Origin of the sequence: Sphingopyxis sp. YR583 (assembly GCF_900108295.1) — a bacterium.
Classification (GTDB): domain Bacteria; phylum Pseudomonadota; class Alphaproteobacteria; order Sphingomonadales; family Sphingomonadaceae; genus Sphingopyxis.
In genome coordinates this window covers 1,472,117-1,701,267 of sequence record NZ_FNWK01000001.1, presented here as the reverse complement: position 1 = coordinate 1,701,267, position 229,151 = coordinate 1,472,117, and the positions used below count along the sequence as shown (strand labels likewise).

Annotated in this window: 213 protein-coding genes, 2 tRNA genes and 1 pseudogene (2 of these 216 running past the window's edge); 101 read left to right on the top strand and 115 right to left on the bottom strand. The window is 64.4% G+C overall.

Translation table 11 applies throughout. The annotated features are described in order from the left end of the window. From BLW56_RS07845 to BLW56_RS07835, 3 genes are all read right to left on the bottom strand, one after another. A protein-coding gene (locus BLW56_RS07845; RefSeq protein ID WP_093509991.1) for a TonB-dependent receptor crosses the window boundary here: on the bottom strand, positions 1-570 show its beginning. It extends 1,485 nt beyond the left edge of the window; only the first 570 of its 2,055 coding nucleotides appear in the window; it begins with the start codon at positions 568-570; its stop codon lies off the left edge, out of view. Positions 571-756: 186 nt separating this feature from the next. Next, positions 757-1,599 (bottom strand): 2,3,4,5-tetrahydropyridine-2,6-dicarboxylate N-succinyltransferase, encoded by an 843-nt coding sequence (gene dapD, locus BLW56_RS07840; protein ID WP_093509990.1) that lies wholly within the window; start codon positions 1,597-1,599, stop codon positions 757-759. Further along, positions 1,596-2,273 carry a pyrimidine 5'-nucleotidase gene (locus BLW56_RS07835; protein WP_093509989.1) on the bottom strand — a complete coding sequence of 226 codons (678 nt, stop codon included), beginning with the start codon at positions 2,271-2,273 and terminating at the stop codon, positions 1,596-1,598. The genes dapD and BLW56_RS07835 overlap by 4 nt, the downstream gene beginning before the upstream one ends. A gap of 298 nt (positions 2,274-2,571) precedes the next feature. Here BLW56_RS07835 and BLW56_RS07825 point away from each other — a divergent pair, with 298 nt between their 5' ends. After that, positions 2,572-4,968, top strand: coding sequence for a S8 family peptidase (locus BLW56_RS07825; RefSeq protein ID WP_143043413.1), 2,397 nt, complete (start codon positions 2,572-2,574; stop codon positions 4,966-4,968). Between the two features lie 41 nt (positions 4,969-5,009). Further along, the gene (locus BLW56_RS07820) at positions 5,010-6,311 is read left to right on the top strand and encodes a metal-dependent hydrolase family protein (RefSeq protein ID WP_093509986.1); all 1,302 of its coding nucleotides are present in this window, start codon (positions 5,010-5,012) and stop codon (positions 6,309-6,311) included. A 1-nt stretch (position 6,312) separates the two neighbouring features. Here BLW56_RS07820 and BLW56_RS07815 read toward each other — a convergent pair whose 3' ends face one another. Beyond that, positions 6,313-6,906 carry a DNA-deoxyinosine glycosylase gene (locus BLW56_RS07815; protein ID WP_371262214.1) on the bottom strand — a complete coding sequence of 198 codons (594 nt, stop codon included), beginning with the start codon at positions 6,904-6,906 and terminating at the stop codon, positions 6,313-6,315. 220 nt (positions 6,907-7,126) lie between these two features. Here BLW56_RS07815 and rpsL point away from each other — a divergent pair, with 220 nt between their 5' ends. The 30 genes and pseudogenes from rpsL to BLW56_RS07670 all read left to right on the top strand — a co-directional run bounded on the left by rpsL (position 7,127) and on the right by BLW56_RS07670 (position 24,850). Beyond that, entirely contained in the window at positions 7,127-7,498 is a 372-nt protein-coding gene (gene rpsL, locus BLW56_RS07810; RefSeq protein ID WP_058805196.1) for a 30S ribosomal protein S12, read from the top strand. A gap of 73 nt (positions 7,499-7,571) precedes the next feature. Next, positions 7,572-8,042: a 30S ribosomal protein S7 gene (gene rpsG, locus BLW56_RS07805; RefSeq protein ID WP_058818022.1), complete on the top strand. Its 471-nt coding sequence runs from the start codon at positions 7,572-7,574 to the stop codon at positions 8,040-8,042. Between the two features lie 95 nt (positions 8,043-8,137). Then, positions 8,138-10,231: an elongation factor G gene (gene fusA, locus BLW56_RS07800; RefSeq protein ID WP_093509985.1), complete on the top strand. Its 2,094-nt coding sequence runs from the start codon at positions 8,138-8,140 to the stop codon at positions 10,229-10,231. A gap of 119 nt (positions 10,232-10,350) precedes the next feature. After that, positions 10,351-11,544, top strand: a complete 1,194-nt coding sequence (gene tuf / locus BLW56_RS07795) for an elongation factor Tu (RefSeq protein WP_093509984.1) — start codon at positions 10,351-10,353, stop codon at positions 11,542-11,544. A 147-nt stretch (positions 11,545-11,691) separates the two neighbouring features. Further along, on the top strand, positions 11,692-12,003 hold the full coding sequence (rpsJ, locus tag BLW56_RS07790) for a 30S ribosomal protein S10 (protein ID WP_003042199.1): 312 nt from the start codon (positions 11,692-11,694) through the stop codon (positions 12,001-12,003). A 302-nt stretch (positions 12,004-12,305) separates the two neighbouring features. Beyond that, the gene (gene rplC, locus BLW56_RS07785; RefSeq protein ID WP_093510852.1) at positions 12,306-13,079 is read left to right on the top strand and encodes a 50S ribosomal protein L3; all 774 of its coding nucleotides are present in this window, start codon (positions 12,306-12,308) and stop codon (positions 13,077-13,079) included. A gap of 2 nt (positions 13,080-13,081) precedes the next feature. Then, positions 13,082-13,708 (top strand): 50S ribosomal protein L4, encoded by a 627-nt coding sequence (gene rplD / locus BLW56_RS07780; protein WP_093509983.1) that lies wholly within the window; start codon positions 13,082-13,084, stop codon positions 13,706-13,708. Then, positions 13,701-14,009: a 50S ribosomal protein L23 gene (locus BLW56_RS07775; protein ID WP_093509982.1), complete on the top strand. Its 309-nt coding sequence runs from the start codon at positions 13,701-13,703 to the stop codon at positions 14,007-14,009. The genes rplD and BLW56_RS07775 overlap by 8 nt, the downstream gene beginning before the upstream one ends. A 21-nt stretch (positions 14,010-14,030) precedes the next feature. Beyond that, positions 14,031-14,867 (top strand): 50S ribosomal protein L2, encoded by an 837-nt coding sequence (gene rplB / locus BLW56_RS07770; protein WP_093509981.1) that lies wholly within the window; start codon positions 14,031-14,033, stop codon positions 14,865-14,867. Between the two features lie 3 nt (positions 14,868-14,870). Next, a complete protein-coding gene (gene rpsS, locus BLW56_RS07765; RefSeq protein WP_037556370.1) occupies positions 14,871-15,146 on the top strand; it encodes a 30S ribosomal protein S19 in 276 nt (91 codons plus the stop codon). Then, on the top strand, positions 15,146-15,526 hold the full coding sequence (gene rplV, locus BLW56_RS07760; protein WP_037515650.1) for a 50S ribosomal protein L22: 381 nt from the start codon (positions 15,146-15,148) through the stop codon (positions 15,524-15,526). The genes rpsS and rplV overlap by 1 nt, the downstream gene beginning before the upstream one ends. Position 15,527: 1 nt before the next feature. Then, positions 15,528-16,235 (top strand): 30S ribosomal protein S3, encoded by a 708-nt coding sequence (rpsC, locus tag BLW56_RS07755; protein ID WP_037515652.1) that lies wholly within the window; start codon positions 15,528-15,530, stop codon positions 16,233-16,235. 11 nt (positions 16,236-16,246) lie between these two features. Then, positions 16,247-16,678: a 50S ribosomal protein L16 gene (rplP, locus tag BLW56_RS07750; RefSeq protein ID WP_037515653.1), complete on the top strand. Its 432-nt coding sequence runs from the start codon at positions 16,247-16,249 to the stop codon at positions 16,676-16,678. Between the two features lie 4 nt (positions 16,679-16,682). Continuing rightward, positions 16,683-16,886, top strand: coding sequence for a 50S ribosomal protein L29 (gene rpmC / locus BLW56_RS07745; RefSeq protein ID WP_037515654.1), 204 nt, complete (start codon positions 16,683-16,685; stop codon positions 16,884-16,886). An 11-nt stretch (positions 16,887-16,897) separates the two neighbouring features. Further along, positions 16,898-17,167 carry a 30S ribosomal protein S17 gene (gene rpsQ, locus BLW56_RS07740; protein ID WP_039578283.1) on the top strand — a complete coding sequence of 90 codons (270 nt, stop codon included), beginning with the start codon at positions 16,898-16,900 and terminating at the stop codon, positions 17,165-17,167. A gap of 60 nt (positions 17,168-17,227) precedes the next feature. Next, a complete protein-coding gene (gene rplN, locus BLW56_RS07735) occupies positions 17,228-17,596 on the top strand; it encodes a 50S ribosomal protein L14 (RefSeq protein WP_011543078.1) in 369 nt (122 codons plus the stop codon). A 2-nt stretch (positions 17,597-17,598) separates the two neighbouring features. Next, a complete protein-coding gene (gene rplX / locus BLW56_RS07730; protein WP_093509980.1) occupies positions 17,599-17,916 on the top strand; it encodes a 50S ribosomal protein L24 in 318 nt (105 codons plus the stop codon). Then, positions 17,909-18,487: a 50S ribosomal protein L5 gene (gene rplE, locus BLW56_RS07725; RefSeq protein ID WP_093509979.1), complete on the top strand. Its 579-nt coding sequence runs from the start codon at positions 17,909-17,911 to the stop codon at positions 18,485-18,487. Before rplX ends, rplE begins: the two co-directional genes overlap by 8 nt. Positions 18,488-18,537: 50 nt before the next feature. Next, entirely contained in the window at positions 18,538-18,843 is a 306-nt protein-coding gene (rpsN, locus tag BLW56_RS07720) for a 30S ribosomal protein S14 (RefSeq protein WP_037556379.1), read from the top strand. 12 nt (positions 18,844-18,855) lie between these two features. Next, positions 18,856-19,260 (top strand): 30S ribosomal protein S8, encoded by a 405-nt coding sequence (gene rpsH / locus BLW56_RS07715; protein WP_093509978.1) that lies wholly within the window; start codon positions 18,856-18,858, stop codon positions 19,258-19,260. Then, positions 19,260-19,793 (top strand): 50S ribosomal protein L6, encoded by a 534-nt coding sequence (gene rplF / locus BLW56_RS07710; RefSeq protein WP_093509977.1) that lies wholly within the window; start codon positions 19,260-19,262, stop codon positions 19,791-19,793. The genes rpsH and rplF overlap by 1 nt, the downstream gene beginning before the upstream one ends. A gap of 3 nt (positions 19,794-19,796) precedes the next feature. Then, complete coding sequence (gene rplR, locus BLW56_RS07705; RefSeq protein ID WP_093509976.1) at positions 19,797-20,150, top strand: 50S ribosomal protein L18; 354 nt, start codon at positions 19,797-19,799, stop codon at positions 20,148-20,150. A 2-nt stretch (positions 20,151-20,152) separates the two neighbouring features. Beyond that, entirely contained in the window at positions 20,153-20,845 is a 693-nt protein-coding gene (gene rpsE, locus BLW56_RS07700) for a 30S ribosomal protein S5 (RefSeq protein ID WP_093509975.1), read from the top strand. Between the two features lie 4 nt (positions 20,846-20,849). Beyond that, positions 20,850-21,035 carry a 50S ribosomal protein L30 gene (gene rpmD, locus BLW56_RS07695; RefSeq protein ID WP_058806655.1) on the top strand — a complete coding sequence of 62 codons (186 nt, stop codon included), beginning with the start codon at positions 20,850-20,852 and terminating at the stop codon, positions 21,033-21,035. A gap of 6 nt (positions 21,036-21,041) precedes the next feature. Next, positions 21,042-21,089, top strand: a pseudogene (locus BLW56_RS21060) (DUF1737 domain-containing protein); the annotation flags it as partial. 29 nt (positions 21,090-21,118) lie between these two features. Next, positions 21,119-21,247, top strand: a complete 129-nt coding sequence (locus BLW56_RS21055) for a hypothetical protein (RefSeq protein WP_371262232.1) — start codon at positions 21,119-21,121, stop codon at positions 21,245-21,247. A gap of 59 nt (positions 21,248-21,306) precedes the next feature. Beyond that, complete coding sequence (gene rplO / locus BLW56_RS07685) at positions 21,307-21,831, top strand: 50S ribosomal protein L15 (protein ID WP_093509974.1); 525 nt, start codon at positions 21,307-21,309, stop codon at positions 21,829-21,831. A 206-nt stretch (positions 21,832-22,037) separates the two neighbouring features. Beyond that, entirely contained in the window at positions 22,038-23,411 is a 1,374-nt protein-coding gene (gene secY / locus BLW56_RS07680) for a preprotein translocase subunit SecY (RefSeq protein ID WP_093509973.1), read from the top strand. A gap of 48 nt (positions 23,412-23,459) precedes the next feature. Then, on the top strand, positions 23,460-24,113 hold the full coding sequence (locus BLW56_RS07675; protein WP_177175876.1) for an adenylate kinase: 654 nt from the start codon (positions 23,460-23,462) through the stop codon (positions 24,111-24,113). A gap of 53 nt (positions 24,114-24,166) precedes the next feature. Beyond that, positions 24,167-24,850 carry a hypothetical protein gene (locus BLW56_RS07670; RefSeq protein ID WP_093509972.1) on the top strand — a complete coding sequence of 228 codons (684 nt, stop codon included), beginning with the start codon at positions 24,167-24,169 and terminating at the stop codon, positions 24,848-24,850. Here BLW56_RS07670 and BLW56_RS07665 read toward each other — a convergent pair. Further along, positions 24,847-25,374, bottom strand: coding sequence for a YceD family protein (locus BLW56_RS07665; protein WP_093509971.1), 528 nt, complete (start codon positions 25,372-25,374; stop codon positions 24,847-24,849). The two genes, BLW56_RS07670 and BLW56_RS07665, sit on opposite strands and share 4 nt — an antisense overlap. Further along, a complete protein-coding gene (locus BLW56_RS07660; protein WP_093509970.1) occupies positions 25,371-25,904 on the bottom strand; it encodes a ubiquinol-cytochrome C chaperone family protein in 534 nt (177 codons plus the stop codon). The genes BLW56_RS07665 and BLW56_RS07660 overlap by 4 nt, the downstream gene beginning before the upstream one ends. Before the next feature lie 261 nt (positions 25,905-26,165). Here BLW56_RS07660 and BLW56_RS07655 point away from each other — a divergent pair, with 261 nt between their 5' ends. Next, positions 26,166-26,648, top strand: a complete 483-nt coding sequence (locus BLW56_RS07655) for an outer membrane protein assembly factor BamE (protein ID WP_177175936.1) — start codon at positions 26,166-26,168, stop codon at positions 26,646-26,648. 61 nt (positions 26,649-26,709) lie between these two features. Here BLW56_RS07655 and BLW56_RS07650 read toward each other — a convergent pair whose 3' ends face one another. Next, the gene (locus BLW56_RS07650; RefSeq protein ID WP_093510850.1) at positions 26,710-28,974 is read right to left on the bottom strand and encodes an NADP-dependent malic enzyme; all 2,265 of its coding nucleotides are present in this window, start codon (positions 28,972-28,974) and stop codon (positions 26,710-26,712) included. A 130-nt stretch (positions 28,975-29,104) separates the two neighbouring features. Between BLW56_RS07650 and mutS the strand changes: the two genes are divergently transcribed. Further along, on the top strand, positions 29,105-31,768 hold the full coding sequence (gene mutS, locus BLW56_RS07645) for a DNA mismatch repair protein MutS (protein ID WP_093509968.1): 2,664 nt from the start codon (positions 29,105-29,107) through the stop codon (positions 31,766-31,768). Beyond that, positions 31,765-34,524 carry a [protein-PII] uridylyltransferase gene (locus BLW56_RS07640; protein WP_093509967.1) on the top strand — a complete coding sequence of 920 codons (2,760 nt, stop codon included), beginning with the start codon at positions 31,765-31,767 and terminating at the stop codon, positions 34,522-34,524. Before mutS ends, BLW56_RS07640 begins: the two co-directional genes overlap by 4 nt. On the opposite strand, the gene BLW56_RS07635 is transcribed toward BLW56_RS07640, so the two are convergent. From BLW56_RS07635 to BLW56_RS07595, 9 genes are all read right to left on the bottom strand, one after another. Continuing rightward, positions 34,521-35,072 (bottom strand): methylated-DNA--[protein]-cysteine S-methyltransferase, encoded by a 552-nt coding sequence (locus BLW56_RS07635; RefSeq protein ID WP_093509966.1) that lies wholly within the window; start codon positions 35,070-35,072, stop codon positions 34,521-34,523. The two genes, BLW56_RS07640 and BLW56_RS07635, sit on opposite strands and share 4 nt — an antisense overlap. 242 nt (positions 35,073-35,314) lie before the next feature. Further along, positions 35,315-36,274: an alpha/beta hydrolase gene (locus BLW56_RS07630; RefSeq protein WP_093509965.1), complete on the bottom strand. Its 960-nt coding sequence runs from the start codon at positions 36,272-36,274 to the stop codon at positions 35,315-35,317. A gap of 37 nt (positions 36,275-36,311) precedes the next feature. Beyond that, positions 36,312-38,699 carry a phenylalanine--tRNA ligase subunit beta gene (gene pheT, locus BLW56_RS07625; RefSeq protein ID WP_093509964.1) on the bottom strand — a complete coding sequence of 796 codons (2,388 nt, stop codon included), beginning with the start codon at positions 38,697-38,699 and terminating at the stop codon, positions 36,312-36,314. Continuing rightward, entirely contained in the window at positions 38,696-39,790 is a 1,095-nt protein-coding gene (gene pheS / locus BLW56_RS07620; RefSeq protein ID WP_093510849.1) for a phenylalanine--tRNA ligase subunit alpha, read from the bottom strand. Before pheS ends, pheT begins: the two co-directional genes overlap by 4 nt. A gap of 148 nt (positions 39,791-39,938) precedes the next feature. Then, a complete protein-coding gene (locus tag BLW56_RS07615) occupies positions 39,939-40,850 on the bottom strand; it encodes a helix-turn-helix domain-containing protein (RefSeq protein WP_256203345.1) in 912 nt (303 codons plus the stop codon). A 332-nt stretch (positions 40,851-41,182) separates the two neighbouring features. Beyond that, positions 41,183-42,214 (bottom strand): DNA polymerase III subunit delta, encoded by a 1,032-nt coding sequence (gene holA, locus BLW56_RS07610; protein ID WP_093509962.1) that lies wholly within the window; start codon positions 42,212-42,214, stop codon positions 41,183-41,185. Continuing rightward, positions 42,211-42,753 (bottom strand): LPS assembly lipoprotein LptE, encoded by a 543-nt coding sequence (gene lptE / locus BLW56_RS07605; protein ID WP_093509961.1) that lies wholly within the window; start codon positions 42,751-42,753, stop codon positions 42,211-42,213. The genes holA and lptE overlap by 4 nt, the downstream gene beginning before the upstream one ends. Continuing rightward, positions 42,753-45,302, bottom strand: a complete 2,550-nt coding sequence (gene leuS, locus BLW56_RS07600) for a leucine--tRNA ligase (protein ID WP_093509960.1) — start codon at positions 45,300-45,302, stop codon at positions 42,753-42,755. The genes lptE and leuS overlap by 1 nt, the downstream gene beginning before the upstream one ends. 52 nt (positions 45,303-45,354) lie before the next feature. After that, entirely contained in the window at positions 45,355-45,816 is a 462-nt protein-coding gene (locus BLW56_RS07595; RefSeq protein WP_093509959.1) for a DUF3576 domain-containing protein, read from the bottom strand. Between the two features lie 281 nt (positions 45,817-46,097). Between BLW56_RS07595 and BLW56_RS07590 the strand changes: the two genes are divergently transcribed. Next, positions 46,098-46,811, top strand: a complete 714-nt coding sequence (locus BLW56_RS07590; RefSeq protein ID WP_093509958.1) for a hypothetical protein — start codon at positions 46,098-46,100, stop codon at positions 46,809-46,811. Here the strand turns inward: BLW56_RS07590 and BLW56_RS07585 are convergent. Beyond that, positions 46,784-47,398 carry a thiamine phosphate synthase gene (locus BLW56_RS07585; RefSeq protein ID WP_093509957.1) on the bottom strand — a complete coding sequence of 205 codons (615 nt, stop codon included), beginning with the start codon at positions 47,396-47,398 and terminating at the stop codon, positions 46,784-46,786. The genes BLW56_RS07590 and BLW56_RS07585 overlap by 28 nt on opposite strands. Positions 47,399-47,455: 57 nt before the next feature. On the opposite strand from BLW56_RS07585, the gene BLW56_RS07580 reads away from it, so the two are divergent. Continuing rightward, on the top strand, positions 47,456-48,118 hold the full coding sequence (locus tag BLW56_RS07580) for a YggS family pyridoxal phosphate-dependent enzyme (protein WP_093510848.1): 663 nt from the start codon (positions 47,456-47,458) through the stop codon (positions 48,116-48,118). 22 nt (positions 48,119-48,140) lie between these two features. Here BLW56_RS07580 and BLW56_RS07575 read toward each other — a convergent pair whose 3' ends face one another. Beyond that, positions 48,141-48,653 (bottom strand): DUF4402 domain-containing protein, encoded by a 513-nt coding sequence (locus BLW56_RS07575; RefSeq protein ID WP_093509956.1) that lies wholly within the window; start codon positions 48,651-48,653, stop codon positions 48,141-48,143. Between the two features lie 95 nt (positions 48,654-48,748). Between BLW56_RS07575 and BLW56_RS07570 the strand changes: the two genes are divergently transcribed. From BLW56_RS07570 to BLW56_RS07550, 5 genes are all read left to right on the top strand, one after another. After that, entirely contained in the window at positions 48,749-49,819 is a 1,071-nt protein-coding gene (locus BLW56_RS07570; protein ID WP_093509955.1) for a type III polyketide synthase, read from the top strand. Then, complete coding sequence (locus BLW56_RS07565; RefSeq protein ID WP_256203344.1) at positions 49,816-50,529, top strand: methyltransferase domain-containing protein; 714 nt, start codon at positions 49,816-49,818, stop codon at positions 50,527-50,529. Before BLW56_RS07570 ends, BLW56_RS07565 begins: the two co-directional genes overlap by 4 nt. After that, on the top strand, positions 50,526-51,623 hold the full coding sequence (locus BLW56_RS07560; RefSeq protein WP_256203343.1) for an NAD(P)/FAD-dependent oxidoreductase: 1,098 nt from the start codon (positions 50,526-50,528) through the stop codon (positions 51,621-51,623). Before BLW56_RS07565 ends, BLW56_RS07560 begins: the two co-directional genes overlap by 4 nt. An 88-nt stretch (positions 51,624-51,711) precedes the next feature. Further along, positions 51,712-52,119, top strand: coding sequence for a peptide-methionine (R)-S-oxide reductase MsrB (gene msrB, locus BLW56_RS07555; RefSeq protein WP_093509954.1), 408 nt, complete (start codon positions 51,712-51,714; stop codon positions 52,117-52,119). Between the two features lie 55 nt (positions 52,120-52,174). After that, on the top strand, positions 52,175-54,367 hold the full coding sequence (locus tag BLW56_RS07550; protein ID WP_371262213.1) for a transglycosylase domain-containing protein: 2,193 nt from the start codon (positions 52,175-52,177) through the stop codon (positions 54,365-54,367). A 6-nt stretch (positions 54,368-54,373) separates the two neighbouring features. Here BLW56_RS07550 and BLW56_RS07545 read toward each other — a convergent pair whose 3' ends face one another. From BLW56_RS07545 to BLW56_RS07535, 3 genes are read right to left on the bottom strand one after another with little or no spacing between them, the layout of a single operon-like run. Beyond that, positions 54,374-55,105 carry a M48 family metallopeptidase gene (locus BLW56_RS07545; RefSeq protein ID WP_256203342.1) on the bottom strand — a complete coding sequence of 244 codons (732 nt, stop codon included), beginning with the start codon at positions 55,103-55,105 and terminating at the stop codon, positions 54,374-54,376. Further along, positions 55,086-55,538: a YcgN family cysteine cluster protein gene (locus BLW56_RS07540; RefSeq protein WP_093509951.1), complete on the bottom strand. Its 453-nt coding sequence runs from the start codon at positions 55,536-55,538 to the stop codon at positions 55,086-55,088. The genes BLW56_RS07545 and BLW56_RS07540 overlap by 20 nt, the downstream gene beginning before the upstream one ends. After that, a complete protein-coding gene (locus BLW56_RS07535) occupies positions 55,526-56,170 on the bottom strand; it encodes an SCO family protein (protein WP_093509950.1) in 645 nt (214 codons plus the stop codon). The genes BLW56_RS07540 and BLW56_RS07535 overlap by 13 nt, the downstream gene beginning before the upstream one ends. 86 nt (positions 56,171-56,256) lie before the next feature. Here BLW56_RS07535 and BLW56_RS07530 point away from each other — a divergent pair, with 86 nt between their 5' ends. Genes BLW56_RS07530 through BLW56_RS07515 form a run of 4 tightly spaced genes read left to right on the top strand, consistent with a single transcriptional unit; the run spans position 56,257 to position 59,244 of the window. Beyond that, the gene (locus tag BLW56_RS07530) at positions 56,257-56,877 is read left to right on the top strand and encodes an ankyrin repeat domain-containing protein (RefSeq protein WP_093509949.1); all 621 of its coding nucleotides are present in this window, start codon (positions 56,257-56,259) and stop codon (positions 56,875-56,877) included. Between the two features lie 57 nt (positions 56,878-56,934). Further along, positions 56,935-58,209, top strand: coding sequence for a 3,4-dihydroxy-2-butanone-4-phosphate synthase (gene ribB, locus BLW56_RS07525; RefSeq protein ID WP_093509948.1), 1,275 nt, complete (start codon positions 56,935-56,937; stop codon positions 58,207-58,209). After that, on the top strand, positions 58,209-58,634 hold the full coding sequence (gene ribH, locus BLW56_RS07520) for a 6,7-dimethyl-8-ribityllumazine synthase (protein WP_093509947.1): 426 nt from the start codon (positions 58,209-58,211) through the stop codon (positions 58,632-58,634). Before ribB ends, ribH begins: the two co-directional genes overlap by 1 nt. Beyond that, the gene (locus tag BLW56_RS07515) at positions 58,627-59,244 is read left to right on the top strand and encodes a hypothetical protein (RefSeq protein WP_093509946.1); all 618 of its coding nucleotides are present in this window, start codon (positions 58,627-58,629) and stop codon (positions 59,242-59,244) included. The genes ribH and BLW56_RS07515 overlap by 8 nt, the downstream gene beginning before the upstream one ends. Positions 59,245-59,277: 33 nt before the next feature. On the opposite strand, the gene BLW56_RS07510 is transcribed toward BLW56_RS07515, so the two are convergent. Continuing rightward, positions 59,278-60,363, bottom strand: coding sequence for an alkene reductase (locus tag BLW56_RS07510; protein ID WP_093509945.1), 1,086 nt, complete (start codon positions 60,361-60,363; stop codon positions 59,278-59,280). Positions 60,364-60,476: 113 nt separating this feature from the next. Here BLW56_RS07510 and BLW56_RS07505 point away from each other — a divergent pair, with 113 nt between their 5' ends. The 8 genes from BLW56_RS07505 (at position 60,477) to BLW56_RS20375 (ending at position 70,137) form a co-directional block, all read left to right on the top strand. Next, a complete protein-coding gene (locus BLW56_RS07505; RefSeq protein ID WP_256203341.1) occupies positions 60,477-61,382 on the top strand; it encodes a DMT family transporter in 906 nt (301 codons plus the stop codon). Between the two features lie 5 nt (positions 61,383-61,387). Continuing rightward, positions 61,388-62,053 carry a COQ9 family protein gene (locus tag BLW56_RS07500; RefSeq protein WP_093509944.1) on the top strand — a complete coding sequence of 222 codons (666 nt, stop codon included), beginning with the start codon at positions 61,388-61,390 and terminating at the stop codon, positions 62,051-62,053. 57 nt (positions 62,054-62,110) lie between these two features. Beyond that, a complete protein-coding gene (locus tag BLW56_RS07495) occupies positions 62,111-62,359 on the top strand; it encodes a FeoA family protein (RefSeq protein WP_093509943.1) in 249 nt (82 codons plus the stop codon). Then, positions 62,356-64,215, top strand: coding sequence for a ferrous iron transporter B (locus tag BLW56_RS07490; protein ID WP_093509942.1), 1,860 nt, complete (start codon positions 62,356-62,358; stop codon positions 64,213-64,215). The genes BLW56_RS07495 and BLW56_RS07490 overlap by 4 nt, the downstream gene beginning before the upstream one ends. A 32-nt stretch (positions 64,216-64,247) precedes the next feature. Then, positions 64,248-64,790 (top strand): single-stranded DNA-binding protein, encoded by a 543-nt coding sequence (ssb, locus tag BLW56_RS07485; RefSeq protein ID WP_093509941.1) that lies wholly within the window; start codon positions 64,248-64,250, stop codon positions 64,788-64,790. A 1,043-nt stretch (positions 64,791-65,833) separates the two neighbouring features. After that, positions 65,834-66,622 carry a site-specific integrase gene (locus BLW56_RS20620; RefSeq protein ID WP_177175875.1) on the top strand — a complete coding sequence of 263 codons (789 nt, stop codon included), beginning with the start codon at positions 65,834-65,836 and terminating at the stop codon, positions 66,620-66,622. Beyond that, on the top strand, positions 66,612-68,168 hold the full coding sequence (locus tag BLW56_RS07475) for a site-specific integrase (protein WP_305809697.1): 1,557 nt from the start codon (positions 66,612-66,614) through the stop codon (positions 68,166-68,168). The genes BLW56_RS20620 and BLW56_RS07475 overlap by 11 nt, the downstream gene beginning before the upstream one ends. Further along, positions 68,161-70,137, top strand: coding sequence for an integrase (locus tag BLW56_RS20375; protein WP_143043410.1), 1,977 nt, complete (start codon positions 68,161-68,163; stop codon positions 70,135-70,137). Before BLW56_RS07475 ends, BLW56_RS20375 begins: the two co-directional genes overlap by 8 nt. 601 nt (positions 70,138-70,738) lie before the next feature. Here BLW56_RS20375 and BLW56_RS07460 read toward each other — a convergent pair. From BLW56_RS07460 to BLW56_RS07425, 7 genes are all read right to left on the bottom strand, one after another. Beyond that, positions 70,739-72,016, bottom strand: coding sequence for an McrC family protein (locus BLW56_RS07460; RefSeq protein WP_093509936.1), 1,278 nt, complete (start codon positions 72,014-72,016; stop codon positions 70,739-70,741). Further along, positions 72,013-74,331 (bottom strand): AAA family ATPase, encoded by a 2,319-nt coding sequence (locus BLW56_RS07455; RefSeq protein ID WP_177175874.1) that lies wholly within the window; start codon positions 74,329-74,331, stop codon positions 72,013-72,015. Before BLW56_RS07455 ends, BLW56_RS07460 begins: the two co-directional genes overlap by 4 nt. 1 nt (position 74,332) lies before the next feature. Then, positions 74,333-75,709: a restriction endonuclease subunit S gene (locus BLW56_RS07450; protein WP_093509934.1), complete on the bottom strand. Its 1,377-nt coding sequence runs from the start codon at positions 75,707-75,709 to the stop codon at positions 74,333-74,335. Continuing rightward, a complete protein-coding gene (locus BLW56_RS07445) occupies positions 75,706-77,187 on the bottom strand; it encodes a class I SAM-dependent DNA methyltransferase (RefSeq protein WP_093509933.1) in 1,482 nt (493 codons plus the stop codon). The genes BLW56_RS07450 and BLW56_RS07445 overlap by 4 nt, the downstream gene beginning before the upstream one ends. A gap of 11 nt (positions 77,188-77,198) precedes the next feature. After that, positions 77,199-80,588 carry a type I restriction-modification system endonuclease gene (hsdR, locus tag BLW56_RS07440; protein ID WP_093509932.1) on the bottom strand — a complete coding sequence of 1,130 codons (3,390 nt, stop codon included), beginning with the start codon at positions 80,586-80,588 and terminating at the stop codon, positions 77,199-77,201. A gap of 288 nt (positions 80,589-80,876) precedes the next feature. Beyond that, on the bottom strand, positions 80,877-81,899 hold the full coding sequence (locus BLW56_RS07430; protein WP_093509930.1) for a hypothetical protein: 1,023 nt from the start codon (positions 81,897-81,899) through the stop codon (positions 80,877-80,879). Continuing rightward, positions 81,896-87,115 (bottom strand): AAA family ATPase, encoded by a 5,220-nt coding sequence (locus BLW56_RS07425; RefSeq protein ID WP_143043409.1) that lies wholly within the window; start codon positions 87,113-87,115, stop codon positions 81,896-81,898. The genes BLW56_RS07430 and BLW56_RS07425 overlap by 4 nt, the downstream gene beginning before the upstream one ends. A gap of 42 nt (positions 87,116-87,157) precedes the next feature. On the opposite strand from BLW56_RS07425, the gene BLW56_RS20370 reads away from it, so the two are divergent. After that, positions 87,158-87,718 (top strand): hypothetical protein, encoded by a 561-nt coding sequence (locus tag BLW56_RS20370; RefSeq protein WP_143043408.1) that lies wholly within the window; start codon positions 87,158-87,160, stop codon positions 87,716-87,718. Here BLW56_RS20370 and BLW56_RS07420 read toward each other — a convergent pair. Beyond that, positions 87,679-88,737, bottom strand: coding sequence for a sigma-54 interaction domain-containing protein (locus BLW56_RS07420; protein ID WP_256203340.1), 1,059 nt, complete (start codon positions 88,735-88,737; stop codon positions 87,679-87,681). The genes BLW56_RS20370 and BLW56_RS07420 overlap by 40 nt on opposite strands. Before the next feature lie 584 nt (positions 88,738-89,321). Here BLW56_RS07420 and BLW56_RS07415 point away from each other — a divergent pair. Then, positions 89,322-89,951 carry a Cap15 family cyclic dinucleotide receptor domain-containing protein gene (locus tag BLW56_RS07415; RefSeq protein WP_093509927.1) on the top strand — a complete coding sequence of 210 codons (630 nt, stop codon included), beginning with the start codon at positions 89,322-89,324 and terminating at the stop codon, positions 89,949-89,951. Continuing rightward, positions 89,951-91,084 carry a hypothetical protein gene (locus BLW56_RS07410; protein ID WP_093509926.1) on the top strand — a complete coding sequence of 378 codons (1,134 nt, stop codon included), beginning with the start codon at positions 89,951-89,953 and terminating at the stop codon, positions 91,082-91,084. The genes BLW56_RS07415 and BLW56_RS07410 overlap by 1 nt, the downstream gene beginning before the upstream one ends. 158 nt (positions 91,085-91,242) lie before the next feature. Here BLW56_RS07410 and BLW56_RS07405 read toward each other — a convergent pair whose 3' ends face one another. The 4 genes from BLW56_RS07405 to BLW56_RS07390 form a co-directional block, all read right to left on the bottom strand. Beyond that, positions 91,243-91,527, bottom strand: coding sequence for a HigA family addiction module antitoxin (locus BLW56_RS07405; RefSeq protein WP_093509925.1), 285 nt, complete (start codon positions 91,525-91,527; stop codon positions 91,243-91,245). 82 nt (positions 91,528-91,609) lie between these two features. Continuing rightward, positions 91,610-92,503: an NAD(+)/NADH kinase gene (locus tag BLW56_RS07400; RefSeq protein WP_093509924.1), complete on the bottom strand. Its 894-nt coding sequence runs from the start codon at positions 92,501-92,503 to the stop codon at positions 91,610-91,612. Positions 92,504-92,514: 11 nt separating this feature from the next. Then, a complete protein-coding gene (locus BLW56_RS07395) occupies positions 92,515-93,501 on the bottom strand; it encodes an SPFH domain-containing protein (protein WP_093509923.1) in 987 nt (328 codons plus the stop codon). 11 nt (positions 93,502-93,512) lie between these two features. Further along, positions 93,513-94,238: an NUDIX hydrolase gene (locus tag BLW56_RS07390; protein WP_093509922.1), complete on the bottom strand. Its 726-nt coding sequence runs from the start codon at positions 94,236-94,238 to the stop codon at positions 93,513-93,515. 224 nt (positions 94,239-94,462) lie between these two features. Here BLW56_RS07390 and BLW56_RS07385 point away from each other — a divergent pair, with 224 nt between their 5' ends. From BLW56_RS07385 to BLW56_RS07375, 3 genes are all read left to right on the top strand, one after another. Next, positions 94,463-95,758, top strand: a complete 1,296-nt coding sequence (locus BLW56_RS07385) for a hypothetical protein (protein WP_143043407.1) — start codon at positions 94,463-94,465, stop codon at positions 95,756-95,758. 493 nt (positions 95,759-96,251) lie between these two features. Next, complete coding sequence (locus BLW56_RS07380) at positions 96,252-96,578, top strand: hypothetical protein (protein WP_093509920.1); 327 nt, start codon at positions 96,252-96,254, stop codon at positions 96,576-96,578. Between the two features lie 21 nt (positions 96,579-96,599). Then, entirely contained in the window at positions 96,600-97,385 is a 786-nt protein-coding gene (locus BLW56_RS07375; protein ID WP_093509919.1) for a metallophosphoesterase, read from the top strand. A gap of 333 nt (positions 97,386-97,718) precedes the next feature. Here BLW56_RS07375 and BLW56_RS20835 read toward each other — a convergent pair whose 3' ends face one another. After that, a complete protein-coding gene (locus BLW56_RS20835) occupies positions 97,719-97,850 on the bottom strand; it encodes a hypothetical protein (RefSeq protein ID WP_256203339.1) in 132 nt (43 codons plus the stop codon). A 348-nt stretch (positions 97,851-98,198) separates the two neighbouring features. Here BLW56_RS20835 and BLW56_RS07370 point away from each other — a divergent pair, with 348 nt between their 5' ends. Then, complete coding sequence (locus BLW56_RS07370) at positions 98,199-98,504, top strand: hypothetical protein (protein WP_256203417.1); 306 nt, start codon at positions 98,199-98,201, stop codon at positions 98,502-98,504. Positions 98,505-98,791: 287 nt separating this feature from the next. Further along, positions 98,792-99,259, top strand: coding sequence for an MmcB family DNA repair protein (locus BLW56_RS07365; protein ID WP_093509917.1), 468 nt, complete (start codon positions 98,792-98,794; stop codon positions 99,257-99,259). Here BLW56_RS07365 and BLW56_RS07360 read toward each other — a convergent pair. From BLW56_RS07360 to BLW56_RS07340, 5 genes are all read right to left on the bottom strand, one after another. Continuing rightward, positions 99,256-99,885 carry a riboflavin synthase gene (locus BLW56_RS07360; RefSeq protein ID WP_093509916.1) on the bottom strand — a complete coding sequence of 210 codons (630 nt, stop codon included), beginning with the start codon at positions 99,883-99,885 and terminating at the stop codon, positions 99,256-99,258. The two genes, BLW56_RS07365 and BLW56_RS07360, sit on opposite strands and share 4 nt — an antisense overlap. A gap of 7 nt (positions 99,886-99,892) precedes the next feature. After that, positions 99,893-100,837, bottom strand: coding sequence for a bifunctional diaminohydroxyphosphoribosylaminopyrimidine deaminase/5-amino-6-(5-phosphoribosylamino)uracil reductase RibD (gene ribD / locus BLW56_RS07355; RefSeq protein WP_093510844.1), 945 nt, complete (start codon positions 100,835-100,837; stop codon positions 99,893-99,895). Between the two features lie 34 nt (positions 100,838-100,871). Then, positions 100,872-101,339 (bottom strand): hypothetical protein, encoded by a 468-nt coding sequence (locus BLW56_RS07350; RefSeq protein ID WP_093509915.1) that lies wholly within the window; start codon positions 101,337-101,339, stop codon positions 100,872-100,874. A gap of 259 nt (positions 101,340-101,598) precedes the next feature. After that, complete coding sequence (locus BLW56_RS07345; RefSeq protein ID WP_093509914.1) at positions 101,599-102,060, bottom strand: acyl-CoA thioesterase; 462 nt, start codon at positions 102,058-102,060, stop codon at positions 101,599-101,601. Between the two features lie 7 nt (positions 102,061-102,067). Further along, complete coding sequence (locus BLW56_RS07340; protein ID WP_093509913.1) at positions 102,068-103,906, bottom strand: aminopeptidase P family protein; 1,839 nt, start codon at positions 103,904-103,906, stop codon at positions 102,068-102,070. 84 nt (positions 103,907-103,990) lie between these two features. Here BLW56_RS07340 and BLW56_RS07335 point away from each other — a divergent pair, with 84 nt between their 5' ends. Then, positions 103,991-106,138 carry a S9 family peptidase gene (locus BLW56_RS07335; protein ID WP_093509912.1) on the top strand — a complete coding sequence of 716 codons (2,148 nt, stop codon included), beginning with the start codon at positions 103,991-103,993 and terminating at the stop codon, positions 106,136-106,138. 22 nt (positions 106,139-106,160) lie between these two features. Here BLW56_RS07335 and BLW56_RS07330 read toward each other — a convergent pair whose 3' ends face one another. The 7 genes from BLW56_RS07330 to BLW56_RS07300 all read right to left on the bottom strand — a co-directional run bounded on the left by BLW56_RS07330 (position 106,161) and on the right by BLW56_RS07300 (position 112,077). Then, positions 106,161-106,502 carry a hypothetical protein gene (locus BLW56_RS07330; RefSeq protein WP_093509911.1) on the bottom strand — a complete coding sequence of 114 codons (342 nt, stop codon included), beginning with the start codon at positions 106,500-106,502 and terminating at the stop codon, positions 106,161-106,163. Beyond that, positions 106,502-107,113, bottom strand: a complete 612-nt coding sequence (locus BLW56_RS07325; protein WP_093509910.1) for an HAD-IA family hydrolase — start codon at positions 107,111-107,113, stop codon at positions 106,502-106,504. The genes BLW56_RS07330 and BLW56_RS07325 overlap by 1 nt, the downstream gene beginning before the upstream one ends. A gap of 97 nt (positions 107,114-107,210) precedes the next feature. Then, entirely contained in the window at positions 107,211-107,336 is a 126-nt protein-coding gene (ykgO, locus tag BLW56_RS07320; RefSeq protein ID WP_003046794.1) for a type B 50S ribosomal protein L36, read from the bottom strand. 89 nt (positions 107,337-107,425) lie between these two features. After that, positions 107,426-108,892, bottom strand: a complete 1,467-nt coding sequence (gene rpoN, locus BLW56_RS07315) for an RNA polymerase factor sigma-54 (protein ID WP_093509909.1) — start codon at positions 108,890-108,892, stop codon at positions 107,426-107,428. Between the two features lie 14 nt (positions 108,893-108,906). Next, entirely contained in the window at positions 108,907-109,722 is an 816-nt protein-coding gene (lptB, locus tag BLW56_RS07310; RefSeq protein WP_093509908.1) for an LPS export ABC transporter ATP-binding protein, read from the bottom strand. A gap of 111 nt (positions 109,723-109,833) precedes the next feature. Beyond that, positions 109,834-111,228, bottom strand: coding sequence for a phosphoglucomutase/phosphomannomutase PgmG (gene pgmG, locus BLW56_RS07305; RefSeq protein WP_093509907.1), 1,395 nt, complete (start codon positions 111,226-111,228; stop codon positions 109,834-109,836). Between the two features lie 27 nt (positions 111,229-111,255). Further along, on the bottom strand, positions 111,256-112,077 hold the full coding sequence (locus BLW56_RS07300; RefSeq protein WP_093509906.1) for a division plane positioning ATPase MipZ: 822 nt from the start codon (positions 112,075-112,077) through the stop codon (positions 111,256-111,258). Positions 112,078-112,164: 87 nt separating this feature from the next. On the opposite strand from BLW56_RS07300, the gene panC reads away from it, so the two are divergent. Then, positions 112,165-113,004, top strand: a complete 840-nt coding sequence (gene panC, locus BLW56_RS07295; RefSeq protein WP_093509905.1) for a pantoate--beta-alanine ligase — start codon at positions 112,165-112,167, stop codon at positions 113,002-113,004. A gap of 139 nt (positions 113,005-113,143) precedes the next feature. Continuing rightward, positions 113,144-113,458 (top strand): sel1 repeat family protein, encoded by a 315-nt coding sequence (locus BLW56_RS07290; protein ID WP_093509904.1) that lies wholly within the window; start codon positions 113,144-113,146, stop codon positions 113,456-113,458. Here the strand turns inward: BLW56_RS07290 and BLW56_RS07285 are convergent. Genes BLW56_RS07285 through BLW56_RS07270 form a run of 4 tightly spaced genes read right to left on the bottom strand, consistent with a single transcriptional unit; the run spans position 113,455 to position 115,995 of the window. Further along, positions 113,455-114,606: a GNAT family N-acetyltransferase gene (locus tag BLW56_RS07285; protein WP_093509903.1), complete on the bottom strand. Its 1,152-nt coding sequence runs from the start codon at positions 114,604-114,606 to the stop codon at positions 113,455-113,457. The genes BLW56_RS07290 and BLW56_RS07285 overlap by 4 nt on opposite strands. A gap of 8 nt (positions 114,607-114,614) precedes the next feature. Then, the gene (locus BLW56_RS07280) at positions 114,615-115,079 is read right to left on the bottom strand and encodes a RidA family protein (protein ID WP_093509902.1); all 465 of its coding nucleotides are present in this window, start codon (positions 115,077-115,079) and stop codon (positions 114,615-114,617) included. A gap of 14 nt (positions 115,080-115,093) precedes the next feature. Then, complete coding sequence (locus BLW56_RS07275) at positions 115,094-115,735, bottom strand: HAD family hydrolase (RefSeq protein WP_093509901.1); 642 nt, start codon at positions 115,733-115,735, stop codon at positions 115,094-115,096. Continuing rightward, positions 115,732-115,995, bottom strand: coding sequence for a DUF3572 family protein (locus tag BLW56_RS07270; protein WP_093509900.1), 264 nt, complete (start codon positions 115,993-115,995; stop codon positions 115,732-115,734). The genes BLW56_RS07275 and BLW56_RS07270 overlap by 4 nt, the downstream gene beginning before the upstream one ends. A gap of 89 nt (positions 115,996-116,084) precedes the next feature. Here BLW56_RS07270 and BLW56_RS07265 point away from each other — a divergent pair, with 89 nt between their 5' ends. Next, positions 116,085-116,447 carry a response regulator gene (locus BLW56_RS07265; protein WP_093509899.1) on the top strand — a complete coding sequence of 121 codons (363 nt, stop codon included), beginning with the start codon at positions 116,085-116,087 and terminating at the stop codon, positions 116,445-116,447. A gap of 151 nt (positions 116,448-116,598) precedes the next feature. Continuing rightward, entirely contained in the window at positions 116,599-116,937 is a 339-nt protein-coding gene (locus tag BLW56_RS07260) for a glycine zipper 2TM domain-containing protein (RefSeq protein WP_093510843.1), read from the top strand. A gap of 22 nt (positions 116,938-116,959) precedes the next feature. Here the strand turns inward: BLW56_RS07260 and BLW56_RS20615 are convergent, their stop codons facing one another. Next, positions 116,960-117,121, bottom strand: coding sequence for a hypothetical protein (locus BLW56_RS20615; protein ID WP_177175872.1), 162 nt, complete (start codon positions 117,119-117,121; stop codon positions 116,960-116,962). A 141-nt stretch (positions 117,122-117,262) separates the two neighbouring features. Between BLW56_RS20615 and BLW56_RS07255 the strand changes: the two genes are divergently transcribed. Next, positions 117,263-117,739 (top strand): Lrp/AsnC family transcriptional regulator, encoded by a 477-nt coding sequence (locus tag BLW56_RS07255; protein ID WP_256203337.1) that lies wholly within the window; start codon positions 117,263-117,265, stop codon positions 117,737-117,739. Between the two features lie 104 nt (positions 117,740-117,843). Here BLW56_RS07255 and rpmG read toward each other — a convergent pair whose 3' ends face one another. The 6 genes from rpmG to BLW56_RS07225 form a co-directional block, all read right to left on the bottom strand. Beyond that, the gene (gene rpmG / locus BLW56_RS07250) at positions 117,844-118,011 is read right to left on the bottom strand and encodes a 50S ribosomal protein L33 (protein WP_037515700.1); all 168 of its coding nucleotides are present in this window, start codon (positions 118,009-118,011) and stop codon (positions 117,844-117,846) included. A 221-nt stretch (positions 118,012-118,232) separates the two neighbouring features. Next, positions 118,233-118,970 (bottom strand): energy transducer TonB, encoded by a 738-nt coding sequence (locus BLW56_RS07245; RefSeq protein ID WP_093509898.1) that lies wholly within the window; start codon positions 118,968-118,970, stop codon positions 118,233-118,235. 142 nt (positions 118,971-119,112) lie between these two features. Then, positions 119,113-120,423, bottom strand: coding sequence for a glutamate--tRNA ligase (gene gltX / locus BLW56_RS07240; protein WP_093509897.1), 1,311 nt, complete (start codon positions 120,421-120,423; stop codon positions 119,113-119,115). 39 nt (positions 120,424-120,462) lie between these two features. Then, entirely contained in the window at positions 120,463-120,879 is a 417-nt protein-coding gene (locus tag BLW56_RS07235; RefSeq protein WP_093509896.1) for a DoxX family protein, read from the bottom strand. Between the two features lie 12 nt (positions 120,880-120,891). Then, on the bottom strand, positions 120,892-122,565 hold the full coding sequence (locus BLW56_RS07230; RefSeq protein ID WP_093509895.1) for an NAD+ synthase: 1,674 nt from the start codon (positions 122,563-122,565) through the stop codon (positions 120,892-120,894). 32 nt (positions 122,566-122,597) lie between these two features. Then, positions 122,598-123,083 carry a DUF2306 domain-containing protein gene (locus BLW56_RS07225; RefSeq protein ID WP_177175871.1) on the bottom strand — a complete coding sequence of 162 codons (486 nt, stop codon included), beginning with the start codon at positions 123,081-123,083 and terminating at the stop codon, positions 122,598-122,600. 148 nt (positions 123,084-123,231) lie between these two features. On the opposite strand from BLW56_RS07225, the gene BLW56_RS07220 reads away from it, so the two are divergent. Both BLW56_RS07220 and BLW56_RS07215 read left to right on the top strand, forming a co-directional pair. Next, a complete protein-coding gene (locus BLW56_RS07220) occupies positions 123,232-123,981 on the top strand; it encodes a LytTR family DNA-binding domain-containing protein (protein ID WP_177175870.1) in 750 nt (249 codons plus the stop codon). 72 nt (positions 123,982-124,053) lie between these two features. Next, complete coding sequence (locus BLW56_RS07215) at positions 124,054-124,989, top strand: ribose-phosphate pyrophosphokinase (RefSeq protein ID WP_037515690.1); 936 nt, start codon at positions 124,054-124,056, stop codon at positions 124,987-124,989. Between the two features lie 8 nt (positions 124,990-124,997). Here the strand turns inward: BLW56_RS07215 and BLW56_RS07210 are convergent, their stop codons facing one another. Beyond that, positions 124,998-125,540: a TetR family transcriptional regulator gene (locus BLW56_RS07210; protein ID WP_093509892.1), complete on the bottom strand. Its 543-nt coding sequence runs from the start codon at positions 125,538-125,540 to the stop codon at positions 124,998-125,000. Positions 125,541-125,657: 117 nt separating this feature from the next. Between BLW56_RS07210 and hisN the strand changes: the two genes are divergently transcribed. From hisN to rplT, 3 genes are all read left to right on the top strand, one after another. Beyond that, a complete protein-coding gene (gene hisN / locus BLW56_RS07205) occupies positions 125,658-126,440 on the top strand; it encodes a histidinol-phosphatase (RefSeq protein ID WP_093509891.1) in 783 nt (260 codons plus the stop codon). A 138-nt stretch (positions 126,441-126,578) separates the two neighbouring features. After that, the gene (gene rpmI, locus BLW56_RS07200) at positions 126,579-126,782 is read left to right on the top strand and encodes a 50S ribosomal protein L35 (RefSeq protein ID WP_093509890.1); all 204 of its coding nucleotides are present in this window, start codon (positions 126,579-126,581) and stop codon (positions 126,780-126,782) included. A 13-nt stretch (positions 126,783-126,795) separates the two neighbouring features. After that, entirely contained in the window at positions 126,796-127,161 is a 366-nt protein-coding gene (rplT, locus tag BLW56_RS07195; RefSeq protein ID WP_093509889.1) for a 50S ribosomal protein L20, read from the top strand. A gap of 190 nt (positions 127,162-127,351) precedes the next feature. Here the strand turns inward: rplT and BLW56_RS07190 are convergent, their stop codons facing one another. From BLW56_RS07190 to BLW56_RS07155, 8 genes are all read right to left on the bottom strand, one after another. Further along, positions 127,352-130,078 carry a TonB-dependent receptor gene (locus tag BLW56_RS07190; protein ID WP_093509888.1) on the bottom strand — a complete coding sequence of 909 codons (2,727 nt, stop codon included), beginning with the start codon at positions 130,076-130,078 and terminating at the stop codon, positions 127,352-127,354. Positions 130,079-130,320: 242 nt separating this feature from the next. Next, positions 130,321-133,179 carry a TonB-dependent receptor gene (locus tag BLW56_RS07185; protein WP_177175869.1) on the bottom strand — a complete coding sequence of 953 codons (2,859 nt, stop codon included), beginning with the start codon at positions 133,177-133,179 and terminating at the stop codon, positions 130,321-130,323. 152 nt (positions 133,180-133,331) lie between these two features. Continuing rightward, on the bottom strand, positions 133,332-134,054 hold the full coding sequence (pdeM, locus tag BLW56_RS07180; protein ID WP_093509886.1) for a ligase-associated DNA damage response endonuclease PdeM: 723 nt from the start codon (positions 134,052-134,054) through the stop codon (positions 133,332-133,334). 40 nt (positions 134,055-134,094) lie between these two features. Further along, on the bottom strand, positions 134,095-135,126 hold the full coding sequence (locus BLW56_RS07175) for an aspartyl protease family protein (RefSeq protein ID WP_093509885.1): 1,032 nt from the start codon (positions 135,124-135,126) through the stop codon (positions 134,095-134,097). A 69-nt stretch (positions 135,127-135,195) separates the two neighbouring features. Further along, positions 135,196-137,607 (bottom strand): ligase-associated DNA damage response DEXH box helicase, encoded by a 2,412-nt coding sequence (locus BLW56_RS07170; protein WP_093509884.1) that lies wholly within the window; start codon positions 137,605-137,607, stop codon positions 135,196-135,198. A gap of 115 nt (positions 137,608-137,722) precedes the next feature. Continuing rightward, a complete protein-coding gene (locus tag BLW56_RS07165; protein ID WP_093509883.1) occupies positions 137,723-138,190 on the bottom strand; it encodes an SRPBCC domain-containing protein in 468 nt (155 codons plus the stop codon). Further along, positions 138,187-138,513 (bottom strand): ArsR/SmtB family transcription factor, encoded by a 327-nt coding sequence (locus BLW56_RS07160; protein WP_093509882.1) that lies wholly within the window; start codon positions 138,511-138,513, stop codon positions 138,187-138,189. The genes BLW56_RS07165 and BLW56_RS07160 overlap by 4 nt, the downstream gene beginning before the upstream one ends. Then, positions 138,510-138,983 carry a VOC family protein gene (locus tag BLW56_RS07155; RefSeq protein ID WP_093509881.1) on the bottom strand — a complete coding sequence of 158 codons (474 nt, stop codon included), beginning with the start codon at positions 138,981-138,983 and terminating at the stop codon, positions 138,510-138,512. The genes BLW56_RS07160 and BLW56_RS07155 overlap by 4 nt, the downstream gene beginning before the upstream one ends. Positions 138,984-139,083: 100 nt before the next feature. Here BLW56_RS07155 and BLW56_RS07150 point away from each other — a divergent pair, with 100 nt between their 5' ends. Further along, a complete protein-coding gene (locus BLW56_RS07150; RefSeq protein ID WP_093509880.1) occupies positions 139,084-140,013 on the top strand; it encodes a glutaminase in 930 nt (309 codons plus the stop codon). Between the two features lie 3 nt (positions 140,014-140,016). On the opposite strand, the gene BLW56_RS07145 is transcribed toward BLW56_RS07150, so the two are convergent. Beyond that, positions 140,017-140,412: a septal ring lytic transglycosylase RlpA family protein gene (locus BLW56_RS07145; RefSeq protein WP_371262212.1), complete on the bottom strand. Its 396-nt coding sequence runs from the start codon at positions 140,410-140,412 to the stop codon at positions 140,017-140,019. A 151-nt stretch (positions 140,413-140,563) separates the two neighbouring features. Further along, on the bottom strand, positions 140,564-143,110 hold the full coding sequence (gene gyrB / locus BLW56_RS07140) for a DNA topoisomerase (ATP-hydrolyzing) subunit B (protein WP_093509878.1): 2,547 nt from the start codon (positions 143,108-143,110) through the stop codon (positions 140,564-140,566). Positions 143,111-143,217: 107 nt separating this feature from the next. Between gyrB and BLW56_RS07135 the strand changes: the two genes are divergently transcribed. Further along, the gene (locus BLW56_RS07135) at positions 143,218-143,652 is read left to right on the top strand and encodes a hypothetical protein (RefSeq protein WP_093509877.1); all 435 of its coding nucleotides are present in this window, start codon (positions 143,218-143,220) and stop codon (positions 143,650-143,652) included. A 244-nt stretch (positions 143,653-143,896) separates the two neighbouring features. On the opposite strand, the gene BLW56_RS07130 is transcribed toward BLW56_RS07135, so the two are convergent. From BLW56_RS07130 to BLW56_RS07090, 9 genes are all read right to left on the bottom strand, one after another. Further along, positions 143,897-144,193 carry a hypothetical protein gene (locus BLW56_RS07130; RefSeq protein WP_093509876.1) on the bottom strand — a complete coding sequence of 99 codons (297 nt, stop codon included), beginning with the start codon at positions 144,191-144,193 and terminating at the stop codon, positions 143,897-143,899. A gap of 55 nt (positions 144,194-144,248) precedes the next feature. After that, on the bottom strand, positions 144,249-144,755 hold the full coding sequence (locus tag BLW56_RS07125; RefSeq protein WP_093509875.1) for a hypothetical protein: 507 nt from the start codon (positions 144,753-144,755) through the stop codon (positions 144,249-144,251). A 3-nt stretch (positions 144,756-144,758) separates the two neighbouring features. Continuing rightward, positions 144,759-145,445: a nitroreductase gene (locus BLW56_RS07120; protein ID WP_093509874.1), complete on the bottom strand. Its 687-nt coding sequence runs from the start codon at positions 145,443-145,445 to the stop codon at positions 144,759-144,761. Continuing rightward, the gene (locus BLW56_RS07115) at positions 145,432-146,304 is read right to left on the bottom strand and encodes an RDD family protein (RefSeq protein WP_093509873.1); all 873 of its coding nucleotides are present in this window, start codon (positions 146,302-146,304) and stop codon (positions 145,432-145,434) included. Before BLW56_RS07115 ends, BLW56_RS07120 begins: the two co-directional genes overlap by 14 nt. After that, the gene (locus BLW56_RS07110; RefSeq protein ID WP_093510841.1) at positions 146,301-147,356 is read right to left on the bottom strand and encodes a stage II sporulation protein M; all 1,056 of its coding nucleotides are present in this window, start codon (positions 147,354-147,356) and stop codon (positions 146,301-146,303) included. The genes BLW56_RS07115 and BLW56_RS07110 overlap by 4 nt, the downstream gene beginning before the upstream one ends. Continuing rightward, positions 147,356-148,672 carry a DUF58 domain-containing protein gene (locus tag BLW56_RS07105; protein ID WP_093509872.1) on the bottom strand — a complete coding sequence of 439 codons (1,317 nt, stop codon included), beginning with the start codon at positions 148,670-148,672 and terminating at the stop codon, positions 147,356-147,358. Before BLW56_RS07105 ends, BLW56_RS07110 begins: the two co-directional genes overlap by 1 nt. Then, positions 148,669-149,538 (bottom strand): AAA family ATPase, encoded by an 870-nt coding sequence (locus BLW56_RS07100; protein WP_371262229.1) that lies wholly within the window; start codon positions 149,536-149,538, stop codon positions 148,669-148,671. Before BLW56_RS07100 ends, BLW56_RS07105 begins: the two co-directional genes overlap by 4 nt. 85 nt (positions 149,539-149,623) lie before the next feature. After that, positions 149,624-150,856 carry a DUF4350 domain-containing protein gene (locus BLW56_RS07095; protein WP_093509870.1) on the bottom strand — a complete coding sequence of 411 codons (1,233 nt, stop codon included), beginning with the start codon at positions 150,854-150,856 and terminating at the stop codon, positions 149,624-149,626. Further along, positions 150,853-151,551: a DUF4129 domain-containing protein gene (locus BLW56_RS07090; protein ID WP_093509869.1), complete on the bottom strand. Its 699-nt coding sequence runs from the start codon at positions 151,549-151,551 to the stop codon at positions 150,853-150,855. Before BLW56_RS07090 ends, BLW56_RS07095 begins: the two co-directional genes overlap by 4 nt. A gap of 166 nt (positions 151,552-151,717) precedes the next feature. On the opposite strand from BLW56_RS07090, the gene BLW56_RS07085 reads away from it, so the two are divergent. Together BLW56_RS07085 and BLW56_RS07080 are read left to right on the top strand one after the other, a co-directional pair. Then, entirely contained in the window at positions 151,718-153,919 is a 2,202-nt protein-coding gene (locus BLW56_RS07085; protein WP_093509868.1) for a dehydrogenase E1 component subunit alpha/beta, read from the top strand. Continuing rightward, a complete protein-coding gene (locus BLW56_RS07080) occupies positions 153,916-154,962 on the top strand; it encodes an ACP S-malonyltransferase (RefSeq protein ID WP_093509867.1) in 1,047 nt (348 codons plus the stop codon). Before BLW56_RS07085 ends, BLW56_RS07080 begins: the two co-directional genes overlap by 4 nt. Before the next feature lie 174 nt (positions 154,963-155,136). On the opposite strand, the gene BLW56_RS07075 is transcribed toward BLW56_RS07080, so the two are convergent. Beyond that, complete coding sequence (locus tag BLW56_RS07075; RefSeq protein ID WP_093509866.1) at positions 155,137-155,790, bottom strand: response regulator transcription factor; 654 nt, start codon at positions 155,788-155,790, stop codon at positions 155,137-155,139. Positions 155,791-156,087: 297 nt separating this feature from the next. On the opposite strand from BLW56_RS07075, the gene BLW56_RS07070 reads away from it, so the two are divergent. Continuing rightward, entirely contained in the window at positions 156,088-157,665 is a 1,578-nt protein-coding gene (locus tag BLW56_RS07070; protein ID WP_093510840.1) for an aldehyde dehydrogenase (NADP(+)), read from the top strand. Between the two features lie 45 nt (positions 157,666-157,710). Here the strand turns inward: BLW56_RS07070 and BLW56_RS07065 are convergent, their stop codons facing one another. Genes BLW56_RS07065 through BLW56_RS07050 form a run of 5 tightly spaced genes read right to left on the bottom strand, consistent with a single transcriptional unit; the run spans position 157,711 to position 165,475 of the window. After that, positions 157,711-159,291, bottom strand: a complete 1,581-nt coding sequence (locus BLW56_RS07065) for a S10 family peptidase (RefSeq protein WP_093509865.1) — start codon at positions 159,289-159,291, stop codon at positions 157,711-157,713. A gap of 30 nt (positions 159,292-159,321) precedes the next feature. Beyond that, positions 159,322-161,109 carry a DUF885 domain-containing protein gene (locus BLW56_RS07060; protein ID WP_256203336.1) on the bottom strand — a complete coding sequence of 596 codons (1,788 nt, stop codon included), beginning with the start codon at positions 161,107-161,109 and terminating at the stop codon, positions 159,322-159,324. Positions 161,110-161,132: 23 nt separating this feature from the next. Further along, positions 161,133-162,881 carry a DUF885 domain-containing protein gene (locus BLW56_RS07055; RefSeq protein ID WP_177175868.1) on the bottom strand — a complete coding sequence of 583 codons (1,749 nt, stop codon included), beginning with the start codon at positions 162,879-162,881 and terminating at the stop codon, positions 161,133-161,135. Between the two features lie 19 nt (positions 162,882-162,900). Further along, positions 162,901-163,050, bottom strand: a complete 150-nt coding sequence (locus tag BLW56_RS20610) for a hypothetical protein (RefSeq protein WP_177175867.1) — start codon at positions 163,048-163,050, stop codon at positions 162,901-162,903. A gap of 37 nt (positions 163,051-163,087) precedes the next feature. Next, positions 163,088-165,475, bottom strand: coding sequence for a glycoside hydrolase family 127 protein (locus BLW56_RS07050; RefSeq protein WP_218140496.1), 2,388 nt, complete (start codon positions 165,473-165,475; stop codon positions 163,088-163,090). Between the two features lie 106 nt (positions 165,476-165,581). Here BLW56_RS07050 and BLW56_RS07045 point away from each other — a divergent pair, with 106 nt between their 5' ends. Then, complete coding sequence (locus BLW56_RS07045; protein WP_093510838.1) at positions 165,582-166,598, top strand: Ldh family oxidoreductase; 1,017 nt, start codon at positions 165,582-165,584, stop codon at positions 166,596-166,598. On the opposite strand, the gene BLW56_RS07040 is transcribed toward BLW56_RS07045, so the two are convergent. Both BLW56_RS07040 and BLW56_RS07035 read right to left on the bottom strand, forming a co-directional pair. Beyond that, positions 166,595-167,797 (bottom strand): M24 family metallopeptidase, encoded by a 1,203-nt coding sequence (locus tag BLW56_RS07040; protein WP_093509862.1) that lies wholly within the window; start codon positions 167,795-167,797, stop codon positions 166,595-166,597. The genes BLW56_RS07045 and BLW56_RS07040 overlap by 4 nt on opposite strands. Position 167,798: 1 nt before the next feature. After that, positions 167,799-169,073: an NAD(P)/FAD-dependent oxidoreductase gene (locus BLW56_RS07035; protein WP_093509861.1), complete on the bottom strand. Its 1,275-nt coding sequence runs from the start codon at positions 169,071-169,073 to the stop codon at positions 167,799-167,801. Positions 169,074-169,121: 48 nt separating this feature from the next. Between BLW56_RS07035 and BLW56_RS07030 the strand changes: the two genes are divergently transcribed. The 5 genes from BLW56_RS07030 to BLW56_RS07010 all read left to right on the top strand — a co-directional run bounded on the left by BLW56_RS07030 (position 169,122) and on the right by BLW56_RS07010 (position 175,195). Next, positions 169,122-170,036, top strand: a complete 915-nt coding sequence (locus BLW56_RS07030) for a dihydrodipicolinate synthase family protein (protein ID WP_093509860.1) — start codon at positions 169,122-169,124, stop codon at positions 170,034-170,036. Between the two features lie 16 nt (positions 170,037-170,052). Next, positions 170,053-171,051 carry a 4-hydroxyproline epimerase gene (locus BLW56_RS07025; RefSeq protein ID WP_093509859.1) on the top strand — a complete coding sequence of 333 codons (999 nt, stop codon included), beginning with the start codon at positions 170,053-170,055 and terminating at the stop codon, positions 171,049-171,051. Positions 171,052-171,058: 7 nt separating this feature from the next. Then, positions 171,059-171,706, top strand: coding sequence for a GntR family transcriptional regulator (locus BLW56_RS07020; RefSeq protein ID WP_093509858.1), 648 nt, complete (start codon positions 171,059-171,061; stop codon positions 171,704-171,706). 43 nt (positions 171,707-171,749) lie between these two features. After that, positions 171,750-173,183: an amino acid permease gene (locus BLW56_RS07015; RefSeq protein WP_093509857.1), complete on the top strand. Its 1,434-nt coding sequence runs from the start codon at positions 171,750-171,752 to the stop codon at positions 173,181-173,183. Between the two features lie 170 nt (positions 173,184-173,353). Continuing rightward, a complete protein-coding gene (locus BLW56_RS07010; RefSeq protein WP_093509856.1) occupies positions 173,354-175,195 on the top strand; it encodes a gamma-glutamyltransferase family protein in 1,842 nt (613 codons plus the stop codon). Between the two features lie 80 nt (positions 175,196-175,275). On the opposite strand, the gene BLW56_RS07005 is transcribed toward BLW56_RS07010, so the two are convergent. The 3 genes from BLW56_RS07005 to BLW56_RS06995 form a co-directional block, all read right to left on the bottom strand. After that, complete coding sequence (locus BLW56_RS07005; protein ID WP_093509855.1) at positions 175,276-177,066, bottom strand: DUF885 domain-containing protein; 1,791 nt, start codon at positions 177,064-177,066, stop codon at positions 175,276-175,278. A 25-nt stretch (positions 177,067-177,091) separates the two neighbouring features. Next, the gene (locus tag BLW56_RS07000; RefSeq protein WP_256203335.1) at positions 177,092-178,738 is read right to left on the bottom strand and encodes an amidohydrolase family protein; all 1,647 of its coding nucleotides are present in this window, start codon (positions 178,736-178,738) and stop codon (positions 177,092-177,094) included. A gap of 72 nt (positions 178,739-178,810) precedes the next feature. Then, complete coding sequence (locus BLW56_RS06995; protein ID WP_093509854.1) at positions 178,811-181,741, bottom strand: TonB-dependent receptor domain-containing protein; 2,931 nt, start codon at positions 181,739-181,741, stop codon at positions 178,811-178,813. A gap of 504 nt (positions 181,742-182,245) precedes the next feature. Here BLW56_RS06995 and BLW56_RS06990 point away from each other — a divergent pair. Beyond that, positions 182,246-183,694 (top strand): amidohydrolase family protein, encoded by a 1,449-nt coding sequence (locus tag BLW56_RS06990; protein ID WP_093509853.1) that lies wholly within the window; start codon positions 182,246-182,248, stop codon positions 183,692-183,694. A 10-nt stretch (positions 183,695-183,704) separates the two neighbouring features. Continuing rightward, a complete protein-coding gene (locus tag BLW56_RS06985; protein ID WP_093509852.1) occupies positions 183,705-184,172 on the top strand; it encodes a YybH family protein in 468 nt (155 codons plus the stop codon). A gap of 6 nt (positions 184,173-184,178) precedes the next feature. Here the strand turns inward: BLW56_RS06985 and BLW56_RS06980 are convergent, their stop codons facing one another. Together BLW56_RS06980 and BLW56_RS06975 are read right to left on the bottom strand one after the other, a co-directional pair. Then, complete coding sequence (locus BLW56_RS06980) at positions 184,179-185,273, bottom strand: alpha/beta fold hydrolase (protein ID WP_371262211.1); 1,095 nt, start codon at positions 185,271-185,273, stop codon at positions 184,179-184,181. Positions 185,274-185,368: 95 nt separating this feature from the next. Continuing rightward, a complete protein-coding gene (locus tag BLW56_RS06975) occupies positions 185,369-187,336 on the bottom strand; it encodes an alpha/beta hydrolase family protein (protein ID WP_177175865.1) in 1,968 nt (655 codons plus the stop codon). A 220-nt stretch (positions 187,337-187,556) separates the two neighbouring features. On the opposite strand from BLW56_RS06975, the gene BLW56_RS06970 reads away from it, so the two are divergent. From BLW56_RS06970 to BLW56_RS06930, 9 genes are all read left to right on the top strand, one after another. Continuing rightward, on the top strand, positions 187,557-189,326 hold the full coding sequence (locus tag BLW56_RS06970) for a tetratricopeptide repeat protein (protein ID WP_093509850.1): 1,770 nt from the start codon (positions 187,557-187,559) through the stop codon (positions 189,324-189,326). 126 nt (positions 189,327-189,452) lie between these two features. Further along, entirely contained in the window at positions 189,453-190,217 is a 765-nt protein-coding gene (locus tag BLW56_RS06965; RefSeq protein ID WP_093509849.1) for an SDR family NAD(P)-dependent oxidoreductase, read from the top strand. 10 nt (positions 190,218-190,227) lie between these two features. Then, positions 190,228-190,875 (top strand): glutathione S-transferase family protein, encoded by a 648-nt coding sequence (locus BLW56_RS06960; protein ID WP_093509848.1) that lies wholly within the window; start codon positions 190,228-190,230, stop codon positions 190,873-190,875. Further along, entirely contained in the window at positions 190,872-191,852 is a 981-nt protein-coding gene (locus tag BLW56_RS06955; RefSeq protein WP_093509847.1) for a thiamine pyrophosphate-dependent dehydrogenase E1 component subunit alpha, read from the top strand. The genes BLW56_RS06960 and BLW56_RS06955 overlap by 4 nt, the downstream gene beginning before the upstream one ends. After that, on the top strand, positions 191,849-192,838 hold the full coding sequence (locus BLW56_RS06950) for an alpha-ketoacid dehydrogenase subunit beta (RefSeq protein ID WP_093509846.1): 990 nt from the start codon (positions 191,849-191,851) through the stop codon (positions 192,836-192,838). The genes BLW56_RS06955 and BLW56_RS06950 overlap by 4 nt, the downstream gene beginning before the upstream one ends. A 4-nt stretch (positions 192,839-192,842) precedes the next feature. Next, entirely contained in the window at positions 192,843-193,073 is a 231-nt protein-coding gene (locus BLW56_RS06945; RefSeq protein ID WP_093509845.1) for a biotin/lipoyl-containing protein, read from the top strand. Beyond that, on the top strand, positions 193,070-193,462 hold the full coding sequence (locus BLW56_RS06940; protein ID WP_093509844.1) for a nuclear transport factor 2 family protein: 393 nt from the start codon (positions 193,070-193,072) through the stop codon (positions 193,460-193,462). The genes BLW56_RS06945 and BLW56_RS06940 overlap by 4 nt, the downstream gene beginning before the upstream one ends. 2 nt (positions 193,463-193,464) lie before the next feature. Then, the gene (locus BLW56_RS06935; protein ID WP_093509843.1) at positions 193,465-195,114 is read left to right on the top strand and encodes an FAD-dependent oxidoreductase; all 1,650 of its coding nucleotides are present in this window, start codon (positions 193,465-193,467) and stop codon (positions 195,112-195,114) included. Continuing rightward, positions 195,111-196,013, top strand: coding sequence for an SDR family oxidoreductase (locus BLW56_RS06930; protein WP_093509842.1), 903 nt, complete (start codon positions 195,111-195,113; stop codon positions 196,011-196,013). Before BLW56_RS06935 ends, BLW56_RS06930 begins: the two co-directional genes overlap by 4 nt. Here the strand turns inward: BLW56_RS06930 and BLW56_RS06925 are convergent. Genes BLW56_RS06925 through BLW56_RS06915 form a run of 3 tightly spaced genes read right to left on the bottom strand, consistent with a single transcriptional unit; the run spans position 196,010 to position 199,481 of the window. After that, positions 196,010-196,807 (bottom strand): sugar phosphate isomerase/epimerase family protein, encoded by a 798-nt coding sequence (locus tag BLW56_RS06925; protein ID WP_093509841.1) that lies wholly within the window; start codon positions 196,805-196,807, stop codon positions 196,010-196,012. The two genes, BLW56_RS06930 and BLW56_RS06925, sit on opposite strands and share 4 nt — an antisense overlap. After that, positions 196,807-198,234 (bottom strand): aromatic ring-hydroxylating oxygenase subunit alpha, encoded by a 1,428-nt coding sequence (locus BLW56_RS06920; RefSeq protein WP_093509840.1) that lies wholly within the window; start codon positions 198,232-198,234, stop codon positions 196,807-196,809. The genes BLW56_RS06925 and BLW56_RS06920 overlap by 1 nt, the downstream gene beginning before the upstream one ends. Before the next feature lie 17 nt (positions 198,235-198,251). After that, positions 198,252-199,481, bottom strand: coding sequence for an aromatic ring-hydroxylating oxygenase subunit alpha (locus BLW56_RS06915; protein WP_093509839.1), 1,230 nt, complete (start codon positions 199,479-199,481; stop codon positions 198,252-198,254). 101 nt (positions 199,482-199,582) lie between these two features. Here BLW56_RS06915 and BLW56_RS06910 point away from each other — a divergent pair, with 101 nt between their 5' ends. After that, complete coding sequence (locus tag BLW56_RS06910) at positions 199,583-200,119, top strand: VOC family protein (RefSeq protein ID WP_093509838.1); 537 nt, start codon at positions 199,583-199,585, stop codon at positions 200,117-200,119. Positions 200,120-200,150: 31 nt separating this feature from the next. Here BLW56_RS06910 and BLW56_RS06905 read toward each other — a convergent pair whose 3' ends face one another. The 9 genes from BLW56_RS06905 to BLW56_RS06865 all read right to left on the bottom strand — a co-directional run bounded on the left by BLW56_RS06905 (position 200,151) and on the right by BLW56_RS06865 (position 210,067). Next, positions 200,151-200,921, bottom strand: a complete 771-nt coding sequence (locus BLW56_RS06905) for a helix-turn-helix transcriptional regulator (RefSeq protein WP_093509837.1) — start codon at positions 200,919-200,921, stop codon at positions 200,151-200,153. Between the two features lie 92 nt (positions 200,922-201,013). Beyond that, a complete protein-coding gene (locus BLW56_RS06900) occupies positions 201,014-202,222 on the bottom strand; it encodes an acyl-CoA dehydrogenase family protein (RefSeq protein ID WP_093509836.1) in 1,209 nt (402 codons plus the stop codon). A gap of 7 nt (positions 202,223-202,229) precedes the next feature. Beyond that, positions 202,230-203,378, bottom strand: a complete 1,149-nt coding sequence (locus tag BLW56_RS06895; protein WP_093509835.1) for a thiolase family protein — start codon at positions 203,376-203,378, stop codon at positions 202,230-202,232. After that, positions 203,375-203,767, bottom strand: a complete 393-nt coding sequence (locus tag BLW56_RS06890; RefSeq protein WP_093509834.1) for a Zn-ribbon domain-containing OB-fold protein — start codon at positions 203,765-203,767, stop codon at positions 203,375-203,377. Before BLW56_RS06890 ends, BLW56_RS06895 begins: the two co-directional genes overlap by 4 nt. Beyond that, a complete protein-coding gene (locus tag BLW56_RS06885) occupies positions 203,764-204,825 on the bottom strand; it encodes an acyl-CoA dehydrogenase family protein (protein WP_093509833.1) in 1,062 nt (353 codons plus the stop codon). Before BLW56_RS06885 ends, BLW56_RS06890 begins: the two co-directional genes overlap by 4 nt. Then, positions 204,822-206,069 carry a cytochrome P450 gene (locus BLW56_RS06880; protein WP_256203334.1) on the bottom strand — a complete coding sequence of 416 codons (1,248 nt, stop codon included), beginning with the start codon at positions 206,067-206,069 and terminating at the stop codon, positions 204,822-204,824. Before BLW56_RS06880 ends, BLW56_RS06885 begins: the two co-directional genes overlap by 4 nt. 75 nt (positions 206,070-206,144) lie before the next feature. Further along, positions 206,145-206,921 (bottom strand): ThuA domain-containing protein, encoded by a 777-nt coding sequence (locus BLW56_RS06875; protein ID WP_093509832.1) that lies wholly within the window; start codon positions 206,919-206,921, stop codon positions 206,145-206,147. Continuing rightward, a complete protein-coding gene (locus BLW56_RS06870) occupies positions 206,918-207,934 on the bottom strand; it encodes an NADP-dependent oxidoreductase (protein WP_093509831.1) in 1,017 nt (338 codons plus the stop codon). The genes BLW56_RS06875 and BLW56_RS06870 overlap by 4 nt, the downstream gene beginning before the upstream one ends. Positions 207,935-207,943: 9 nt before the next feature. Next, positions 207,944-210,067: a molybdopterin-containing oxidoreductase family protein gene (locus tag BLW56_RS06865; RefSeq protein ID WP_093509830.1), complete on the bottom strand. Its 2,124-nt coding sequence runs from the start codon at positions 210,065-210,067 to the stop codon at positions 207,944-207,946. A 119-nt stretch (positions 210,068-210,186) separates the two neighbouring features. On the opposite strand from BLW56_RS06865, the gene BLW56_RS06860 reads away from it, so the two are divergent. Further along, positions 210,187-211,185, top strand: a complete 999-nt coding sequence (locus BLW56_RS06860; protein WP_093509829.1) for an NADP-dependent oxidoreductase — start codon at positions 210,187-210,189, stop codon at positions 211,183-211,185. Between the two features lie 10 nt (positions 211,186-211,195). Beyond that, positions 211,196-212,008: an SDR family NAD(P)-dependent oxidoreductase gene (locus tag BLW56_RS06855; protein WP_093509828.1), complete on the top strand. Its 813-nt coding sequence runs from the start codon at positions 211,196-211,198 to the stop codon at positions 212,006-212,008. Here the strand turns inward: BLW56_RS06855 and BLW56_RS06850 are convergent. The 5 genes from BLW56_RS06850 to BLW56_RS06830 all read right to left on the bottom strand — a co-directional run bounded on the left by BLW56_RS06850 (position 212,001) and on the right by BLW56_RS06830 (position 219,135). Continuing rightward, positions 212,001-213,563 carry a fatty acid--CoA ligase gene (locus BLW56_RS06850; RefSeq protein WP_256203333.1) on the bottom strand — a complete coding sequence of 521 codons (1,563 nt, stop codon included), beginning with the start codon at positions 213,561-213,563 and terminating at the stop codon, positions 212,001-212,003. The genes BLW56_RS06855 and BLW56_RS06850 overlap by 8 nt on opposite strands. Before the next feature lie 13 nt (positions 213,564-213,576). Continuing rightward, positions 213,577-215,034: a carotenoid oxygenase family protein gene (locus BLW56_RS06845; RefSeq protein ID WP_093509826.1), complete on the bottom strand. Its 1,458-nt coding sequence runs from the start codon at positions 215,032-215,034 to the stop codon at positions 213,577-213,579. A 117-nt stretch (positions 215,035-215,151) separates the two neighbouring features. After that, positions 215,152-217,545, bottom strand: a complete 2,394-nt coding sequence (locus BLW56_RS06840) for a TonB-dependent receptor (protein ID WP_177175864.1) — start codon at positions 217,543-217,545, stop codon at positions 215,152-215,154. 130 nt (positions 217,546-217,675) lie between these two features. Next, entirely contained in the window at positions 217,676-218,389 is a 714-nt protein-coding gene (locus BLW56_RS06835) for an SDR family NAD(P)-dependent oxidoreductase (RefSeq protein ID WP_256203332.1), read from the bottom strand. Beyond that, complete coding sequence (locus BLW56_RS06830) at positions 218,389-219,135, bottom strand: glucose 1-dehydrogenase (protein WP_093509823.1); 747 nt, start codon at positions 219,133-219,135, stop codon at positions 218,389-218,391. The genes BLW56_RS06835 and BLW56_RS06830 overlap by 1 nt, the downstream gene beginning before the upstream one ends. 122 nt (positions 219,136-219,257) lie before the next feature. Here BLW56_RS06830 and BLW56_RS06825 point away from each other — a divergent pair, with 122 nt between their 5' ends. Beyond that, positions 219,258-220,895 carry a GMC family oxidoreductase gene (locus BLW56_RS06825; protein WP_093509822.1) on the top strand — a complete coding sequence of 546 codons (1,638 nt, stop codon included), beginning with the start codon at positions 219,258-219,260 and terminating at the stop codon, positions 220,893-220,895. Here the strand turns inward: BLW56_RS06825 and BLW56_RS06820 are convergent. Then, entirely contained in the window at positions 220,892-221,653 is a 762-nt protein-coding gene (locus tag BLW56_RS06820) for a ThuA domain-containing protein (RefSeq protein WP_093509821.1), read from the bottom strand. The genes BLW56_RS06825 and BLW56_RS06820 overlap by 4 nt on opposite strands. 125 nt (positions 221,654-221,778) lie before the next feature. Here BLW56_RS06820 and BLW56_RS06815 point away from each other — a divergent pair, with 125 nt between their 5' ends. Together BLW56_RS06815 and BLW56_RS06810 are read left to right on the top strand one after the other, a co-directional pair. Then, complete coding sequence (locus tag BLW56_RS06815) at positions 221,779-222,561, top strand: SDR family NAD(P)-dependent oxidoreductase (RefSeq protein ID WP_093509820.1); 783 nt, start codon at positions 221,779-221,781, stop codon at positions 222,559-222,561. Positions 222,562-222,596: 35 nt separating this feature from the next. Then, positions 222,597-223,700: an NADH:flavin oxidoreductase/NADH oxidase gene (locus BLW56_RS06810; protein ID WP_093509819.1), complete on the top strand. Its 1,104-nt coding sequence runs from the start codon at positions 222,597-222,599 to the stop codon at positions 223,698-223,700. A 109-nt stretch (positions 223,701-223,809) separates the two neighbouring features. On the opposite strand, the gene BLW56_RS06805 is transcribed toward BLW56_RS06810, so the two are convergent. The 6 genes from BLW56_RS06805 to BLW56_RS06780 all read right to left on the bottom strand — a co-directional run. Next, a tRNA-Glu gene (locus BLW56_RS06805) sits at positions 223,810-223,884 on the bottom strand. A gap of 52 nt (positions 223,885-223,936) precedes the next feature. Further along, positions 223,937-224,012: transfer RNA gene (locus BLW56_RS06800), tRNA-Glu, on the bottom strand. A gap of 92 nt (positions 224,013-224,104) precedes the next feature. Beyond that, entirely contained in the window at positions 224,105-225,871 is a 1,767-nt protein-coding gene (gene recJ, locus BLW56_RS06795; protein ID WP_093509818.1) for a single-stranded-DNA-specific exonuclease RecJ, read from the bottom strand. After that, positions 225,868-227,385 (bottom strand): PH domain-containing protein, encoded by a 1,518-nt coding sequence (locus BLW56_RS06790; RefSeq protein ID WP_093509817.1) that lies wholly within the window; start codon positions 227,383-227,385, stop codon positions 225,868-225,870. The genes recJ and BLW56_RS06790 overlap by 4 nt, the downstream gene beginning before the upstream one ends. Beyond that, a complete protein-coding gene (locus BLW56_RS06785) occupies positions 227,382-227,912 on the bottom strand; it encodes a PH domain-containing protein (protein WP_093509816.1) in 531 nt (176 codons plus the stop codon). Before BLW56_RS06785 ends, BLW56_RS06790 begins: the two co-directional genes overlap by 4 nt. A gap of 25 nt (positions 227,913-227,937) precedes the next feature. After that, positions 227,938-229,151, bottom strand: the 3' portion of a protein-coding gene (locus BLW56_RS06780) for an alkyl/aryl-sulfatase (RefSeq protein WP_093510834.1). The gene runs 748 nt beyond the window's last position; only the last 1,214 of its 1,962 coding nucleotides appear in the window; its start codon lies beyond the right edge, outside the window; its stop codon occupies positions 227,938-227,940.

The following is a 229,151-nucleotide window of genomic DNA, read 5'->3' as shown; positions in this document are numbered from 1 at the left end:
GTCATAGACCTGCTCGGCCCCCCAATGGCCCTGCCGGTTCGCTTCATTTTTCAGGCTCAGGGTCAGGTTGGTGCCGCCGATCTTGCCCGTCGTCGAAATCTCGCCGTTCAGCCAGTTCTTCTCGAGCCGCGGGCGCCATTCGGGCTGCCAGCGGATCGTCGTCTTATACCCGCCGCTCCCCGCTCCCTCGACCAGCACGACATTGGCGACCTGCCCGGTCAGCCCCGGGACGTTCAGCCCGGCGCCGTCGACGATGTCGATATAGGCGACCTCGGCGGCGGCGATGCGCGCCAGCGCGGTACGCGCGTCGGTCGACTTGTTCGCGATGCGCTCACCGTTGATCAGCACATTTTCGGTCGCCGCGCCCAGCCCGCGTTCGCCGCCATTGGTGCCGGTGACGATCAGGAAACCGGGTACCTTTTCGACCATGTCGAGCGCGGTGCGCGGCGCGAAGCGCGCGAAGTCGGCGGGAGGATAGCGCTCGGCGCCATTGACCGGGACCGGGATTGCCGGCGGCGCGTTGCCGGTGGACTCCTGCGCCGCGACGGGCGCCGCAGCCAGCAAAGCCAATAAAGCCAGCGATGACCCGTGAAGAACGGCCGACATAATTCCCCCTCGCGGCCGCTATCGAAACAGAAGGCCTCCCAATCGCGAGTAATTCGCAATATTTATATTGTAATTATATGTCTACCAACCGGCAGCAGACCTCGACGAGCGTCGGTCGGGACGCTCGCTACCCGATCATGGACTTCGCGATCAGTCGCGCAGCAGCTCGTTGATTCCGGTCTTCGCGCGCGTCTTCGCATCGACGCGTTTGACGATCACCGCGCAGTATAGCGACGGCCCCGGCGTCCCGTCGGGCAGCGGCTTGCCCGGCATCGCGCCCGGAACGACCACCGAATAGGCCGGCACTTCGCCGATGAAGACCTCGCCCGTCGCGCGGTCGACGATCTTGGTCGATGCGCCGAGGTAGACGCCCATCGACAGGACCGCGCCCTCGCGCACGATCACGCCTTCGGCAACTTCCGCCCGCGCGCCGATGAAGGCACCGTCCTCGATCACCACCGGCCCCGCCTGCAGTGGTTCCAATACGCCGCCGATCCCCGCGCCGCCCGACAGATGGACGTTCGCACCGATCTGCGCGCAACTGCCCACGGTGGCCCAGGCATCGACCATCGACCCCTCGCCGACATAGGCGCCGATATTGATGAAGCTCGGCATCAGCACCGCGCCCTTGCTGATGAACGCGCCGCGGCGGACGATCGAACCCGGCACGGCGCGGAATCCCGCGTCGCGAAAACGGTTCTCGCCCCAGCCGGCGAATTTCGAAGGCACCTTGTCCCACCAGCGCGCGCCGCCGGGACCGCCTTCGATCAGTTCCATATCGTTCAGGCGGAACGACAGCAGCACTGCCTTCTTCAGCCACTGGTTTACCTGCCAGGTTCCCCCGGCGTCGCGCTCGGCAACGCGATAGCTGCCGTCGTCGAGCCCCGCGAGTGCGGTCTCGACCGCGTCGCGCACCGCGCCCGTCGTCGTCAGGCCCAATGTGTCGCGTGCGTCCCATGCGGCTTCGATCGTCGATTGCAGGTCGGTGGTCATGAAATTCCCCAGGGTGAAGGCAAATTATCGAGCCAGTCGGTGATGTCCGTGGCGTGGAAATCGACATGGCTTGGCAGGTGGTCGCGATGGCCGCTTTCGCTGCCATTGTCCAGCCAGACGGTCGTCATGCCCAGCGCTTTGGCGGGCGTCAGGTTGCGGGCCATATCCTCGACGAACAGGCTCTTCGCCGGATCGACGCCAAGGTGCTCGACCATCATGTCATAGGCCGCCGCGTCGGGCTTGGGCGTATAGTGGGTGATGCGAATGTCGCAGATGCCGTCGAACAGGTCGGCGATCCCGCGCGCCTCCAGCACGCGCGCCGCATAATCGGCGTCGGCGTTGGTGAAGATCAGTTTCCGGCCGGGCAATCGATCCAGCCCCGCGCGCAGCCGCGTATCGACGCCCAGCCGGTCGAGCGCGATGTCATGGACGTCGACCAGAAAATCCTCCGGATCGACGCCGTGGTGACGCATCAGGCCCGCCATCGTCGTGCCATGGTCGTGGAAATATTGCTTCTGCACCCGCCGCGCCTCGACCGCATCGACGCGCAGCAGCCGCATGATGAAGGCGCCCATGCGCTCGTCGATCAGGTCGAACAGCTTCGCCGACGGCGCATAAAGCGTGTTGTCGAGATCGAAGATCCAGCTGTCGATATGGTCGAGCGGGGCGGGCATGATGGCCGCCGCATAAAGGCTGGGGTGCGCGCGGGCAAGGCGTTCAAATCCTCCCTGTCGCGCAGCGATGGGGGAGTCGCAGACGGCGCGCAGCGCCAGCGGGACCGCCGCCGCAGGCGGTGGTGGAGGGGCTCAGACGTCGCGGCCCCTCCGTCAGTCGCTGTCACGACCGCCACCTCCCCATGGCTTCGCCACAGGGAGGATAAACCGATCGGCCAACCCTCGGTTAACCGCATGATGCTACCCCACGCTCCTCCGCCGCGCTAAAAGGCGGATATCAGGGCAAAGGGGAACGGCCATGGCCGACGCAAACCGACGCAGACGCATCGACCGGATCGCCGGTCGGCCCTTGCCTCTTTTGATCGGGATCGCCGCTTTTTCGCTCGCGGGATGCGGCGGCGGGGGCGGCACTCCTCGTCCCTCGCCAACGCCCGCGCCGCCCTCGGCGCCGACCCCGACTCCTACCCCTGCCCCTACCCCGACTCCAACGCCCACCCCTACCCCGCCGCCGACGGGCAATTTCAACACCGCCGAAACGCGCATGTCCGACGGGGTCAATTTCCACGGCGCGATCACCGCCTATCAGGCGGGGGCGACCGGACGGGGCATATTGGCGGGGGTGATCGACGACGGGATCGACCAGGACAGCCCCGAGTTCGCGGGGCGCATCTCGTCGCTGTCGGCCGACCTTGCCGGATCGCGCGGTATCAATGGCGAGGGGACGCACGGTACCAATGTCGCGCAAATATTGCTTGGCGGGAAAAATGACGCGGGCACCTTCGGTATCGCCTTCGACGCCAGCCTGCTCGTGCTGCGCGCCGACCGGCCGGGAAGCTGCGCGACCGAAGATCCGTCCAACGACGAAAGCGGCTGCCGCTATCCCGAAACCGCGATCGCGGCGGGGCTCGACCGCGCGGTCAGCGCGGGCGCGCGCGTCGTCAACATCTCGCTCGGCGGCGAAGATCCGCCCGGTGCGACGCTGCGCGCGGCGGTCTCGCGTGCGACCGCGGCGGGAATCATCGTCGTCGTCTCGGCGGGGAATGAGGGCGACACGACCGCGAACGGCAATGATCCGAACAATCCCGACCGCTTCGCACAGGGGCTGCGCGATGCCGGCGGCGGGCTCGTCGTGATCGCCGGTGCGGTGAACGATCGCGGGGCGATATCGGGGTTCAGCAATCGCGCGGGCGGTTATGCCGGCTCCTATCTCGCCGCGCTTGGCGAGGGCGTGTGCTGCGCCTATGAAAATGGCGAGATCGAGACCGAGGGCAATTTCGTCTTCGTGCTCAACGGCACCAGTTTCGCGGCGCCGCAGGTCGCGGGCGCGGTCGCGCTGATCGCGCAGGCATTTCCGAATCTTACCAGCCAGCAGATCGTTTCGCTCCTGTACCAGTCGGCGCGCGATGCCGGCGCGGCGGGCGAAGACGCCGTCTATGGCCGGGGCATCCTCGATATCGCACGCGCGTTCCAGCCGATGGGCGCGACCGCGCTCGCCGGTACCTCGACCGCGGTCGCGCTCGATGCGCCGCTCGGTGTTCTTGGCGGGCCGATGGGCGATGCCGGCGGCATCGGAACGACGGGCCTCGTCACCGACGGTTTCGGCCGCGCTTTCAATGTCGATTTCGGCGGTTCGCTGGCATCGCGGCGCCCCGACTTCAAACTGTCGGGCGCGATCGGGGGGCTGATACGCCAGCAAAGTGCCGCGAACGCATCGCTCGCGCTTTCGCTCGTCACCGCGCCGGGCACGGGCGGCAGCGACGCGCTCGCGGGGCTCTCCTTCCACGACGCGCAGCGCGCCCGCACGATAGCCGCCTCGGTGATGACGCGCATCGACGCGCGCACGCGTATCGGCTTTGCCGCAGGGCGCGGCACCGGCGGCCTGCTGGCCGGCGAACGCGGCGACAGCGGTCATGCCATGCTCATCGGCGACGCTGCGAACGAGGGGCTCGGTTTTGCCGCCAGCCCCGGCATCGGCACGATGATCCGCCATAATATATCTCATAACCAATATGTTAATGTCATATTGGAGAATGGGTGGGTGTCGGGCTCCCGCTGGCAGGACGATCCGCTGCTCCGCTACCGCTCGGGCCGCGACAGCCGCTACCAGCGCGTGGGTGCCGCGTGGGACGCCCGCTTCGGCCCCGTCCGCACCGCGCTCGGCGCCAGCTGGCTACGCGAATCGGACAGCCTCCTCGGTGCTCGCCTCGGCCCGATGTTCGGCGCCGGCGGCGCGACCAGCCTCGTCGGCGACGCCGGCGTCATCCTCGATATGCGCAATGATTGGCAAGTTGCGGCCAACTGGCGCCAGATGTGGACACGGCCGGACCAGCACGGCTTGGTCGCGGGCGGTGCGCTCTGGTCGACCGCCTTTTCCTTCGACATCGCCAAGGCGAATCTGGTGCAGCCCGGCGACCGCACCGCGCTTCGTTTCGTCCAGCCTTTGCGCGTCGCGCGCGGCGGCATCGATCTGATGCTCCCCGTCGCGCATGACTATACGACGGGCCGTACCGACTTCGGCCGCCGTACCTATAATCTCGCGCCGACGGGCCGCGAGCTGGTCGTCGAGGCAAGCTATGCCATGGCCCTGTTCGGCGGCGAACTGATCGCGAACAGCTGGTGGCGGCAGGATCCGGGCCATATTGCGGCCATGCCCGATGATCAGGGCGCGGCGCTTCGCTTTACGATGGGCTTCTGATCGGCTTTAACGCTCTCCGAATTAAAACAGGGGATGCCAGAATGAAGCCGATTCATATTCTTCCGCTCGCGCTGATCGGCGCGGCACTCGCCTCGCCGCTCGCGGCGCAGGCGCCCGCGCGCACGGTCATCCATGCAGGCCAGTTGCTCGCCGAACCCGGAAAGCCTGTGCGCGGCGCATCGACGATCATCGTCGAGGGCGGCAAGATCGTGAGTATCGTCGACGGGTATCAGCCCGCCGATCCCGGTGCGACGCTGATCGACCTCAAGGATAAATATGTCCTCCCTGGCCTCATCGACAGCCATGTCCATCTGACGAGTGATGCGGGCGGTATCGCGGGACAGCTCGAGGAGATGACGCTCAGCCCGGCGGCGCAGGCCTTCAATGCCGAAGCAAACGGGATGAAGACGCTGCGCGCGGGCTTCACCACGGTCCGCAACCTCGGCGATGGCGACGGTGCGACGCTGGCGCTCCGCGACGCGATCCTCGCCGGAAAGGTGCAGGGACCGCGCATCGTCGATGCTGGCAACAGCATCTCGGGCAGCGCGGGGCATATGGACGGCTCGCTCGGCTATCGCGACGAGCTTCGTCCCTTCTTCGCCGGGGCGGGCAACACCTGCAACGGCGCCGACGATTGCCGCCGCGCGGTTCGGCTGCAGATCGGGCGCGGCGCCGACGTGATCAAATTCGCCTCGACCGGCGGGGTCAACAGCCGCATTGGCGCCGGGCTCGGCAAGCAGATGTTCGACGACGAGGCAAAGGCGATTGTCGATACTGCGCATCTGTTCGGCAAGAAGGTCGCCGTCCACGCGCATGGCGCCGACGGAATCCGCCTCGCGATCGACGCCGGCGCCGACTCGATCGAACATGGCACGATCCTCGACGAAGCGACGATCGCGGCGTGGGCCAAGTCGAAAACCTATTATGTCCCGACCTTGTCGACGGTGAATGGTTACAAGGAACGTCTCGCAGCGAACGCCAACGCCTATGAACCCGACGTGCTCGCCAAGATCCAGTGGCGCATCTCGATCACCGGCAAGAGTCTTGAGCAGCTCGTCCCGCGCGGCGTGCGTATCGCGTTCGGCACCGACGCCGGCGTGTCGAAGCATGGCCGCAACGGCGACGAATTCGAACTGATGGTCCAGCACGGGATGAAGCCGGTCGAGGCGCTCAAGGCCGCCACCGTCAACGCTGCCGACCTGCTTGGCCTGTCCGATCAGATCGGGACGATCGCGCCGGGCAAGAGCGCCGACATCATCGCGGTCGCGAGCGATCCGGTCGCCGATGTGCGAGTGCTCAAGAAGGTCGATTTCGTGATGGCGCGCGGGTCGGTCGTCGACTGACCTAAAGCGCGCCGCGCAGCGCCAGCCAGCGATCGCGCTTCGCCGCGAAGCCGATCGTGTTGGCGGCGCTGCTCGACGGCAAATCGAGGATCGTCACTCCATCGAGCGGCGGAAGTTGCTTTCTGCCGATCGCGGTGGCCTTTCCGCCATTGAATGCGATCATGCGCAAGGCGGGCAGATTCGCGATCAGTGCCGCGAGATCGTGCGCTTCGACTTCGCGGATCAACGAGTCGCTGCTTGTGTGTCGCTCGGCGCTGCGGATGACGTCCCATAGCCCGACTTTCGCTTCGCGCAGGGCGGCCAGCCTGTCATCATAGGGTAGGTCCGCGAGTGGTTGGCCGACGACCTCGCCGAGCAAGCGCCAGAACTGGTTCGTCGGATGCGCATAATATTGCCGTTCGGCAGCGAACGGACGCCCGGTAGACTTCCCAGAATCAGCAGCCGGGTATCGGGCGCGACATGGGGGGCGAAGCTGGCGTGGCGGATCGCTGACATCGCCGACCGATAGCCCGCCCCGGTCGGCGCAACAATATTGCCTGCCCCTTGACCGCCCACCCTTGACCGTCGGGGGAATCGGGTCTAGGGGCGCGCTCAACCGAAAAGGGCGGTTTGCTGCCTCTTTCAGTTACAACAGCGCTTGAACATTGCTGGCGCGGATGGAGCCTCCGGAAGATCATGTCGATCCGCCGGGGTCTTTTGCTGTTATAAGGTCGGCCGTTTTTCGCCATTTTTGGCGGGTCAGCGGCCGGAGCTTCATCCACCGCAGTACAGTAACCGTTCGCTTTGATGGGCGAACAATTAAAGGTGAAGCATTCATGCCCACGATCAACCAGCTGGTCCGCAAGGGCCGGACTCCCCAGAAGGTGAAGTCCAAGGTCCCGGCGATGGACGCAAACCCGCAAAAGCGCGGCGTTTGCACCCGTGTCTACACGACGACCCCGAAAAAGCCGAACTCGGCGCTCCGCAAGGTTGCGAAGGTCCGCCTGACCAACAGCCGCGAAGTCATCACCTACATCCCCGGCGAAGGCCACAACCTCCAGGAACACAGCGTCGTGCTGATCCGCGGCGGTCGTGTCCGCGATCTTCCCGGTGTGCGTTACCACGTCCTGCGCGGCGTGCTCGATACGCAGGGTGTGAAGGACCGCAAGCAGAGCCGTTCGAAGTACGGCGCGAAGCGTCCGAAGTAAGGACCGCTTTTTCGGCTATTTGATCATCCGAGAGCGCTCTCGCGCCCGGATGCTGTTGTAAAAGGAATTACCTATGGCTCGTCGTCGTCGTCCTGAACGCCGCGAAATCCTGCCCGATCCCCGTTTCGGTGATACGGTGCTGTCGAAGTTCATGAACAGCGTCATGCTGGACGGGAAGAAGTCCGTCGCCGAAAGCATCGTCTATGGTGCGCTCGAGTCGGTCGAAGCCCGCGCCAAGAAGGAACCGCTCGGCGTGTTCCACGAAGCGCTCGCGAACATCCGTCCGAACATCGAAGTCCGCAGCCGCCGCGTCGGTGGTGCGACCTATCAGGTTCCCGTCGAAGTCCGTCCGGACCGCGCGCAGGCGCTTGCGATTCGCTGGCTGATCACCGCCGCGCGCAACCGCAGCGAAACCACGATGGCCGCGCGTCTGTCGGGCGAATTGCTCGACGCGTCGAACAACCGTGGCAACGCGGTCAAGAAGCGCGAAGATACGCATCGCATGGCCGAAGCGAACCGCGCCTTCAGCCACTACCGCTGGTAAGCGACCGCGGACGCCCCGGCGTCTCGCAATCGTAACAATCGTTCCTATATCGGGGGTGGCTCCAAAGGCCTCCCCCCAAATCCAAGGAAAAGACCATGGCACGCAGCCATCCGCTCGAACGCTATCGCAATTTCGGTATCATGGCGCACATCGACGCCGGCAAGACCACGACGACCGAGCGCATTCTCTATTACACCGGCAAGTCCTACAAGATCGGCGAAGTCCATGACGGCGCCGCGACGATGGACTGGATGGAGCAAGAGCAAGAACGCGGCATCACGATCACGTCGGCTGCCACGACCTGCCTGTGGAAGGCCGAAGAGGGCAATGGCCCCGAGCATCGCCTGAACATCATTGACACCCCCGGCCACGTCGACTTCACGATCGAAGTCGAGCGTTCGCTGCGCGTGCTCGATGGCGCGATCACCGCGTTCGACGGCGTTGCCGGCGTTGAGCCGCAGTCGGAAACCGTGTGGCGTCAGGCGGACAAGTACAAGGTTCCGCGGATGTGCTTCATCAACAAGCTCGACCGCACCGGCGCCGATTTCTATTATTGCGTCCAGACGATCATCGATCGTCTCGGTGCGACCCCGGCCGTGCTCTATCTGCCGATCGGTTCGGAAGGCGGCTTCAAGGGCCTCGTCGACCTCGTCAACGAGCGTGCGATCATCTGGAAGGACGAAAGCCTCGGCGCCGAATTCTTCTATGAAGAAATCCCCGCCGACCTCGCCGACAAGGCAGCCGAATATCGCGAAAAGCTCGTCGAGCTCGCCGTCGAACAGGACGACGATGCGATGGAAGCCTATCTCGAAGGCACCGTCCCCGACGTCGCGACGCTCAAGAAGCTGATCCGCAAGGGCACGCTGGCACAGGCGTTCGTTCCGGTCCTCTGCGGCTCGGCGTTCAAGAACAAGGGTGTCCAGACGCTGCTCGACGCGGTCGTCGACTATCTGCCTTCGCCGCTCGATATTCCTGACGTTCAGGGTATCAACCCCGACACCGACCAGCCCGACTCGCGTGAGACGTCGGACTCGGCCCCGCTGTCGCTGCTCGCGTTCAAGATCATGAACGACCCGTTCGTCGGTTCGCTCACCTTCGCCCGCATCTATTCGGGTACCCTCAACAAGGGCACGTACCTGAACTCGGTGAAGGACAAGAAGGAAAAGGTCGGTCGCATGCTGCTGATGCATGCGAACAGCCGCGAAGACATCGAAGAAGCCTATGCGGGCGACATCGTCGCGCTCGCCGGCCTCAAGGAAACCACGACCGGGGACACGCTCTGCGCCACCAACGCGCCGATCATCCTCGAGCGGATGGAATTCCCCGAGCCGGTCATCGAGCTGTCGGTGGAACCGAAGACAAAGGCCGACCAGGAACGCATGGGCATCGCGCTCAACCGCCTGGCTGCCGAGGATCCCTCGTTCCGCGTGTCGACCGACCATGAATCGGGCCAGACGATCATCAAGGGCATGGGCGAGCTTCACCTCGACATTCTCGTCGATCGCATGAAGCGCGAGTTCAAGGTCGAAGCGAACGTCGGTGCCCCGCAGGTGGCGTACCGCGAATCGCTCGCGAAGGCCGTCGACGTCGACTACACCCACAAGAAGCAATCGGGCGGCTCGGGCCAGTTCGGCCGCGTCAAGGTCAGCGTCGCTCCCGGCGAGCGCGGGGCGGGCATCACCTTCATCGACGAGATCAAGGGCGGTAACATTCCGCGCGAGTATATCCCGTCGGTTGAAAAGGGCATGCGCGAGTCGGCCGAAAACGGTCACATGATCGGCTTCCCGATCATCGACTTCGAAATCAAGCTCACGGACGGCGCGTACCACGACGTCGACTCGTCGGCGCTGGCGTTCGAAATCGCGGGCCGTGCGGCGATGCGCGAAGTGGCGGCGAAGGCCGGCATCAAGCTGCTCGAACCGGTGATGAAGGTCGAAGTCGTTACCCCCGAGGAATTCATGGGTGACGTGATCGGCGATCTCAACAGCCGTCGCGGGCAGATTCAGGGCACCGACAGCCGGGGCATCGCCCAGGTCGTCGAGGCGATCGTTCCGCTGGCGAACATGTTCGGCTACGTCAATCAGCTGCGCAGCTTCAGCCAGGGTCGCGCAAGCTACTCGATGCAATTCTCGCATTATGAAGAAGTGCCGACGAACGTCGCCGAAGAAGTGAAGGCCAAGATGGCCTGATAGGGTCAAAGCCGCGCGGGCTTGCACCGCGCGGCAAGACCCTCTAAGGGCGGCGCCTGATTCAGCAGGCTCGTCCAGGACTGATCAACGCAAACATCGAACAAGAAGGTTGTTACATCATGGCCAAGGCTAAATTTGAGCGGACGAAGCCGCACTGCAACATCGGCACCATCGGTCACGTCGACCATGGCAAGACCTCGCTGACCGCAGCGATCACCAAGGTGCTCGCCGAAAACGTCGCCGGCAACGCCGCCGTCGACTTCGCGAACATCGACAAGGCTCCCGAAGAGCGCGAGCGCGGCATCACCATTTCGACCGCACACGTCGAATATGAAACCGACGGCCGCCACTACGCGCACGTCGACTGCCCGGGTCACGCTGACTATGTGAAGAACATGATCACCGGTGCCGCCCAGATGGACGGCGCGATCCTCGTCGTTTCGGCCGCTGACGGCCCGATGCCCCAGACGAAGGAGCACATCCTGCTCGCGAAGCAGGTCGGCGTTCCGACCATGGTCGTCTTCCTCAACAAGGTCGACCAGCTGGACGATCCCGAACTGCTCGAACTCGTCGAGCTGGAAATCCGCGAAGAACTGTCGAAGCGTGATTTCGACGGCGACAATATTCCGATCATCCCGGGTTCGGCTCTCGCCGCTCTCGAAGGTCGCGACGACAACATCGGCAAGGACGCGATCCTGAAGCTGATGGCTGCCGTCGACGCGTGGATCCCGCAGCCGGAACGTCCGCTCGACAAGCCCTTCCTGATGCCGATCGAAGACGTGTTCTCGATCTCGGGTCGTGGTACGGTTGTCACCGGCCGCGTCGAAACCGGCATCGTCAAGGTTGGTGAAGAAGTCGAAATCGTCGGCATCAAGGACACCAAGAAGACCGTCGTCACCGGCGTCGAAATGTTCCGCAAGCTGCTCGACCAGGGCCAGGCTGGCGACAACATCGGTGCGCTGATCCGCGGCGTCGGCCGTGAAGAAGTCGAGCGTGGCCAGGTTCTGGCGAAGCCCGGCTCGATCACGCCGCACACCGAGTTCACCTCGGAAGTGTACGTCCTGTCGAAGGACGAAGGCGGCCGTCACACGCCGTTCTTCGCGAACTATCGTCCGCAGTTCTACTTCCGCACCACGGACGTCACCGGTGAGGTCATCCTCCCCGAGGGCACCGAAATGGTCATGCCGGGCGACAACGTCCAGCTGTCGGTCAAGCTGATCGCCCCGATCGCCATGGACCCGGGTCTCCGCTTCGCAATTCGCGAAGGTGGCCGCACGGTCGGCGCAGGGGTTGTCGCGACGATCACAAAGTAATATAGGGCCGCGAGCCGCGCGATTCGGACCGATTCGCGCGGCTCGTAGCTTAAAGAATTTTGATGGCCGAACCGGCTTCCTGATGGGGGCCGGTGCAGGCCATTTCGGCTCTTTCGCATCGTTAGACGGGATTCGACTGGAACAGTCATGGAAACGCAGAATATTCGCATTCGCCTGAAGGCCTTTGATCACCGCGTGCTCGATCAGGCCACCACCGACATTGCCGACACGGCACGTCGCACGGGCGCTCTCATTCGCGGTCCGATCCCGCTTCCGACGCGCATTGAAAAATTCACCGTGAACCGCGGCCCGCATGTCGACAAGAAGTCGCGCGAGCAGTTCGAGGTGCGTACCCACAAGCGGCTGCTCGACATCGTGCAGCCCACCCCGCAGACGGTCGACGCGCTGATGAAGCTCGACCTCGCCGCGGGCGTGAACGTTGAGATCAAGTTGGCCTAAAGCCAACGCAGCCCCGGCGAAAGCCGGGGTCTCTATCGGCAGGACACTTCGGTGACTGCATTGTCCGGAGCGATCCGGACCGACGATAGGGTGGATACCGCCGGTCGCTTTCTTCGGAAGGCATTTACGACCGGGCTGCGTCCCCCGTCTCGCCGCTGGTCTCTCGGGACAGCGGCACCTCAGCCCGGACGGGGCGATGCATCGAAATTTTGGGCTGGGAGGGTTCTCGTCGGGGTTTGCCTTGATGAGGTCCCACACGCCGTGCGGAATGGTCCGCCCGGCCTCTGTTGAGGAGTATGATCATGCGTACTGGCGTGATCGCGAAGAAAATGGGGATGACCCGCCTGTTTCAGGACGACGGCCGCCACGTGCCCGTCACCGTCCTGAGCCTCGAAGGCTGCCAGGTCGTTTCTGTGCGCGATAAAGAACGTGACGGCTATGTGGCCGTTCAGCTCGGTGCTGGCTCGGCCAAGGCGAAGAACGTCGCCAAGCCGCAGCGCGGTGCCTATGGCAAGGCCGAAGTCGAGCCCAAGGCGAAGCTCGTCGAATTCCGCGTCGCTGACGATGCGACGCTCGACGTCGGCGCCGAACTGTCGGCCGATCACTTCGTCGCCGGTCAGATCGTCGACATTCAGGGTGTGACCCAGGGTAAGGGCTTTGCCGGTGCGATGAAGCGCTGGGGTTTCGGCGGTATGCGCGCGACCCACGGTGTTTCGATCAGCCACCGTGCGCATGGTTCGACCGGTAACCGCCAGGATCCGGGCCGCGTCTTCAAGAACAAGAAGATGGCCGGCCACATGGGCGCGCGCAACCGCACCCAGCAGAATCTCGAAATCGTCCGCACCGACGTCGAGCGCGGCCTTCTCTTCGTCAAGGGCTCGGTCCCTGGCTCGAAGGGTGGCTGGTTGCTCGTTCGCGATGCGGTGAAGCTGCCGCGTCACCCCGAGGCCCCCTATCCGGCGGGCGTCAAGAGCGCGGCCAACAGCAACGAAGCCCCGGTTGACGCACCGGTCGAAACGCCGGTTGAAGAAACCGTCGTCGACACCGCGGCCACCGACGGCGCACAGGAGTCCTGATCATGAAGGTCAAGGTTCAGACCCTCGACGGCAAGGCCGGCACCGACATCGATCTCAACGACGATGTGTTCGGCGTCGACGCCCGCGCCGACATCCTGCATCGCGTCGTTGCATGGCAGCTCGAAAAGCGCCGTGGTCCGGCTCGTGCCGCCCGCGAACGCAGCGATGTGTCGCGCACCGGCAAGAAGTTCGGTCGCCAGAAGGGCGGCGGTACCGCACGTCACGGCGATCGCAAGGCGCCGATCTTCATCGGTGGTGGCAAGGCGCACGGTCCCCGTGCCCGCACTTTCGGCCACTCGCTGAACAAGAAGATCCGCACCCTCGGCCTGAAGATGGCTTTGAGCGACAAGGCGAAGGGCGGCAAGCTCGTCGTCATCGACACGCTCGAGCTCAAGGACGCGAAGACCAAGGCGCTCGCCGGCAAGCTCGGCAAGCTCGAACTCGGCAATCGCGCCCTCTTCATCGACGGTGATGCGGTGCACGAAAGCTTCGCAATGGCTTCGGCCAACCTCATCGGTGTCGACGCGCTGCCCGCTATCGGTGCCAATGTCTATGACATCATCCGTGCCGACACGCTGGTCCTGACCCGCGCGGCGGTCGAAAAGCTGGAGGCCCGCTGCAATGGCTAAGGCAAAAACCATCGACGCGCGTCACTATGACGTGATCCTCGCTCCGGTGATCACCGAAAAGTCGACGCTGCTCAGCGAAAATGACGCGGTGGTGTTCAAGGTCGCAAACGACGCGACCAAGCCCGCCATCAAGGCCGCCGTCGAGGCGCTGTTCGATGTCAAGGTCGTGAGCGTCAACACGCTCGTGACCAAGGGCAAGACCAAGCGCTGGAAGGGCAAGCCCTACACCCGCAGCGACGTGAAGAAGGCGATCGTTCGCTTGGCCGCAGGCCAGTCGATCGACGTCACGACCGGCGTCTGATTGTAGGAAGAGGCAGAGAAAATGGCACTTAAATCCTATAATCCGACCAGTCCCGCGCAGCGCGGCCTGATCCTCGTCGACAAGTCGTCGCTGTGGAAGGGCAAGCCCGTCAAGGCGCTGACCGAAGGCAAGCGCAAGACCGGTGGCCGCAACAACAAGGGTCATGTGACCTCGCGCGGTATCGCTGGCGGCCACAAGCAGAAGTACCGCTTCATCGACTTCAAGCGTCGCAAGTGGGACATGCCGGCTACCGTCGAGCGTCTGGAATATGACCCGAACCGCACGGCGTTCATCGCACTCGTCAAATATGAAGACGGTGAGCAGACCTACATCCTCGCGCCGCAGCGTCTGGCCGTTGGCGACACCGTCGTCGCTGGCAAGAAGACCGACGTGAAGCCGGGCAATGCGATGGAACTGTCGCAGATGCCCGTCGGCACGATCGTCCACAATATCGAGATGAAGCCGGGCAAGGGCGGCCAGATCGCCCGCTCGGCTGGCACTTATGCACAGGTCGTCGGTCGTGACCGCGGTCTCGTCATCGTGCGTCTCGGTTCGGGCGAGCAGCGTTACATTCGCGGCGAGTGCATGGGCACGGTCGGTGCGGTGTCGAACCCCGACAACCAGAACACCAACCTTGGCAAGGCCGGTCGCAACCGCTGGCTCGGCAAGCGTCCGCTCACCCGCGGCGTTGCGAAGAACCCGGTCGATCACCCGCACGGCGGTGGTGAAGGCCGCACCTCGGGTGGCCGTCATCCGGTTACCCCGTGGGGCAAGCCGACCAAGGGTGCTCGTACCCGTAACAACAAGTCGACCGACAAGATGATCATCCGGTCGCGTCACGCGAAGAAGAAGAGGTAAGCCATGGCTCGCTCGGTCTGGAAGGGTCCGTTCGTCGACCTTCATCTCCTCAAGAAAGCCGAAACGGCCCAGGACGGCGGCAGCTCTGCCCCGATCAAGACCTGGTCGCGCCGGTCCACCATCCTGCCGCAGTTCGTCGGGCTGACCTTCAACGTCTACAACGGCCGCAAGTTCGTGCCGGTGTCGGTGAACGAAGACATGGTCGGCATGAAGCTGGGTGAATTTGCGCCGACGCGCTTCTTCCCCGGCCACGCGGCCGACAAGAAGGGCAAACGCTAATGGGCAAGGAAAAGTCCCCCCGCCGCGTTGCGGATAACGAGGCGCTCTCGGTCGGCACGCAGATCCGCGGTTCGGCTCAGAAGCTGAACCTCGTTGCCGCGCTGATCCGCGGCCGCAAGGTCGAAGACGCGATGAACATCCTCACCTTCTCGAAGAAGGCGATGGCTGTGGACGTGCGCAAGGTTCTCGCCAGCGCCGTCGCCAACGCGGAAAACAACCACAACCTCGACGTTGATGCGCTCGTCATCAAGGAAGCGAGCGTGGGCAAGTCGATCTCGATGAAGCGTTGGCACGCACGTGGCCGCGGCAAGTCGACCCGGATCGTCAAGCCGTTCAGCCGCATCCGCATTGTCGTGCGCGAACAGGAAGAAGAGGCGTAAGATGGGCCAGAAGAGCAATCCGATCGGCCTGCGCCTGCAGGTCAACCGCACCTGGGACAGCCGCTGGTTCGCCGAAGGCCAGGACTATGGCCGCATGCTGGTCGAGGATCTGAAGATCCGCCAGTATGTGTTCAAGAACCTGCCGCAAGCCGCGATCTCGAAGGTCGTGATCGAACGTCCGGCCAAGCTGTGCCGCGTTTCGATCTATGCCGCCCGTCCGGGCGTCATCATCGGCAAGAAGGGCGCGGACATCGAAAAGCTGCGCAAGAAGCTCGGTGAACTGACGGGCAGCGACGTGTCGCTGAACATCGTCGAAATCCGCAAGCCCGAAGTCGATGCCAAGCTCGTCGGTCAGGGCATTGCCGATCAGCTCGAGCGCCGCGTCGCGTTCCGTCGCGCCATGAAGCGTGCGGTTCAGTCGGCGATGCGTTTGGGCGCCGAAGGCATCCGCATCAACTGCGCCGGCCGTCTCGGCGGCGCGGAAATCGCACGTACTGAATGGTACCGCGAAGGCCGGGTGCCGCTTCACACGCTGCGCGCCAATGTCGACTACGCCGAATCGACCGCCCACACTGCCTATGGCGTGTGCGGGATCAAGGTGTGGATCTTCAAGGGCGAGATTCTCGGCCACGATCCGATGGCAACCGACCGTCTGATGCTCGACGCACAGACGACCGGTGTCCGTCCGGCTCGTGAAGATCGCCGCTAAGGACTGCTGATATGCTGCAACCGAAAAAAACCAAGTTCCGCAAGGCTTTCAAGGGCCGCATCCATGGCAATGCCAAGGGCGGAACCAGCCTGAACTTCGGCTCCTACGGGCTGAAGGCGATGGAACCCGAGCGCATCACCGCGCGCCAGATCGAAGCGGCTCGCCGTGCGATCAGCCGTGCGATCAAGCGTCAGGGCCGTTTGTGGATCCGCATTTTCCCCGACGTCCCCGTGTCGTCGAAGCCTGCCGAAGTCCGTATGGGTAAGGGCAAGGGTTCGCCGGAATTCTGGGCCGCGCGCGTGAAGCCGGGTCGCATCCTGTTCGAACTCGACGGCGTTCCGGGCCCCGTGGCCGCGCTGGCGTTCGAACGCGCCGCGATGAAGCTGCCGATCAAGACGAAGGTGATCGCCCGTCTCGGCGACACCTCGCATCTGGAGGGTTAAGGACATGGCCAAGACCGAAGATTTCAAGGCCAAGACCGACGACCAGCTCGCCGAACAGCTTGGCGAACTGAAGCGCGAGGCGTTCAACCTCCGCTTCCAGGCGGCGACCGGCCAGCTTGAAAAAGCATCGCGCGTCAAGGAAGTGCGGCGCTCCATCGCCCGCATCAAGACGCAGCAGACCGAGCGCACGCGCTCGGCCGCGAAGTAAGGAGACTATCGATGCCGAAGCGCATTCTGACCGGTACGGTGGTGTCCGACAAGGGCGACAAGACCGTCGTTGTGAAGGTCGAACGGAAGGTGAAGCACCCTCTGTACGGCAAGATCATCCGCCGCTCGAAAAAGTATCACGCCCACGATGAGGACAACGCCATCAAGGCTGGCGAAACCGTCCGCATCGAGGAAACGAAGCCGATTTCGAAGCTGAAGACGTGGAAGGTGCTCGACAAGGTCGACACCCACAGCAAGCCCAAAACGGCCGCTGACGCCTGAGCTGATTTTCACGGAACCGCCGGGGCATCCCGGTAGGCCAAAAAAGAAGGAAATGCATCGATGATCCAGATGCAGTCACAATTGGAAGTCGCTGACAACAGCGGTGCCAAGCGCGTCCAGTGCATCAAGGTGCTCGGCGGGTCGAAGCGCCGTACTGCCGGCGTGGGCGACGTTATCGTCGTGTCGATCAAGGAAGCACAGCCGCGCGGCAAGGTGAAGAAGGGTGACGTGCATCGCGCCGTCATCGTTCGCACTGCCAAGGACGTGCGCCGCGCCGATGGCTCGGTCATCCGTTTCGACAGCAACGCCGCCGTGCTCGTCAACAAGAACGAAGAGCCCATCGGCACCCGTATCTTCGGCCCCGTCGTCCGCGAACTGCGCGGCCGTGGCTATATGAAGATCATCAGCCTGGCGCCGGAGGTCCTCTAACCATGGCGAACAAGATCAAGAAGGGCGACACGGTTGTCATCCTGTCCGGCAAGGACAAGGGCAAGACCGGTGAAGTGACGCAGAGCCTGCCGAAAGACGGCAAGGTCGTCGTCGCGGGCGTCAACATCATCACGCGCCACCGCAAGCCGAGCCAGACCAACCCGCAAGGTGGCCTGGAGCGCAAGGAAGCGCCGCTGTACGCGAGCAAGGTCGCGGTTGCCGATCCCAAGACCGGCAAGCCGACGCGCGTTCGTTTCGAAACCAAGGACGGCAAGAAGGTCCGCGTGGCCGTGAAGTCCGGGGAGACGCTCAATGGCTGACAATTACACCCCGCGCATGCGCAAGCGCTATGACGATGTGATCGTCAAGGCGATGACCGAGAAGTTCGGTTACAAGAATGCGATGGAAGTGCCGAAGATCGAAAAGATCACGCTCAACATGGGCGTCGGCGAAGCCACGCAGGACAAGAAGAAGGTCGAAGCGGCCGCTGCCGAGATGGAACTCATCGCCGGCCAGAAGCCCGTCGTGACCAAGGCGAAGAAGTCGATCGCACAGTTCAAGCTGCGCGAAGGCATGCCGATCGGCTGCAAGGTTACCCTGCGCCGCGAACGCATGTACGAATTCCTTGACCGCCTGATCACGATCGCAATGCCGCGCATCCGCGACTTCCGCGGCGTGTCGGCGACCAGCTTCGACGGCCGTGGCAACTATGCCATGGGCCTGAAAGAGCAGATCATCTTCCCCGAGATCAACTATGACCGCATTGACCAGGTGCGCGGCATGGATGTGATCGTCACCACCACCGCTCGCACGGATGAAGAAGCCCGCGAACTGCTCAAGCTGTTCGGCTTCCCCTTCCCGATCGTTGCGCAGGAAAAGGAAGCCGCCTGATCCCCTCGGGATCTGGCAGGCTCTTTCAAGAAGGAAAGAGAACTTAAGTCATGGCGAAACTGAGTTCGGTAAACAAGAACGAGCGTCGCAAGCAGCTGGTGAAGAAATACGCCGGCCGTTACGCGAAGCTGAAGGCGATTGCGGCTGACACGTCGCTCGACGATGGCGAGCGTCTGATCGCGCGCCTCAAGATGGCGGAAATCCCGCGCAATGGTAACCCGACCCGCATCCGTAACCGGTGCGAGCTGACCGGGCGCCCGCGCGCTTATTATCGCAAATTCCGGCTGTGCCGTATCCAGCTCCGCGATCTGGCCAACAAGGGCCTGATCCCCGGTGTTGTGAAGTCGAGCTGGTAAGGGACTGACAAGATGGCAATGACCGATCCCCTGGGTGATATGCTCACCCGCATCCGCAACGGCCAGACGGCGAAGAAGGACAGCGTCCTGACGCCGGCCTCGACGCTGCGCGTCCGCGTTCTCGATGTTCTCCAGCGCGAAGGCTATATCCGCGGCTACAGCGAAGAAGCGCTGGGTGCCAAGGGCCAGCACAAGGGCATCCGCATCGAACTGAAATATTTCGAAGGGCAGCCGGCGATCCGCCATGTGGCGCGCGTTTCGAAGCCTGGCCGTCGCGTCTATTCGGGTTCGAAAGAACTTCCGATCATCCGCAACGGCCTGGGTATCACCATCGTGTCGACCCCGCGCGGCGTTCTCTCGGACGCCGAAGCACGCGAATATAATGTCGGCGGCGAAGTGCTGGCGGAGGTGTTCTGATGTCGCGCATTGGTAAAAAGGCAGTGGCGATCCCCGGCGGTGTCACCGCCGCGATCGACGGCGGCCAGCTGTCGGTAAAGGGTCCGAAGGGCACGCTCGCGATGCCGCTGTCCGACCTCATCAACTATGAAGTCGGCGAAGGCAGCATCTCGGTGCAGCCTGCGAACAGCACCCGCGAAGCACGCGCCTTCTGGGGCATGCAGCGCACGCTGGTCCAGAACCTGATCACCGGTGTGACCGAAGGTTTCACCAAGGTTCTCGAAATCACCGGCGTCGGCTATCGTGCCAACTCGCAGGGCAAGACCTTGAAGCTGCAGCTCGGCTACAGCCACGATGTCGATTTCGCGGTGCCGGAAGGCATCGAGATCAAGACGCCGGACAACACGACGATCGAGATCACCGGTATCGACAAGCAGAAGGTCGGCCAGGTCGCGGCGGAAATCCGCCGTTGGCGTAAGCCCGAACCCTATAAGGGCAAGGGCATCAAATATCGCGGCGAGTACATCTTCCGCAAAGAAGGCAAGAAGAAGTAAGCCATGGCACATCTTACCCCTTTCGAGAAACGCCGTCAGCGCGTTCGTACCGCCCTCCGTCAGCGCGCCGCTGGCCGTGCCCGCCTGTCGGTGCACCGTTCGGGTCGCCACATCTACGCTCAGCTCATCGATGACGCTGCCGGGCAGACGCTCGCTTCGGCTTCGACGCTCGACAAGGATGTCCGCGGCAAGACCGGCGCGACCACGGCTGCTGCCGCCGATGTCGGCAAGCGCCTCGCCGCTGCCGCTAAGAAGGCTGGCGTGACGCAGGTCGTGTTCGACCGTGGCGGCTTCCTGTTCCACGGGCGCATCAAGGCGCTGGCCGACGCGGCTCGCGAAGGCGGATTGGAGTTCTGATTATGGCTGACGAAGTACAGAACGTCGAAGGCGCTGTCGAAGCGACCGAAAACACCGGCGCTCCCCGCCGTGGCCGTGGCGGCCGCGACGGTGGCCGTGGTGGTCGTGAAGGTGGCCGCGGCCGCCGCGACGACCGTCGCCCGCGCGACGAAGAAGGTGGCGAAGAGCTGATCGAAAAGCTCGTTCACATCAACCGCGTTTCGAAGACCGTGAAGGGCGGTAAGCGCTTCGGTTTCGCTGCGCTCGTCGTCGTCGGCGATGGCAAGGGCCGCGCCGGTTTCGGCCATGGCAAGGCGCGCGAAGTGCCCGAAGCCATTTCGAAGGCGACCGCTGCTGCCAAGAAGGCAATGATCCGCGTTCCGCTGCGCGACGGCCGCACGCTGCACCATGATGGTCGCGGTGTGTTCGGCGCCGGCAATGTGACGCTGCGTTCGGCACCCGCCGGTACGGGCATCATCGCCGGTGGCCCGATGCGCGCCGTGTTCGAATCGCTGGGCGTTGCCGACGTGGTGACCAAGTCGGTCGGCACCTCGAACCCCTACAACATGATCCGCGCAACCTTCGAGGCGCTCGGTGAACAGACCAGCCCGAAGTCGGTCGCGCAGCGTCGCGGCAAGAAGGTTTCGGACCTGATCAAGCGTGGCGGTGCGTCCGACCGCGCAGCCGAGGCCGAAGCCGCGGCGGTGACGGAGTAAGACGATGGCTGACAAGAAGATCAAGATCCGCCAGATCGGCTCGCCGATCCGTCGTCCCAAGGGCCAGCGCGCCATCCTGACCGGCCTCGGCCTGGGCAAGATGAACCGCGAGGTCGAACTGGTCGACACCCCGGAAGTGCGCGGCATGATCCGCAAGCTTCCGCACATGGTGGAAGTCGTCGAGGGCTAAACGGCGGTGAAGCTCTACCGCCTGTTGACCGGTCCCGACGACGCGGCCTTTTGCGCCCGCGTCGAAGGACTGCTCAACCGGGGGTGGAGCTCCACGGCAGCCCCTCGATCACCAATGTCGATGGCCGCGGCTATGTCGCCCAGGCCATCGTGATGGAAAAGGCCGGGGCTTACCCCGGCTTTCAGCCATCGAGTGAAATCGAACCGGACTAAGCCGAAAATACAAATCGGCTTCGGTCCATAGCGCGAACACAGCGAAAGCGAGTGCAACCATGACTATCAAGCTTAACGAACTTCGTGACAACAATGGCGCCCGCAAGGGCCGTATGCGCGTCGGACGCGGCATCGGCTCGGGCAAGGGCAAGACCGCCGGCCGCGGCCAGAAGGGCCAGAAGGCTCGCAGCGGCGTCGCGATCAACGGCTTCGAGGGCGGCCAGATGCCGCTCCACATGCGTATCCCGAAGCGCGGCTTCAACAACATCTTCGGCAAGGACTTCGCGATCGTGAATCTGGGCATGATCCAGAAGCTCGTCGATGAGAAGAAGCTCGATGCCAAAGCTGTCATCGATCATGCCGCGCTCAAGGCTGCCGGCGTTGCACGCGGCGGCAAGGATGGCGTCCGCCTCCTCGCCAAGGGTGAACTTACCGCGAAGCTGAACTTTGCCGTTGCCGGCGCGTCGAAGGGCGCGATCGAGGCGGTCGAAAAGGCCGGCGGCAAGGTCGAACTTCCCGAAGTCAAGGAAGCGGCACCCGAAGGCAAGAAGGCTCAGCGCCGCGCCAAAGCCAAGGCGGAATAATCAAGCGAAGGGGCGGTTCCAGATACGGGCCGCCCCTTTGTTGTTTGACGATCTGTTATTTCCCGTTCGATGCGAACGGATGGCGCAGCCGCTATCGACGAGCTGCGTTGCAAAATAGGCCTTTCCCCTTGCGCTTCGTCACCGCCGAACGCACATAGGCGCCGGGTCGCGGGGGGCGCGGTCCGGAATATCCGAGGAAAACACCCATGGCCTCTCGCGCCGATCAGCTTGCATCCAACCTCAATTTTTCGAAGTTCGGTCAGGCGACCGAACTCAAGAACCGTATCTGGTTCACGATTGGCGCGCTGATCGTCTTTCGTTTCCTGTCGTTCGTGCCGCTGCCGGGGGTCGATCCCGTTGCGCTGGCGTCGCTCTACAGCCAGGCCGCGTCGGGCGGCGTTCTCGATATCTTCAACACTTTCTCGGGCGGCAGCCTGGAGCGCATGAGCATCATTGCGCTCGGCGTCATGCCCTATATTACGGCGTCGATCGTCGTGCAGCTCGCTGCGGCGCTGTCGCCCAGCCTCGCCGCGCTCAAGAAAGAGGGCGAAAGCGGGCGCAAGAAGCTCAACCAGTACACGCGTTACGGCACCGTCGCGCTGACCGCGATCCAGGGCTATTTTATCGCCGTCGGGCTTGAATCGCTTGGCGCGACGCAGGGAATCGCCGCGGTCGTCGATCCCGGCATGATGTTCCGCATCGGCGCCGTCATCTCGATCGTCGGCGGTACGCTCTTCCTCATGTGGCTCGGCGAACAGATCACCAGTCGCGGGATCGGTAACGGCGTCTCGCTGATCATCATGGCGGGCATTCTGGCCCAGCTGCCGCGCAGCTTCGCACAGATGTTCACGCAGGTTCGCGAAGGTTCGATGGGCGGCGGCACGATCCTCGCCGTGCTCGGCGGCGCGATCGTCGTGATCGCCTTCATCAGCTTCATGGAGCGCGCGCAGCGCCGCGTCCTCGTCCAATATCCCAAGCGCGCGACGCAGCGTGGCGTGATGCAGGCCGACCGCAGCCATTTGCCGCTGAAGGTCAACACCGCGGGCGTGATCCCGCCGATCTTCGCCTCGTCGCTGCTATTGATGCCGCTGACCGTCACCCAGATGATGGGCCAGAATGTTCAGGGCGACACCGCCACCGGAGATTTTCTGATCACGCTCAATCAGTATCTCGCGCACGGCCAGCCGCTTTATATGGCGCTCTATGCCGCGGGCATCGTCTTCTTCTGCTTCTTCTACGTCGCGGTCGTCTTCAATCCCGAAGAAACCGCCGACAATCTGAAGCGGCAGAACGGTTTCATTCCCGGCATCCGCCCGGGGAAGAATACCGCCGCCTATCTCGATTTCGTGCTGACGCGCATCACCGTGCTCGGCGCGGCCTATCTGGCGGCGATCTGTCTGATCCCCGAATATTTCATCGCGGGGTCGGGTTTGCCGTTCCAGCTCGGCGGCACCAGCCTCCTCATCATCGTGAACGTCACGATCGACACGATCAGCCAGATCCAGAGTCACATGCTCGCGCATCAATATGGCGACCTCATCAAGAAGGCTAAATTGAAAGGCGGCGTTGCGCGGCGCTAAGGCGCTCGCTACGGCAACTGCGACACGGCAGAGGCAACAGGGGCTTCCATGACGCTGAATATCATTTTGCTGGGTCCGCCGGGAGCGGGCAAGGGAACGCAGGCGGTGCGCCTGGAAGAGGAGCATGGCATGGTCCAGCTCTCGACCGGCGACATGCTGCGCGCGGCGGTCAAGGCGGGAACGCCGATCGGCGTGCAGGCGAAAGCGGTGATGGACGCGGGCGAGCTCGTTTCGGACGAGATCGTCTCGGGCCTGATCGGCGAACGGCTCGACCAGCTTGGCAGCGACGTTTCGGTAATTTTCGACGGCTATCCGCGCACCGCTGCGCAGGCCGAAGCGCTCGACGGGATCCTGTCGGCGCGCGGACGCAAGCTCGACCATGTGATCGAGCTGCAGGTCGAGGAAGACGCGCTCGTCGACCGCATCACCGGCCGCTTCAGCTGCGCCAAATGCGGCGCGGGCTATCACGACCGCTACAAGCTCCCCAAGGTGGACAATGTTTGCGACGTTTGCGGTAGCGATGAATTCAAGCGCCGCCCCGATGACAATGAGGAAACGGTGCGCACGCGCATGGCCGAATATCGCGCCAAGACCGCGCCGATTCTGCCGATCTACGAAGCTCGCGGCATCGTGACGCATGTCGACGGCATGGCGCCGATCGACGAGGTCAACGACGCGATCGAAACGATCCTCGCGGGCTGAGGCTAGTCAGTCCCTCCGACGCCGGTTATTGAGGCGCCGAGGGGGATGGGCTGATGGCAATTACCAGATATTTCGTGGGCGCCGCGCTGATCGCGGGACTGTCTGTCGCGCCTGTGGCAAACGCCAAGGTTGTCGACCAGAGCGAGGCCGGTTTCAGTGTCGCGCATACGGCGCAGGTCGCCGCGACCCCGGCGGACGTGTGGAAAATGCTCCGTATACCCGAAAGCTGGTGGTCCAAGGATCATAGCTGGTCGGGCGATGCCGCGAACTTCTGGCTCGATTCGCAGGCGGGTGGCTGTTTCTGCGAGAAATTGCCCGATACCGGTTGGGGCGTTGGCAGCGTCCAGCACGCGCGCGTCCTCTTTTCGAAACCCGGCCAGATGCTGCGACTGTCGGGCGCCTTCGGTCCGCTCCAGGGCGAGGCGCTAAACGGCACACTGACGATCCAGATCAAGGAAACCCCGACGGGCAGCGCGCTGCGTTTCGACTATGTCGTTGGCGGCTACATGCGCTTCAAAGTCGCCGAGATCGCGCCCGCGGTCGACAAGGTGATCGGCGAACAATTGCTCGGCCTCGCCAATGCGCTCGGCGGTGCGCTTCCGCCGACGCGCGACGAAAAGGCAGCCGAAAAACCGAAATCGGAAGCGCCGGACGCAAAGAAAGAGCCGGGACTCGATGCTGCGGTGGCCGATCTGGTCGAGGAAGAAGTGAAGCCGGCGCCGGACGAAGGCGGCTAGGCGTTCGGCTTCCCGCGCAATTTCGCCAGCGCTGCAAACGGCCCCGCCGCTTCCTCGCTGAGCACGCCTTTTTCGGCAAGGATGCGCTCGGCGTCGGGGTGACGCGGAAAGGGATCGAGCGCGAGCGACAATGTCTGCACCGCCGCTTCGCCAAGGTCGATCCGGTCGCCGTCGAGCGGCAGAAGGTCGAGATCGTCGCTATCGATCTCAATTTCTTCGTGCTCGCTGACCGGCGCATCGACATCGCGCAGGAAGCGAAGATCGAAAGGTTCGGCAATTGCAGCTGGAATAGGCAGGTCGGTCGCGGCGCAGGCTTGTACGACATCGGCCCGCACTTCGCCTTTCGCTCCGATCCCGCCCGCAATGGTGCGCACCTCGGCGGTGAAGATAAAGCGGTCGAGCGCAGTCAGGCCGAGCCGCCGGGCAATTGCGTCGCGCGCGGCCGCGTCGACTTCGACCGAAATGATGCGACCGTGCGCCGCATCGGCGAGCGTCACGATCAGCGAGAATTCGGACACGCTCACGTCCGCGATCCATCCAGTCGATCGGCGACGATGAGGGCGGACACCGGCGTTGCGGCAAGTCGGCTGCGCAGCGATACGACTTCAGCCATCACATGCGCCAATCCCGCTTCGTCAGGTTCCGCCCCGCGCCACAAGTTGCGTACCAACGCGGCGCGCAATTCGGCCGATCCGTCGGCGGCACGATAGGCGCCAAGGCGGCCGCCAAGCGCGCTCATCATGCGACCGACCTGTTTGCCGACGACCATGTCGCCAAAGCCGATCTGGCGCATCTGGCCGTCCATGTCGTTGACGAACAATTCGGTCAGTTGAACGCCCGCGAGGCCTTGTGCCGGTTCGTCGTCGATCCGGTGCAGGACGAGCGCCAACACCAGGCTGATCATGTCGAACCGCCCGTCGAGTGTGTCGGGGACCGTGCCGTTTGCGTACCAGTGCGGCGCGCGCGCGGTTTCGACGACGGCGTTCCACAGCGGACGGCGCGCCTCGCGCGGGTCGGGCTCGGATGCGAAGAATTTGCGGAGCGAAGAAAACATGCGGAACGCTTAGGCCGAATCATGTCACCGGAAAAGGGGGCGCTGAAACAGTCCGGCACCGGCCCGCTCCCCACCCCGCTTGCCATAGGCTACTATCGTTGGGGAGGCCGGGTGGGGGAGCGGGCCGGTGCCGGACCTAGAGGCCAGTCAGCTTGGCGCAAGCTTTGCGGCGGCATAAGCCGCTTGTATGCGCCGACCGCTTGCGGTTAAGAGGCGCGATTGCCAGCGCCCGCTGAAAAAGGGCGCAACGGAGATATGTTGATGCCGATCCATGCGCCCAAAATTTCGCCCCGCCCCATGCGCCTGGTCGTTGCCGGGTTGGCGCTCGCGCTGACCGTCAGCGGTTGCTCGCAGCTCAAGGGTCGGCAGGGCTATGTTGTCGACCCACTGCTGACCGAAGCGATCACGCCGGGTGTCGACAACCGCGAGTCGGTGGAAAAGACGCTCGGCCGTCCGACCTTCGTCGGCCAGTTCAGCAACAATGAATATTATTATGTGTCGCGCGAAACGCGGCAGCTCGCCTTTGCCAAGCCGCGCCCGGTGGGGCAGCAGGTGCTGCGCGTCCGCTTCGATCCGGCGGGTAACGTCGCTGCAGTCGACCGCACCGGTCTCGAACTGGTGAGCCGGATCAGCCCCGACGGCGACAAGACGCCGACGCTCGGCCGTCATCGCAGCTTCTTCGAGGATATCTTCGGCAACATCGGCGCGGTGGGTGCGCCGGGTGCGGGTGCTCCGGGGCAATAAGTTCAAAGACACCGGCAAAGACAGAAAAGCGGCGGCACCATCGAGGCGCCGCCGCTTTTTCTTATTGTGCGATCCCGCCCGCAGCGAGCACGGCGAGGGTGACGAGGTCTGATGCGGTCGATGCCATCGTGGCGACCTGCACGGGCTTTTCCATACCGACCAGCATCGGGCCGATGACGGCCCCGCCGCCGAGTTCGCGGAGCAGCTTCGCCGACAGGTTCGCCGACTGCAGGCCCGGCATGATCAGGACATTTGCTGGTCCCGACAGACGGCAGAAGGGATAATTCTTCATCACCTTCTCGTTGAGCGCGACGTCGGGTGCCATTTCGCCTTCATATTCGAAACCGGGGCTCCGTTGGTCGAGAATCGACACCGCCTCGCGAATGCTTTCGAGCCAGCTCCCTTCGGGATTGCCGAAGGTCGAATAGGAAAGGAAGGCCACACGGGGTTCGTGACCCATGCGTCGCGCAACCTGCGCGGTGCGCTCGGCGATATCGGCGAGCATTTCGGCGGTCGGCCGCTCGTTGACCGTGGTGTCCGCCATGAAGATTGTGTGATGCTGATCGACCAGGATATGGATGCCGAACGGCGTCTTGCCCTCGGCATGGTCGATCACCCGCCGGACTTCACGCATCGACTGCGAATAAGTGCGCGTCGTGCCCGTGATCATCGCGTCGCCGAGACCCATTTTGAGCAGCAGCGAGCCGAAGATGTTGCGGTCGCGATTGACCATGCGTTCGACGTCGCGGCGGAGATAGCCGCGGCGCTGCAGCCGTTCGTAAAGCATTTCGACCATCTGCGGCACGTGCGGCGAATTGACGCTGTTGTGGACTTCGAAGCTTTCGGCATCGGCGACGCCCATCGCGCGCAGCTTGTCGTGCAGCCCTTCGCGGCCGACGAGCACGGGAATGCCATAGCCGCCGTCGCGGAACTGGATTGCGGCGCGCAGTACGACTTCCTCCTCGCCCTCGGCAAAGACAACACGCTTTGGATTGTTGCGCGCGGCCTCATAGGCGAGCGTGAGCACCGAGGTCGTCGGGTTGAGCCGGGCGCGGAGTTGGGTGCGATATTCTTCGAGATTCTCGATCGGCCGCTGAGCAACGCCGGTCTTCATCGCGGCTTCGGCAACCGCCGCCGGCACGATTTCCATCAAACGCGGATCGAAGGGCGAGGGGATGATATACTCGGGTCCGAAGCTCGATGCGCGGCCGCCGTAGGCCGCGGCGACTTCCTCGGGCACCTGCTGGCGCGCGAGGTCGGCGATCGCATAGGCGGCCGCGATCTTCATCTCTTCGTTGATCGCGGTCGCATGGACGTCGAGCGCGCCGCGGAAGATGAAGGGGAAGCAGAGCACGTTGTTGACCTGGTTCGGATAATCCGAACGGCCCGTCGCGATGATCGCATCGGGCCGCGCCGCGCGCGCGTCGGGCGGCGAGATTTCGGGGTCGGGGTTCGCCATCGCGAAGATGATCGGCGCCGGCGCCATATCCTTCACCATTTCGGGCTTCAGCGCGCCTGCGGCCGAGAGGCCGAGGAACACGTCCGCCCCGACGAGCGCTTCGGTCAGGTCGCGCGCTTCGGTCGGCACCGCATGCGCCGATTTCCACTGGTCCATGCCGTCGGTACGGCCCTGATAGATGGTGCCCTTGCGGTCGCACATGATCACATTTTCGTGCCGCACGCCCATCGCCTTGATCAGCGCGGTACATGCAATCGCCGCGGCGCCGGCACCGTTTACGACGACCTTCACCGTCGAAAGGTCACGGCCCGTCAGGTAACAGGCGTTGATGAGGCCTGCGGCGGTGATGATAGCGGTCCCATGCTGGTCGTCATGGAACACCGGGATGTTCATGCGTTCCTTCAGCGCCGCTTCGATGATGAAACAGTTCGGCGCGGCGATGTCTTCGAGGTTGATGCCGCCAAAGCTCGGCGCAAGCAGTTCGACTGCTTCGATGAAGCGCTGCGGGTCTTCGGTATCGACTTCGAGGTCGATCGAATCGACGTCGGCGAAGCGCTTGAACAACACCGCCTTGCCTTCCATCACCGGCTTCGAGGCGAGCGCACCGAGATTGCCGAGGCCGAGAATTGCGGTCCCGTTAGAGATGACAGCAACCAGATTGCCCTTGATCGTATAATCATAGGCCTTGGCCGGATCTTCGGCGATCGCGTTCACCGGAACCGCGACGCCGGGCGAATAGGCGAGGCTGAGGTCGCGTTGCGTCGCCATCGGTTTCGATGCGACGATCTCGATTTTCCCGGGCCGGCCATATTCATGGTAAAGCAGGGCCTCGCGGTCCGAAAACTGTACCTTGCTGCCGCTGTCCATCATTTGTCCTCTCGATTGATCCACAAGGCGCGCGCCCGAGCCTATTCCCTAGCGTCGCCAAGCGGAAATGGAACCCGCGAATCGCGTGGCATGCTTGCCACCGGCCCATATCCAGACCAAAGCATGTCGTATGCCTGCCACTGCCCGCTCCGCCGCCAATTCGAACAATGCCGCGTCCGCTGCGACGCCGATGATGGCGCAATATTGGTCGCTGAAGGACAAGGCCGGGGATTGCCTGCTTTTCTATCGCATGGGCGATTTCTTCGAGCTGTTCTTCGACGATGCGAAGGCCGCAGCCTCGACGCTCGATATCGCGCTGACCTCGCGCGGCGAGCACGACGGGCAGCCGGTGGCGATGTGCGGGGTGCCGGTGCACGCTGCCGAATCCTATCTCGCGCGGTTGATCCGTGCCGGACACCGCGTAGCGATCGCCGAGCAGATTGAAACCCCAGCCGAGGCGAAGGTGCGCGGCGGGTCGAAGGCGCTTGTCGCGCGCGACATCGTGCGCTTCGTCACCGCGGGCACGCTGACCGAGGAAAGCCTGCTCGAAGGGCGCAGCGCGAACCGCCTCGCCGCGCTCGCGCAGATCGGCAGCGATGGCGAGGTGGCGATTGCCGCGGCCGATATTTCGACCGGGCGCTTTGAGGTCGTCGCGGTTTCGGTACAGGCGGTCGACGCCGAACTTGCCCGGCTCGCGCCTTCGGAGCTGCTGCTCAGCGAAAGTGCCGACGAACTGCCGATTTCTTCGGCACGTCAGATCGTGCGGCGACCGTCCGCAGACTTTTCCAGCACGAGTGCGCAGAAGCGCCTCGAAACCTTCTTCGGCGTTCAGACGCTCGATGGTTTCGGCCAGTTCGGGCGTAGCGAAATCGCCGCGATGGGGGCGCTTGTTGCCTATCTCGACCATGTCGGCACCGGCGGACCAACCTTCCTCCAGCCGCCGCTTCGCCACCTTGCGTCGGGGTGCATGGCGATCGACTCCGCGACGCGCGAAAGCCTCGAACTCGTCCGCACGATGGCGGGTGCGCGCGACGGTAGCCTGCTCGGTACGATCGACCGCACTGTCACCGCGGCGGGTGCGCGCTTGCTCGCGGACGATCTCGCAAGCCCGCTCACCGACAAGGATGCGATCCTCGACCGGCTCGACCTCGTCGACGGTCTTGCGCGCGATGCCTTGTGGCGCGGCGAACTGCGCGCGGCGCTGCGTGCCTTGCCCGACGCCGGACGCGCGCTCGGGCGCCTCGTCGCCGGACGCGGCGGGCCGCGCGACCTCGCGCAGCTCCGCGATGCGCTTGGCGGCGCGCGAATTTTGCGTGAACGGCTCGCGCTGCGTCCCGACCTGCCGCCCTTGCTCGCACGCCTGCTTCCGGGACTCGACGGCCATGGCACGCTTGTCGATGAACTCAGCCGCGCGCTGATCGAAAACCCACCTGTCGACGCCGCGCAGGGCGGCTACGTCGCCGAGGGTTATGATCATGCGCTCGACGCGTTGCGCGAAACCGCACGCGACGGGCGCAAGGCCATTGCGGCGCTCGAAGCCGATTATCGCGACCGCACCGGCATCGCCTCGCTCAAGATCCGCCACAACGGTGTGCTCGGCTATCATGTCGAGGTGCCTGCAAAACATGCCGACGCGCTGATGGCGCCCGAATCGGGCTTCACCCATCGTCAGACGCTCGCGGGTGTGGTGCGCTTCAATTCATCCGATCTCCACGAGGCCGCGAGCCGGGTAACGCAGGCGGCCGTTCATGCCATCGCCGCTGAGGCCGCGCATCTCGAATCGCTGACCGACGCAGCGATCGCACGGCGCGAGGCCATCGCAGCCTCGTGCGACGTCCTCGCGCGCATCGATGTCGCCGCGTCGCTCGCCGACCATGCGATGAGCCACAATTGGTGCCGCCCCGACCTCGCCGACGAGCCGTGTCTGGATGTCAGCGGCGGCCGTCATCCGGTGGTCGAGGCTGCACTTGCGAAATCGGGCGATCGTTTCGTGCCCAACGATGTCTCGCTGTCGCCGCGCGACCGGCTCTGGCTCGTCACCGGCCCGAATATGGGCGGTAAATCGACCTTCCTGCGCCAGAATGCGTTGATCGTCGTGCTCGCGCAGGCGGGCGGGTTCGTGCCTGCGGCGTCGGCGAAGCTCGGACTCGTCGACCGGCTGTTCAGCCGGGTCGGTGCGAGCGACAATCTGGCGCGCGGGCGCTCGACCTTCATGGTCGAGATGGTCGAGACCGCGGCGATCCTTGCGCAGGCGACGCCGCAAAGCTTTGTAATCCTCGACGAGGTCGGGCGCGGCACATCGACCTACGACGGGCTCGCGCTCGCCTGGTCGGTGGTCGAGGCGGTGCACGAGGTGAACAAGTGCCGCTGCCTCTTCGCCACCCACTATCACGAACTGACGCGGCTTGCCGAAACGCTGAACGCATTGTCGCTTCACCACGTCCGCGCGCGTGAATGGCAGGGCGATCTGGTGCTGCTCCACGAACTCGCCGAAGGCCCCGCCGACCGCAGCTATGGCCTTGCAGTCGCGCGCCTCGCCGGCGTTCCGGCGGGGGTGGTGAAGCGCGCCGAAGCGGTGCTCGCCAAGCTCGAAGCGGGGCGCGAGAAGACGGGAGGCCTCGCCGCAGGGCTCGACGACCTGCCGCTCTTCGCCGCCACGCTCGCCGAGGCGCCGGCCGCCGCAAAGGATGCGCTGCGCGAGGCGCTTGGCCATATCGATCCCGACGCGCTTGCCCCACGCGAAGCGCTCGATGCGCTTTATGCGCTCAAGCGGCTAATGGCGGACGAAGCATGAGCGACCTGTTCGACAATCTCGACCAGCGCCGCGCGATCATCGATCGCCGGGCGCTATCGGGACGGCTCGACGAAATTGCGGATGAAACAAGCGATACCGGAAAACGCCGTCGCGCGATGGTTGATCTGCTCAAGGGCGCGCTCGAAGCGGGGCGCGCCGAGATCGAGCGCCGTCTGCTCGAGCGACCGTCGGCGGGACGTGTCGTGGCGAATGCGATGGCGTTCCTGATCGACCAGATCGTCCGTCTCAGCCACGATTTCACCACGGACCACCTCTACCCCGCGAACAACCGCTCGGCGGGCGAACGCATAACCTTGATCGCCGTCGGCGGCTATGGGCGCGGCGAAATGGCGCCGCATAGCGACATCGACATCGGTTTCCTGACGCCGTTCAAGCAGACGAGCTGGACCGAGCAGGTGATCGAGGCGCAGCTCTATACGCTATGGGATCTGGGTCTGAAGGTCGGCCATTCATCGCGTTCGCTCGACGAGATGGTTCGCGCGGCGAAAGAAGATCTCACGATTCGCACCGCGCTGCTCGAAGGGCGCTTCATCTGGGGCGACCGCGACTTGTATGATCAGGCGTCGGCGCGTTTCGATGCCGAGGTCGTCGCGGGCAATGCGCGGGCATTCGTCGCCGACAAGCTGGCCGAGCGTGACGAGCGACACAAGCGCATGGGCGACTCACGCTATGTCGTCGAACCCAATGTGAAGGAAGGGAAGGGAGGGCTTCGCGACCTCCATACGCTCTTCTGGATCGGCAAGTTCATCCACCGCGTCCGCACTGTTCCCGAGTTGGTCAGCGCGGGTTTGCTCTCTGGCCGCGAACTGCGCCAGTTCGAGCGCGCCGAAAATTTCCTGCTCGCGGTGCGCTGTCACCTTCACTCGCTCGCGGGCCGTGCCGAGGACCGGCTGACCTTCGATTTTCAGCCCGAAATCGCGCGCCGCATGCACTTCGCCGATCGGCCAGGCAAGAGTGCGGTCGAGCGCTTCATGCAGCTTTATTTCCTCCACGCGAAAAGCGTCGGCGACGTTACCGGCACCTTCCTCGCGCATCTCGACGACCAGATGGCGGCGCGTGGGCGGCGTTTCCTGCCGACGCTCCGCCGCCGCCCGGGCAAGCTCAACGGCTTCGTCCTCGACCGCGGCCGGCTTGCGCTGCCGAGCGACGATTTCTTCCAGCAGGATCCTGTGCGGTTGGTCGAAATCTTTGCGCTCGCCGACAAACATGGCCTCGAAATCCATCCGCAGGCGATGCGTCAGGCGCGGCACGATGCGAAGCTGATCGACGCGCGCGGGGTGCGTCGCATCGCGCGCGCGAATGAATTGTTCCTCGACGTGTTGACCAGCCCGCGCGATCCCGAAACGGTGCTGCGCTGGATGAACGAGGCAGGCGTATTCGGCCGCTTCGTTCCCGATTTCGGCCGCGTCGTCGCGCAGATGCAGTTCGACATGTATCACCATTATACCGTCGACGAGCATACGATCCGCGCGATCGGATTACTGGCCAACATCGAGCAGAACCGGCTGCAAGACGATCATCCGCTGTCGACCGCGATCATGGACCAGATCCATTCGCGGCGCGTCATCTATGTCGCGGTGCTGCTCCACGATATCGCGAAGGGGCGAGGCGGCGACCATAGCGTGCTCGGCGCCGAACTCGCGCTGCGCGTATGCCCGCGGTTAGGACTGAACGAGGCCGAGACTGAAACCGTGTCGTGGCTCGTGCGCTATCACTTGCTGATGTCGGCAACCGCTTTCAAACGCGACCTCGCCGATTTCAAGACGATCCTCGATTTCGCGCAGGTCGTGCAAAGCCCCGAGCGCCTGCGCCTGCTGCTCGTGCTCACCGTCGTCGATATCCGCGCGGTCGGCCCCGGCGTGTGGAACGGTTGGAAACGCCAGCTACTGACCGAACTATATGACGCCGCCGAGGAAGTGCTGCGCCTCGGCCACAAGCAGCGCGGCCGCGAAGCGCGGATTGAAAGCAAGAAAGAGGCGGTCGCGGCGCAGTTCGGTTTCGACCGAAAGACCTTCGACAAGGTCGCAAAGCGCCTTCCCGAAAGCTATTGGATCGCCGAGCCGGTCGAGGTCATCGCCGCCAATCTCGTTCATATCCGGCAGGCGGGTGACGCGCCGCTGCACATCGCAGCGGTCCCCGACGACGATCGCGGTGCGACTTTGGTGATGGTGCTCGCCGCCGACCATCCGGGGCTCTTCTATCGGATCGCGGGCGGTATCCATCTTGCCGGCGGCAACATCATCGACGCGCGTATTCACACGACCCGCGACGGACTCGCTCTTGACAATTTCCTTGTCCAGGATCCGTTGGGGCGTCCTTTCGCTGAGGCCGGACAGATCGGCCGGCTGACCCGCGCGATCGAGGATGCACTCGCCAACCGCCATAAATTGCTGCCGAAGCTCGAAGCGCGTGCGCTCCCCCGGACACGTGCCGAGGCGTTCCGTGTCGCGCCCAACGTTTTCGTCGACAACAAGGCGTCGAACCGGTTCACCGTGATCGAGGTCAATGCGCAGGATCGCCCGGCGCTCCTCAACCAGCTTGCCTATGCGCTCTTCCAGTCAAAGGTGACGGTGCACAGTGCGCATGTCGCGACCTATGGCGAGCGCGCGGTCGACACATTTTACGTGACCGACCTGATCGGCGACAAGATCGACAGCGCCGCGCGGGTGAAGAGCCTTGAAAAACGTCTGCTCGAAGCGGCGGCGAGTCACGGCGCGGATGCGGTCGCGGCCTAGAAGTCGAACCCCTGCTGAACGGGAGCCATCGGCACGCCTTCGAGTTCGAGCATATGCGCCTTGGACGTCGATCCACCCGGCGCAGAGAAGCCGCCGATCTTGCCGCCCGCGGCCATGACGCGGTGGCAGGGGACGATCAACGGGACGGGATTGGTTGCCATCGCCTGTCCGACCGCGCGGGCATGCTCGGGGCCGACATCCAGCGCCCGCGCGACGGCGCCATAGGTGGTCGTCTCGCCCCAGCCGAGCTTGCGAACAAAATCGTAAACCGCCGCAAAGAAAGGGGGCAGTTCGCCCAGATCGATCGGTACGTCGAAGAATTCGATCCGCTCCCCATGGAAATAGCGGATCGCCGCGTCGATGACCGCCGCTGTTTCAGCCGGGGGCTCGGCACGCACCGCATCGGGCAGGCGGCGCAGAATGGCGCGCTCGGCTTCGCCCGCGCTCGGCGCGGGCAGACGAAAACTCACAACGCCGCCGCTTGCCCAGCCGATCGCAGCGACACCGGCCGCCGTTTCGAAAAGCTGATACTCGCTTTGCCCGACCATGCCCGTTTCTCCATCCTTGTCGGGATATAGGATCAGATGGGGCCGAAGCCATAGCGGCCTGAAGCAACGGAGGTTTGGGGTGGAGAATTGCGATCCCTACCTTCGCCATTCCCGCGAAAGCGGGAACCCAGCGATAAGCCAGCCGACGCCCGCTCTGGGTTCCCGCTTTCGCGGGAATGACGAAGTTCAGGAGGCCGGCCGTCCGCAATCGCTCGTTGGCGGACGCGGCCGGGCCCGCTTCCTCAACCGTCCGTCGGCCCCGTCATCGCCGCAGCGGCCGCCAACAATCCACCGTTGAAGCGCTGTGACAGCGCGGCGTCCGGGATGGCGTTGAAGGCATGGATCGCCCCGGCATAGCTGTGCAGATCAATCGGCACCCCCGCCGCGACAAGACGCCGCGCATAGTCGAGATTCTCGTCGAAGAAGAGGTCGAGGCTGCCGGTCGCGATATAGGCGGGGGGCAGGTTCGACAGATCCTCGACAAGGCTGGGCGAAAACCAGCCGCGCCGGGCATCGTCGGCCTTGTAATCGCCCTGCAGCGCGCGCCAGCCGAAGCGATTGCTCGCGCGCGTCCAGATGAACTCGCCAGTCGTCGGATTATTGTACGGACAGGCATCGCTGCCGGTCCGATGATCGAGCATCGGATAGGTCAGGAGCTGTCCCGCGATCGCCGGACCGCCGAGGTCTCGCGCCATGATCGCGAGCGCGGCGGCCAGCCCGCCGCCCGCGCTCTCGCCCGCGACGACAATCCGGTTCGCGTCGAAGCCCAGCGCATCAGCCTGTCCTGCGAGCCACGTCAGCGCGGAATGGCAATCCTCTTGGGGGGCAGGGAAGGGGTGTTCGGGGGCAAGGCGATATTCGACCGATGCGACCGGTACGCCCGCCGCAGCCGCCAGCGCCGCAGGCCCGGCCTGCATCTGCTCGATCGATCCCATCACCATGCCGCCACCATGGATATGCAGGATGGCGCCGCCGCCAGCGCGCTTCGCGGACGGGCGATAGAGGAACACCGGGATATCGGGCCCGCCATGGATCGACGGCACGACCAGCCTCTCGGGCGCAATCACCGGCGGCGGCAGGATCGAATAGGTCTCCGCCGCCTTGGCACGAATCTGCGCGATCGGCGCCGCGTCCAGGTCGACCCGTGGAAACAGGTCGATGATCGGCGCGATCTCGCGATCGACGAGGTGGCGGGTGTCCATATCAAACTCTCCCTTTCATCCCCGGCCGATCCCGAAATCAGCCGCGCAAAATTGCCCCCACCTTTGCGGCCGCTGCGACCACCTTGTCGGCGATTGCCTTCAGCTCGGCGTCGGTGAAGCTCTTTTCCAGCGGCTGCAGCTCGACCTCGACCGCGAGGCTCACCTGACCCTCGGGCACGCCTTGTCCCGCGAAGCGGTCGAACAGCCGGGCATCGACGATGCTCGTCTTGTCGGCGCCGCGGATCGCGCGCACCAGATCGGCGGCGGTCAGGCTCGTCGGCGCGAAGAAGGCGAAGTCGCGGCGAACGGATTGCAGCGCGGGCGGCGTGAACGCCGCGCGAGCGGGGCCGCTCGCGCGCTTCGCCGGAATCGCATCGAGGAAGATCTGCACCGCCATCACGGGGCCATCGACATCGAAGGCGCGGGTGAGCAGCGGGTGGAGCGCGCCGAACTCGGCGAGCACCGCCTTGGGGCCGAGGCGCAGCGTCGCCGACTGGCCGGGGTGCCAGATGTTGCCGCCGGTCACGGCCTCCATCACCTGCAGGCGGTCGGCGGGGGCGCCGGCCGCCTCAAGCAGCGCCAGCGCGGCAGCCTTGGCGTCGAACGCGTCGAACGCCGCCGCCTTGCCCGCCTGCCAGCCGCGTGCGCGCTTGTCGCCCGCCATGACGACGGCGAGCGTCGGATGCTCGGCATCGGCCAGATAGCGGCGGCCGATCTCGAACAGCCGGATGCTGCCCGCGCCGCGATTCTGGTTGCGCTGCGTCGCGGCGAGCAGGCCGGGAAGCAGCGACGGGCGCATGACCTTCAGCTCTTCGCTGATCGGATTGGCAAGCGACCAGGCGCCGCCGCCAAAGGGCGCGGCCTCGCTTTCGCTGATGAACGACCATGTCACCGCTTCGTCGAACCCGGCCGCAGCTGCGGCGCGGCGCAGACGGCGTTCGGTAAGCTGCTCGGGCGTAGCGGTCGGCTTCGCGACGCCATCGACGCGCGGCAGCGCGACCGACGAGATCGCATCGAAGCCCGTGATCCGCGTGACTTCCTCGACGATGTCGGGTGCGCCGTCGATATCGCGGCGCCAGCTCGGTACCGCGACTTGCCACCGGCCGCCCTGTTCGATCACGGCGAAACCAAGCGCAGCGAGGATGTCCTTCTGCCGTTCGGGGGCGATCGCGATGCCGCCGAGCGTCGCCGACAGCGTCGGATCATAATCGACCGTTTTCACCTCGGCGGGTGGTGCGCCTGCGCGCGTCACGGCCGACGGCGTACCGCCGCAGATCGCGAGCACATGCGCGGTGACGATCGCGGTCGCATCGTCGAGGAACGCCGGATCGACGCCGCGCTCGAAGCGGCTGCGCGCGTCGCTGGTCAGGCCAAGCGCCTGTCCGGTCAGCGCGATGCGCTCGGGCATGAAATAAGCGATCTCGAGCAGCACGTCGGTGGTCGCCTCGCTGCACCCGCTATGCTCCCCGCCCATGATGCCCGCGATGTCGTGGACGCCGCTGTCGTCGGCAAGCACCGTCATCGTGTCGGTGAGTGTATATTCCTTCCCGTTGAGTGCGGTCGCCGTTTCGCCGTCCTTCGCGCGGCGCGCGACGAGCGCACCGGTCAGCTTGGCGCGGTCATAGATATGGCTCGGGCGACCGAGGTCGAACATCACATAATTGCTGATGTCGACGAGCGCCGAAATCGAACGCTGGCCGACGGCCTCCAACCGGCGTCGCATCCATTCGGGTGCGGTGCCGTTGGTGACGCCTGAAATGGTACGGCCGAAGAAGGCGGGACAGCCTTCGGTATCGAGGGTAGCGATTTCGGTCGCGGGGGCGCCTTCGCCGGTGATCGTCGGGACGTCGAGCGGCTTCAGCGTGCCAAGCCCGGCGGCGGCGAGGTCGCGCGCGATGCCGCGCACGCCCATGCAGTCCTGCCGGTTCGGCGTGATCGAAATGTCGATCACCGGATCGCCCGCACCGCTATAATTGGCAAAGGGCGTTCCGATCGGCGCGTCGGCGGGCAGCTCGATGATCCCGTCATGATCGTCGCCGAGCTCGAGCTCGCGCGTCGAACACATCATGCCGTTCGATTCGACGCCGCGCACCGCGGCGACCTTCAGCTCCATACCGTTCGCAGGCACCACCGCGCCGGGCAGGCCGAGCACGCCGATCAGGCCCGCACGCGCGTTGGGGGCGCCGCATACGACGGTCAGGGGCGCGCCGCCGTCGCCCGTGTCGACGGTCAGCACCTGCAGCTTGTCGGCTTGCGGATGTTTCTCGGCGGTCAATACCTTGGCGACGCGGAAACCGGCGAGCTTTTCGGCCGGGTTCTCGACGCCTTCGACCTCATGGCCGATGCGGTTCAATGTCGCGACGACATCGGCGACATCATAGTCGCCGTCCAGATGTTCGCGGAGCCAGTCGAGGGTGATCTTCATGCCGAAATCCCCCCGCTGAGCGTTGGTACCGACAGCGCGTTGAATCCATAGTGCGACAACCAGCGCAGGTCGCCGTCGAAGAAGGCGCGCAGGTCGTCCATGCCATATTTCAGCATCGCCAGCCGGTCGACGCCGACCCCGAAAGCGAAGCCCTGCCATTCGTCGGGGTCGAGTCCGCAATTGGCGATGACGCGGCGATTCACCATGCCGCTGCCGAGCAGCTCCATCCACGCATGACCCTCGTCGTCGCCGTTGCCGCCGACGATGCGGCGGCCCTTTTCCTGTTTATAACCGACATCGACCTCGGCCGACGGTTCGGTGAAGGGGAAATAGCTCGGGCGCAGGCGCAGCACGATATCGTCGCGCTCGAAATAGGCCTTGAGGAACGTCTCGAGCGTCCATTTGAGATGCCCCATATGGATGCCGCGATCGATAACGAGACCTTCGACCTGATGGAACATCGGCGTGTGCGTCGCGTCGCTGTCGCTACGATAGACGCGGCCGGGCGCGATGATCCGGATCGGCGGCTCTTGGCTCATCATCGTGCGAATCTGCACCGGCGAGGTGTGCGTGCGCAGCAGCATCGTGCGGCCTTCGGCGTCGGTGTCGGGGAAATAGAAAGTGTCATGCATCGCGCGCGCGGGGTGCGTGTCGGGGATGTTGAGCGCGGTGAAATTGCGCCAGTCGTCCTCGATTTCCGGACCCGTCGCGACGGCAAAGCCCATGTCGGCGAAGATTTCGGCAAGTTCGTCCATCACCTGGCTGACCGGATGAACGCTCCCGCGCGGGGCCGTGTCGGCGGGCAGGGACATGTCGATCGCCTCGGCCGCGAGCTTCACGTCGAGCGCCGCGGCATCGAGTGCCGCCTTCCGCGCGGCGAGCGCGGCGGTGACTGTTTCGCGCAGCGCGTGGATCGCCGGACCCTGCGCCTGCCGCTCGTCGGGGGTCATGCCGCCCAGTGTCTTGAGCAAGGCGGTGATACTCCCTGCCTTGCCGAGCGCGGCGACGCGCAGCGCTTCGATCGCGTCGAGATCGGCCGCCGCCGCTATATCGTCCACCAGCCGGGTCTGGATGGCCTGAATGTCGCTCATTGTCGTTCGTCCTGTTCCGGCGGCGCTGGCGCTGCCGGCGTGCATTTCTCTGGGTCTTGTGGATGGGGCGGATACCCGCGCGTCCGTCGCCTGCCGCTTGCACCGAACGCGCCGCGCCGGTCAAGTCACTTGGCGGAAACGGGCCTGCCTATCCCGCGGGTTTGTGCAGGCCTTGAACCGCGGCACCGGCGGCTGCCGCCCGCGCCAAAGCCGCAGCGCCCAGGATCGGTTTCGGGCGTCCGGCATAGTCGCGTGGGCTCATCCCCATGAAACGCTGAAAGTCGCGTGTAAACTGCGCTTGGTCATAATAATGATGATCCATCGTATCGATCCACGCCATCGACGGATCGAGCATGAAGCGCGCAAGGCTGCGCAGAAAGCGTTGGCGCAGCAACAACAGCTTGGGCGAAAAGCCGAAAGCGCGGTGGCTCAGGCGCTCGATCGAGCGTTCGGAGAGGCCGAGTTTCGCCGAAAGATCGGCGACACTCGTTACCTCGTCGTCCACCAGTGCGCGGTGCGCGGCGAGAATCACGGGATCGTCCGGCGGCGCATCGGCGAGGAGCGCGCAGACATGCGCGTCGATCAGCGCGGCCGCGGCGTCGACGTCGTTTATTCGTCGCAAGGTTTCGAGCAGGGGCGCGAAGGATGCGAAGGCCGGGTGCGTGCTGCCGTCGGTCAGGCGGTCGGCCAGCTCTTCGGCGGACAGGGGAATGAACTTCGCCCATCCCATCGGCAGGATGCCGATGCCCCAGACGCGCATATTGCCTGCCGCAAAATAGGTCGCGGTGCTCGTCGGGCCGGTCGCAATGAAGCGCGGAGCCGCGACCACCGGGCTGTCACCGATCGCCGCGCGCGGAGGCTCGCCCTCGACAAAACGCAGATTTGCCCATTCGGGGTGCAGATAATCCTCGATCCGATCGCCGTCGCCCACGGTCACTTCGCTGAGATAGATGGTACTGACATAGGGGCGCAGAGCGGGCGACAGCGGGAAGAAGCGCGTCGAGATGCGCGCGCCGGTCGAAGAAGGACGAGATGCGTCGCTTTGCGGCATGTGTCTCATTTTAGCGCGCAAAAGGCATGAAAAACAATGTTCGACCGTCGTTTGCTGTCGGGTTCTTACAATTTTATGCGCGCAGGCTGCGTCATAATTGCGTCGTCCGCTTTCGAACGGCGGCGCGCGAGGAGAATTATGGCGTAGCGCCAAAGATGGGGATTTGGCGAGGACCTGAAACAAACGACTGATTTTCCGAGCTTCGTCCCGGCCGGCAGCTTTCTGCGACCCACGGCTTTTCGGAACGGGCGGGGGGGCGATGGTTTCCACTGGAACCATTGTCGAGGCGGAGCGGAGCGGGAGCTCCGCGTCGCCTCTTCGCTTGGGGACGGCTGTTTTGCCTACCGTGCCCGCGCCGCCTGATGCGTGATGTCGGTCATCAGCTTGCGGAATAGCACGGCGCCTGCGGTGCCCGATGCCTTGAGCGTGCGTTCGCAATCGAGCAGCCGGCTCATCAGCCGCGCGATGCGCACCGAATCCCAGATGTGGAGCTGGGCGGTGACCGCGTCGCGTTCTTTCCAGAAAATGCCGCTGGTTCGTGCCGACACGACGGTTGCAGGGTGCGCGCCGCCGTCGACTTCGGCGCGGAGGCGGGCCAGCGCCGTGGCGCGGATCGCGAGCGCGCGGATGATGCGGATCTCGGCGACGCCGACCGCCGCCGCGGTCGCCAGCATCTCGGGAAGCTCGCGCACCTTGCCGCCGAGCGCGACGTTGATGCATTCGCTGACATCTTCCTCATGCGTTGCGGCGCCGAGCGCGGCAATGTCGGCCGCGGTGACCTGACGTTGCCGGTCGGAACCCGCGTCGAGATAAAGCGCGATCTTTTCGATCTCGCGCCGCATCAACGCCTGATCGCCCGAGACGAGATCGACGAGCAATTGTGCCTCGGCATTGCCGAGCCGCAGCCCCTGTTCTTGCCCGGCCGCCATTGCGATGCCGACGAGTTGGCGCCGGTCTGGCTGATAGCAGATCGCGGCGACGGCATGGTCCGATCCTTCGACCAGCTTGACGAGTTTCGATTTGGCGGTGACCGACGCGCCGGTCGCAATCACCGGATTGATTGCCGTTTCGGCAGCAAGCAGTGCTTCGACCGCGGCGAGACCGTCGTCGCCACTGCCAGAGAGCTCGACCTTTATCACGCGCGCTGACGAAAAGAGCGACATCGACGCGGCCTCGGCTGCGAGCAGCGAGGGGTCTTGCGAGAGCTGCGATCCGGTCAGATCGAGCCGTTCGGCGTCCTTGCCGGCAAGGACGAGCAGATGCGCCGCGATGGCTTCCATCGTCGCTTCGTCTGGACCGGTAAGGAGGGTGAAGCGAACCGCGGGATCGAGGCGCGACAGGCGTTCGAGTTCGTTCGGTTTGACCGTCTTCATTGCCCGGTGGGCGCGGGTGTTTCGGTCGGCTGTCCGCCGCCGCGGTTCGCGAAGACCGCAAGCCGCGCGACGATCTGGTCGGCAACCGCCGAAGACAGGCGCTCGAGCGCCGAAGATTCGGCGGCGATCGTCGCATATTCGCTGCCGACGACGTCGATCCCCGCGTCGGAGAACGCCGTGGCGTCGAGCAGCACTTCGCCCGTCGCGGCGTTTACGAGCTGGTAGCGGGCGCGCAGCGTCCGCCGCTCGCGCGTCACCGCATCGTCGGCGCGGACGCCGAAGCCGGTGATCGAATCCTCGAGCCGGACGTCGAGACGTAGGCGCTTGCCTGCCCCCTCGCCGCCCTGCGTGGCCTGCAACCGGTCGCGGAGCGCATTGCGCACGAGCCAGCCGCTATGCCCCTCGATCGCCGCAACATCGACGTCGGCGAGCACCTGCGCCACCGCTCCCTTGCTGCCGTTTGCGTATAATGGGCGCAGTCCGCAGCCGCCGATGGTCAGCGAAGCGGCCGCGAGGCAGGAGACGAGAAGCAAGCGCATCAGGGAACGATATTCACCAAACGGTCGGGCACCACAATCACCTTCTTCGGCGCCGCGCCGGCAAGCAGCTCGACGATGCGCGGGCGGGCGAGCGCCGCGGCCTCCGTCGCTTCCTTGTCGAGACCCTTGGCGATCGTCATCGTGTCGCGCAGCTTACCCGCCATCTGGATCGCGATTGTCACCTCGTCATCGACGAGCAGTGCCGGATCGGCGGCAGGCCACGCGGCGTCGGCGATCATCGCGGTCGTGCGCCCGCCTTCGGGAAGTGCGGCCCATGCTTCTTCGGCGAGGTGCGGCAGCATCGGTGCGACGAGCAGGATCAAGGTGCGGCACGCCTCGGCACGGGTGGCCGAGGGCCGGGCCTTCTCGATTTCATTGGCGAGCGCGTGAAGTTTGGCAACCGCCTTGTTGAAGCCGAGCGCCTCGATATCGGCGGCGACGCCCGCGATCGCCTGATGTAGCTTGCGCGCAAGCGCCTTGTCTTCCGACCCGTCGCCGACATTTTCGGTGTCGCCGAACAGTCGCCACAGGCGCTGGACGAAGCGCCATGCGCCTTCGATGCCGGCCTCGCTCCACGGCAGGTCGCGCTCGGGCGGACTGTCGGAGAGCATGAACCAGCGCGCAGCGTCGGCGCCATATTGGTCAAGGATGGCGTCCGGATCGACGACATTCTTCTTCGACTTCGACATCTTGATCACGCGACCGATGTCGACCGGCGCTCCGTCGGCGGTCAGCGTCGCGCCGTCGGCACTGCGCTCAATCTCGTCAGGGGTGAAGAAGAGCGCCGGCAGGCCTTCGCCCTGCGCACGGCTGTAGGTTTCGTGCGTTACCATGCCCTGTGTGAACAGGCTGGCGAATGGCTCCTTGATGTCGATCATCCTCAGCTTGTTCAGCGCGCGCGTCCAGAAGCGTGCGTAGAGCAGGTGAAGGATCGCATGTTCGATGCCGCCGATATACTGGTCGACGGGCAGCCAGCGGCGGATCACCTCGGGATCGAAGGGCTTGTCCGACGGGGCGCTCGCAAAGCGCAGAAAATACCAGCTCGAATCGACGAAGGTATCGAGCGTATCCGTCTCGCGCACCGCCTCGCCGCCGCACGACGGACAGGCGACATGTTTCCACGTCGGGTGGCGGTCGAGCGGATTGCCCGGGACCGAGAAATCGGCGTCCTCTGGCAGCACGACGGGGAGCTGGCTCTTGGGCACGGGCACCATGCCGCACGCCGAGCAATGGATGAAGGGGATCGGGGTGCCCCAATAGCGCTGGCGCGAGACGCCCCAGTCGCGCAGGCGCCACACGGTCGTGCCCTTGCCCCAGCCCTCATGCTCCGCGCGTGCGATTACGGCCGCTTTGGCTTCGTCGATCGTCATCCCGTCAAGGAAGTGGCTGTTCACCAGCTTGCCCGGTCCCGTGTAGGCCTCGGTTCCGGTGAAATGCTGCGCGGTCTCATCGCCATCGGCGATCACACGATGGACTTGCAGTTCATATTTATGCGCAAAATCAAGATCTCGTTGATCGTGCGCGGGGCAGCCGAAGATCGCGCCGGTGCCATAATCCATCAGCACATAGTTCACGACCCAGACCGGCAGGTGCCAGTTGGGATCGAGTGGGTGCTCGACCGAAATGCCGGTGTCGAACCCCATTTTCTCGGCGGTGTCGATCTGTTCGGCGGCCGTGCCCTGGCGCCGGCATTCTTCGATGAATGCCGCGAGCTCGGGCGAATCCTTGGCGAGCTTTTCAGCCAGCGGATGATCGGGCGAGATCGCGGCGAAGCTTGCGCCGAACAAAGTGTCGGGACGCGTCGTGAAGACGTCGAAGCCAGCCGCGCCGCCAGCCAGTTTGAAGCTGAATTCGAGGCCCTGCGACTTGCCGATCCAGTTTTCCTGCATCAGCCGTACCTTGTCGGGCCAGCTGTCAAGGCTGCCCAGCCCTTCGAGCAATTCCTCGGCGAAGTCGGTGATCTTCAAGAACCACTGCGATAGTTTCTTTTTCTCGACGAGCGCGCCCGAGCGCCAGCCGCGGCCGTCGATTACCTGCTCGTTCGCGAGCACAGTCATGTCGACCGGGTCCCAATTGACGTAGCTGTGCTTGCGCGTGACGAGGCCGTGCGCAAACAGGTCAAGGAACAAGGCCTGTTCCTGCCCATAATAATCGGGTTCGCAGGTCGCGAGTTCGCGGCTCCAGTCGATCGCGAGGCCGAGCCGCTTCAGTTGGCTGCGCATCGCCGCGATATTATCGCGCGTCCAGCCGCCGGGGTGGACACCCTTCTCCATCGCCGCGTTCTCTGCAGGCATGCCGAAGGCATCCCAGCCCATCGGGTGGAGCACGTCATGCCCCGTCATCCGCTTGAAGCGCGCAAGAACGTCGCCCATCGCATAGTTGCGGACATGGCCCATATGGATGCGCCCCGACGGATAAGGGAACATCTCGAGGATATAGGCCTTGGGCTTGTCCGCCGTGTCGGTCGTGGCAAAGCTGTTCGCCGCCTCCCACGCCTTTTGCCAGCGGGCGTCGGCAGCGAGGGCGCCAAAGCGCGGTTCGCGGGTCATTCGTCGGTTACCCCGTTTGTCTGTATGGGCGGGCGCGAGAGGCGCCGCCGGATTAGTCCCTGATGGCGCTGCGACGCAGGTCGCGGGCGCGGGTGAGGATGATTTCCTCGAGCTTCTGCACCGTCGCCGCCTGAACCGGCGCGTCGACCCAGCCGCCGCCCTGCGCAACCTGGCGGGATGCGGCGATGCGCAGGGCATCGGCCCGCAGATCCTGGTCGAGGATCGAGACGGTGACCTTCATACGCTCGCCCGGGTTCGACGGGTTCGCATACCAGTCGGTGATCACGACGCCGCCAGCCGAGTCGGCCTGAAGCAGGGGCATGAACGACAGCGCATCGAGCGAAGCGCGCCACAAATAGCTGTTGACGCCGATCGTCGTCACCTTGCTCGCGGCGAGGTCGGCGCGGGGCCGGTCCTTCTTTGCGCAGGCCGAAAGGCCAAGCACCGCAAGTCCGAGCAGCGCGGCCGTGGCCGAACGACGACCGAGCTTGGCAAGGACGGAAAGCTGGAACATGCCGATAATACCCTATCTATTAGGCGCCGCCGAAATCAGGGAAAGCCGGCCGCGCATTACGGAATTGCCAGCGTCTCTATCGCCCTTGCCGCCATCGGGCAAGCGCGGCAATTTCGGCCATTCGACCGTTCAGATTCTGGTCAGATTCGAGACGCACTGTGACGATCGCGCAACAATTTCGGCGAAAAGCGGGTTTGGTGCGATAATATGGTGGGATTCACTGGCAATATCGCGTCAGGAGTCCTATCTGACGAGTCGATTGGGGATGGAGTCGCAGAGCAATGGCGCGGACGTCGCGACATTTTTGGAAGGGAAGCCTCACCGCTTTTGCGGTGGTTTCGCTTGCGCTCCCGCCGGCCCTCGCCGCGATGTCGAGCAGCGACCGGATCCGCGACACCACGCTTTCGGAAGCTCTGCTCGGCCAGTTCACCCCGGCGTCGGGCGACGAACGGCTGATCGCACGCTATAACAAGATGTCGGCGGAACAGCGGAGCGGCTTCAGCTTCACGCCCGCGCTTCCTGACGACGGTGCCAAGAATCGCGCGATCACCGTCGTGACGCGTGCACGTGACGACGCTTCGAGCGCGGCGCGCACCTCGGCCCTCGCGGCCGGCCGCACCGCGCCGATCGCGATAACGCCGGTCGCCTATAATCTGGGTGCATCGGTCGGATTCGAGAAATTCGTCACGCCAGCGCTGCCGCGCGGCACCGACCTTCGCAATCTGCCGGTCGCGAAGGCTCCGGAACAGGACGAAAAGAAGTCGCGCTTCGCCACGCGTATGGTCAACCGCCCAAGCGACCCGAGCGGGGCAACCGATCGCGTCACCGCTCCCGGCGAAGCGTCGGCCGTCGATGTCGTCAGCAGCTATCGCTTGACGAAGAATATCGATGTTACCGCCGGCGTCCGTTACAAGAGCGACGACCGCGTCGAGCCGCTGACCGATACGCGTCGCGACAGTCAGGCGGTCTATGTCGGAACCGCGTTCCGCTTCTGACGTTTTCGGCGCTTCGTCGCCTGTTCTTCCCAAGCATCGATCGCTGCCCAACCGGGCTTGATTCCGTTCAGGCGGTTTAGCGCCCGCGCCCGCGCTTTCGTCATTCCGCCGAGCGCGATCGGCTGCGCGCCCGCGAGCCGTGCAAGTCGCAGCCAAGCGGCATGCCCCAGCGTGGGCGCGCCGGGATGCGAGCGGGTCGGATGAAGCGGCGAGATGAAAACGCCATCGGCGCTTGCGCGGCGCGCGGTGCGCGCTTCACGTCTGTCGTGGACTGGCATCGTCAGCAACAGGCCTAGCCGACGCGTCTGTGCCGCATGGCGCGCTGCACCTTGGCGCAGATGGACGCCGTCCGCGCCCCAGCGGCGCGCAATTGCGGGCGATCCCGCGAGAAGTACGGTCAGTCGGCGCAGTCGAGCCATGCGCATCAGGCGCCGCATCAAGCGCCAGCGCGCACCGGGCGCCAAGCGGTCGTGGCGAAGGACGATGCCGCTGCCGGGCGGAAGCAGCGCGGCGAGTTCGACCGTGCCGACCTTTGTCCGTTCGTCGCTGAACAGCCATGTTCTCGGCAGGGGGTGGCGTGCGCGCATTGGACTTTCTATAGGCGCGTCGCGAGCGCACGCAACGCGCGGGACGGAAACGAGAAGATGAGCGAAGCAGCAGACCGGCTGGCGGATGTGCAGGCCCATATCGCCGACGCGGCGAAGCGCGCGCAGCGCAAGACCGATGAAATCTGCCTGATAGCGGTTTCGAAGACCCACGACGCAGCCGCGATCCGTCCGCTAATCGCCGCGGGCCAGCGCCACTTCGGCGAGAATCGCGTGCAGGAGGCCGCAGCGAAATGGCCCGAACTGCGCGCCGAAACCACCGATGTCGTGATTCACCTGATCGGCCAGCTGCAATCGAACAAGGCCGAGGAAGCCATCGCGTTGTTCGATGCGATCCACTCGGTCGATCGCAGTTCGCTGGTGCAGGCGCTCGCAAAGGCGTGCCAAAAGGCGGGCAGACAGCCGCGACTCTTCGTCCAGGTCAATATCGGCGATGAGGAACAGAAGGGTGGTTGCACGGTCGCCAACCTTCCCGCCCTGCTGGCCGAAGCGAAGGATGCCGGGCTGGCGATTGACGGGCTGATGGCGATCCCGCCGGCCGATATCGAACCCGCGCCCTTTTTCGCGCTTCTCAACGAACTTGCCGAGCGCCACGGCCTGCCGCTACGCTCTATGGGAATGAGCAGCGATTATGAAACCGCGGTTATGCTGTGCGCGACGCATGTGCGCGTCGGGACGGCGCTCTTTGGATTACGGGACTAAATTTCCCGAGCGAACACCGACTCTATTGATATTCCACCGTCACCGGAATCCGCCCGCGATAATCGCCGTCGTCGAGGCCGGCGACTTGTAATCGGCCACCGAAACGGAACTGGAGGCGGCCGTCGGCACCGAGGCGCGGTGCGGCCGCGAGGTCGGTGGTTAGGCTGTTGACGCGCACGGTGTGGCCGTGACCGCTTTCGAGGTCGACGCTCGTGGGGAGGATGACGCGGACCGCGGCTCCCGGTTCGCCGCGCACGGTGACGGTGCCGGTGAGCGCGAAACCGCCGAGATCGATGACATTGCCGCGCACGCGGCGGACGCCCGAGGCGGGATCGACTTCGACCTCTCCCCCCATCGCACCGACCGCGATGCGGCCCATGTCGAGTCGGGTTTCGACATCGATGCGCAGCGGTGTTTCGACCTTGTTTGCCGCAACGCCTGCTGTTTTTTCCTGCGTGCAGAGCAGGCATTGTGCCGCCGCCGCCGACGGGCCGGAAAAAGCCAATATGGCTCCGAGGAACAAGCGCGTTTTCACGCGTTCCCGTGTAGCCTGTTCATGGTTAAGCCGCCGTAAAGCCGCGGAAGCGCTAATCGCTGGCGAGTCCGCCGCTTTTCGGTCACATCTTCGCAATGAGCAGACCATCGCTGCCTCCCCGGCTGAACGCCCTCGCCACCGCGGTGCCGGGGCATGATATCCATCAATCCTTCATCGACTGGGCGACGCCGCGGCTGGCCGACGAGCGGATGCGTGCGATCTTCACGCGGATGACCGCGCGGTCGGGGATCGATCATCGCTGGTCGGTGTTGCCGCCGACGGCCAATGGCGGCTCGCCGGTCGCCGCGGGCGGCTTTTACGATGTCCCCGGCCTGCCGCCGACGTCGGTGCGGATGGCGGCCTATGCGCGGCACGCCCCCGACCTCGCGATGCAGGCGATCGCAGGGCTGGGCGACGCGTTCGACCCGGCGCGCGTCACGCATCTTGTCGTCGCGAGCTGTACCGGTTTCGTCGCGCCCGGGATCGACCAGATTCTCGCGCGGCGGCTGGGGCTGGCACCGACGGTCGAACGCGTGCTGATCGGCTTCATGGGCTGTTACGCCGGGGTCACCGCGCTGCGCACCGCGCGGCACATCGTGCGGTCCGAGCCCGAGGCCGTGGTGCTTGTGGTCAGCGTCGAGCTGTCGACGCTCCACCTCAGCCTCGCCGACCAGCCCGAACCCTTGCTCGCGATGCTGCAGTTCAGCGACGGCGCGGCGGCGGGGATCGTGTCCGCCGATCCGCACGGGTTTGCGCTGGGTGAAGGGCGCAGTCTCGCGCTGGGCGACAGCGAAGAGCTGATCCGATGGGACATCGGCGACAAGGGGTTCGAGATGACCCTGTCGGGCGAGGTGCCGGGGCGGCTGCGCGAGACGCTTGCCGATCCGGGCGTTCAGCGCGAGCTGTTCGGCGATAGCGGCGCACCGCCCTTGCTCGCGGTCCACGCCGGCGGCCGCTCGGTGCTCGACGCGGTCGAGCATGCGCTGGCGGTCCCACCCGAGGCCTTGACCGACAGCCGCGCGGTGCTCGCGCGCTTCGGCAATATGTCGTCGGCGACGATATTGTTCGTGCTCGCCGAGATGATGGCGCGCGGCGCGGCGGGCGAGGGGATTGCGATCGCCTTTGGCCCGGGGCTCGCCGCCGAAGCGATCCGTTTCAGGGCATGAACCCCTTCGCCAGCCTTCGCGTCCCGATTGTCCGCGAAGAGGAGATGGACGCGGCCGAGCTGCCGCCGGAACGCTATGCGCGGGTGCTCGCCGACCTGTCGCGTATCAACGCGCTGACGATGGCTCCCCGCCCGACGCTGGGCTTTCTCGATCGCATCCGCGCACGCGGTGTCGGCGACCGGCCCTGGCGCATCCTCGACGTCGGCTTCGGTGCGGGCGACATGCTCGCGCGCATCGCGCACTGGGGCGACAAGCGCGGGGTCGCGCTCGATCTGGTCGGCGTCGACCTCAACCGCAAGAGCGAGGCGGTGGCGGCGATGCGGCTCGGGGCGCGGGCTCGGCTGATCACCGGCGATTATCGCGCGCTGGCGGGGCAGCGGTGGGACATCATCATCTCCAGCCTTGTGACCCATCATATGACGCCGACGCAGCGCACCGAATTCTTGCTTTTCATGGAAACCGAAGCCGCACGGGGCTGGCTGATCAATGACCTCCATCGCCAGCGCCTACCCTTTGCCGGCTATCCTTTGCTTGCCGCACTGGCCTTCGTCGATCCCATCGTCCGCCGCGACGGGCAATTGTCGGTCGGGCGCAGCTTCCGCCGCGGCGAATGGCGGGCGATGCTGGCCGAAGCATTGCCCGGCACGGCAGGCGATTGCCGGATCTTCCGCAGCTTTCCGTATCGGCTCTGCGTCGAGCATATAAGGTGAGCGACGCGATCGTTGTTGGTGCCGGACCCGCCGGGTCGGCCGCGGCGATCGGACTGGCGCGGACGGGCGCAAAGACGCTCTTGCTCGAACGCGCGCGCGAAACGGGCGATGCGCTGTGCGGCGGTTTCCTGAGCTGGCAGACGCTGGCGCGGCTCGACGCGCTCGGAATCGAGCGCGCCGCGCTTGGTGGGCAGGCGGTGCATTATGTGCGCCTGTTTGCGGGCGACCGGCAGAGCGAGACGGCGCTACCCGGCGAAGCGATGGGGGTTTCGCGCCATCGTCTCGACGGCATGCTGCAAGCCGCCGCCGCGGCGGCCGGGGTCGGCCTCGAATATGGCATTCACGCGGCGGCGCTGGACAGCGGCGCGGTACGGACGCGCGATGGCGCGGCGCTGGCGGCGCCCGCAATGTTCCTCGCGGCGGGCAAGCATGGCTTTCGGGGCTTCGCACGCGATCCTGTGCAATGGCAGCGCGCCGATCCGGCAATGGGGCTACGGTTGCGGCTTCCGGCGCATCCGGCGCTTGGTCGGCTGGTCGGTGACGCGGTCGAACTCCATCTGTTCGATCGCGGCTATGCCGGGCTGGTGCAACAGGAGGACGGCAGCGGGAATCTCTGCCTCGCCGTCCATAAATCGCGGCTTGACGAAGCGGGCGGCGATCCGGTGGCACTGCTGCGCGCGTTGGGCGATACGATGCCGCATCTCGGCGCGCGACTGGCATATGCCGATTGGTCGCGCGGTGTCGATGCGATCGGGCACGTCCCCTATGGCTGGCGCACGCGCGATACGGCGCCGGGACTGTTTCGGCTGGGCGATCAGGCGGGCGTGATCCCGAGCCTTGCCGGTGAAGGCATGGGCCTCGCGCTCGCGAGCGCCGAAGCCGCGGTGTCGGCGTGGCGTCACGGCGGCGGTGCGGCGGCGCCTGCCTTTCAGGAACGGCTTGCCGCGCGGATGACGCGGCCCTTCGCGCTCGCCAACCTCGTCTGGCGCATGGGCGAAAGCCCGGGCGCCGCCAGATTTATTCCCCACGCTGCGTCACTTTTCCCGTCGCTGGTACGAATGATATCGCAGGCGACGCGGATCGACCCGCGCTGACCGCACCCCTTGCAGTCGCACGGCGCCGCGCCGATATTATGAGCAACCGCGATGGTGCCAGAAAAGGCCCGTCCAAAGGAGACTGTCCATGACCGATCCGAAAACCAGAAAGACGCTCGACCCGATGGCGCACCATGTGCTGCGCGAAGGCGGTACCGAGCGGGCGTTCACCGGTAAATATACCGACCATAAGGGCGACGGCGTCTATCGCTGCGCCGACTGCGGCGAACCCCTGTTCGATAGCCGCACCAAGTTCGACAGCGGGTCGGGCTGGCCGAGCTATACTGCGCCCGCCCAAGGCGGCGCGGTCAAGGAGCTGACCGACACCAGCCACGGCATGGTCCGCACCGAGGTCCGCTGCGCCAAATGCGAGGGCCACCTCGGCCACGTCTTTCCCGACGGCCCCGGACCGACGGGCCTGCGCTATTGCATCAACAGCGCGGCGCTTGACTTCACGGACCGCGGGCAGGATGAGGCGTCAACCGGCAAGGATTGAAAACCCCTTCCCGGACTGACGCATCAGGGGCGCAGTGAGGGAAGGAACACCGGCTTTGCGCCGCGAAAGACAGCAGGCTTCGTCGAATAAATCGTCATCGTCCAGCAAGCGCGGCGGCACGCCCGGTGGCGAGCCGCCGCGTTGGCGCGTGTGGCTTCGCCGCGCCTTCCGCTGGGGCCTTGGCCTCGCGGTCGTCGGTCTCGTCGCGCTGGCGGTGGCGGTCGGCATCGCGGTGCAGCGGATGCCGAGCTTCGAGGAACTCAAGAAGTCGCCGGCGGGGCAGACGATCCGCGTCCGCGCCGCCGACGGCACCGTCTTCCTGTCGCTCGGGCCGAATTACGGCCGCTGGCTGACCTTGCGCGAAACGCCGCAGGTCATGCAGGACGCGATGGTCGCGGTCGAGGACCGTCGCTTTCGTTATCATCCGGGGCTCGATCCCGTCGGCATGGCGCGCGCTGCGGCCGTGGCGCTGCAGAATCGCGGCAGCGGCCGACGCCTGCAGGGCGCCTCGACGATCACGCAGCAGCTCGCGCGCAATATCTTCCTGTCGAACAGCTATGATTTCAAGCGCAAGGCGCGCGAAATGATCCTCGCGCTCGCGCTCGAATGGAAATTCTCGAAGGACCAGATCCTCGAGCTCTATCTGAACAAGGTTTATTTCGGCGGCGGCAGCTATGGCATCGACGCCGCGTCGAACAGCTTCTTCGGCCATAGCGCGACCGAAATGTCGCTGTCCGAGGCCGCGGTCGTCGCGGGGCTGGTCAAGGCGCCGTCGCGTTACTCGCCGACCGCCGATGCGCAGGCCGCGCTCGGCCGCGCCGGCGTCGTGCTCGACGTGATGGTCGATGCGGGCGTCATCACGCGCGCGCAGGCCGACAGCGCCGAGCCAGCCAACGTCCAGCTCGCGAAGGAAACCGGACAGAATAGCGCGCGCTATTTCAGCGACTGGGCCTTGCCGCAGCTCGACATGCTGATCGACGAGGGCAGCGAGGCGCTCGACGTCTATACGACGATCGACCTCGGCATGCAGCGCGCCGCGACCGCGGCGATCCAGGCCGATACGCCGAAGGGCGTGCAGGGCGCGCTGGTATCGCTCGACCGCGACGGCGCGGTGCGCGCGATGGTCGGCGGCCGCGACTATGTCGCGTCGAACTATAACCGGGCGACGCAGGCGCTGCGCCAGCCGGGATCGGCGTGGAAGCTTTTCGTTTACATGGCGGCGCTCGAGGCGGGGTATAAGGTCAATGACAAGGTCGTCGACGAACCGGTGACGATCAACGGCTGGTCGCCCCGGAACTCGTCGGGCCGCTTTTCGGGCACGATGGACCTGCGCAGCGCCTTTGCCTATTCGGTCAACACCGTCGCGGCGAAGCTGGGCGACGAGGTCGGTTTCTCGGCGGTCGCCAACATGGCGCGACGCTTCGGGATCACCACGCCCGTCAACACACATCCCTCGATGGTGCTGGGCAGCGCCGAAGTGCGCGTGATCGACATGACCGCGGCCTTTGCCGCGGTGTCGCGTGGCGGCGTGTCGGTGCAGCCCTATGGCATCACCAAGGTCACGACCGCGAGCGGCGAGCTGCTCTATCAACGGCCCGCCGAGCGCGGGACGACGCTGGTCGACCATTGGGTCGCGGCGGGGATCACCGACCTGCTCCAGACCGCGGTCAACACCGGGACGGGCAAGGCGGCGCAGATCGGCCGCCCCGTCGCAGGCAAGACCGGGACGACGTCGAGCAACAAGGACGGCTGGTTCCTCGGCTTCTCCAGCGGGATCACGACGGGCGTCTGGATGGGACGCGACGATGCGAAGCCGGTCGGCGGGCTGCAGGGCGGCCGCGCGCCGGCCAAGGCCTTTGCCGATTATATGCGCGTCGCGGTCGCGCGGCGTCCGGTCGAGCAGTTCGACACCGAAGTCGTGCTGCCCGAATGGCAGCTCGAGGACGAGGGCGAGGCCTATATGGGCGAACCCGGCGAAGAGGGGTTCGTCGACGAGAATGGCATGCCGATCGAGCTGCCCTATGACAGCCGTCCGCCCGAGGGCGCGGCGCCCCCGCCTCCGCCCGAAGACGGGCCGGTGCTCGATCAGCAATGGATCGAGGAGCAGACGGGACGGCGCGGTTCCGGCGATAATGGCGCGGCGCCGAAGAATGGCGGCCAGCCGAGGATTGTGACCGTACCGAAGGCAGCTCCGCCGCCGCCGGCGAAGGGATCGCAACCGCGACCACCCGCCGACCCGTCCGACTAGGCGCGCTCAGGCGTTGAAGCGATAGCGGTGGAGCGAGCGCCCTTCGCGGCGTAGCCAGCCGCGCGCCGCGGCGACATCGCCGTCGTGCAATTCGTCGACGAGGGCGTGGAACGCCGCGCTGTGGTCCATGTGACGAAGATGCGCGACTTCGTGCGCGACCGTCGCGCGGCGGACATGATCGGGCGCCATCACCAGCCGCCAGCTATAGCGCAGGTCGCCGTCGTGGGTGCAGCTGCCCCAGCGGCTTCGCGGATCGCCGATGCCGACGCGGCCCACCGACAGGCCTGCCGTCCCGGCGATCGCGCGGCTTTCGCGTTCCATCAGGTCGAGCGCCTGTCCTTTCAGCCAGCGTTCGATGCGCCGACCGACGGTTTCGCGAGGGCCCCCGACCCGCAAATTTTCGCCATCGAGACCGATCGCGCGCGGCGCGGCGGGATCCCAGTCGATATGCCGTTCGATGCCAAGAAAGGGGACCGTGCTACCGGGACCGACGATGACGGGAAGCGCCGCCTTGCCGACCTGTTCGACGAGCCATGCCTGCTGTTCGCTGGCCCATTTCAAAGCCGCGCGTTCGTTGGTCCGGCGCGGGACGGTCAGCCGCAGTTCGCCGCGCGCGCCATCGAAGACGAGCCGGTAGCGCCGCGATTGCGCGTGGCGCACGACACGCACCGGCCAGGCTTCGTCGCCGACCCAGATGTGCGGTCCGTCGGGCGCGAAGTCAGACGACGCGTTCGACAAGATGATTCTCGAGCGGTCCGGCCATATCCTCGCCGACCGTCCAGCCGACGATCGATTCGCCAGCGCGGTGCACGGCATCGCGGTCGCCGCAGACCAGATAATGCCAGTCGGGCAGCGGTTCGCCCTCGGCGCGCAGGCGATAGGCGCAGGTCTGCGGCAGCCATTCGAGATCGTCGACCTTGGCCCTGGTCAGGGTCAGGCAATCGGGAACGTGGCGGCGGCGATGCTTGTAGTCGCTGCAGCGTGCGGTTTTAAGGTCGATCAGGCGGCACGCGACATTGGTCGGATAGATGCGGCCCGTATCTTCGTCTTCAAGCTTGTGCAGGCAGCATTTGCCGCAGCCGTCGCACAGCGCCTCCCATTGCCCCGCGTCGAGCGTAGCAAGCGGCGCTTCCCAGAAGGGACGCGCCTCCCGGGGCTCTACTTGACCCATTTCGCCAGCTCGGCCGCGACCGCCGCGGGCGCGCCTTCGTCGATGTCGGACGATGGGTCGTCGAGCGGCAGCAGCGCAACCGGCTTGCCGGCGGGATCCATCAGAAAGGCAAGCTGGCTGTGCGCCATCAGATAGCGGTCGGGCGCCGAGCCCGGCACCTTGTTGTACGTTACGACATAGGATTTCGCGACCGCTGCGATCTGTTCGGGCGTGCCGGTGAGGCCGAGCAGGCGCGGATGATAGCGCGCGACAAAGGGCTTCAAGGCTTCGGGCGTGTCGCGCTCGGGATCGACGGTGATGAACAGCGGAACGACCTTGGCGCCGCGCGCCGCATCGGCCTTTTCGAACTGCGACAGGCCGCGCATCAGCTTTTGCAGGTCGACCGGGCAGATGTCGGGGCAGAAGCTGTAGCCGAAATAGACGAGGCGATATTTGCCCGCGAAATCGGTGTCGCGGACCGTCTTGCCATTCTGGTCGGTGAGCGTGAAGGCGCCGCCGATGCGCGCGCCTTCGAGCGGGGGCTTCGCCGTCGGCGCATCGCCGCCGCCGCTGCACCCTGCGAGCGCGGCACCAAAAGCGATCATCAGGCTTGCACGGACCAGCCTTTGTCCCATATTTGCGATATTCATCATGCAGCCAGCCTTGGTCGGCTAGCCGCGGAAAATCAACCATTGTCGTCGCGCCAGCGGCGGACAAATTGCCCCAGGGGTCGCCGATCATGTTTCGCCGTGCGGAATTCCGCCTCGCCGCTTTCCTCGCTCTGCTGGTCGGGGCAACGGGCCTGCTGCTCAGTCCCGCGCATGCGCAATTCCGGGGCGGCTATGCCTTTCTGCAGGCGGTCGAAAGCCGCGACGGGACAAAGGCGACCGATGCGTTGAAGGGCGATCCGTCCTTCATCAATACGCGCAACCCCGACACGGGCGAAACCGCGCTGATCATCGTCGCCAAGCGACGCGACACCAGCTGGCTGCGCTGGCTGCTCGCCAAGGACGCCGATCCGTCGGTCAGCGACCGGCAGGGCGTGACCCCGCTGATGCACGCCGCGTTGATCAATTTCACCGACGGCGCCGACGAATTGCTCAAGGAGAAGGCGCCCGTCGACCAGACGAACCGGCGCGGCGAAACCGCGCTGATCCTGGCGGTCCAGAGCAAGAATGTCGCAATGGTGCGTCTGCTCGTGCGCAATCGCGCCAACCCTGACAAGGCGGACCATGTCGCTGGCATGTCGGCGCGCGATTACGCCAAGCGCGACGACCGCACCGGACAGATGACGGCGATCCTCGACGCCAAGCCCGACGCGCCGGTGCGCGATCTCGGACCCCAGATCGGCCCGAACTGATCAGCGCAATGTGATATGGATATTGACACTCACATTATGATGTGAGAAACGAATTCCATGTCTACACAGCTCATCGATCGCATCCGCGCCATCGTCGACGACGGGGCGATGTCCCGCTCGGGTCTCGCCCGTGCCGCGGGCCTCCACGCCAACAGCCTGCGCGACCTCGATTCGCCCGGCTGGAATCCGACCGCCGAAACGCTGCGCAAGCTCGAAAACTGGCTCGCGAATGGCAGCGACCTGTCGCCGATGGCGACGCCCGAGGAAATCATCGCCGAGGCGCGCAACGGGCGCATGTTCATTCTCGTCGACGATGAGGACCGCGAAAATGAGGGCGACCTCGTCATTCCGGCGCAGATGGCGACTCCCGATGCGATCAACTTCATGGCGACGCACGGCCGCGGCCTGATCTGCCTGACGCTCACCAAGACGCGCGTCGATACGCTCGGGCTCGAACTGATGAGCCGCCAGAACGGCACGCGGCACGAAACCGCCTTCACCACCTCGATCGAGGCGCGCGAAGGCGTCACCACGGGCATTTCGGCGGGCGATCGCGCGCGTACCGTTGCGGTCGCGATCGACGCGGGCAAGAGCCGCGACGATATCGTCACGCCGGGGCATATCTTCCCGCTGATCGCGCGCGACGGCGGCGTACTCGTCCGTGCCGGTCATACCGAGGCTTCGGTCGACATCGCGCGCCTCGCCGGGCTCAACCCCTCGGGCGTGATCTGCGAGATCATGAACGATGATGGCACGATGGCGCGCCTCGACGACCTGGTTCCCTTCGCGCGGCGCCACGGGCTCAAGATCGGGACGATCGCCGACCTGATCGCCTATCGCAACCGCAGCGACCGGCTGGTCGAATGCGTGTCCGACGAACCGTTCGAATCGGACTATGGCGGCGACTGGCGTTTGAAATCCTATCGCAACAAGATCGACGGCAGCGTCAATCTGGTGCTGCAAAAGGGGCCGGTCGACCCCGAAGGCGTGACGCTGGTGCGCATGCATCCCGTGTCGATCTTTGACGACATCATGGGCCGTCCGGGTCCGAAGAAGCGCCGCCTGCAGCGCTCGATGGACGCGATCGGCGAAGCCGGTTCGGGCGTCATCGTGATGCTGATGCGTCCGCTGCCCGGTTCGGCCGATGCCGATGCCACCCCGGCGCCGAGCGGCGGCATGGACCTGCGCACATATGGCATCGGTGCGCAGATCCTTGCCGACCTTGGCGTCCATGCGATGGAACTGCTCACCCCCACTCACAGCAATATCGTCGGTCTCGAAGGCTATGGCCTGTCGGTCGTCGGCGAACGTCCCATTCCCGGAGAAGCCTGATGGCGCATGTCCTGATCGTCGAAGCCCGTTTTTACAGCCACCTCAACGACATGCTGCTCGACGGCGTGCGCAGCGCGCTCGAGGCCGAGGGGCACAGCCACGACACGGTGACCGTCCCCGGCGCGCTCGAAGTGCCCGCGGCGATCTCGCTCGCCGCCGACAGCGGCCGTTACGATGCCTATGTCGCCCTCGGTGTCGTGATCCGCGGCGAAACCTATCATTTCGAGGTCGTTTCGAACGAAAGCGCGCGCGGTATCATGGCGCTGACGCTCGACGGGCTTGCGATCGGCAACGGCATCCTGACGGTCGAGAATGAAGAACAGGCGCTTGCGCGCGCCGACAAGACGCGCAAGGATAAGGGCGGCGAAGCGGCAAAGGCCGCACTCGCCATGCTCGCGCTGAAGGAACAATTCGGCATTGGTTGATCGTCCGCCTCCCAGCCGTTTCTCCGTCGTCGAACGCGGCGGCCGGCTGGTGGTGATCGACAAGGAAACCGGCCAGACCCCGCCGACCGCGGCCGAGCGGATGGACCTTTACGATCGCAAGATGGGGGTCGAAGCGATCCGGCCGGCGGCGCGTCCGGCAGAACCCCATCCCGCGCCGATTGTGCAGGCTGCACCGATATCGCGGCGCGAGCCGCCGCGGGCCCCGAACGAGCGTATGGCGGCCGCCGTCGCCGAAATGAATCGCAAGCAGCCGTGGAGCCAGAAGACGACCGGCAAGCCGCCAGCCGCTCGCATTCCGCAGCGGTCATCGCCGCCGGCGCAAACCGGTGGGCGGAAAACCGTCGTCACCGCGAGATGGTGGGATTCGAAGGGGCCGCGCACGATCGAACTGGGTCAGAAGGGGCAGGCCGAACTGACCGGCGGCTTCATGATGCTGTTCTTCGGATTGGTGATCGCGGCGATCGTCCTGGCTTTCGTCGAGCCGCTGATCCTCTTCGTGGGCGTTTTCGCGCTGTTTCGCTTCGGCGGCAATGTCCTGGGACCGATCGGCGCCGGGATCATCGACAAGGCGCTCGCCGAAAAAGGATGATCCGGACGGCGTGAGCCGCCCGGATCATATCCATCATGCCGGCTGCAGCGCCGGATAGTCGGTGTAACCCACGGGGCCCGGCGAATACCAGGTCTGCGGATTGTCCGCCGCCCATTCGGCGCCATCCCGGATCCGTTCGACCAGGTCGGGATTGCCGATGAAGGGGCGCCCAAAGGCGATCGCATCGGCCGCGCCGTTCGCAAGCGCCTCTTCGGCCAACGCCACGTCATAATCGCTGTTCAGGATCAGCGGCCCCTTGAACGCCTGCCGGATGGCGGGCGACTGCTTGGGCACTTCGGTGCTGCCGAAGGTGCCCTCGGGACCGGGTTCGCGCAGTTCGAGGAAGGCAATGCCGAGTGCATCGAGCGCCGCAGCGGCAGCCGGGAACAGTTTCTCGGGCGCGCTGTCATCGACGCCCTGCGTGGCACCGTTGGGCGACAGGCGTACCGCGACGCGATCCTTGCCCCAAACGCCGATCAGCGCTTCGGTCACTTCGCGCAGCAGGCGGATACGGTTCTCGACCGAGCCGCCATAATCATCGTCGCGCAGGTTCGAATTGTCGCGCAGGAACTGGTCGATCAAATAGCCGTTGGCGCCGTGCAACTGCACCCCGTCGAAGCCCGCCTTCTTCGCGTTTTCGGCGGCGTGGACATAATCGGCGATCACGCGCGGAATCTCGTTCAGCTCGAGCGGGCGCGCGACTTCGAGATCGCGGCGTCCGACCGGCGTGTGCGCGCGGCCTTCGCCCACGGTCGCCGAGGCGGATACCGGCGGCTTGCCATCGTTGAACACTGAATGGACGAGCCGGCCCATATGCCAAAGCTGCGCAACGATGCGCCCGCCGGCTTCGTGCACGGCGTCGGTCACCGGCTTCCAGCCTTCGACCTGCGCATCGGTCCACAGACCGGGCGCGCTCGGCCAGCCAAGGCCTTCCTGCGAAATGCCGGTGGCTTCGGAGATGATCAGCCCCGCCGACGCGCGCTGGCGATAATATTCGAGCGCGAGTTCGTTCGGCACGAAGCCGGGTCCGGCGCGGCCCCGCGTCAGCGGCGCCATGACGATGCGGTTGGGGGCGTCGATCGCGCCCAATTTGATCGGATCGAATAGTGATACGGCCATGGTTCCTCCACGTTTCACTTTCTTCGCGACGGCCCCATCGGTCGTCGCTATGGCCCGCGAAGCTATGGATGCAGCGGTGCCGGCACAATGGTACGTAGCAAAAGAAAATCTAAATGACAGCGAAGATGGACAGGATTGACGAGGGCATCGGCAACGGGGCCGGGCGCTGGGCGTTCGCCGCGCTGATCGGCGGCAATGTCGCGCTGTCGCTCGGCGCCATGCTCGTGCGACTTGCCGATACCGGGCCGGCCGCCTCGGCCTTCTGGCGGATGACGATCGCGCTGCCCCTGATCCTGCTCTTTGCCTGGCGCGAAAGTGGCGGCAGGGCGCCGCCGCGTCGGGCGATGCTGGTCGCGGCGATCGCCGGAATTTTTTTCGCGCTCGACCTTGCGACCTGGCACATCGGCATCCTCCATACCAAGATCGCCAATGCGACGCTGTTCGGCAATTGCGCGAGCCTGCTGCTCGTCCTGTGGGGTGTGTATCTGACGCGCACATGGCCGCGCGGGTGGCAGGCGCTCGCGGTATTGCTCGCTTTCGCCGGATCGGCGCTGCTCATGGGACAAAGCTATGAAATATCGGCCGACTATCTGCTCGGTGACTTGCTGAGCCTGCTCGCGGGCGTGTTGTACACCATCTATGTCATCCTGATGCAGCGGGTGCGCGGCACGCTCGCGCCATGGACCGCGCTCGGTATCGCCTCGGTCGTCTGCGTCCCCGTGCTGCTTGGCACCGCGCTGGCGCTCGGGGAAGCGATCGTGCCGCGCGACTGGACCCCGCTGGTCCTGCTCGCGCTGACCAGCCAAGTCGTCGGGCAAGGGCTGATGATCTGGTCGCTGCCGCGCTTCTCGCCGCTTGTGCTCGGGCTGACGCTGCTCATCCAGCCCGCGATCGCCGCGCTGGCCGGCTGGCTGATGTTCGACGAACTGCTCGGCCCGGTCGATATTTTCGGCGGTATGCTCGTCGGTGCCGCGCTGGTCTTGATTAGGTTGCCGAGCCGCCGCGCGGCGCCTATCTGAACCTCATGGCCTCGATCCTTCCCGCCGACCCGACCCTCGACGAGATTCGCGCCGCGCTCGCGCCGCTGATCGCCGCATCGGCTGCCTTCGACGGGTTCGGCGAGGCTGCGCTGCTCGACGCCGCAGCTCGCATCGGCGTCGATGCCGATGTCGCGCGGCTGGCTTTTCCGGGCGGCGGGCGCGAGATGGTCGACGCCTGGTTCGCCGATGTCGATGCCGAAATGGAACGGCGCTGGCCCGCCGAAAAACTCGCGACGCTCAAGATTCGCGAACGGATCACGACGCTCGTCGAAACGCGCATCGACCTGCTCGCCCCAAACCGCGAATCGCTGCGCCGCGCGCTGGCCTTGCTCGCGCTGCCGACCAACGCGCCGCACGCCGCGAAACTCGGCTGGCGCGCCGCCGACCATATGTGGCGGCTCGCGGGCGACACCGCGACCGATTATAACCACTATAGCAAGCGCGCGATCCTCGGCACCGTCTATGGATCGACGATGGCGGTGTTCCTGAACGACGAGAGCGAGGGGCTCGCCGACACGCGCGCTTTCCTCGCGCGCCGCATCGACCAGGTGATGCGTTTCGAAAGCTGGAAGCATCGCCGCGCCGCGCGCGGCATCGAGCGGCCGAGCCTCGCGCGCTTCGTCGGGCGGCTGCGTTATCCGGGGCGATAATCATAAATTACAAAGCAGGGCTGGCGCTTTTCTGCCGTTATTGATAACCGCTCGCAAATGACTGCTTTGCTCGACAAGACGCCGCTGGGCGCTCGGGTGCGGATCGCGCACATCGACTGGAATGCGATGACCGAAGACGAAGGACGTCGCCTGCGCGAATTCGGCCTGCTGGAAGGGTGCGAGGTCACCCCGCTCCACCGTGGCAGCATCTTTTCGCGCGACCCGCTTGCGCTCACCGTCGGACGGATGAAGGTGATCATCCGCGCGCGGCAGGCGGCGGCGATCGAAGTCGAGCCCGCGGCATGACCGGCGCCATCCCCTCGATTGCGCTTGTCGGCAATCCCAACGCGGGTAAGTCGAGCCTGTTCAATGCGCTGACCGGCGCGCGGCAAAAGATCGCCAATTATCCCGGCGTCACCGTCGAACGAAAGGCTGGGCAGGCAAGCTTTGCCGACGGCCGGCCGATATCGCTGATCGACCTGCCGGGCACATACAGCCTCACCCCCGCAAGCCTCGACGAGGCGGTGACCCGCGACGTCGTGCTCGGCAAACAGGAAGGCGAAAAACGCCCCGATGCGCTGATCATCGTGCTCGACGCCGCGAACCTCGACAATCATCTCTGCTTTGCGCTCGAACTGCTCGCGCTGAACCTGCCGACGGTGGTCGCGCTCAACATGCTCGACCTTGCCGAGCGTGACGGGCTGACGCTCGACGCCGCACGCCTGTCGAAAGAACTCGGCGTGCCCGTCGTGCCGACGGTCGCGGTGCGCAAGCGCGGCCTCACCGAATTGCTCGCCGCGGTCGACGAGGCGATCCGGTCGCACCAGCCGCGTACCGCGCTCGCCGCGCCCGCGAACGACGCCTCGCTGCACCAGCGCGCACGCGCGATCGCGCGCGTCGCGACGGTCGATGAGACGCCGGTGCGCCGCTGGACGCAGCGCGTCGACAATATCGTGCTCCATCCGGTTGGTGGCCTCATCATCCTCGTCGCGCTGATGTTCGTGATGTTCCAGGCGGTGTTTTCATGGGCGACACCGTTCGCCGACGCACTCGAAGGTGCGATCGGCGTGGTTCAGACGTGGGTGGTCGGCACCTTCCCCGACAATTTCCTGCGCGGACTGGTGGTCGAGGGGCTGCTCGCGGGGGTCGGCGCGGTCGTCGTCTTCCTGCCGCAGATCTTGATTCTCTTCCTCTTCATCCTTTTGCTCGAGGCATCGGGCTATATGACGCGCGCGGCGTTCCTGATGGACGGTCTGATGGGCAAGGTCGGATTGTCGGGGCGCGGTTTCATCCCGCTGCTGTCGAGCTTCGCCTGCGCCGTCCCCGGCATCATGGCGACGCGCTCGATTCCCGACGAAAAGGATCGGCTGACGACGATATTGATCGCGCCGCTGATGACCTGTTCGGCGCGCATGCCGGTCTACACGCTGATCATCGGCGCCTTCATCCCGGCGCAAAAGGTCGGCGGGACGCCGATCGGGCTGCAAGGACTCGTGCTCTTCGGCCTGTTCATCAGCGGCATCGTCGGCGCGCTGCTCGTCGCGTTCGTGCTGCGGCGATCGGTGACCAAGGGCAATGCCACGGGCTTCATGATGGAAATGCCACGCTATCAGTGGCCGCGGCTGAACGACATTATTATCGCCTTGTGGCAGCGCGCGTGGATCTTCCTGCGCCGCGCGGGCACGATCATCGCCGCGACGACGGTGGTCCTGTGGCTGCTACTGACCTTTCCGCAGGCGCCGGCGGGCCAGAGCCAGGTCGAGTATAGCGCTGGCGGCCGCATCGCGCGCGCGCTCGAGGTCGTCGTCAAACCGATCGGTTTCAACCACGACATCGCACTCGCGCTGATCCCCGCGATGGCGGCGCGCGAGGTTGCGGTGTCGGCGATGGCGACCGCGAATGCGATCGACGCGGGCGACGACGAGGATGCGATGGCCGAGGCGCTCGGCGACCGCATCGCGGGCCGCTGGAGTATCGCCACCGCGCTCGCATTCCTCGCCTGGTTCGTTTTCGCGCCGCAGTGCATTTCGACGATCGCGATCACCCGCCGCGAGACCAACGGGTGGAAATGGCCTCTCTTCATGGTTGGCTATTTGTTCCTGCTCGCCTATGTCGCGGCTGGAATCACTTACTGGACAGCCGTCGCCTTTGGCCTAGGCTGATCCTCCCAACTTTTAGCGGAGCGGAGCGGCGGATGGCTGGCAGCGTCAACAAGGTAATTTTGATCGGCAACCTCGGTGCCGATCCCGAAATCAAGTCGTTCCAGAACGGCGGCAAGGTCGCGAATCTCCGCATCGCGACGTCCGAGCAGTGGAAGGACCGGATGACCGGCGAGCGCAAGGAGCGCACCGAGTGGCATCAGGTCGTGATCAACGGCGAAGGCTTGATCGGCGTGGTCGAGCGTTACCTGAAAAAGGGCTCGAAGGTTTATATCGAAGGCAGCCTGCGCACGCGCAAATGGCAGGACCGCGACGGTAACGACAAATATACGACCGAGATCGTGATCGCCGGCATGGGCGGCACGCTGACGATGCTCGACGGCGCACCGGGCGGCGGCGGTGGCGGCTCGCGCGGCGGCGACAGCTGGTCGCAGGGCGGCGGCTCGTCGGGCGGCTGGGATCAGGGTGGCGGTTCGGGTGGTGGCTCGGGCGGCGGCTGGAACCAGGGCGGCGGCGGCAGCTCGGGCGGCGGACGCCCGCCGTTCGACGACGATCTGGACGACGACGTTCCGTTCTAGGAACCACCTCAAAACTTCTGTTGCGTTTGAACTATTAAAACGTTGAAAATAAGTCCATTAGCGTAAAATTGTTGGGATCGAAGAACGGCTTCGATCCCGACATAAATGCCACCTTGATCGTTTGTTGAGAGACCATCTCCGATTGAGGCCAAAGCTCGGCACACATCGTTCGATGTCCGAGCCCTCAGCTTTGCGCTGGGATCCGGTTCTCCGACTTCGAACAACGCTCCAGTGAGATTGATTCGCCGGAGGCGCTGTCCGCCACAGCGCTTGCAATTTTGCACCCTGACTTTGGGTCCCCTCATTGACGCGCTCCCCGTCACGCAGAACGACACTTCGCATGTCAAAATTCTGCCTCCTTTAGGATATTTGTGGAAAAATTTAATGTCACCAAAGATAATTTATCCCAAAAGTTCCACAAACATCCGAAGATTAAACAGTCACATTTTTTCCACAAAAACTGCAGTTGAATGAAGATTTTCGCGATATTGATTAAATGCAACGACCTAACTATCATTCTTTGAAGTTTAATTGGCAGTGAGTCGTTTTTTGTGGATGGTATAGGCAGTGCAAAGATTACGTTTATTCGCTTCGAGAGCGGCGAGCGCTACCCCATTATGTGCGGAACGAATGGCATACCTGAGTGGTACCCAACCCTCTTCGCGACCTCTCGCTATCGGAACTCGTCAAAAGCCCCCCAAACTGCGTGGGCAGCCCTCGGCGCCATCCGCCGCCTACTTCAATGGGCAGAGCGCAAAGGCATCGACCTCGTTGCTCGCTTTCAACGGCGGAATTTCCTTACGTCGGCTGAGCTCGAAGACCTCGTGGAATCCCTATGCCATTTAGCCACTGATGATGGTCCGGCAGAGCCAAGGCCAAAAACATCCCGAGCGAGCGGCCTTGAAGGTGCACGAGCCCGCGCTCACAAACGTGGCGCCAAACTGAACAACCAGTACATTTACTCTAGGCTGTCGTACGTTGCGGAGTATGTGAGGTGGCTCGCCATCCATCTAATTGAACGCGAGGCTCGATCTGTCGACGAATTGACCGCAGAAAAGATCGACGAGATGTCCGCCGAGCTTAAGGAACGGCGGCCGACGATCAGGCGTCGCGCAGGAAGCAGCGCTAAAAAGGCCCAATTGTCGAAAGAAGAAGCGGCGCTCCTCAATATAGCCCAGACCGATCACGCTGATAATCCATTCGCTGCGCTGACGGCCAATCGAAATGGCCTCATTATCTTAATGCTGAACGAGCTCGGCCTCAGGGCCGGCGAGTTGCTGGCAATCAAAGTACCGGACATAGATTTCCAAGCTCAGGAAATCGTTATCGAGCGCCGACACCATGATCACGAAGACCCTCGCCAGTATCAGCCCGTCGTCAAAACGCTCGATCGTAGGTTGCCTCTTTCGGATGAATTAGCATCACGCTTAAGTTGCTATGTGCTCTCGGATAGACGCCAGTTCCACCGCGCACGCCATCACCCCATGCTATTTGTATCAACCCGAGGCTCTCGAAGCGGCAGAGCCGGCGATCCAATTTCGCGCCAAGCCTTAACCAAGGTGACGTCGGCATTGTCCGCTAAATTGCCGCGAGGCTGCCAACACGTTCACCCCCACATTTTCCGTCACAACGCGGCGACCAGATTTTATCGGCAACTGCGCGAACAAGATATCCCTGAAGAGCGGATCGAGAGACTCCTGGAGGCGAAGTTCGGCTGGGCCGAAGGATCAGGATCTGCGCGGGCCTACATTGAAAGCGAGGTCCAAGCCGAAGCGCTCAAGGCGCAGAAAGAGGCTCAGAACGCTTGGAGAATGAATTCTCATGAACCTTAGTCCGAGTGAAAGTCACCCTCGCCTGCCATATACGACTAGGAACGGATACAAGTTTGAACTGAAAAGCAATATCTGGATATTGTCTCGACAGCATTCAATAAACTGGGACCTCATGTCTCCGTACGTCACGACTGATCTTATTGATTCACTCAGAAAAGTTCTTTCTAAATATGCCATTACTAAATCTGCTTCGCACACTTATGCAATATGGGCACGATTTAAGCACTATGCGATTTGGGCGAGCAGCGAGTCGCAGCCAATCTCCGCAATCGACGCCCAATCTTTGGCTAACTACCGCGCGTCACTTGAAAAACGCGATATCTGGTATGTAGGCGTGATAGCGGGGTTAATCCGCACTTGGAGCAAGCTCAGATATGCCGGATTGGGCGGGGGCCTCCTTCAGATGATCAACGGCTGGACCCTTCCTGGTAATATTAAAGGGGAAGCGGTCCAGCTTCAGGATCCACATGACGGAGCGCTCACGGATCTAGAGTTTGAAGCATTCTACTCGGCAGTGACAGACAAATTCCAAGACAAAAAACTCTCCATTGGAGACTTCGCATTAGTAATGCTGCTTGCGTTCAGCGGTCGGCGTCCTGTTCAGTTAAGCGACCTAAAGGTGAAAGACCTGATCATTGCGCGCGCCCAAGATGGCCTCACCGAGTATGTCCTGAACGTCCCCAGAGCAAAGGTTCGGAACTCCAGCTTCCGGGGCGAATTCAAACCGTTCGCACTTAACAGCGATAACGGAGCAGTCATTGAAGCGCTAATCGAGGCGAACGCCGAGAGAGTGGCTAGGCTTGATGGGCTCGATGACTTAGATTTAAGAGAGCTGCCGCTGTTCCCAAATTGGCGCGAAGTAAAAAAATACGCGCGGATGACCGCGATGCGCCGCAGCTCGTTGCCGGCTGATTTTATGCATCTCAATCCAACGACGATATCGACCCGCACAATGAAAATCGCGACATCGCTCTCCGTTATTTCCGAGCGAACGGGGGCGCCGATGCATATTTACCCCACCCGGTTTCGGCGAACAAATGGCACTCGCGCTGCGCGAGCCGGACACGGCGAATTGATAATTGCAGAACTGCTCGATCATACCGATACCCAAAATGTAAAAATCTACGTGGAAAATGTCCCGGAATATGTTGACGCGATAAATGAGGCAGTCGCATTGCAGCTGGCGCCCATCGCGCAGGCATTTAGCGGTAAATTGGTGGACTCCGAAGCTACTGCCCTTCGCGGCGACGATCCGTCTAGCCGTGTGCGTACCAATGGAGGAAAGACGGCAGGGACCTGCGGTCATTATGGCTTTTGCGGCGCCTTAGCACCCATCGCCTGCTACACTTGTAGGAACTTCCAACCTTGGCTTCATGGTCCCCATAGAGAAGTACTAGATCGGCTTTTATCGGAGAACGAGCGCGTCGCCCGGATCGCAGGCCAATCACCCGTATCGACAATTACCGATCGAACGATTCTAGCGGTAAGTCGCGTAATTCAGCTGTGCGATGAACGCAAAGCCAGCATTGGACAGCCCAATGGCTGACGTTTTGGTATTTATCCCGCAACACGAATTAACGGCCAGCGCCAATATGGCCGAATTCATACGCATGTGCCGAGAAGATCTCACGCTATTCGGACCGAATCTTGACTGGTCCAATAGCGTCTGGCGAGAGGCCAAAGTCACATTTGGGAATATCGACCAAAGCAGTGTTATTGGCGGTGTAACGCAACCTCTGGCGCAACCGTTCTGTGATTTCGCGAAAGCCTATTTTCGTTATCGGCACACTCATGCTCCGAATGAGCACAAAGCCGAATTACGCGCGCTCAAATGCGTAGAGCGCGCGCTCATCGAACAGACTGACGCAGCTGACCCTAGCACCATTAATATCTCAGTGCTGGATGCGGCAGCCCAAATTGCGCGCAATTGCTACGAAGCTCCCTATGCCCCCGGCCGAGAGATTGCTCGGCTAGCTCAGTTTTTAGCGGAACATCGGTTGGTGGCGCATTCTCTTGATTGGAAGAGCCCAATCCGTCGGCCGATCGACACAGTGCGTACGGGGGCAAAAGCCAAAGAGCGGCGCGAAGCGAAGCTTCCCGATCCGGAGGCCGTGCACGCGATTGCATCAATCTTCGCGCGCGGCCCAACCCATGCCGCCGACATTTTCGTGACGAGCGCAGCGGCGATGTTACTTTGCGCGCCAAGCCGAATTTCTGAAATTCTGGAGCTTCACGTTGATTGCGAGGTCGAAGAGCGCAAGCGCGATGGCTCCACCGCATATGGTTGGGCCTTCCGGCCTAAAAAGGGTGGCGCCCCCATGATCAAATGGATTCCAGCGCCCATGGTAGATATCGCCAAATTGTCGATTGCCCGCCTTAGAGAGATTTCGGCTCCCGCACGTGAATTCGCCAGATGGGTCGAGTCTGGAGACACCCATTCTTTCCCAGGGTTTTCAGCACACGCAGGGGTAGACGGCCTACTCTCTCGTACGGCGATCAAAGAGCTGATTGGAAAATTCCGTTCGTTAAAAGGACTCCAATTTCAAAAGGCTGGTTCATTTCGAATGACTACGGTCGCTAATTTTTCGGCTTGGCTTCGCGCTGAAGTGATCAGGGAAAATCGATTCTTCCCCTATATTTCTAAAGATAAAGTCGTAAAATTTAGCGATAATCTATTCTGCTTTAAGCAAAATCAAATTGCATATTCCCATTCTAGTGTCGAACTTAGCTTGTGGCGCCCTAACAATAACAGTTTGAACGATAAACTCACCGACAGCCTAGAGAAGGCAAGCGCCAGTTTTTTTGATCGCCATGGCTTTAACGCTGGACGAGAGCATCGCCTGAAAGTGACATCTCATCAATTTCGGCATTTGATCACGACATTCGCTCATCGAGGTGGACTACCCAGTTCCGAAATTGCCCGTTGGCGAGGATCTAAGGACGTAAAGCAAAATAGAGCTTACGATCATCGGTCAGAGTTTGAGCTGGTCGCCATGCTCCGCGAGCACGATCCCACGCTTGTTCGAAGTAAGTCAGAACTCGAGATCGCCGAGCAGATTAAAGCTGCCCTTCCAATGACGACGGCGGAATTCAACGCGTTGGAGAAGCCAACCGCACATATTACAGAGTTCGGGTTCTGCATTCACGATTTCGTGATGTCCCCCTGCCAACGATTCCGTGACTGCCTGAGTTGCACAGAACAGGTTTGCGTAAAAGGTGACGGGCGCCTTCAGGGACTCAGGCAACAGCTAGAGCTGGTCGAAAAGGAGATGGAGAAGGCGAAAGAAGGGGCGGCAGAGGGCGCGTACGGGGCAGATCCTTGGACTCGTGTACAAAGTGAGACGCACGCCAGGCTTCAAAGTTTGATAGAGATTATGCAGGATCCGGAAATACCCGACGGATCAATCATTCGCATTGCAAATCCTAAAGAATTCAGCCCTGCGCGCAGGGCATTGATTCATAGAGGATATGACCAGATCATCCAGCCCCGCCTTCCTTCGCTCGGTGCGGAATGATGGCGAGGAAACTTACAGATTCCGAGATCAAAAAGATTGTTGACCTCCTTGCGGGATGGAAGGGACCGCTTTCATGGGAGATGTTATCCAAGAGATGCGAGGGGCTGATTTTCCGGCGACCCGCGCGGCAAACACTTGCGAGAACGGCGCGTATCGCGATCGCGTTTAGTACGACCAAGGATCGTCTCCAGGTTGAATCCGGCTACACTGCTTCCTCGATTAGCATGCGAGCGGCACAAGATCGTATTTCACGTCTCTCAAACCAAGTCGCCCAACTTGAGGCTGAAAATCGCCTGCTATTAGAGCAGTTTGTGCGGTGGCAATACAACGCGAACATTTTTGGGCTTTCTATTGCTCAACTCAATCGAAGCCTACCCCAGATCGATTTGCGGCCAACCTGAGGCGTCGAAGGGCGAAAGCGATCAATTGGACGGCGCGTTAAAAAACCGCCGGTCGGCATTCGCCTGATATTGGTCGTTGCGGTCCTGAACACGCTGTGCCCGAAAGCGGTCATTCACTAGTGACGGCGCGAAGCGTTGGCTTCGATGCTTACTCTGCTCTTCAGCGCTTTCCGGCTTGAGGATATTCTGGGCCGAGCGCCTCAGGCGTGCATGCGAGGAAATATCAGGTGCCTCAGCTCCTCGCGCAATTCAGCCTCGCTACCGTCGACCGCCACGGTTGCAATCTCCAACCGTTCGCGACCACTTGCGAGTCCATGCATCTCAACTTCTCGGCCGTTTGCGCCCGGTACGGCGGGGTACAGAAGAACAAGACGAGGCGAATGGTAAATCCGAGCATAGGCCATCATCTGATAGACATCGGCCTGGCTCACACCGTTGGTCAGGTTCTTCCACTTGGTATCTAGGATAATTTCGACCTCGCTGCCGCGTCGTACCAATATGTCGGGCCGGGTTGAAAAGCTGGTCCCGACCGTATCCTCGCCTTCCCGCCATGGACCAAGGCAATAGCGAAGGCCGCCCTGCGTCACGACATCCAGCCCACTATCGGCGAGAGCCCGGCGGAGCTGGACAGCCACATAGGCTTCGAACAGATCGTTCATGGGAAAGAGCACTGAAATGCCTTCGGGTTCATGACTTGCGGCATGGGTCTCCTGCCAACGCTGGCCAAGGAGCAACCGCGCGAGTTCCAGCAAGGAACTCCACCGCCGGCTCGCCCGGTCGATGCGAACCCGTTTCCACGGCAGCGCGCTCGGCGTGATTGTTCGCACCTCGTCGAGCAAAAAACGAAGTTCGGCGAGTTTACGCTGCGTCGCCATTGATTGCGTGTGCCGAGAAACAAATAGCACGCACGCCTTCATGATCTGCATCAGAGGTATGTCGACCGACAATGCGTCGAACCGGCAAGCGAGACGATCAGGGCGGACGGCATGAACCGTGAACTGCCGTATGATGTCCAAGCGTCCGCGGAGCGCCAACAGGTCGTCCTCAACATGCTTATATTGCCGCGGCAACCCGCGACGAACTTCCGAAAGCAACCGATCGGCGAACAATGTGATGAACAGGTCGAGCAGGCTGTCGGCACGATGGGACATCGCCGACGCCTCGCCGGCCGAAATATCGAGCCCCACTGCAACATTGAGCATATGCATCAACCGGCCGCGGACGGTCGACGGGGCGTCGTCAGAAATAGCCGGGTCAACCTTGGGCAGGATTTCTAGGCTGGCGCCACGCGCCGCGATGACGCCGACCATCTGGCGGGCTCGCAAATGCCGATGATGATCGCACAATATGTCGGTGCCATCGGTGCCGCCGAGGCGATGCGCACGAGCGGTCGCCAAGAGAGCATCGGCCTGACTACGAGTAAAACCGTCGTCACCCACCGAGACACAGCCCCATTCGTGGACCGTGCGATGGGTCATTCGGCGCCCTCTTCGGTCACTGCATCAGGTGCGACCGATGCCTTGCCGATCAGCCGGTCATAGGCGTCATCAGCGAAGCGGCGCAGCACGCTCCAGCTTTCGCGCTTCTCGCCATCGCTTCCCGTGGGATCGCTTAGTTCGCGGCATAAGAGGAAGGCGCCACCCCTGCGGGGCTTTTCGCCAAGCACAGACGCAACGCGCGACCAGTCCTCGAAGAAATATTCCTGAAGCAGAGGAATGACCTTGTTGCGCATTGTCGCATCTATGGCTTCGCGATCACGTCCGCCCCGGCCCAGAAAAAAGGCGTGGCCGATGCGGTGCTCACGGTCGATAAGATATTCGATGCGGTCGTTAATGACCTCCAGCACGCGGCGGAGTGGGATGCCGCCCACCTTTTCAGGAAGCTCTCCAGCATCGGGCGCCAGTTCGCGGAAGTCGAAGCGGCGCCGCAGCGCCGTATCGAGGAGCGCGATCGAGCGGTCGGCGGTATTCATCGTACCGATGATATGGAGGTTCGCCGGGACGCCGAATTCCTGTTTAGAATAGGGCAAACGGACGGTGAGCGCGTTGAGCATGCCGAGGCGCTTGTCTGTTTCGATGAGCGTGATCAACTCGCCGAACACCTTCGAGATATTGGCTCGATTGATCTCGTCGATGATCAGCACGAACGATTCCGGTGCCCCGCGAGCATTCGCATCGTCCCCGCCGGCCACAATCTGTTCCAGCCCGTCCCAGTTTACGTGCCGACTGTTCATCTGGTAGGCCGAAACCTGGCTCAACTCCTTGTCGTAAATCAGTTCGCGTGGCAGGCTTTCCTCGCTGTGCCACAGCCAGCGCACGGGGCGGCGATGGTTATACTCGCCGTTGGGGCCCGGCACGAACTGATAGGCGCCGGTAATCTCACCAATGGCGCGAAACTTGCGGTTGCCGTCCGAGATTACGACCAGCGAGCCGATCTGCATGCCGATACGGAACGTATACATCTGCGACATGTTGGGATCGTTGCCGCTCGCGTCGGGATGGTCTTGCCTCCAGCGTTCCTTGATCGCCTCCCACGCGTCATAGCGTGGGTCCGACCAATCCACCTCGCCGCCCCAGCCCAGCACGACGTAGCCGCCGCGGATTGCGTCCTGATAAATCGCGTCATCCTCGGATGCCCAACTGCGCCCGAGCGACATTTTGAAGATCTTCCGGCTGCGATCGATCGCGGGGGCGTCGCCGACTGCCTTTCCCCGGTTGCTTGCGGCAAGATCGGCGATCAGTTTGAAGATGCCATCCTGGGGCTGGAGGCTGAAACCCGCACTTTGGTTGGGGTCATCGCCTTGCGCCGACGTGACCGGGCGCAATCCCTCGACGAAATCCTCATAACTGAAATTCTGGTGAAAGGTGACGAATCCAATTCGCCCTTTCTGGTGTAGCGACCGATAGAGCTGCATCAACTGATCGCGATCGTCCGGAACAGCTTCGCCGCACAGCCTGACGGCTTCTGCGGCGGTCGCATAGGTTTTGCCGGTGCCAGGGGGGCCATACAAGATCAGGTTTGTCGGCTGCGAGACCGTCGGAGCCGATAGGCCAGCACCGCTGTCTTCGTCTGCCGTCGCTGAATCAGGCGACAACTCGTCGGGCCAGTACCCTGTGCCGCTGACAAACCGGTCCAGTGATTCAGGGTGCGCTTCGATGGCATCGGCAAATTGGGAAAGCGAAACGCCGACCTCGGGAAGCCCAAGCGCTGTCCGGTCGGCCGATTTGCGGACCCAGCAGCTTCCTTTGATGGTCGATAGGACCATGAAGACCTCATTGGCGTCGAGGGCATTCTGCTTTTTTCGGCCACAGCGAACCTGCCTGTCGAGGTTGACATGATACCAGTCGACACCCGCGTCGTGCAGCGCACGCGCCACGCGGAAGAATGCAGCACGGTCGGGCGATGACCAGCCTGCGCACCACTCCCTGAAGCCTGATTTCCCGCTAAATCGTTGCAGGATTTCGTCGTCGGTCATCACGCCACCTCCGCCGGACTCGACCCGGGTTCCTCCCTCGCGGTAGTTTCTGTAGTAATTGACGGTCGTCCGCAGGTTGCTGAGATCGCGATATAGATCACTCGTGAGCGGGACTTTGGACGGATTGGGGCGGTTCTCGGCCTTGTCTGCAGCCGAATAACGCAGGCTTTCCATCACCGAAGCCAGCCCATCTTCGTCGTAAAGTATATCCAGATCGCCATAGGCCTTCGCCAGTTGCCGAGCCTCGGACAGTTTGGTCGCAACCGTGTTTGCCCCGTAATTCGCCTCCAGCCAGGCGCGAAACCCTGCTTCGTTCACGTCACCCCCCAATGTCCCGTTTCGCCTGCCGCCCACGCTTCGGTTTGGGCGCGGCGGCGCGCTCGGCGCGGATGCGATCGAGCAGGACGCTGGCGGGTTCGTCATCGGGGTCCTGCGGCACCAGTTCGCCGCGGAACGCCTTGGCGAGGATTGCCGCCTCGAGCCGGTCGATCAGCGCGCGGGCACGGGCAGCTTCAGCCTCCATCCGGTCGGCTCGGGCGAAGGCGGCATCGATCCGCCGGACGATTTCGGTCGCCTCATCTGCGTCAGGGACTGGCACAGGAAGCGCCATGACGCGCCGCTTGCTGATCGAAGCAAGATTGGTCGTCTGTGTCCCTTGATCGAAGAAATACGGTTGGCCGAACTCGTTCGCGTAATGCGACACAAACTCTGGCGGGAACTGATCGTCGTTGAGGCGGATGCGGAAAACGTGGTTCTGGTGAATGCAGTCGGCCACTTCGTTTCGCCAAACCCAGCCTCGGCCTAGCTTGTCCCGATCGCCGCCCTCATTCATCAATATGTCGCCATCGCTGAGCAAGAGGCGCGCACGCTCTTCGGCCGTAACCCCCAATGTCTTGACCTCTTCGAGCTTCAACCATCCTCGCTGAACATTCGCCACGCGGAGATACGGGGTGTCTATAAGGACAGCGCCCTTTGGGCGCTTCTTGCCGACCTGGATGCCGCCTTGCACTTCAGCGATGTCGCTTAGCGCGCGCACCGGCCACTCGGCATCGCCGCGCCCATGTTCGGCGCGCCAGTCCGAGGTCAGCTTTCCGGAAAAAGCACGGGTGAGGATGCCACGCCGCAGATGGTCCGCCAGCACCGTCACCCGATCCAGTTCCGTCCGCGCGCGAGCGAGGCGGGCGGTCAGCGCGTTCAGCTTCGTAACGATGCGGCGCTGTTCGGAGAGTGGTGGAAATGCGACTTTGATCGCGGAAACTTGAGCGAGATTGAGATTCTGCAGACCAGTTCCTCGCCCCCCTGTAGAGACAACGCTCGACTGCGCGACTGCCTCTAAATACCGGCTGAGATATTCGGAATCACATTGCGCATATGGCCGAAGTATTGCAACTGCTTGATTGGTATTTGCTGGCACGTCAGTATCGCGAACAAGCGCTACGCGACCCAAGGTGCCTGCGATTGTGAATAAAACATCCCCTTCGCGCAGCTGAGATCGACGCAGCGCCTCATGCGCGTCGTCTTCGATAGCTGAGCACAATTGGTGCTCGATCCGCCGGTGCCTAAGGCTTTCCGCTTTTACGAAGCGCGTCCCAAAATCTACGTAACTAAAGCCTAACGATGTTGGCGTCGTTCCCTTGGTGACCACCTCGGTCAGGTCACCAATTAGCGGGGCGCTCCACCCCTCCGGCAGCGTCACTCCGCCGCCTCCGCCAATTCTGACGCATTTGCTTCCCCCCCCAGATCCGTCACCAGCGCGCCGATTTCCTCCAGCGCCAGTTTCAGATGGCCCTCGATCGCAGCGGCGATGTCCTCAGGGGTTTCCAGTCCGTCCTCGGCCTCGTCGCTGGTAGCCTTCAGCCAGTGAATGTCCAGATTTTCGCCGCGCGCGGCGATCTCATCGCGGGTGAAGCGGCGGAAGCGGCCTTCCTCGCCCGTGTCGGTGCGGTTGGCGCGCCCCAGCGGATCGTCGCCGAACGCCTTCACGAACTCGGAGAAATCGTCCGGGCGGATCGGGTTGGTCTTGCCATAGGCGGGCGCGCCCGATCGCATGTCGTAAATCCACACCGCTTCGGTGGCATCCTTCGTCGGCGCTTCGTCATCGGCGCGGGTGAAGAACAGCACGTTGGTCTTCACGCCCTGCGCATAGAAGATGCCGGTTGGCAGGCGCAGGATGGTGTGGAGGTTGCACCAGCTCATCAGCCGTTGCCGCAGCGCCTTGCCGCGCCCTTCGTCGAACAGGACGTTATCCGGAACCACCACCGCCGCGCGCCCGCCCAGCCGCAGCGCGCGGATAACGTGCTCGACGAACGGTAGCTGATAGGAAGATACGCGGTCGGTGATGGTGAGGTCGTCGCGCGTCGGCGGCCCGCCCGCCGGGCCGAAGGGCGGGTTGGTCAGGATCAGGCCGGCATTTTTGAACTGCGTGCCGCTGCCCTTGGGTGAAAGCGTGTCACCGAGGTCAAGATGGTCCGGGTCGATCTTGTGCAGGTGCAGGTTCATCAGCAGCAGACGGAAGGTGTCGGGCACATTCTCGATGCCGCGGATCGCCTGGCCTAGCTGGAACTTCTGCTGCGCGGGCGAGAGTGCGAAATAATCGTCGGTGGCGTCGCGCATGTGGCGATCTGCGGCGATCAGGAAGCCACCGGTGCCCGCCGCCGGGTCCTGGATCACTTCGCCCGGCTGCGGCTGCATCAGATTGACCATCACGTCGATCAGCACGCGCGGGGTGAAATATTGCCCGGCGCCGCGCTTGGTCTCCTCCGCCATCTTCTGGAGCAGGCCTTCATAGGCGTCGCCGAATGCATCGCGCTCGTCGCTGAACCAGTGGAGGCCGTCGATCGCGTCGATCAGCTTGCGCAGCGTGGCGGGTTCGCGGACGACGGTCGTCGCGTTCTGGAAAATGGCGACCACCGAACGGTCGCTGACCTTGTCGGGATTGCCGAGATCGACCAGCGCCTGGCGATAGCGTTGCAGCACCTCCGCCTCGTTCGCGGCAGTAATCGCGCGCCAGCGATATTGCTCCGGAATCCGGCCCTCGTCCTTCTGTTCGGACGCCATTTTTAGGAACAGCAGATAGGTCAGTTCGGTGACATATTGCTGATAGGTGATGCCGTCCTTGCGCAGCAGCGCGCACAGGCGCCACAGCTTGTTCACGAGATCGCTGGCGGGATTCAACTTGTCACTCCTTATGCGGCGGCGCCGCTATCCCAGATCGCGGCGTTCAGGTCCATCAGCACCTCGCCAAGTTTGTGATCGAATTCCTTGTCGATCACGGGGAAGCCGCCATTCTGGGCGAACAGCGGATCGGATAATAGCGCCGCGTCGCCGACCGGCTGATCCTTCAGCGCGCGGCCGATGCGTTGCAGCCAGCGGCGCTGGCCCTGCGTCCAGTCGCGGCCCGCGAGGATCGCCTGCACACCATTCTCGACGCGCGTCTCATAGGGAACGAGCGGATCGCCGAGCGCCGCCTGGCGGACGAAGCCGATGATATGCGCCGCGATATCGGCGTTGCGTGCGGTGCCATAGGCGCGGCGCAGACGTGCCTCCGAATATCCTTCAGCATCCAGAAGCAGTGCGATCTCCTTGAGCTCGGCGCGGGTCAGGTCGCGCGGACGCTGCGTCGCCGCGATCAGTGCCGGCACCGCGTTCATATTCGCCCGGATGAACGCCTCGAACCCGGAGATATAGTCGGCGGGCGACGCTTTCTCGCCATAATCGTCATCGATCGAGATCAGCTCGTCGTCATGTTCGGACAGGTAGATCCCGTCGCCCTTGCGCCGGTCGGGCGTGTCGAGCAGCGCGGCGAGCGATGGGTGCTGGCGGAACAGCGCGATCGTTTCGGCGGGCGGGGCGTCCTTCAGCCGGTCGGGCAATTCGGACAGGTCGCCCAGCACCTCTGCCATCGCCTCGCGCTGGTCGTCGTTCAGCCGCTTCAACCGCTGGCGCAGTTTGACAACGATCTGGTCGCGGACGATTGCGCGATCCGCGTCGGTCGGCGCGCGCTTGAGGTCGCGGACCAGATCCGCGAAGCTCAGCGCGGGATCGACGACGACCGGCCGCATGTCGGTGAAGTCCTGCAAATTCGCATAAATATCGACGGCGTCGAAGATGCGAAAATAGTCCTTGCCGATTTCGTCGCAGCGGCGGGTCGCGCGGCCGATCATCTGATCGTACAAAATGCGGCTGTTGACGCGGCGGACAAAGGCCAGGTTGGTGATCGCCGGCACGTCGATGCCGGTGGTGAGCAAGTCGACCGTCACGACATATTTGGGCCGCGGGTCGTTCTTGAAAGCCTTGATCGCATCGAGCGGCTTGTCGATGCTTCCCGTAATCTTCTGGACCATGTCGTGCGGCTGCGGTCCATATTCCTCTTCGAGCGCCTCGCGCAGCGCCTTGACGAGAATGTCGGCGTGGTCGTCGCGCGCGGCGAAGAGCAAGGTCTTGCCCGGCTGGTCGGGCGGGCACTCGGCCGCGACCGCTTGCGCCACGGCCTTATTGAACGGTTCGGTGTAGACCTTGCGATTGAAGTCGGCGACCTCGAAATCGACCTGATCCTCCAGGTTAAACAGGTCGAGCTGCCCGGTCCGGGGATCGATGATCGACACTTCCTCGCCCTGTTCAAAGACGATGCCGGTCTGGCTAAGCGCGGTGGTGATACGCCGCGGTGGACGGTGGTCGATCAGATAGCCATCGATGACGGCCTGTCTATAGCCATAGGAAAAGACCGGCCGGCCGAAAATCTCGCGCGTGTGCAGCGCCGGAGTCGCGGTCAGCGCCACCGTCGTGGCATCGAAATAATCGAGCACGCGGCGATAGGCCGACAGATAATCGTCGAGGCTGCGAAACTCCAGATCGTCCTCGCGCAATTCGGCATCGAGCGTGTAGCCGCGGTGGGCCTCGTCAACGATAATCAGGTCGTAGGTGCCGGGCGTGGCCCGCTCGCCGTCAATCTCGTCGAACAGGCGACGAACCATCGCTTGCACGGTCGCGACCTGCACACGGGTCGTCGCTTCGGGAAATTTCGTCGCCAGATCCGCGACCGGAAAGACCTGGTCGAACTTCAGGAAACCCGACGTATCCGTCGTCGACATCGCGTCGAGCGTTTGGCGGCCGAGCGCATTGCGATCGACGAGGAAAAGGATGCGCCGGAAGCGCTTCGCGCGAAGGAGTTCGTACATCAGCGCGATCGCAAGGCGCGTTTTGCCAGTGCCGGTCGCCATTGCCAGCAGGATGGCACGCTGTCCTCCGTCGATCGCTTCGGTGACCGCCGCGACCGCCTGCGCCTGATACGGCCGCAACCCGGAAACGCCGACTTCGCGCTCGGCCACGGAGGCGATCGGCTCGCCGACTTCTTGCTCAAGCCGCTCGATGAGATCGCGGGGAGAAAACCATTCGGCTAGTGCACGCGGTGTTTCTGTCGTTCGCGCATTCCAGAACCAGATCCCCGATTTCACCGCGAGCTGTTTTACATAGGGCCGCCCGTTCGTCGCGAACATGAAGGGTATGCGAAAACGTTGGTCGCCATCGACCCAGGGGCCGCCCGCCGGCAGAGCGTCGATATCCAACACAATATCGCGGGCGTAGCGCTGGGCCTGACCCAACCTGCCCGGAACATCAGTCGCGCCTCGCTTTGCCTCGATCACGCCGATACAGGCGCCATCCACGAAAAGGGCATAATCGACAGGACCACTGGTCGTCGGCCATTCGGCAATCGCCATGTTGCGACCGAATTCCGGCCGGACGCCATTGGCGTATCGCATCACTGCACTGTCGGCCTCCCAGCCGGCGTTGCGAAGCTGCTCGTCGATCAGAACCCGCGTCGATTTCTCGTCGAGTTCGATGGCATCGGCTGCCGTCGCCGCCATTGACGCGAGCAAGTCGAGTTGTGCTGGTGCTTCCGCCTCTGCCTGTTTCTGAATGATCGCGAGTTCTTGCTCGGCCGCGGCCGCCTTCGCTTCGGTTTCCGCAGCATATGCTTCCCAGAAGATGCGCTCCTTCTCGCGCTGATCGGCATTTTCCAATGCCTCGCGCCTCGCCGTTTCCGCATCGTTCGCTGCCAGGCGCGCCTCAGCCTCGGCATCAAGGCTCGCACGCACCTGCGCGCGCAAGTCGGCAAGCTCGATTCTCAATTCTTCGGAAACGGCTAGAGAGGAGGCAGGCGGCACAAACGGCCCCGCCCGAAAGCCCGGCTGATTATTGTAAGCCTGATGGAACCAGATGGCGAGATTGCGCGCCAGCTTCAGCGCCGCGAGGGCATCGCTGGGCGTACCCACATCTTCATGGACTGCTTTGTTGCCTTGCCTTCGGAGAAGATGAAAAATGTCCCCGACTTGCTGGGGCAGAATAGAACGTCGGCGCAATTGCGAGAGTATATCGTCCAGCGAGGGCTGCCCGAAAGGCAACAGCGCATGTGTTGCCGCGATTTCTTTCGCAATCATTTCTGCGAACGATCGAAGCTTTGTGAGCGCCGCCGGGGCGTCATCGAAAACATAGCGCTCAGCGAGCGTCGCAAGACGAAATAGGCGATCGTCAGAGGCCTCTAGAAAGGCAAAGTTCGAAGATCCCCCCTCAGTCACTGGAGCATAGTAACGGCTCCAATGTTTCGCTCAAGTTAGCAAATCACCGTGTGCCGAGGCGAAGGGAGAAATCGCTGCCGATCTGGAAGAAACATCCCGCTCCGTCAGCCCAGTTTTTTGCAGGGTCGAGTTCTTCCGCTGCGGAGGCCACCTCCAGCTTTCTCCGGTCCCGTTCCTTAGAGCCGCCTGGTGCAATGCGCCTGATGTCGGTCATTAGGACCTTTAGGTCGTGCGCCGCGAAGCGGTCACTCGACATGCATGATCTCGCCCTGCCGCTGGCAGAGAGCATTAGGTCCAGCGCATCAGCGCCGTGACATCGGCCTCAAGCCGGCTCGCCATTGCCCAGTCCAGCGGTCGGCGATGCGCGAGGGCATTGCGGACCTTCTTGATATGATAGGCTCTGTCGCCGAGCGACCCGTCCTGCTGATTGAGACAGTAGAGGAGCTCGCCCCATTCGAATTCGGCCCGCGGGATCGGTGCGCCGGTATGGCGATCAGGAAGGCTAGCCGGCAGCCGCCGGCCATGCTTCTCTAGAAAATCGGCGAGGGCATTGGCAATCCAGGGGAACATGACCGATACATGCCCGCGCCAGACGCGTTCGCGCAGACGCAGGGGCGCATTGCGCGCAAGCCAGGTGGCGCAGACCTCGTCGCGCGTCCGCCAGAGAAGCTTCACCTCGGATACGGGTTGGCGGCCAAGCCAGTCGGTAGGATCGAACCGCTCCCGGTCCTTGAGATCGAGCAGCTCGCCGAGCTGCGCAAGATCGCCGCGCGACACCTCGATGGCCGCGGCATCCGCGCATTCGGCGAGCAGCCCCGCGCGCTGGCGCCGCTCGCCGGTGAACATGATCGCTTCGGCGGGACCGACGAAGCCGCCGTCGTCGAGAAAATCGCAGCCCGCCGGTGCCCCCGCCATGCTCCCGATCAGGACGAGAGCAGGACCTTCGGTAACTTCGGCGCGCATGCGCGCGAAGGTCCCGGCGAGCGTCAACCAGGGGCCGGCCTCGCGGCCGCGTAGATCGACGACGAACAGCTTATAGTCGAGACGACGCGAAGTGCTGCATTCGCCAAGGTCGGCGATGCCAGGAACGCAGCGCGCGCCCGCTTCGATCAGCGCCGCCTGCGGTGCGGGGCTGTCGGCATCTACGGTCAGGATTTCGAGACTCACACTGCCATAAGCCGCGCGGTGGAGCAGGCGCTGCGCGGTGTCGGCCCGCCGGGCGCGGAGAATGAGCGGCCGGCCTTCGGCCGCAGCCTCCAACGCATCGTCGAGCCTCGCCGCAGCGAGGATGTCGAGGAATCGTCCCGTCACGCGAGGAGTCGCGCGGCGAGCGGATTAAAGGCGCGAACGGCGGTTTCGCCCGCGGTCGGGAGCGTTTCGACGACCCCCAGCGCGTCGAGAAGGCGAAGCCTTGCCGCTCCGGCACGTTCGTCTACGAGCGTTGCCCAGTCGGCCATTTCGCCTTCGCTGCTGCCACCACCGCCCTGCGCCTTCAGCAAGGCGCCGGCAAACTCGAGCGCCTCGGCGTCGAGGCCGAGATCGGCAGAGGTAAAGCTGCCGGCAGCTGCGCCGATCATTTCGATCATGGCATCGACGCCGCGCTTTCGCACGGCCGAGGTAACCGGATTGCGTTCGAGGACATCGAGCCAGCCCCCCGTCGCGCTGCGCAGCGCCGACTGAATCCGCTCGTCCTCGGGAAATTCCTCGCGGCTCATCCAGTGTGCGATTGCCTCGTGACTGAGTGGACCTACTTGGATCGACAGGAGATCGCGCTCGGGCGAGAGCGCCGCGATATCGGCCGTTGGCGTTCCGCACAGGACGAGCCGCACGGGACGCTGCGTTTCACGAAAGACTCGGTCGCGTCGCAGCAGCGCCAGCCCGTCGACTGTCGGCAATTTGCCTTCGACCAGCAGAACGCGCGGGGCCTCCGGCGATGCCTCGCGGCGCTGACGTCCGGCGACCTCGATGATGGTCGCGGCGTCGGCGTCCTTCAGACGACGCGGACTGGTGAGCGGCACGGCAGGCGATGCGATTAGCTCGTTGATGGCGTCGCCGAGACGATCGAGCCCGGCGGCGGGCGCTGCGCCGATAAGGAAGATGCGTGGGCCCGCGGGATCGGTGAGATGCTTGACGAGCGCCGCTTCTTGGCGAAGCGCGAGCGGCGACCAGCGCGCTCCCATCCGGCGATGGCTGGACAGCGGATCGGGGCTGCGGGTCGGCGGACGCTCAATCAGTTCCTGCATCCGGCTTTCGATTTCGACCTTGCCGCCGAGCATCGCCGCAATGCGCTGGGAGCGGAGCGCATAAAGATCGCCCTTGCGGGCGAGCACACCCATTTCTTCCATCTCGTCGAGAATGGCGGTGAAGCTTTCGAGCGATTCCGTTTCCGCGAATCCCGCGGGCCACCAGTCGCGCGACAGGCGGGATATTTCGGAGGCGGTGTAGCCGAAGGCCGTCGAGAGGCCCGCGAGGCTGTCATCCTGCATGCGGCTCCAGACCGCATAAGTGATCAATTCGTACCGCTCATCCAGTTTCAGCGTGTTCTGAAGACGGCGCACGACGCTCGTACGGAATGTCTGCTGGTTGAAACAAGCGTCGATGACCTCGCGCTTGATCCGGAACGGCATGGAGACGGGTCCGGTACCGCGCCCGAGCTGGGTGTTCATCGCGGTCACCACCGCCATGCCGAAACTTTGCATGAGTGAGGGGTAGAAGCCGATGAGCGACAGCATATGATAGGCGTCGATCTGATCCTCGAACTCGAAGCCGAGCGCCGCCATCGGCGCGATCGCCATCTGCCGCGCCGCGACGCGGTCGGTGCCGAGCAAGGGGCCGACGTTGACCGGCAAGCCGAGGTGGAGCAGCGGACTATTGGGCGCGCGGTAGAAGCGCTGGACGTTGTGAAGACCTGCGAAGACGAATTTGATCGCCCGCTGGGTTTCTTCCATCATCGCTTTCATCTGCTCGATGATCGGAAAATTCGCCTTCATCTCGCCGGCGAGGAATGCGTCGGCTTCATCGAGCATGATCAACAGATAGCGTCCAGCCTTTTGCAGTACCCAGGCCTTCAACTGCTCCTGAATGCTCGGGGCCTTTGGCAGGACCATGCCCCGGGCCTGCACCCGGCGCTGGATTTCCTTCCAGACATCGTCGGCACCTTCGGTATCGCCGACCGGCTTGATATAACAATAAAGAGCGACACGGTCGTCGTTGCCGTTTTCGCGAAGCTCGATCTGCTTGAGAAGCGCCGTCTTGCCGAGCTGGCGCCCCCCATAAACGAAACAGGTGCCGCGAGAATCGACGAGAGCGCGCATTTCGGCATCGCGTCCGAAGAAATTCTCGATCGCCGTGTCGGACCCCGTATCGGAATAGGTGTGTGAGCTGCCATAGGGGATGGCGAGTTCGAAGAACTGGCGCGTACCCGCCTCGCGGGTCGTCGCCAAGGCAGCGATCGTCAGCGTATCGGCGACCGCGATTGAGCGCGTGCTACGCCGCGCCCTTCGCTGGAGTTCGCGCCGCTGCCGCGCATCGAGCGGGTCCGTGAACAGCAAAATCGCCTGTTCGGGAAGTTGGTCGAAAGAGCCGATGCAGGCATCGATGTCGCCCGGAGAAACGACGATCACGGGATAATGGGCAACGCGATCGTTGCCGTTCACCCGCTCGCTGCCGAAAGCCGCGACAGGACATACATCGCGGTCACGAAGCGGCACGGTCGCCATCGAGAACTGGAACCAGCTCTTGTCGCGCTTGGGATCCTTGGCCTTTACACCGGTGAAGCCCAGCGCCGCGAGGACGTCGGCGGCCGCGGCACCCACTTTCACGAGCGGATCGCCGCGTTTGTCGCGTCGAAGCCCCGGAGATGTCATACGCCGGAGCATGTTCCAGGCTTCGAGCAATTTCGTCGAGCGCTCTCGGTCGAGCGGCTTCAGTGCGGTGAAATCGAAAAGCTCGAGCTTTTCGCCTTCGCGCGCGGCCTTCGGAAGATTGCCGATCGGAACTGATGGCTTGTCGCCCGCCGCCTTGAGAAGGTCCGCAAACCGGCGAAGCAGCGAGAGAGGCGCGCCTTCTGCCGCGTCGACGATCCCGTGCTTTTCGATCTGGTCGACCTCCTCGGCGAGGGTGCCCAGATCTCCGCGCTCGAGCTGCGCGCGGCAGTCGTCCAGACCGCCATAGAGTTTTTCGAGGGCCGCGATGCGGGTTTCGAGGTTGGCCCGTTGGGGCGCCCGGATCCTTTCGAGCGAACGCGCTATGCGGTCGAGTTCGGCATTCGCTGCCGGAAAGTCGGCGATAGAGCCGGGCTCGCCGATATCGAGGGGCAGTTCGGCGATCACGAGCTGCTCGAAGCTGGTCATCGCGCCTTCGAGTTCGTCGAGCGCGCTGCTACTGCTCGTCGAGGCGATCTGCAGGTCGTCGAGACGCTGGCGAAGCCGGCGTTTGCGCTCCTCCAGCTCCTCCCGCGACCGGACCACGCTCGCGGCGACCCGTGCGACATCCGCCTCGTCATTTTGCGGGTCGAGGCCGGGGAGAAGCCGCCTAGCGCTGCTCGCGGCCCCGAGCCGGAGCGCTTCGTCGAAGGCGGAAGCGATCGTCGACAGCGCGGGCGAGAAAGCGATCTCGGCCGCACGCGCCAGTTCCTCGACGTCGTTTCCAAGCACCCGGAATGACCGCCGTGCATTGAGCGGAAAATGGGCAAGCAGCGCGATCTCGCTGTCGAGAGCTACGTCTGGGTATAGGGGGGTGTATGCGGTGCCGCGCAGCTGCTCATCGAGGTCGGTCAACACCGCGTCGAAGGTCGCAATCGCCGCATCGAGCGAAGGCGTGTCGCGATCCAGACCCGCCAATATCTCGCGCGACTGGGCGATGGCGCCAACGAGGGCCGTCCGGTGGCTGTGATGTGGATCGTCGGTACGGCCGATTTCCTCATTGACCGCGATCCACTCACCCAAAAGCTCGGTGGCGCTGCCAATGAGGCCGCGGATCTGCTTGCGCGCGACGCCTTCGATCGCATCGCGGCGTATCCCTTTGGCGAGCAGGCTTTGCACGCCGTCGATGATCGCATCTTCATCCTTGAGGAGCGCGACCTGCGAGCGAACGGCGGACAGGGCATCGCCCTTCCCCGCGAGCGCGAGTTGAAAGGCGCGTCCAATTATCCCTGCCGGACTGACAAGCTCCTGCCATACGGCAGTCGCGGGCTGATAATTGGTTTTGCGGGTCGGCGCCCCGGCGCGCCAGGCGGTGAGCCTGTCCTTGATATCGCCGGCGCGGCGATGCTTTTCTTCCTGATCCGGGGCCGCCGCGAGGTCCGCCATGTGAACGAGGCGGAGCGTCGCTACATTCTGGATGACCCGCCGCAGCGGTTTGAAGGCGGCACCGATCCCGCCGTCGAGGGCATCAATGACTGCCATGGCGGTATCGGATTGCAGCATCGCAGGCCGCATCGCGCCAGCGAGCAGCAAAAGATCAGTCGGCTGACCGTTCGAATTTTTAGCAATAGCAATCAGCGCCTCTGCGAGCTCCTGATAGGCGACCCAGGGCTTGTTGAAAGCTGTATGGACACCATTGCCGGTCAGCAGGGCTTCGATCGCCGGAGCGGGAAAGCTGCCTGGCAGCTCGGCCCCTGACAGCCGGCGGCCGTCCGCGAGATGCACGGCTAATCCATAGCGTTTGCCTTCGAGCGCGGCAGCGATCCATTCTTCCCACCGCGGCAGCTGCGGCTGCGGTTCGTCGGGGGCGTCGGGCTCGTTGCGTGCTAGCGGAGCGGCATCGAAATCAGGTTCCGCGAGCGGCAAAGGCTCGGTCAACAGCGCCAACTCCCGCACCGGCTCGGCGGCGGCCCCTTCGGAAGGCATAGTTTCGGCAAGAGCGTCCTCCACCATCGCTTCCTCGACATCTGGCCATTCGTACGAGCCGTCGTCAGCAGGGTTTCCGTTGGCGCTGTCGGCCGCTACCTCGTCACGCTCCTCTCCATCGCCCGGAGACGCATCGTCCCCTTGCGGCGAGGCTCCGACCTCTCGGTCGCCGTCGTCGGGCAACACAGCCGCAAAGAGCGGGAGTTCTTCTTCTTCCGCCGCGTCACCAAGCTCGGCAACACAGTCCGAAAGGGCTTGTTCCAGCCGATCGAGCGCGGCATCACGTTCGCTCTCGGCGCGATCAAATTCCGCGGTGGCGGCATCGCGTTCGGCTTTTCCAGCCGTCGCAGCGAGCCGCCAAGCCTCCTGTGCGCGGCCCAGCGCCGCATGCGCGCCGTCGAGGCTTGCGAGCGTATTTTCCATGCGATCGACCATGTCGATCGTCATCGCATCGACAGGAACGGTTCCAATGCGGGCCGCGATGACGCTGTCGAGGCCGACAAGCATCGCTTTCACGGCCGCGCGGCGCTCGGCCAACGCGGCGGCATCCTCCTCGGCGCGCGAGGAGGCAGCGAGGTGCGCTTCGATGGCTTCGGCAAGCGCACCCGCCCATTCGACCAGCGCCGGCTCGGGATGCGCACGCATCGCATCGACGGCGGCTGCGAGACGGTCGAGCACCGCGGTGGGCGAGGCGGGAATAGTTCTTTCGGCACGTTCAGGATGATCGTCCGTATCGGCAGCAATCTGGGTGCTGCCGCCTGCTGGAGTGGCGAGGGGCCGACCGGCGCGCTCGTCGAGGAGCCAAGGGAAGTTGGGGAGAAGCGCATCGATCTGCTGCGCGACCTCGCAATCGGGATCGAGACACGCCAGCATTGTCCTGATTTGAGCCCGCGTGTTGCCGTAGCGGCGGCGGGGAGGAAAGTCGGTCCGGCCAATCAACCACTGGCGAAGCAGCGCATCGAGCGACCTCTCGTCGGGTTTCGCCGAGGATTTGCGGATCGCTTCGTCGAGCAGCGGTCCGTATCCAGCGCGATAATATTCGGCAAGCCAAAGATAAAAGGACTCGTCATCGCGATTAGAGACCGTTTCGATGCCGAGGGCTTTCAGCAGGAGACGTCGATCGCTATTGGGGAGCGGATGAAATTCCTGAATAAATTGCCAGTCGATTTTGAACGCCATGGTTCCCCCGAACCCTATTTCCTGATTTTTTGCTCGCTGCCGCGCCCGCCGATTCGTCCCCGTTACAAACCGAGTTTCGCGCGCCGTGCATCGAGCTGCTGATAACTGGAATAGCCGATAAGTCGAGCCGCACGCGACTTGTTTCCGCCGGCGCTATCAAGCGCGCGACTTATATAATGGGTTTCCACGTCCCGAAGAATTTGATCCAGATTGAACCCTTTGCCGATTGGCCGGTCCAATATGTCATCGTTTCGCGGGACAATTTCCGGCAAGAGCGCATCCGCGATGTCGTCGGCCTGCAGCATCTGCCGATCTGACCATACAAGTGCGCGGCGCAAAGTGTTTTGGAGTTCCCGAACATTTCCGGGCCAACGCTGATCCAAGAGCACGGCGCGTGCCCCGGCATCGAGATCCTTCGCCTTGAAGAGTGGATCATCCGCCATCTCTTCGTTGATCCGGGCCAGCAGCTCGTCGAGCAGCAGCGGCAAATCGCCTTCCCGCTCGCGCAAGGGCGGCAAATGGATACGCAGGACGGCGAGGCGATAGAAAAGGTCTTCGCGAAACCGCCGCTCGATCGTCTCGGCAAAAAGGTCGCGATTGGTTGCGGCGATGACCCGCACATCGACCTCGCGCACGATATTTTCGCCAATGCGCGTTACCTCCCCTTCCTGGAGTACGCGCAAGAGCGCCACCTGCGCCGAAAGCGGCAGTTCGCCCACCTCGTCGAGGAACAGGGTGCCGCCATCGGCTTCCTCGAAGCAGCCCGGCTGCGCCCGGTCGGCGCCGGTAAAGGCGCCCTTATTGTGCCCGAAAAGCCGCGATTCGACGAGATTGGTGGGGATCGCGCCGCAGTTCACCACGACCATGGCCTTGCCTGCGCGCGGGCTGATCGAATGAACCGCGCGCGCCATCAGCTCCTTGCCGGTACCCGACTCCCCTTCGATGAGGAGCGGCACATTGCGCGGAGCTGCCTTTCTCGCGAGGGCCACAACGCGTTTCATTGCTGGGCTTCGCGTGACGATTGCTCCAAAACTGCTTTCCGCGCCCGGGCGTTCGGCCGAGGATTCGGCGAGGCGACGATCGGGCTCGCGCAACAGGTCGGGAAGAATCTCGGCCGGCAAGTTGAACGGATGCTGGACGGTGTTGAGCGATCCCGCCGATGATTCGATGAGCTCGGCGGGAAAACGCGAGGTTGCGAGCAAGAGCCAAACTGACGCCATGACAGGTGTGCCGGGGCTGAGATGAAAGGTGAGCGCGGTCATCGGACCAGCCGATTCCAGCGCCTCGGCGATGAACGCGGAAGCGTGACGGTAGATTTCGGTGAAGGCGTTGGGCTGCGAAAGCAGCGCGAGCCGCGCGACGATGCGGACGGTTGGCGCCTCGCGCGCGAGCCAGTCGCGATAGCGTTCCATTTCCGCCTCAGGCCAGTTGCACAGAAGATAAGCGGCGTTGAACGGGCGACTGCGCAGCGCGTCCAATATGGGACCGACGAAAGATAGCTGCTCAGCATCGAGGTCGGCGCGGCCAATCCAGGCAAAAAGAATCTGCATCCCACATAATAACAAATCATATCATATTATCGAATGTTTTATCATGGAGCGATGGCTGCCGATAAAAATATTGGCAGATTACCGCGCAAAACAGAATTGGCACGCTTCCTGCGAAGTCTCCGTCACCATTAACGTGAAAGGAGAATTAACCCGCAATGTCCCTCGAACACGAATATGCCCTGCTTGGTGGTTACAACCGTTCGGCTGTCGGAAAATGGATCGCCCGCGCGTCCGCCACGATCTCGGCGGCAGCGGTCTTCGTTCTGTTGTCCGCCATCGACCTCGCCCGCTCCTTCGGGATCAACGCCAACCTCCCGCCCGCCGTTCTCTCGCTCGTCGGCGCGGGAATGGTCTACACCCTGCTCTACTGGCTCTTCGATCATTACGCTTGGCGCATCGGTCTGCTCGGTCGCTTGCTCAAGGTTCCACATCTCGCGGGAAGCTGGGTGTGTGAAGGCGTGAGCCTCGACAAGAACCCGCCTTTTCCCTGGAACGCGAGGATCACGATCGTCCAGTCGTGGGATCGCATCCGTGTCCATCTCGAGACCAGCCAGTCCTCGTCTGACAGCGTCGCGGCAGCCCTCCTCTACGATGCGGCGGTCGGATACCGGCTGCTCTATCACTACCGCAACCACCCGCGCGTGGGCGAGACCGATCTCGCCGCACACCACGGCTTTGCCGAACTCATCTTCCCCTCTGACGGCAGCTCCGCATCGGGCGAATATTTCAACGGCCGCGGCCGGAACACTTTTGGAACCATGAATCTCGTAAAGGAGGCCAAGTGATGGCTCGCAATATCAATGATCGCCTGACCAATCTCAACAAGCGCCGCAAGGGCACCGACCGGCTCGACCGGGTCAGCAAGGAATTTGCCGCCTCGATCGTCAACGACAGCATGATCCTCGAAAAGTGGGAGAAGCGCGCCACGGCGCAGCCCTTCACCCGCTATGCTCTCGGGGCGATGCAGCCGGTCGAGAAGCGCTACACCGACATTTCGATCGAGACCGCGATCCGTGTCGGCAAACAGCTCCAGCAGGGTCTCTCGATGGATGTCGACCTGCGCCTGCAGGGCTCGGTTCCGCTCGACGTCCATATTCGCGGCGTCAGCGATGTGGACCTGCTCACGCTTGCGGGATCCTTCCTGACCTATACCCAGGGCGGGGCGCTGGCGCGGGCTGGCTGGTACAGGCCGAGCGATCGCCGTCCGGTCGACGTCCTTCTCGAACTCCGCCGCGAGGCCGAGAAAGTGCTGACGGCTGCCTATCCCGCCGTCACGGTGGACTGCACCGGCGGCAAGGCCATCGCAATGTCGGGCGGGTCTCTGCCCCGCCCGGTCGACGTCGTGCCGTCGCACTGGCATGACAATATCGACTATCAGGCCGCGCAGCAGGAGCATGAGCGGGGCGTGACGATCCTCAACAAGCATGTGCCGACGACGATCGAGAACCTGCCGTTTCTTCACATCCAACGGATCAACGAGGCCGATGGTTCGACGCTGGGCGGGCTCAAGAAGGCGATCCGGCTGGCGAAAAATGTCAAGAATGACGCCGAGGACGAACAGGCGGCGATGAAGCTGCCGAGCTTTGACATTGCTGCGCTTCTCTACCATGCCGATCGCGCGATGCTCCGCGCGGGCTATCAGTTCGAGCTTTCGATCCTCGCGGAGACGCAGCGCTTCTTCGACTGGTGCTGGAACAACAAGGACAGCGCCCGGCAGCTGCGTACGCCTGACGGCACCCGCCCCATCCTGAACACCGACGACAAGATCGACGGTTTGCGGGTGATCTCGGCCGAACTCGACAATCTCGCCGGCGAGGTGGCGCGCGAGCAGTCGAATGTCATTCGCGGCCTGCAGGCACCGACGCAGCAAATCATCGCCGAGGCGCTGCGCAACGCCTATATCCCGGACGCCGCCTAAAAGCACGGCCCGGCCCGGTTCCCGCGATAGTCTGGGGACCGGGCAGGGATCATTCGGCGGTCACGAAGGCTGCGCGCGTGCCGGACAAGAAACAGGCCGCCGCCCTGTCCGGTGAAAGCTGGCTGGATATTCGCTTTACGGAGAACGGAGCGTCAGGCTCACCGCCGCGACATAGCGCTGGGTCTCGGCAGGTATTGAGCAAGGTCATATGCTCCTTGCATCCGCATGAGAGTGTCAGCTTTCAGGCTAAACGCCTTTTCGAATCGGATCGCCATATCGGCCGTCAGCCCGGTATGGCCGCTAAGCACATTGCGCAGATTCTGGTGAGATACGCTGAAATGCTGCGCCAAATCCTGCAAGTTAATGCCGTGCGGCTCCACGATGTGCCTCTTGAGCCAAGGGCCGGGATGAACATGGATCGAGGGATGAATTTTAATAGCCATCAGTGATAATCCTCCAGAACAAGATCAGCGATGGCCGCATCACCACATATGCCGGATAACCTTCACGTCGGCGACGTCCAGCTCACGTCGTAATCAGGCGAAGTATACGCTCGGAAGGAGCAAGCGACACCTGCCTGCCCCAGTCGAAAAGCAGAAAATCTTGCTCGATACCATCGGCAAATATGACGCCGCCATCGTTCATGCGCGACGTGACCTGAAGGGCGGTCTGGTCTAGCTTTCCAGCACGAAGCAGAGTGTCAGTCGCGATGCTGGGGAATGGTTCGCGGACGAAATAGCCAACCGCGCGCTCCTGCGGCTCGAGCGCCACCTGCTGTCCGGTCGCCTCCATGATCGAGCGCGCCCAACCGGTCGCCCCTGTACCGGACGCGACGATCAGACCACTTGAAGAATGATCTTCGGTGGTATCGCCAACCGCGATCCGATACCTCGCCGATTGATGGCTGCGATGCCCCACGAACAGTTCATTTAACGCCACCAGCTTTTCGCCAGTGTCCAGTACGCCCTCGACCATTGTCCGGTTCTCGACCGCAACGTCGCCATGGATGCAGGCGGGCAAGGCTGCGCCGAGCCGATTCAGTCCGACGCGGACGAGGACGCCGTCGTAAAGATCGGGTGCGGGGTTAACCCCCAGCACAGGTTGGTCAGTCAGATATTTGGCAACGTTAGCGACTAGGCCATCCTGCCCGACGGCCACGATCACGTCTTCGGGCGCGAAAAGGAAGCGATCAAGATCAGCACGGCGAACGAGGGTTTGTCGCCAATCGACGGGGACGGCTGCCCGGGCCTGACGTAGGACCGCCTGAAACTGCTCCTGCCGCGCCTCAAGCTGGGCCAGCTCTTGCCCGCGCGTGTCGAGATAGAAACGGGCCTGTTCGCGCGTCGCGTGGCGCGCGAGAAGCAGTTCATAGTCGGTCTCGCGCGTCACAAACACAGCGCGGGGGGCAGTGGAGGTCATGGCTCCCGTCCTTACTGCTCGGTGATTGCCCCGGCAGGGGCCGGCCTGAACTCACGCATGACCGCCGCGAGCAGATCGGGCGTGACGTTCAGATGCTCGATCGTGTCGAGATTGCCGGCAAGTTCGCGTGCTGCCAGTCCCAAGAGAACGGCTGGCGGCAGATTGCGATAAACTGCGATATGGGCCTGCTCGGCCTCGGCCTTAGCGCCTTCCACGATGCGGATACGGCCTGCTTCAGCCTCCGCCTCGACCTTCTGGGCCTCGGCGAGACCGGCGGCACGATCTCTGGCGTTCTCGGCTTCCTCTGCGATCAGCTGCTTCTCGCGGCGAGCAAGCTCAGTTTTGTTGCCGAGTTCATTCTCCGCAATCGCGCGCTCCTTGTCGACCGCGAGCGCGCGGCGTTCGAACATCGCCTCATCCGCCTTCTGCTGGAGCGCTTCAAATGTCGGCGTTTGAAGCGCGCGTTCCAGCTCGCTGCTCGGCGCGAGATTGTTCAATCGGACTGCGACGATAGCGAGACCAATTTCAGTGAGAGCCGGATCGTTTGCGAGTGCGGCTTCCAGTCTCTGGCGGAGCGGTTCGACGCCGGCATCGAGCAGCGCACGCACCGGGGCCTCAGCCAGATATTGCAACGTCGCCTGATTCACGAGGCCGGCAAGCCGCGTCTCGATCCGTTCAATCGGTTCACGGATATACTGACCGTTGGCGAGGCCGATGGTGAAATCGATGCGTTCGGCCACCCGGTCCGGTTCGGCGACCCGCCAGCCAAGAATGCCCTGGACGTTCACTTGCTGGAAGTCGGCGCTACGCCCCTTCACGAACAGTGTCATCTCGCGGTCGTCCATCGGGACCTCGGCAACGCTAGCCGTTTCAGGCCGGAACCAGAAAACGAGGCCCCGCCCGCTCTGGCGAATGCGCCCGTTGCGATAACGGATGACGTGGTGACTGGCATCGCTGCGCAACCGCGCGATGAAAGCGAAATTCGTGATCTGTGCCATGTTAGCCTCCCTCAATTCTGTGGTTTGAAACGGTAGAGTTCTGCAGGTCTGAACGATGCGCCAGTCTCGCGCTCGCCCGTTCCCTCAACCCACCCTTTGTCGAGCATACGTCGCCGAAAAGCCGGCTTGTTCAGCCGGACACCGAGGATAGCTTCGTGAACGTCCTGCAACTGACGCAACGTAAAAAGCTCTGGCAGCAACGAGAAAGCGATCGATGAATAATCGAGCTTGCCGCGCAGGCGCTTGACCGCGAGGCCAAGTATCTCGGCATGATCAAAGGCGAGTGGCAAAGGTTCTCCATCCTCGCTGCACACCGTCACGGGACCCCCGGTCTCGCCCTCCCAAGGAATTAGTAGTTCCGCCAGTGTCAGGTCGGCGCTTGCCTTGAGCGTTGCTGCGAAGCGATCTGCCGGCAGAAGCGCAAAATAGGCGACTGTGATGATGCGCATTCGGGGATCGCGGTCAGGGGCACCGAAAGTGTAGAGCTGTTCGATGTAGGCATTGGCCAGCCTGGCTTCGGTCTCAAGCAGCCGTCCGGCCGCGGCATCGAGACTCTCATCTATCCCGACGAAGCCACCAGGCAATGCCCATTTACCTTGGAAAGGATGCTCGTCGCGGCGACGCAACAATGCTGTGGGCGCGCCATCGACGACGCTCATCAGCACCAAGTCAACGGTCATGGAGGGCCGCTCGAATTCGTTCGGGTTGTAGCCTGTGAGAAACTCATCTTCGGTCATCACCAACTCACTTATATCCGCAATACGTATTAGTTAAATGCTCTTTGGATATATGTCAATTGGCAATAAGGCCATGGAAAGGTTTGGACACGACATAGATGGGCGTGCCGAGCTCGTAGCCGGTAGCTCTCATCCAGAATGTTCGAGGTGCCCATCGCCCAACAAAACGCTGTTCAAGGTCATTGATGTTGTCGAAAGTGAATTGGGGGCCGAGGAGCATTGCAATGGTGTCGCGCGAGGATCTGTACCAACTTGTCTGGTCAGAACCGATTTCAAAGATCGCCGTGCGCTTCGATGTGTCCGGAAGCTATCTCGCCCGGATATGCACCTTGCTGAATGTGCCGCGTCCGGAACGCGGGTATTGGGCGAAACTCGCGGTCGGCAAGGCACCGCCGCAGTGTCCGCTGCCGGAAGCCTTGCCCGGCGACCCGATCGAGTGGTCGCAGAACGGGGCACCGGTTCGGACGCCCCGGCCCAAAATACCGGCCCCGCGACAGCCGAAGTCTTGCCCAGTCCGAATTTCCCGGACGCAGACGCATGGATTGCTGCATGGCGCCAAGCTTCATTTTCAGAATGGTCGCCCCGTTGATGAAGGGTCCTATCTGCGACCGTTTAAGCGGCTTCTGCTGGACTTGAACGCGTCTCAAGCCTCCCTCGACAAGGCACTCGGATTCGCCAACGACTTGTTCAACGCCCTATCCTCCGTCGGCCATCGTGTCGTTCTGGCACCCTCCGGGCAAGGCCTTCGTCGAGCTTCAATCGAGGAGCGCGAAGTTTTCTCCAAACCGCGTGACCATTGGCACTATGGCGGTCTGTGGTCACCGGCCCGGCCGACGGTTGTCTACATCGGCACGGTCGCAATTGGTCTTGCCGTTGTCGAGATGTCCGAAACGGCGCTGCTGCGCTACATCAACGGGAAATATATTCGGGACAGCGACTCTATTCCTGCGCGTGGGCGTAATCCAGACCACAGCTGGACTACGACGCGCGATATTCCCAGCGGGCGCATGCGCCTTGTTGCATACTCACCTTACCAGCGGGTGAGTTGGAGCAAACATTGGCAGGATACGAAGACAGCCGCAGTGGGAGGGGAAATCAGGTCCATCGTCGAGGAAATCGAGGCCTCAGCCCGAGAATTGGTTGTCAAGCTTGAGGAAGCTGAATGCCAAGCGGCAATCCGCCAACAAGAATGGATCGCCGAAGAGGAGCGACGCAAACGGGTCGAAGACCGCCGGAGGATCGAGCAGTCAGTCACCGATAGTCAGTCGGAACTCCGGGACGTAATCAACCAATGGTCCAATGTCGTGAGTACCGAACGCTTCCTCGCCGGTGTTGAGGATCGATCGAGGCAGCTTCCCGAAGAGGAGCAGGCCGAGATTCTTGAGAGGCTGGCGCTTGCCCGAGAATTCCTGGGAAGCCAGGATCCCCTTGATTTAATCCGGAATTGGAAAATGCCTTCGGAGCGCTACAAACCGCGCTACTCTGCGGACAACGAGACTCATCTCAGCAAAAAATACTAGCTTCAAATGGGCATACTATGCGCAATCAAACACCGAGTGGAGCAGTCGGCGGGCAAAAAAGATAATCTGGGGCCGGATTCCACGGAACACGGGGATCTTCCACCTCGCCGTCGAACGAGTGAGTGGGCGCGGCATGGCAAGTCGCCTTCCGCAACCAGCACGCGCCTAGTCTGGCAATGGAAGAAGAATGAGCCGTTGTCATAGCGTGTGGCAACGCAACGAACTGACAATTTCCCGACCAATAAGCCAATCACAGGATGATTGTGGAACATCCTTGCACTGACGAGCCGGTTCTGCAACGATCTCCCAGCCGTTGGTCAATCCTGACGGTGGGGCGTGGAAACCCCAGAACTCACGACACCGGTCGCTTTAGCGGCCGGGTGGCCGTCGCGTATGTCCAAGGCACCGCCCAAAGGCGGCGGCGCCTGTACGTGAGTCCAGGTTTCCAACACCCGGCTTTGCCGGTCCCCGATTTGAACGAAGGAGGACTGGCATGAAATTTCGTTTTCCTGGCCGAATTGCTCTGACAGACTTCACGGAAGAGCTGCGACCGCTCGTCGAAATGCTAAACAAAAACGGGCTCTCACTGGTCACCGACCTGCAGATCTCGCTTCGTGCTTTCAATGAAAAAGACGAGTTCTACCTCAGGACACCTGATGGGCATCCGATCGCTGTCACCTACGGACTCCAGGCTGCGTCAGCTAGCACCGCTAAATCTGGATCAGCCCGGCGGGTGCCGCTCGAAAATTTTGAAGTCACAAATGCGCCGAAGGCACTGCAATTGGGGAGAGGGATTACTGCACTCTTCAGTAATGACTGATCCTATGATTGCGGAAACGACATGCGGCTTTGGATACTAAGCGACCTGCACATCGAGCAAAGCCAATGGGACGTTCCGGACCCGAAGCCGGAGTTCGATGTACTTGTGGCGGCTGGCGACATCCATGTCGCATCCGAAGCGGTTCGCTGGCTTATTGATCGAGCTGATAGTCGCCCAGTGATCTATGTGCCGGGAAACCATGAATGGTATAATTGTTTGCTTCCCAAAGAGGCTGACAAGGCGAGAGTTATCGCTGCCGAATTGGGTGTTCACCTTCTGATGGATGCCAGCGCAACAATCGGCGACGTGCGGTTTTTAGGGGCAACCCTATGGACCGATTACGAACTCATGGCCCCTTCGCCCCATTCCGTGGAAGAGGCGATGATGGAAGCATCACGATATCTAAATGACCATCGATTGATTGATATACGATCCGGCGAGCGATTCCATCCCGCGGATGCACTCCAATTCCACAAAGCCTCGCGGGCTTGGTTGGCCGGAGAACTTGAAACCAACCCCGAAGACATCCGAAAGACGGTTGTTGTCACACACCATCTACCGGACCCGCGTTCTCTTGACCCTCGGTTTGATGGAGATGCACTCAACCCAGCGTTCGCGTCGCGAATGACGGACATCGTCGAGTCAGGAGGCGCAGATCTCTGGATCCATGGCCATACACACTCAAGCTGCGACTACCAGGCTGGCAGCTGCCGGGTCATCTGCAATCCAAAAGGCTACGGTCCGCGCCGGCCTGGCGGCCCCATTGAGAACAGCCGCTTCGATCCAATGCTGGTTATCGAAATCTAGCAAAGCCGTGTTTTGAGCTATCAAGTGAGGCCTAATGAAGATTCCTCCAGCACGCCGAAAGACGGCATACTCATCGCTACGCCGAATTGCCAAACGATTGAACGTAACCTTCTCAGTCGAGCGGATAGATCGCAGAAATGCCACGCATCCAAACCCAACGGAGTCCAAGACTGCCGATCCAAGCCCATGAACCACGCATCGGAGGAGTTGCTTTTGCGACCTACTTAGTCGCCGGGTACATCTTCCTTAAGAGGCATCAGAACTACTCCGTTAAAGCATTCACGCGCGTCAGTCGCACTAACAATCTATTGAGCGAGCTACCGCCTCGCAAGATTAATTGCCGCCCAGCAAAAAGATAAGCGCTTCTCGCAATCCAGCCAAAAAGGCCCCACCGACGACGACTGTCGCGATCCAGTACTCGATCGCGAGCGCGCTATCCCGCAAAGCTGAGCGACGCTTCTTCATGTCCGCAGCATGGTGCCGCTTGATGTTGTAGGAAACAGATTTCTAGCGACACAGAAACGAAATAGGAATTGGTGCCCGGTCCCGCCCCGAAAGGGATAGGGCCCAGGGCCGGGCACCCATCGCGCCGGCCGATGAAGCTGGCGGCGAACACATGAAACCAGTGTTTAGTCGTATCATCTCATTGCCGGCACGTTGGTTGCAAACTTCGCGCCTGGTGTCACAACGCTTTGCGCGGCCATGCAGAATCATGCTCCCATTTTGTGATGGGCTGAGCTAAATTTCTGGTGACAGACACATCTGCAAACGGGGAGTCGCAGGATGCTTATCGCTTCAATTCTTTTGGCCGCCATGGCGCCGGCACCAGCCGGCAACGTCGACACGACGCGTGCTGCTTTCACGAAATGTCTCCGCGCGCATCTGAAGAAGCAACTTGAAGCGAAAGTCGGGGAAGGCGAGTTCGAACTTTCGGTAAAATCGGCGTGCGACGCCGAACAGTCTGCATTCAAAGCGGCGGTGACATCGGCAAACCGCGCAGGCGGCGACTCGCAGGCAGATGCCGAAGAAAATGCCCAAATGCAGATCGACGATTATCACGCCAACTTCACGGACAAATTCAAAGACTATTCGTCGACCAGCACGATGCCGGGAGAGTGAACGAAGGGGTCGGGACCCCACTGAGGTTGCCACAATCTCTTCACGCCGAAGAGGCGCTGAAATTAACGCCCAAGGTTGCGCTCAACGGAGTTCGAAAGTGCAGTAGCGCTTTCGAACTCCGTTGAGCGCCCAGATTGTTGCGTTTTCACTCACAAGTCGGTCAAAACGCAACAGAATCTCATGCGGATTGTACTAAATGTCATATTTTTCTGAGAAATATCATATGTTTAGTCCACCCCTCGCCCAGGCGAGGTGGCGGCTTCCATTTTGAGGACGGGCTCTAAGCGATGACGGATATGATCACCGCCGCGGATGTCGCGCGCGGGGTATGCCGGCTGTTCGCGCAGCAGGGGCTGGTTGCGATTCCCGAAGTCACCTTGCCCAACGGGCGGCGTACCGACCTCACCGCGATCGACGCGAAGGGCAATATCACGATCGTCGAGATCAAGGTCAGCCGCGCCGACCTGCACGGCGACGGCAAATGGCCCGACTATTGCGACTGGTGCGACCGCTTCTATTGGGCGCTTGCGTCGGGGCTCGACCCCGCGATCCTCGAGACCGAGGGCTATCGCCGCGAGACATCGGGGCTGATCGTCGCCGACCGCTATGGCGCGGCGGTCGTCCGTGAAGCCGCAAGCTGCAACCTCGCCCCTGCGCGCCGCAAGGCCGAACTGCTCAGGATCGGACGGCTCGCCATGCGGCGGTCGATGATGGCCGCCGACCCCGAACTGGCTGCAAGCTGGCTGGAGGGTTAGGCGCCGCGCGCCTGCATCCGCGCGAGGTAGCGCGCGAGGATATCGATCTCGAGATTGACCGGGCGGTCCGCGACCACTTCGTTCAACGTCGTCATCTCCTGCGTGTGGGGGATGATGTTGAGCGTGAAATGGGCTTCGCCGTTCGGCTGGTCGGTCACTTCGTTGACCGTCAGCGAGACGCCATCGACGGTGATCGAACCCTTTGCGGCGATATGCGGGGCGAGCGATGCCGGCGCCGCGACGGTGACCGTCACGCTGTCGCCGACGGGCACCACCGACACGATACGGCCGATATCGTCGACATGCCCCGTGACGATATGCCCGCCAAGCTCGTCGCCGATCTTGAGCGCGCGTTCGAGGTTGAGGCGACGCCCCTGATCCCACATCCCGGGCGCTGTCCGCGCGAGCGTTTCGCGGCTCGCGTCGATCGCGAACCAGCCGCCGGGCCCATTGCTGCCTTCGTCGATGCCCTTTTCGACGACGGTCAGGCAGGCGCCCGAACAGGCGATCGAGGCGCCGATGTCGATGCTGTCGACATCATAGGTGGTTTCGATGACGAGCCGCGTGTCGCCGCGATCCTCGCGGCTGCGGATGGTGCCGATGTCGGTGATGATGCCGGTGAACATGGGTGCGTTATCCTTCTCTGACGCGCTCGTAGACGTCGAGCCGGTCGATGCCAAGCAGGCGGCTGTCGGCGAGGCGCCAGCGATGATGGGCGTCGGCGAGGTCCGCAAGCCCGATGTCGCCGAGCGCGTGCCGCCCGTCGCCAACCAGGATCGGAGCGCGATAGAGCAGCAGCCGATCGACGCGGTCGGCGGCAAGGAAAGCCGACGCCGCGCCCGCGCCGCCCTCGACGAGCAGCGAATCGACGTCGCCCACCGCTTCGGGGGATGCCACGGCGGTCCAGCCCTCGGGCGCCGGCCCGCGCGTCAGCAGCATCTTTTTCGGACTGCGTGATTCGAGCCCCGCTAGCCGCACGTCGAGCTTCGGCGCGTCGGCGTCGAGCGTGCCGCGCCCGACGAGGATCGCCTGATGCTTTGCGCGCTCCAGATGACCATGCGCACGGGCCCTTTCGCCGGTGATCCAGCGGCTCGATCCGTCGGCGCGGGCGATGCAGCCGTCGAGCGAAGTCGCGAGCTTCAGCGTGATGAACGGACGCCCTTGGGTGTGCCGCGTCCACCAGGGCGCCATCGCAGCGCGCGCTTCGGCGGGGAGGACATTGAAAACGACTTCGATCCCCGCCGCCTGCAGCCGCGCAATGCCCTTGCCGTCGGTCCGCGCATCGGGATCCTGCGCCGCGATCACCACACGCGCTATACCGGCCGCGATTAGCGAATCGCTGCACGCTGGCCCCCGCGGGCTCGTATGGGCGCACGGTTCGAGCGTGACATAGGCGGTCGCACCGCGCGCCGATTCGCCCGCGACTTCCAGCGCTACCGCCTCGGCATGCGGACGCCCGCCCGCCTGCGTCCAGCCGCGCGCGACGACCTTGCCCTGCTTGACGATCAGACAGCCGACATTGGGATTGGGCGCCGACCCCGGCCAGCCGCGTCGTGACAGCGCGACGGCGACCGCCATCCAGTCGGCATCGTCGGGGCCACGCTGCATTCGGTCAGTCGGCCGCTTTGGGTTGCGCGCCGCGCGCCGCGCGTTCGGCGAGTGTGGAGCGGACCTGCACCGGCGCGGGCTTTTTCTTCGCCGCCGCCGCTGCTTCCTCACCCAGCGTTTCGCGCGTCACCTGGTCGGCTTCGCTCGAATCATATTCGATGCCGAGGCTGTCGGCGAAGCGTTGATATTCGGCGCGCTTCTGCGCGTTGTGCAGCGTCGTCTCTTTCGCGCGCGCCACCCAGTCGGCACGAATCTCCGCCGCGCTGCGGTTCGCGGTCCAGTTCTCGAAATAGATAATCTGTTCCTTGGGCTTTTCATAAGGGATCAGATATTTCTCGACCCCAGTGAAAATCAGCCAGGTCAGCGCCAGCGCGACGCCCCAGACGGCCCAGCGATGCGGGCGGGGTTCGCGGACATAGGCCCAGAAATCGGACAGTCCGCCGCCGACATCCATTTTATTGAACATTCCCATGCACCCAATTTAGGCGATGTTGCGATGATTTGCGAGGGGGCGTGGGGACGGTCGCGATTGCGCCGAATGATGAATGTGAGCGTTCTCGATTGCAAAAAATGCAATAGCAGATGTTCATTTCGCAGTTGCACAATTTTTTGTGCGCTGCAATATGAGCATGCCTTTTAGGCATCCTCTCCCAAAACTTTCATGGGCCACCCTCGGGTGGCCCTTTTTTTTCGACCTTTTTGATTGAGAGGGTCGATTCGGAACATCCGAATCAATCTTGTGTGGGCGTTCGCGTTTCGAATCGACGCACTTCGGCAATGAAGCTGCCCGGCAAAGCCGTCGGCTTTCCGCTGTCGGTATCAAGATGCGCATAGCTGATCTCGATGTCGGTCAACCGCTCGTTCTCGCGAAAAATGCCGCAATGAAGCGTGAAGCTCGTGCGGCCGAAACGGCTGATTCGCGCCGCGATCGTGATCAGCTCGTCGAGCTGCGCGGGCGCATGATAATCGATTTCGCAATGCGTCTCGCGGATGTCTGTACCATATTGGTGAAAATAGGGGCCGGGCTGCCCCTCACCCAGCGCGCGAAAATATTCGGTCACGCCGATATCGGCGTAGACGAGATAATTGGCGTTGAAGACGATATTCTGGCCGTCGATCTCGTTGAAGCGCACGCGGACGCGCTCCTGCACGCGAAAATCGGCGAGCGGCACGTCGCTGCGGATATCGGTCATGCGCGGATCAGGCGGCGAGAGCGGCGGGAGCGCGGTCGAGCGGTGCGCAGGCGGCTTCGAGCCATGCGCGCTCTTCGCCTTCCACCCCCGCGCCGAGTTTCTCGAACACCGCGGCATGATATGTGTCGAGCCAGTCGGCTTCGGCGGCCGACAGCAGCGACACATCGACCAGATTTTGCGCGATCGGCGCAAAGGTGATCGTTTCGAACCCCAGCATATCCTCTTCGGCGCCCGCGATGCTCTGCGGCGTCACGACAACGAGATTTTCGATGCGGATGCCGAAATGACCCGCCTTGTAATAGCCGGGCTCGTTCGAGAGGATCATGCCCGCGTGCAGCGCTTCTTCGGTCCCCGCCTGCCCGCCCGCAGGCTTGGCGATCCGCTGCGGCCCTTCATGCACCGCGAGATAGGATCCGACGCCGTGCCCGGTGCCGTGTGCGTAGTCGACTCCATCGGCCCACAGATATTGCCGCGCGAGAATGTCGAGCTGGCTGCCGCGCGTCCCCTTGGGAAAGCGCGCCGTCGCGAGGGCGATATGCCCTTTCAATACCTGCGTGAAGCGGCGGCGCATTTCGGCGGTCGGCGCGCCGATCGCGATCGTGCGCGTGATGTCGGTCGTCCCGTCGGCATATTGGCCGCCCGAATCGACGAGATAGAGCGTCCCGGTCTCGACCGCGCGGTTCGTCGTCTCGTCGACCTTGTAATGCGGCAGCGCACCGTTGGGCCCGGCTGCGGAGATGGTGTCGAACGACAGGTCGCGCAGCACCCCGCTGGCGTCGCGAAATTCGCGCAGCTTCGCCGCGGCGCCCAGTTCGTCGAGCCCGCCCTGCGGTGCGACCTCCTCCATCCATTTCAGGAAGCGCGACACCGCGACGCCGTCGCGGACATGCGCGGCGCGCGTGCCGCTGAGTTCGGCGTCATTCTTGATCGCCTTCGGAAGCACCGCGGGGTCGCGGTGGCGGGCGATCTTCGCCCCCGCCGCATCGAGCGCGGTAAAGATCGCGGCGACGGCGCGGTCGGGATCGACCGCCACCTTCTTGTCCTTGAGTCCGGCAAGTGCCGTCTCGAAAGCATCGCGGTCGTGGATGCGCACGCTGTTGCCCAGATGCGCGCGCACCGCGTCGGTGAGCTTTTCGGGCGCGATGAACAGGTCGGCGGTGGCATCCGAGTGGAGCAGCGCAAAGGAAAGCCCGACCGGCGTGTGGCTGACATCGGTCCCGCGGATATTGAAGGTCCAGGCGATCGAATCGAGCGCCGTCATCACCGTCGTGTCGAGGCCGTTCGTCTTCAGCCAGTCGGCGATGATTTCGCGCTTCTCGACCGCGCCCTGCCCCGCGAGCGCGGCGTCATGGACCGTCACCACCGCGTCGCTCGGCGCCGGCTGGTCGTCCCATGCGGCGTCGAGCGGGTTGGGCGTCACCGCGACGAGGCTGGCGCCCTTCGCGGCCAGCGCCCTTTCGAGCGCGCGCGCCCAGTCGATGCCGTGCAGCCAGGGATCGTAGCCGACCTTCTGCCCCGCGCTGACGTTCGCGCCGAGCCATTCGGCAACGCTCGACTGCGGCACGCCGACATAGTCGAACAGCGACCCGTCGACCTGATCGCGCACCTGTACTGTGTACCGCCCGTCGACGAACACCGCCGCTTTTTGGGGCAGCACCGCCGCCGTCCCGGCCGATCCGCCAAAGCCGGTCAGCCAGGCCATGCGCTGCGCATATTCGCCGACATATTCGCTCATATGCTCGTCGCTGATCGGCACGACGAAGCCGTCGAGGCCGCGCGCCGCAAGTTCGGCGCGGACACGGGCAAGGCGTTGTGCGTGCGGCGATTGGGGGACGGGGCTGGACATGACGCGTTCCTTATTCCTACATCGTAGGCGATCCCGCCCAATTGGGGCGACACCGCGGGGGATTTTGTGATGCGCGCTATTTGGATGTTTCTGGCAGCAATTGCCACCCCGCTTGTCGCATCGCCGCCCCTGTCCGCCAAAGAGAAAGACGCCGCATTGACCAGCCCGACCCCCGTCCTGCCCGCCGCCCCCGTCGCGGAAAAGCGCCCGCATGAGACGACATTGCATGGCAAGACGCTCCAGGATCCCTATCACTGGCTGCGGGACGAGGGCTATCCGACGATCGATGACAAGGATGTGCTCGATTATGTGAAGGCCGAAAACGCCTATTTCGACGCCGCGATGAAGCCGCACGAAGCCTTGGTCGAGACCCTGTTTCAGGAGATGAAGGGCCGGATCAAGGAGGCTGATTCGAGCGTGCCGCAGAAGGACGGCGACTGGATCTATTGGGTCGAATATGAAGCGGGCGCCGAATATAAGAAATGGTATCGGAAGCCCGCCGCGGGTGGCGAGACGCAGCTGATCCTCGACGAGGTCGCGATGGCCGCGGGCAAGGATTATTTCCGTCTTGCCGAGGTATCGGTCAGCCCGAACGGCAAGCTGATGGCCTATTCGTTCGACGACAATGGCTCCGAACGATTTGAAGCGCGCATCCGCAATCTCGAGACCGGCGAGTTGTTGCCCGACACGATTCCCGGCACCTTGTCGTCGCTCGTCTGGACCTCGGGCAATGACGCGATCCTCTATGGCCTCGCGAACGAGAATTGGCGCACCGACAATGTCCGGCTGCACAAACTCGGCACGCCGGTCGCCGACGATAAATTGCTCTACAAGGAAGCCGACATCGGTTTCGGCGTCGGGATCGGAAAGACCGCCGCCGACAATTATATCGTGATCGCGACGGGCGATAACGAGACGAGCGAGGTCTATCTGCTCCCCGCCGACAATCCCGAGGCGAAGATGCAGCTGGTGTCGGCGCGCAAGAAGGGCCGCGAATATAGCGTCGATGAACGCGATGGTACGCTCTACGTCTATACCAACGACGAGCATCCCAATTTCCGCATCGCGACCGCCGACATCAAGACGCCGGGAAGCTGGAAACCACTGATTCCCGGATCGGACGCGACCTACATCACCGGCCTGTCGATCTTCCGCGACTATTTCGTGCTCGAATCGCGCGAGAAGGGCGTCGATCAGGTCGATATCCGCAAATATGACGCGCCGCTGACCCCCGGCCGCATCAAATTCCCTGAAGCGACCTATGTCGCGGGGCTCGGCGACAATCCCGAATATCATCAGGACAAGCTGCGCCTCGACTATGAATCGATGGTCACCCCCGACACGGTGTTCGATTATGACCTCGCGAGCCGCAAGCTCGAAACGCTGAAGGTGCAGGAAATTCCTTCCGGTTATAATCACGATGATTATGTAACCGAATTGGTAAATATGCCGTCGCGTGACGGCACGCCGGTGCCGGTATCGCTCGTCTATAAAAAGGGCACGCCGCGGGATGGCAGCGCGCCGATGCACCTCTATGTTTATGGCTCCTATGGATATCGCGTCCCGCCGGGCTTTTCGACGACGCGGCTCAGCCTCGTCGATCGCGGTATGATCTATGCGATCGCGCATGTCCGCGGCGGCGATGACCTCGGCCGCGCCTGGTATCTCGCGGGCAAGACGACCGAGCGCAAGAACACGTTCAACGACTTCATCGACGTCGCGAAAGGCTTGATCGCCGCGAAGTACACGAGCGCGGGCAAGATTTCGATCGAGGGCCGCTCGGCGGGCGGGCAGGTGATGGGTGCGGTCTATAATCAGGCGCCGGAACTGTGGGGCGCTGTGCTCGCGGGCGTGCCCTTCGTCGATGTCATCAACACGATGGTCGATGAAACGCTGCCGCTGACCCCTGGCGAATGGCCCGAATGGGGCAATCCGATCACCGACAAGGCGGCGTTCGACTATATGCTGAGCTATAGCCCCTACGACAATGTCACCGCCAAGGCCTATCCGCCGATGCTGGTGTCGGCCGGGCTCAACGACCCGCGCGTGACCTATTGGGAACCCGCAAAATGGGTCGCGAAGCTCCGCGCGACGCGCACCAACGACGCCACCCTGCTGCTCCGCACCAATATGGGCGCGGGTCATGCGGGCAAATCGGGCCGCTGGGGTGCATTGCGCGAGGATGCCGAGGAGTTCGCCTTCGTGCTGACACAGCTCGGAGTGGAGAAGTAATGCACGGGTCTAAGCGATTGGGCTAAAGTTCCTTGTCCAATCGTTCGAGCCACGCCTTTGCCTGCTTGGGTTCGCCCGGAGCGTTCGTCGGGACCGGGCCGCGCGATGCCTCGAATTCCTCGTGCAACACGAACGGCTGCAAGCCCAGTTGGTCGCGCATCTGGTCGATCTCGTCGCCCCGGTCGCACAGGTCCGTAACGACGGGCTCCCATTTGGCGTGCGCCGCGCGATCCTTGGTATGGCCGAACAGGCCCCATGAGCCGGCAGCGACCTTGCGCAAGGCCTCAAGCAGCACCTGCTCATATTCCGCTTCCAGCTCGACGCGGCGCATGTCGAGGCGTTCGAGGCGATCTGCCCTGCTCATCAAGCAGGCAAATATCCGTGCGCGACCAGCTCGCGCTCCAGCGTGACAGCATCCCTGAAATGGTGCCCGGCGATGCCGGCCGATCCGGCGCCCGCGATATTTGCGGCAACATCATCGATGAAGATCGCCCCAGCGGGGTCGATGCCGAATCGTTCGATCGCGAGATGGTAGATCGCGGGATCGGGCTTCAGCAGCTTTTCGGTCCCCGAGACGATGATATCGCGGAAACGGTCGAACACCGGCTGGGTCGGGCGAAAGCCCTCCCAGAATTCATGTCCGAAATTGGTGATCGCGAAGAGCGGCACGCCGGCGTCGTCGAGTCGTTCGACGAGTTCGAGGCTGCCGGGCATCGGTCCCGGGATTGTCTCGTTGAAACGCGCGGCATAGGCGTCGATCAGCAGCGCATGGGCCGGAAATTCGGCTTTTAGCTCGGGCAGCATCTCAGCGAGCGGACGGCCCGCATCATGCTGGAAATGCCACTCGGGCGTGACGACGTTGGTGACGAACCATTCGAGCTCGTCCTTCTCGTCGATCAGCTTGGCGAACAGATAACGCAGATCCCAATCGAACAGGACGCGGCCGACGTCGAAGATCACGCTCTGGCGAATCATGGTCGCCCCAGACACGCGAAAGCGCCGCCGGAATCCTCCGACGGCGTAACGCTGTTCACCAAAAGCAAACGGGGCGGTTGCGCCCCGCGCAGGGGCATTAGCCCTGGCGCGCCTTGAAGCGGCGGTTGGTCTTGTTGATCACATAGGTGCGGCCACGGCGGCGGATAACGCGGTTATCCCGGTGGCGGTCCTTCAGCGACTTCAGGCTGTTGCGAATCTTCATGATCTCTGTCCGTAAATCTTGGCGTGGTAACGCGAAGCGGCGCAACTATGGGGAAGCGGCTCGAAAGTCAACCGCCTTTCCGGCCGATTTCAGCCCGCGAGCGCCTTTTGCCGCCGCCGCTGCACCGACGAGCCATAGCCCATCGCCTCGCGATATTTGACGACGGTGCGCCGCGCGATGTCGTGCCCCTCGGCCGACAGTTTCTGCGCGATCGTCTCGTCGGAGAGAATCGCCTTGGCATCCTCGGCCTCGATCATCGCCTTGATCCGGCTCTTCACCGCCTCGGCCGACACCGCGCCATCGCCCTCGGTCGCCGAAATGCCGCTCGAGAAGAAATATTTGAGCTCGAACAGCCCGCGCGCGCAACTGAGATATTTGTTGCTCGTGACGCGGCTGACGGTCGATTCGTGCATGCCAATTTCCTCGGCGACCTGGCGCAAGGTCAGCGGCCGCATATGCGCGACGCCGTGGAGGAAGAAGCCTTCCTGCTGTTTCACGATCGCGCTCGCGACCTTGACGATCGTGCGCTGGCGCTGGTCGAGCGCGCGGACGAGCCAGTTCGCGCCCGCGAGTTGTTCGGACAGCCACGCCTTGCTCTTCGCCGCCGCCCCGGTCGCGAGTTCGGTGTAATAGCGGCGGTTGACGAGCAGCCGCGGCAGGGTGCCGCTGTTGATCTCGACCGCCCAGCCTTGCGCGGTCTGACGGATATACAGGTCGGGAACGACCGCCGGCGCGCCTTCGCCGCCATATCTGAGGCCAGGGCGGGGGTCATAGCCGCGCAGTTCGCGAATCATGTCGGCGAGATCCTCGTCGTCGACCCCGCAGATGCGCTTCAATTGCGGGAAGGCGCCTTTCGCGACAAGGTCGAGATGCGCGATCATGGTGGCCATCGCCGGATCATAGCGATCGGCCTCGCGCGCCTGGATCGCGATGCATTCGGCGAGGTCGCGCCCGCCGACGCCCGACGGGTCGAAGCACTGGATGCCCGCGAGCACCTCTTCGATCAGCGCGAGCGGTACGCCCAATTGCGCCGCAAGTTCGGCAAGATCGGCGCGCAGATATCCCGCCTCGTCGATCAGGGCGACGAGCTGGCCTGCGACGATTGCTTCGATCCCGCCGAAGCGCTCGCCGACCTGCGCCATCAGATGGTCGTGAAGCGTGCCCTCATGCTCGGCGAAGCTGTCGAAATCGATGTCCTCGCCCGATCCCGACAGCCCGACATTGTCGCTTGCGCTGTCATGGTGAAAGCTGTCGGCGGCGAGGTCGACATCGAGGTCGTTGGCGCTCCCGCCGTCGGCGGACAACGCTTGATCGGCATCGAGCGACGCGGCTTCGGTCGTCGGGGTATCGCCGCCGGGTGTGAATTCGGGATCGCCCGCGCTGCCGTCGCTGTCCGCCGACGCGGTATCGAGCAGCGGATTGCCTTCAAGCGCCTCGGCCAAATAGGCTTCGAGTTCGAGGTTCGACAGCGCCAGCAGCTTGATCGCTTGCTGCAGCTGCGGCGTCATCACCAGCGATTGCGACTGGCGGAGATCGAGGCGCGGACCCAACGCCATCAGCGATTATTCGATCACAAGGAGAAGCCCTCGCCGAGATAGAGGCGGCGCACCTCGGGGTCGGCGACGAGCTCTTCCGGGGAGCCGGCAAGGAGCACCTTGCCGTCGTAGATGATGCAGGCGCGGTCGACGAGGTCGAGCGTCTCGCGCACATTATGGTCGGTGATCAGCACGCCGATGCCGCGCGTCTTGAGGTCCGCGACGAGGTCGCGGATGTCGCTGATCGAGAGCGGATCGATTCCTGCGAACGGTTCGTCGAGCAGCATGATCGACGGGTTCGCCGCAAGCGCGCGGGCGATTTCGGCGCGGCGGCGTTCGCCGCCCGAAAGCGCCATCGCCGCCGAATCGCGAAGACGTGTGAGGCCGAATTCGTCGAGCAGCTCTTCCATCCGCCGCTCTCGTTCGATCTTGTCGGGCTCGCTGAGTTCGAGCACCGCGCCGATATTCTGTTCGACCGTCATGCCGCGAAAGATCGAGGTTTCCTGCGGCAGGTAGCCGAGCCCGAGGATCGCCCGGCGATACATCGGCAGCGCGGTGATGTCGGCGCCGTCGAGCATGATGCGCCCGGCGTCGGGCTTCACCAGCCCCATGATCGAATAGAAGCAGGTCGTCTTGCCCGCGCCGTTCGGGCCGAGCAGGCCGACGACCTCGCCCTTGCCGACCGACAACGACACGTCCGACAGCACGACGCGTTTGTCATAGCTTTTCGCGATCGAAATGACCGCGAGCCCATTGCCCGCAGCGGCATCCTCGCGGACATGCGCCTTGTGCTCGGTGACGCCATGATCGTCATCGGTCAGTGTGCCAGCGATGGATTCGTCGTCGGTCATAGGTCGGTCGGTTCCGTTTCTAGCCCCACGAGCGCGTTACCCCAGCGACGCGGCGAACGTCAATCTGGCAAGATTTTTGCAGGGTAACGAAAGCGACGCGGGCAGCGACGGTTAATGCGCCGCTTGCGGCCCGCGCACGATCCCCGACAGCGCGAGTTGCTCGTCGATTGCGGCCAGTAGCCGCGTCAGCGCCGCCTCGTCCTTCGCCTCGGCGCGCGCGACGAGCACGTCCTGCGTGTTCGAGGCGCGAAGCAGCCACCAGCCATCGTCGGTGAGCACGCGCGCGCCGTCGGTCCGGTCGACTTTCGCGCCCGATTCGGCGAGGCGATCGAGGACTTCGTCCACAATGGCGAATTTGCGGCTTTCGTCGACCTGGAAGCGCATTTCGGGGGTGTTGACCATCGGCGCCATGCTGCCGCGCAATTCGGTCACGCTCTGCCCGAGCTTCGTTGCCGCCTCGATCAGACGCAGCGCCGCATAGGGGGCGTCGTCATAGCCATAATAACGGTCGGCGAAGAAGATATGCCCGCTCATCTCGCCTGCCAGCGGACTGCCGGTTTCCTTCATCTTCGCCTTGATCAGGCTGTGGCCGGTCTTCCACATCAAGGGCTGGCCGCCGAGTTCGGCAACGCGGTCGAACAGCGCCTGGCTCGCCTTCACATCGGCGATGACCGTCGCGCCGGGAATATCCTTCAGAACCGCGGCGCCATATATTTGCAGCAGCTGGTCGCCCCATATCACGCGACCTTCGCCATCGATCGCGCCGATGCGGTCGCCGTCTCCATCGAAAGCGACGCCGAAATCGAGGCTCTTCTCCGCGACGAGTTTCCTGAGATCGGCGAGATTCTTCTCTTCGGTCGGATCGGGATGGTGGTTCGGGAAATGCCCGTCAATGTCGGTAAACAGCAGGTGATGCTCGCCCGGAAGGCGCGCGGTCAGTTTCTCGATGACGGTGCCTGCGGCGCCGTTGCCCGCGTCCCAGCCGATGCGGAAAGCGCCGCCGGCGAAACCTTCGACCAGCCGGTCGACATAGGCGTCGACGATATCGATGCTCTGAGACGTGCCTTCGCCCCCCGTATCGACGGCCTCCCAATCGCCCGCGGCGGCCATTTTGCCGATGCCCAGGATATCGGCGCCGTAGAAGGGACGCCCCTGCATCACAAATTTGAAACCATTATAGTCGGGGGGATTGTGGCTGCCGGTTATCTGTATGCCGCCGTCCACATCTTCGGTTGATGCGGCATAATAGAGCATCGGCGTCGGCCCGAGCCCGACGTTCAGCGCGTCGACGCCCGCATCGTTGATCCCGGCGATCAGCGCGTCGGCGAGCATCGGCGACGACAGCCGGCCGTCATAACCGACCGCGACGCTCTTGCCGCCTGCGCGGCGGATCAGCGTCGCGAAACTGCGGCCGATGGCATAGGCATCCTTGTCCGACAGCGTATCGCCGACGACCCCGCGGATGTCATATTCGCGCAGCATCGTCGGGTGGAAATCGTGCGTCATCTTTGAACCTCTTGGGGGAGAGAAGGGTCAGGCGGCGGCGAACAAATCCCCGTCCGGATGCAATCGCTCGCGCGCCGGTAGGTTCAGTCCACCCATCGCCTCGCGGAGTTCCTGCCGCGCGACGACGTGGCCAATCCCCATGCCGCCGAGATGGGCCTTGTCGAGTAGGGTGAGGCCAGCCGGGAAAAGCTCGCGATAGATGACGCGCTCGCCGAGCCCCGGGATGACGCGGAAGCCGACGCGGCGCGATAGCTGGGTCAGCGCCTCGCCGACGCGGCGCATATTGTGCGCGTCGACGTGCTGGAGGCGGTTGCGCAGGATGATCCAGTCGATCGTCCGCCCGTCGGTCTTCGCGCGCGTCTTGCGCGTGTCCCATATCAGTTCGGAATAGAAGCTGGGACGCACGACCTGAAAGGTTTCGGGATCGACCTGTCCGATCAGGTCGAAATCGATGAAGCTGTCGTTGATCGGCGTCACCAGCGTATCGGCGCTAGTTGCAAGGTGGCGCGCAAAGACATCGTCGCGGCCGGGCGTGTCGGCGATGATGTAATCGGCGTCTTCGCTCAGCCGCGCGACCTGCTCGTCGAGTTCCTCGATCGTCGAACCGGTAAACACCTCGAAGCGCGGGGTCGGCAGTGCGATCTCGCGGCGCTTTGCGGTCTGCTCGCGATTTTCGAGATAGCGGTGGAAGGTGCGCTGGCGCGGGTCGAGGTCGATCCCCGCGACGCGCCAGCCCTGGCTCGCCAGCGCCACCGCGAAATGCACGGCGCAAGTAGATTTGCCGGTCCCGCCCTTTTCATTGGCAAAGATGATGCGGTGCGGTGCGGGCTTCGTCGCTGAGGTCGTCATGGGGCGTTGCGATTTTCCTGTTTGCGCGGCATGGGCGGCCGGCGCGCGAAGTGATATAGTCGCGCCAATATCGGAGGGCGACCGGGCGTGCAAATCATCCGTGACATCGCAATGCTGCACCGTGCCGTTACGGCACTAAAGCAGGGGGGCAAGAGCGTCGCTCTGGTCCCGACGATGGGATCGCTGCACGACGGGCATCTCTCGCTCGTCCGCATGGCAAAGCGCGTTGCCGACCATGCGGTCGTGTCGATTTTCGTCAATCCGACCCAGTTCGGCCCGAACGAGGATTTCGACGCCTATCCGCGCGACGAGGCGCGCGACGCCGCGATGCTCGCGCAGGAAGGCACGGGGCTGCTCTGGGCGCCCGACGTCGCGACGATGTACCCCGGCGGCCACAGCACGCATATCGAAGTCGCCGAACTCGGCGCCGATTATTGCGGAGCGGTGCGCCCCGGTCATTTCGACGGCGTCGCGACCGTCGTCGCCAAATTGTTCAATCAGGTGCGCCCCGATGTGGCGATCTTCGGCGAAAAGGACTGGCAGCAGCTTGCGATCATCCGCCGCATGGCGCGCGACCTCGATTTCGGTATCGACATTTTGGGTGCGCCGATCGCGCGCGACACCGACGGGCTCGCGCTGTCGTCGCGCAACGCCTATTTGTCGAAGGAACAGCGCGCGGCGGCGACCGCCTTTCCCGATGCGTTGAACGCCGCGGCAAAGGCGATTGCGGGGGGCGCCGACGTCGCCGAGACGCTCGCCAAGGCCGAGGCAGCGATCGTCCAGGGCGGTTTCGACAGTGTCGATTATGTCGCGCTCGCCGATGCCGACAGTCTTGAGAGATTGAGCGCTTTCCGGACGCCGGCGCGGTTGTTGGCGGCGGCGCGGATCGGTAAAACCCGGCTGATCGACAATTTGGCGGTCGGTTAGTTAACGCCGAAACTCGCCAATTTCCGTTAGTCTTGGACGATATCCACAAAAATTCGGATCATCGTTAACGCTTTGTTGACCATAAATCGCAAATTTGGCCCCGAGGTCTCCATGTGGGGTGGAGGCAAAGGGGGTTATCATGGCGAACAGTCTGAAGTCTGCCCAATATCTGATCGAGAGCCGTCTGCTCGACGCCGCACGCGGCGACGCCAATGCTTATTTCGATCTGGGTATCGCTTTTTCTACCGGCACTGGCGGGGTCGATGTCGACCTGATCCAGGCGCATAAATGGTTCAATCTCGCGGCGCTCGGCGGCAATCTCGAAGGCCAGCAGTGCCGCGCCGACCTGTCGGACGAGATGAGCCGCGACGAAATCGCCGAAGCGCAGCGCCAGGCGCGCGCCTGGCTCGACGAGACGGCCCGCCGTCCCGCCGCACGGCGGTTTGCGGCCTAATCCTTCCGCTTGAAGGGCGTATGCCCTTCCAGCCACTCCATTTCAGATTCTTCCGCGCGGCGTTCCTGCTCGAGATAGTCGGCAACGGCACGGCGAAATCCCGGATCGGCGATGAAATGCGCCGACCAGGTGGCGACGGGGCCATAGCCGCGCGCCAGCTTGTGTCCGCCTTGCGCGCCGGCCTCGACACGCTTCAGGCCGCGTTCGATCGCAATGTCGATCGCGCGATAATAGCATAGCTCGAAATGGAGATAGGGGATTTCGGTCAGGCAGCCCCAATAGCGGCCGTAAAGCGTATCGGTGCCGAGGAAGTGTAGCGCGCCCGCGACCGGCCGATCTTCGCCGTCATAGGCGATGAGCAGGATGATCCGCTCCGCCATCCGCGCCCCCATCAGGTCGAACGCTTCGCGCGTAAGGTACGGATGCCCCCATTTGCGGGCGCCGGTGTCCTGATAGAAAAGCCACATCGCGTCCCAATGTTCGGGACGGATCGCGCCTCCGGTCAGTTCCTCGATCCGCAAGCCCTCGACGGCGCGCAGCCGTTCCTTGCGAAGCTGCTTGCGCTTTTGCGAATTCAGCGTGGCGAGGAAATCCTCGAAACTGTCATAGCCCCGGTTGGCGAAATGAAACTGGATATCGCGGCGGACGAGCCAGCCCGCCTCTTCGAACAGCGGCATCTGTTCGGGCGCGACGAAGGTCGCATGCGCCGACGACAGCTGGTTCTGCCGCACCACGGCTTCGGCCGCGCGGAGCAGCAGCAGGGCATCGGCCCTGTCATTCGATAGCAGCCGCGGTCCCGGCACCGGGGTAAAGGGCGCCGCGATCTGCAGCTTGGGATAATAATCGCCGCCCGCGCGCGTCCAGGCATCGGCCCAGGCATGGTCGAAGACATATTCGCCCTGGCTGTGCGATTTGAGATAGGCGGGCGCCGCGCCGACGAGCGTCCCGTCCGCATCCTCGACGAGCAGCGGTGCCGCCTGCCAGCCGGTGCCCGGCCCGACGCTGCCCGATTCTTCGAGCAAGGTCAGGAAGGCGTGGCTGACGAACGGATTGCCGCCGTCGTGAAGCGCGTCCCACGCCGCGGCTTCGATCGCGGTGACGCCGCTACCGAGCGATATCGTGCGCGCGGGTGGGTCGGCTTCGGCCACTGGTGCTCCTAGGCGGGCTTCACCGCGACGATCGCGTCGGCTTCGACCGCGGCGCCGAGCGGCAGCACGGCGACGCCGACCGCGGCGCGCGCGTGGCGGCCCGCTTCGCCGAACAGCGTCTCGAACAGCTCCGACGCGCCATTGGCGACCTTTGCCTGATCGGTGAAACCGGGAGTGCTGTTGACGAACACGCCGAGCTTGACGACGCGCTCAAGGCGCGACCAGTCGCCACCGAGCGCCTGCCCGATCTGGGCGACGAGCATCAGTGCGACGCGCTGCGCGGCATCCTGTCCGCCCGCGACATCGAGGTCTTCGCCGAGGCGGCCGGTGACGACCTGTCCGTCACGGAAGGGCAATTGGCCGCTGACGTAAAGCAGGCCGCCATGTTCGACGACGGGGACATAGGCGGCGACCGGCGCGGCGGGCTTGGGGAGTTCGAGGCCGAGTTCGGCGATTTTGGCGGCGATATCCATGGGATGTTCCTTGATTAGACCGGCTCGGGGGCCGGGGCGGGGATGTTTTCGGCAAGGCGCGCCAATATCCAGCCCTGCGCCTCTTTCCAATCGTCGATTCGCGCATGGGCAAAGCGGGCGGGTGTGATCTTGTCCGCGATCGCCGGTTCGCCGACGAGGTGCAGCCGCCATACGTCGGGCGCCACCTCTGCGACCGATTGATGATGGCCGGCCAGATCGTCGATGAAGACGGCGACCGACGGCTTATATTCCTCGATCAGGCGGCGCACCGGTTCGCCCTTGCCGCCGCGGCTGCCGATTACCGGCGCGTGGAAATCGTGGAGCGCGAGCTGTTCGATCCGCGCCTGCTGATGTTCGGGACCGACATTGGTGAGGACGACGATATCGGCCTCGGCGCCGATTGCGGCCATGGCCGTCAAGGCGCCCACGATCGGATATTGCCGCGTCATTTCGGTACGGAAAAAACCGTCGAGCAGGGGCCATACTTGGGCTGCTTCCAGCGGCGTACCGCACTCCTTGCGCTTCAACGCGTTTGCGAAGCTCGCGTCCTCGATACGAAAGATAACGCCATGTTCGGTGTCGACCCATTCGGCGAAGGGGACGACCATGTGCATCAGCACCTCGTCGCAATCGGTGATGACGAGCGGGCGGTTCATGCGATGGTTCCTTCGAGTCGTTGGGCTGCAGCGGCAATGCTGGCGGGCGGCACCTGCAACGCATCGGCGCAGGCGACAAGGTCGTTTTCGTGGGCGGTAAGGAAGGAAAGGATCGCGGCGAGCGTCGCCTGCTCGCCGAGCGAAGCGCGCAGTTCGTCCGGCGCCAGCCCGGTCAGGCCCAGCAGCCGTTCGGCGCGCGGTTCGTCGCTCAGGATCCAGCCGAGCGCCTGGAGCGCCAGCGCGGCATCGCCATCGTTCAAGTCGTAAGTCCCTTCATCGCGATGCAATTGTGTCGTGCGGCCGATTCGCCTAAACGGGCCGCGCACGCAAGGTGGGGAACATAAGTAACATGGGCAAGACCATCCTGGTCGTCGAAGATAATGAGCTCAACCTCCGCCTCTTCTGCGACCTGCTCAACGCCCATGGCTACAGCGCGCATCCGGTGCGCGACGGGCGCGATGCGCTGGCGAAGGCGCGCGAGGTTTCGCCCGACCTTATCATCATGGACATCCAGCTTCCGCATGTCAGCGGACTCGAGTTGATCGGCCAGATGAAGGCCGACCTAACCCTGCGCGCCGTCCCGATCATGGCGGTGACCGCCTATGCGGGGAAGGGCGACGAAGAGCAGATCAAGGCGGCGGGCGCCGAGGCCTATGTCTCGAAACCGATTTCGGTGATCAAGTTCATCGAAAGCGTCGGGGTCTTCGCCTGACCTTTACCGGCCGCGCGGCACGCGTTGCGACAGGCTGCCCAAAATCATCGGCCAGCCGCTGCTCGCGCCGGCGGCGTGACGGGCAGGGTTCAGCTTTCCATCCTTACTCCGGTCGCGGGGGTTCAGGATGGAAGGACATAAGATGTTTTTGATGAAGAGGCTGGCGCTGACCGCCTTGATCGGTGCGACCACGCTGGCGGCTTTGCCGACCGAAGCCGATGCGCGAAGCCGCCACCATCGGCACGGGCATTATAGCGACCGGGGCCACGATCGCTGGCACGATCGCCGCGATTACCGGGGCCATCGCGAGAAACGATATTATCGGGGCTGCCGCACGAGCGGCACGACGGGGCTGATCGTCGGCGGCGCTGCCGGCGCGTTGCTCGGCCGTGAAGTCGACCGTCGCGGCGATCGCGCCACCGGCACGATCCTTGGCGCTGCCGGCGGCGCGCTGCTCGGCCGCGAGATCGATCGCAAGCGTCGCTGCTGACCGCTGCGGGCAGGGCGGACCGTCAGGCGGCGCAGGCGTCGCGGACGGTCCGTTCCGGGTGCCGCAAGGCTGCTGCCTGCTGCCAGGGCGCCGCATAATGAATGGCGACAGCGGTCGCCGAGGCTTCGATGGCAGCGTTCCAGATACGGCCGATCCAGTGCGTTTCGGGGGTCGAGAGGGTCATCGTCTGTCTCCTGTGCCCGGATTCGCGGTGAAGAGAGCCTGCCCGGACGCATGATCATTACCCCGGCCGACACGGCCATAGGCGCCGAAATTGATCGTGCGTGCGACCAATTTTCGCGCTATTTGTTATTATATGCGAAAAATGATCGATCTCGACGATTTCGACCGCCGCCTGCTCGCGCTGGTACGGCAAGATAATCTCCAGCCCGCGCGAATCCTCGCCGAGAAGGTCGGACTGTCACTGTCTGCTGTGCTCCGCCGCCTGCGCCGCCTGCGCGAGGAGAAGGTGATCATTGCGGATATCGCGGTGGTCGATCCGGCGCTGACCGGATCGGCGCTCACCATGCACATCCTCGTTCGGATGCAACAGGCGGGGCCGCAGACCATGGACGCTTTCGCGCGCGAGATTGCCCGCCATCCCGAAATAACAGGGGCGTGGGACGTAACCGGCGACGACGACTTTCTGTTGAAGGTTCAGATCGGGTCGATGGAGGAATATGACAGCTTTACGCGCCGGGCGCTGAGCGAGGACAAGGGCGTCCATTCGTTCAAGACGCTGATCACGATCCGGCACATCATTGAAAATGATGTCGCGCGCCGGCCGCTGCGCGATGCCTGACGCGGACACGAAAAAGGGCGGCACGCGGCCGCCCTTCTGGATCCCGGCATTCGCCGGGATGATGCATTTCCACCCCACGCGCGTTCAGCGCATGGGGAAATACATCACTTGATCTTGGCTTCCTTGAACTCGACGTGCTTGCGGACACGCGGGTCATACTTACGCACCGACATTTTTTCGGTCATCGTGCGCGGGTTCTTTTTCGTGACATAGAAAAAGCCCGTGTCGGCGGTGCTCACCAGCTTGATCTTGACGGTCGTCGGCTTGGCCATGGCCCTGTTCCTCGAAGTAACTGCACATCCGCCGGAGGTCCGATGGATGCGGCGGGACTAGGGCCCCGACGTTGGTGTGAAAAACATGAAAGGGCCGCGCGACGCCGCGCCGCCCCTCAATATCCGGGCGCCTTTGGCGGGATTCGGCCTTTCTGTCAAGCAAAAGGAAAGGGCGAGCGACACATCGGCCGCCCGCCCGGGAGGGGTCGAGTCTCGGGGACTTAGGCGTTCTTGATCTGGAAGCGGACCGTCATCACCATCCAGCTTTCCTCGGGCACCCCGCCGCGCGTCGCCGGCTTGAAGCGCCATTTCGCGAGCGCGCGACGCTTCGTTTCCTCGAAGAATCCCCGGCTGTCGGTGCTCACCAGCTCGACCGCTTTCACGCGTCCATCGGTGCCGATCAGCACACGGACTTTTGCCGCGCCCTCGATCTGCTCGCGCTGCTCGCGCGCCGGATAATCGGGCTGGAACGTTCCCGCGAATTTCGAATCGAGTTCGGCCATCACCAGTTTTGGCAGCGGCGGCGGGTCGGCAGGTCGCGCCGGCGGGCCAAGGTCGACGGGTCCGGGGTCGGGTATCGAGGGGCCTGGATCGAACCGGGTCTCCGACAGCGGCGTCGTCGGGACGACCGGATCGACGACGTCGGGCGTCGAGGCGGTTCGCGGCATTGGTTCGACATCATCCGCCTGTTTGGGCGGCGGCGGATCGAGCGGCTTGTCGAGCTCGACCAATGTTCCGGTCATCGGTTCGCTCTTCGGCGCCATTTCGATGATCATCGGCGACAGCGCGACCGCGACGACCAGCGCCGCGGGCAATCCCACCGCGAACAAGGCCGCGACAGGGTGGTGACGGGCATCGCTTCCATAGCTGCTACGCGCCAGCGGCATCGCGGCGCCTGCTGGCGCTGTGGTCGCCTCTGGCGCGGTCATAATCGCCGAAATCAGGGGTATCAGGGTCATGGCATCTCTCCTTGCCTGTACGACCCGGCCCCGCCGCGTTCCGACCGTTGCTATCGGCCAGGTCAGGTCAAAGTGATATTATAACATTACGTCGCATGTCAAGCGAATCGGTAAACATCGGTGCGCGCGCTTTAACGCGCCGTCAGGCGGCGGAGAAACGTGCCACCGCCTGATCCTTGTTGATCAGCGGCAGCAGCTCGGCCATGTCGGGCCCGTGGTCGCGGCCGGTCAGTGTGCGGCGCAGCGGTAGGAACAGAGCGCGGCCCTTTGCTCCGGTCGTCTCCTTCACGGCGCCGGTGAGCGCGTGCCACGGATCGGCGCTCCAGTCGGTCGCGGGCGCCGCCTGTGCCGCTGCGGCGAGCACCGCGCGGTCGCTCTCTTCCGCCGGTGGCGGGGTAAAGGGACCGTCGAACACCGCGACCCAGTCGGCCGCATCGGCGACCGTCGTCAGGTTCGGGCGAATCGCGTTCCAGCGCGCCTCGTCGATCGCGCTCGGCAGGCGCGGTGCGACGGCGGCATAATGGGTGTGATGCAGGATTTTCTGATTGAGCAGCGCGAGTTCGGCGTCGTCGAAGCGCGCAGGCGCACGGCCGAAACGGGCAAAATCGACGCTTTCGACCAGCGGCGCTACATGCGTCACCGGCTCGACCGGATCGCTCGTCCCCAGACGCGCCAGCAGCGCGACCAGCGCGATCGGCTCGATACCGTCATCGCGCAGGCTCGCCATGCCGAGCGAGCCCAGCCGCTTCGACAATTTGCCTTCGGTCCCGACAAGCAACGCCTCATGCGCAAATTCGGGCGGCGCCGCGCCGAGTGCGTCGAACATCTGGATTTGCGTTGCGGTGTTCGACACATGATCCTCGCCGCGCACGACGTGCGTGATGCCCATCGCGATATCGTCGATCACGCTGGGAAGCAGATAAAGCCAGCTGCCGTCCGCGCGGCGCACGACGGGATCGGACATCGTCTTCGGCTCGAAATGCTGCGGGCCGCGGACCATGTCGGTCCATTCGATCGGCGCGTCATGGTCGAGACGAAAGCGCCAGTGCGGTGCGATGCCCTCGGGGACCGGTGCGTCGGCGGGCTTGCGTTCATACACCGGGGGCAGCCCGCGCGACAGCAGCACCTTGCGCCGGATGTCGAGTTCTTCGGGCGTCTCGTAACAGGCATAGACGCGCCCCGCCGCCTTCAGCTTCTCGAACTCGGCCTCATAGAGGGCGAAGCGCGCCGACTGGCGCTCCTCGCCGTCGATGTCGAAACCGAGCCATGCCAGATCGGCGCGGATCGCGTCGACATATTCCTCTTTCGACCGTTCGATGTCGGTGTCGTCGATGCGCAGCAGAAAGCGGCCGCCATGCTTGCGCGCCCACAGCCAGTTATGGAGTGCGGTGCGGACATTGCCGACATGCAGGGTGCCGGTCGGCGACGGAGCGAAACGGGTTACGACGGTCATAGCGCGCGCCTATAACCGCATTTGATGCCGCCGCGATAGCTATGCGCTGCGCCGAGCCGGCCAATAGGCCCAGGCAATGGCGAACAGCGAGACGATCAACAGGACGCTATATTCCATTCCGTTGCGCCCGCCGCCAACGACGAACCAGCCAGCGGGAAAATGGACGAGAATCATGCCCAGCGTCAGGATGAAGGCATGCCCCAGCGCGGCGAGGCTGGTCCAGCGGCGCGCCAGCATCAGCGCCGGGCCGACGAGTTCGTACAGCGTCACCGCCATCGCCCAGCCATAACCAAAGGGAAAGCCGAGGCTGTCCAGCCAGAGGCCGAACGGTTCGACGAGACCGGCGGCGAGCCGGTACGCGCCGTGGATCAGGATGAGCAGCGCAACGGTGACGCGCAGCACGTCGAGCACCAGAGCCGCGCGTACGGGCGGCGCCGTCGGACCCAGCAGACTCATCCTTCTCCCCCCTTATCCCGTCCGGAACCCGTGCGTGATCGGATAGCGCCGGTCGCGGCCGAAATTGCGCGTCGACAATTTGACCCCCGGCGGCGCCTGGCGGCGTTTATATTCGGCGAGCATCAGCAATCGCTCGACCCGCACCACCGCATCGCGATCGAAACCGTAACGCGCGACGACATCGTCGACGCTCGCTTCCTCCTCGACGAGCATGTGGAGCATGCGGTCGAGGTCCACGTAAGGAGGCAGGCTGTCCTCGTCCTTCTGGTCGGGACGCAGCTCGGCGCTCGGCGGTTTGGTGACGATATTATCGGGCATTACCGGCGTCACCCGGTTGCGCGACAGGCGCGGGACATTCGCATTGCGCCATTCGGCGAGTGCGAAGACCGTCATCTTGTACGCGTCCTTCAGCGGATTATAGCCGCCCGCCATGTCACCATAGATCGTCGCATAACCGACGCTCATTTCGCTCTTGTTGCCCGTCGTCAGCAGCATCGGGCCGAATTTGTTGCTGAGCGCCATCAACGTCACCCCGCGAATGCGCGACTGGACATTCTCCTCGGTGATGTCGACGTCCCTGTCGGCGAAACTGTCCGCGAGCATCGCGTCGAACGCCTCGACCGCGGGAACGATCGGGATCGTGTCGAGCCGGCAGCCGATCATCTTCGCGCAGCCCCCGGCATCGTCGAGGCTTTCCTGGCTTGTGAACCGGCTCGGCAGCATCACGCACCAGACCTTGTCGGGGCCGAGCGCGTCGGCGGCGATCGCGGCGCAAATCGCCGAATCGATCCCGCCCGACAGGCCGAGCACGACGCCCGGGAAGCGGTTGCGCTCGACATAGTCGCGCAAGGACAGGATCATCGCGCTGTAGATGTCGGCCGGATGCGCCTCCCACTCGGCGATCGCGCCCGTCTCGCACGTCCAGCCATCAGCGCCTTTTGTCCAGTGCGTCACCCGCTCCTCGGGCTCCCAGTCGGTCAGCCGGTGCGCGGTCGTGCCGTCGCTGTTCAGCACGAAAGAGCAACCGTCGAACACGATCTCGTCCTGCCCGCCGATGCGGTTGAGGAACAGGACGGGTAGCGAGGTTTCGGCGACGCGGCTCGCGAACACCTGCGTCAGGCGCCGCTCGTCCTTGTCGATTTCATAGGGGCTTCCGTTGACCGAAATCAGCAGTTCGGCACCCTGCTCCGCCAGATGCCGGCAAACCTTCGGCAACCAGCCATCCTCGCAGATCGGGAGGCCCAGCTTCACCCCCCGCCACTCGACCACGTCAGGCAGCGGGCCGGGGACGAAGATGCGTTTCTCGTCGAAGGTGCCGTAATTGGGCAGTTCGTGCTTGCGCCGCGTCGCGACGATCTTGCCGCCGTCGAGCAGGGCGACGATATTATAGAGCGCGTCGCCGCCATTCTCGTCCCTCGTCCGTTCGACCGATCCGACCAGCATCGCGGGGCCGCCGTCGGCCGTTTCGGCCGCCAGCTCATCGAGAAGCCGTGCTGCACGCTCGGCCAGCGCGGGCTTCAGCACCAGATCCTCGGGCGGATAACCGATCAGCTGGAACTCGGGATAGAGGATCAGGTCGGCTTCGGGGTGACGAGCACGCACCTCGCGCATCGCTTGCGCATTGGCGGCAAGGTCGCCCACCGACTGGGTCATTTGCGAAAGGACGATCGATAGCTTCTGGGTCATGCGGGCGGTTTAGGCGCAACCGCCCCGTCCATTCAACCGAAGAGAAGCGCCCACAGCGTGCGGCCGGGTGCCATCGCGAAAAAGCCGGCCGCGATCAGGCCGAAAAAGACGCCGCGCATGATCCGCTGATGGCGTGCGATTTGCCCCGTCTTCGCGAACCAGATCGCGCGCGGTAGCTGGACGATCGTCACCACCGAAAAGATGTGGATCGGACCGATGCCGCCGGTGATGGTGCGAATCCAGAAGCTGTCGATCGCGGTGACGATCATCAATGCGACCCAGATGCGCCCCGCGATCCGGTGCGCCGCATCGCCCTTGCGCGGACGCCAGAGCAGCCAGGCGCCAAGCGGCAGCGCCGGGACGACCGTCGCGAGGTGCAGCCAGACCGCCCACGCCGGGGTCCGATAGTCCGACGGGCCGGTGAAGGACCGAGCAAGCACCGCAAGCGTGATCACGCCAAGGATGAGCAGGGCCATCAGGCCGATGCGGCGAAGGGCGTTGGCAGGGGCGGTGGTCATGGGAAATCCTGTTGTGGCTATCGATGCGCCTTCCCTGCCGGCCGGCCGTTCGCCCGCAACCGCCCCTTCGCAAAAGCGGCGGATTTGTTCGCGAAACCGGCTGCTTCGCCAATTGACGCTTCGTGAAATGGCACGCACAAGGCGCGGCATGGCAAAGCGGCTGACGATCGAAATATTGGTGATGGTCGCGCTCGGCCTGCTCATCGGCCTTCTTGGCCCCTTCGGCACGTTCACCGCGCCGCCGGCACAGCGGATGCTGAGCTGGACGATCTGGCTGCTCGCGGGCTATGCGCTTTTCCGCCCGACCAATATCGTCGCCGGCTGGCTGTGCGAGGCGACCGGCCTGCCGCGCTTTGCCGGCAAACTGCTCGCGCTCGTCGTCGCCAGCGTGCCGCTCACGCTGATCGTGACGATGATGCTGACCCGCCTGCCCTTTGCTGACGTCCTGCGCTGGCGCGGCTTCTGGACGATGTACCTCTATATCGTCGTCATCGCGGTCGTGGCGTCGGCCGTGATGGCCGCGATCTTCGGCCGCACCGCGTCGGAAGCCACCACTCCGGAAGCCACCGCTCCGGAACCGCCGCCCGCCCCTGCCGCTCCTGTTCTGCCGCTGCCGTCCGGCTTCGGGCCGGTCCTCGCGCTGAAAGGCGAGGATCATTATGTCCGCATTATCGGCGATGCGCGCGAGGAGCTTGTCCTGATGCGGATGCGCGATGCGATCGAACGCCTCGGCGACCGCGACGGACTGCGCATCCACCGCAGCTGGTGGATCGCGCGCGACGCTATCGCCTCGGTGCGCCGCGACGGCCGCACTGCGGTGATTACGCTCCGTTCGGGCCACGAAGCTCCGGTCGCGCGCGACATGATGCCGCACTTGCGCGCTGCGGGATGGCTTTAACCCCTTCCCCTATCGCCCCGCGCTGGCTAAGGGGGCGCGCAATCCCACCCGCGCGAAAGGGCCTTGCACCCCATGAAACTCATCTCCGGCAACAGCAACCTGCCGCTGGCCCGTGCGATCGCGGACTATCTCGAACTGCCGCTGACCGATACGAGCGTGCGCCGCTTCGCCGACGAGGAAGTCTTCGTCGAAATCCATGAGAATGTCCGCGGGCAGGACGTGTTCGTCGTCCAGCCGACGAACTTCCCCGCCAACGACAATCTGATGGAATTGCTGATCATCAACGACGCGCTGCGTCGCGCCTCGGCAAAGCGCATCACCGCGGTCGTCCCCTATTTCGGCTACGCCCGTCAGGACCGGAAACCCGGACCGCGCACGCCGATCTCTGCGAAGCTCGTCGCGAACCTGATCACCACCTCGGGTGCCGACCGCGTCCTCGCGATCGACCTCCACGCCGGGCAGATCCAGGGCTTCTTCGATATCCCGACCGACAACCTTTACGCCGCGCCGGTGATGAGCGCCGATATCCAGGCGCGTTTTGCAGGCAAGAATCTGATGGTCGTGTCGCCCGACGTCGGCGGCGTGGTCCGCGCGCGCGCGCTTGCCAAACGGCTCGACAACGCCCCGCTGGCGATCGTCGACAAGCGCCGCGAACGCGCCGGCGAATCCGAAGTGATGAACATCATCGGTGACGTGAAGGGTCGGTTCTGCATCCTGATCGACGATATCGTCGATTCGGCGGGTACGCTCTGCAACGCCGCCGCCGCGCTCAAGGCCGCGGGCGCCGAGGGCGTCGTTGCTTATTGTACCCACGGCGTCCTGTCGGGCGGCGCGGTTGCGCGCGTCGATGCGAGCGAACTCACCGAACTCGTCATCACCGATTCGATCCAGCCGACCGACGCCGTGAACGACAGCAGCAAGGTCCGCGCGCTGACCGTCGCGCCGCTGCTCGGCGAAGCGATCAAGCGCATCGCTGACGAATCGAGCGTCTCCTCGCTTTTCGACTGACGTCGTCCTCAGCGCGCGACGAGCGCGCTGACGATATGATCGAGCTGCCGCCGGAATGTCGGGTGATCGGGCACCGCATGGACCAGTCCGCGCGCTGTCCAGCATAAAGCCTGCGCCATGCTGCCGGCGCGCGACACCGCCGATCCCGGCCCGCTGAACCGGATCGCCTCGGCCATGGCTGCGACGAGTCGGCGTTCGGCCACACGCACCGTTTCGGACGGGTCGCGCCGGAGCATCGCAACGATCTCGGCGCCATGCGGCGATGCCTGCAGTGCGGCCATATGCCGGCCAACCCACGCATCGAGCGCGCCGGTCAATCGCTCGACGAGCGTTCGTGCGGGTTGGTCGATGCTGGCCAGTGCGTCCACCAGCGAAACGTCGACCAAGCTCTGCATCGCCCAGTCGACCAGCGCCCCCTTCGATCCGTGTCGGTTGTATAGCGCTTGGCGCGACACACCGAGCGCGGTCGCAACATCCTCCATCGACGTCTTGCGCAAACCGTGAAGCGCAAAGGTCGCGATGATCGGATCGAGAGGGAAATCGCCCGCCATGCTGGCTATTTTTACAGTTTATACGAACATTGTAAAATCGATAAAAATTGCGACTTCGATGGTGCAGCATCGCCGCATCCTCTGGCGGCGCGGCCTCCTCTGCGCTAGCGCAAGGCCATGTCGATCACATCTGACCTCACCCTCGCCAACCGCCTCGCCGATGCCGCCGGCGAGGCCATTCGCCCGCTCTTCCGGTCCAACTGGGCGCATGAGGCCAAGGCCGACGCGTCGCCTGTGACCGAGGCCGACCGCGCCGCCGAAGCGGCGATGCGCCGCCTGCTCGATGCAGAGGCGCCGCGCGACGGAATCATCGGCGAGGAATATGGCGCCGAACGCACCGACGCCTCGCGGCAGTGGGTGCTCGATCCGATCGACGGCACCGTCAGCTTCATGGCAGGCCGTCCGATCTTCGGTACGCTGATCGCGTTGCTGCAGGACGGCTGGCCGATCCTCGGCATCATCGACCAGCCGATCAACGGCGAGCGCTGGGTCGGCGCGCTGGGACAGTCGACGCTGTTCAACGGCGCGCCCGCGCGCACGCGCAGCTGCCGCAACCTCGCCGACGCGGTGCTCGCGACCACCGGCCCGCAATATTTCAGCGACCATGACGGCGAGCATTTCATGGCGCTCGCCGCAAAGACCTCGCACAAGCGCATGGTCTTCGGCGGCGACTGCTATAATTATGGCTTGCTTGCGAGCGGCCACATCGACCTCGTCGTCGAGGCGGGGCTGAAGCTTCACGACTTTGCCGCGCTTGCCCCGATAGTCGAGGGCGCGGGCGGGACGATGTGCGACTGGAACGGCGACCCGCTGAGCGCCGACAGCACGGGGCATGTCATCGCATTGGGTGACCCCGCGCGGCTCGAAGATGTGATCGAGGGGCTCGCCTGCCACCATTGAACCGATGCGCACGTATTTCGGCGTCCGAATCGCTTGCATTTCCGGGCGAATCCCCTTAAGCGCCCGCCTTCCGATTGTGTCGGCTGGCGACAAGGGCTGCCAGGCCGATACGCAAACGGACTTCAAAAGGAGACCAAAATGCCCAAGATGAAGACCAAGAGCGGTGTGAAGAAACGCTTCAAATTCACCGCCTCCGGCAAGGTGAAGCACGGCGTCGTCGGCAAGCGCCACCGCCTGAGCAGCCACAATGCAAAATATATCCGTACCAACCGCGGCACCAGCGTGCTCAGCGATTCGGACGCGGCCCATGTGCGCCTCTGGGCGCCCTACGGCCTGAAGTAAGGAGCGCTAAGGCATGTCACGCATCAAACGCGGCGTTACCACGCGCGCCAAGCATAAGCGGGTTTTGGAACAGGCGAAGGGCTATTATGGCCGTCGCAAGAATACGATCCGCGTCGCCAAGCAGGCGGTCGAAAAGGCCGGCCAGTACGCTTATCGCGACCGCAAGGTTAAGAAGCGGAGCTTCCGCGGTCTGTGGATCCAGCGCATTAACGCTGCGGTTCGCGCCGAAGGCCTCACCTATTCGCAGTTCATGCACGGCGTGAAGCTGGCCGGGATCGAGCTCGACCGCAAGGTCATGGCCGACCTCGCGATGAACGAAGGTGGCGTGTTCACCGCGATCATCGCGCAGGCAAAGGCGGCGCTGCCCAAGGCAGCCTGACGCTTTCAGCCGAAGCGAAACGAAACAAGGGCGGCCCCGTCGGGACCGCCCTTTTTCTTTGTCCGGTGCGGTCGGCAGCCATCCTAAAGCCGCTATCGTACCACCCAAAGGAAAGGGCCTGCCGTGACAGTGCCCGGCCGCGGCAGGCCCTCCCTACGCCCTCCCCGAATGTGGGGAGGGGGAGAGACGGTCAGAACTGGCCGCGCAGCGTCACGCCATAGGTGCGCGGTTCGCCGGGGAAGCCGACGAACAATTTGTTCGCGGTAGCAGGGTGCCCGCTTGCCGCTGGCGCGGCGACCGCACGGAACGATCCCGATCCCTGCAACGGCATGTCGGCGCCGATCTGGTAATATTGCTTGTTGAACAGATTCTGGCCCCACAGTTCGATACCCCAGCGGCGGTCGCGCCCGAACAGCCCGATCCGGCCGTTGAACACTGCAAAGGCATCCTGTTCCTTTTCAATGTCGAGGTTCGACCCGGTGTTGGTGTCGCTCTGCATCCGCGTGTCGAGATAGATGAGCGCGCTCATCCCCGACGAACCGATCGGCGGCGTCCAGCTGATCCCTGCGGTCGCGACATATTTGGCGGCGTTCGACACCCCGCGACCGGGGAGCTGGAACAGCACCGGCGACAGCGGACGCCCGCCCGTGCCGACAAGGTCGCGGCGATAGAGGGTGTCGACATAGGTCAGCCCCATATTGACCGAAACATAGCGTGCGGGGCGCAGGAAGGTCTCGATCTCGAACCCCTTGGCGACGACGCCCGGCTTCAGCCGGTCCGACGCGCATGCGCCGGTTGCGGCGCTGTTGTCGGTCGGCGCGGTCCCCAGATCGTCCTTGCACGCCTGGATATTGGTGACCTCGAAATTGACGCCGTTGAAGGTGTTCAGCTGATAATTGCTATACTCCTGCCAAAAGGCGGCGAGATTGACGTCGATCCCCGGGCCGTCCCATTTGACCCCGAGTTCATAGGCATCGACCTTTTCGCTCGCGAATTGCAGGTCGCTCGCTTCCGGCCGTCCGTTGCCGGGCGTGTTCGCGGGGCGCGCCAGCGCAGTGGTGCAGGCGGCATTCTGCGCGGCCGACCCCGCGGTCGTGCTGCACGGCCGGTCGAGCGCCGAATAGTCGAGGTTGAAGCCGCCCGCCTTGTACCCCTTCGACGCCGAGGCATAGACGAGCAACTCCGGCGTGGGTTTCCAGCTCAGCACCGCGGTGCCGGTCCACTGGCCCTCGCTGAACTTCGTTCCCGGCGCGCCCTTGACGATGTCGGGCGCGGTTCCGTTGATCACGCAGGCGAGGCTTGCCAGCGCCTGCAGCGACGAGTTGACGATCGCGGGGCACAGCGTGTTGGTGAAATTGGCATCGCCCGCCAGCGTCTTCTTCTCGTGCGTGTAGCGTGCGCCGACCGTCAGCGTCAGCACATCCTCGACGATATCGAAGCTGTTGTGCGTGAACAGCGCATAGTTGGTGCTGCGCTGGTGGAAGGTCGATCCGTTGTTGCCGGTGCCGTTGAGCGGCGCGGCGCCGAGCAGGGCCGCAATACCCTGAAACCCCGGGAAGCTCGCGGCGGGCAGGTTCGAACAGGTTGCAGACGCGGGGTTGATCAGCGCCGGCGCGAGCGACGCCGCGGCGAGGCAGTTGGCGAAGCGCTGATAGTCGGCGCCATAGACGATGTCGTCGTCGACATCGAGCTTCTCGTTGGCGTAATAGCCGCCGACCAGCCAGTCGAGCCGCCCGTCGAACGCTTCGCCCTGCAAGCGCACTTCCTGTGTGAACAGGCGGAAGCGGCGATCGAGGTCGGTGCGGCGCAATATGTCGAGCGTGCTGAAATCGGCGTCCTGGCCCTGCGCATTCTTATAGTCGCGATAGGCGGTGATCGAGGTCAGCGTCGCGGCGCCCAGATCCCAGTCGAGCTCACCCGACACGCCCCAATCCTTCGTGTCCGACCGGTAGGTGACACCGGGCGTCGTCGACTGGCGGCGGACGAAGCTTGTCCCGACAGGCGCGACCTGATGGTTCGCGCCGAGCAACTGGAGGAGCGGAAGCAGGGTGTTCGCCGATGCGACCGGGAAGCCGTCGGGCCCGCGCGTCAGGTTGCGTACCGGATTGAGCAGGATGCCGCCGCAGCAATTCTCTTCGCGCTTGCTGTAATCGGCGATCAGGCGAAAGCTCAGCGTCTCGGTCGGTTCGAACATCAACTGACCCTTGACCAGCCATCGGTCGCGGTCGTTGATGTCGGGCTCGCCCGGCGTGACATTTCCGATGAAACCGTCGCGTTTCTGCCAGACGCCGTCGAGGCGCACCGCGCTCTTGTCGCCGAGCGGCGCGTTGATCATGCCGTCGACGCGCCAATAATCATAATTGCCGTAGGACACAGACCCCTTGCCTGCGAAGGTGCCAAGCTCGGGGCCCTTGGTGACGATGTTGATCAGCCCTGCGGTCGAATTGCGGCCGAACAGGGTTCCCTGCGGTCCGCGCAGCACCTCGACGCGTTCGATGTCGCCGAGTTCGGACAGGCCGACGCCCGTGCGGCTGCGATAGACGCCGTCGATGAACAGGCCGACCGACGATTCAAGGCCCGGATTTTCGCCGACGGTCCCGATGCCGCGGATGCGTGCCGAGAAATTGACCTCGCTCGTTGCGCCCGACACCAGAAGCGACGGCGCCACCTGTCCCAGCGCGCGCACGTCGGTTGCACCCGTTTTTTCCAGCGTGTCGCCGGTGACGGCGGAAACCGCGATGGGAACGTCGGAGAGCGCCTCGCTGCGCCGCGTCGCAGTGACGATGATCGTGCTGTCGTCGGTTTCGGCGCCGGCGCCCTGCGCCATGGCGGGCATCGCCAAAAGGCCGAATGAAAGCGATAAGCCGGCGGCGCTGGTCCGCAGCAGGCATGCCGTGCGGCGCGAACGTTTCTTCATGGGAAATGGCCCTCCTCTCACAAGGTCTGTCTTTGTGGGGAGAGCGGTCTTTTTTGTCGTTGCCGGAGCGTAACATGAATTCGCGGCGGCAATCCAGCACGACGCCTGTTCCGTAACGTCATTACCCGGAATGCGCGGCTTTTGTGTCACAGCTGTCAGATGTGACGGGTTGACTCGGCCGGGCAAAAGAAAGGGGCGAGGCACATGGTGCCTCGCCCCGAATATCTCCCGTTCGCTGCGACTTAGAACTTGCCGCGCAGCGTCACGCCATAGGTCCGCGGTTCGGCGAGGAACTGTGAATAGATCTGGCGACCGCCCGGATATTGCGGGTCTGCAAAAGCGCTCGTCGTCGCACCTTCCTGGAACGGCGAGTTGAAGGCGACCTGGGCATATTGTTTGTTGAAGATATTCTGGCCCCAGAATTCGATGCCCCACTTCTCGTCGGGGCCGCGAATGCCGATGCGCGCGTTGAAGATCGCATAGCCATCCTGTTCCTTCTGCGGGAACAGGTCCGACCCGGTATTGTAATCGCTGGTCATGCGGCCATCGATATAGACAAGGCCGGTCATGCCGCCGCTGCCGATATCGGGCGTCCAGGCGACGCTGCCGGTTGCGACCAGTTCGGGCGCGTTCGACATATTGTCGCCGGGCAGCTTGCGCAGGGCCTGATCGAGCGGAGCGCCCGCCGCGGTGCCCACCAGATTGCTGCGATATTTCGTCTTCGCATAGGTGAGGCCCGCGGTCATGCGGAAGCTCGGCGCCGGGACCAGCGACGCTTCGAGTTCGAAGCCCTCCGAGCGGACACCCCAACCCACCTTGTCGGCGGCGCAGGCGCCGGTGCTGTTCGCGGGATTGGCGTTGGCCGCCGTCGGCGCGATATAGTTGGGCGACCCGGCAAACTTGTTCTGATCGCGATCCGCGCCATTCAGGTCGGTTTCGCAGCCATTGATGTTCTGGACCAGGAAGACCGTGCCGTTGAACGTGTTGAGCTGGAAATTCTCGAAATCGGAACGGAACAAAGTCAACCCGACGCTGAACGGACCGGTCGCATATTTCGCGCCGATTTCGTAGCTGTTGACCAGTTCGGGATCGAACTGGAGGTTGCCCACCAGCGCCTGTGCCCCGCCGACTGCGGCAAATGTCGCACTGGGCGTATTGGGCGCGAGGATGACGGGGTTCTTCAGCGCCGAACGGTCGAGGTTGAAACCGCCCGCCTTGTATCCGCGCGAATAGCTTGCATAGACCATGAGGTCGTCGACCGGCTTGTACGACAGGATCGCCGTGCCGGTGAACTCATCCTCGCTGCGCTGGTCGTTGATCGACACGCCATTGAGTTCGGCGGTCGAATTGCCCTGACAGCTGAGGCCCAGGATGCCGGCGACCAGCGGCTGCAGCGCCGCATTGGCGAGGAGGCCCCCGATGGCTGCCTGATTCTGGGTACAGATGGTATTGTCGTTGGTGAACGACGCGTTGAACTTCTTCTTGTCGTGCGTGTACCGGACGCCAAAGGTGAAATCGAGCTTGTCGGTGATGTGGAAGATATTGTGCGTGAACAGCGCCCAGTTGGTGCCGTTCTGATGATAACGGTCGTTGATGCTGCCCTTGTCGCTGAGCGTGCTCAGACGATCGATCGCACCAAGCAGCAGCGGCGTTGCGGCGCCAAACTGGCCTGCTCCGGCATTGGCGGCGAGCAAGCCCGCGCGTCCGGCCGGGCTGAGGCAGCCGGCTGAGGTCGGGCCATAGGCAAAGGACAGGCTGCCCGAAACCAGGCGGCACGCTGCGAACTGGCCATATTGCGTGCCGAAACGCAGATTGTCGCGAACGGTCAGCTTTTCGTTCGAATAAAAGCCGCCGACGAGCCAGTCGAGCTTGCCGTCGAAGGCTTCGCCCTGCAGGCGCAATTCTTGGGTGAAGGTGTGGAACTGGCGATAAGCGTCGTCGCTCGGGGCGCGATAGAGGATATCGACCGCGCCATAGTCGAGGTCGCCGGCCTGACCCGACCGATATTCGCGATAGCCGGTGATCGAGGTGATCGTCGCACCGCCCAGATCATAGTCGATCTGGCCGGAGAAGCCGTAGTCCTTGGTTTCACCGGCGAAGCTGCGTCCGGAGGAAACCGACAGATTCCGGCTATATCCTTGGTTGAACGCACCGATCGGCTGGCCGAGGTCGCGCAGGACAGTGATGATATTGTTGGTGCCGGCCGGAACCGCGGTGCCCGGCGGCAGCGGCAGCGGCGAAGGATTGTTGAGATTGCCAATCGCCGGATTCACGCTGTTGTCGACATAGATCGCGCCGCAGCACCGTTCGTCACGATAGGTGTAATCGGCAATCAGCCGGATCGACAGCGCATCGGTCGGTTCGAACAGCAACTGCCCGCGCACGAAATAGCGGTCGCGATTGTTGATGTCGATGTCGTTCGTGGTGTCCTTGAGGAAGCCGTCGCGCTTGACCCAGACGCCGTCGAGGCGGAAGGCAAGGGTGTCGGCGATCGGGCCGGTCACGCCACCGGCGAGCCGCCAATAGTCATAATTGCCATAGGTGATCTCGCCCGAACCGCCGAATTCGAAGCTCGGCTTTTTCGAATAGATGCTGATCAGGCCCGCCGAGGAGTTACGGCCGCCGAGGGTGCCCTGCGGACCGCGCTGCACTTCGACGCGGTCGATTTCGCCAAGTTCGTTGAGGCCGATGCCCGACCGCGAGCGATAGACGCCGTCGATGAACACGGGAACCGAACTTTCGAGGCCGGGGTTGTCGCCCACCGTACCGATACCGCGGATGCGTGCCGACCCGTTCGCTTCCGACCCGGTCGACGAGACGAACAGCGACGGGGCGACCTGATTGAGCTGGCGGATGTCGTTCGCGCCGCTGTTCTGCAGCGTTTCGGCGCTGACCGCGGAGATCGCGACCGGCACGTCGGACAGCAGCTGGGCGCGGCCCTGCGCGGTCACGATGATCGGCGTGTTGTCGCTGTCATCGGTCGCAGTGTCGGCAGGCGCATCTTGCGCAAAAGCCGGCACCGATACCGCAGCGATGGCGAGCGATACGCCGAGCGCACTGGTGCGCATCAGTCGGGCAGCACAAAGGGAAGATGATTTCATATCGGGCACTCCTCTCAACATTTATTTATTTTTGTTGCCCGTGGAGCATAACTCAATTGCGCGACCGATCCAGCGGGAGGCCTGTATTTGCGTCGTTTTTGCTCGGGTGATGCTTTTTGGTCACAGGCAGAAAAGGGCCTGTTCGGCGGGACTTAGCCCCGGCGAGCGACAACGGCGCGGCTTGCCGTAGCGTCATCGGCCGGTCGGCCGGGGCAGGGAAAGCGAAGGTGACGTCCGCGCGCGACCAACATCGCCTCATACGGACCGGCAAAATTTGCCGCGATGACCGGATCGTCAGCCGCAAGGCCGCCCGTCAGCGCTCCGAAAGCGGGCAGAATCAATCGCCGACCGTCGCCGGCAAAGCAGGGGCGCGAGACATGGCGGCCGCGGATATTCAGCCGCAGCTTGGGGTGGAAATGGCCCGAAATCTCCGGGCGTGTCTCGTGCGGGGCGCTTTGGTGGCGTAACACGATTCCGTCGACGACCAGTTCGTCGGCGACCTCTCCGCCCCACGCGCCGCCGGTCAGCCCGTCGTGGTTGCCCGCGATCCACAGCAGCTTCGCCGATGCCGCCTGTCCGAACAGGCGGTCGGCGACTGCCGGGACGATACGCTCAGCGGCGTCGCGATCGTGAAAACTGTCGCCGAGGCACCAGATCGCGCGCGCGGCGGTGGCCGCGGCGAGCGCGGCGAGCCGGTCGAGCGTGTCGTGGCTGTCATAGGGCGGCAGCGGCTGGCCGAGCGCGGCATACCAGCTCGCTTTTTCGAGGTGCAGGTCGGCGACGATCAGGGCCCCGTGGCGCGGCCAGAACAGCGCCCGGTCGGCCAGCATGTGGAACGACTGGCCCGCAAAATCGAAAGTCGCGGCGGCGGACATGCGCCCGCTATGACGGCGCGGCTTGCCGGCCGCAAGCGTCCTAGCCGCGCGGCGCCAGATTTGCGGCGAAGCGCATCGGCGGCATCCGGCTCGCTTCGTCGGGCAGGTCAAAGACGACGCGCTTGTTCGGGAAGTCGATCTCGACGCGGTCGAACAATGACAGGCTGTCCATGCCGAGCAACAGCGCGGGCCGGTCGTCGAGCCCCAGCGCGCGAAAGGCCTGGCTATCGGCAAAGCTGACGGGCAGGTCGTTGACGTCCATCCCGCTGATGACGATGCGCTTGATCGCGGTCCGCATCGCCGGCACCTCTTCGCCCGTGACGGCGTCCAGCACGGTGGGGGTGAAGGGCTGGCGGTTCTGGCGCTGCGCGGCGACGAGTTTCTGCAACGCGATATTGCCGACGCTCGTCTGCGCGCCGGTATCGACGATGACGTCGACGCGCTTTCCGCCCAGCCGCGCGTCGGACAAGATCAGCCTGCCCGCCATGTTGCGCGCGGTGACGACGATCGCGTCGTCGTCGCGGATGATCGGGCGGGCGCGTTTGCGCGTTTCGAGGATCGACATGCTTTCCTTGCGGAAATCGATAAGAATCCGGCGTTCCTCGAGCATGTCGACGCCGATCAGCCCCGCCGCGCCGATGTGCCGCCCGAAAAAGGCCGGCGCCTCGACCGAGGCGAGGTGCAGGTTCGACATCTGCAGCGCCGCGATGCGATAGCTCGGCACGATCGACGAGCCGCCGATCGTCGCGAGCTTCAGCTTCGCGCCTTCGACGAGCGCCAGCCGTTCGGCGAGTTCGCGGGCGATCACCGTCCGTTCGGCGCCGGTGTCGACGAGGAAGGAAAAGGGGCCTTTCCCCCCGACCATCACCTGCACCGACATGCGCCGCGATGCGTCGAGGTCGAATGGCTGGATGAACGGAACGACGGTGATCGGCGGGAGCGCGGTCTCGCCCGGCGGCGGGGGTGTCGCGGCGGGAGCGGGTGCGGGATCGGTGGGGGCCGGTGTCGCACCGAGCAGCGCGGGCGCGGCGAGCAGCGCCAAAAGGACGGACCGCATGGAAGCATTGGTCATCGCTGGCATCCTCTGTATATTTTCCGGCAATCTACGCCTCATCGCCCCGCGCAGCAAGCGAAACGCCGGTCACTCGTCGAGGCGCATCGCCTGTTCGGCGAGTGTGTCGGCCAGCTCGCCCAGCAACGCATCGTCGATATCGGCCGCGGCGACATTTTCGCGCCCGATCAGCACCAGCACGGGGATCGCCAGCGGGCTGATCCGCTCGAGCGTCTTGTGGAGCATCGTCCCCGCCGCGCGGTCGAGCAGATCGCCCAGTCGCGCGACGTCGGTCAGCCGCTCGCGTGCATCGGCCCAGGCGGCTTCGAGCAGCAGATGGTCGGGCTCATATTTGCGCAGCACGTCGAAGATGAGGTCGGTCGAAAAGGTCACCTGTTTGCCCGTCTTGCGTTTGCCCGGATGCTGGCGCTCGATCAGGCCGCCGATCACCGCGACCTCGCGAAAGGCGCGCTTCAACAGGTGCGAATTCTCGACCCATTCGACGAATTCGTCGGATAATATCTCGGCGTCGAACAGGTTTTCGGGATGCTCGACGGGGCGCAGCGACCAGATCGCCAGCGCATAGTCCGACGCCACGAAGCCCAAAGGTTGCATTCCCGCGCGTTCCATACGCTTGGTGATCAGCATGCCGAGCGACTGGTGCGCATTCCATCCCTCGAATGGATAGGCGACCAGATAATGATGGCCCTCGTGCGGGAAGGTTTCGACCAGCAGCTCGCCGGGGCGCGGCAGCACCGACCGGAGTTGCTGCATCTCCAGCCAGAAACGGACGTCCTCGGGAAAGCGCTGCCAGCTCGCCGGATCGGCGAGGAAGCCGCGCACCCGGTCGGCAAGCCGCGTCGTCAGCGCCATGCGCGCGCCGACATAAGAGGGTATGCGCGCGGGCCGTGTCGTCGCGCGAACATAAATGTCGGTGTCGCGGATCGATTCCACCTCGAGGCTGAGTCCCGCGAAGGCAAAGGTGTCGCCGGTCACCAGCGTGCTCGCGAAATATTCCTCGACGCTGCCAAGCCGGCGTCCGTTCCTGAACCGCACGTCGAGCGTCGGCGCATCGACGATGATCCCGGCGTTGAGCCGGTGTTGCGCCGCGAGCCGGGGGTGCGCGATCCGCCACCCGCCCTGTCCGTCGGGCGCGAGCCGGCGGAAACGGTCGTAGCTTTTGAGCGCATAGCCCCCGTCGCGCACGAAGCCGAGCAGGCGGGCAAAGGTCTCGGCATCGATCCACTGATAGGGTGCAGCGCTCCGGATTTCGGCGAGCAGCTCATCCTCCCTGAACGGCGCGGCGCAGGCGAGCGCCATCACATGTTGCGCCAGCACGTCGAGCGCGCCGGGGCGGAAGCGGTCGGCATCGCGCTCGCCGTCATCGACCGCGTCGAGCGCCGCCTGCGCCTCCAGATATTCGAAGCGGTTGCCGGGCACGATCAGCGCCTTGCTCGGCTCGTCGAGCCGGTGGTTGGCGCGCCCGATCCGCTGCAACAGCCGTGACGATCCTTTGGGCGCCCCCATCTGGATCACGCAATCGACGTTGCCCCAGTCGAGCCCGAGGTCGAGGCTCGATGTCGCGACGAGCGCGCGTAGCCGCCCTTCGGCCATCGCGGCCTCGGCACGCTGGCGGGCCTCGCGGTCGAGGCTGCCGTGGTGGATCGCGATCGGCAGCGACAGGTCGTTGACCTTCCAGAGCTCCTGAAAGATCAGCTCGGCGAGCCCGCGCGTGTTGCAAAAGATGATCGTGGTGCGGTTCGCCGCGATCACCTCCATCACCTGATGTACCGCGTAGCGGCCCGAATGACCCGCCCATGGCACCGCTCCCTCGGGCAGCAATATCGCGATATCGGGATCGGCGCCCGCCTCGCCCTCGACGATCGTCACCGCGCGCGCGTCGGCGTCGGGCGCGAGCCAGCCCGCATATTGCACCGGATCGGCGATCGTCGCCGACAGGCCGACGCGGCGAAGCCCGGGAGCGATCTTCTGGAGCCGCGCCATCGCGAGGCCGAGCAGGTCGCCGCGCTTGCCCGGCGCAAAGGCATGGATTTCGTCGATCACCACGGTTTTCAGTTCGGCGAACATCGTGAAACTGTCGGGATAGGACAGCAGGAGCGACAGCGATTCGGGCGTCGTCAGCAGGATGTTTGGCGGCCGGCTCCGCTGGCGCGCTTTCTTGTCCGAACTCGTATCGCCGCTGCGGCTCTCGATGCTGATGTCGAGCCCCATCTCGGCGATCGGGCCGAGCAAATTGCGCTCGACGTCGGCGGCGAGCGCTTTCAGCGGCGAGACGTAGAGCGTGTGCAGCCGGTCGGAGGGATTCTCGGCAAGATTGACGAGGCTCGGCAGGAAACCCGACAATGTCTTGCCCGCCCCCGTCGCCGCGACGAGCAGCGCATGCTCACCGCGCTGCCCCGCCGCGAGCATATCGGCCTGATGCCGCCTGAAGCGCCACCCGCGCGCGGCAAACCATTCGGCAAAGGGGGCGGGGAGGGACATACGATCAATTTGGGGCGCGCGCGAGGTGCACGCAATGTTTCTCTGATCGTCGGTTATCGACCGGTTGCAGACGGACGAAGGTGGGGGCGGCAGCTCCCCACCCCATGACCGTCATTCACATCGCCGCTTCCATTGCCTTCAGCAACCCCCGCCAAAACTCCCCCAGTCGCCGCTGGAACAACATCAGATCGAAGCCATGCCGCGCGACATGGCTTTGCGGGATGGCATCCCAGCCGCGATGTTCGACCGTCACGCGCGTCTCGGCGCCTATCGCCTCGAAGCGTATATCGACCTCGGTCGCCTGATCGGTCTTGAAGCTCGGCAGCCGCCACCCGAACGCCAGCCGTTCGCCCGGCAGCCAGTGGCGCACCGGGCCGATTTCCCATTCCCGGCCGTCGTCGAAGCGCGTGACGAGTCGCCCGTCCGGCCCCGCGGGGTCGAAACGCAGCACGCCGTCACCCTCACGCGAAAGCTGGAACAGCGGGTGGCTTTTCCACCATGTCCCGATGTCGCGCGTGAAGGCGGTGAATGCTGCCTCGGGCGTCGCGGGGACGCGCAGCGCGACGATCACGGCGGCGGTCATTTCTCGCTCTCGACATGCGCTTTGAAGGCGGCAAGCTGGTGCATCCATAATGCCTCGGTCTCGGCGAGCCAGTGCTTCAGCCCGTCGGTCGCCCCGTCCTTCAGGCTATAAATACGCACGCGCGCGTCGAACGCCGGGTGCCCGTCCTCGACCAGCCCGCCCTCCTTGAGTGCGCGCAGATGCCGGCTCATCGCGGGCGGAGCGAGCCCAAGTTCACCCGCCAGCTCGCCCGCGCTGCGCGGCCGCTGGCCGAGCAGTTCGACTGCGCGCCGCCGGACGGGGTCGGCAAGCGCGGCGAGCGTGCGATCGACTGCAGCGCTCAATCGTCGAGCCGCGTCTTGGTCGTGAAACCGCCCTCGGCGTCCCATTCGTCGGCGCTCTTCTCCTCGACCGTGACGCCAAAGGTCCAGATATGACCCTCGGTATCTTTCGCGCGGTAGGTGCGGTCGCCATAGAACTGCGTTTCGGGCTCGGCGATGATGTCCGCTCCCGCCGCGCGCGCATGGTCGCAATGGGCGTCGATATCCTCGCCCTGCCCCAACTGCACATGCACCGTTTGCGTATTCTTGCCGCCAAGGTTCGCGGGGCTGCGATGATCGTCCGACCATTCATTGCCGATCATGATCGACGAATTGCCATATTCCATCTCGCTATGCGCCAGATTGCCGCCCTCATCGAGCAGTACGAAGGTCGGTTCGAACCCGAACGCCTTCTCGAGCCAGCGGAACGCGGCCTTTGCGTCCTTGTAGCAGATCGCGCTCGAAAGCCCTTTGGATCGCGGATGGTCGGCCATGTCTGATCTCCCGATTCGTGCATATGATTGCCGATATATAGAATATTTCTATAAAAATGAAAATACATGCTTTGGGCGTCGGATATGCTAGTCGAAACCGATGACCGACGACCTCAAAAGCCATATCGACGAGGCGATGACGCTGGCGGCCGCGCATCTCGGCAAGGGCCGCGTCGCGGACTATATTCCGGCGCTCGCCAGCATCGATCCGAACAAGCTCGGCTTCGCGCTCGCGCTGCCCGATGGCACCGTCCACAGCTCGGGCGACGCCGACGAGCCTTTCTCGATCCAGTCGGTATCGAAGGTGTTCACGCTCGCCCTCGCGCTCCGCCGCGTCGGCAGCTCGCTGTGGGATAGTGTGGGACGCGAACCGTCGGGATCGGCGTTCAATTCGATCGTCCAGTTGGAAAGCGAGCAGGGCATCCCGCGCAACCCGCTGATCAACGCGGGTGCGATCGCGACGACCGACCGGCTGATCGACGGACGCAGCGGCGACGCGGCGATCGACGAGATCGTTGATTTCATGCGCGCCCGCGCGGGCGACGACAGCGTCGGGATCGACTTCGACGTCGCTTTTTCCGAATCCGAAACCGGCGCGCGCAATCGCAGCCTTGCGCATTTCATGGACGCCTTCGGCAACCTGACGCATCCGGTCGAATCGGTCGTCGGCGTCTATTTCCGCCAATGCGCGATCGCCATGTCGTGCCGCCAGCTCGCACGCGCCGGCCTGTTCCTCGCGATGGAAGGGCGCGACCCGCTGACCGGCGAACAACTGGTCGAACCGCACCGCGCGCGGCGCATCAACGCGATCATGATGCTGTGCGGCCATTACGACAATAGCGGCGAATTCGCGTTCCGCGTCGGTCTGCCGGGCAAGAGCGGCGTCGGCGGCGGCATTCTCTGCATCGCGCCGGGGCAGGGATCGATCGCGGTGTGGTCGCCCGCGCTCAACGAGGCGGGAACGTCACTCGCGGGTGCGGTCGCGCTCGAACATTTCGCCTATGCGGCGGGGTGGTCGGTGTTCGACTGATCTTCAGTCGTCGCTGAGCAGCGCCAGCTTCACGCGGGCGGTGCCGCTGCGGTGCATACCGATCTCGCGCGCCGCGGCATGGCTGACGTCGATCACGCGGCCGTGCGAAAAGGGACCGCGATCGTTGATGCGGACCACGACGCTGTCGCCGTTCGAGGTGTTGGTGACGCGCACCATGCTGCCAAAGGGCAGGGTGCGGTGCGCGGCGGTAAGCTGTGCGGGGTCGAAACGTTCGCCGCTGGCGGTACGATTGCCGGCAAGTTCGTTGCCGTAATAGCTCGCCATTCCGCCACCGATTTCGGTTGCTTCATCGACTTCGGCGACGCCCTGGTCGGCTTGATCGATCGCTTCGACTTCCTGCGCTGCTGCCGAAACTGTCAGCAAAAGCGGTATCAGCATGGCTGAAAAGGCCCGCATGACATCATCCCCTTGTCAGAGGAGGCGCCAAAAGCAGCGGCGGCCTGCCAAAACAAGCCGCCGCGCGTTAAACGGAAGTGATTTTGCGTCCGGATGTTCGATTTGGACCGTTTTTACGGACCGATAACCGAACTTATACGTCGAGATTCGCCACCGACAGCGCGTTCGTCTGAATGAAATCGCGGCGCGGTTCGACCTCGTCGCCCATCAATCGTTCGAAGATTTCGTGCGCGACGTCGGCCTGTTCGGCCTCGACGCGCAGCAGCGAGCGGTTGGCAGGATCGAGCGTGGTTTCCCAGAGCTGTTCGGCATTCATCTCGCCCAGCCCCTTGTAGCGGCTGATCGCGAGCCCCTTGCGGCTGTGCGCAAAGATCGCCTCGAGCAGTTCGGACGGGCGCGTGACCGGGTTGGCCTTCGCGTTCGTCGCTGCCGGAACGTCGCTCTCTTCGCCATCGGTCCCGTCGATTTCGACCTCGACCGCCGCGCCGGTCGCTTTCACGAGGCGGCCCGGGCGGGCATAGGTGTCGGCTTGCTCGGCGGCGAGCTTGTGCATCCGGCGTGCTTCCTGGCTGGCAAGGAAACCCGCGTCGATCGCATGATGGTCGCTGACCCCGCGCCAGCGGCGTTCGAGCGAATAGCCGCCGCCTTCGACCGCTTCTACGGTCCAAACCGCTTCGGCGCCGCCGGTCAGTGCGCGCTCGGCGGCGTTGAGCCAGGTGGCGGCAGTCGCGGCGGCACTGTGGCGGCCGGCGGTATCGAGATCGGGGGCGAGCGCGCCGGTCAGCGCGAGCGCCTCGACCAGCCCGTGATTGAGGCTGCGCGGGACATAGCGCATCAGCGCGCGCAGGCGCCGGCCATGATCAATCAGCCCGCGCAGATCCTGACCCGAACGCGCGCCGCCCGATGTTTCGAGCAGCAGCGCATCGATGCCTGCATCGACAAGGTAGTTTTCGAGCGCGTTGTCGTCCTTGAGATAGACCTCGCTCCGCCCCTTCGCGACTTTGTACAACGGCGGCTGCGCGATGTAGAGATGCCCGCTCTCGATGATCTCGGGCATCTGGCGATAGAAGAAGGTCAGCAGCAAGGTACGGATATGCGCGCCGTCGACGTCGGCGTCGGTCATGATCACGATCTTGTGATAGCGCAGCTTTTCGAGGTTGAACTCGTCGCGGATGCCCGTGCCGAGCGCCTGGATCAACGTCCCGACTTCCTTCGACGAGATGATGCGGTCGAACCGCGCGCGCTCGACGTTCAGGATCTTGCCCTTCAGCGGCAGGATCGCCTGCACATGCCGGTCGCGGCCCTGTTTCGCCGATCCACCTGCCGAGTCACCCTCGACGAGGAACAATTCGCACTTGCTGGGGTCGCGTTCCTGACAGTCGGCAAGCTTGCCGGGCAGGCTGGCGATATCCATCGCGCCCTTGCGCCGCGTCAGTTCGCGCGCCTTCTTCGCGGCTTCGCGCGCCGCGGCGGCGTCGATCACCTTCTGGATTACCGCCTTGGCGTGCGCGGGATTTTCCTCAAGCCATTCGGTCATGCGGTCGGCCATCAGGCTTTCGAGCGGCTGGCGGACCTCGCTGCTGACCAGCTTGTCCTTGGTTTGCGAGCTGAATTTCGGATCGGGCAGTTTGACCGACACGATCGCGGTCAGCCCTTCGCGCATGTCGTCACCGGTCAGTGACACCTTCTCCTTCTTGAGAATGCCCGACTTGTCGCCATAGCCGTTGAGCGTGCGCGTCAGCGCCGCGCGGAAGGCGGCGAGGTGGGTGCCGCCGTCGCGCTGCGGGATGTTGTTCGTGAAGCAGAGAACATTTTCATAATAGCTGTCGTTCCACTCGAGCGCGACATCGATGCCGATGCCGTCGCGCTCGCTGCTGATCGCAATCGGATCGGGCAGCAGCGGATTTTTGTTACGATCGAGATATTTGACGAACGCCCCGATGCCGCCCTCGTAGAACAGGTCGTGGCTGACATGTTCGGCATGGCGCGCATCGACCAGCTTGATGCGGACGCCCGAGTTGAGGAACGCCAGCTCGCGGTAGCGATGCTCGAGCTTCTCGAAATCGAATTCGAGGACATTTTTGAACGTCTCGGTCGAGGCCTGGAAGGTCACGCGCGTGCCCTTCTTGCCCGCAGGCGCGGGACCGTTGACCCTGAGCGGCGCGACCGAATCGCCATGCTCAAACCGCATCCAATGCTCTTCGCCATCGCGCCAGATCGTGAGTTCGAGCCATTCCGACAGCGCGTTGACGACGCTGACGCCGACGCCGTGCAGGCCGCCCGACACCTTATAGGCATTGTCGTCGCTGGTGTTCTCGAACTTCCCGCCCGCGTGGAGCTGGGTCATGATGACCTCGGCCGCCGAAATGCCCTCCTCGGCGTGGATGCCCGTGGGAATACCGCGGCCATTATCCTCGACGCTGACCGATCCGTCGCTGTTGAGCGTGATCAGGACAAGGTCGCAATGTCCTGCGAGGGCTTCGTCGATCGCATTGTCCGATACCTCGAACACCATATGATGCAGGCCCGACCCGTCATCGGTGTCGCCGATATACATGCCCGGGCGTTTGCGCACCGCGTCGAGGCCCTTGAGAACCTTGATCGAATCGGCGCCATAGGCGTTGGTGTTGGGCTGATTGGCGGGCGCGACCGGCGCCGTATTTTCTGGGGTGTCCGTCATAGCGATTATATAGGGTCGAAGGCCGTAAAACCCAAGCGAAAATGCGGCTCTTGGCCATATGGTGACGAGCGTTGCGCGGGGGCGCCGCGGCGGCTAGTTTCGGACGTATGAAACATCGTCTCGTCATTCCCGCCGCCGCCCTTCTGATCGCCTCGCTCGCCGCGTGCAGCCAGCCTGCGCCGCCCGCCGAAAACGCGCCTGTGGTTGCCGGCGAACCGCTTGCCACGCGCGCCGTGATGATCGGGACCGAGGGGCCGAGCCTGCCCGCCTGTTCGAGCATCAGCCGCGTCAAGGCGGGCGGTACCGACGTCTATTGGGCGCCGGACGAGACGCGCGCAGTCAAGGCGAAGCTCGCCGGCGGCGCGAATGTGTCGCTGTGCGAAGCGGCCGAGAATGACGCCTGGTTCGGTGTCGTCTTCGCCGCGCCCGGCACCGATCCCGACATGTGCGGCGTCGGCAAGTCGGTGCAGAATGCCCGCGAATATCAGGGCCCCTGCCGCTGGGGCTGGATCAAGGGCGGGACGGTCCAGCTCGGCGGCTGAATCCACAAAAGCCCGGCTGCGCATGTTCGATTGTGCCCGTTTTGGCCTTAAGGCGACAAAGGATACGGACAAACGCGCCGAAACTGTCTCGTTTGTCGCTTTAGAGAGAGGCCGGAGATTGCGCGCGCGTAGGTAAGGTCGACGATTCAAAGAGCTGGAGCAGAGGCTCGCACAGCCAGATAATGTAGGAAAGCAATCTTTCTTTCGTCGCGAAACGACCGGTTGAGGACGTTAGCTCGGAGCCTTAATCTACTGGTTCAGGCCCGTAGGTATGGCGGACATATGCCAGATTGAGCTTCGAAATCAGACCGGCGAATATCCAGAAGATGGCCCCGAACAGCACGAAGCCCAAAAAACCCCAAAGGTCTTCTGAATAGCCCCATTCCAGCGATCCAATGCGATCAACCGTGGCCAACAGGAATAGGGACAGGAATGCCACCGACCACAAAGTCACAAATATATTCAGGAAACGCCGGTTGCGTCGATGGAGCGCGTGCAGCTTCCGACTCTGATTTTGCAGATAGCGGGGGTCTTGCTCCATACTGAAAACCTATTTCACTTGGAGTCCGCTTTCCACCCCTAAGCCGACACCCCGTTTATCGGCAATCCTCGATCACGCGTCCGATTTCGGATTGCACCGGCAACGTCAGCGCGCCGCCGCCGGGCGTTTCGAGCGCGAAGCGGCCGCGGCTGAAGGCGATACGGTCGAGCCGCGGGTCGCGGTTGGCGAGGTTTGCGCTGCCGCCGTCGAAGCGGATCTGGTCGGTCCCCGCGCTCGTCCGCAGGCTGACATTGCCCGAAAGGCTTGAACTCATCCGGATGCCGTCGCCGCTGCACGTCATGCTGAGCAGCGGATTGGCGCTGCCCGTCGGGACGAACGCCGCGGTGCGGTTGCCCGCATCATAGCGCCAGGCGCCCGCGTCGACGGCGCGATCTTCCCAGCCCGCAGTCGGGGTGGGGAGCGGCGTCGGCGTCGGTGCGGGGGCGACCGGGCGCAGCGCGGGGGGCGGCGCTTCGGGTTGCGGGATCGCGGTGCAGCCCGCGACGACCAGCATCAGCGCGCCTGCGATGCCATAGCGAAAACCCGGCTGCTTGCTGAACATCTCTTAAAATCCCTGCCAATCAATCACGTCTTCGAGCGGCGCGCGCGGCACCGGCCACTGGTTCACCGCCGCATCCATGTCGGCATAGCCGATCGCGAGCCCGGTGAACAAAATCTGCCCGTCGGCGAGCCCGATCGTGCGGCGAACGCTTTCGCCATACATTGCCCAGCATTCCTGCGGGCAACTGGCGAGGCCATGTTCGACGAGCAGCAGCATCACCGATTGCAGCCACATCCCCATGTCCGACCATTGCGGCGGCCCCATGATGCGCGAGGTGTGGAGGAAAAGCATCACCGGTGCGTCGAAGCCCCGATAATTGTCCATGAACCGAGCCAGACGGCCGCGCTTGTCCTCGCGCGGGATGCCGAGCGAGGCGTAGAGCGCCTCGCCGACGCCGAAGCGGCGATCGGTCCAGGGTTCGGTCAATTCGGGGGGGTAGATGTCATATTCGGGCTGCTGCCCTTCGCGCCCCATCGCGATCCGCGCAGCAACCGCATCCTTTACCGCCTGCCAAGGCTCGTCAGTGAGTATCGTCACCTGCCACGGCTGGAGGTTGCCGCCCGAGGGCGCGCGCTGCGCCGCCGCGAAAATTTCCTTGAGCAGCGCGGGGTCGACCGGCCGGTCGGTAAAGGCGCGCACCGAACGGCGCGCGTGCAGGGCCTTGGTTACGTTGATGTCAGTCGCTGGCATATTTATCCTCTCGCCGTTTCCCGAACAGCAATTTGCGTTCGAGCCGGGCCTTCAATTGGCGGTAGTAGGAAAGCAGGAACACGTCATCCTCTTCGGCGAGGGGGCGCCCGATCTTGGCGCGGATCGCGTCGGCGACCTCGCGCATCGCGCGCGCGTCGCGCCCGCGCAGCACGCGTTCGAGTTCCTGAAGTTCGAAAATGCCATACACGGCGAGTTCGGCATCGGTAAAGACCATCGCCTCGCCGGCGGCATCGACCCCGATATCGGCGTCGAGCTTGGCGCGCTGCGCCATCACCACCCAGGTGCCCGCGATCAGGTCGCCCATTCGCATCCGGTCGCGGTTGAACAACAGGAACAGGCTGAGCGTCAGCGACCAGAGCACTCCGGCAAGGACGAGCCAGCCCGACACGGCATCTTCGGCGACGCCCACGCCGAGCATCATCAGCGGCAAAAAGATCTCGAGCTCGCGGATCAGGTTGCGCGCGACCACCGCATCGGCGGTGAGCCGGCCGCCATCGCGCGCGACGACACGGATTCCCATCATTCGCTTGCCCGGTGTCGCCGCGCGCGAGCCCAGTTCGAACCCGATGAACCAGAAGGTGCGGAGCAGGAAGGCGCCGAGCATCCAGATGACCTCGGTGACGTCCGACCGCGAGGCGACGCCGACCCACAGCATGATCAGCCAGAAGAGGAACAGGACGCACTGGATCAGGATCATGTCGATCAGCAGCGCGCCAAGGCGCAGGCCCGATCCCGCGATCTTCAATTCCAGGTCGACGCCCTCGGGCGTGATGAACTGGCGCGTTTTCTTCGTGCGCGCCGCGCGCTGTTTGGCATTCGCCTCTGCCGCAGTGCTCACGTCACATCCTCGCGCCGCGGGATATAATAATAGCCGATCCACAGGAGCAGCATCAGCGATCCGATCGCATAGCGCAGCATCGTATCGGTAATCAGCTGGCGTCCGAAGCCTTCGAGCAGCCCGGCGGCGAACAGCATCAATATGACGCCGACCATCACCTTGCCCGCGGTGCGCCCGGCGTCGGCCGCGGCCTGCAACCGTCCGCGCGCGCCGGGAAAGACGACTGCGGTGCCGATCCGCAGGCCGGCGGCACCCGACAATGCCGCCGCGAACAGCTCGGTGGTACCGTGGATGAACAGCCAGCCGCCGAAATCATAGCCGAGCCCCTTGGCGGAGAAGACCGCCATCATCGCGCCGAGCCCGATCCCCTGATAATATTCGAGCATCATCGTCGGGACGCCAAAGGCAAAGCCGAGCGCGAAGCTCAGGATCGACACCTGGCTGTTGTGGGTGAACAAATAGGTGGCGAAGACGTGCAGCCCGCTCTCGCCCTCGCTCGCCGCCGCTGCCTTGCCGTGGCCCAGCGTCGATTGCAGGAACTCGGCCGTCGCGCGCGGGTCGCGCCCGCCCGACATCTCCTCGTCGACGAAGTTGAAATACCATTCGGGGCTGCTCGAAACGAGCGAATAGCTCGTCAGCGCGCCGAGCAGGATGACCAGCGCGATGACCAGCGTCTCTTTCCACACCGATCGCACCGCAGCGGGCCAGTCATAGAGGAAGAAGCGGCGGAGGCGGTTCCATCGGCTTTCGCGCACGCCATAGACGAGGAAATAGCCACGGATCGACAGGGCTTCGAGATGGTCGAGCAGCGCCTTGTCGAGGCTCGTGGCGCGCGCGATCGACAGCGACGACAGGGTCGCGCGATAGAGCAAGGGCAGTTGCAGCAACTCGTCGCTGGTTAGCGCCGCCGATCCCTTTTTTTCCAGCCTGGACAGCAGCAGGTCGAAGGCGATCCAGTCGGCCTCGCGCTCGGCGCGAAAGCGGCTGGTCGAAAAATTCGGCGCATCGATCGCGCGGGCCGAACCTGCGGGCGATGGGACGCTCGGCGGGATCACAGGCTGCCCTGCCTTTTGATCCCCAGATAGGCTTCGACCGCACTCGCACCCATTGCGTCGGCGGGCACCTCGATCACGTCGGCGCCGAGGCGCTGGAGCCGCGCGATCACCAGTTGCCGATCGCGCAGCATCGCCGCGGCGACGTTCGACCGCGTGACGTCGGCGCCGCTTTCGGGGCGGCGTCGCTCCTCGGCCTCGACCTCCTCGTCGCGGATCACGACGAACAGCAGCCGGTGCTTCTTCACCAGCCGTCCCGCCGCACGGATCATCAGGTCGGCGCTCGTCGCGTCGGTGAATTCGGTGAAGAGGATGATCAGCGAGCGGCGGTTGAGCTGCGCGCTCAGCGTGGTGAGCGCGAGGGTGAAATTGCTCTCGACATGCGCATAGTCGATCAGGCTCGCGGCGCGCTGCAGCGCCGGAAAATCCTGCGTGTGCATATAGGCGGGGGTCAGCGTGTGCGGCTTCGCGGCAAAGGAAAAGAAGCTGATCCGGTCGTTCAGTTTCAGCCCGACATAGGCGAGCAGCAGCGCCGCCGATACCGCGCGATCGACGCGCGGCATGCCGCCGACGGGCTCGGCCATCGTCCGTCCGCCGTCGATCGCCAGGACGACGCGGTTGTCGCGCTCGACGCGATATTCCTTGGCGAGCAATTTGACATGGCGCGCCGACGCGTTCCAGTCGATCGCGCGCCGGTCCATCCCCGGCTGATATTCGGCGAGCGCCTCATATTCGGTGCCCTCGCCGCGGAAACGCTGTTGGCGAAGGCCGAACCAGCTGTTGCGCTGGAACAGCCGGCTGCCCTCGTCGGTCACCGCGCGCAGGCTGGGGACGATGTTGATCGACCCGTCGATCGCGAACCTGCGCTGTTTCCAGACCAGCCCCAGCGGACCCGCCCATCGGATCCACAGCGCTTCGACACGCGCCTGCCCGCGCCGCGATGCGGCAAGCGAGAGCGTACGGGCGAGCATGTCGCCCGCGTCGGTCCTTCGCACATCGCCCGCGAGCCTGCCGCCCTCGGCGAGCCGCTCGTCGAGCGCGAGTGCCATCTCGGCGCGGGGCGGGAGCATGGGGGCGCTCGCGAACAGCGAGAGATCGAAGGGATCGCCGACCCCGACCTGATGGGGAAAGCGGGCGTCGAGCCGAAGGTGGCGGGGGTTGGCACCCGCGATGGTGTCGAGGATCAGGCACGCCAGGATCACCCCGATCCAGCCGGGCGCGACCAGCCAATACTCGGGCCGGACAAGCCCGAGTGCGAGCGCCATCGGGGCGCCCACGAGCAACAGATAGATCGCGCGGCGGGTCGGATAGATCAACGCGGCACCTCTTCGCGTTCGAGCAGCGCCGCGACGACCTGCTCGACATTGCGGCCTTCGATCTCGGCGGCGGCCGACAGGATGACGCGGTGGCGCAGCACCCCTGCGGCGAGGCGCTGGACATCGTCGGGGATCACATAGTCGCGTCCTTCGAGTGCCGCCGCGGCGCAGGCGGCGCGCGCAAGCAGGGTTGCGGCGCGCGGGCTGGCGCCGCACTCCAGATCGGCGCTCTCGCGCGTCGCACGAACGATGCGGACGATATAATCGACGATTTCCTCGGCCAGACGCACCGTGGCGATGGTGTCGATCGCCGCTTCGATCGTGCTGGCGTTCGCGACCTCGGCAACCCCGAAATCGGCGACCGCCGGACTCTTGAAGCGCCCGCCATGGTCGGCGACGATCCGCCGTTCCTCGTCGGCATCGGGATAGTCGACGACAAGCTTGAACAGAAAGCGGTCGAGCTGCGCTTCGGGCAGCGGATAGACGCCCTGCTGCTCGATCGGGTTCTGCGTCGCGAGCACGGTGAACCGCGGGCTCATCACATGCGGCTCGCCGTTGATCGTCACCCGCCGTTCCTGCATCGCCTCGAGCAGCGCGGCCTGCGTCTTGGGCGGGGTGCGGTTGATTTCATCGGCGAGAAGCAATTCGGTGAAGATCGGCCCCTTGGTCAGGGTGAAGCTCGACGTCTGGAAGTTGAACAGGTTCGATCCCAATATGTCGCCGGGCATCAGGTCGGGGGTGAACTGGATGCGTCCGAACGCGAGCCCGGTCGCGCGGGCGAAGGCCTGCGCGAGCAGGGTTTTGGCGGTCCCCGGCGGGCCTTCGAGCAGGACGTGCCCACCCGCGAGCAACGCGATCGTCACCATGCGGGTGAGCGGTCCCTGTCCGAACACGACCTTGGCGACCTCGCCCTCGATCGCGGCGCCGAGCGCCTGGACGCTCGCGGTGGGGTTAGCTGTCACGGAGTAGATCCTTCCTGATGTCGTGCAGCGCCTGTGCGTCTGCCAGAAACTCATGGGTGTTGCGCGCGAGCGGCAGGCGCCGCGCGAGGCTGGAGAACAGGTCGCTTCCGCCGCGCAGATGCCTGTCGATCCAGCGGTCGGTCGCCTCGTCGTCGAGCCCGCCGGGCGCGTGGAGCCGCCGCGCGATCGCGATGCGCTGGCTTTTCACATAGGCGTCGGCGCCGTCGAGTTCTCGCCGCGCCTGTTTGATCAGGTCGGCGCTGTTCGCGATCAGCGCCGCCTTCGATACCGGGATCGCGCGGCCCGGCCGCAGCGCCGGACCGAAACGCACCCACGCTTGCCACAACGCCAGCAGCCCGGCGGCGAGCAGGCACAATGTAATGCCGATAAAGGGCGGGACGAAAGCGAAGCGGAGTAACGAACGCTGACCTCCGAAGCCATTGAGCGTCACATCGAACGCAAGGCCGTCGGCGTCGGCATATTCGGCGATCGCGTCGATCAGATTCGCCGCCGCGACCGCCTTGTCACGCGTCGCAAAAGCGAAATTGTTGATAAGATCGGGGTCGGCGAGGATATAGAGGTCGCGATCGCCGACCTGCGCGAGCACCGCGCCGCCATTCGGACCCGCGATCAGCGTTTCGAGATTGTCGCCCGAGATCGTCTGCACATTGGCGGGGAGCGATGCGATGAAGCTGCGTCCTACGAGCCGGGCCTGGACTCGCTGCGCCTCGCTGGCCGCCGCCTTGATCTCGACCGTCCCGAAATGTGCGGGAGGCAGCATTGCGGAGGGAGGCCGCGCCGGAACTCCACCACTAACCCATCCCGGTTTCGGCGCTTGCCCCGGAACGGTCATCGTCTGCCATTTGGGTAGCACGATCAGCGCGGGCGTGCTGCGCTGTGCGTCGAGCAGTTCGGCAATCTCGGGCGCGCGGGTGCGGTGTGTCGGCGTCAATATGAGGAGCGGGTCATATTCCTCATAATGCGTCGCCTCGACACGCCGCCTGAGTTCGACTTCGGCTCCGGCGCGCTCGACTAGGTCGACGATGCCGGCGTAACCCGGCGCCGCCTTCGACAGCGCGTGTCCTCCGCCGTCGTTGCCGCTGCTGATCTGGGGCCCCAGCGCGATCAACGCCCAGAGCGCGATGAAGGCGATCACGCCGATCGCCACGATGCCGGCGATCAGGCGCGGGTTGAAGCCGTGATCGTTGGGCGAACCGTTCATGCGCGCGCCCAGTTCTTCGGCACCGTCAGTTCGGCATAGGCACCGCGGCATTGCGTCCACGCCCCCGCATCGATCGAACGTCCGCCGAACAGGCTGATCTCGACCGCGCGCGCGATATGGCTGAAGGCATCGCGCGCCGCCGTGGGCAGGTCGTGCGCTTCGGCAAGATCGCGCGAGGTCATCGCGGGCTTGACCAGCCCCGGGCGGCGATTCTCGATGTCTTCGACGCTGCGATAGAGCAGCAAGTGCACCGCTTCGGCAAAGCGACCCTCGGCGGCGAGCGCGTCGGCTTCGGCGAGTAGCGCACGCGCAGCGCCGGCTTCGGCGAGGCCGATTCCCTCTTCGGTATCGCCGTCCACCGCCTTGCGGCGGAACGGCAGATTGTCGACCCAGCGCGCAAAGGCGGGGACGAAATGATAGAGAAGGAACAGGACCAAGACGGCGACTGCGATCCACATCAGCGGTTTGGCTGCGGGCGCGCTCCACTGGAAAAAGCTGCCGATCGCGTCGAACAGCGATTTCAGCCAATCGGGTGTCGGCGGTGGCGGTGGTGGCGGGGGCAGAAAGGCGGTCTGGATTTCGCCGCCCGCGATCGTCTGGCTATAGCCCGGATCGACGAGCTCGGGGTCGAGCAGCCATCCCTGGCTCGACGGTTCGGGCGCGGCCGATGCCTGGGCGATCCATAAGGATATCATGTTGAAAAGATGGCCCCGCCCCGATCGTGCATCGAATATGGTGGTAGCGCGAGGGAGCGCGGCAAGGCAAGAGATGCTTGCGCGCAGAACTGCCCCGTTCTAGCGCGCGGCGAAATCGGCCCGGTCGTTACACGCGTAACCATGGGCTGCGTGACAGGAGAGACAGGTGGACGCGGCGCAGGCGGTACATGAGAAATTTCTGGCGGCCCTTTCCGGGGGCAGGCTGCCCGACCGCGCCGATGGGCCCGACCCCGCCATGGTCGGTCTGTCGCGCGCCGATGCCACCGATATCTTCCTCTCGCAGTTGACGAGTCGTCAGATGGACCGGCTGTCGCGCCACCTGCAGGCACGCGGCGAGGGCTTCTATACGATCGGATCGTCGGGGCACGAAGGCAATGCGGCGGTTGCGGCGGCGCTCCGCGTCACCGACATGGCGTTTCTTCACTATCGCTCGAATGCGTTCCAGCTGCACCGGTCGCGCCAGCTTCCGGGCGGGACTCCGACATGGGACATGCTTTTGAGCTTCGCCGCGTCGAGCGAAGACCCGATCTCGGGCGGACGCCACAAGGTGATCGGTTCGAAGCCGCTCAATATCCCGCCGCAAACCTCGACGATCGCCTCGCATCTGCCCAAAGCGGTGGGTGCCGCCTTTTCGATCGGTATCGCACGCCGGCTCGGCATGACCGGGCTGCCGCTCCCCAACGATGCCGTTGTGCTGACGAGTTTCGGCGATGCATCGGCCAATCATTCGACCGCGCAGGGCGCGTTCAACACCGCGGGCTGGGCGGCGTTCCAGGGCTCACCCATGCCGCTCATCTTCCTGTGCGAAGACAATGGCATCGGCATCTCGACGCGCACCCCAACGGGCTGGATCGAGGCGCAGTTTCGCCACCGCGCAGGGCTCCATTATATCCAGTGCGATGGCACCGACCTCGTCTCGGCCTATGCGGGTGCGTGCGAGGCGGCCGACTATGCGCGCCGCTATCGCAAGCCGGTGTTTCTCCACATGGGCACGGTACGCCTTTACGGCCACGCCGGGTCGGACGTGCAGGGCGCCTATCTTCCCAAGGCGTTGATCGAGGCCGACGAAGCGCGCGATCCGCTGCTCGCCGGCGCGGCGCTGATGGACGCGCAGGGCTGGATGTCGCGCGCCGAGATCGCCGACGCCTATGAAGAGATCGGCGCGACGCTCGCGCGGCAGGCCGAAGCGGCAATCCAGCGGCCGAAGATAACCACGCCGGCGCATGTGATGCAAAGCCTGATCCCGCCGAAGCGCGAGGTCGAGCGAGCCAACACGCCGTCGGACGAGGATCGCAAGGCGATGTTCGGCAGCGACGCGGGCCAGATGGACAAGCCGATGCACATGGCACGGCTCTTGAGTTGGGCGCTTGCCGACCTGATGCTCGCGCACAAGGAAATCGCCGTCATGGGCGAGGATGTCGGGCCGAAGGGCGGCGTCTATAACGTCACCGCGAAGCTCCACCAGCGCTTCGGTTCGGCACGCGTCGTCAACACCCTGCTCGACGAACAGGCGATCCTCGGGCTGGCAATCGGTATGGCGCACAACGGCTTCCTGCCGATGCCCGAAATCCAGTTCCTCGCTTATGTCCACAATGCCGAAGACCAGATTCGCGGCGAAGCGGCGACACTCAGCTTCTTCTCGGACGGCCAATATACCAATCCGATGGTGCTGCGTATCGCGGGGCTCGGGTATCAGAAGGGCTTCGGCGGCCATTTTCACAACGACAACAGCCTCGCGGTGTTCCGCGACATCCCGGGCGTCATCCTTGCGGTCCCTTCGAACGGCCGCGATGCCGTCGCGATGCTGCGCGAATGCGTGCGGCTCGCGCGCGAAGAACAGCGCGTCGTCGTCTTTGTTGAGCCGATCGCGCTCTACATGACCCGCGACCTCCACGAGGAGGGCGACGGCTTGTGGACCAGCACCTATGAAGCACCGGGTTCGGAAGCGCCGATCCGCTTCGGCGACGTCGGGGTGCATGGGCAGGGCACCGATCTGGCGATCGTCACATACGGCAATGGCTATTATCTCTCGCGCCAAGCCGAGAAGCTCCTTGCGGCCGACGGCGTGAAGGCGCGCGTGATCGACCTGCGCTGGCTCGGCCCGGTCGACGAGGACAAGCTCGTCGCCGCGGTGGGCGATGCGAAGCGCATCCTGATCGTCGACGAATGCCGCATCACCGGCTCGCAGAGCGAAGCGCTGATGGCGACCTTCGTTGAGCGCACGCCGGGCAAGAAGCTCGCGCGCATCGCCGCCGACGACAGCTTCATCCCCCTGGGTCGCGCCGCGACGCTGACGCTTCCAAGCCGCGATTCGATCTACGCGGCCGCGAAGGAGCTGCTCGCATGAGCGTGCGCAAGACCGCGCTCGTCGTCGCGCCCGGACGCGGCACCTATGGCAAGGGCGAACTCGGCAGCATCGCGCGGCTGCACGGCGCGCGCTTTGCCGATCTCATCGCGAACTTCGACGCGCAGCGCACCGAGCGGGGTCAGCCGACGGTGACCGAACTCGACGGCGCCGATCGCTTCAGCGTTGCGACGCATATGCGCGGCGATGTTGCTGCGCCGCTGATCTATGCCGCGACCGCGCTCGATTATCTCAGCATCGACCGCGAGAAATATGACGTCGTCGCCGCCCTCGGCAATTCGATGGGCTGGTACAGCGCACTGGCTTTGGGCGGCGCGGTGTCGGTTGAGGACGGCTTTCGCATCAGCAATGCGATGGGACTCAACAGCCAGACGCATGGCCCCGGCGGGCAGATCTTGCTGCAGGTGGTCGACGAGGATTGGCGCCCCGTCGCGGGGCTGCGCGAAAGATTGTTCGACCTCGTCGCCGATATCGGCACGCGCCACGGGCACGCGCTTGCGCTGTCGATCGACCTTGCCGGCATGCTCGTGTTCGCGGGCAATGAGGAGGGCCTCGCCGCGCTCCTTGCCGAGGCGCCGCCGACCCCCGGGCGCGATCCGCTGCGCCTCGCGGGGCATGGCCCCTTCCATACGCCGCTGATGTTCGGCAGTTCGGACAAGGCGAAAGCCGAGCTCCCGCACGCGCTTTTCCATCGCCCGGCGCTGCCGCTGGTCGACGGGCGCGGCCATATCTGGCGCCGCCACGCAAGCGACCCCGCCGCGGTCCGGGATTACACCTTCGGGTATCAGATTCTCGCGCCTTATGACTTCGCTTTGTCGGTGCAGGTCGCGGTCAGGGAATATGCCCCCGACGTCCTCATCCTGCCCGGCCCGGGCGATACGCTCGGCGGCGCGATCGCGCAGTCGCTGATCGGCATCAACTGGCAGGGAATTGGAAGCAAGGCCGATTTCATGGCGCGACAGGCGGCCGATCCGATCCTGCTGTCGATGGGCCGCGCCGAACAGCGCGCACTCGTCACCGGATAACTGAAGGGCCGGCAGGGATAAATGCCCCTGCCGGCCCTGTCGTTTGCACGCGGTCAGGTGGGGTTGACCTTGTGCAGGTGAACGACAACGCCAATGGGGACCAACTCAAGGGCGGTACGCCGTTCCCTTTCCTTATAGGCAGCGCGATCGGGCGCTGGCCGCGACCCGCCACGTTCATGCACCGAAATGGACCGAATTGGCTGCCGCACCGCGCGCCAGCTCGGCTGTGAACTGCAGCCGGAGCAATTCGGCGACATTGCCGGCTCCGGCGCGACGCATGATATTTGCGCGGTGGACCTCGACGGTGCGCGGGCTGAGTTCGAGTTGCCGGGCGATCGCCTTGTTGCCGAGGCCTGCGGCGATGGCATCCAATATATTGCGTTCGCGCGGGGTCAGCGTCGCCAGGCGCGCCGCCGCCTCGCGATGCCGGTCGAGCCGGTCCTGCCGAATGCGCCAGTCACCGAGCGACGCTTCGATGGTGCTGCGGACAAGGCGCGGATCGAGCGGCGCGGGCAGCAAGTCCTTTGCTCCGCCGCGCAGGATCGCGCGCGTTTCGGCGATATCCAGCCGATCGGCGGCGACGAATATGGTGGTGTCCGCGCACCCGGCGATGCGCTCGAGGAGCGCCGCGCCGCTTGTCGGGCCGGGCTGTCGCCAGTGGAACAACAATATGCCGCCTTCGCTGTCCGCGCCCGCCTCCAGCCAGGCATCGGCGCTGGCGAAGCTGCGGATGATGCGGCCCGCCCCCGCGGCGAGGACGCGAAAACAGGCGGCACGCTCGACGGGATCCGGCAGGACGAGATGGATATGGCTTCCGGCTTCGGTCACCCCGTCATCATGTCGTCGTCCCGGCGACCGACCTAGCGCATCTGTCTCGATTACCGCGCCATCGCGGAGTCATTGTGACGGCTTGACCAAAATCGTATACGATGTACTAAGGCGCTCCTCAGCTTCCATGCCTGCGGAGACGCCTTTCTTGACGTCCGATTCTCCAGATATTTTGCCCGGAGCGCATCCTTTCGTCACCATGCTGGTGATCGACCCATCGCTTCTCGCTCATAACACCGACATGACCGGGGCCTTCCGGCCCCATTCTCTCCCCCAGGAACAATGAAGGATGTCCGAATGATAGCTGGTTCGATTCTCGTGGGTGCCGCCGAAGACAGTGCAGCCGAAACCTTTTTTGCGGTCGATCCGTCGACCGGACAGACCATCGAACCGCCGTTCGGCACCGCGGATGCGAGCCACGTCGACCGCGCCTGCGCGCTGGCCGACGCCGCCTTTGCCAGCTTTTCCGAAACCACGCTCGAAGCGCGGGCGGCCTTTCTCGACGCGATCGCCGACGGCATCGCCGCGATCGGTGACGACCTGATCGAACGCGCAATGGCCGAAAGCGGGCTTCCGCGTGTTCGGCTTGAGGGCGAACGCGGGCGCACGATGGGGCAATTGCGCATGTTCGCCGCTTTTGTCCGTGCGGGCGACTGGCTGCGCGCGACGATCGATCCCGCCATGCCGGACCGCGCCCCGCTGCCGCGCCCCGACATCCGCCGCCGCCATGTCGCGCTCGGCCCCGTTGCGGTCTTTGGCGCCAGCAATTTCCCGCTCGCCTTTTCGGTCGCGGGCGGCGACACCGCATCGGCTTTCGCGGCGGGTTGCCCGGTCGTGGTCAAGGGCCATCCCGCGCACCCGGGAACGGGCGAGTTGGTCGCGCGCGCGATCCAGGCGGCGGTCAAAAGCTGCGGCCTGCACGAAGGCGTCTTCTCCTATCTTCCCGGCCCATCGAGCGCGCTGGGCGCTGCGCTCGTCGCCGATACCAGGATCAAGGCGGCCGGTTTTACCGGCTCGCGCGGCGGCGGGCTTGCGCTGATGCAGATCGCGGCCGCGCGCGCCGAACCGATCCCGGTCTATGCCGAAATGAGCAGCATCAACCCCGTCATCCTGTTTCCCGCCGCGCTGCAGAATCGCGCCGACGCATTGGGAGAGGCCTTCGCCCAGTCGCTGACGATGGGGGCCGGGCAATTTTGCACCAATCCCGGATTGCTGATCGCGCTCGATGGCCCCGATCTCGACCGCTTCGCCGCCGCGGCGGGCGCGGCGTTGTCGGCCATTGCCCCTGCGACGATGCTGACTCCCGGCATTCACAAAAGCTTCGAGGCCGGTGTCGAAGCACTCGAACGGCACGCGGCAACGCAGCTTGTCGCGCGCGGAGCCGAAGGGCCGGGGGGCTGCGCGGCACGCGGCGCCTTATTCATCACAGATGCCGCGGGTTTCCTCGCCGATGCGGCGCTCGGGCATGAGGTGTTCGGTTCGTCATCGGTGATCGTCCGCTGCCGTGATATCGAAGAGATCGCCGCGCTGATCGAGGGACTCGAGGGTCAGCTCACCGCGACCCTCCAGATCGACGCCGATGACGAGCCGCTGGCGGCGCGGCTGCTTCCGCTGATCGAGCGCAAGGTCGGCCGCATCCTCGCCAATGGCTGGCCGACCGGGGTCGAGGTGTGCCACGCGATGGTGCATGGCGGACCTTACCCTGCGACCTCGGACGGACGCAGCACGTCGGTCGGCACGCTCGCGATCGAGCGCTTCCTGCGTCCCGTCAGCTATCAGAATCTACCCGAAAGCCTGCTTCCGGCGGCGCTGAAGCCCGCCAATCCCTGGGGCATCGTGCGGCGGGTCGATGGTGCGCTCGTCACGGGCCAGTGAACCAGCGCCGCTCGCGCCCGGTGGTGGGCGCGAGCGGCACCTTCTTTAGTTTCCCGACGATGCGCTGTCGTAAAAGGCGTCGAGGTCCTTCTTGAACTGCCCGATGACCGCCGGGTTGATGTAAACCATGTGGCCCGATTCATAATAATGATAGGTCAGGTTCTGACGCAGCGACGGGTCGATCTGCATATGCTTCAGATCATATTCGGCGCCGAAGAAGGGCGTCGCCATGTCGTAATAGCCGTTGAGCGACAGCACTTTCAGATAGGGGTTCTGGCGCATCGCGGCCGACAGGTCGAGTGCGGTATTGGCGAGCGCCATCTGCGCGCCGCCCTGCCTCCCGCCCGGCGCACGGTGGCGCTGATCCCAGTTACCGCCGCCGATTTTGACGTAATAATTCGGGCGGTAGGCAAGCTTGGTTTTGTAGCCGAGCGTCCCGAACAGATATTTGTTGAGCGCGCCCACATAAGGCCCGCTGATCGCGGCATCGGTGGTGTCGAACTCGGGGCCTTCGCCCGCCGCATCGACATCGATCCCGACAAAGCGCGAATCGAGCCGGCCGACGGTGCGCTTCTGGTCGCGCATCAATTCCTTGCGGAACCGCGACAGATCGACGCGCAGGTCGGCGTCGAGGATATATTTGACTGACAGGCCGGTATAGGCGCTCATCTGCTGTGCGACTGCCTGCCGTTCCTCGTCGCCGAGGTCCGATCCCTTGGCGAGCGCCGAGGCATAGGGGCCCGTCGTCCACTGCCGCACTTCGGTCAGGAAGGGTTCGAGCGCCGCGGGCTTGTTCGGCAGCCGGTTGTGATACCAGGCGGTTGCGGCATAGCTTGGCAGATAGGTGAGGTGGATCTGGTCGTACCCCGGCTGGCGCACGCCATAGTTCAGGATCGACGACAGCAGCACGACACCGTTCATCTGCACCCCGCGCTGCTGGAGCGCATAGACGAGGCCGGCGCCGCGCAGCGTGCCATAGCTTTCGCCGAACAGGAATTTCGGGCTGTCCCAGCGGTCGTTGATCGTGAGGTAGCGCATGATCGCGCGCGAAAAGGCGTCGATGTCCTGATCGACGCCCCAGAACTCAGGCCCTTTCGACTTGCCGATCGGGCGCGAAAGCCCGGTACCGATCGCGTCGAGGAAGACGATGTCGGTCTTGTCGAGCATCGTTTCGGGATTGCTGCGGATCCGGTACGGCGCGGGCGCGGTGCTGCCTGCGGTCGGGGTTTCGACGAGCACGGGACCGATCGACCCCATGTGCAGCCACATGCTCGACGATCCCGGCCCGCCGTTGAAGGTGAAAGTCACCGGCCGCGGTGCCGCGCCCTTCGGCCGGTCGGCGACATAGGCGACATAGAACATGCTTGCGACCGCCTCGCCGTCGTCGTCGCGGATCGTGAGCGTGCCGGGGGTCGCGGTGTAGGCGATCGTGCGGCCCTTGACCGTCACGCTGCCCCGCTTCGGCTGCGCATCCTCCTCGGCGCTGGCGCGTGCGATATCCTCTTCGGGTTCATCCTTTCCGAGTTCGGATTTCGCGGGGGCGCTTTTCGCCCTTTCCTGCGCGGCGGCAGGAAAGGCGAGGGCAGCGGCGAACGCAAGGGCAAGCGACGTGCGGTTGATACGCATAGGTCTCTCCTGAGAATTGTCTGGGGAAGATCAGGGCGCGACGGCGTTCGGTCCTTCGCCGCCGTCGGCGATGAATTTTTGAAGCTGCTGTTCGAGCACCGGAAGCGGCACCGACCCCAAAGCGAGGAAAGTGTCGTGGAATTTGCGTTGGTCGAATTTCGGCCCGAGCTTTGCCTCGGCGTCGGCGCGCAGCCGCCGGATCGTGATCTCGCCCAGCTTGTACGCGAGCGCCTGTCCCGGCCAGCTGATATAGCGGTCGATCTCGGTCTCGACATCGTGCTGCGCCAGCGCGGTGTGGCTCGCGAGATAGTCGATCGCCTTCTCGCGGCTCCAGCCATAATGGTGGATGCCGGTGTCGACGACGAGCCGCGAGGCGCGCCACATTTCGAAGGAAAGCCGCCCGAAATCCTCATATGGCGTGCGATAGATGCCCATCTTGGTGCCGAGCCATTCGGTGTAGAGACCCCAACCCTCGCCATAGCCCGAGAAATAGGTCTGTCGGCGGAAGGCCGGCCATTTCGTCGTTTCGAGCGCAACCGCGGCCTGGAAGCTGTGGCCGGGGACGCATTCGTGAAGCGTCAGCGCGGGGATCTGGTACAGCGGGCGTGACGGCAGGTCATAGGTGTTCATCAGGCATGCATCGAGTCCGCCGCGTCCCGCCGTATAGGTCGGCGCGATCGCATCGGGCACCGGCAGGATCGTGAAGCGGTAGCGTGGCAGGAAGCCGATCGTATATTTGAGCTGACCGTCGGCGCGCTTCGCGACGAGCGCCGAGAAGGCGAGCAGTTCCTCGGGCGTCTTCGCGTAAAATTGCGGGTCGGTACGCAGGAAGTGGATGAAGGCGGCGAGGTCGCCCTTGAACCCGGCCTTCTCCTTCACCTGCTCCATCTCGGCGGTGATCCGCGCGACTTCCTTGAGGCCGATCTGGTGGATCTCCTCGGCGGTCAGCGCGGTCGTCGTATATTCGCGGATCTGCGCCTGATAGAAAGCCTTGCCGTCGGGCATCGCTTCGGCGGCCAATGTCGTCCGTGCCTTTGGCAGATATTCGTTTTTGAAGAAGGTCAGCAGTTTCGCATAGGCGGGCGCGACCGTCTCCGAAATCACTTGCCGGGCTTCGGCGCGCAGCCGTTCCTGGTCGGCTGCGGGGATCGTCGAGGGCATTTTGGCGAAGACGCTGTAGAAGGGATTTTTCGCCGGGTCGGTATCGACATAGGCGGCGATCGTCGCGTCGCGCCCTTCGAGCGAGGCGCGCGGGACGCTGAAGCCACGCTTCAACCCGACGCGCATATTGACGGTCTGCTCGTCGAAATAGCGCGGGATGTCGCGCATGCGGCCGATGTAGCGTTCATATTCGGCGGTCGAGGGCAAGCTGTCGCGTGCGCTCAGTCCCGACCAGAACTGGCTGTCGGCGTTGAACGGCATCTCCCACATCCGGTATTTGCCCTCGGCGACGAACGCCTCGAGGCTGGTGCGGAAGACCGCGGCGTTGATCTTTTCATTCTCCGACAATTGGTCGGCCGGAATCGCGTCGAGCGCGTCGAGCGTCTTTTTCCAATAGGCCTGCCGCGCCGCCTGCGTCGCCGCATCGACACGCGGCAGATGGTCGGCCGACGCGGTGAAGGGTGGGTCGCCGACGCGGCGTGCGAACTCCTTCTGCCGCCACGCCCATTCCTCTTCGTAAAGCGCCTTCAGCCGGGCGTCCGCGCTGCCCGGCGTGGCCGCCGCGACCGAAGGGGCGGTCGCGGCGGGCGCCTGTGCCGCAGCGGGCGCAAGCGGCAGGAGAGCGAAGGTCGAAAGCAGTATGGTGCGGGTGAGCAAATCTTGTCTCCTCATCGGGAAATTCAGGCCGCTGGCTCGGGATTGGGATTTTTGCCCCCGCCCGCGATCCATTCGTCCAATACACGTTCGAGCGTCGGCAGCGGCACCGACCCCAGCCCGAGCAAAGTGTCGTGGAACCAGCGCTGGTCGAAATTGGCACCGAGCTTCGCTTCGGCCTCGGCGCGCTTGCGGCGGATCAGCATTTCGCCAAGCTTGTAGGCAAGTGCCTGCCCCGGATCGTTGATGTAGCGGTCGACCTCGATCGTGACCTCATGATCCGACAATGCGGTGTGCGCCTTCATGAAATCGAGCGCCTGCTGGCGTGTCCAGCCCTTGTGGTGCAGCCCGGTGTCGACGACGAGCCGCGCGGCGCGCCACATCTCGTATGTCTCGCGCCCGAACTCGTCATAAGGCGTCTCATAAATGCCCATCTGGATGCCGAGCCACTCGGTATAGAGCCCCCAGCCTTCGCCATAGCCCGAGAAATAGGTGGTGCGGCGAATCTGCGGCCGGTCGGGCGCCTCGAGCGCGAGCGCGGCCTGAAAGCTGTGCCCCGGCGCGCATTCGTGCGCGGTGAGCGGCGGGATCGTATAGAGCGGCCGTGCCGACAGATTATAGGTGTTCATCAGGCAGCTTTCGAGCCCGCCGTTGCCGCCGGTCGCGAAGGGCGCGATATTGTCGGGAGTCTGCCGGATCGTGAAACGATAGCGCGGCAAATGGCCGACGAGGAATTTGAGCTGGCCGTTAATCTTGTTCGCGACATAGGCCGATTTCGCCATCAGTTCGTAAGGCGTCTTCGCGGTAAACTGGGGGTCGGTCTTGAGGAAATGGAGGAAGCCGGGGAAATCGCCCGTCCATCCCGATTTCTTCATCGTCGCCTGCATGTCGGCGTCGATCCGCGCCACCTCCTTGACCCCGATTTCGTGGATCTGCTCGGGCGTCAGGTCGAGCGTCGTATATTGGCGGATCTTTGCGGCATAATAGGCCTTCCCGTCGGGCAGCGCCTCGCCCGCGATCGGGACGCGCGCGTTCGGAATATATTCGTCGCGGACAAAGGCGCGCAATTTGGCGAAGGCGGGCGCGGCGGCGGCGACCGCGGCACGGCCCTCGGCGACGAGAGCCGTGCGTTCGCCTTCGGGGATGTTGCCGGGGATCGCCGCGAAGGTGACGAAGAGCGGGTTCTTGTCGATATTGGAATCAGCCAGCGGCGCGATCGGCGCGTCGCGGCCCGCGAGCGAGACGCGCGGTTTGGTAAAGCCGCGCTTGAGGCCCGCGCGCATGTTGACGATCTGCTCGTCGACATAGCGCGGCATGTCGCCCAGCCGCTTGATATAGTTGCGATAGGCCTGTGCCCCCGACAGTCCGCCACGCGGTGCGATCCACGTCCAGAAACCGAAGGGATCCTCATATTCGCGATATTTTTGTTCGAGCGCGAATTCCTCAAGCGCGGTCTTGAACACCTCGGCGTTGATCCGCTCTTCGGGCGACAACTGGTCGAAGGGGATCTTGTTCAGTTCCGTCAGCGCGTTGTTCCAATAGGCGGCACGGCGCGCCTGGCTCGCGGCATCGACATTCGGCAGGCGGTCGCTACCCTCGCGTTCACCGTCGGGATCGAGCGCAAGTTCTTGCGTACGCCATTGCCATTCGGCGTCATAGAGCGCCTTCAGCCGCGCGTCGGCCGATTGTGCGACCGATTGCGGAGCTTGCGCGAATGCGGGTGCGGACAGCGCGATGGCCGAGACGGCCAGCAGCGCGGGAGCGAGATATCGCATCGAAATTCCTCTCTGTTGATCAGTAGCCGGCGGCGAGGCCGGCGCGGCGGGGGTCGGCGACGCCGGTCAGGCTGCCGTCGGGATTGCGCTCGATCGACCCGAAGTGCGAATTACGGGGCGCGGGCCACACCGGACCCGGCTTGACCAGCAATCGATAGCGTCTGTCCATCTTGCGACCCCCTTTTTCCCTACCGGATATGCGTGCGTCAGACCGCCCCTTTGGTTGTTTCGGCGGCCGAAGCGGGCGTGAAGATGCGGACGCCGAAGACGGGGCCGCAGCGTGTCGTGTCGTTGGCCGGCTGGAAGCGGACCAGAACGCTGTCCTTGCCGCGGGTCAGTTCGGCAGGGATCGGATAATCGATCTCGAAGAATTCGCCAGGATGGCCGCCATCGAGCGCTTGCGTCGCGATTTTCGTCCCGTCGATGAGGATGTCGAACAGCTTGTTCCGTTCCTCGCCCCAATAGGTCGCCTGCAGTATCAGCGGCCCCGGGCGCACCTTCGCCCGATATTCGAAAAAGCCGAAGGTCCGCGCGTCGCGCCCGTGGCGCCCGCGATAGGTGACGGCATAGCTGTTCTTGGCGGTCAGCGCATGATCGCGCTCGGGCTGCATCTCGCCGAGGTTCATGACATCGACCGAGCGCCGCGCGAGATCCTGCTGCCGCGCATGTTCGGCGGCGAAGGCGACCTGCTCGCTCGCCCAACCGGCATCGTCGAAGCTCTTGAAATAGACCGCGGTACGGCGACCGCGCTGCTGGAAGAAGGGGGCGAAGGCGAGATCGGCGGGCCGAGCGATGCCGGTAGTACGGAACTTGCCAGCCGCCGCGTCGACGGCTGTGAAGCCCGCAAGCAGGTCCGCCGCGACGAGCGCCGGGGCGGGACCGTCGAACGGCTGGTCGGCGGAGCCAAGGTCGGCTGCGAGTACGACCGGGCCATGAAGCAGTGCAACGGTCGACGCGTCGTCGTTCGCGCTTTCGGTGCGCAGCCGCATCGGCAGCGTCAGCGCGATCCGGTCGCCCTTCGCCCAGCGGCGGCGGATTACCGCATAATCGCCGGGTGCTCCGGCGGGCACCGGCTTGCCGTTCACCGTCAGCGCCGCAGCTTCGCACCAGCCGGGGATGCGCAGCGCCACCGCAAAGTCGCGCGGACGGTCCAGCGTCTCCAGCGTGAGATCGATGCGGTCGCCGAACGGATAGGCAGTTTCCATACGGAACGCAGCGCCTTGCTCAGCCCAGTCCGCGGTCGAGGCGATGTAGAGATTGACCAGCAAGGTGTCGCCGCTCTGCCACCACGCCGAATCGCCATGCTTGGCGTGGCTCTCCATCCCCGATCCGACGCAGCACCAGAAATCGTCGAATGGTTCTGAAAATTTGCGCGCCGACCCCGACATCAGCGGCACCATATAGGCGAACATGCCCGTCGTCGGATCCTGATGCGCGAGGATATGGTTGGTGTGCGCGCGCTCATAATAGTCGAACAGCCGCGCTTCGGGCCGCCAGCCATACAGGTGGCGGGTGAGCTTGAGCATATTATAGCTGTTGCAGCTCTCGCACGTCTGCTCGGTGATATGTTTCGAGATCGTCCGCGGTGCCGGGAAATATTCGCGGTCGGCGTTGCCGCCGATGACATAGGTGTAGTCGCGGACCACCGTTTCCCAGAAGAAACGCGCGGCATCGGCGTCGCCTTTCCTGCCCGTAAGTTCGTGCAGGCGGGCAAGTCCGATGATCTTGGGGATTTGCGTATTGGCATGGATCCACGGCAGCGAATCCTTGCCCTCGGTCAGCGGATCGAGAATCTTGCGATGACGCAGCCGTTCGGCGAGGCGCAGCCAGCGTGGGTCTTTCGTCCGCGCATGGAGTTCGGCAAAGCTTTCGTTGATCCCGCCATGCTCGCAATCGAGTATCTGCTGGACCTGTTCGTCGTTCAGCGCGGCGAACACATCGTCGATATAGAGGCCAAGCCCGACCGCGACGGGCAGCGCCTTCGCATTGCCGCACAGCGCATCGGCATCGAACAGCCCCGCGAACAATTTGTGCCAGTTGTAGAAGGGCACCCAGCATCCGTTGAGGTCGAAGCCCATCGAGCGGATGTCGCCGCGCTTCAGCTCGGCGAACAGCAGCTTGCCGTCCTCGACGATATTGCCGCGCTTGCGCGTGAAGCCCGCGACATAGCCATCGCCATGCGCCACCTGCGCTTCGGCGAGTTCGCTCACGATATAATCGACGCGGCGCTTGCACTCGGCGTCGCCCGTCTGGGCGTACATCAGCGACAGGCCGGTCAGATAATGACCGAGGCTATGCCCGGCGATCGTATCGCTTTCCCATCCGCCATAGACCGCGCCCTTGGGAGCGAGCCCCGCGCTGGTCCGGAAATTATGGAGCAGCCGGTCGGGTTCGAGCGCATGGAGATAGCGGCGATTGCCCTCGACGGCGTCGCCCCAGGGTGAATCGAGCAGACGCACCGCCGACAGCGGCAGCGGCTTTGCGGGGCCGAAAGCCGTCGGTGCGACCGGCGCGGCGCGCGCAAAAACAGGGGCAAGCGCCAGCGACGCGGCGCCCGCAAGCAAGGTACGGCGATCGACGTGCCATATTCGCATCATGCTCCCCTGAGTCTTCGCCCGCCTTGGCAGCAGCATATTATATAGTATACGAAATATGCAAGCGGCTATGATCGCCCGTGGAACATTTGATGAAAGAAGAATGATGAGCGACGAAAAAGTCCGACTTTCGCTGGACGAAGTGACCGCGCTGTCGCGCGATATCCTGACGCATCATGGCCTCTCGGCGCGCCATGTCGAGGCTGTAACGGCAACGATCGTCGCCGGTGAACGCGACGAATGCGCAAGTCACGGTATCTATCGCCTGCTCGTGTGCGTGAACACACTCCGGACCGGCAAGGTGGTCAAGGATGCCGTGCCCGTTGTGCACGATGTCGCGCGCGCGCTTGTCCGCGTCGATGCCGCCGGTGGGTTCGCCCAGGCCGCGTTTCACGAAGGCCTGCCCCTGCTCGTCGAAAAGGCGCGGCAGAATGGCATTGCCGCACTCGGGATCAACCATTGCGTCCATTTCGCCGCCCTGTGGCCCGAGGTGGAGGCGGTCGCGGCGGCCGGACTCGTTGCCTTTGCCTGCACCCCCAGCCATGCCTGGGTCGCGCCCGCGGGCGGGATCAAGCCGCTGTTCGGTACCAATCCGGTCGCCTTCGGCTGGCCGCGCCCGGGCGACTATCCCTATGTGTTTGATTTCGCGACGAGCGCGGTCGCGCGCGGCGAGATCGAACTGCATCGCCGCGCGGGCAAGCCGATCCCCGAGGGCTGGGGTGTGGATGCCGAGGGACGCCCGACGACCGATGCGAAGGCCGCGCTCGACGGCGCGATGCTGACGTTCGGCGGGCACAAGGGTTCGGCGCTCGCGACGATGGTCGAACTGATCGCGGGCCCGCTGATCGGCGACCTGACCAGCGCCGAATCGATTGCGCTCGACGATGGTGCCGGCTCGTCGCCGATCGGCGGCGAATTCATCCTTGCGATCGATCCGGCGGGCTTTCTGGGAGCCGAGGCGGCGCGACATATCGAGCGTGCCGAGCAGATATTCGACGCGATCACGGGTCAGGGCGCGCGGCTGCCGTCGCAGCGACGCTTCGAAGCGCGTGCGCGCAGTCTTGCGAACGGCGTGGAGGTGCCGCGGCAACTCTATGAAGATGTGCGGGCGCTATTGGGCTAACCGAACGGCCGGTCGATCGCGGGCGACGGTTCGGTGAACCAGCGCGGACCGCTCTCGGTCATGTAGAAATGATCTTCCAGCCGGACGCCGAAGCGGTCGGGGATGACGATCATCGGCTCGTTCGAAAAACACATGCCGGGCGCGAGCGGCGTCGTGTCGCCGCGCACCAGATAGGCGGGCTCGTGGATCGACAGGCCAATGCCGTGACCGGTGCGGTGCGGCAGGCCGGGCAGGCGATAGTCGGGACCGAGCCCCGCCTTTTCGAGCACGGCGCGCGCTGCGGCATCGACCTCTTCGCACGGCCGACCGGGGCGTGCGGCGTCGAAGGCGGCCGCCTGTGCCTCCTTTTCCAGCGCCCAGATGTGCCGCTGCTCGTCATTCGCGTCGCCGAAGACATAGGTACGCGTGATGTCGGAGTTATACCCTTCGATGACGCAGCCGACGTCGATCAGCACGACGTCGCCTTCCTGCAATTGCGCATCGCCGGGAAGCCCGTGCGGGAAGGCGGTCGAGCGGCCGAACTGGACGATACAGAAGCTGTTGCCGCCGGGCGCGCCGATCGCGCGGTGCGCCTCGTCCAGAAACCGCGTGACCTCGCTCGCGCGGATGCCGGGGGCGAGGATGCGCGCGGCGCGACGGTGCACTTCGAGTGTCATCGACTTCGCCTGCTGGAGCAGCGCGAGTTCGGTCGCCGATTTATACATCCGGCACCCGTCGACGATCGGCCCGCCTTCGACGATGTCGAGCGTCGGCCCGGCGCGGCGGATGCGGTCGACGAACAGAAACGCCATCGCGGGGTCGATCGCGAGCGTCGCCGCGCCGATCTCGCGCAGGGCGCCGACGACCAGTTCGGACGGACTCTCATCCTCCTCCCACAAGCGGAACTCGACCTCGACCTTCAGGTCAGCCTCCAGCGTGCCGAGTTCGAACGCGGGCGCGATCACGATCGGCTTGCCCTTGGCGGGCAGAAGCATCGCGACGAGCCGCTCGCTCGCGCCCCAGGGAATACCCGCAAAATAGCGCAGGCTTGCGCCCGCCCCGACCAGCAGCGCGTCGGCGCCGTTTTCGCGCATCAGCCGCCGTGCCTTTTCGATGCGCGCCTCGCGCTCGGTGGCGGTGATCGGCGCGGCGCGGTCGGCCCATGGGGTGATGGCGGCAAGTTCCTGTGCGGCGGTCGATCCGCCGATTCCGCTGGTCATGTCAGGCTCCAAAACGTTTGAGATCGAAGGGGGCAAGGTCGAAAGGCGGTGCATCGCCTGCGACGAGCGCGGCGACGGCGTCGCCCGTCGTCGCGGCGAGTGTCAGGCCGAGATGCTGGTGCCCGAAGGCATAGAAGAGGTTGGCCGCGCGGTCACTCCGCCCGATCGCCGGCAGATAGTCGGGCAAAGTCGGCCGCGCGCCCATCCATTCGGCTCCGGGCAGAGCGAAGGGCAGGCCGAGCGCTGCGACGTGGCCGCGCAGCCGCCCCCATTTGCGCGGATCGGCGGCGCTCGCGGCGCGGCCGAATTCGACGAAGCTTGCCGCGCGCAGGCCCGACCGGAAGCGGGTGACGATCATCGATCGGTTCTCGAACACCACCGGCGGCATGCCGATCGGCCAGTCGGTGTCGGCCGACTGGATATGGTAGCCGCGCTCGGCGATGATCGGCACCTTGTGACCGACCGGCTCAAGCAGCGCGCCCGACGCCACGCCGCCTGCAACGACCATCGCGTCGGCGGTATGGCGCGTACCATCGGCGATGATCGCGACCGCGCGGCCGTCCTCGATCGCCAGACGGTCGACCTTCGCATCGATTCGCGTGCCCCCTGCAGCGTCGAAACCCGCGCGCAGCGCCGCGCCCAACGCATCAAGGTCGGCGATCTGTCCCGACCCTGCGATATGCACGGCGCCGGCAACCGGCGCCGATGTCAGTGCGGCGAGCCTTTCGAGCTCCTCAGCGGTCGCATCGCGCATCGATGCTTGACCGATATCGGCCGCGGCCCAGTGCGCCCGCCCCTTCGCCGCGCTCGCGGCGCTTTCCCACGCGATATAATGACCGTCCTCGATCAGCAGCTCGGCGGCGCCGATTCGGCCGAGCAGGCGGCGCCAGGCCCCCATCGCATCGCCAAGCGCACTGCCCAGTGCCGCGCAGCCGCGTTCGAAACGCACCGGGCGCGTCGCGGTGATCAACCGCAGCGAGAAAGGCAGCCATGCGCCGATATCGCGCCATGGCAGTGACAGCGCGCCGCCGCGCCAGAACAGGCGGCGCGGCATCGAACGGATCGTCGCGCGCGACGCGAGCGGTTCGATCTGTTCGATGGCGATATGGCCCGCATTGCCCCATGATGCCGCCGGGGACGGTGGGGACGAATCGATCAACGTAACTGCAATACCGTGCGTTTGCAGCGTGATAGCGGTGGCGAGGCCGACAACGCCGCCGCCGATGACGACGGCATTTTGCGGATCGGACGGGCGGGATGGAAAATCATTTGGCATCTTGTATCATATACCGTATACGATCTGAAGCTTCAACGGAGGTAATGAATGAGCGTGATAAGGACACTGTGGGAAGGCGTATATCCCGCAGCTACCACTCAATTCGCCGAAGATCTCTCGGTCGATTATGATGCAACCCAGGGTGTGCAGAGCGCGCTCGTCGATGACGGCGTCACCGGGCTCATCATCCTCGGCACTTGCGGCGAGAATAATTCGCTCGAACCCGACGAAAAGCGCAACGTGCTGAAGGGGGCGGTCGAGGCTGTCGCCGGCCGTGTGCCGGTCGTCGCGGGCGTGTCCGAATTCACCACCGCGCGCGCGATCCAATATGCGAAGGACGCCGAAAAACTGGGCGCCGACGCGATCATGCTGCTTCCCGCGATGGTCTATGTGCCGACCCGCGAAGAGTTGCAGGCCCATTTCCGCGCGGTGGCCGAGGCGACCGCGCTGCCGATCATGCTCTATAACAATCCCCCGGCGTACCGCGTCGATGTCGACTTCGCGACGCTCGAGGCGCTGCGCGATGTGCCGAATATCGTCGCGATCAAGGAAAGCGCGCCCGATCCGCGCCGCTTCACCGACGTCTTCAATCGCTTCGGCGATCGCTATACGGTGATGGCGGGGCTCGACGATGTCGCGCTCGAGGGCCTGTTCCTCGGCGCCAGCGGCTGGGTCTCGGGCCTGACGAGCGCCTTCCCGACCGAATCGGTCCGCTTGGTCGAGGCGTTCAACGAAGGCAAATATGACGAGGCGCTGGCGATATATCGCTGGTTCATGCCGCTCCTCCATCTCGATGCCGACCATGATCTTGTCCAGTCGATCAAGCTGGCCGAAGAGATTATGGGTCGCGGTTCCGAACGCGTGCGCCTGCCGCGCCTGCCGCTCGCCGGCCAGCGCCGCAAGGATGTGATCGCGATGGTGGAGAAATGCGCGGCGACCCAGCCGAGCAAGATCGCGGCATAGCAGCCGGGGGAAATCCATGCGCCACACCTTCTTCTGCATCGACGGCCACACCGCCGGCAATCCGGTCCGGCTGGTGGCCGGTGGTGCGCCGCTCCTCCGCGGAGGGTCGATGGGCGAGCGGCGCCAGGATTTCCTCGACCGCTTCGACTGGATTCGCACCAGCCTCTGTTTCGAACCGCGCGGGCACGACATGATGTCGGGCGGCTTCCTGTATCCGCCGACGCAGCCCGACAGCGACATCGGCATATTGTTCATCGAAACCAGCGGTTGCCTGCCGATGTGCGGTCATGGGACGATCGGCCTCGTCACCTTCGGGCTTGAAAACGGGCTGATCACCCCGCGCGTGCCCGGACGGCTGCGCGTCGAGGTTCCCGCAGGGGTCATCGACATCGAATATGGCACCGAGGGCGAGCGGGTGGCGTGGGTGCGGATTCGCAACGTGCCCTCTTACCTCGCTGCCGAGGGCGTCGAAATCGACGTACCCGGTTTCGGCCGGCTCAAGGTCGATGTCGCCTATGGCGGCAATTATTACGCGATCGTCGAACCGCAGGGCCCCTATATCGGCCTCGATGCGCTCGGCGCGTCGCGGATCGTCGAATTGAGCCGCACCGTCCGCTCGCTGATGCAGAAGGTTTACGAACCGGTGCATCCGGTCGATGACCGCATTCGCGGGGTCAGCCATGTGATGTGGACCGACCGTCCCAAAGGCGAAGGCGCCGACGGCCGCAACGCGGTCTTTTATGGCGAACGCGCGATCGACCGCAGCCCTTGCGGCACCGGCACATCGGCGCGGATGGCGCAGCTCGTCGCCAAGGGACGGCTGCAGGTCGGCGACCGCTTCGTCCACGAAAGCTATATCGGCAGCCGCTTCATCGGGCGCGTCGAGGATGCGGCGACGCTCGGCGGCACCCCCGCCATCATCCCGTCGATCGAAGGGTCGGCGATCGCGACCGGATTCAACACGATCTGGGTCGATCACGCAGACAGCTTCTGGAATGGATTTTCGGTGCTATGAGGCGTGAATGAGCCTCATCATCCGAAACCTCTCCGACCAGCTGGTGGACCTTGTCCGCGACCGTATCCTTTCGGGTGCCGTTTCCAGCGACCATGCCATCCGCCAGGACGCGCTCGCCGCCGAACTCGGGGTCAGCAAGATCCCGCTGCGCGAGGCGCTGGCGCGTCTCGAAGAAGAGGGGCTCGTCCGCTCGCAGGCGAACCGCGGCTTCTTCGTCCGGCCTTTGAGCGCCGAAGAGGCGAGAGAGGTCTATGAACTGCGCATCAAACTGGAGCCCGAGGCGACCGCGCTTGCCGCGCTCCGCGCGACCGAGGCCGATCACACCCACGCGATCGAAACGCTCGAAACGCTCGACCATGTCACCGATGAGCATGGCGACGGCGTCGGCGCGTTCAACCGCGCGTTCCACCGCGCGCTGTTCCGTCCGTGCGGCCAGCCGATCACCGTCAGCATTCTGGAACGGCTGCAGGTGCTCTCCGAACGCTATGTGCGCGTCCATCTCGAGCCCCTGGGGCGCGATGAACGCGCGAACGACGAACATCATCAGCTGCTCGAGGCCTGGCTCGCCCGCGATGCCGGCAAGATCACGAAGCTCGTCGATGCGCATATCCGCAAGACGCTGGACGATCTCAGGCAGCAGCTCGTCGACGATTGACAGGGGGCCGGCTGCCGTCGGCTCCGATATATGGGAGGATTAGGTGGCAGCAGGTTTTTTCGGGCCGATAAAGCCCATCGCGGTTTCGCAGCAGGAGGCGGGGCATAGTCTGCGCGCCACGCTCAGCTGGCCACACCTTGTGGCGCTCGGGGTGGGCGCGATCGTCGGGACCGGCATCTATACGCTGACCGGCGTCGGCGCCGAGCGCGCGGGTCCGGCGGTGATCCTCGCCTTTGCGATCGCCGGTGCGGTTTGCGCCTGCGCGGCGCTCGCCTATGCCGAACTCGCGACGATGATCCCGACCTCGGGCAGCGCATACACCTATACCTATTCGGTGCTCGGCGAGGCGCTGGCGTGGATCGTCGGATGGAGCCTGATCCTCGAATATTCGCTTGCCTGTTCGACCGTCGCGGTCGGCTGGTCGGGCTATCTGGTCGGCTGGATCCAGTCGGCGGGCATCCATTTGCCGCCCGCCCTTTTATCCGGTCCGCACGCGGGTGGGATCGTCAATCTGCCCGCGGTGCTCGTCGCACTGGGCGTCGCGGGCATGCTCATGGCCGGGACACGCGAAAGCGCGACGCTCAACATCATCCTTGTCGTGATCAAGCTCGTCGCGCTGTCGATCTTCGTCGCCTTTGCAGCGCCCGCCTTCAACGCCGACAATCTTCAGCCCTTCATGCCTTATGGCTTTGCGAGCCATGTCGATGCGAGCGGCGCGACCAAGGGGGTTATGGCCGCCGCCGCCATCGTCTTCTTCGCTTTCTATGGCTTCGATGCCGTCGCGACCTCGGCCGAGGAAACGAAGAATCCCAAGCGCGACCTGACGATCGGCATCATCGGGTCGATGGCGATCTGCACGCTGATATATATGCTCGTCGCGGTCAGCGCGGTCGGTGCGATGCACTATACGACGCTCGGCAATTCGCCCGAGCCGCTCGCGCTGGTGCTCCGCACGCTAGGCCATCCGGTCGCCTCGCACCTCGTCGCGCTTGCGGCGCTCATCGCGCTGCCGTCGGTGATCCTCGTGATGATGTACGGGCAAAGCCGCGTCTTCTTCGTGATGAGCCGCGACGGCCTCTTGCCGCGCTCGCTCAGCCGCGTATCGGCGCGTACCGGCACGCCGGTATTCGTCACCGGGGTGACCGGCGTCTTCGTCGCGGCCGTCGCCGGCTTCTTCCGCCTCGACGAGATCGCCGAACTGGCGAATGCGGGCACATTGATCGCCTTTATCGCGGTCGGCGTCTGCCTGATGGTGCTGCGCAAGCGCGCCCCCGACCTGCCGCGCGTCTTCCGTTGCCCGGCGCCCTATCTGGTCGGCACGCTCGCGGTGCTTGGCTGCCTCTATCTGCTGTTCAGCCTGCCGAGCATGACATTGGTCCGCTTCCTCGGCTGGAACATCCTCGGCGTCCTCGTCTATCTCGCCTATGGCCGCGCGCGCAGCCTCGCACGGCGCGATCAGGCGGTCGTGGGGATCTGACCCCAAGGACGGATACCGCCGTCCAGCCGCAGAATCGAAGGGCTATGAGGCAGCGATGCTTCATAGCCCTTTCGCTGTCCGGCCCTCCGCCCGGCGATCCTGTATCAAATCCGGTCTTGCTATCGCGCCGGCATCCCGCAGAATGATTTTTTTCCAGAGGATTTGAACCCATGCACCGTCGCACACTTCTCGCTGCCGTTCCGGCCGCCGCCCTGCTGCCGACCGCCGGCTTCGCGCAGGGCGGCCAGCCCAAGGCCGCTCCCAAGGCGAGCGGGTCGGCGCCGCCTTTGTGGGAGGCGGGCGAGGACCGGTTCGTCCGGCCCGACGTTCAGGGCGGCGACCGGCCGGTCGGTGCAAGCTTTGCCTCGCGTACCGCTGCCTATGGCCTGCACGGCGCGGCGGGCACCGCGCATCCGCTCGCGACACAGGCGGGGATCGACATCTTGAAGCGCGGCGGCTCGGCGGTCGACGCGGCGATCGCGATCAACGCGTGCCTCGGCCTGCTCGAACCGACCGCGAACGGCATCGGCGGTGACGTCTATGCGATGATCTGGGATCCGAAGACCAAGAAGCTCGCGGGGCTGGCGGGATCGGGGAAAAGCCCGCGCGGGCTCGATCTGGCGACGGTGCGGTCGCGTGCCAAGGGTGGCACCTTGCCTGCCTATGGCGCGATCAGCGTGTCGGTGCCGGGCGCGGTCGACGGCTGGTGGACGATGCACCAGCGTTACGGGAAATTGCCGTGGAAGGAGTTGTTCGAGCCTGTCATCGCGCATGCCGAGGCGGGCGCGCCGGTGCCCGACTTGATCGCTTATTATATCCGCCGCGCGCTCGCCAATTTCCGCCAGCCCGGCCGCGGGATCGAGGAAATCGACAATGCGATGCGGACCTATGGCGTCAATGACGGCAAGGGGCCGAATGCGGGGCAGATATTCCGCAACCCCGATCTCGCGCGCACCTTCCGCCTGATTGCCGAGGGCGGACGCGACGCATTTTATGAAGGTGAGATCGCGCGAACGATCGACAGCTATTTCAAGCGGATCGGCGGCTGGCTGCGGTACGAGGATCTCGCGGCGCACAAGTCCGAATGGATCGAACCGCACAAGACCGGCTATCGCGGCACCGATGTCTATGCGCTCGGCGCGAATACGCAGGGCATCGCGACCTTGCAGATGCTCAATATCCTCGAGAATTTCGACCTCAAGGGCGCAGGCTTCCAGTCGGCGCTGTCGATCCACCTGCAGGCCGAGGCGAAGCGCCTCGCCTATGAGGATCGCGCGCGCTATTACGCCGATCCGCATTTCGCCAAGGTGCCGGTCGAATGGCTGATCTCGAAGGATTATGCCGCCGAGGGCGCGAAGCTGATCCGTCCCGACCGACTGATGTCGCCGGTTTATCCGGGGAAGGCGCCGAGCCGCGGCGACACCACCTATTTCAGCTGCGCCGACAAGGACGGCATGATGGTGTCGATGATCCAGTCGAACTTCCGCGGCATGGGATCGGGGCTGGTCGCCGATGGCCTCGGCTTCATGTTCCAGGATCGCGGGCAATTGTTCAGCCTTCAGGACGGCCATCCCAATATCTACGCGCCGGGCAAGCGGCCGTTTCAGACGATCATCCCGGGCTTCGCCGCGCACGGCGACGTACCGTGGATGAGCTTCGGCGTGATGGGTGGCGACATGCAGCCGCAGGGTCAGGCGCAGATCATCATCAACCGCGTCGATTACGGGCTGGAGATTCAGGCCGCGGGCGACTCGCCGCGCTGGCACCATGAGGGATCGTCCGAAACCATGGGCGAGGATTCGCCCGACGACGGCGTCAACGGCGTGCTGCGGCTCGAGAGTGGCGTGCCCGCGGCAACGCAGCGGCAACTCGCCGATATCGGCTGGACGTTGGGCGAATCCGACGGCGGTTTCGGGCGCTATCAGTGCGTCGAGCATCGCATGGACGGCAAGACGCGCGTCTATGCCGCGGCGAGCGAGATGCGCGCCGATGGCTGCGCCCTTGCCTATTGATGTAAAAACCCGCCGGGCGTTGAAACAAAGAGGGCGGCCGCATCGCTGCGGCCGCCCCAGTGTCAGGATGACGAAGTTCGCTATGGCGCGCTGGCGACCTCGGGCAGCGCGGGGTTGAAGCCCGGGGGGTTGACCCCGCCGTCGGCGATGAACTGGTCGAGCCGCGCTTCGAGTACGGGCAGCGGCACCGATCCCAACGCAAGGATCGCGTCGTGGAAATGGCGCTGGTCGAACTTGTCGCCCAGCGCCGCTTCGGCCTCGGCGCGCTTGCGGCGGATCAGCATCTCGCCGAGCTTGTAGGCGAGCGCCTGTCCGGGCCATGCGATATAGCGGTCGATCTCGGTCGTGATCTCATGTTCGGACAACGCGGTATGATCGCGTAAATATTGCTGCGCCTGCTCGCGGCTCCAGCCATAATGATGAATGCCGGTATCGATGACGAGCCGCGTCGCGCGCCACATTTCATAGGAGAGGCGCCCGAAATCCTCATAAGGCGTCTCGTACATGCCAAGCTTGCTGCCCATCCATTCCCAATAGAGCGCCCAGCCCTCGCCATAGCCCGAAAAACCGGTGCCGCGGCGGAACGCCGGGCGGCGCGTCGCTTCCTGCGCTACCGCCGACTGGAAACTGTGCCCCGGATTGCATTCGTGGATGGTGAGCGCGGTCAGCGTGTAGAGCGGCCGCGACGGCAGGTCATAGGTGTTCATCATGCAGCTTTCGAGCCCGCCGCGCCCGCCGGTGTAAATCGGCGCCAGCGCCGGCGGCACCGGCAGGATCGCAAAGCGCCGCCGCGGCAGGAAGCCGATCGTCTCGGGCAGCTTGGCATCCATCCGCTTCGCCACATAGGATGATTTGGCAAGCAGCTCGTAAGGCGTCTTGGGATAGAATTGCGGATCGGTGCGCAGGAATTTCAGAAACGCCGGCATATCGCCCTTGAATCCGGTGCTCGCCTTGACCTGCTCCATTTCGGCCTTGATCCGCGCGACTTCCTTCAATCCCATCTGGTGGATCTGTTCGGGGGTGAGGTCGAGCGTCGTGAAGCCCTTGATCTGCGCCTGGTAAAAGGCCTTGCCGTCGGGTTGCTTTTCCCCCGCCAGCGTCGTGCGCGCCCGCTTCATATAATCGTCGCGGATGAAGGCATAGAGCTTGGCATAGGCGGGCGCGACCGTCTCGCGGATCACCTTTTCGCCCTCGGCGCGCAGCGCGGCCTGTTCGGCCGCCGGGATCGTCGGGGGCATTTCCTTGAACGCGTCGTAAAAGCTGTTGGTCTGGTCGGCTGGCAGGTACGGCTCGATCGTCACGTCGCGGCCCTGCACCGCGATTTTCGGCACGGTGAAGCCGCGCGCGAGGCCGGCGCGCATATTCGCGGTCTGCTCGTCGAAAAAGCGCGGGATGTCGCGCATCCGGGCGATATAATTGCGATAGGCCTGCGCGGTCGCGAAGCCGCCGCTGCGCGGGTTGAGCCCCGACCAGAAAAAGGTGTCGGCGTTGAACGGCGCCTCATAGGTCTTGTATTTGATGTCGTTCGCCATCGTTTCGATCGACTGGCGGAACACCGCGGCGTTGACCTTCTCTTCGGGCGAAAGCTGGTCGACCGGGATGGCGTCGAGTTCGGCGAGCGCCTTGGTCCAGTAATCGAGCCGCGCCTTCTGCGTCGCGGCGTCGACCTTGGGCAGATGTGTCGGGCCATCGCCGTCGCCGCCGCGTCCGCTGCGCAGGCCCTGCTGCTGGCGCCAGTCCCATTCGCGCTCGTACAGCGCCTTCAACCGCGCATCCGCGCTGCCCGGCGCAGGGGTCTGTGCGATCGCCGCCTGCGCAGTGAAGGCCGCCAGTGCCAGCGCGATCGTCCGCGCCACCGAAACTCCGTTCATCATCGTCTCCCTTTGTCCGTCCGGTTCAGTTCGCGGTCCCTGCATTTTCGATCACCATCGGGCCGGGCGGCAAACCGCGCTCGGCCTTTGATTTTGCCACCATGTCGCGGATTTCGGCGCGCAGCTTCGCCGCGTCATAGATGATGCCGTCCTTGACGGTGTAGGCGATGCCGCCGACGCGCTCGACCTTGCCCGTGGCATCGTTCAGCCGCACGCTGCCGGTGCCGAAGAGCAGCTTGAGGTTCGCAAGCGGATTGCCCTTCACGATCACCAGATCGGCCTTGCGGCCGACGCGGATCGTGCCGACCTGATCGTCATGGCCGAGCAGCCGGGCGCCTTCCTGTGTCGCCGCGTGGATGACTTCCAGTGAACTGAAGCCCGCCTCGCGCATCAGCTCCATTTCCTGGACATAGCCGAAGCCGTAGAGGTTATAGATATAGCCGGCGTCGCTGCCGATCGTCACACGCCCGCCGCGGTTCTTGTAATCGTTCACGAAGCGCATCCAGCGGCGGTAATTGTCCTTCCACGCCATCTCGTGCTCGGTGGTCCAGTCGAACCAATAGGCGCCGTGGTTGACGCGGCTCGGGCGATAGAAATCCCACAGCGCGGGCATCGTATATTCGTCGTGCCAGCTAGCGCGGCTCATGCGCATGAAATCGCGGCTGGTCAGGTAAGCGGTGAAGGTCGGGTCGAGCACGAACTTGCGTTCGAGCAATATGTCCATGACCTTGTTCCATGCGTCCGATCCGGGTTCGGCGGTCTGCGCCCATAATTTTCCGGCCTCGCCGAAGCGCATCTGCTCGTCATTGTTGATGAAGTCGGTCGGGAAGGACTGGACGCGCTTGTCGGTGAACATCGCCTCGGGCAGCCCGTACCAATGCTCCATGCTTTCAAGGCCCGCGCCCGACGTGTCGACCACATCGGCATAAGCGACGAGTTGCTGCGCATGGTGCATCGTGCTGTGCAACCCCTGCTTCTTCGTCTCGTCGATCGCGGCGTAGAGGACATCCTCGGGCGCACCGCCGATGAATTTGATCCCGTCGGCGCCGCGCTTCTTCGCTTCCTGAATGACCGCGCGCGCGGTCGCGGCGTCGTTCACCGTGCCGCGGATCTGGTGGAACATCGGATAGATGTCGATGCGCGGCGCGACGATCTCGTTCCGCTCGCTCCGCTTCTTGATGTCGACCAGCCATTCGATCGGGTGTCCGCTGCCAAGGTCGCGGACCGAGGTGATGCCGTGAGCCATCCATAGCTTCAGGATATAATCGGAGGGCACCTTCTGCGAATCGCTCAGCGAATGAAGGTGGACATGCGCATCGACGAAACCCGGCATGACATAATAGCCGGTGAGGTCGATTTCATGGTCGCCCGCCCCGGCGCGTGCGGCGGGATCGATTGCGCCGGGAACACCGATCGACTTGATCTGCGCGATGCGGTCATTTTCGATGACAATATCGAACGGCCCCTGTGCGGGCGCGCCGGTGCCGTCGATCATGGTGACGTTGCGCAGCACGACGCGCTTGAACGGGCCAATCCCTTGCGTGCGTGCGGGTATGACGTCGGTGGCCGCCGGCCCGGACGGCGTGGGCGCTGCCACGGTCGTGACGGGGAGGGCGGTGAACAGGGAAGCGGCCGCCATCAGGGCGGCGATACGACGCGGTTTGAAGGTCATGAAATCGGGCCTTCCATCAACGAAAGAAAGGGCCGGCGGAGCAAGGACGCGCCGCCGGCCGGGAGCAACCTCTTAGAACTTCATCTGGACGCCGGCGAAATAGCGGCGGCCGAGCGTATCATAGAGCGACACGTCGACATTGGCATCGCCGACAAAGGTGGTGCCGAGGATCGGCGGCATCTTGTCGAGCAGATTGTCGACGCCGGCGAAGAAGGTGAAATTGTCGTTGATTTCGAACGTGCCGGTCATGTCGAAATACCAGGTGGCCGGCGCCGACTTCACGATGGTGTTCACCGTCGGGAAGGCTTTCAGGCCGCCGATCATCCGGGCCTGTCCGCGGATGCTCAGCGGACCGCTCGTATAAGCGGCGCCAAGGTTCAGCTTGAAATCCGGAACGATGAAACCGCCGGTGCCCGTCGAGCAGCCCGCACCATAGAAACCCGCGCAGTCCTGCGGGGCAACGGTGCTCAGCACCTGCGTCGAGCGTTCGAACAGCCAACTCGCGACGCCGGTCAGGCGCAGCTGGGCGTCTTCGCCAAGCGCCGCGGGAAGCGGGATGGTATAATCGCCCTGGACGTCGAGGCCGCGAACTTTGAGCGCACCGATATTATTCTGGTTGGTGCGGACATAGTCGATCTGGCCGCTCGGCAGGCGGAAGACCGACAGGCAGGTCGGGCTGTTCGCGTTGAGCCCCGTGTAGCAGTCGTTCAGCGTCTGCTGCGCGTTGATCGTCGTGATCGCGCCCTTCACCTCGACATTGAAATAGTCGACCGTGATGTTGAGGCGCGGGATGAAGGGCGGCGAGATCACGGCACCGATCGTATAGGTCTTCGACTTTTCTTCGACGAGGTTGGGGTTGCCCCCGGTTTCCTGCGTCAGCCCCAGCGTCGCCTGCGTAAAGGTCGCGATGTCGGCGGCCGGCACGCCGCGCGCGACGCAGAAGTCGCGCAGCTGCTGGCTGCGCGGATCGGCTCCGGTCAGGTTCGGGCGCGCGCACGGATCGGTGCCCCCGGTAAAGCCCTGACCCACGGCCGAGAACAGCTCGTTGATGTTCGGCGCGCGGATCGCGCTGTTATAGGCGCCGCGGATGCGGACCCAGCTGACCGGCGCCCATTCGCCGCCCGCCTTCCAGGTAAAGACGCCGCCGACGGTCGAATAATCCGAATAGCGCGCCGCGCCTTCGATCGCGAGCGTGTCAAAGAAGGGCGTGTCGGACAGGATCGGGATACGGAGTTCGCCGAAGATTTCCTTCACATCGAACGAGCCCTTGAGCGCATTGTTCGATGCGGCGCCATATTCCTTGTTGAGGTCCATCGCGCTCGGCGTAGACTGATAGCTGTCCTTGCGATATTCGACACCCACTGCGACCGCGACGGGCCCTGCGGGCAGGTCGAACAACACACCGCTCAGCGACGCGCCGGCAACCTGGCGCTGGAAAATGTCGTTGCTGGTGCGCGTCGGGGTCAGATAGGCGCCGGCTTCCGGGGTGATCGAACCGAGCCCGAAGATCGAGACGGGGACGCAGCCTTGCACGCCCGACCGGCAGACGACCTGGCCCGCCCCGTTGACGATCGAATCGAGCCCGAGGCTGAGGCGCGTCTGGTTGATTACGCCTTCGTTCCGTGTGTCGGTGCGGTTGCGCAGATATTGGTAGAAAGCGTCCCAGCGCCAGTTCTGCTTGCCGATGTCGAAATCGCCGCGCAGCCCGGTGGTGATCGCATAGGACTGGCGTTCGAAGAAGCTGTCGCGCGTCCCGAGTTCATCGGCACGGCGACCGCCGCCGACCACGGCCGCGGTGCCGTCGCCGTCGGGATCGAACAGCGCGCGATTGTTGATGAAGAAGTCGCGCACGGCCGGCGACAGGCTGGCGCTCGTCGCATAATTGGGCACCAGCAAGGTCGACGATGCCGCACCGGGCGTTACCGGCGTGAAGCTGTCGGGGGCGAGCTTCGAATTGTTGCGCGCGTTGACGAAGAAAGCTTCGGCATAGGCGGTGATGTTATCTGTGATGTCGTAATGCGCCAGAGCCGAGAAGTTGATGCGTTCGAGTGGGCGCTGGAGCAGGTTGAACGGGGCGTAGTTATAGGTGTCCTCGGGCTGGCAATAGGGCAGCGGGGTGCCGCCCTCGCCGAACCGGATACCGGTGATCGAGGTGCATGTGCCGCTCGGCGTCATGTTGACGCCGACCAGCGCGTTGCGCTGCGCCTGGCTCAGCGGCACGCGCGTTCCGGGGATGTTGCCCGACCCCGAATAGACGAGCGCACCGTTGATTTCGGCGAGCGGGACTTTGCCGAACGGACGGTCGGCTTGCGTGATCGGATCCTGCTTCGCCCAGGCGCCGGAGATGGCGACATTGCCGCGGCCACCGCCCAGGTCGGCGCCGAAGGTGATATCGATCTTTTTCGATGCGGCGTCGCCGCGGTCCGAAATGCCCGCCTGCGCCGACATCTGCAGCCCTTCGAAATTATCGTCGAGGATGAAGTTGACCGCGCCCGCGATCGCGTCCGACCCATAAACCGCCGACGCACCGCCGGTGATCACCTCGACGCGCTTGATCAGCGCGTCGGGAATGCTGGTCAGGTCGACCGATCCGTTCGAGTTGGCCGGAATGAAGCGGCGACCGTTGACCAATGTCAGCGTGCGCGTTTCGCCCAGCCCGCGCAGGTTCGCGGTCAGGACGCCCGCGCCGCCGCCATTGTTGACGGTGGAGGTGTTGCCCGACGCGAGCTGCGGAAATTCGTTCATCGTCTTTTCGAGCGTCAGGTTGCCCGACAGCTGGACCTCTTCCTGTCCGACGATGGTGATCGGGCTCGGCGCGGTCAGGTCGGTGCGCTGCAGGCGCGACCCGGTGACGACGATGTCGGTCGTCGCTTCCGTAGCGGCATCGGCCGGGGCGACATCCTGCGCAGCGGCCGCGCTTGGCAGGATGATGGTCGACAAAAGGCTGGTGGCAAGAAGTATGCGGCGAAAACGGACCTGCGGATTGCTGTGATCGTAAGACATTTGGACGCTCCCTGTGTACGGCCTTTGGCCTGTCATTGATGTCGTTCGTGCCCGCTCTTGGCGGCGGACGACGTCGTTCTCCTGCACGCTTCCCCGGACGCCGCTCAGCTCCCTCTTCTTGTCCGGGGCGGGCGCGATGACTCGCGCTGCGACCCGGCTGGCTGGACGGCGAACATGTCGGAGCTTGGGGCGCCCCCGGCGGTGACGGGATCAAAGGGGGATGTCCCTTTGCCGTGCGCGGGGCGGTGATGGGTTGGCATGCGCGCGGGCATCGGAAGGCGTGCGGCGCGGTTGCAGGATGCCGGTGCAGGAGCGCGAGCATGTTCGCACGGGAAAGCGGCGTTGCCACGCGTTGCCCAATCCTCGCGGTACAGCATCACGACCCCTTTTTGCTATTACTGTATACGAAATACGATATACTCAATCTTTCGAGAGTCAATGCCACATGTTTCCGGGGAGGGTCGGGTGACCGCAACAAACTGTCTTAGAACCGCTTTTATCGGCATGTTTCTGGCGCTTTCGGCGCCTTTCCTCGCCGCGCCGACGCGCGCGGAGGTGCCCGGGGCGCAGCGGATCGCGATCACGGATGTAACGTTGATCGACGGCACGGGCGCTCCGGCCAAGCCCGGCATGACCGTCCTCATCGAAAAGGGCCGGATCGTTTCGATCGGCAAGGACGGCACCGATACGGCGGGCGCGCAGCGCATCGATGGGCGCGGCCGCTATCTGCTGCCGGGCTTCATCGACAGCAATGTCCATGTCTCGGTCTATGGTCAGCCGGCGCGGCGCGACACGTCCTTGAAATATGCCGACCGCGGCGAGGAGCTTGCGCTCGAATTCGCGCAGCGGGCGCTGACCTATGGCGTGACGACGATGCGCGACAGCTATGGCGTGCTGCCGCCGATCCTGACGATACGCGACCGGATCGATCGCGGCGAGGTGGTCGGTTCGCGGCTGAAGGCGGCGGGCAATATCCTTGGCTGGGGCGGCCCTTTTTCCCTGACCTTCTCGCTCACCAAGGATTCGGACCTGTCACTGTTCCAGGAACAATGGAACGATCTGCTGGCGCAGGACATGGGCGAAGAGATCATGGACATGACGCCCGACGAGCTGCGCGTCGCGATGAACCGCTATCTCGACAAGGGGGTCGACTTCATCAAATATGGCGGCACCAGCCATTTTCTCCGTCCCGCGCTGATCGGCTTCTCGCCGCGCCAGCAGGCCGTGATCGTCGAGGAAGCGCACAAGCGCGGCAAGCCCGTCGAAACGCACGCGACCAGCTCCGAAGGGCTGACGCTCGCGGTCGAGGCGGGGATCGACTTGATCCAGCATCCCGAACTGACGAGCCGCGACCTGACCGACGAGTTGATCGCGCTGATCGTAAAGAAGGATGTGCTCTGCGGTATCCGCTCGAACTATATCACGGGCGACTATCGCAAAAAGCATCTCGCCAAGCGCGCCGAGGTCGAGGCGCGGATCGCGAAGATGCCGCCGGCGACGACAAGCGCCGAACGCTGGCGGCGGCTCGAGGCGATGGACGACAATCAGGACGTGCAGCGCCGCAATGCCGAGCGGCTGATCAAGGCGGGGTGCCGCGTGACCCCCGCGACCGACAGCTTCTATGGCGACGCCCCCGAATTTCGCCGCGTGCCCAAGGGTGACGAGGCCGAGCCGGGCATCGGTACGATCCGCGCGATCGAGGGGCTCGTCGAACTCGGCATGACCCCGATGGAGGCGATCGTCGCGGGGACGAAGCATGGCGCCGCCGCCGCGCGGATGGAGGGCGACATCGGTACGGTCGAGACGGGCAAGATCGCCGACCTTGTCCTGCTGTCGGCCGACCCGCTCGCCGATATTCGCAACATCGAAAAGGTCGAGGCGGTGATCGCGCAGGGAAGGCTTGTCGATCGCAGCCGTCTGCCCGAACATCCGCTGTTCCTGCGCAAGCGTTGAGGAGAGAGGCATGACGAAATGGACAAGGCTGCTGGCGGCGCCGCTGCTCTTCGCGGTGACGACACCGGCGCATGCCGACGAGGCCAAGGAAAAGGCGGCGATCCTGCAGGTCGTCGCCGATATGGAGGCTGCGTGGAACCGCAGCGACTTCAAAGGCTATATGGCGGGCTTCCGCAACCCCGGCGTGATTTTCGTGTCGGGCGGCAAGATCCAGGACGGCTGGCAGGGGACACTCGACCATTATGTGCGCGACTATGGCGGTTCAGCCGACCGCAGCGGCACGGTCCATTTCTATGACATCAGCATCGACATGCTTGGGCCCGACGCCGCGCTGCTGATCAGCCATTATCGCCTGACCCGGCCCGAACGCGCGCAACAGGGGATCAATACCCGCCTGTTTCGCAAGGTCGACGGCCGCTGGGTCATCGCGATGAACCATGTCTCGTCCTACGACCCGGCGGCGCCTGCCTCGAAGTGAACGCCGTCAGCCGCCGCTGCGCGCGATCAGGTCGATCAGGTCGGCCTTCCACTGGACCGCCCATGTGTGCGTCCCGTGCCCGCGGGTCTCGTCGCTTTCGGCGATCAGGCGAAAGCGCGTGTTGGGCATCCGCTTCAACGCCTGCTGCGGAAAGTCGAGGTTGCGCGGGTTGATGAAATCGTCGGCCGAATTGATCCATGTCATCGGCGCCGTGATCTTCTCCAGTCCCGGCCAGGGATTGTAGGTTCGCGACGATTCGAATTGATAGATCATGTCGTTGGCGTCGCGGCTCGCGATGTCGCGCTCGACGCGCTCGCGCGCATAGGCGCCGGCGGCATCGCGCGTCGGATAATTTTTCTGGAGATTGAGTGGCGCGCCGCCCGCGATCATCGACAGCGACGCGGCGGTGCGCAGGCCCAGCACCGGCTGGCTCTTATATTCGCCGCCCATCCATGCGGGATCGGCCTTGATCCCGTCGATGAGAAGCTGACGCCACATGCGATTCTGTCCCGCGATCTCGACCGGCTGGCATGCTATCGGCATCAGGGCCTGCGCAAAATCGGGATAGGTCTCGCCCCAGATGAAGCCGTGCATGCACCCCATCGACGTGCCCATGATCAGGCGCAGTTTCTTGATGCCCAGCCCTTCGGTCAGCATCCGGTGCTGCAATTCGACCATGTCGTCATAATCATATTGCGGGAATTTCATCCGCAGGCCGTCGGACGGCTTCGATGAGGCACCATGGCCGACATTGTCGGGCAGGATGATATAATAGCGTTTAATGTCGAGCGGCTGGCCCGGGCCGTACAGTTCGTCGGCGAATTGCGGCTGCAGGAACTGCTTTCCGCTGCCGCCGGTGCCGTGGAGCACCATCACCGCATTGTCGATCTCTCCCTGCGCGTTGCGATGCGGCGTGCCGAGCGTCGAATAATGCATCCGGACCGCGGGCATGATCTCGCCCGATCGGAACTTGAAATCGCGGATCGTGACATCGCCTTCCTTCGTCGCCCATTTGGCCGGCGCGGCGACCGGAGCCGGCGCGGGGGGCATGGCGGGCGTCGCCGGCTGCATCGCCAGCAAGACGAGGGTCAGGAATGTCATATGTTTCTCTCCGGAACGCCGTTTGGCGATTGATATCGTATACTAAATGCGATTAATCGCCCTGCGTCAATCCAAGCCGCGATGGACTGAACGGATCAGTCCGCGGGATTATGCTTGGCGAGGAAGCTTTCGATCGAGGTCAACAGCGTCATGCGATCGGCCTGACGCGTGAAATAATGGTCCGCGAGCGGCACCGATACGAACTCGACCGTCTTCCCCGCTTTCGTCATCGCCGAATACATGCGCGCCGACTGGACGTGATCGACGGTGACGTCCTTCCTGCCGTGGACCAGCAGTAGCGGGGCCTTGATCCGGGCAATCGCGTTGATCGGGGAAACCGCGGCAAAATCGGGGGTCATCTTCTGCCACTGGGTGCGATAGAGGCGTTCGCGCATCAGCCCGCCGAAATCATTGACCTCGCGGCGCAGGTTCGCGACGCCGTTGATCGAGACCGCGCAGCGATACAGGTCGGGATCCTTGGCGATCCCCCACATCGCGGCATAGCCGCCATAGGAGCCGCCGACGATACATACCCGTTTCGGGTCGGCGATGCCTTCCTTGACCGCCCACTGGACGCCGTCGGTGACGTCGTCCTGCATCGCGAAGCCCATCTGCCCTTGCCCCGCCTTTTCGAAGGCGGCGCCATAGCCGGTCGATCCGCGGAAATTGGGCTGGAGCACGGCATATCCACGCTCGGCGAGGAACTGTGCCCAATAGTCGTAACTCAGCTCGTCATGCCCCCAAGGGCCCCCGTGCGGCATGACGATGAAAGGCAAATCCTTGTCGCGCCGGCCGCGCGGCATCGTCAGCACGCCCTCTATCTCCAGCCCGTCGCGCGCCTTGTACCGGACCATCCGCCCGCGCGACAGGCGCTTGCCGCCGATCGCTTCGTTCATCGCCGCCAGACGTGCCAGTTCGCCCGTCGCGGCGTCGAAGAAAAAGAGCAGGCCGGGATTGTCGGGGGTGCTGAACCGCACCAGCATCTTGCTCTGGTCGGCGCTGATACTCTCGATCCGTACTTTCGAATGGGGCGACGCGGCCTCCAGCGTCTTTTGATGCGCCGCCATCGCCGGGTCGATCCAGTGCAGCGGGTCGCTGCGGTCGCTGGTGCGGACACCGAGCAGCTTCGACCCGTTCGAATCCGTCAGCACGCCTTCGACATCGGCCTTGTCGGCGGCATAGACCGTCCGCACATCCTTGCCGGTCGGAATGTCGACTTCGACGACCGCCGATCGGCCGTCCTCGATCGGCTTGATGACGAAACCGTTGTTGCTGCCGGGCACGAAATGGAAGGGAACGGTCAGCTCTTCTTCGGCACCCAGCTTCGCGCGATCGATCACGCGGAGCGTCCCTTCGCCGTGCGAGCGGAACAACAGGGTCGATTGCGTGTCCGAGTCGCGATAGCCGATGCCGAACCGCACCTGGCCCAGATGGTCGGCACCCCAGTCGTTGACGTTGGCGCGCGGCCTTTCGACCACCCGCTTGCGCGCACTGGCGACGTCGACGCGATAGACGGTCGGCCAGAACTCGGGATCGTTCCCGTAAATCGAATTCTGCGCGGCGACGAGGATTTCGGTGCTTCCGTCCGAGGGGATCCAGAGGACATCGGACGCATTCTGACCGCCGCTATCCCACAGCAGCTTCGTGATCTTTCCCGTGCCGCGGTTGATGCCGATCACGCGCGAGATGTACCAGCGATCGGTCTCGACCGGCATCAGCGCATAGAGGCCGACGACGATATTGTCGTTTCCGACCCATCGGATCCACGCCACCTGCGTCTGGTCGGGAACGGCGATCCGGACGCTTTTCGAACGGTCGCCCTGCAGCGGCATCATCATGATCCGCTGCTCGCCGCCGATTCCGAACAGACCCGCGATATGCGTGCCGTCGGGCGACAGGTCGATATCTTCGACGAAGGGAAGCTCGGCAAAAACGCTGGTGGGCAGCGGAGTGAAAGCGGGCGGCGCCTGCGGCACCTCTGCTTCCGCCGCGGCAAGGGCACCCGGCGACAAAAGAAACGCCACTGCCGCCAGAATGGAAACGCCCCATGACGGCCCCGTCATGCGCGCTTTTCGCTTTTGTAAGACCCCCAACATATCCTCCCCCCGAAAGACGGACGGCATCCCTCGCCGCCACCAAATGACCGATCTTTCGACCGATGCACATGAATTTTCCTCTTATTATAGTTGATTGAAGACAGCAAAGATTCGGTTTTGGCGCGGTTTGTTTTCGTGATATTTTCGGCGGGCTGTTTCTGATCACCTTCGGCGAAGGGGGATAGTGATGCTGGGCCCACTCAAGGCGGCGATCGCTGCAGGGATAGGCTTTTCCCTGACCAGCTTTACGCCATTGCCGCTCTTCTCGGACGCCGCGCTCGAAGCGCTGAACCCAAGCCGTCTCGCGGCCCTCTTTTGCGGCGCCCGGCGCCCGGGGTCCTCGCTGGCGCAGAATCTGCTCGTCGCGGCGGCTTTTGCGGCGCCCGCCAGCGAAGGCCGGCCGATACCGCTGTTTCCGGACCTTGCCGCTTCGCCCTTCCCCGTCTCGACAAACGTCGATCGCGCGCGACATTATTTCAGTCAGGGCTTGCTCCTGACCTATGGCTTCAACCATGCGGGCGCGGTGCGATCGTTTCGCGAGGCGCAGCGGCTCGACCGCGATTGCGCCATATGCTGGTGGGGCGAAGCCGTCGCGCTCGGCCCGAACATCAATGCCCCGATGGACGAGCGCGACCGGGGCGCCGCGCTCGACGCGATGGACCGCGCGATGGCACTGCGCAGCACCGCTTCGCCGATGGAGCGCGCGTTGATCGAGGCTGTCGCCCGGCGATATTTGCGCGATCCCGCCAGCGACCGCGCCGCGCTCGACGCCAGCTATGCCGATGCGATGCTCGACGTCGCGCGCCGCTTCCCCGCCGACGACGATGTCGCGCTCCTTGCCGCCGAAGCGGTGATGGACACGAGCCCCTGGAATTATTGGGAGAGCGACAAGAAGACATCGGTCGGCCGGAGCGGCGAAGCCGTGCGGCTTGTCGAGACGGTGTTGAAACGCAACCCCGCGCATGTTCAGGCGAACCATCTCTACATCCATCTTATGGAAGCGAGCGATCCGCAGCGTGCCGAGGCCGCCGCAGACCGGCTGGGGAGCCCGTCGGCACCGAGCGCGGCGCATCTCGTCCATATGCCGGGGCACATATATCAGCTGCGCGGGCGCCACGCCGACTCGATCCGCGTCAATATTGCCGCGGCGCGCGCCGACGAGGATTATATCCGCAGCGCCAGCGATAACGGGCTCGTGCGCTACGGCTATTATCCGCACAATATCCATTTCATCGTCACCTCGGCGCAAATGGCGGGCGATATGCCGACCGCCATTCGCGAAGCGCGGCGTCTCCGGACCGTCCTCGACCCGGCGACCTCGGCGCAGATTGCATGGATCCAGTCGATCGATGCGGCGCCTTATTTCGCGATGGCGCAATTCTCCGATCCGAAAGCCATATTGGCGATGCCGGCGCCCGACGCGCGCCTCGCCTATCCGACTGCGATGCGGCATTTTGCGCGGAGCATCGCCTATGCCGGGCTTCGCGACCGTAAGGGCTTCGACCGCGAACTGGCGGCGATGGAAAAAATACGGGCGTCGGATGCGATGAGCGCGATGATCGAACAGGGCGTCCCGGCCGGCGATCTGGTGTCGCTCGCCGCATTCGTTGCACGCGGCCGCTTCGCGAGTGCGATGGGCCGCACCGACGAAGCGATCGGCTTTTACCGACAGGCGATCGCGATCGAGGCCGAGCTTCCCTATCAGGAACCGCCCTATTGGTATTATCCGGTGAAACAGTCGCTGGGTGCGGCGCTTTTCCGGGCCCGCCGCTATGCCGAGGCGAGCGAGGCCTTTCGCGCCGCGCTGGCGCAGACGCCGAACAACGGCTGGGCGCTGTACGGGCTTGGCCGCAGCGAGGCGGCGCAGGGAAAACGGCTGGAGGCCGCCGCAGCGGACAGGGCCCTGTCGAAAGCATGGATCGGCAACAAGGCGTGGCTCCGCATGGATCGGTTATGATTTGCGCGCCCATGCGGTCGGTAGGGCTGCATGCTCTTTCGCGATCCGGCCGCTCCCATTTTTGCTGATGTCCCGGGGACCGCCGGCACGATAGTCTTCCTCTCAAAATAGCGAGAGGAGGATGCGATGGACCTGGGTCTGGCCGGTAAGAAGGTAATCATCAACGGCGGCGCGCACGGGCTGGGGCTCGCCTCGCTCAAGATTTTCGCGGCCGAGGGCGCCGACGTCGCCTTTTTCTCGCGCGATGCCGATAAGGTCGCGGCCGCGGTCGCCGCGATCGATGCGGCGGGGCCGGGCAAGGTGTTCGGCGAACAGTTCGATATGACGGGCAACCCCGACGGCTATCGCGCCTGGCTCGAGAAAGCGCGCGATACGCTCGGCGGCTGCGACATCTTCATCCATACCGCCAGCTCGTCGGGGCAGGGCGCGACCGGCGACTGGCAGCGCGGGCTCGACATGGACATCATGGGCGCCGTCCACGGCGTCGAGACGCTCACCGAGGCGCTCGCAGCGTCGGGGTCGGGATCGATCATCTTCATGTCGTCGACCGCCGCGGTCGAGACCTTCATCGTGCCGCAGGCGTTCAATGCGCTGAAGGCCGCGCTCATCACCTATGGCTCACAGCTCAGCCAGGCGCTCGCGCCTCAGAATATCCGCGTCAACATCGTCTCGCCGGGCGCGATCTATTACCCCGGCGGCAATTGGGAGGTCATCAAGTCGGCGGTGCCCGCGCTCTATGAGGGAACGCTGGCGCAGATGCCGATGGGGCGCTTCGGCGAGGCCGAGGAAGTGGCGAAGGGCATCGTCTTCATGGCCTCGCCCGCTTGCCCCTATATGACCGGGGCGCATCTCGTCATCGACGGCGGTTTCACCAAGCGCGTCCAGTTCTAGGGCGCGGGCGATGAAGCTCTATCAGTCGCTCGGCCCCAATCCGCGCGTGGTGCTCATGTACCTCGCCGAGACCGGGCTCGCAGTCGATCGCCAGTTCGTCGACATCATGGCGGCCGAGAACCGCCAGCCCGACTTCTGCTCCAAAAGCCCGCTCGGGCATACGCCCTTGCTTGAACTCGATGACGGCGGCTGCATCGCCGAGAGCATCGCGATCTGCGAGTATCTGGACGAAACGCTGGGCGGACATGCCCTGCTCGGTGCGACCGCCGAGCAGCGCGCACAGACCCGGATGCTGGTGCGGATCGTCGACCAGCTCGTCGTCGTGCCGATGACCGCGGGCTTCCGCGGCGCTGAGGGGCTGCCGATGTTCCAGAGCCGGCTGCTCTGCCTGCCCGATGCAGCCGCCGATCTGAAGCGGTTGGCCGCCGATGGGCTGGCGCAAGTCGACCGGATCGTCGACGGGGGGCCGTGGCTTGCGGGCGACCGGTTCAGCCTCGCCGATATCCTGCTTTATTCGTTCGTCGAGTTCGGCGCGATGGTCGGGCAGCCGCTCGATCCCGCGCTTACCAATCTTTCTGCCTGGCGTGAGCGCGCTGCCGCCCGCCCCAGCGCCGCCGCCAGCGCCAACCCCAAACTGGGCATCGGAGAGCCTGCATGACCGATACGACGATCGATCGCGAGAAACTGCGCGACATCTATACCCGCACGATGCGCGTCGCGCGCGCCGACGAGAAATTCCGCTCGCTGCTGATGACCGGCAAGCTCGCGGTCATCTATTATACCGTGCGCGGGCAGGAACTGGTGTCGGCGGCGGCAATGGCGGCGCTCGAACAGGATGATTATCTCGTCACCACCTATCGCGGCCAGCACGACCAGATCGCCAAGGGCGTGCCGCTGAACCCGCTGTTCGCCGAGATTGCGGGCAAGGTCGGCGGCACCTGCCGCGGCAAGGGCGGGTCGATGCACATCACCCATCCCGAAACCGGGGTGATGGTGACGACGGGGGTCGTCGGATCGGGCTTGCCGATCGCCAACGGCCTCGCGCTCGCATCGCAGAACCGCGGCGACGGCAAGGTGACGATGGTCTGCTTCGGCGACGGTGCGACCAATATCGGCGCCTTCCACGAGGCGATGAACATGGCGCAGCTTTGGAAGCTGCCGGTGATCTTCCTCTGCCAGAACAATCGCTATGGCGAGCACACGGCGTTCGCCGACCACACCAAGGTCGACTCGATCGTCACGCGCGCCAAGGCCTATGGAATGGCGGGCGTCCACGTCGACGGCAATGACGCGATCGCGATGTACAACACGACCAAGGCCGCGGTGGACCGCGCGCGGGCGGGCGAGGGGCCGACGCTGATCGAGGCTATGTGTTACCGGATGATGGGCCATTTCTTCGGCTCGGACTTCTCTTACATGCCGAAGGAGCATCTCGCCGAGATGGCAGCGGAGGACCCGTTGCCGCGGCTCCGCCAGTTGATGCTCGACCATCAGTTCACCGAGGCCGAACTCGACGCGATCGTCGCTGACCTCGACGCGCAGATGGACGCCGCCGCCGAATTCGCTGCGAACAGTCCGCTGCCGGGGCCCGAGGAAATCCGCAAGGATGTCTTCGAAGAGGAGATTGCGGCATGAGCCAGATCACGATGACGCAGGCGCTGAACCGCGCGATCGACGAGGCAATGGCCGAGGATGAAGGCGTGATCCTGCTCGGTGAGGACGTCGCGGCGAAGCAGGGCGGCGGGGTGTTCAAGATCTCGTCGGGACTGACCGAAAAATATGGCGAGAACCGCATCCGCGCGACGCCGATTTCGGAACAGGCGATCGTTGGCGCGTGCGTCGGCGCCGCGCTCGCGGGCTTCCGCCCGATCGCCGAGATCATGCTGATGAACTTCGTGACGGTCGCGATGGACCAGATCGTCAATCATGCCGCGAAACTGCGCTTCATGTCGGGCGGTCAGACGAACGTCCCGCTGGTGATCCGCACGACGACCGGCGTCGGCGTCGGCTTCGGCGGGCAGCATTCGGACATGCTCGAGGCGTGGTTCGCGCATGTCGCGGGGCTGAAGATCGTCACCCCGTCGAACGCCGCCGACGCGCAGGGGCTTATGCGCGCGGCGATCGCGTGCAACGACCCGGTGATCTTCATCGAGAATATCCTCTGTTACGGGCTCAAGTCCGACGATCCGGGGCCGGGGCATTTCGTGCCGCTGGGCAAGGCGGCGGTCGCGCGCGAGGGCAGCGATTGCACGATCGTCACCTATGGCCGCACGGTGCTCGATGCGCTCGAGGTCGCGGGCAAGCTCGCCGAAGAGGGGATTTCGGTCGAGGTTATCGATCTGCGCACGATCGCTCCCTATGACGAGGCGACGGTGACGGCCTCGGTCGAAAAGACCGGCCGCGCGGTCGTGCTCCACGAAGCGGTGAAACAGTACGGCACCGGCGCCGAGATCGCGTCGCGCCTCAACGAAAAACTCTTCGGCAAGCTGAAAGCCCCGGTGACGCGCATCGGCGGCGCCTTCTCGGCGGTGCCGATGGCGAACGCGCTCGAACAGGCGTGGATCCCCAACAAGGATGCGATCGCCGAAGCGGTGCGTGCCGCGATGAACTGGAAGGGCTGAGGCGATGGCGGAAGAATTGCGCATCCCGAAGATCGGCATGTCGGCGACCGAAATGACGCTCAACGAATGGATGTTCGGCGATGGCGAGCGCGTCGAGGTCGGCGACATCATCTATACGGTGGAGACCGACAAGACGACGGTCGAGATCGAAGCGCAGGTCGCGGGCACGATCCGCCCGACCGGCGTGGAAGGCCAAACCTATCCGGTCGGCGCGCTCGTCGGCACGATCGAATGACCCCGCTCGAAGCGAGCAGGGCGATGTACGCCGCGGTCGCGCGCGGCGAGTGGGATGCGGTCGCGGAATTCATGTCCGACGATCTCGTCATCCATGAACCGGCGTCGCTTCCTTACGGCGGCGAATGGCGCGGGCGCGACGCGCTGCAACGGCTCTACGCCCACGTCATGGGCTATTGGGAAGACCCCGTCGTCAAATGGCAGGAACTGGTCGGCGGCGAAAAATATGCCGTCGCGCTGCTCCACTTCACCGTCACCGCGAAGTCGAGCGGCAAGCGCTTCGAGACGCATATCGCCGAGGTCACCGAATTCGACGACGCCGGCAAGATGGCGTCGATGCGCATCCATTATTTCGACACCGCGCATATGGTCGAGCAATTGAAGGCATAAAGATGAGCAAAGCGCCGCACGTCATCGTCCTCGGCACCGGCGGCGCAGGGCTCACCGCAGCCATCTCGGCGCATGAAGCCGGCGCGCGCGTCTCGCTGTTCGAAAAGGGCGAGCAGGTCGGTGGGACCACTGCTTGGTCGGGCGGGATGATCTGGATCCCGAACAATCACCACGAAGCGACCCTCGGCGTCGCGGACAGCCGCGCCAAGGCGCTCACTTACTTGATGTCGATGTCGCACGGGCTGATGCAGCAGCATCTGGTCGAGGCCTTTCTCGATCATGGGCCGGAAATGGTAGCATTCCTCGAGGCGAACACCCCGGTGCAGTTCCGGCCGATCCCCGAATTTCCCGACTATCATGCCGAATTTCCCGGCGGTATGCCCAACGGCGGGCGCTCGCTCGATTGTCCGCTCTATTCGTTTCACGAATTGGGGGAGTGGGCCGAGAAGGTGACGAAGTCGCCCTATTATCCGTCGCCGCATTTCTCGATCTACGACACGCCGCTGGGGCAGGCGAAGCCGCAGCCGCTGGCGCCCGAAGAGCTGCAGCGCCGCATCGACGGCGACCTGCGCGGCAGCGGGCAGGCGCTGGTCGGGCGCTTGCTGCGCGCGTGTCTCGATCGTGGGATCGAGCCGAAGACGGAGCATCGCGCGGTCCGGTTGCTGATGGACGGCGAGCGCGTCGCGGGCGTGGTGTTCGAGACGGCGGATGGCGAAGTCGAGGTTGCGGCCGATGCGGTGGTGCTCGCGACGGGCGGGTTCGAGTGGGACACCGACCTGCTCCGTGCCTTCATCCGCGGCCCGCTGACCCATCCGCTGAGTCCGAAGACGAACACCGGCGATGGCCTCAAGATGGCGATGCGCGTCGGGGCGATGCTCGGCAATATGCGCGAGGCGTGGTGGATGCCCGTTGCCGAGGTGCCGACAAGCGATTGCTCGATGGGCAAGACGCTCGTCGCGGGACAGCGCAGCCTGCCGCATTCGATCATGGTCAATCGCGCCGGGCAGCGCTTCACCAACGAGGCAGCGAATTACAATGCGATCGGCGCGGCGTTCCACGATCAGGACGTCAGCGCGTTCGATTATGCGAACCTGCCGTGCTGGCTGATTTTCGACCAGCAATATATCGACCGCTTCGGCTTCGGCATGATCAGTGGCGAGCGCGGCGTCGCGCCGCCCCAATGGGCGATGCGCGCCGAGAGCCTGCCCGAACTGGCGGCACGGCTCGGGATCGATCCCGACGCGCTCGACGCGACGGTCGAGCGCTTCAACGCGCATTGCGCGACCGGCCGCGATCCTGACTTCGGGCGCGGCGATGCGGCGCACGATCAATGGTGGGGCGATCCCGATGGGCGCGGTTCGACCGCGGCGACGCTCGGCCCGATCGGGCAAGGGCCGTTCTTCGCGATCGAGATCAAGAGCGGTGCGCTCGGCACCAAGGGCGGGCCGCAGACCGACGTGAATGCGCAGGTGCTGAGCGTCGATGGCGGAGCGATCTCCGGACTTTACGCTGCAGGCAATGTGATGGCCTCGGCGATGGGCATGACCTACGGCGGCCCGGGCGGGACGATCGCGCCGGGGATGGTGTTCGGTTTTCTCGCGGGGCGCCATGCCGCGACGGTGTCTGCGAAGCAACTGGAGGGTGCGGCATGAAGAAGGTTCTCGTTCTCGGCGCGCCTGCCGATCAAGGGATCCCGTTGCTCACCGCGTTGAAAGCTCGCGGTCTCGAACCGACGGCCGGCGTGCGGCGGCCGGGCGCGATGGCAGCGACGATGCATCCCGATGCGCCCGAGGTTGCGGCCGACCTTTACGATGTCGAGAGCCTTACCGCGGCCTTTGAAGGGCAGGACGCGCTCGCGATGCACCTGCCGTTCGAGTTCGACCGCGAGCGGGCCGCGACGATAGGGCGCAATATCGCCGCCGCGGCGAGCGCGGCGGGGCTGCGGAAGATCGTCTTCAACACGAGCTGCTTCGTCGCCGACCGCGACCTTGATCTCTCGGCGCACGACGGGCGGCGCGACATCGAGCGCGCGATCCACGACAGCGGCGTGCCCTATGTCATCATCGAGCCGATGGTGTTCATGGACAATATCACGCGCATCTGGTCGCGCCCGGCGATCGTCAACAGCGGGGTGTTCGCCTATCCGGCGGCCGAGACGCTGAAGATCAGCTGGGTCTGCCTGGAGGATGTCGCGGCCTATATGGTCTCGGCCCTGCTCCACGAGGATCTGATCGCCGACCGGATCGCGGTGGGCGGGCCCGAGGCGCTGGTCGGTGCCGAAGTCGCCGAGCGATTGAGCGTCGCGACCGGCAAGCCGGTGCGCTTTCAGAGCCTGTCGCCCGACGAATTCGCCGCGCGGATGAGCGAACTGGTCACCGGCTCGCGCGACGTCCAGCCTGCCAGCATCTATGACGGGATGGCGAAATTCTATCGCTGGTACAACGACCAGCCGGTGTCTCCGGTGGCGCTCGACGCGGTGCCCGCGGCGCGGCTGCTGGGGGTGACGCCGACCTCCTTCGCCGACTGGGCGGCGCGGCAGGACTGGAGCTAGGTCGAGAACCAGCGTCGGGTCGCGGCGAGCAGGGTGCGGGCGCGATCGGCGGGGTCAGGATAGCCGTCGCGAAGCGCCGCGCTGCGCAATTCGATGCTGAGCGGCGTTGCCGGGGGCAGCGCGGCGACCAGATTGTCCAGCGGCAAGGCCCCCTCTCCCGGCATCAGGCGCAGGTCGAGCGCTTCGCGGATGATCTCCGGAACGTCGCTCGGCGGTGGGCCATGCGCCGGGGCGTCGCAGAATTGCGCATAGGGGAAGCGCTGCGGGTCGACCCGCGCCAGATCGGCAGGCGATCCTCCTGTCCGTGCCAGATGTAGCGGGTCGATCAGCAGGCCGAGATTGTCGCAATCGGCGGCATCGAGGAGATCCACGGCGCGCTCTATGCTGCCGACCGTAGTGAAGGCTGCGAACTCCAGACACGCGCGCAGCCCAGCCGCCGCCGCATGATCGCCGAGCCGGTTCAGCTTCGCCGCCGCGCGTCCGGCATCATCCTCCGAACTTACGATCAGCACATTGCGCGCGCCGATTGCGGCGCCGGCGTCGATCGCGGCGAAATGTGCCGGATCGTCGGCGCCGGGTTTCAGCCAGATCACTTCGATATCAAGGATCGCCAGCCCGGCGTCGGCGGCGCGATCGCGCACCGCGATCGTGGTCGCGGGCGTCCATGCTGCGGGATCGTACCAGATGCCGGTCGCCTGCCAGCCACCCTCAATCGCCGCGGCGACGGTCTCTTCGGGCGAAAATTCGGGCAGCACCCCCGCCGCCAGCGACAGCAGGGGCGTCGTGCGCGCCATCAGTCGGGCAGCTCGCCGTCGATATATTTGCTCAGCGTCCGGTGGAAATGCCGGATGCGGCTTTCCTGATAATGGCCGAGTTCGATCACGCCGTTGGGCGACGATTTCATCCCCTCCTGCACATAGGGCAGGTTTTCCATATCTTGGTCGAACACGCCGGCAAGCGCGGCGCCGATCAGATGGCTGGCGCTGGAGAAGGGCTGGTCGTCGGGGATCAGGTGCATCGGCGCCGACTTCGGCGGCTTTTCGCCCTTTGGCGTGCGCATCAGGATGCGGACCTCCATCAGGCTGTGGTCGGTGTCGCCCCACGGGCGCCAGCGATAGACGATGTTCGGCACCAGCCCGCCCCACGGCGCCCAGTTGGGGAAGACATTATAGGTGAAATTGTCGAGCATCTCGCTGTCGGTCGCGCCCGAATAATCATGCCCGTTCATCGCCGTAAAGGCGTCGCGGTTCGCCTGTGCCAGCACCTTGCGCGCCAGCATCGGGTCGTCGGCTTGGAAGCCTTTGAGGTCGGTCGGATCGCCCGTTGCGCGGCGCGCGCGGCTGTCGCCGCCGCCGATGAACTCCTCGAGCGATTTCAGGACGTAGAACTGATCCTTGCCCTTGATGTGCGGCGACATCGCGCCCGCCGGCGTGATCGCGCGATTGAGGAAGTCGCCGTAAAGGTCGTAGCGGGTGTTCGCGTCGGCAGTGAAGCCCAGGATCTGCGGATGGGTGACGATGCTGTGCCACGCCTCCATGAAGGCCTCGGCGACCGCCTTCCAGTTCGCGGGGATGACGCGGCCGACCCACGCGGCGGTGTGGCATTCGTCGAGTCGCCAATTGTCATAATGTTCGACGCCCGGGCCGACCCAGTCGCGGAAGCTTGGTAGATCATGGTTCTCGGTGACGAGCAGGAAGCCTTGCCAGCTTTCGACCTTCAGCTCGGGCAGGCTCATGTCCTTGCTCTCGAGATGCGTGAAGTCCCACGCGCAGGGCGCTTCCTTGAAGCGGCCGTCATGATGCCAGGAAAAGCCGTGGAAGGGGCAGCGCAGGTTCACCGCGGGCCCGCTCTCGGTACGCAGCTTGCGGCCGCGGTGGAGGCACACGTTATAGAAGGCCTTTACCGACAGGTCCTTCTGGCGGACGAGCAGGATGCTTTTTTCGTTGATGTCATAGACGACGGTGTCGCCGGGGTTCGGAATATCCTCTTCGCGCGCGGCGAACTGCCAGATATTGGGCCACATCTTCTCGCGTTCGAGCTTCGCCCAATCTTCGCTGACATAACGCTCGATCGCGATCGGCGCGTCGCCAAGCTCCTGATTGGACTCGGCGAACAGATAGTCGGGAACGCGCCGCGTGTCGGCATTGAGCATGTCGGTATAGCTGGTGCCGGGGCAGCGGTCGTCGCGGTTCTGGTCCTGGGGAGGCGAAAGGTCGTTCATCGATAAACTCCGAAGGGTCAGGCGATCTGGTCGAGCGGCATCTTGCATGCGGCGGCGATCGAGCGGTGGACGCCGTGCAGCGCGGGCTCGTTTGCGCCGAGCACGACGTGAAAGTCGGCGGGCGCGGTCGCGAGGTTCGCATAGCCGTTGCTGGCAACGCGATAATCCTCGGTCTGCACGACGGTGGCGGTCATGTCATAGGCCATCTCGCACATCTTGCGATGCTCCTCGCCCTCGACCCCGAACGGCGCATAGACGGCGAACTGGCAGACCGTCTTGCCCGCCCCGTCGGGGAACAGGCGGAAAAGCTGCGTAAAATAGACACCGGGGGTGACCGCGCCGAAAAAGACGACGGTGTTCGGGAACAGGAAATGGACCCCGCCATAATCGGTCTCGGGCCATTCGCTTTCGTCCTTGCCGACGAGGTTGCCGATCGACAGGTCGGGAAAGCTCACCCGGTGGTGGCGGCCGATCGGTTCATAGACGTTGCGGTCGCTGTAATGCGTACCGCCGATCGTCGAGGAATGGAGCATCTTGAAATGATAGCTCTCGCCATAGGTGTCGAGCGCGAATTTCCAGTTGGAATCGGCGGTGAGAATGCCCTTCTTCACCGGCTCGGCGCGATGGAGTTCGAGCTGTGCGAGCACCGGGCCGAAATCGCCGAGATGCGCCTCGGCATCGATCGGTTCGCCGTCGGGATTGGCGCGCACGAAGATCAGGCCGAGATGCTCGGCGCAGGGGAGTTCGATCAGGTTTCGGGCGCCGATCTCGCAATTGGCGAAGCCTTCCTTGCCTGGCTGCCCGACGAGCTGGCCGGCGGGGTCGAAGGTCCAGGCGTGGAACGGACAGACGAGGCGCGGGCGCGGGCCGCTCCAGGGTTCCTTTTCCTCGACCAGCTTCGCGCCGCGATGCGTGCACATATTGAGGAAGGCGCGCGCGACGCCGTCCTTGCCGCGGGTGACGAGGATCGACGGGCCGACCGAGTCGAAGACGAGCGTGTCGCCGGTCTTGGGGATGTCGCCCGACAGGCCGACGACGATCGGTTCGTTCCGGAAGATATGCTCCATCTCGGCCGCGTGGCGCGCCTCGCCCATATAGATGGATTTGTGCAGCGGCAGCGGTCCCTCCGCGCGGTCGGTGCGGTTTTCGGAGACGATCGCGACCAGCTTACGCAGGCCCGCGCGCGCGTTGCGCTTGCGGACAGCGAACCAGTCCTGCGGTGCGATCTTCGGATCGGACTCGGCCATGGCACTCCCTCACAATTTGCCCAGTATGACTCCGGGTCTGACCTAGCTTATCGCACAAAGCCCGGCGCTTGTGCGCTAGTGCTTTTGAGGGGGAGAGACAGATGCCCGGACCCGGAACGCTCGCATCGCTCGGCGACATCATGCAGATGGCCTATGTGCCGTCGGACTTCGATGCGGCGGTGAGGCATTGGACCGAGGTGATCGGGGCGGGGCCGTTCTTCCTGTTGCCCAATGTGTCACTTCCCGGCGGGCGCTATCGCGGCGAGGCCAGCGACCCGGTGTTCACCATGGCGCTCGGCTATTGGGGCGACATGCAGATCGAGCTGATCCGGCCCGAGAATGACGCGAAGTCGCTCTATCGCGGCGAATATGCGGTGGGCGAGGGGCTGCACCATGTGTGCGTGCTGGTCGATTCGATCGCCGAGGCGCGGGCGCGCTGCGCCGATGTGGGCGCCGAGATCATTTTCGAAGCGCCGGTCGGTGACACCGGCGGCGTCATCTACGCCGATCCCGGGACGGGACCGGGGGCTTTGGTCGAGCTGCTCGAACCGCAGGCGGGCACGCGCGAACTGTTCGCGATGATGCGCGACGCTGCGAAAAACTGGGACGGCAGCGAGCCGCTACGCTCGCTCGGCTGATATCCCTCCCGCAAGGCGGGAGGGTGGGCGGTTAGCTGTTCGCGCCCAGATACCCGAGCTGTCCGGCCTTGAAGATCGTCTGCGCCCGGTTGACCGAGTTCAGCTTCTCGCCCGCGCGGTGGACATGATAGCGCACCGTCGCGTGGCTCAACGAAATGATCATTCCGATCTCGCGGTCGGTCTTGCCGATCGCGGCCCAGCGCAGGCATTCGACCTCGCGCTTCGACAGCTCGCAGTCCGACGGGATGCGCCGCTTCGTCCGCATCGCCGAGGCATAGCCCGCGATAAAGCGCCGGGTCGCCGCGCCCAATATGTGCCCGATCGCCGCGAACTGGTCGGTCAGGTCGGTGATCTCGTGGCTCATCGGGTGATAGCTGTTTGCCGAAATCTGGCCGAACGGCAGATGCACCGGCACGACGATTGCCGCCTGATAGCGCTGGTTCGCCGCGAAATAGCGCGAGAGATCGATGTCATCGAGATAGGGGTTGGGGACCGCGGTGCGGAACCCTTCGCCATTGCACCAAAAGGCTTCGCTCTCGTATCGGCACGAGCGCGGCAGCGGTGAGTGGAGCGCGAGCCTGTGATCCTCCCACCAGCGTTCGCCGTCGCCGAGCCAGCCGAACAGGTCGGCGGCAAGGACCGCGCCATCGGCGTCGACCATCGTCTCCTTCGAAGCGATATCGTCGCACAGGGCGGCGCGAAGTCCGTGGACAGCGGCAAAATCGCGCAGGGCAACTGCCGCGTCGTGGATATCCTCCACGCAACGGACCGTAACCGCTTCGACGAGCGCCCTCGTATTCATTGGCGGTGCGAACCCGTCGTCCGGCAGCTTGGCTGCTCTCTCTCCCACAGGCGGGACTATTTCATACTGGCCGGCAAGTCGCAATGCATGTGTCATAGGCGTAGCACCGTCTTTGCTATGATGTTTTTCTGGACCTCGCTCGAACCGCCGAAGACGGTCCAGGCACGACTGTTGAGATAGCGCGCGGCGGCAACCTGCGCGTCTTCGTCGCCGATCGCCGGCGGCGCTTCGTTGCCGTAGAGTGGGCGCACCGTGGGCAATTGCAGGCCGTCATAACCGTGCAGGTCCATCGCGAGCCCGTCGATGCGCTGGTGAATCTCGGACGAGAGCAATTTGACGAGCGAGGTCTGCGGTCCGGCGGGGCGGCCCTTCGCGATGTCGGCGAGGATGCGCAGTTCGGTGGTTTCGAGCGCCTCGGCCTCGAGCCGCAGCTTGGCGATGCGCGTCGCGATCTGGATATCGCCGCCGAGCGACCCGTTGTGGCCGCTGGGCGCGACGCCGGCGAGTTGCTCCAGATGGTCGATCGCGCGGATCAGGCGCGGCGCGTGGAACGACCCGCCGCGCTCATTCTCGAGCAGGAATTTGGCGATCGTCCAGCCCTGGCCCTCTTCGCCGATGCGGTTGTCGACCGAGGTGCGCGCGGCGTCGAGGAAGACCTGATTGACCTCATGATCGCCGGCCATGGTGATGATCGGGCTGACGGTGACGCCGGGCTGGTCCATCGGCACGAGGATGAAGCTGATCCCCGCCTGTTTCTTCACTTCGCCGTCGGTGCGGACGAGGCAGAAGATCCAGTTCGCGTGATGCGCGTGGGTGGTCCAGATCTTCGATCCGTCGACGACATATTCGTCGCCCTCGCGCCGCGCGCGGGTGCGCAGCGAGGCGAGGTCGGAGCCGCTTTGCGGTTCGGAATAGCCCTGGCACCAATAGTCCGTCCCGGCGCGGATCGCGGGCAGGAAGCGGGCCTTCTGTTCCTGCGTGCCAAAGGCGCAGATGACGGGACCGACGAGGCGCAGGCCAAGCACCGACAGCGCGGGGGCGCCCGCGATCGCGCATTCCTTTTCGAAAATATAGCGCTGCATCGGCGTCCAGCCGGTGCCGCCGCAATCTTCGGGCCAATGATAGGCGACCCAGCCCTTGTCGTTGAGAATGCGGTGCCAGACGAGGCCGATGTCAGGCTCGACGAAGACCCCGGGGGTGCGCTTCGCGCCGTCGCGCACATAGTCGGGAAGCGAGGTGCGCAGGAAGTCGCGGACCTCCTCGCGAAATTCCAGTTCGTCCTTGGTGAGATCCAGATCCATATTTCTTCTAGCGTTCGAGGATCGCCACCGCCGACAGGCCGGGCGCTCCATAGACATGGGAATAGCCCACCTTCGGGCCGTTCGGCACCTGCCGCTCGCCGCCGCGACCGCGCAGTTGCACCGTGTTTTCGTAAACCTGTCGCAGGCCCGAGGCGCCGATCGGTTCGCCGCACGCGAGGCAACCGCCGTCGGTGTTGACGGGCATCCTGCCGCCGATCTCGCTCCATCCTTGGGCGAGCCATTGTTCCTGGTCGCCGTCGGCGCAGAAGCCGTTTTCGGCCATGTGCATGATTTCGGCGCCGCTTTCGGTGTCCTGCAATTGCGCGACCGAGACGTCCTCGGGGCCGATGCCCGCCATTTCGAACGCGGCCTTGCTGGCGATCTGCGTCGGCTTGCCGCCGCCATTGACGCTGATCGATGGCGCGAACACCTCGAACGATCCCTCGGGGCGGGTGCGGAAGGCGACGCTCGCGATGCGGACAGCATCGGCACCGAGTTCACGCACCTTCTTGCCGCTGGCGAGGATCAGCGCGACGGCGCCCTCAGCGGGGGAGCAGAACATATATTTGGTCAGCGGATCATTGACCATCGGCGCGTTGAGGATCGTGTCGAGATCGACCGGCGAGCGCCGCCAGGCATGCTCACACAGCGTCCCGTTGCGAAAGGCCTTTTCGGCGACGAGGCCGAGCGTCCGGCGGCTGATCCCGTGGAGCGCCATATAGCGCTGGATTTTGAGCGCGAAGAACTGCGTCGTCAGCATCATACCCGTCTCGCCATACCATTCGGGCAGGCCATAATCGGAGGGCTTGGCGTTGAAGGCGCCGCGCGGATGCTTGTCGAAACCGACCGCGAGCGCGATGTCGCAGGCGCCCGCCGCGATCGCGTTGCGCGCGGCGGTCAGCGCGCTGCCGCCGGTCGCGCAGCCGTTCGCGACGTTGATGAAGGGCACGCTGGTCAGGCCGAGTTCGTTGACCATGATATCGGCCGATCCCGCTGCCGCCGATCCGCCATAGGCGAATTCGACATCGCCCCATTCGACTCCCGCGTCCGCCAGCGCCTCGCGCACGGCATGGACGCCCTGATCGCGGCCCGACCGGCCGTCGGTGCGGCCGAAGGGATGGATGCCCGCGCCGATGATATAGACGTCGTCACTCATGGCTGGCGCTCCGGGCGAAAGGCGTAGGTCGATCGCGCGTCGTCGAAGGCGACGACGGCGAACTCCATCGGCATGCCGATGACGAGGTCTGCGGGCACTGCGTCAACGATCCGCGTTTCGACGATCACCTCGCCGGGCAGTTCGACATAGCCGATCAGGAAGGGCTGGAAAGGCTGCGGGCCGCTGTACGGCTCCTTGGGCTCGAAGCCCTGCGTGGTCCACGACCAGAGCGTGCCCTTGCGCGACAGGGCAACCGGTTCGACCAGTGCGGCGGCATCGCCATCGGGAACCGGAAAGACGATTTCGCCATCGGCGCGGCGTCCGCCGATCAGCCGCGGTTCGGCCTCGTCGGTCCACAGGCCGGGCGCGATGGGGGCGAGCGCGCTCATGCGGCCCTCGCAAAGCTGCGCAGGCAATGATCCTGATCGCCGAATAATTTGTCGAGCAGCATCACGCGCTTCAGCGCATGGCCGATCGAAAGTTCGTCGGTCTGGCCCATGCCGCCGTGCATCTGCACCGCCTCGAGTCCGATGCGCGTTGCGGCTTCGCCAACGAAGGCCTTGGCGCCCGCCGCGATGCGCGGCCAGTTCGCATCGTCGGTCGTGGGATCGAGCATCGCGGTGCGCAGCATCATCGAGCGCGCTTGTTCGAGCGCGGCATAGCATTCGACGAGCCGGTGCTGGAGCGCCTGAAAGCTGCCGATCGCGGCGCCGAACTGTTGCCGCTCGCCGACATAGGCCAGCGTGTCGTCGAACATCGTCTGCGCGAGCCCGACCATCTCGGCGGCAGCGAGCATGCGGATATCGCCGATGACACGCCGGAATTTGGCGGCGGTAAGGTCGAAGATGTCGGCGGGAACATGGTGCAGGTCGAGTGTCGATGCGTTGGAGCCGTCGATCACGGGATAATCCTGGCGGACGATGCCGGCGGCGTCTTTCGCGATTTTGGCGAGCTTGTCGTCGGCGAGGGTGATGAGCAAGATATCGGCGAGCGGCGCGCCAAGGACGAAGGTCTTGGCGCCCGCGACATGGTCGCGATCCGCCTTGGTGCCGACGGCTTCGGTTTCGTAGCGGCGACCGGGCTCGGCGAAAGCGACGGCAGCGAACCGTGCGCCTGCGGCCAGTTCGCCGACCAGCGTCGTGTCGCCGGCAGCGGCGGCAAGACGGACCGGCAGAACGCCGTTTTCAAGCCAGGGGTCGACCGCGATACCCTTGCCCAATGCTTCGGCAGCGAGCGCGAGGTCGACCATCGTTCCGCCGATGCCGCCCATTGCTTCGGGCGCAACGAGCGCGAGCAGGCCAAGGTCGGCGACCTCCTGCCACCGCGCGCGCGAATAGCCGCCATCGGCCTTTCGCATCGCATGCCGCGCCGCGATATCGATCGGCCCGAGGAAGCGGCCGATCATGTCGCGCGTAAGCTGCTGGTCTTCGTCGAGGTCGAAATTCATGCGCGTCGCTCGAATGTGATCGGCAGGGTGGTGAGGCCGCGGAGCAGCATGTTCGGCGGCCAGCTGGGTGTGTGTCCCTCGGCGACGCGGAAATTGGTCAGGCGCTTCAGCAGTTCGGAATAGGCGACCGCCATCTCCTTGCGGCTCAGCATGTTGCCGACACACATATGTATGCCCTTGCCAAAGGCGAGATGGCTGCGCGCATTGGCGCGCTCCATGTCGAAGCGGTCGGGGTCGGGATATTTCGCCGGATCGCGGTTCGCCGCCGCATAGCGAAGCTGGACCATCGCGCCCTTGGGGATTTTGACCCCGCCAAGCTCGGCGTCCTTCAGCACCATGCGCCACATGCCCGCGGTCGGGCTTTCGGTGCGCAGCACTTCTTCCACCAGATTGATGATCGCGCGTTCATTGCCTTCGTCGGCGGCCGCGACGGCCTTTGCCATCTGGTCGGGGTTCTCGATCAGCTGGAGCAGCCCGCCTGCGAGCGCCGATGTCGTCGTTTCATTCCCCGCGACCATTAGCTGCTGCATGATCGAAAGGATTTCGGCATCCTCGAGCGGGCGTTCGCCGTCGACCTCGGCATAAACGAGGTCAGAGAGCAGATCCTCGGTGCGGTTCGCGCGGCGTTCGTCGATCTTCGCCTTCACGAAATGCTGGAATTCGACGACCTCGCGCGCGCACTCAAGCTCGCGCTCCTTGGGGATCATCCGTCCGAGCCGGTCGACGAAGGCGTCGGACCAGCGCTTGACCTTGTCGAGGTCGTTACCGGTCATCCCAATCTGGCTCGCGATCATCGCGACGGGCAGTGGAATGCCGAAATCGCGGACGAAATCGGCTTCGCCTTTCGCTGCCATCTTGTCGATCAGCCCCGCGACCACCCCGCGCATATCTTCCTCGATCGCGGCGACGCGCTTCATCGAGAAGGCGAGGTTCACGAGCTTGCGGAAGCGCGTGTGCGTCGGCGGGTCGGCGGTCAGCAGCGTGTCGACCTGCGGCCAGCCCTCGGCAAGAATCGCCGACACGTCGCCATCCTCGGCCATCGCGCCCGACAGCGTGCCCTGGAAATTGTTCGAAAAGGTTTCGACGTCGCCGGTCGCTTGGCTGCAAAGATCATAGGAGAGGACGAGGAACATGCCCTCCGACAATTGCACGACGGGGCTCTTCGGCATCCAGGCGCGATAATAATCGAACGGGTCCGCGATCACCTGCGGGTCGAAAAAACTGCTTGCGGCGATAGTGTTCACGCGCCTCTTCCCTCGATCTTTTCTTTATACGCCCGACTATATGCAGCGGCTCCCGCCGCGCGATGCACATTTTCGTTAGGAAGCGGCGACATGCGCGAGGGCGTTTGCCAGAAACCGGCGGAGGTTCGGATCGGCATAGGCGGTGGGCCCGTCGCCCGGCTGGAGGTAGACGACGCGCCCCGCGCCGACCGGTTTTTCCCACGCGATCAGGTCGCTTTCGGGGCGGTGGTCCCAGCCGCTGTTGCTGAACATGCGGCCGGCGACCGCCTGCGATGCCGAATAGAAATTCTCGCGCACAAAGGCGTGATCGGCGCGGAGCAGCGGCTTCACGGCGCCCCAGATTGGCGCGAGATACAGCTCGTCGCAGAGCGGGAAGCGGGCGGGGAGGCCCGCAGTGACGGGGTGGTCGGGATCGAGGACGACCGCGTCGTAGCGAACATCGTGACGATAGCCCGAGTCGAGATGCCGTTCGCCGTTCGACTCGCCGGGATCGTAGAGGAAGCGCCCGCCGATCATCTCGGCCCATTCGGGCCACTCGGCCCAGCCCGCGATCGCATGGTGCATCGCGACGGCGCCGCCGCCGCGCGCGAAATAGTCGGTGATGGCACGGCGCCACGTGAAGGAAGGCGGCCGCGTCGCCGCCTTGCCGCCCTCGAAGCGATAGCCGGGCATGTCGTAGAAGAGAATCGCGTCGGCGTCGTTCGCGGCACCTTCGGCGACCGTCTTTTCGGCCTCGGGATGGATCAGGTGCGTGACCGTCCAGCCGTCGAAGCTCGCGAGCAGGTCGGCGAAGGGTTCAGCATCATAGGGATGGCCGCCCGACAGGACGAGAAGGCGGCGCGTCCCCGTCATGCGATCTTGAGGATCATCTTGCCCTGGTTGCTGCCCGCGAAGAGCCGCATGAAGGCGTCGAAGCTGTTTTCGATCCCTTCGTCGACATGCTCGTCGGCGATGAGCTTGCCGTGTTGCAGCCACGCCGCCATCTCGGCCCCACCCTCGGCGAAGCGCGCGATATAATCGGCGACGAGCAGCCCGCGGATCGAGGCGCGGTGGACGATAAGCTGCCAGATGTTGCGCGCGCCGATCTTTTGGGTGCTGTTATATTCGCTGATCAGGCCGCAGAGACCGATGCGCGCGCCGTGGCGCAGATTGTTGAGCCCCGCGTCGAGAATGTCGCCGCCGACATTTTCGAAGATGATGTCGACCCCGTCGGGTGCCTCGGCGCGGATCGCGGCGGTCAGCGCGGCGAGATCCTTGCCGCGATAGTCGATCGCGGCGTCGAAGCCGTAACGGTCCGTCAGCTTGGTGCATTTCTCCGGCCCGCCGGCGATGCCGATAACCTTGCTCGCGCCCTTGATTTTCGCAATCTGGCCGACGAGCGATCCGACCGCGCCCGCGGCGCCGGTGACGAGGACGACGTCATCAGGCTTCGGCTCACACACATCGATATAGCCGAAATAGGCGGTCATCCCGACCGCGCCGAGGACGGAGAGATAGTTGGTGACCGACGGCACCAGGCTCGCGTCGATCGGCTGGGTGAAGCCGCCGACGGTGCCGACCGAATAATCCTCGATCCCGTTGAGCCCCATCACCCATTGGCCGGGCGCGAAGCCCTCGGCCTTGCTCGCCTCGACGATGCCGACGGTCGAGGCGCGCACGGGATCGCCGAGCGGGATCGGCGGCATATAGCTCGGTGCATCGTCCATCCAGCCGCGGATCGCGGGGTCGAGCGAGGCATAATGGTTGCGGATCAGAAATTGCCCGTCGGCGAGTTCTGGCGTGGGTTCGGTGACGAGCGAGAAATCCTCCTGCACGGGCTCGCCATTGGGGCGGCGGGTCAGCAGGAAGCGGCGGTTGTCAGGCATATGGGTTCCTTATGCGGGGACGATGGAAACCGGGATCGCGCTCTGCAGCGACTGGCCGGTGATGGGGTCATAGGCGACGCTCTCGCTGACGAGGCGGTTGGTCGAGGCGCCATGGTCGTGGACGCCGTCGGGACCGATGTCGGGGCCGCCAAAGGCATGCGCCATCGACACCACGCCGGGGCGCATATTCTCCGCCGCGCGCGCGACCGCGACGACTTCGCCGACGGCCGAGCGGATGCGGACGGTATCACCGTCTGCGCAGGGAATGCGCGCCAGATCGTCGGGGTGGAGGAAGGCGGGGTTGGTCGTGCGCTTGGCGCGCAGCGCCGGGAGATTCTGCCCCGTCGAGTTGAAGCGGTGCCGACTTCGCCGCGACACCATGCGCCAGGGAAAGTCGGGCGTCGGCTGGGCGGCGGTGCCATAGGCGATGAGTTGGTCGGGCATAGCGCCTGCGGTCAGGTCGAAGCGCCCCGGTGCATCGGGATCGCCGGCTTCGACGACCGGGTGGAGGTCGGCATAGATCACCGCCTTGCCGTCGACGGTATCCGCACGCACGACACTCGGCGCGACGGTGCAGCCGGCGACCATCAGGTCGAGATATTCTTCCTTCGTGGGCCGCTTGTCCATCGGGCACGCGCCGCCCGCGAGCGGCATTCCGGTGCCGATACGGTGCGCGAGCTCCCAGAGCATCTCCCACTCCTCGATCAGCCCTTCGGGCGCTTTGACCATCGCCTCGGTATAGCGGGCGTAGGGGGTTTCGTACCACCATTCGCTGAGGTTGCTGATGTCCTCGCGCTCGAGGCACATCTTGGGCGCCAGGATATAGTCGGCGCGTTTCGCGGTCGCGGACTCGGCGTTGACGTCGATCGAGACGAGCAGTTCGAGCCCGTCGATCGCGCGCGTCATCTTGTCCTGATCGGGAAAGGCGACCACCGGGTTTCCGCCGATCACGATCAGCGCGCGCACCTGCCCTTCGCCGGGGGTCAGCATCTCGTCGGCGAGGACGTTGCACGGCATCTCCATGCCGAGATGCGTCAGGCCGCGGATGCGCGAGGCGGGGAAGCCCTCGCCATAGAGCGCCATCGGCGGCGCGACCTGCGCGCGGCGCGGGGTGACGGGGGTGAAGACGCGCGGGATCGAGCTCAGCTCGCCCTCGCGGCAAAAACGACCGCAAATGATGTTGAGCGACGAGACGAGATATTGGGTGAGCGTGCCGTTGCCCGCCATCTCGGGTCCGGTCCCGGTCGAGACGACGCCTTTTGTGCCGCCCGCGAACATCCGCGCCGCGGCGACGAGCTGGCTTTCCTCGACCCCGGCGCGCGCGGCGGCGACATCGGGGGTGAAACCCGCGACCGCGCGCTGCAACTCGTCGAGTCCGTCGACATAGCGCTGGACGAAGGCTTGGTCGTAGAGGCCTTCGGACAGGATGACGTTGATGATCCCGGCGAGCAGCGCCGGGTCTTCGCCCGGCCGCACCGGCAGGTGGATATGCGCCTGCTTCGCGACATCGCTTTCGCGCGGGTCGGCGACGATCAGCTTGAGCCCACCCTCGAGCGCGTCGCGCAGGCGGCGCGAGGGCGAGAAGGGCGGCAGGCCGCCCGGCGGGCCATAGTGCGACACGATCGGATTGTTGCCGATGAAGAAGGCGACGTCGGCGTCGGCGAAGGTGTGCATCCCGCCCATCCAGCTGCCGTAGCGCATCGTCGTATAGACTTTCGCGGGCTGGTCGAGCGTCACCGAGGTGTAGATGTTGCGCGTGCCGAGCCCCTGCGCGAAGGACATCGCGCTGCCGACCCCGGCGCTGTTCTGGAAGGCGTAAGTGCCGCCATAGATGGCGACGGCGTGCGGGCCGTGCTCGGCGATGATGGCCGAAAGCTTCGCGCCGATCTCGTCGAGCGCGGTCACCATGGATATATCCTCGAACGCGCCATCGACGTGTTTTTGCGAGACGGTTAGCCGCTGCGGGCCATTATGCGCCTCGGCGAGCTGGCGACCCTTGATGCAGGTATAGCCCCCGAACACCGGATCGTCGGGATCGCCCTGCACCTTGGTGACGCGGCCTTCGTCGACGGTGACGAGCATCGCGCAATTGGCATGGCAGAAGCGGCAGAAACTGCGGCGGACCTCGGGCATCTTCTCTCTCCCTGATGACACACTAGGCCTCGGCGGCCGCCAATCGACTGGCACTTTTGGCGGTGGCTGGCGGCGGGGTGCGGGCGCAGTTTCCTCCGCATAGACAGGGGAGAGTATCGATGCCGACATCGCGCCAGTGGCTGCTGAACGGACATCCGCGCGGGCGCGGGATCGAGGATGGCGACTTCCAGCTCGTCGAGACCGAGATCGGCGCGCCGGGCGAGGGCGAACTGCTGCTGAAGACGCTCTATCTCGGCTTCGATCCGGCGCAGAAGGGCTGGATGGAGAATATCGCCGATTATGTCGCGCCGATGGCGATCGGCGATGTGATGCGCGGCAGCGGGATCAGCGAAGTGGTCGAGAGCAACCATCCCGGCTTCGCGGCGGGCGATTTGGTGATGGGATCGACCGGCTGGACCGAATGGCATGTGTCGAGCGGCGAGGGGCTGGTGAAGATCGACACGGCGTTGCCGCCGACCGCGATGCTGTCGGTGCTCGGGACCACGGGGGTCACCGCCTATTGCGGGCTGTTCAAGGTCGGGCGGCCGGTCGCGGGCGACACCGTGCTGGTGTCGGGCGCGGCGGGGGCGACGGGGTCGGTCGTCGGCCAGCTCGCGAAGATCGCCGGGTGCCGCGCTGTTGGTATCGCGGGGGGTGAGGACAAGTGCCGCTGGCTCGTCGAGGAGGCGGGCTATGACGCCGCGATCGACTACAAGGCGGACAATCTCCGGGGACAGATCAAGCAACATTGCCCCGGCGGGGTGAATGTCATCTTCGACAATGTCGGCGGCAAGATCCTCAACGACATGCTCGGCGAGATCGCCACCGGTGCGCGCATCGCGGTGTGCGGCGGGATCAGCCGCTACGAGATGGGAACGCTGCCCGCGGGACCGCAGAATTATTTCAACCTGATCTTTCGCCGCGGATCGATGGCGGGCTTCATCGTGCTCGACTGGGCGAGCGAGTTTCCCGAGATCCGCAAGCGGCTGGAGGGCTTCGTGCTCGATGGCCGGCTCAACTATCGCGAGGATGTGCAGCACGGGTTCGAAAATGCGCCCGAGACGCTGAAGCGCCTGTTCAGCGGGCAGAACCGCGGCAAGCAATTGTTGAAGCTGTAAGGAGAGGATCATGGGCAGGCTAGCTGGCAAGCGCGCCGTCATCATCGGTGCGGCATCGACGGGAAATATGGCGCAGGTCACCGCGCGGCTGTTCGCGCGCGAGGGCGCGACGGTGATGGTCGCGGGGCGCAAGGCGGAACCGCTCGAAGCGCTTGCGGGCGAGATCGACGGCCATGCCGCGCTCTGCGACATCACCAACAAGGCGTCGGTCTTTGCGCTGGCCGATGCCGCGAAGGCGAAAATGGGCGGGGTCGATGTCGCGCTCAACGCCAGCGGCTGGGGGCTGCTCAAGCCGTTGCTCGATGTGACCGAAGAAGAACTCGCGAGCATCGTCGCGCTGCAATTCACCGGGGTGCATCATTTCCTGCAGGCGTTCGTCGGCGCGATGCTGGCGAACGATCCGACCGGCGGGTCGATCATCCAGATTTCCTCGGCGACGACGCGCTCACCGATCAGCAATCATGCGGCCTATATCGGCACCAAGACGGGGTCGGAGGCGCTGATCCGCTGCGTCGCCAATGATTTCGGGGCGGCGGGGATAAGGGCGAACATCGTATCGCCTGCGTTCACCGAGTCGCCGATGACCGAGGGGGCGTTCGCGACGCCGGGATTGGTCGATGCTTTCCTGCCGCGTTATCCGCTGGGGCGGCTCAACACGTCGCAGGATGTGGCGAACGCTTGCCTGTGGCTCGCAAGCGACGAAGCCTTCGTGACCGGCGAGAATCTGCAGCCGAACGGCGGGCTGGCGCTGCGCGGCAACCCGCAGGAGCATGACATCGCCGCCGCGGTCGGCGCCGCGATGGCGAAATTGCAAGCTAGCTGATCTGCCGCTCGCGCCCTTCCCAATAGGGTGCGCGCAGTTCGCGGCGCAAAATCTTGCCTGACGGATTGCGCGGCAGCGCTGGGATGAAATCGACCGATTTCGGACATTTATACCCCGCGATCCGCTCGCGCGCCCAACCGATGATCTCGCCGGCGTCGCCGCTCGCGCCCTCGCGCAGCACGACGCAGGCCTTCACCGCCTCGCCCCATTTGTCATCGGGCACGCCGACGACCGCGACGTCGGCGACCGCGGGGTGTCCATAGATCGCATTCTCGACTTCGGCCGGATAGACATTCTCGCCGCCCGAGATGATCATGTCCTTCACCCGGTCGTGGAGGTAGAAATAGCCGGCCTCGTCGGTGTAGCCGGCGTCGCCGGTGCGCAGCCAGCCGCCCGCGTCGATCGTCTCCGCCGTCGCTTCGGGCCGGCCCCAATATTCGCGCATATTCGCCTGCGTGCGGATCGCGATCTCGCCGATTTCGCGCGGGGGCAGGACATTGCCGTCGGTATCGATCACCTGCATCTCGACCCCGCGCAGCGGCTTGCCGATCGAGCGCATGCGCTCGTTGCCCGCGGGGTCATGGTCCTCGGGCGGCAGCGCGGCGATCGTGCCCGACGTCTCGGTCATCCCGTACATCTGGACGAAACCGCATTGAAAGACGTCGATACACTGGCGCAGCAGGTCGAGCGGGATCGGCGACGCGCCATAGGCGATGTGGCGGAGGCGCGAGAAATCGACCTCGCGCGCGCGTGGTTGATTGACGATGATCTGCATCGCCGCCGGGACCATGAAGATTTTCGAAATGCCATAGGCTTCGATCAGGTCGAGCACCCCGCCCGGATCGAACTCGCGCGTGATCACCCCGGTCGCGCCGTTGGTCATCACGGTGACGCCGTAACCGGTGCCGCCGATATGGAAACAGGGCATCGCGACGAGGCCGACGTCATCCTCGTCCCAGCGTTCCCAATCGGCCTGCAGCGCGGGATCGCGGTCGAGCTTCGAGCGCAGCACCGATCCGTTGGTCAGCACCGCGCCCTTGGGCTTGCCGGTGGTGCCCGAGGTGTACATCTGGATCACCGCGTCGCTCTCGCCGCGCGGGACGTCGGGATCGGTGGCGGGAAAGCTGTCGCGCCAGGCCTGGTAGTCGCCCTCGACCGCGATCACATGTTCGATCCCCGGAAACGCGCCGCGGTTCGCCGCGACCAGCTCGGTGAACTCGGGTCCGACGCACAATATGCGCGCGCCGCAATTGTCGATGATCCACGCGATCTCGGGCACTGCGAGGCGCCAGTTGACCGGGGTCATCACGCCGCCAGCTTTGGCGACTGCCATCACCAGTTCGAAATAGAGGTCGCCGTTCTTGCCGAGATAGGCAACGCGGTCGTCGGGTTTCAGCCCGATCGCGATCAGGGCGTTGGCCGCACGATTGCTGTTCGTATCGAAGTCGGCATAGCTGGTTGCGCGCCCTTCGAAATGAAACAGGATCTTGTCGGGACGTTCCTGGCCATTGCGCCGCGCGACGTCGGCGACGCGTTCAAATGCTGCGACCTTCACCGCCCCTCTCTCCCTATGCTGCGCCGAGCGCCTGCCGATAGAGCATGGAGTCCGCCGCATAGAAATTGCAATGGAAACCCGACGGCACGCGGAACGGGACATGCACCGTTGCGACCGGCCCCGCCGCGATGTCGAGCGCGTCGAAGATCGCAAGCTCGCTCGTCGCCGCGCCGGCGCGGTGGACGAGGGTCATGGCATAGCCGTCGCCTTCGCCCGTCGCACCCATCCTTGGCGCGAAAATCAGTTCGCCGCACGAAGCACCATTGCCGAAATGATAATAGTCTTCCGTGCCGCTCACCGTGTCGAACCGCAGCACGCCGTCCATGCCTTCGGCGCGGCCGTCACGGCTGTTGAGGTTGATATTCGCAAAGCTGTGGCGCGAGGCGCGCGTCATGAAGCGGTCGTCGGGCCGCGGGAACTGGATGTCGCGGTCGTTGAGCGTCTCTTCCCTGATCCACGTTCCGTTGCCGTTGGTGCCCGGGTCGATCGTCCAGCGGCGGAGGCTCTGCTGCGTGTCGCCATGCGTCTTCTTGATCCCGGTTTCGTCGGGGAACAGCGCGGTTCCGTTTGCAGCGGCGACGTCGGCGACGATCTTGCCATCCTGTTCCCACACATTGAGTTCGTGGAACATATGGCGCGGCTCATAGTCGAACCAGCGGAGATCGCTCGCCGATCCTTCGCGCGGCATCACGCCGAATTTGGTCGGCCGGCCGTTGACCCAGGCGGTCATCGGTCCGCCCTTCATGAACCGGTCGAGGTCGGCGTCGATCGGAATCACCGGGAAGACGACCCAATTCTCGGTCAGGAAGAAAGTGTGCATCAGCGCGTTGTGCGGCATGTCGATGATCTCGGCCTTGCGCACGCTGCCGTCGGCGGCGATCACGTCGTAACGCAATTGCGGCGTGCCCATCGGGCCGTTGATCGCCATACCGATGTTGACGAGCTCGCCGGTATAATGGTCGATCTTGGGGTGGGCGGAGAAGGTCGTGGTGATCGTCCCGCCATAATGTTCCTCGCCCAGCGTTTCGAGCGTGCGCGGGTCGAGTTCGACCGCGGGCGCGCCCTCCATCAGCGCGAGCAACTTGCCGCCGTGGACGATGATATTGGTATTCGCGGTGTTGTACCGCTTGCCCTGCACCGACGGGTCGGCGGTCATCGGGTTGCCGAACATGCCGAACAGGCGTTTGCCTGCGGCTTTCTCCATCTCGAACTTTTCGGTCCGCACCCAGCGGTTGAGCATCGACGCGCGGCCATCATTGATGTGAAAGGCATAGACCATGCCGTCGCCGTCGAACCAGTGATACTCACCCTCGCGCGTCGGATAGAGCGGCTCGGGACCGTTGCGATAGAAGACGCCGACGAGATCGGCGGGGATCTCGCCCTCGACGATCAGGTCGGGCGCGGTCGCCTCGAACCGGACGGGCTGATGATGTCCCGACAGGAAAGGGTGATCGAAAAAGGCCTGTGTCATCCTTGATCCCTTTGTTGATCGACGACGGGGGTTGATCGAAGAAGGGGCGGTGCATTGCGCCGCCCCTTGCTCCCCCCTTTCGGTCCCGCCGTGCCCCTGGCGGGACCGTATCGCCCGTCAGAAACGGAAGCCGAGCTCGACCCCGTAGGTGCGCGGCGCCTGTGCGGCGCCGAAGGTGAAGAGGCCCGCGACCGGCAGCGTCGACGACAGGCCCTTGTGGTTGGTGAGATTGCGGCCGAACAGCGCCAGGCTGACCTCGCGATCTTCGCCGAGCAGGAAGGTGTAGCCGATCTGCGCCGACAGATTTTCGCGATCCTCGGTGAAGCAGCGATTGTCGTTGGTCACCGCGCCGGGGACGACCGGACGGTTCGGCGCGATACAGGTCACATATTTGCTCTGGTAACGCAGCAGCGTCGACGCATCGAAGCGGCCCGATCCGATTTCCTTCGAATAGTTGAGCCCCGCCGACCATTGGAACTTCGGCGCGCGGCGCAGCGTGAGCGTCGATACATCGTCCGCAATGCCGTCGGCCGCGCTTCCCGGTGTGAGGCCGACGATGTCGTTGAAGAAATTCTTGTACTTGGCATCGGTGTAGCTGAACGACGCGTTGAAGCTGAACGAGTCGATCATCTGCGCGATGACCTCGGCTTCGAAACCCTTGATGTCGGCCGACGACGCGTTGCGCACCACCGTTTCCTGCGGGCTCGACGAACCCGGGGGCGAGGGCTGCACCACCTCTTCCTGCTTGTTGTCATATTTGGTGTAATAGAAGGCGAGGTTGGTGCGCAGCGTGCGGTCGAGCCAGTCGGCCTTCAGCCCGACCTCATAGGCGTCGACCGTCTCGGGCTGATAGGGCCCGAGCGAGGTCGGCGATGCGGCGCGGCCGTTGAAGCCGCCCGAACGGAACCCGCGCGAGAAGGACGCATAGACGAGCTTGCCGGGCTCGATCGTATATTCGGCGTTGGCGCGCCAGGTGAATTTGTCGAAACTGTCGCTGCCCGAACAGTTGTTGGCGGGGCTGTACACCGGGATCACGACGCCCGGCGCGGGGCTGGTCGTTCCGGTAACGGCGACGCATGTCGTCCCGTCGAAGGTCGGCTGCGTGATGCGGACGAGCGCGCCGATGCGGCCGTAGTTGTTGAAGATTTCCTTCTTGTCCTTGGTATAGCGCGCGCCGAGCGAGATTTTGAACGCATCGGTCAGGTTGATCTGTGCATCGGCAAAGCCGGCGTAGGATTTCGCGCTGTGATCGACATATTGCCGCAGCACGGCGGTCGAACCCTGACCGAGCACGACACCGAAATTGGTCGACTGGTCGAGCGTGTACGAGCTGTCGAAATAATAGCCGCCGAGCAGGACGTTGAACGTGTCGAAATCGGCGAGCAGGCGCAATTCCTGGCTGAACTGCTTGTATTTCTGCTGGCGCCGCGTGTCGAAGAAGTTCGCCGAGCTGCCGTCGAAGTCCTGCGTCACCGCTTCGCGGTTCTTGATATATCCGGTGACCGACGACAGCGTCAGATTGTCGCTGAGGTCGATGTCGATATTGCCCGTCACGCTGTCGACATTGTTGCGGACCGGCGTCTCGATATTCTGGTACGTCGTGTAGAGGCCGTGCGCGGGCAGCGACCAGCGGTTGCATTCGGCCGCCGGCGAAAAGCCGGGCGCGCCGGGCGCGGCGCAGATGACGTCGCGACCGGTTTCGGACAGCGCCGAAGCGACGGTTTCGCCGCGTTCGCGCGTGTGCTGATAGGTGACCTGCGCGGTGATCGCATCGCTCGGCGTGATCAGCGCGGTAACGCCGCCGGTCAGCGTCTCATATTTGCCCTCGCGGCGGTTCTTGGTGACATTGTGATAGAAACCGTCGGTTTCGTCATAATAGCCGAACGCCTTGATCGCGATGAAATCGCCAAGCTTGCCGGTGTTGACGACCAGACGCGCGCGCCGCGTGTCGAAGCGGCTGTAGGCGAACTGGCCGCGCACACCGAAATCTTCGGTCGGGCGGGTGCGGATGACGTTGATCACGCCGCCGATCGTGTTGCGGCCGAACAGCGTACCCTGCGGCCCGCGCAGCACTTCGAGCCGTTCGAGGTCGAAGCTGTCGAGCAGCTGGCCGGTGTTGGTGCCGATGAACACACCGTCGACGACGACGCCGACCGCGGGGTCGAAGCTTTTTTCGATATCCTCGAAGCTGATCCCACGAATGGCGATGGCGGCGGCGCTCGGCCCCGCACCGACCGAGTCGACGACGAGGCTGGGAACGCGGCCCGCAATGTCGCGGATGTCGTCGATGGTGGCGGATTCGAGGGCCTTTTCGTCGAGCGCGGTCACCGCGATCGGGATCGACTGGATGCTTTCTGCGCGCTTCTGCGCGGTGACAACGATTTCACGGATCGCGCCGCCGCTGTTTTCCTCGACGGGGGCCTCCTGAGCCGCGGCCGGGGTGGCGATCGCCAATGCGGCGAGCGATACGGTGGCGTAAACGGCAGGCAGCATTCGGGCATGCTTGGTCATCGCGTTCCTCCCTCCTCGCGCCGGCGCATAGGCTCGCCGGTCACGTTGGATGGGAAGGTCCGCTTTATGCCCCGATTCAACAATCATCAAAAATATCAGGCATGCCGTAGCGGAGGCAAACGCTTTGATTTTACTGGCGTTGTGTCGCTCCGCCGTCGACGAAAATGCCGTGTCCGGACATGAATCGCGCATCGTCGGAGGCCAGAAAGGCGGCGACGTCGGCGATGTCTTCGGGCTGGCCGAGGCGCCCCAATGCGGCCTTGTCGACCCAGCGCTGTCTGAATTCGGGCATCGCGGTGAAGGCGGGCGCGGTCATCGGCGTATCGATCGCGCCGGGCTGGATGCAGTTGACCGTGATCCCGTGCGCGCCGACCTCGGCCGCGACCGATTTGGTCATGCCCAGCACTGCATGCTTCGACGCGCTATACGCCGTCATCCCGGCCTCGCCAAAGCTCGACATCACCGATCCGATCAGGATGATCCGCCCATGCGGCGAGCCTTTGAGCAGGGGAAGCGCGTCGCGCATAAGGCGGAAAACAGCGGTGACGTTAACCGCCATCATCCGGTCGAAAAATTCGTCGCTCGCGCCGTCCAGCATTTCCATGCCGGTGATGCCCGCGCAGGCGACGAGGATATCGAGTTTGCCCAGCCGCGCCTCGGCCTCGGCGACCAGCTTTGCATTGATGCCGGGCTCGGTGACGTCGGCGGTGATGTCGACATCGCCTGCGCGGTCGGTCGTAACGACACGCGCGCCGTCGCCTGCCAGCCTCTTCGCCGCCGCAAGCCCGATTCCCGACCCGGCACCGGTGACGAGCGCGGCACGGCCGTCGAGGCGCCCGGCCATCAGAGCGAACTGCCGCCGTCGATCCGGAACTCTGCCCCGGTCGCGAAGGATGACTCGTCAGACGCGAGATAAAGGACGATCGACGAAACCTCCTCGGGCTTGCCGAGTCTGCCGACGGGGTGCGTGGCGACAAAACCGGCGTAGAGCGCTTCAGGATCATCGACCTGCGCCATCACCTTGTCGATCATGGCGGTGTGTATCGCACCGGGATGCACCGAGTTGCAGCGGATGTCATAGCCTTTCGCGGCATAGTGGAGCGCGACCGACTTGGTGAGGTGGGTGACCGCGGCCTTGGCCGCATTATAGCCGACGAGGTCGGCCTGTGCCCGCACCCCGCACATCGACGACATGTTGATCACCGAACCGCCATGGTCCTTCATCTTCGGAATGATGTGCTTGCAGCCGAGGAACACCCCATCGACATCGACGGCGAATTCGTGGCGAAAGGCCGCGAGCGTAAGGTCCTCGATAGACCCCATGGTCGTGATGCCGGCATTGTTGACGAGGATGTCGATGCGCTCGCACATATCCAGCGCGGCGATCCATTGATCTTCCTTCGACACGTCGAGCGTCACGAAGCGCTGACCCAATTCGGCGGCAAGCGCTTCCCCCGCGGCGGCATCGATATCGGCGATCACGACGCTCGCCCCCTCCGCGACGAAACGGCGGACGATGTCGAGGCCCAGCCCCGACGCGCCGCCGGTGACGAATGCGATTTTGCCCGATATGCGGCCCTGCCCTGCCATCCTGTCCTCCTTCTTTTGTATCTTCACTATCATGCCGCCGAACGGGCGATGGGACTATTTATTGCGCTAGGTGCGGGGCACGCCCTGCCGGTTCCACATCGTCGCGGGACAGGAGAGGCGATATGTCGACAGGCTGGGACTATATCATCGTCGGCGCCGGATCGGCGGGCTGCGTGCTCGCCGAGCAACTGAGCGCCGACCCGCATGTCCGCGTGCTGCTGCTCGAAGCGGGCGGCTCCAACGACAGCCGCTGGGTCGCGATCCCCAAAGGTGTCGCCAAACTCGTCACCAATCCCGATCATATCTGGGCCTATGGCGTGTCGCAGCCGCGCGGCGACGGCGGCGCGCCAGGCGAGGTGTGGATTCGCGGCAAGGGGCTCGGCGGGTCGTCGGCGGTCAACGGCATGATCTGGAGCCGCGGCGAGCCCGCCGACTATGACGCGTGGGAGAAACTCGGCTGCACCGGCTGGAACGGCGAGGCGATGACCGACGCCTTTCGCCAGATCGAAGATCATGGCCTTGGCGCCAGCGCGATGCGCGGGGCGGGCGGGCCGGTCGGCGTCGCGCCAAAGATTCACAGCTATCCGCTTGCCGAAACGATGGTGCAGGCGGGCGTCGAGATGGGGCTGAGACCCGTCGACGACCTCAATGCCGCGACGTCGGATCGCGTCGGATTTTATTCGCATAATGTCCGCCGCGGGCGCCGCGAGAGCGCAGCGACCACTTTCCTTGCGCGCGCGAAGAAACGGCCGAACCTGCATGTCGTCACCCATGCCATGGCCGAACGCCTTATCGTCGAGGGCGGGCGCGTGACCGGGGTCGAGGCGAAGGTTGCCGGTCAGCCGCAGCGCTTCGATTGCGATGGCGAGGTGATCGTGTCGGGCGGCACGCTGGAGAGTCCTTTGCTCCTGCAGCGTTCGGGGATCGGTCCCGCCGACGTGCTGCGCGCCGCTGGGGTCGAACCCCTCGTCGATGCACCGGATGTCGGCGCGCGGATGCGCGAGCATCTCGGCTTTTCGATGCCGCATCGCCTGTCGCGCGACGTCGGCAGCAACCGTAGCTTTTTCGGGATCGGGCTGATGCGCGCGATGGCGCAATATATGCTGACGCGCGGCGGGATCATGGCGACGGGGCCGTTCGAGGTCGGCGCTTTCCTGAACCTCACGAGCCGCGACCTGCGGCCCGACTTACAGCTCTATCTTGGCGGCTACACCTTCGCGCTGGGCGACGACAAACACCCGGTGCCGCTGAACAGCATCGACCGCAAGCCGGGGATGACCATCTATGGTCAGTTGCTTCGCCTGACCAGCGAGGGGAGCATATCGATCACCGGCGCGGGGAGCGACGCACCCGCCGATATCAAGCCCAACTGGCTGTCGACGCGCGAGGATGAGCGCACCGCGATCGCCGCCGTGCATGCGATGCGGCGCTATATGGCGCAGCCCGCGCTCGTCGGCCTCGTCGAGCGCGAACTATTGCCCGGGGCGGCGGTGCAGAGCGATGCCGAGATCCTCGCGGCCTTCCGCCGCCTCGCGACCTGCGGGCTCCACGGCGTGGGTACCTGCCGCATGGGTAGCGACAATCGCGCGGTCACCGATGCACGGCTGCGCGTCAACGGGGTGCAGGGGCTGCGCGTGGTCGATTGTTCGGTGATGCCGTCGCCGGTGACGGGCAACACCAATGCCCCGGCGATGGCGGTCGCGTTGCGCGCGGCGGGGCTGATTCGCGAGGACCGGCGGAAACTGCGCGCGGTGGCCTAGGCGCTCTCGCGCTCTTTCAGCCAGCCGATGCCCCGCCGCAGCAGGTCGTAAAAGACCGGCAGATCCCACGCGCAGCGGTCGACCGTAGGCCACCAGTCCATCATCGGCTGCAAATCATAATGCCCGCGGCAATGGCCGAGCGTCAGATAGAGGACGGCGCCCGCGCCATGCTGCTTGATGTAGAAAACCGGATAGGTGCCCGGCGCATCGTCGGCCTCGACGAAGCCCGTTCCCGGCCCCGTGCATTCGGTATCGAGCAGGACATGCAGGTCGCCGTGAGTTTCGAGATGGTAGAGCTCGTCGGTCGTCTCGAAGGGCTCGATGCCTTTTGTAAGCTGGTGATCGGGATCGACCACGCGAACGGTATAGGGCTCGATCGCCGGATGGCTGATGAACTGCGATCCCAGCAAATCCATCATCAGCGGTGCCCAGCGCGGTGCATCCCAGACGCCGGTGTCGAGTAGTCGGAGGATCGAGTTGGTGCCGTGGAGCGCGTACCAGCGCCCGCCCTTCGCGAGCCAGCGTTTCAGCGCCTCCTGCGCGGGCAAGGACGGCGTAACGTCGCATGTGTAGGTGATGAGGAGGTCGGCCGCCTCGATCGCTTCGATATTGTCGTAATTCTCGAACACGCGGGTGCGGACGCGCTGATCTTCGGCAAGCAGTTTCAAAAGCTCGAGCCGCGCGAAATCCATATCGTGCCAGACGCCGCCGCAGATCAGCACGCAATCGATGCGGGGTGGATGTTCGCTGTCGCTCATCGCCGGTCCTCTCCTCCTGTTGTGGCGCCATCATGCGGGCGCGATCTGCAGGCGTCACCTTGCTGTATTGATAGGTTCCTGTCGCCCGCGAAACTGGCAAAAGGACCGGCGAGAGGAGAGGTGCGATGCAGCAAAGGCTGGGCGGCAAGGTCGCTTTGGTCACCGGCGGGACAAGCGGGATCGGCGCGGCGACGGTGGAGCGGCTGACGAAGGAAGGCGCAAAGGTCGTCTTCACCGGCTCGAACGCCGAAGCGGCCGCCGTCGTCGAAGGCAAGACCGGCGCTGTCTTTCGCGCGCACCGCGTCGAGGATGCTTTGGCCTGGGATGGCTTGATGGCCGACATCGACGCCGAATATGGCCGGCTCGACATCGCCTTCGCCAACGCCGGGACCGAAGCAGGCGACGCGAGTGTCGAGGATATCGGCATCGACGCGTGGAACCATATAGTCGCGGTGAACCAGACCGGCGTCATGCTCACCGTCCAGCATGCGATCCGCGCGATGGCGAAGAATCCGCAAGGACCAAAGGGTTCGATCATCGTCAATTCGTCGATGAACGCGCACCGCGCGATGGGCAATTACGCCGCCTATTCGGTGACGAAGGCGGCGGTCGTCGCGCTGGTCAAATCGGCGGCGATCCATTGCGCGGGGCAGGGCTATCAAATCCGCGTCAATGCGGTCCTCCCCGGCGTGGTCGAAACCGACATGATCCGCGGCGTCATCGACCGGTCGCCCGATCCCGCCGCCGCGCGCGCGGCGTTTGAGGGGATGGCGCCGATGAAGCGCATGGCGCAGCTCGATGAGGTGGGCGCGTTGGTCGCCTTCCTTGCCTCCGACGAAGCGGCGTTTATCTCGGGCGCCGACTATGTCATCGACGGCGCCACGACCGCCGGTATGATGGGCGTCTAGGGCGCGAGCCCGTCACCACCAAAGCGGAGCCTGCCGTGTCCCAACCTGCCCTGTTCACGCCCTTGTCGGTCGGCCGTCTCGCCTTGCGCAACCGCATCGTGATCGCGCCGATGTGCCAATATTCGGCGGTCGACGGCTGCATGACCGACTGGCACCTGATTCACCTCGGAAATCTCGCGCTATCCGGGGCGGCGCTGCTGACGATCGAGGCGACGGCGGTGTTGCCCGAAGGACGGATCAGCCATGCCGACGTCGGCCTGTGGGACGATGCGACCGAGGCCGCGATGGCGCGCACGCTCGATTCGGTTCGCCGCTGGTCCGATATGCCGGTGGCGATCCAGCTCGGTCACGCCGGCCGCAAGGCGTCGACCGAAGTGCCGTGGAAGGGCGGCGCGCAACTGCCGCCGGGCGATCCGAACGGCTGGCAGACCGAGGCGCCGTCGCCGCTGGCCTTCGCCGAGGGGCAAGTCGCGCCGCTCGAACTCGATCGTGCCGGTCTGGTCCGCGTCCGCGACGCATTCGCCGCTGCCGCCACGCGCGCGGCGCGGCTCGGCATCGATGCGGTCCAGTTGCACGGTGCGCATGGCTATCTTCTGCACCAGTTTCTCTCACCGCTCTCGAACCGGCGTACCGACGAATATGGCGGCAGTCTCGAAAACCGGATGCGTTTCCCGCTCGAGCTGTTCGACGCGGTGCGGCAGGTGTTTCCTTCGGATCGTCCGGTCACCGTCCGCGTATCGGGCAGCGACTGGGTCGACGGCGGCTGGACGATCGAACAGACGGTGGCATTCGCGCAAGCATTGGAGGCGCGCGGCTGCGCGGCCATCCATGTGTCGAGCGGCGGGCTCGATCCGCGGCAGGATATTTCCGTGGGCCCGGGTTATCAGGTTCCGCTCGCGCGCGCGGTCAAGCAGGCGGTGAATATGCCCGTGGTCGCGGTCGGGCTGATCACCGGCTACGATCAGGCCGAAGCGATCATCGCGACGGGCGACGCCGATCTGGTTGCGCTGGCGCGCACGATCCTGTTCGACCCGCGCTGGCCCTGGCATGCCGCCGCTCACCTCGGCGCGCGCGTGACGGCGCCGCCGCAATATCTGCGGTCGCAACCGCGACGGTTTCCCGATCTGTTTGGAATATAGCTGCCGTCGGCCGCTGAATGGTGACCCCTACGGGACTCGAACCATAGTGGGTCGGCTGTTGCCGATCCACTCCGACAAGGGGGCACGGGTTCGCGCACCGACCGTTGATTGGTGACCCCTACGGGAATCGAACCCGTGTTTCAGCCGTGAGAGGGCCGCGTCCTGACCGCTAGACGAAGGGGCCTTGTGGGTCGGAAATTTCGCGGAAAGGGGGAGCCGACCGCTCCCGTGACCGATGGTGACCCCTACGGGACTCGAACCCGTGTTTTCGCCGTGAAAGGGCGACGTCCTAGACCGCTAGACGAAGGGGCCGTCTGATCGGTGAAGCGGCGCATTAGACTCGCATGCCCATAGGGTCAAGCGCGCCGCGCAAAAATATTGCGCCGCAACGTACAGGTCCGCGCCTAGTCGGCCCAGGCTGCGTCCTCCAGATGCAGTTCGGCGGCCGGCCGGCTCCCCCAATCATCCCGTTTCGCGCGCCCTGCGAGCCATAATTTGCGCCCGCGCGCGTGCAGCAGCGCCTGGCCCAATTCGGTCTCGGCGCTGCGGAAAGCGACCGCCTTGAACCGCGCCCCGTCGTCGCCCGACACGATCAGCCGGACATGGTCGGTCCCGACGATCCCCGATTCGACGATTCGCACCGGCCCCGTCGCGACGCGCGGCGCGGGCCAGCCGGCGCCATAGGGGCCGGCGCTTTCGATCGCGTCGCACCAGAGCGGGTTGATGCCCCTCGGCGCAAGCACCGCGTCGATCAGCAGCGACTTGTCGCCGCTCGCGCGCTCGACATCGGCGGCGAGCCGGTCGTTCAGATACGCACCGAGCGCGTCGACCTTGTCGGCCGCAACGGTCAGCCCCGCCGCCATTGCATGCCCGCCGCCCGCGACGAGCAGCCCCGTCTCCTTCGCGGCGAGGATCGCGGCGCCGAGGTCGACCCCGCTGATCGAGCGCCCCGATCCCTTACCCACGCCATTTTCGTCGACCGCGATGACGATCGCGGGGCGGTGGAGGCGTTCCTTCAGGCGCCCGGCGACGATGCCGATCACGCCGGGATGCCAGCCCTCGCCCGCGACGATCGCGACGGGGGCGTTGCCGCACGCCGCGCTGGCCTCGATCGCCTGTTCGAGCACCGCCGCCTCGATCGCGCGGCGCTCCTCGTTCAGCCGGTTGAGTTCGACGGCGATATCGGCGGCTTCCTGCGGGTCGCTCGTGGTGAGCAGGCGCACGCCAAGGTCCGATTTGCCGACGCGTCCGCCGGCATTGATCCGCGGACCCAGCGCAAAGCCCATGTCGCTCGCGCTCGGCGGCTTGGTCAGGCGTGCCGCGTCCATCAGCGCCGCGAGCCCGGTGTTGCCGCGCCGCGCCATCACCTTCAGCCCCTGCGTCACCAGCGCGCGGTTGAACCCGGTCAGCCGCGCGACGTCGGCGACGGTGCCCAGCGCGACAAGGTCGAGCAGATCGATCAGCGCGGGCTCGTCGCGGCCCGCAAAAAATCCGCGCGCGCGCAAGGTGCGGAGCAGCGCCGCGCCGAGCAGGAAGGCGACCCCGACCGCGGCAAGATTGCCATGGATCGCGGCGTCGGGCTCCTCGTCGAGCCGGTTGGGGTTCACCAAGGCGAGGGCCACGGGCAGCGTCGTCGCGCACTGGTGATGGTCGACGACGATCACCTCGACCCCCGCCGCCTTGGCTTCGGCAATCGCGTCGAACGCCTGCGCGCCGCAATCGACCGTGACGACCAGCTTCGACCCCGCCTCGCCGATCTTGACCAGCGCGGCGCCCGACGGGCCATAGCCCTCCATCAGCCGGTCGGGGATATAGGCGCCTGCGGGCAGCCCGAGCCCGCGCAGCAGCCGCACAAGCAAGGCGGCCGAGGTCGCGCCGTCGACGTCGTAATCGCCGAAGATCGTCACCGCCTCCTTGCGCTCGACCGCATCGGCGAGCCGCGCCGCGGCGGCGTCCATGTCGCGGAACAGCGACGGGTCGGGCATGAAACCGCGCAAGGTCGGCGTCCGCTGGCGGTCGAGGTCGTCGCGCGGCACCCCGCGCGCCAGCAGCAATTGGGTGACCAGATCGTCGGGCGCCAGATTCTCCGCCGCCATGTCGGCGCTCGCGCGGCGCCAGTGCCACGGCTGGCCCTTGATCGAGCGCGTAATGCCCAGTGCCGCCTCGCTCATGACCGCGCCCTCGCGGCGAGGATGCGCGTGCGCAGGTCGAGTGCGGCGGTGAGCGGGATCGCGGGAATCTCGTGCGTCGCGAGCGAACTGCCGCCGGGCACCCCGAACACCAAAGTCGCGAGGCCGAGCGGGCGGAGGATGAAGTCGCTCTTGAGATCGACGCTCTGCACCGACGCGTGCGGCAGCAGCGTCGTCTTCGGCTTCCATGCGCCGCGGCGGATCGCGACCTGCTCGCCGAGGTCGGCCCAGCGGTGAAAGCGCGCCGCCCAGAAAGCGAACAGCGCGATCAGCGGTGCCGCGACGAGCCCCAGCCAGCCCACCGCATTGCCGAGCCAGAGCCCGATCCCGCCGCCGATCATGGCGCATAGCGCGCCGACGATCGGCCCCAGCGCGACGATACGGTGGCTATGCTGCCACGCCTGACCCGCATCGGGGCGCCGAATCGCAACCTCGGCAAGCACCGGGTCGATCTCGTCCAGCTTGCCGAAGGGCACGACCTGATGATCGCGCTCCTTCTCGCCGTCGCTCGCGAGGCTCTGCAGGCGCAGCTCGTGCCAGCCGAAGCGCTGGCGCAGCCAGCCGGTGACGAGGATCGCCGCCTGCACGCGCTTCACCGGTACCGCGACGTCGGTGCGTGTCGTGAGCCCGCGGGTGCGGCGCAGCGCGCGCGGCTCGCGCGTCAGGCGGAAGTCCCAGTTGGCGAACACCATCGTCGCGATCCCGCTCGCAAACCCGATCAGCAGCAGCGACAGCGCCGCGCCGACACCCGCGATCCAGCGATGCGCGAGCAGCCACTGATCGAGCCCGTAATCCTCGGCGATGTCGATCCAGTCCATCGGGTTGAAGACGTTGAAATCGAACGGCAGCAACCCGTCGAAAAACTGCATGCCCGCGCCGACGACCGCGAGCGCGGCGAGCGAGAAGTTGAACAGTCCCGCAACCAGCAACTGGCGCGGCCCCATCGCGAACAGCAGCCGGTCCTCGCCGGCCGGCGCGGCGTCGGCCACATCGGCGGCGACCGGTGCCGCGACTTCGCCGCTGCGGTGCGCGCGGATCGTCGTGCGCAGCGCTTGCGCCGCGTCCAATGCGATCGCGTCGAGGTTCGCGTCATTTTCCTTGCCGCCGGCGCCCGTCTCGAACCCGACCTTGGCGATGCCGAGCGCGCGCGAGACGAGCCCCTGTTCGATGCTGACGTCCTGGATGCGGTCGAAGGGGATGGTGCGATGCTGGCGCGACAGGACGCCGCTTTCGATCACCACCTCGTCGTCGCCGACAAGGAAACGAAAGCGCAGCCATTGAAACCAGGCGGCGGCCAGCGAGATCAGCAGAAAGGCGCCGATCGCCGGGACGATATAGACCCAGTTCCCGGTGAAGCCCAATGCGGCGACCGCGGGCAGGAAGTTGAGCGAGCGCGGCCCGAGCTTGACGACCGCCAGCGCCAGCGTGGCGGGATGCAGCCGCTGCCAGTTCGCCTCGTCCGGCATGACGGGATTCGCTGCGACGGCGTCGCTCATGCGAAATCGGTCTGGATATGGCGGCGTATCGTCTCGCGCATCGCGGCGGCAAGGTCTGCGTGCAGCCCGGGCAAAGTCACCGTGCTGTTATGCGTTCCCGACGTGTGGACGATCAGGTGCGACAGCCCGAACCAGCGCTCGATCGGCCCCTGCCCGACGTCGATATGCTGGACGCGCACGAACGGCACGATCGTGTCGGTCCGGAACAGCCAGCCGCGCGCGACCCGTAATTGCCCTTCGCCGATCTTATACCCCCAGCGCGACACGCGCCGCGACGGAAAGGTGACGATCACGACGATCGCGATCAGCCACGCCGCGGCGGTGATCAGCCCATATGGCCCCTCCAGATGCCGGATCAGCAGCGCATCGAACACGCTCGCGCCGATCGCGAGCGGGATCAGGTTGAGCGCCGTCGCGATGCGGAGCACCTGCGCATAGGCGGGCGCGACCGGGTCGAGCCCCTCGCTGGCATTGAGCGCGTCGGGGGCGAAGGGGTCGGTCGGATGCGCGGCGGGTGTGTCGGTCATGTTCCTCCGTTAGTCGCTCGGGCCGTCACGGCACAACCACATTGAAACGCGGGTCGGCGGGCGGGTGCAGCGCGAACCACGACAGGAACGCCATGCGGTCGCCGTCGATCTTGATCGCGCCCGACTGGATCAGCGCCGGGAATTGCGCACGCCCCATCATCGCTTCGTCCAGAATCTTGCGGTCGATCGTCACTGTCGCGGTCGGTGCCGGATCGGTCACGCCATAGCGCGGGAATTCGACCCCGCCGCCGACGACCACCGCGACCGTCTCCTTGTTGTCGGGCAGGACGAACTGGAACGTTCCTTTCACCGCGCTTCCTTTGGTTGCGTCGAAACGCGTCGCCAGCGCATCGAAAAACACCGCGGTCGGGATCGCGCTCACAAAGCTGCGGCTCTGCCCATTGCCCGTCGCGGCATCGACCGCATTGCCGCGCAGGCTCGCCGCGCCGGCGAGATAATAGTTCCGCCACGCCCCCGATTCGGCCTGATATCCCATCTGGTCGTACGCCGACGCCAGCGCCGCCCGCGCGTCCTTATTGTCGGGCTGAGCAAACACCAGCTTGTTCAAAAGCTCGGCCGCCCAGCGATAATCGCCGGCTTTCAGCGCATCGCGCCCCGCCGCGAGCAGCTTGTCGGCGCCGCCCGCCAGCGCGACATATTTGGGTGCCGATTGCTCGGGCGGCAGCGGGTTGAAATTCGCGGGATTGCCGTCCCACCAGCCGAAATAGCGCTGATACACCGCCTTCATGTCGTGGTTGAGCGTTCCATAATAGCCGCGCGTCGCGAAATCCCGGCCCTGCACCGGCGCCTCGGCGGTCTGGTCGGCGAGCTCGTGCAGGGTCGCCCCGCGATTCGCCAGAAACAGCGTGCGGTCGTGAACATAACGATAGGCATCGCGCTGGTTCGCGAGCAGCGACGACACCTCGCCCGCGCCCCATGTCGGCCAGTGGTGCGATGCCATCGCGACCTCGGCCGTGCCGCCCCATTTCAGCAGCATCGCGTCGATCACCTTCGACCAGTGCAGCGCATCGCGCACCTGCGCCCCGCGCAGCGTCAGCACATTGTGCAGCGTGTGCGTCACGACCTCGGTGGTATGGAGTGCCTTATAGGCGGGGATGTAGAAGACGAATTCCGACGGCGCCTCGGTGCTCCCTGCGTCGAGAAAGTCGAACGCCAGCCCGTCGATCGTCAGCGTCCCGCCCTTTTCGCTCACCGTCTCGGTCGGCTCCATATAGCCGA

Coding starts and splice junctions, on each gene's coding strand:
- dapD (WP_093509990.1), bottom strand. CDS start 1,599: ATGACCACCGACCTGCAATCGACGATCGAAGCCGCATGGGACGCACGC.
- BLW56_RS07835 (WP_093509989.1), bottom strand. CDS start 2,273: ATGCCCGCCCCGCTCGACCATATCGACAGCTGGATCTTCGATCTCGAC.
- BLW56_RS07825 (WP_143043413.1), top strand. CDS start 2,572: ATGGCCGACGCAAACCGACGCAGACGCATCGACCGGATCGCCGGTCGG.
- BLW56_RS07820 (WP_093509986.1), top strand. CDS start 5,010: ATGAAGCCGATTCATATTCTTCCGCTCGCGCTGATCGGCGCGGCACTC.
- rpsL (WP_058805196.1), top strand. CDS start 7,127: ATGCCCACGATCAACCAGCTGGTCCGCAAGGGCCGGACTCCCCAGAAG.
- rpsG (WP_058818022.1), top strand. CDS start 7,572: ATGGCTCGTCGTCGTCGTCCTGAACGCCGCGAAATCCTGCCCGATCCC.
- fusA (WP_093509985.1), top strand. CDS start 8,138: ATGGCACGCAGCCATCCGCTCGAACGCTATCGCAATTTCGGTATCATG.
- tuf (WP_093509984.1), top strand. CDS start 10,351: ATGGCCAAGGCTAAATTTGAGCGGACGAAGCCGCACTGCAACATCGGC.
- rpsJ (WP_003042199.1), top strand. CDS start 11,692: ATGGAAACGCAGAATATTCGCATTCGCCTGAAGGCCTTTGATCACCGC.
- rplC (WP_093510852.1), top strand. CDS start 12,306: ATGCGTACTGGCGTGATCGCGAAGAAAATGGGGATGACCCGCCTGTTT.
- rplD (WP_093509983.1), top strand. CDS start 13,082: ATGAAGGTCAAGGTTCAGACCCTCGACGGCAAGGCCGGCACCGACATC.
- BLW56_RS07775 (WP_093509982.1), top strand. CDS start 13,701: ATGGCTAAGGCAAAAACCATCGACGCGCGTCACTATGACGTGATCCTC.
- rplB (WP_093509981.1), top strand. CDS start 14,031: ATGGCACTTAAATCCTATAATCCGACCAGTCCCGCGCAGCGCGGCCTG.
- rpsS (WP_037556370.1), top strand. CDS start 14,871: ATGGCTCGCTCGGTCTGGAAGGGTCCGTTCGTCGACCTTCATCTCCTC.
- rplV (WP_037515650.1), top strand. CDS start 15,146: ATGGGCAAGGAAAAGTCCCCCCGCCGCGTTGCGGATAACGAGGCGCTC.
- rpsC (WP_037515652.1), top strand. CDS start 15,528: ATGGGCCAGAAGAGCAATCCGATCGGCCTGCGCCTGCAGGTCAACCGC.
- rplP (WP_037515653.1), top strand. CDS start 16,247: ATGCTGCAACCGAAAAAAACCAAGTTCCGCAAGGCTTTCAAGGGCCGC.
- rpmC (WP_037515654.1), top strand. CDS start 16,683: ATGGCCAAGACCGAAGATTTCAAGGCCAAGACCGACGACCAGCTCGCC.
- rpsQ (WP_039578283.1), top strand. CDS start 16,898: ATGCCGAAGCGCATTCTGACCGGTACGGTGGTGTCCGACAAGGGCGAC.
- rplN (WP_011543078.1), top strand. CDS start 17,228: ATGATCCAGATGCAGTCACAATTGGAAGTCGCTGACAACAGCGGTGCC.
- rplX (WP_093509980.1), top strand. CDS start 17,599: ATGGCGAACAAGATCAAGAAGGGCGACACGGTTGTCATCCTGTCCGGC.
- rplE (WP_093509979.1), top strand. CDS start 17,909: ATGGCTGACAATTACACCCCGCGCATGCGCAAGCGCTATGACGATGTG.
- rpsN (WP_037556379.1), top strand. CDS start 18,538: ATGGCGAAACTGAGTTCGGTAAACAAGAACGAGCGTCGCAAGCAGCTG.
- rpsH (WP_093509978.1), top strand. CDS start 18,856: ATGGCAATGACCGATCCCCTGGGTGATATGCTCACCCGCATCCGCAAC.
- rplF (WP_093509977.1), top strand. CDS start 19,260: ATGTCGCGCATTGGTAAAAAGGCAGTGGCGATCCCCGGCGGTGTCACC.
- rplR (WP_093509976.1), top strand. CDS start 19,797: ATGGCACATCTTACCCCTTTCGAGAAACGCCGTCAGCGCGTTCGTACC.
- rpsE (WP_093509975.1), top strand. CDS start 20,153: ATGGCTGACGAAGTACAGAACGTCGAAGGCGCTGTCGAAGCGACCGAA.
- rpmD (WP_058806655.1), top strand. CDS start 20,850: ATGGCTGACAAGAAGATCAAGATCCGCCAGATCGGCTCGCCGATCCGT.
- rplO (WP_093509974.1), top strand. CDS start 21,307: ATGACTATCAAGCTTAACGAACTTCGTGACAACAATGGCGCCCGCAAG.
- secY (WP_093509973.1), top strand. CDS start 22,038: ATGGCCTCTCGCGCCGATCAGCTTGCATCCAACCTCAATTTTTCGAAG.
- BLW56_RS07675 (WP_177175876.1), top strand. CDS start 23,460: ATGACGCTGAATATCATTTTGCTGGGTCCGCCGGGAGCGGGCAAGGGA.
- BLW56_RS07670 (WP_093509972.1), top strand. CDS start 24,167: ATGGCAATTACCAGATATTTCGTGGGCGCCGCGCTGATCGCGGGACTG.
- BLW56_RS07660 (WP_093509970.1), bottom strand. CDS start 25,904: ATGTTTTCTTCGCTCCGCAAATTCTTCGCATCCGAGCCCGACCCGCGC.
- BLW56_RS07655 (WP_177175936.1), top strand. CDS start 26,166: ATGCCGATCCATGCGCCCAAAATTTCGCCCCGCCCCATGCGCCTGGTC.
- BLW56_RS07650 (WP_093510850.1), bottom strand. CDS start 28,974: ATGGACAGCGGCAGCAAGGTACAGTTTTCGGACCGCGAGGCCCTGCTT.
- mutS (WP_093509968.1), top strand. CDS start 29,105: ATGCCTGCCACTGCCCGCTCCGCCGCCAATTCGAACAATGCCGCGTCC.
- BLW56_RS07640 (WP_093509967.1), top strand. CDS start 31,765: ATGAGCGACCTGTTCGACAATCTCGACCAGCGCCGCGCGATCATCGAT.
- BLW56_RS07635 (WP_093509966.1), bottom strand. CDS start 35,072: ATGGTCGGGCAAAGCGAGTATCAGCTTTTCGAAACGGCGGCCGGTGTC.
- BLW56_RS07630 (WP_093509965.1), bottom strand. CDS start 36,274: ATGGACACCCGCCACCTCGTCGATCGCGAGATCGCGCCGATCATCGAC.
- pheT (WP_093509964.1), bottom strand. CDS start 38,699: ATGAAGATCACCCTCGACTGGCTCCGCGAACATCTGGACGGCGACTAT.
- pheS (WP_093510849.1), bottom strand. CDS start 39,790: ATGAGCGACATTCAGGCCATCCAGACCCGGCTGGTGGACGATATAGCG.
- BLW56_RS07615 (WP_256203345.1), bottom strand. CDS start 40,850: ATGAGACACATGCCGCAAAGCGACGCATCTCGTCCTTCTTCGACCGGC.
- holA (WP_093509962.1), bottom strand. CDS start 42,214: ATGAAGACGGTCAAACCGAACGAACTCGAACGCCTGTCGCGCCTCGAT.
- lptE (WP_093509961.1), bottom strand. CDS start 42,753: ATGCGCTTGCTTCTCGTCTCCTGCCTCGCGGCCGCTTCGCTGACCATC.
- leuS (WP_093509960.1), bottom strand. CDS start 45,302: ATGACCCGCGAACCGCGCTTTGGCGCCCTCGCTGCCGACGCCCGCTGG.
- BLW56_RS07595 (WP_093509959.1), bottom strand. CDS start 45,816: ATGTTCCAGCTTTCCGTCCTTGCCAAGCTCGGTCGTCGTTCGGCCACG.
- BLW56_RS07590 (WP_093509958.1), top strand. CDS start 46,098: ATGGCGCGGACGTCGCGACATTTTTGGAAGGGAAGCCTCACCGCTTTT.
- BLW56_RS07585 (WP_093509957.1), bottom strand. CDS start 47,398: ATGCGCGCACGCCACCCCCTGCCGAGAACATGGCTGTTCAGCGACGAA.
- BLW56_RS07580 (WP_093510848.1), top strand. CDS start 47,456: ATGAGCGAAGCAGCAGACCGGCTGGCGGATGTGCAGGCCCATATCGCC.
- BLW56_RS07570 (WP_093509955.1), top strand. CDS start 48,749: ATGAGCAGACCATCGCTGCCTCCCCGGCTGAACGCCCTCGCCACCGCG.
- BLW56_RS07565 (WP_256203344.1), top strand. CDS start 49,816: ATGAACCCCTTCGCCAGCCTTCGCGTCCCGATTGTCCGCGAAGAGGAG.
- msrB (WP_093509954.1), top strand. CDS start 51,712: ATGACCGATCCGAAAACCAGAAAGACGCTCGACCCGATGGCGCACCAT.
- BLW56_RS07540 (WP_093509951.1), bottom strand. CDS start 55,538: ATGGGTCAAGTAGAGCCCCGGGAGGCGCGTCCCTTCTGGGAAGCGCCG.
- BLW56_RS07535 (WP_093509950.1), bottom strand. CDS start 56,170: ATGATGAATATCGCAAATATGGGACAAAGGCTGGTCCGTGCAAGCCTG.
- BLW56_RS07530 (WP_093509949.1), top strand. CDS start 56,257: ATGTTTCGCCGTGCGGAATTCCGCCTCGCCGCTTTCCTCGCTCTGCTG.
- ribB (WP_093509948.1), top strand. CDS start 56,935: ATGTCTACACAGCTCATCGATCGCATCCGCGCCATCGTCGACGACGGG.
- ribH (WP_093509947.1), top strand. CDS start 58,209: ATGGCGCATGTCCTGATCGTCGAAGCCCGTTTTTACAGCCACCTCAAC.
- BLW56_RS07510 (WP_093509945.1), bottom strand. CDS start 60,363: ATGGCCGTATCACTATTCGATCCGATCAAATTGGGCGCGATCGACGCC.
- BLW56_RS07505 (WP_256203341.1), top strand. CDS start 60,477: ATGACAGCGAAGATGGACAGGATTGACGAGGGCATCGGCAACGGGGCC.
- BLW56_RS07500 (WP_093509944.1), top strand. CDS start 61,388: ATGGCCTCGATCCTTCCCGCCGACCCGACCCTCGACGAGATTCGCGCC.
- BLW56_RS07495 (WP_093509943.1), top strand. CDS start 62,111: ATGACTGCTTTGCTCGACAAGACGCCGCTGGGCGCTCGGGTGCGGATC.
- BLW56_RS07490 (WP_093509942.1), top strand. CDS start 62,356: ATGACCGGCGCCATCCCCTCGATTGCGCTTGTCGGCAATCCCAACGCG.
- ssb (WP_093509941.1), top strand. CDS start 64,248: ATGGCTGGCAGCGTCAACAAGGTAATTTTGATCGGCAACCTCGGTGCC.
- BLW56_RS07475 (WP_305809697.1), top strand. CDS start 66,612: ATGAACCTTAGTCCGAGTGAAAGTCACCCTCGCCTGCCATATACGACT.
- BLW56_RS20375 (WP_143043410.1), top strand. CDS start 68,161: ATGGCTGACGTTTTGGTATTTATCCCGCAACACGAATTAACGGCCAGC.
- BLW56_RS07460 (WP_093509936.1), bottom strand. CDS start 72,016: ATGACCCATCGCACGGTCCACGAATGGGGCTGTGTCTCGGTGGGTGAC.
- BLW56_RS20370 (WP_143043408.1), top strand. CDS start 87,158: ATGATCGTCCGTATCGGCAGCAATCTGGGTGCTGCCGCCTGCTGGAGT.
- BLW56_RS07415 (WP_093509927.1), top strand. CDS start 89,322: ATGTCCCTCGAACACGAATATGCCCTGCTTGGTGGTTACAACCGTTCG.
- BLW56_RS07410 (WP_093509926.1), top strand. CDS start 89,951: ATGGCTCGCAATATCAATGATCGCCTGACCAATCTCAACAAGCGCCGC.
- BLW56_RS07405 (WP_093509925.1), bottom strand. CDS start 91,527: ATGGCTATTAAAATTCATCCCTCGATCCATGTTCATCCCGGCCCTTGG.
- BLW56_RS07400 (WP_093509924.1), bottom strand. CDS start 92,503: ATGACCTCCACTGCCCCCCGCGCTGTGTTTGTGACGCGCGAGACCGAC.
- BLW56_RS07395 (WP_093509923.1), bottom strand. CDS start 93,501: ATGGCACAGATCACGAATTTCGCTTTCATCGCGCGGTTGCGCAGCGAT.
- BLW56_RS07390 (WP_093509922.1), bottom strand. CDS start 94,238: ATGACCGAAGATGAGTTTCTCACAGGCTACAACCCGAACGAATTCGAG.
- BLW56_RS07385 (WP_143043407.1), top strand. CDS start 94,463: ATGGTGTCGCGCGAGGATCTGTACCAACTTGTCTGGTCAGAACCGATT.
- BLW56_RS07380 (WP_093509920.1), top strand. CDS start 96,252: ATGAAATTTCGTTTTCCTGGCCGAATTGCTCTGACAGACTTCACGGAA.
- BLW56_RS07375 (WP_093509919.1), top strand. CDS start 96,600: ATGCGGCTTTGGATACTAAGCGACCTGCACATCGAGCAAAGCCAATGG.
- BLW56_RS20835 (WP_256203339.1), bottom strand. CDS start 97,850: ATGAAGAAGCGTCGCTCAGCTTTGCGGGATAGCGCGCTCGCGATCGAG.
- BLW56_RS07370 (WP_256203417.1), top strand. CDS start 98,199: ATGGCGCCGGCACCAGCCGGCAACGTCGACACGACGCGTGCTGCTTTC.
- BLW56_RS07365 (WP_093509917.1), top strand. CDS start 98,792: ATGACGGATATGATCACCGCCGCGGATGTCGCGCGCGGGGTATGCCGG.
- BLW56_RS07360 (WP_093509916.1), bottom strand. CDS start 99,885: ATGTTCACCGGCATCATCACCGACATCGGCACCATCCGCAGCCGCGAG.
- ribD (WP_093510844.1), bottom strand. CDS start 100,837: ATGGCGGTCGCCGTCGCGCTGTCACGACGCGGCTGGCCGGGGTCGGCG.
- BLW56_RS07350 (WP_093509915.1), bottom strand. CDS start 101,339: ATGGGAATGTTCAATAAAATGGATGTCGGCGGCGGACTGTCCGATTTC.
- BLW56_RS07345 (WP_093509914.1), bottom strand. CDS start 102,060: ATGACCGATATCCGCAGCGACGTGCCGCTCGCCGATTTTCGCGTGCAG.
- BLW56_RS07340 (WP_093509913.1), bottom strand. CDS start 103,906: ATGTCCAGCCCCGTCCCCCAATCGCCGCACGCACAACGCCTTGCCCGT.
- BLW56_RS07335 (WP_093509912.1), top strand. CDS start 103,991: ATGTTTCTGGCAGCAATTGCCACCCCGCTTGTCGCATCGCCGCCCCTG.
- BLW56_RS07330 (WP_093509911.1), bottom strand. CDS start 106,502: ATGAGCAGGGCAGATCGCCTCGAACGCCTCGACATGCGCCGCGTCGAG.
- BLW56_RS07325 (WP_093509910.1), bottom strand. CDS start 107,113: ATGATTCGCCAGAGCGTGATCTTCGACGTCGGCCGCGTCCTGTTCGAT.
- ykgO (WP_003046794.1), bottom strand. CDS start 107,336: ATGAAGATTCGCAACAGCCTGAAGTCGCTGAAGGACCGCCACCGGGAT.
- rpoN (WP_093509909.1), bottom strand. CDS start 108,892: ATGGCGTTGGGTCCGCGCCTCGATCTCCGCCAGTCGCAATCGCTGGTG.
- lptB (WP_093509908.1), bottom strand. CDS start 109,722: ATGACCGACGACGAATCCATCGCTGGCACACTGACCGATGACGATCAT.
- pgmG (WP_093509907.1), bottom strand. CDS start 111,228: ATGACGCACGATTTCCACCCGACGATGCTGCGCGAATATGACATCCGC.
- BLW56_RS07300 (WP_093509906.1), bottom strand. CDS start 112,077: ATGACGACCTCAGCGACGAAGCCCGCACCGCACCGCATCATCTTTGCC.
- BLW56_RS07290 (WP_093509904.1), top strand. CDS start 113,144: ATGGCGAACAGTCTGAAGTCTGCCCAATATCTGATCGAGAGCCGTCTG.
- BLW56_RS07280 (WP_093509902.1), bottom strand. CDS start 115,079: ATGGATATCGCCGCCAAAATCGCCGAACTCGGCCTCGAACTCCCCAAG.
- BLW56_RS07275 (WP_093509901.1), bottom strand. CDS start 115,735: ATGAACCGCCCGCTCGTCATCACCGATTGCGACGAGGTGCTGATGCAC.
- BLW56_RS07265 (WP_093509899.1), top strand. CDS start 116,085: ATGGGCAAGACCATCCTGGTCGTCGAAGATAATGAGCTCAACCTCCGC.
- BLW56_RS07260 (WP_093510843.1), top strand. CDS start 116,599: ATGAAGAGGCTGGCGCTGACCGCCTTGATCGGTGCGACCACGCTGGCG.
- BLW56_RS20615 (WP_177175872.1), bottom strand. CDS start 117,121: ATGACCCTCTCGACCCCCGAAACGCACTGGATCGGCCGTATCTGGAAC.
- BLW56_RS07255 (WP_256203337.1), top strand. CDS start 117,263: ATGATCGATCTCGACGATTTCGACCGCCGCCTGCTCGCGCTGGTACGG.
- rpmG (WP_037515700.1), bottom strand. CDS start 118,011: ATGGCCAAGCCGACGACCGTCAAGATCAAGCTGGTGAGCACCGCCGAC.
- BLW56_RS07245 (WP_093509898.1), bottom strand. CDS start 118,970: ATGACCCTGATACCCCTGATTTCGGCGATTATGACCGCGCCAGAGGCG.
- gltX (WP_093509897.1), bottom strand. CDS start 120,423: ATGACCGTCGTAACCCGTTTCGCTCCGTCGCCGACCGGCACCCTGCAT.
- BLW56_RS07235 (WP_093509896.1), bottom strand. CDS start 120,879: ATGAGTCTGCTGGGTCCGACGGCGCCGCCCGTACGCGCGGCTCTGGTG.
- BLW56_RS07230 (WP_093509895.1), bottom strand. CDS start 122,565: ATGACCCAGAAGCTATCGATCGTCCTTTCGCAAATGACCCAGTCGGTG.
- BLW56_RS07225 (WP_177175871.1), bottom strand. CDS start 123,083: ATGACCACCGCCCCTGCCAACGCCCTTCGCCGCATCGGCCTGATGGCC.
- BLW56_RS07220 (WP_177175870.1), top strand. CDS start 123,232: ATGGCAAAGCGGCTGACGATCGAAATATTGGTGATGGTCGCGCTCGGC.
- BLW56_RS07215 (WP_037515690.1), top strand. CDS start 124,054: ATGAAACTCATCTCCGGCAACAGCAACCTGCCGCTGGCCCGTGCGATC.
- BLW56_RS07210 (WP_093509892.1), bottom strand. CDS start 125,540: ATGGCGGGCGATTTCCCTCTCGATCCGATCATCGCGACCTTTGCGCTT.
- hisN (WP_093509891.1), top strand. CDS start 125,658: ATGTCGATCACATCTGACCTCACCCTCGCCAACCGCCTCGCCGATGCC.
- rpmI (WP_093509890.1), top strand. CDS start 126,579: ATGCCCAAGATGAAGACCAAGAGCGGTGTGAAGAAACGCTTCAAATTC.
- rplT (WP_093509889.1), top strand. CDS start 126,796: ATGTCACGCATCAAACGCGGCGTTACCACGCGCGCCAAGCATAAGCGG.
- BLW56_RS07190 (WP_093509888.1), bottom strand. CDS start 130,078: ATGAAGAAACGTTCGCGCCGCACGGCATGCCTGCTGCGGACCAGCGCC.
- BLW56_RS07185 (WP_177175869.1), bottom strand. CDS start 133,179: ATGAAATCATCTTCCCTTTGTGCTGCCCGACTGATGCGCACCAGTGCG.
- pdeM (WP_093509886.1), bottom strand. CDS start 134,054: ATGTCCGCCGCCGCGACTTTCGATTTTGCGGGCCAGTCGTTCCACATG.
- BLW56_RS07175 (WP_093509885.1), bottom strand. CDS start 135,126: ATGACCAATGCTTCCATGCGGTCCGTCCTTTTGGCGCTGCTCGCCGCG.
- BLW56_RS07170 (WP_093509884.1), bottom strand. CDS start 137,607: ATGTCCCTCCCCGCCCCCTTTGCCGAATGGTTTGCCGCGCGCGGGTGG.
- BLW56_RS07165 (WP_093509883.1), bottom strand. CDS start 138,190: ATGACCGCCGCCGTGATCGTCGCGCTGCGCGTCCCCGCGACGCCCGAG.
- BLW56_RS07155 (WP_093509881.1), bottom strand. CDS start 138,983: ATGGCCGACCATCCGCGATCCAAAGGGCTTTCGAGCGCGATCTGCTAC.
- BLW56_RS07150 (WP_093509880.1), top strand. CDS start 139,084: ATGACCGACGACCTCAAAAGCCATATCGACGAGGCGATGACGCTGGCG.
- BLW56_RS07145 (WP_371262212.1), bottom strand. CDS start 140,412: ATGCTGATACCGCTTTTGCTGACAGTTTCGGCAGCAGCGCAGGAAGTC.
- gyrB (WP_093509878.1), bottom strand. CDS start 143,110: ATGACGGACACCCCAGAAAATACGGCGCCGGTCGCGCCCGCCAATCAG.
- BLW56_RS07135 (WP_093509877.1), top strand. CDS start 143,218: ATGAAACATCGTCTCGTCATTCCCGCCGCCGCCCTTCTGATCGCCTCG.
- BLW56_RS07130 (WP_093509876.1), bottom strand. CDS start 144,193: ATGGAGCAAGACCCCCGCTATCTGCAAAATCAGAGTCGGAAGCTGCAC.
- BLW56_RS07125 (WP_093509875.1), bottom strand. CDS start 144,755: ATGTTCAGCAAGCAGCCGGGTTTTCGCTATGGCATCGCAGGCGCGCTG.
- BLW56_RS07120 (WP_093509874.1), bottom strand. CDS start 145,445: ATGCCAGCGACTGACATCAACGTAACCAAGGCCCTGCACGCGCGCCGT.
- BLW56_RS07100 (WP_371262229.1), bottom strand. CDS start 149,538: ATGGTGACGATCGCGTTGCTCGCGGGTGGGCACGTCCTGCTCGAAGGC.
- BLW56_RS07095 (WP_093509870.1), bottom strand. CDS start 150,856: ATGAACGGTTCGCCCAACGATCACGGCTTCAACCCGCGCCTGATCGCC.
- BLW56_RS07090 (WP_093509869.1), bottom strand. CDS start 151,551: ATGATATCCTTATGGATCGCCCAGGCATCGGCCGCGCCCGAACCGTCG.
- BLW56_RS07080 (WP_093509867.1), top strand. CDS start 153,916: ATGAGCGTGCGCAAGACCGCGCTCGTCGTCGCGCCCGGACGCGGCACC.
- BLW56_RS07070 (WP_093510840.1), top strand. CDS start 156,088: ATGATAGCTGGTTCGATTCTCGTGGGTGCCGCCGAAGACAGTGCAGCC.
- BLW56_RS07065 (WP_093509865.1), bottom strand. CDS start 159,291: ATGCGTATCAACCGCACGTCGCTTGCCCTTGCGTTCGCCGCTGCCCTC.
- BLW56_RS07055 (WP_177175868.1), bottom strand. CDS start 162,881: ATGCGATATCTCGCTCCCGCGCTGCTGGCCGTCTCGGCCATCGCGCTG.
- BLW56_RS20610 (WP_177175867.1), bottom strand. CDS start 163,050: ATGGACAGACGCTATCGATTGCTGGTCAAGCCGGGTCCGGTGTGGCCC.
- BLW56_RS07050 (WP_218140496.1), bottom strand. CDS start 165,475: ATGCGAATATGGCACGTCGATCGCCGTACCTTGCTTGCGGGCGCCGCG.
- BLW56_RS07045 (WP_093510838.1), top strand. CDS start 165,582: ATGAGCGACGAAAAAGTCCGACTTTCGCTGGACGAAGTGACCGCGCTG.
- BLW56_RS07040 (WP_093509862.1), bottom strand. CDS start 167,797: ATGACCAGCGGAATCGGCGGATCGACCGCCGCACAGGAACTTGCCGCC.
- BLW56_RS07035 (WP_093509861.1), bottom strand. CDS start 169,073: ATGCCAAATGATTTTCCATCCCGCCCGTCCGATCCGCAAAATGCCGTC.
- BLW56_RS07030 (WP_093509860.1), top strand. CDS start 169,122: ATGAGCGTGATAAGGACACTGTGGGAAGGCGTATATCCCGCAGCTACC.
- BLW56_RS07025 (WP_093509859.1), top strand. CDS start 170,053: ATGCGCCACACCTTCTTCTGCATCGACGGCCACACCGCCGGCAATCCG.
- BLW56_RS07020 (WP_093509858.1), top strand. CDS start 171,059: ATGAGCCTCATCATCCGAAACCTCTCCGACCAGCTGGTGGACCTTGTC.
- BLW56_RS07010 (WP_093509856.1), top strand. CDS start 173,354: ATGCACCGTCGCACACTTCTCGCTGCCGTTCCGGCCGCCGCCCTGCTG.
- BLW56_RS07005 (WP_093509855.1), bottom strand. CDS start 177,066: ATGAACGGAGTTTCGGTGGCGCGGACGATCGCGCTGGCACTGGCGGCC.
- BLW56_RS07000 (WP_256203335.1), bottom strand. CDS start 178,738: ATGACCTTCAAACCGCGTCGTATCGCCGCCCTGATGGCGGCCGCTTCC.
- BLW56_RS06995 (WP_093509854.1), bottom strand. CDS start 181,741: ATGTCTTACGATCACAGCAATCCGCAGGTCCGTTTTCGCCGCATACTT.
- BLW56_RS06990 (WP_093509853.1), top strand. CDS start 182,246: ATGTTTCTGGCGCTTTCGGCGCCTTTCCTCGCCGCGCCGACGCGCGCG.
- BLW56_RS06985 (WP_093509852.1), top strand. CDS start 183,705: ATGACGAAATGGACAAGGCTGCTGGCGGCGCCGCTGCTCTTCGCGGTG.
- BLW56_RS06980 (WP_371262211.1), bottom strand. CDS start 185,273: ATGACATTCCTGACCCTCGTCTTGCTGGCGATGCAGCCGGCGACGCCC.
- BLW56_RS06975 (WP_177175865.1), bottom strand. CDS start 187,336: ATGACGGGGCCGTCATGGGGCGTTTCCATTCTGGCGGCAGTGGCGTTT.
- BLW56_RS06970 (WP_093509850.1), top strand. CDS start 187,557: ATGCTGGGCCCACTCAAGGCGGCGATCGCTGCAGGGATAGGCTTTTCC.
- BLW56_RS06965 (WP_093509849.1), top strand. CDS start 189,453: ATGGACCTGGGTCTGGCCGGTAAGAAGGTAATCATCAACGGCGGCGCG.
- BLW56_RS06960 (WP_093509848.1), top strand. CDS start 190,228: ATGAAGCTCTATCAGTCGCTCGGCCCCAATCCGCGCGTGGTGCTCATG.
- BLW56_RS06955 (WP_093509847.1), top strand. CDS start 190,872: ATGACCGATACGACGATCGATCGCGAGAAACTGCGCGACATCTATACC.
- BLW56_RS06950 (WP_093509846.1), top strand. CDS start 191,849: ATGAGCCAGATCACGATGACGCAGGCGCTGAACCGCGCGATCGACGAG.
- BLW56_RS06945 (WP_093509845.1), top strand. CDS start 192,843: ATGGCGGAAGAATTGCGCATCCCGAAGATCGGCATGTCGGCGACCGAA.
- BLW56_RS06940 (WP_093509844.1), top strand. CDS start 193,070: ATGACCCCGCTCGAAGCGAGCAGGGCGATGTACGCCGCGGTCGCGCGC.
- BLW56_RS06935 (WP_093509843.1), top strand. CDS start 193,465: ATGAGCAAAGCGCCGCACGTCATCGTCCTCGGCACCGGCGGCGCAGGG.
- BLW56_RS06930 (WP_093509842.1), top strand. CDS start 195,111: ATGAAGAAGGTTCTCGTTCTCGGCGCGCCTGCCGATCAAGGGATCCCG.
- BLW56_RS06925 (WP_093509841.1), bottom strand. CDS start 196,807: ATGGCGCGCACGACGCCCCTGCTGTCGCTGGCGGCGGGGGTGCTGCCC.
- BLW56_RS06920 (WP_093509840.1), bottom strand. CDS start 198,234: ATGAACGACCTTTCGCCTCCCCAGGACCAGAACCGCGACGACCGCTGC.
- BLW56_RS06915 (WP_093509839.1), bottom strand. CDS start 199,481: ATGGCCGAGTCCGATCCGAAGATCGCACCGCAGGACTGGTTCGCTGTC.
- BLW56_RS06910 (WP_093509838.1), top strand. CDS start 199,583: ATGCCCGGACCCGGAACGCTCGCATCGCTCGGCGACATCATGCAGATG.
- BLW56_RS06905 (WP_093509837.1), bottom strand. CDS start 200,921: ATGAATACGAGGGCGCTCGTCGAAGCGGTTACGGTCCGTTGCGTGGAG.
- BLW56_RS06900 (WP_093509836.1), bottom strand. CDS start 202,222: ATGGATCTGGATCTCACCAAGGACGAACTGGAATTTCGCGAGGAGGTC.
- BLW56_RS06895 (WP_093509835.1), bottom strand. CDS start 203,378: ATGAGTGACGACGTCTATATCATCGGCGCGGGCATCCATCCCTTCGGC.
- BLW56_RS06890 (WP_093509834.1), bottom strand. CDS start 203,767: ATGAGCGCGCTCGCCCCCATCGCGCCCGGCCTGTGGACCGACGAGGCC.
- BLW56_RS06885 (WP_093509833.1), bottom strand. CDS start 204,825: ATGAATTTCGACCTCGACGAAGACCAGCAGCTTACGCGCGACATGATC.
- BLW56_RS06875 (WP_093509832.1), bottom strand. CDS start 206,921: ATGACGGGGACGCGCCGCCTTCTCGTCCTGTCGGGCGGCCATCCCTAT.
- BLW56_RS06870 (WP_093509831.1), bottom strand. CDS start 207,934: ATGCCTGACAACCGCCGCTTCCTGCTGACCCGCCGCCCCAATGGCGAG.
- BLW56_RS06865 (WP_093509830.1), bottom strand. CDS start 210,067: ATGCCCGAGGTCCGCCGCAGTTTCTGCCGCTTCTGCCATGCCAATTGC.
- BLW56_RS06860 (WP_093509829.1), top strand. CDS start 210,187: ATGCCGACATCGCGCCAGTGGCTGCTGAACGGACATCCGCGCGGGCGC.
- BLW56_RS06855 (WP_093509828.1), top strand. CDS start 211,196: ATGGGCAGGCTAGCTGGCAAGCGCGCCGTCATCATCGGTGCGGCATCG.
- BLW56_RS06845 (WP_093509826.1), bottom strand. CDS start 215,034: ATGACACAGGCCTTTTTCGATCACCCTTTCCTGTCGGGACATCATCAG.
- BLW56_RS06840 (WP_177175864.1), bottom strand. CDS start 217,545: ATGACCAAGCATGCCCGAATGCTGCCTGCCGTTTACGCCACCGTATCG.
- BLW56_RS06835 (WP_256203332.1), bottom strand. CDS start 218,389: ATGGCCGGGCGCCTCGACGGCCGTGCCGCGCTCGTCACCGGTGCCGGG.
- BLW56_RS06830 (WP_093509823.1), bottom strand. CDS start 219,135: ATGGCAGGGCAGGGCCGCATATCGGGCAAAATCGCATTCGTCACCGGC.
- BLW56_RS06825 (WP_093509822.1), top strand. CDS start 219,258: ATGTCGACAGGCTGGGACTATATCATCGTCGGCGCCGGATCGGCGGGC.
- BLW56_RS06820 (WP_093509821.1), bottom strand. CDS start 221,653: ATGAGCGACAGCGAACATCCACCCCGCATCGATTGCGTGCTGATCTGC.
- BLW56_RS06815 (WP_093509820.1), top strand. CDS start 221,779: ATGCAGCAAAGGCTGGGCGGCAAGGTCGCTTTGGTCACCGGCGGGACA.
- recJ (WP_093509818.1), bottom strand. CDS start 225,871: ATGAGCGAGGCGGCACTGGGCATTACGCGCTCGATCAAGGGCCAGCCG.
- BLW56_RS06790 (WP_093509817.1), bottom strand. CDS start 227,385: ATGAGCGACGCCGTCGCAGCGAATCCCGTCATGCCGGACGAGGCGAAC.
- BLW56_RS06785 (WP_093509816.1), bottom strand. CDS start 227,912: ATGACCGACACACCCGCCGCGCATCCGACCGACCCCTTCGCCCCCGAC.